This window comes from Leifsonia sp. Root112D2, from assembly GCF_001424905.1.
In the GTDB taxonomy this organism is placed as follows: Bacteria; Actinomycetota; Actinomycetes; order Actinomycetales; family Microbacteriaceae; genus Root112D2.
The window spans coordinates 2,042,792-2,269,163 of sequence record NZ_LMCU01000001.1; the positions used below are offsets into that span (position 1 = coordinate 2,042,792).

Consider the following 226,372-nt stretch of genomic DNA (forward strand, 5'->3'; position numbering starts at 1 on the left):
AAATCATGGACTTTGCCGCGGATGCGATGGCGGCCTTTGCCGACCCGCACCCGACGTCAGTCCCGGAATCCGGCGCACCGGCACAACGCATAACCGAACCCACGAATGCGAGCAGGGCATGACCACAACGCAACCGGCCGCCGTCTTCGCCGAGCCGACCCGCAACGTCACCGGGCGCTGGATCGCGTTCTTCGCGGCGGCATGGCTCGGCATCTGGATGGCGCAGCTCACCCCCATTCAGTTGCTGCTGCCCCTGCAGATTCAGGCGCGGCTGCACACCGACGACTGGGTGCAGAACGTCATGGCCTTCGGCATCGTCTCGGGCATCTCGGGCGTGTGCGCGATAGTGGCATACCCCCTCACGGGCGCGCTCTCCGATCGCACCACGAGCCGGTTCGGTCGGCGTCGACCGTGGATAGCCGCCGGCACCGTGGTGTTCGCGCTCGCCCTGTTGTTGCTCGGGCTGCAGACCACCCTGCTCGGCATCGGCATCGTGTGGTGCATCGTCATCATCGGGTTTTGCATGCTCACGGCAGCGTTGACCGCGACCATCAGCGACCAGGTGCCCGTCGGCCAGCGCGGCTACGTTTCGGGCTGGCTTTCGGCTCCGCAGGCGATCGGCACCATCCTCGGCATCCTGCTGATCACGCTCATCTTCACCGACCAGGCGCTTGAGACGGTACTCGGCCAGTCACTGGCCAATCTGATCATCGCGGTTCTGCTGCTCGTGCTCGTGCTGCCTTTTCTCTTCCTGCCGGATGCCGTGCTCGCGCCCGCGGTTCGCGAGAGCCGCGAGAAGATGACGGCCCGCGGCATCCTGGAGGGCTTCTGGATCAGCCCGAAGGCCTACCCGGATTTCGGCTGGACGCTGCTGGGCCGGGTTCTGGTGAACTTCGGCAACGCCTTCGGCACGACGATGCTGCTCTACTTTCTCGAATTCGGCCTGAAACTGAAGGACGCGCAGGACGGCCTCTTGATGCTCACGCTCATCTATATGGTGTTCGTGATTCTCGCGGCCCTCGGAACCGGGCGATGGAGCGATCGGCTCGGGCGACGTAAGGTCTTCGTCTTCGTGGCCTCGGCGCTGCAGGGCATCGCGGCCCTGATGCTGGCGTTCGTGCCGGAGTTCTCCGTCGCCATGGTCGCCGCTGGCATCCTCGGCCTCGGGTACGGATGCTTTCTCTCCGTCGACCAGGCCCTGGCCACCCAGGTGCTTCCCGACCCCGCATCCCGGGGCAAGGACCTGGGAATCATGAACATCGCGACGGCCGTTCCGCAGGCCATCGCCCCGCTGCTCGGAGCGCTCGTGGTCGTCTGGCTCAGCGGCTTCACCGGCCTGTTCATCATGGCGGGCGTCTTTGCATTCGCGGGGGCGCTCGCCGTCGCCCGCGTGAAAGGAGTGCGATGACCGTGCTGGATCTGTCGAAAAAGCCGGACGCCTCGTGGCGCATCTGGGAGCATCCCGAGCGATACTGGCCGACGCTCAGCCGAGCCCTCGCCTCGATCGAGTCGCCGGTGGCCGCGCTGCACCTGGACGCATTGCGGCACAACACCCACGACATGCTGCTGCGTGCGGCAGGCAAGCCGATTCGGGTGGCATCGAAATCGGTGCGTGTGCGCAGCGTGCTGGATGCCGTGCTCGCGCTGCCCGGCTACCACGGCGTGCTCGCGTACACGCTGCCCGAGGCGTTGTGGCTTGCCGAAGGGGACGACGAGCATGCGGCGATCGAGGATGTCGTGGTTGGCTACCCGACGGCGGATCGTGCGGCGATTCTGCGTCTCGCGCACTCGGCAGAACTGGCCGCGCGGGTGACCCTCATGGTCGACTCCGTCGCCCAGCTGGACTTCATTGACGCAGTGATAGCGCCGGCACAGCGCGAGTCGATTCGCATCTGCCTCGAGCTCGACGCGTCGTGGAACGGCGGGCCGCTCGGCCACATCGGCGTGTGGCGCTCCCCGATCTTCAGCGCTGCGGATGCCCGCGCGCTCGCGGCCCGCATCGCGACCCGGTCGGGATTCAGCCTCGTCGGAATGATGGGCTACGAGGCGCAGATCGCCGGCCAGGGGGACCAGCCTGCCGGCCGCGCGGCCTGGGGTGCGACGCTGCGCTGGATGCAGAAGAAGTCCAAGGCAGAACTGGCGGAACGCCGCGGTGCGGCCGTCGCGGCCGTGCGCGAACTCGTCGACCTTGAGTTCGTCAACGGCGGCGGAACGGGTTCGCTCGAATTCACGGCGAGCGACGACTCCGTCACCGAGATCGCGGCGGGCAGCGGGCTGTTCGGCGGGCACCTCTTCGACAACTACCAGAGCTTTCGGCCAGCGCCGGCCACGGCCTTCGCGCTGTCTGTCGTGCGCAAGCCGACCCCCGAGATGGCGACGATTCTCGGTGGCGGCTGGGTGGCATCCGGACCGGCGGCCGACGACCGGCTGCCGCGCATCGTCTGGCCCGAGGGTCTGGAGATGTCGGCGCGCGAGATGGCCGGCGAGGTGCAGACTCCCGTGAGCGGGGCATCCGCTGTCAGCATGCGCGTGGGCGATCGTGTCTGGCTTCGGCACACGAAGTCGGGTGAGCTCAGCGAACATGTCAACGAGTTCCACCTGGTCGACGGCGATGTCATCGTGGATGTGCTGCCGACCTATCGCGGGGAGGGGATGGCGTTCCTGTGACGGCAACCGGGGGAGTGTGGCGCAACTGGGGGCGCAGCGAGAAGGTTCGGCCGCGACGCGTCGAACGACCCACGAGCGTCGGCGCGGTGCAGCGGGCCGTGTTGGCGGCGGCCGCGCAGGGCCTCAGCATCAAGGCGGTCGGTGCCGGGCACAGTTTCACGGGCATTGCCGTTGCCCCGGGTGTGCTGCTCGATCTCGACGGCCTGAGCGGACTCATCGCCGTTGATGCGCCGCGGCGACGCGTCACCCTGGCCGCGGGCACGCGGCTCTTTGCGCTTCCGGCGTTGTTGCGGCCGTACGGTCTGGCCCTGGAGAACATGGGCGACATCGACAGGCAGAGCATCGCCGGGGCGACGTCGACCGGCACCCACGGCACGGGCGGTTCGTTCGGCGGTCTCGCGACGCAGATTGTCGGGGCGACGTTGGTGACGGCATCCGGCGAACTGCTGCGGGTCAGCGAGAGCGAGAACGCCGAGCTTCTACCGGCCGTGCGCCTGGGGTTGGGTGCCCTGGGCATCCTGGTGGAGCTGACGCTGCAGTGCGTGCCCGCGTTCGTGCTGCACGCCGTGGAGAGACCCGAGCCGCTTGAGGCGGTCATCGACAGCTATCTGCACCGTTCGGCGGCCGAGGACCACTTCGAGTTCTACTGGTTTCCACACACCGAGACGGCGCTCACGAAGACCAACACGCGTCTTGCCGGCGATGCGCCCCGGCAGCCCCTCGGGGCCGTCGGTCGCTGGGTGGACGACGAGCTTCTCGCCAACGGCCTGTATCGGGGCGTGTGCAGCCTCGGCGTTGTCGCGCCCGGCATCGTGCCGCCGTTCAACCGGCTGGCACAGAGGCTGACAGGCAACCGCGAATTTTCGGATGCCTCCCATCGCGTGTTCGTCACCAACCGCACCGTGCGCTTTCGGGAGATGGAGTACGCGCTGCCTCGTGAAGCGGTGCCCGACGCCTTGCGCGCGGTGAAGGCGCTCATCTCCACGCGTGGCTGGCGCATCTCCTTCCCGGTGGAGGTGCGCTCCGCTGCAGCGGACGAGAACTGGCTGTCGACCGCGTATTCTCGGCCCAGCGGCTACATCGCGGTGCACCGCTACTTTCGGGAGAATCCCGGGGACTATTTTCACGCGGTCGAGGAGATCATGATGGCGCACGACGGCAGGCCGCACTGGGGCAAGATGCACTACCGTGACGCAGTGTCGCTGCGTGCCGCCTACCCGCGTTTCGACGACTTCGTCGCCGTGCGCGACAGGCTCGACCCCGAGCGGCGCTTCGCGAACCCATACCTCGAGCGGGTGCTCGGGGCATGAGTGCGCGCGACAGCCAGTGGAGGCATCGGCCCGAGGAACTCGCAGCGTTCTTGCCCGAGGGCTTCAGTGTGGGAGCGGCGACGGCCGCATTCCAGATCGAGGGGGCCGTTCGGGAGGGCGGGCGCGGAGCATCCGTCTGGGACGAGTTCACGGCGCAGCCCGGTCGCATTCTTGACGGCTCGGATGCGAGTGTCGCCACCGACCATTATCACCGCTACCGCGAAGACGTGCGGCTGCTGCGCGAGCTCGGGGTCGACACGTACCGCTTCTCGATCTCGTGGCCGCGGGTGCAGCCGGGCGGTCGTGGCGGCACGAATCGCGAGGGGGTGGCGTTCTACGATCGCCTGCTCGATGAGTTGCTTGCCGCCGGCATCCGCCCCATGGCCACGCTGTATCACTGGGATACGCCAGCCGAGCTCACAGGCGGCTGGTTGAACAGGGACACCGCCTACCGCTTTGCCGAGTATGTGTATCTGTGTGCCGAGGCATTCGGCGATCGCATCGACTCCTGGGTGACCATCAACGAGCCGGCCACGGTGACGCTCAACGGCTATGCGCTCGGTGTGCACGCGCCCGGGGCCACGCTGCTGTTCGATGCGCTTCCCAGCGCGCACCACCAGCTGCTCGGGCATGGTCTCGCGGTGCAGGCGCTGCGGGACGTCGGGGTTGCCGGCCGCATTGGCATCACCAACGTTCACTCGCCGGTCGAGCCGGCATCCGATAACGAGCAGGATGCCGCCTTTGCCGCGCTGTTCGATACGGTGCACAACCGCATCTTTGCCGATCCGGTTCTGCTGGGTCACTACCCCGAGCCGCCCGAACCGTTCGTCGATCTCTTCGCTGCGCTTGCCGAGATCGAGCCGGATGATCTGCGCACCATATCCGCGCCGCTCGACTTCTATGGGCTCAACTACTACTTCCCGTCGCGCGTCGCGGCAGGCTCCGGCGGCGTGAATTCGCCCGACGGCGAATCCGCGGCCATGAGCGCCCTGCCGTTTCACCTGGTCGGCTGGCCCGAATTCGCCACGACCGGCTTCGGCTGGCCCGTCGCGCCCGACTACCTGGGCGTGGCATTGCGCGAGCTGGGGGAGCGGTACGGCGACGCGCTGCCTCCGGTCATCATCACCGAGGGGGGCGCGAGCTATCCGGATGCCGCTGCCGCAGACGGATCCATCACCGACCGTGCGCGCATCGAATATCTCGGCGACCATCTCGTTGCAGCCCTCGAGGCGACGGCGCCGGGTGGTGTCGCCTCGGGTGTTGATCTGCGCGGTTACACCGTGTGGTCGCTGCTGGACAACTTCGAATGGGCGGCCGGCTACAGTCAGCGCTTCGGTCTCGTGCACCTTGACCTCCGCACCCAGACGCGTACCCCGAAAATGTCCTATCGCTGGCTGCAAAGCGTGCTTTCGGCCCGATAATTCACGGGGTCGCCTTTTCGCTTGTCCCCCGAAGAAGTGTCACTTTTTCGCGAACGTGGGTATTGACGGCGCCGCAGTGCGCTGAGAACATTGCTGACGCCCCTCAAAGCTGTGAAGTTACTGAGAATTACTCATCTAGCAGAGAGTTCCGATGATGATGAACCGCCTCAGCACGAGCCCCCCGCTCTCGCGTTTCGCGAAAGCCGCCACCAAGCTGGCCGGGGGAGCCGTCGTCGCGTCTCTCGTGATAGCGGGCACCACCGGTGCCATTTCCACGCAGGTCGTCGCGCAGCAGCAGTCCGTACGCAGCCAGGCGGTTTCGCACATCGACGCCAGTCATCGCGCGAGTGTCGCGTCGCTGCGCGGCGCTGTCGCCGCCGGGGCACTGAGCGCGGCACGAGACACCGCGACAGCTGAGCTCGGCCGGGCGGCGGGCATCCTGGCTTCGAGCGCGGGCAAGGCCGCGGCGCAGGGACGCGCCACGCTGAGTGCGGGTATTTCCACCGTGACGGCAACGCTCGCGAACTCCTCGGCCTACCAGGTGACGAGCGCGGTCATGTCGCTGCGCGAGAACGAGAAGGCCGTCACCGACTCGGTTACGGCCTGGCAGAAGGCCGAGGACGCGCGACTCGCCGCGGCGGCAGCGGCCCACGCGGCCGCCGTCGCGGCTCAGGAATACACGAACGCTCGCGCGTCCGCGAGTTCGACAGCGGGCTCCGCGGCGGGCTCGTCCTCGAGTTCATCGTCCTCGGCGCCTCGTGCTGTCACCCACTCGGCATCCACCGCCTACTACGCGCCCGGTGTCTCTCACACACGCCCGTCCAACGACCCGTGCGGGCCGTGTCCCGGCGCCACCCTGGTTCTCATCGAAGGCTACTGGGGCTGCCCCTGACGCTCGGCGCGTCGCTCAAGGATTCCGCCGTCTCCCGTCCGACCACGGGAGGCGGCGGTTTTACGTCGTAGGCCCTCTAAGGAATTCAGGGTGTGCGCCGGTTCAGGGTGATCGAACCAAGTGCGATGGCGCCCACTGCGAAGGCACCGATGATCAACAGCTGCCCGCCGATCCAGGCCGCGTCGTGCGAGTCGGTCGCCACGGCGTTGAGCGCGTCGATGGCGTGGGAGAGCGGCAGCCAGTCGCTGATGATGTGCAGGGCATCCGGTAGGGAATCACGCGGGAGAAAGATGCCGCCGAGCAGAATCTGTGGAAAGACGAGGGCCGGCATGAACTGCACCACCTGAAACTCGGTGCGGGCGAATGCACTCGCCAGCAGACCCATCGTGGTGCCCAGCACGGCGTCGACGACGGCCACCGCAAGCAGCAGCCAGACTGAGCCGTTGATCGTCAGACCGCACACCCACACGGCGAAGCCCACGGCCACCGCCGATTGCGCAATGGCGAGCACGGCGAAGGCCAGCGTGTAGCCGAGTATGAAATCGGCTTTGCCGAGCGGCATAGAGAGCAGCCGTTCAAGGGTTCCGGTGCGGCGCTCGCGCAGGGTTGTGATGCTCGTGACCAGGAACATCACGATAAAGGGAAACAGCGCCAGCATCGCGGGCCCGATCGTGCCGAAGACCGGGGTGTCGGTGAAGATCCAGGCGATAAGACCGATCAGCAGGCTCGGCACCACCACGAGTAACGCGAGCGTGCGGGGATCGTGTCGTACCTGGCTCAGCACTCGGCCGGCGGTGGCCAGGGTGCGCCCGGCGTTCATTCGGCACCCGCTTGTGTTGCGTGCCGCGGATGCCGGGCTATCAGCTTCAGGAACGCGCCTTCGGCATCCGTCGCACCGGTCTCTTCCAGCAGTCCAGCGGGCGTCGCGTCGGCGAGAATCTCGCCCTCGCGCATCAGCAGCAGGCGATCACAGCGGGTCGCCTCGTCCATCACATGGCTGGAGACGAGCAGGCTCGCACCGGCGGCAGCCAGCGCGGCGAAGAGATCCCAGAGTTCCACGCGTAGCACGGGATCGAGCCCCACGGTGGGCTCGTCGAGCACGAGCAGTTCGGGTGTGCCGAGCAGGGCGACGGCGAGAGAGACCCGGCTGCGCTGCCCGCCCGAGAGCTCGCCCGCCAGGCTGCCGGCAACGGTGCCCAGGTCTGTTTCGGCGATCACTCGGTCGATATCGCTCTTCGGGGCGCCGAGCACACGGCGAAAATAGGAGAGGTTCTGCCGCACCGTGAGGTCATCGTAGACGCTCGGCGACTGGGTCACGTAGCCGACGCGGTGTCGCAGCGAGCGGATGCCGGCCGGCTGCCCCAACACCGTAACGGTTCCGCCCGTCACCCTCTGCACTCCCACGATGGAGCGCATGAGTGTGGATTTGCCGCATCCGCTCGGCCCCAGCAGCCCGACGACCTGGCCGCGCGGCACCGTCAGGTTCAGCCCGTCAAGCACGGGGCGACGCCCTCGGCGCACACGGAGCCCGCGTGTTTCGACGACGACATCCGATTTATTCATCATGTGATGAATTATTCGCTTGTGACACCGGTCGTGTCAAGGGTCGGGTGATCCGTCAGGCCGAAACCGGTCAGATGCCACTGGATGACGGGCCCCACCCTCCGCACGACCTCATCGACCGGCGCGCTCGCGAGCGGCTCCACTTTCAACGCGAATCGCACGACCATGAGACCGACGATCTGGGAAGCGGCAAGGGTGGCGCGCAGTTCGGCGTCCTCGCCCCCGGCCGCCTGCGCGAGGCGAAGAAAGACCTCGCGCACCAGGAACTCCTTGAACATTCGTCGGGCGGGCCCGGTGCCGAGCGCCGCACGCAGCAAGGCCACAATGCGGGTCTGTGCCTTGGGGGAGTCGAGCTGCTCAAGCAAGAAACGCACGAGGTTCGCACCGATAGCCTCAGGCGGGCCGGCAAGCACACCCTCGAGTAGTTTGTCCGGGCGCATTGGAGCGGCCATGACCTCGGCGAAGAGCTCGGCCTTGTCGCCGAAATAGTGGTGCACGAGCGCCGCATCCACATCGGCTCTGCGTGCTATCGCGCGCAACGAGCTTGCGTCGTAGCCGTGCTCGGCGAACTCATCGGCGGCTGCTTTCACGATCTTCGATCGACCGGATGCCTCGGGCGTGCGATTCGCAGCCCGAGGCCGACCTCGCCGTCGGGGCGGCGTCGGTGCTCCCGCATCGCTCATGTTTTCGAGCCTACTGCGCACGTCGGCGCAGGGTAGTTGCTTTGAGTGTGGTGGGAACCCGGTGGGAGCGCGGTATCGCGTCGATAGTATTGAGGTCACAGTAATCTGCGCGTACTTTGCAACCAAGGAGTTCTCCATGGAATGGCTCGTCCCGGTCATCATCGTTGTCGTCATTGTGGCGATCATCGGAATCTACCTGTGGGCTACCTACAATTCCCTCGTCACGCTCAACGTTCGCGTCGACGAGGCGTGGAGTGACATCACGGTGCAACTCAAGCGGCGCGCAGATCTGATTCCCAACCTGATCGAGACCGTCAAGGGGTACGCGGCGCACGAGAAGGGCGTTTTCGAGGCCGTCACCAAGGCGCGGGCTGAGACGATTTCCGCGCAGGGGCCGGCAGACGCATCCGTCGCTGAAAACCACATGCAGAGCGCGCTGAAGAGCATCTTCGCCGTTGCCGAGGCGTATCCGCAGTTGCAGGCAAGCCAGAACTTCCTGCGCCTGCAGAGCGATCTCGTCGACACCGAAGACAAGATTCAGGCGGCGCGCCGCTTCTACAACGGCGGTGTGCGTGAGCTCAACACGAAGATCAAGGTGTTCCCGAACAATGTGTTCGCCAAGCGCCTGGGCTTCACCGAGCGGGAGTTCTTCGAGGTGGCCGACCTGGCTGCCATCGCAGAGCCGCCGCGCGTGCAGTTTTAGCATCAGGCGCCGATGTACAGGGCCATTGCGCGCAATAAGCGCAACACCGTCTTCATCATCATCTTCTTCCTGATCTTCATCGGGCTGCTCGCCTGGCTGGCGAACCTCGCATACGGTGGCGGCGGATATGGAATCTTCATCACCGTTCTGGTGATCGCGGTTCTCTACGCATGGGTGCAGTACTACTTCGCGAGTTCGCAGGCCGTCGCCATGTCGGGTGGCGTCGAGATACAGAAGGCCGACAACCCGCGGCTGTGGAACGTGGTCGAGAACCTGTCGATCACGACGGGTACCCCCATGCCCAAGGTCTACATCGTCAACGATCCCGCGCCCAACGCGTTCGCCACGGGTCGCGACCCGCAGCACGCCGTGGTTGCCGCCACCACGGGCCTGCTCGACATCATGGACGACGCCGAACTCGAGGGTGTCATGGCGCATGAGCTCGGGCATGTGCGCAACTATGACATTCGGGTCTCGATGATCGTTTTCGGCCTGGTCGTTGCCATCGGCTTCATCGCGGATATCTTTCTGCGCATGGCGTTCTTCGGTGGCCTCAGCGGCGGTCGCAACAACAACAACAATGGCGGCGGTGGCGGGGGAAACCCGATCATTCTCGTCTTCGGGCTCGCAGCCATGATCGTCGCGCCGCTGGTGGCCTCGATGGTCCAGCTGGCCGTCTCACGCCAGCGCGAGTATCTGGCGGATGCGACGAGTGCGATGACAACGCGGCATCCGGAGGGCCTCGAGCGGGCGCTGGCAAAACTCGCCGAGTACGGGCAGCCGATGAAACGCCAGAACTCGTCGATGTCGCACCTGTGGATTTCGAATCCGTTGAAGCCGAGCCTGATGGGGCGCCTGTTCAGCACCCACCCGCCGATCCCCGACCGCATCGCCCGTCTCCAGAAAATGGGCGGCAGCTTTTAAGGCTCAGCGACCGAACTGCGCGCGCAGCGCGGGTGCGAGCGTGCCGCGGTCGGCGACGGTGACCTCGCCAAGGCCCTGCCAGGCCGCGGTCGTGCGCAGCAGCGCCGCGAGTCGCTCCGCCGTCTCGGCTGGCGCGCCCGGTTCTGCCCAGACTGCCTGCACGCGCAGCACGCCGGCCTGCCTGTCGCTCTTGAGATCCACACGGCCCACGACGCGATCGTCGATGAGCAGCGGCAGCACGTAATAGCCGAAGACGCGTTTGGGCTGCGGTGTGTAGATCTCGATGCGATAGTGAAAGTCGAACATGCGCAAGGCCCGGTCGCGTTCCCACACCACGGGGTCGAACGGCGAGAGCAGCGCGGTTGCCTCGATGCGCCGCGGCAGCCGCGCATCCGGATGCAGCCACGCCGGAATCGGCTTGCCGTTCTTCTCCCAGCCGCGCACGGTCACCGGAATGAGTTCGCCGGCGTCGTGCAGTTCGCGGATGGCCGCGAGGGCCGGTGCCTTCTTGATGCGGTAATAGTCGGCAAGATCGCCGAGCGTTCCGATGCCGTGCGCGCGGGCCGAGCGGCGCAGCAACTCGCGCACGGCATCCGCCTCGGACACCTCTCGGTTGAGAATCTCGGCGGGCAGAATCTGCTCGGCCAGGGCGTAGCGGCGTTCGAAGCGGTTGCGCCCGGCGGTGGTCACCTCGCCCCAGTAGAAGAGCGTCTCAAGGCCGATCTTCACGTCGGACCAGCCCCACCACGGCCCGCGCCGCTTGTTCGCGTCGTGTTCGATCTCGCTCGCGGCGAGGGGACCCTTGTCGGCGAGCTCGGCCCGTAGCCAATCGAGCATCGGTGCATTGGAGCGCGCCCAGGTATCGCGCCCGTTCATCAGTTCGTGTCGGTAGTAGTCCATCTTCCAGCGCATGAGCGGCCACGTCTCCACCGGTATGAGCGCCGCGACATGGGCCCAGTATTCGATGTAGCGGCCGCCTCCGGTGAACGTCAGAGCGTCGAGCGCGCCCTTGTCGTAGGCGCCGAGGCGCGCGAAGGCGGGCAGATAATGGCTGCGCTCGAACACATTGACCGAGTCGATTTGCAAGAGATTGAGGCGATGCACGAGCGCGTTCAATTGTCGGGTGCCGACGGCGGGAGGATGCGGCCTGCCGAAGCCCTGCGCTGCCAGCGCCACCCTGCGTGCGAGCGCCCCCGATATCGTCTCAACCATCGCAATCGACACTAGCCGCAGCCACCGACTTTCATCCGTACGCCGCCTGTTCATGCTCCGGCTACCGGAACGCCGCTCGACGGTCGCGGCACATCCGTAGCCTTCCGATGACCGTCACTTCCGGTACCCCACTGCCCGCTCACAGCGCGGGCGGCCGGTCTGCGGTCTTTCATGGAGGAACAGTGTTCAGAATGCGTTCTGTGGCCGCGACCATCGCCGTCGCGTCCCTCGCGGCCTTCGCCCTCAGCGGCTGCGCATCCGGCCCCGCAGCGGCTGACACCGCCGGTGTCAACGCGAAGACCGCCAGCAGTGCGGAGGCCTTCGGCGGCGTCGACAAGCTCGTTGCGGCAGCCAAGAAGGAGGGCGCGCTGAACGTGATCGCCCTTCCCGAGAACTGGGCCAACTACGGCAAGATCATCGCCGCGTTCACGGACAAGTACGGCATCACGGTGAACTCGGCCAATCCCGATGGATCCAGTGCCGACGAGGTCAAGGCCGCCGACGACAACAAGGGCCAGGACACCGCGCCCGACGTCTTCGACCTGGGCGGCGCCGTCGCGCTCGCCAACACCGCGAAGTTTGCACCATACAAGGTGGCGAACTGGAGTGACATCCCCGAGGCCAATAAGGAGTCGACGGGCCTCTGGGTCAACGACTACACGGGCAGCATGTCCATCGGCTACAACTCGAAGAAGTACCCGGCGCCCACGAGCCTCGATGATCTGCTCGGATCGAAATACAAGGGCGCCGTCGCCATCAACGGTGACCCCACCCAGGTCGGTGCGGCGTTCGCGGCGGTCGGTCTTGCCACCGTGCAGAACGGCGGCAAGCTCGACGACTTTCAGCCGGGCATCGACTTCTTCGGCAAGCTGAACAAGGCCGGCAACTTTCTGACTGTCGACCCCACCCCCGCCACCATCGCCTCGGGTGAGACCGGCGTCGTCTTCGACTGGAGCTACAACAATCTGGCCGCGGCATCCACGGTCGACGGGTGGAAGGTGACCACGCTGCCCGGCACGGCATACACGAGCTACTACAACCAGGCGATCAACGCGGATGCCCCGCACCCGGCGGCGGCCCGCCTCTGGGAAGAGTTCGTGTTCAGCCCCGAGGTGCAGAACCTGTACCTAGCGGCCGGCGCGTACCCGGTGACGTTGCAGGCGCTTGAGGCATCGAAGAAGGTTGACTCGAAGGCGCTGGCGACCGTCGGCGAACTGCCGAAGGACCTGGTGACGCCCACGCAGGCTCAGACCGACGCCGCCAATACGCTTCTTGCGGCGAAATGGGCCGCGGCCATTGGCTAACTCGCATCACTCGTCAAGCGCGGTCATGGCTCTGCCATGACCGCGCTTGACGCGCCACCGCGCCCCTCGGACGCCGCAGAGCAACACTCTCATCGGCGCTCGGGGGGCGTGCTCGCCCCGAAGGTGCGACAGCGCAGGCGGCTCGGTGCCTACCTGGGTTTGATGCCGTTCGCCTTCTACGTGGTGCTCTTTCTCGCGTTGCCCACCGTGCTCGCCCTGGCGACCGGATTCTTCGACGCGTCGGGGCGGTTCACCTTTGACAACATCGCTGTCCTCGGTGATGCGGTTGTTCTGAAGACCTTTGCCAGTTCCTTCTGGATTTCCGCGCTCACCTCTGTGGTCGGCGCCGTCGTCGGCGCCCTCATCTGTTACGCACTGATAGGCACCAGGGTCGGCGGCACTCTGCGGCTCATGATCGAATCGGCCTCGAGCGTGCTCGCCCAGTTCGGTGGCGTGATGCTGGCGTTCGCGTTCATCGCGACTATCGGCATCCAGGGGCTCGTCACGGTTTCGCTCAAGCAACTCCTCGGCATCGACATCTTCTCTGACGGAGTGTGGCTGTACCAACTGCCGGGACTGATTCTGCCGTACATCTACTTTCAGGTGCCGCTCATGGTGATCACCTTTCTGCCTGCTATCGACGGCTTGAAACCGCAATGGGCCGAGGCCAACGCCACCCTCGGCGGCAGCCGACTCACGTACTGGATGCGTGTGGGCGGGCCCGTGCTCGCCCCGGCCTTTTTCGGCAGCCTGCTGCTGCTGTTCGCCAATGCCTTCTCGGCATATGCAACGGCGGCGGCGCTGATCAGCCAGGGCTCCCAGATCGTGCCGCTGCAGATTCGCGGCGCGCTCGTGAGCGAGACCATGCTCGGCCGTTCCAACGTGGCCGGTGCCCTCGCCGTGGGCATGATCGTCGTGATGGTGATTGTCATGGGTGCGTACACCCTGCTGCAGCGCCGCACCTCCCGGTGGCAGCGGTGAGCGGGTCGCGAGCGGGCATCGCGCCGTCGCCGGTGGCCCGCTGGATCATTCTTGGCCTGATCGGGGCACTCTTTGCTGTTCCGATTGTCTCGATGGGGGAGTTCACGCTGCGCGACGGGCTCTCCGGCGGACACACTTTTGCCCACTGGGCCGCGCTGTTCGCACCCGACGCCGTGGCGCGCTACGGTTCGGTCTTCACCGGTCTCGGCAATTCGATCGTGTTGGCGATGGTCACCGTCGCCATCGTGCTCTTTCTGCTGCTTCCCACCATGATCCTGGTGCAATTGCGGTTTTCGGCGCTGAGACGCGTGCTCGAGTTCGTTTGCATCGTGCCCATTACCGTGCCAGCGATAGTGCTTGTTGTGGGGCTCGCACCGGTCTACGCCGTGGTGGCTCGCGTCTTCGGCAGCTCGGTCTGGACGTTGGCCTTCGCGTACGGCATCACCGTGCTGCCGTTTGCCTATCGCACCCTGCAGGCCAATCTCGGCGCGGTCGACGTGAACACGCTCGCCGAGGCTGCCCGCTCGCTTGGCGCGAACTGGCCCACCGTGTTGCGGCGCGCGATTCTGCCCAACCTGCGCCGGGGCATCCTTGCTGCGTCGTTCATCTCGGTCGCCGTCGTACTCGGAGAATTCACTATCGCCTCCCTGCTGAGCCGACAGAATCTGCAGACCGCACTGCTCGTTGTCTCCAAGAGCGACCCGTACGTTGCGGTGATCTTCGCGCTGATGGCCCTCGCCTTCGTCTTCATACTCTTGCTGCTGCTCGGAAGGGTCGGCGCGGTAGACGGCGCGGCGCATGAGCGCAGAGTTCCCAGAAAGAAGGCCCGACAATGACCGAGACCGGTGCGGATGTCGCCCTGCGCGCCATCGTCAAGAGCTACGCGGGCCAACGTGCGCTGCACGAGTTGAGCCTCGATGTGCGACCCGGCGAGTTCGTCGCCCTGCTGGGCCCATCCGGCTGCGGCAAGACCACCGCCTTGCGGGCGGTCGCGGGCCTCGAAGACGTGGATTCCGGCACCATCACCATCGACGGCCGAGACGTGACTCGACAGCCCGCGAACAGGCGCGACCTGGGCATGGTCTTTCAGGCGTACTCGCTCTTTCCGCACCTGACCGCGGCACAGAATGTGGAATTTGGGCTTCGGATGCGTCGGGTCGCGGCGTCCGACCGCCGCGCGCGTTCCGCCGAAGCGCTTGCCATGGTGGGGCTTGACGGCTTCGGCGACCGTTTCGCGCACCAGCTCAGTGGCGGCCAGCAGCAGCGCGTCGCGCTCGCCCGGGCGCTCGTGACGCGCCCGCGGGTGCTGCTGCTCGATGAACCGCTCTCAGCGCTCGACGCGAAGGTGCGGGTGCAGCTTCGCGACGAGATTCGGCGCATCCAGAGCGAACTCGGAATCACCACCCTGTTCGTCACGCACGACCAGGAGGAGGCCCTCGCGGTCGCCGACCGCGTTGCGGTGATGCGCGCCGGCAGCATCGAGCAGATCGGCACGCCGCAGGAGCTCTACAGCGCGCCGGCCACCGCATTCGTCGCGGAGTTCATCGGTCTGAGCAACCGTGTGCAGGGAACATCTGCGGCGGGAAGGGTGAGCGTGCTGGGGCGCGAACTGCCGCTGGCGAGGGCGGATGCCGGCGTCGGGCCCGTGCACGTCTTTCTGCGCCCCGAGAACATCGAGTTCGCCACCGAGGGGATCGCGGCGACGGTCGTGCTTTCCAGTTTTCTGGGTTCGATGCGTCGGACCCGCGTGAAGCTTGAGGATGGCACGCCCCTTATGGTGCAACACAGTGCACGGCACACCCCCGTGGTCGGCGAGCGTGTGCACGTGGAACTGGGTGGCGTTCCGGTCACGGTCGCACCTGTGACGCCCAGACCGACCACCATAGACTGAGCCGATGGGGAGCAACGAGAAGACTGCGCAGGGGACTTCCGACCGCGGGCGCCGTCATTTCTTCCGGCGCGGACACGACGTGACATCCGCTGAATCATCAGTTGAACGTGCGGTGCCGCCGGGCATGCGTATTGCCGGTGCGTGGTCGTGGCGGCTGCTGGTGATAGGCGCGGTGCTGGCGGTCTTCGTCTACCTGATCATTCAATTGCGTCTGATCGTTATTCCCGTTTTTGTCGCCGTGCTCGTCGCGGCGCTGCTGGTGCCCCTGGTAGAGATGCTGCGCAGGCATCGGTGGCCGCGCTGGCTGGCCATCACCGTCAGCATGCTGGTCATGCTGGTCGTCGTCGCAGGCCTGCTGTATCTCGCGATCTTTCAGATCCGGTCGGAATACGGCCACCTCAAAGAGCAGAGCATGACGGCCTATGACGACTTTCGTAGCTGGCTCACCACGGGGCCACTGGGGCTGAGCCAGGGTCAGATCGAGCAGTATCTGGCCGACCTGGGCAAGGCGCTGCAGCAGGACAGTCAAGTGCTCATCTCGGGTGCGCTTTCCATCGGATCGACGCTCGGCCACGTGCTTGCAGGTCTGCTGATAGCCCTCTTCGCCACGCTGTTCATCCTCATCGACGGTCGGGCGATCTGGATGTGGATCGTGCGCATCTTCCCCCGGAGGGCTCGTGCCGCCATCGATGGGGCCGGCCAGGCCGGGTGGAACACGCTGCGCAGCTTCGTGAAGGTGCAGATACTCGTGGCCTCCATCGACGCGATAGGCATCGGCCTCGGTGCCTTCTTCCTTCAGCTGCCGCTGGTGATACCGATCGCCGTGCTGGTGTTCCTCGGCTCGTTCATCCCGGTCGTGGGTGCCGTGCTGACCGGCGCGCTGGCTGTCTTCATCGCGCTCATCTACAACGGCTGGGTCGCCGCACTCATCATGCTCGGCGTCGTGCTTCTCGTTCAGCAGATCGAGGGGCACATCCTACAGCCGCTCATCATGGGCTCGGCGGTCAAGGTGCATCCCCTCGCGGTGGTGCTGGTCGTGGCGGCGGGGTCGATGCTCGCCGGAATTCCCGGGGCACTCTTCGCGGTGCCGCTTGCGGCCGTGCTCAACGTGATGGTGAGCTACATCTCCAGCGGCGAGTGGCGTGCGCATCCGGTCGGAGCCTATGACGCCAGGAACCCACAACTGTGGCAGACGGTTCCGCGACCCGGTCGGATGCCGCACAAGTGATGTTCGGCATGACGCATAACCGCAGCGGCATATTTGCGACCATAAACTGAGCGGGTGGCGAATACGATTCAGAAATCCGACAAGCCGGTGGTGGGGCCCAGCCTCACCGAGATCGAGGCCGCGCGCACCATCGTTTCCCGTGTGGCCGACGTTACTCCCATGGAGAGTTCGCGTTTTCTGAGCGAGGTTCTCGGCGCACCCGTCTTTCTCAAGTGCGAGAACCTGCAGCGCACCGGTTCGTACAAGATTCGCGGCGCATACAACCGCATGGCGCAGCTGAGCGCCGAGGAGCGCTCGCGTGGCGTGGTCGCGGCCTCGGCGGGCAATCACGCCCAGGGCGTCGCATTTGCCGCCCGTGAACTGGGAATCAAGGCCACCATCTTCACGCCCCTCGGCGTAGCGCTGCCCAAGCTGCAGGCAACACGCAACTATGGGGCGGATGTCGTGCTCGGCGGCAGCACCGTCGAGGAGCCGCTGCGCGCTGCGGCCGCCTTCGCCGAAGAAACCGGCGCGGTTCTCATTCCTCCGTTCGACCACATCGACATCATCACCGGCCAGGGCACACTCGGCCTCGAGATCCTCGACCAGGTTCAGGCGATGCAGACCATCATCGTGCCCATCGGCGGCGGCGGACTCATCGCCGGGGTGGCACGTGCCGTCAAGCAGAGCGCAGCCCGAGACGGCCGCGTCGTGCGGGTCATCGGCGTGCAGGCCGAGAACGCCGCGCCCTTCCTGCCCTCGCTCGCCGCGGGGCATCCCGTCGATGTCACCGTGCATCCGACGATCGCCGACGGCATAGCGGTCGGCAGGCCGGGCGAGCTCACGTTCGACATCATCAAGAATGAGGTCGACGAGATCGTCACGGTCAGCGAGGACGACATCGCGCGCGCGCTGTTGGTGCTCCTCGAGCGCGCAAAGCTCGTGGTCGAACCGGCCGGGGCCGTTGCCGTCGCCGCGATTCTTGCGGGAAAGGTGCGCGCGAACGGCGCGACCGTCGCCATCCTCTCAGGAGGCAACATCGACCCGCTGCTCATGCAGCGCGTCATCAGCCACGGGCTGGTGGCTTCAGACCGCTACCTCAAGCTGCGCATCCTGCTGCCTGACCGCCCGGGTGAACTTGCGCGCATCTCGACTCTGGTTGCGGATGCGAACGCGAACGTCGTCGAGGTGCTGCACACCCGCTTCGGTCGCGGCTTCCAACTCAGCCAGGTAGAACTCGAACTGAGCATCGAGACGCGCGGCACCGACCACAGCCGACAGGTCGTGCAAGCGCTGCGCGATGCCGGATACGACCCGATCTTCGACTACGAGTAGGTCTCGACCTTGTCGACCTTCACGGCTATCTCTTTGCCGTTGGGCGCGAGGTAGCTGGTCTTCGCGCCCTGCTTGAGGCCCAGGATCGCTTCGCCGAGGGGGCTCTGCTCGCTGTAGACCTTCAGGTCGCTGTCGCCGGCGATCTCGCGGTTGCCGATGAGGAAGGTCGAGGTGTCGCCGGCGATCGTTGCGGTGACCAGGGTTCCGGGCTCGACAATGCCACGGCTCGTGGGTGCCTCGCTGACCGTTGCGGTACGCAGCAACTGAGTGAGCTGCACGATGCGGGCCTCGATCTTGCCCTGCTCGTCCTTGGCTGCGTGGTAGCCGCCGTTCTCCTTGAGGTCACCCTCTTCGCGGGCCTCCTCGATCTTCTTGGCGATATCGTCTCGTCCGGCCGTGCTCAGTCGTTCCAGCTCTTCCGTGAGACGGTCGAATGCATCGCGGGTCAGGAAGCTGACCTGGGTATCCTGAGACATGCTGAACTCCTTCGCGCCAGTGGCGCACGACGGGGATAAAGGCGACGCCCCGACGTGTCCGTCAGGGCGTATCGCAATAGCTTAGGCCAGCCAGCAGCGGTAAATCAATCCCGAGTTGCTCAATTCGGTGGTTCTCAGCGTCTCCGTGTGCGCGGTGACGCGCTGTGTCGTCGCCGGATACGAGAACACCTTCCAGCCCACGATGGTGAACGTCTCATTCATGGCCTCGAGAGCACAATTCACCGGGGTTCCCGGTGCCACGTTGATGCTGAAACTCACACTCACGGTGTGCGCATCAACGATGGTGTGCGCGGTATCCGTGGCCTCGAGCGAGCCCGCACCATCATCCAGTCCGGCCCAGACGACCCACGCGGTGAACACCGCCACGAACGCGAGCGCGACGCCCGCGATCCACCAGCGATCGCGGCGGGAACGGGTGCGGCTGCGGCCATACCGAGAGGCGAGTTCGTCGGTCACGACCACCGGGTCACCTGCACGGATGTCTCCCGTTCGTATCGAAAATGGGCGGGCCTTGAGCGATTAGGCTTGAACCTCAAGAATACGAGCAAAATCTGGGAGTTCGCGACCTGCTCCCCGACGCTCGTGACGGTCCGTTCGACAGGGGACGGCGAGAGAATGGTGAGCAGCCGGTGACACAGCGACTGATGGCGGTGCATGCGCATCCGGACGACGAATCGAGCAAGGGCGCGGCGACGTACGCGTACTATCGCAGCCGCGGCGTCGAGGTCATGGTGGTGACCTGCACGGGCGGAGAGCGCGGCGATGTGCTCAACGAGGAGCTCGCGCACCGGGCCATGGCCGAACGCGACCTTCCCGGCCTGCGGCGGCAGGAGATGGCCGCGGCCCAGGCCATCATGGGCGTCGATCAACGCTGGCTGGGCTACATGGATTCCGGCATGGCATCCGACGACGGCACCGTTCCGGCGAACTCCTTTGCGGACATTCCCGTCGAGATCTCGACCGAGCCGCTCGTGCGCCTCGTGCGCTCCTTTCGGCCGCACGTGATGGTCACCTACGACGAGAACGGCGGGTATCCGCACCCCGATCACATTCGCAGCCACGTGATAGGCGTCGAAGCGTACGCGGCCGCGGCTGACCCCGCCCGGTATGCGGATGCCGGAGAGCCGTGGCAGGTCTCCAAGCTGTATTACGAGCGCATCATGAACTCGCGTCGCTTCACCAGCCTGTATGAGCTACTGACCCAGCACGAGCCGGAGTCGCCCCTGATAGCCCGCATCGAAGAGATGCGCGGCTGGATGCAGGACCGCCCGTATCTGGGTACCACCCAGGTGCCTGCCGGCGAGTTCTTCCAGGCCCGTGACGATGCGCTGCGGGCACACGCGAGCCAGGTCGCGCCTGACAATCCGTTCTTCTTCTGGCCCAACGATCTGCTGCAGCGCGCCTGGCCGTTCGAGGACTACCAGCTCATCGATTCGAAGGTGGAGACGACCATGCCCGAGACCGACCTGTTCGCGGGAATCGATGCAGAGGGCGGGGCGGGCGCATGATCGCGGATGCCACGCTGCGGCTTGCCGTGCTTCTCACCCCGCACTTCGCCGCCGATACGACGCCGCCTACGCCTCCGCCGTACGAGAATCCGGATGCCGTGACGCCGGGCGCCTGGGGCTTCGCGATCTTCGCTTTCGTGGCGATTCTGGTGATTGTGCTGGCGTTCGACCTGGTGCGTCGCATCCGTCGGGTGCGTTACCGCGAGGAGATCGCCCAGAAGCTCGATGCCGAGCAGGGGGAGCCGGCCGAACGCGGCCAGCAGGCCGAGCGCGGCGATCAGGGCGCCGGCCCGTCGGCCGGGGGCTAGCTACGCGTTGAAAGCCGGGTGCAGGCTGATGATCAGTGCCGCGCTCCAGTGGCACAGGAAGGCCAGCACCGTGAGCGTGTGGAAGATCTCGTGGAAGCCGAACACGCCCGGAATCGGATTCGGGCGCTTGGCTCCATAGATCACCGCGCCGACGGTGTAGAGCACGCCACCGGCGAGCACGAGCACCATCATGGCCACGCTCGCCGCGAGCAGATCGCCGATGTAGATGAGGGCGACGAAGCCCATCGCGAGATAGACGATCACATAGAGCCAGCGCGGCGCGCCGATCCAGAAGACGCGAAAACCGATGCCGAGAAGAGCCGCCGCCCAGATCACCCAGAGCAGCACCACGCCCTTCGCCGGCGGCAGCGCAAGCACGGCCAGCGGCGTGTACGTGCCGGCGATCAGGAGAAAAATGTTCGCGTGATCGATGCGCTTGAGCAGCATTTTCGCGCGAGGCTGCCAGTTGAAGCGGTGGTAGAGCGCCGAGTTGCCGAACAACAGCATCGAGGTGAGCATGAAGACGGCCGCAGCCCACTTGGCCGGGGCGCCGTGGGCGAGCACTATCAAAACAATGCCGGCAGCGATGGCTACGGGAAAGGTTCCCGCGTGAATCCAGCCGCGCCACGTGGGCTTCAGTTCCGCAGTGGGGCCGAGGTTGGTTTCGAGAAGTGGAAGGTGCCCGGGCTCGGTTGCCTGCGCATCCTCGGACACGGAATCGGGCTGTTCACTCATGCAGTAACACTACGTGAGATGCGTTTCTTTGCGGCCGGGCGCGCTAACGTAACGGTGTGAGTATGAGCCGATCGCCGCTGGGTCGTGGCCTTCTGTACGGCCTCTACCAAAAGCGGTTGCGCCGCAGCCTGAACGCGGATGCGATGCCCTGTCACGTGGCCATGATCATCGATGGCAACCGTCGCTGGGCGCGACAGCTGGGGCTGGAGAGTGCGGCGCATGGGCACCGCGCCGGTGCGGCCAAGATGCGTGAGTTCCTGACATGGTGCGACGATCTCGGCATACAGGTTGTCACGCTGTATCTGCTCTCCTCCGACAATCTGCAGAACCGCGAGAGCGACGAGCTCTCCGACCTCATCGAGATCATCGCCGAGCTGGCCGAAGATCTCTCGCACTTTCGCGACTGGCGCGTGCAGCACGTCGGTTCGGCCGTGGGTCTGCCGGAGCCTCTCGTGGCCGCGCTGACCGCAGCCCAGGCGCGCACGGCAGTCAAGAAGGGCCTGCACGTGAACCTGGCCGTCGGCTATGGCGGGCGCAAGGAGATCACGGATGCGATGCGCAGCATCGTGGCCGCCCACATCGCCGCAGGCGGCAGCATCGAGACGCTGGCCGAGCTGCTGACCCCCGACCTGATCGGCAAGAACCTGTACACCGGGGGGCAGGCCGACCCTGATCTGGTGATCCGCACATCCGGCGAGCAGCGGCTCAGTGACTTCATGCTGTGGCAGAGCGCGCACAGCGAGTTCTATTTCGTGGAGGCGCTCGGCCCCGACCTGCGCGAGGTCGACTTTCTGCGCGCCATCCGCGACTACACGACGCGGCAGCGACGCTACGGCGGCTGATCCAGGCACGGCACGCCGCGATCGGCACCTGTCAGAATGGGAAGGGAGGTGGCGATGACCACGATCGAAGAGTTCTCTGCCGGGTTCGTGGAAGAGCCCGGATACCTTGACTACGGCAAGGTCGGGCCGCTGTCCTCTCCGGTGATCGCGGAGATCAGCGCACACGTCGAGATTGTGAGCCGGGCACGCTTCGGCAGCATCGACCGACTGGCATCCGAAGACGAGCGGATGCGGCGGGCCGTATCGGCCGCCATCGGTTTCGCCCCCGAGCAGATCGTGTTCCAGCCGAACACGAGCACCGGGCTCATGCAGGCCATGTTCGGCCTCACGGGCGGAGTGCTGCTCTCGCAGGCGGAGTTTCCGAGCGTCACCTTCGCTGCAGTGCGCGCCTCCGAGGCGATCCACGCCGTCACGCCGATCTGGCTCGAGACCGACCATGGACGCGTAACACCCGGCCAGATTCGCGAGCAGATCACGGCGACGACCACCGCCGTGGCGGTAAGCCTGGTCGACTCGCGCACGGGATACGTTGCCGACATCGACGGCATCCGTCAGGTGATAGGCGACAGGCTGCTCATCGTCGATGCGATCCAGGGGCTGGGCGTCGTTGACGCACCGTATGAGGTTGCGGACGTGGTGGCATCCGGCGGTCAGAAATGGCTGCGGGCTGGCTGGGGAAGCGGGTTTCTCGCCCTCAGCGATCGCGCCATCGAGCGCCTCACGCCGGTCACGAGCGGGTTCACGGGCACCAGCGAGAAGTACCCGTGGGACGAGGTGACGCCACCGCTGGCCGCCGCGCGGGCGTTCACCGTCAGCAATCCTGATCTGGTGGCGGAGGCACGCCTCGCCGTTGCGCTCGAAGAGGTCGTGGCTGTGGGTGTGGAGGCGATAGCAGCCGCCGTCGCGGAGGGCGTCGATCACGTGATCGACCTGGCCGACGAGTTCGCTATTCCTGTGGCGTCCTCCCGGGACGTTTCCGAGCGTGCGGGAATTGTCGTTCTGCAACCGGAGCCGCAGGAGCTCACCATTCTCGCCGCGTCGCTGTTCAACCACGGAGTGAGCGTGACGGCAGGTGCGACGAGCGTGCGTGTGAGCGTGCACGCGGCAACGAGCGCCGAGACGCTGGAGATGGTGCGCCAGTCGTTCGTGTCGTTCGCCACGGCGCGGTAGACCTTTTCGCTGGTCGAGTAGCGCTCGACGAAGGAGGGCGCGTATCGAGTCATGTCCACCCGGTCTCGATACGTCGCAAGCGGCTACTCGACCACCGACGTCCGTTCACGTAAACGTAACCCGCACTGGGCGCGTGTCGTGTCGTTGCATCCGCGCATCCGGACGTAGCGTCGAAGCATCGGGTATGGCGCCCGATCGAGACGGCCACGTAAGTTCGTTTCGCTGACATAACATGGCCGACTCGCCGAAAGAATCCGGGGCGCGAAAGCGCACGGGGTGGGAGTCGTTGTGGCCGTATCAGTAACCCGACAGCCGGCACATCACGAGGGGAACGAGACCCTGCACGGGGAATCGAACCTGGAGGAGAGCCGCGTCGAGCAAACGGAACGTACGTACGTTCTGGACACGTCCGTTCTGTTGTCAGACCCGAGTGCTCTTTTCAGGTTCGCGGAGCACGCCGTGGTCATTCCTGTGATCGTGATCTCCGAGTTGGAGGGCAAACGCAACGACCCGGAGATCGGTTATTTCGCCCGGCAGGCCCTGCGCAATCTCGACGATCTGCGGGTGAAGTACGAGCGGCTCGACTTTCCGATTCCGATCGGCGATGGCGGTTCGCTGCGGGTCGAGCTCAACCACTCCAACATGTCTGTGCTGCCGAGCGGCATGCAGCTGGGCGACAACGACTCGCGCATCCTGGCGGTGGCGCAGAACCTGGCCAACGACGGGCTCGCGGTCACGGTCGTCTCCAAGGACATGCCGCTGCGTGTCAAGGCTGCGTCCATCGGCCTGCTGGCCGAGGAGTACCGCGCCGAGCTCGCAGTCGACTCGGGCTGGACCGGCATGGCCGAGATCACGCTGGGTTCGCAGGACATGGCGGATCTGTACGACGCCGAGACCATGCAGACCCGACTCGTGAGCGAGATGCCCATCAACACCGGGCTCGTCATCCATTCGGATCGCGGATCGGCGCTCGGCCGGGTGACCGGCAAACGCGAATTCAGGCTGGTGCGCGGTGACCGCGACGTGTTCGGACTACACGGGCGCTCCGCCGAGCAGCGGCTCGCGATAGACATGCTGCTCGACCCGGAGATCGGAATTCTGTCGCTGGGAGGGCGCGCCGGAACGGGAAAGTCGGCGCTGGCACTCTGCGCCGGGCTCGAGGCCGTTCTGGAGCGTCAGCAGCACAAGAAGATCATGGTGTTCCGGCCGCTGTATGCGGTGGGTGGCCAGGAGCTCGGCTATCTGCCGGGCGACCAGGGCGAGAAGATGAACCCGTGGGGACAGGCCGTCTTCGACACGCTCGGCGCGCTGGTGTCACAGAACGTGCTCGACGAGGTGGTGGAGCGGGGCATCCTCGAGGTGCTGCCGCTCACGCACATCCGTGGTCGCTCGCTGCATGATGCGTTTGTGATAGTTGACGAGGCGCAGTCGCTGGAGCGCAACGTTCTGCTCACGGTGCTCAGTCGCGTCGGGCAGAACTCGCGCGTGGTGCTCACGCACGACGTGGCGCAGCGCGACAATCTACGCGTGGGCCGGCACGACGGTGTCGCGTCGGTGATCGAGACGCTCAAGGGACATCCGCTGTTCGGCCACGTCACGCTGACGCGTTCGGAGCGCTCGGCGATAGCGGCCCTGGTCACCGAGATGCTCGAGTCGAACGAACTCGCCTGACCCACCCGCGTTAGCCAAAACGACGGAGAAACGAGCGGATGTCGCCCTTCGGGCGCGCATCCGTGGCCATATGGCCAGTTTCTCCGTCGTTTTGGTGGCTGCCGCGGGAGGTCTGTTGTTCACCTCGGGGGCAGGTTGAGGCTGATCCAGCGCTCGGCGGCGCGCTCGCGTGCCAAGCGAGTGAGGTACTGCTCGTGTCGGCTGGCGCGTCGCTCGCGGGACTCGATAGCGCGCGTGCGGCGACCCCACATGATGAGGGCCATGCCGAGGTGCAGCGCGGCGCGGTCGAGAAGCGCCACTCGGCGCTCGGGCCGCGTGTGCAGCGCGGGAACCGGTTGGGGCGGGTGATCGTGACGATCGGAAGTGGTCGACACGGGACGGATGAGACTGGTATTCATGATCGGCATTCCCTAAGGACGTGTGACGGCCAGCCGGCGCCCGCGTGCGCGGTCGTCAACGGCTGGCCGCAGCGTGCGGCAGAAGGCGAGCGAAAGTTGATCGCTCGCTGAGAGACGGATGCCCGAAATCTCGGGTAGCGTCTGGAGGCTCAGCAGAGACTCTGGGCGAGGGCGTCGTGAGCGTCGCAACCGTGGTTATCGGCGGCGAGGACTTCTAACGAAGCAGAAGCAAAACCGACCGATCAGGCGGTGAAGACGCCGACGAGGCCGGCGGTGGTGCTGAAGATATCTGGATCAATTCGAACAAACACGCTGGCTCCTTTCGTCGTTTGGCGCGATTTACACGGTAGCGGTACGCGAGCTGCGGGCGCAAGAGGAAACGCCGAATTGGCGCCGCTAACGAAGAAAGTCGCCGCGCGTCGAGGCCATTGTGGGCGCCTGTGGAGAACTCTGACGAGCATGGGCGCGAGTCGCTAGCCTGCGTGAATGGTTTTCGTTGTGGACGAGGCGCCTCGATTGCGTGTGCGGCTGGCGTGGCAGCTGCCGCTCACGCTGGTTCTCGGGGTGCTTGCCGTGCTGTGTGTGGGCATCCGACCGGCTCTCATCGTGCCGTTGTACCTCGTCGTTGTGACGGGGGAGCTGTGCCGCGTCGACATCGCGGAGCACCGACTGCCGAACGTCCTCGTGCTGCCCGGCTATGGCTTCGCGGCTGTCGCGCTGGTGTGGCAGTGGGCATCCGGTGGGGGTCCGCCATGGACCGGCCTGGCAGCAGGAGCGGCATGGTTCGCGTTCCTGCTGCTCATGAACCTGGCAGGCGGCATGGGCATGGGCGATGTGAAGCTGGCGGGTGTTCTGGGCCTGGGCCTCGGCATGCTCGGGGTCGTGCCCGCGATAGCCGGCATCGTCATCGGCTTCCTGGCCGGGGGAGCGGCAGGTCTCGTCGCGCTCGTGTCGCCGGGTGCCGGCCTGCTGCGGCGCATTCCATTCGGCCCGTTCCTGTTACTCGGATTCTGGGCATCCGTGGCGCTCGCCGGCTGGCTACGGATTTAGGCGCGGCAACGGGCTCCCCGCGAGCTATGCCTGCGGGGGCTTCGTCATCGAGAGCACGTCGAGAGCCTTGTCCAGCTGTTCGAGCGTCACCTCACCACGCTCCACGAAGCCCAGGTCGATGACGGCCTGGCGAATCGTCACACCATCGGCGACCGCGTGCTTGGCGATCTTGGCCGCGGCCTCGTAACCGATCACCTTGTTCAGCGGCGTCACGATCGACGGCGACGATTCGGCCAGTGCCCGGGCGCGCTCGATGTTTGCCTCAAGGCCTGCGATGGTCTTGTCGGCCAGCGCGCGCGAGGAATTCGTGAGCAGCCGAATCGACTCCAGCAGTGCGGTACCCATCACCGGAATCGCCACGTTCAGTTCGAATGAGCCGGATGCCCCGCTCCAGGCGATACTCGCATCGTTGCCAATCACGCGCGACGCCACCTGCAGCACGGCCTCGGGAATGACCGGATTCACCTTGCCCGGCATGATCGACGAGCCCGGCTGCAGGTCGGGAATGTGCAACTCACCGAGCCCGGTGTTCGGCCCCGAACCCATCCAGCGCAGGTCGTTGCAGATCTTGGTGAGGCTCACGGCTATGACGCGGAGCGCACCGGATGCCTCCACGAGCGCATCGCGGTTCGCCTGCGCCTCGAAGTGGTTGCGTGCCTCCGTGATCGGCAGCTCGGTCTCCTCCGTGAGCAGCTGGATGACCAGCTGCGGGAAGCCGGCGGGCGTGTTGATGCCCGTGCCGACGGCCGTTCCGCCGAGGGGCACCTCGGCGACCCGGTGCAGCGCGGACTGAACCCGCTCGATGCCGAGACGAATCTGTGCGGCGTAGCCGCCGAACTCTTGCCCGAGTGTCACCGGCGTGGCATCCATGAGGTGCGTGCGACCCGACTTGACGGCCGTGGCCCACAGTTCGGCCTTCTCCTCGAGCGCGACGGCCAGGTGGTCGAGCGCGGGCACGAGGTCGTCGATGAGTGCGCCCGTCACGGCGATGTGCACCGAGGTCGGGAACACATCGTTCGAGGACTGCGAGGCATTCACGTGATCGTTCGGGTGAACCGGGCTGCCGAGCCGACGCGAGGCGAGGGTGGCCAGCACCTCGTTCATGTTCATGTTCGACGAGGTGCCGCTGCCGGTCTGGTAGACGTCGATGGGGAACTCGGTGTCGTATGCGCCGGTGACGACCTCGTCGGCGCTGGCGGCGATGGCATCCGCGATGCCCTGATCGAGTACACCGAGCCGAGCGTTCGCGAGCGCGGCCGACTTCTTGATGCGAGCCAGCGCGGCGATCTGCGCCGACTCCAGCACCGAACCCGAGATGGGAAAGTTCTCGACGGCACGCTGGGTCTGCGCGCCGTACAGCGCGCTGGCGGGCACGCGCACCTCACCCATGGTGTCGTGCTCGATGCGGTACTCGGCGTTCGGCGTCGTGTTCACGCGATGTGATCCTTTGCTTTCAATGAGGAGGTGTTCGTGGCGGTTTCGTTAACGGTGAGAGCCAGGAGGCGGAGCCTCACGTGAGCCCGACGACGACGTCGGGAACCACGCGCCCTTCGACGAGCCGGTAGTTGGCTCCCACGATAGCCAATTTTCCGCTGGCGACAGCGTCACTGATCATCTCTGATTCGCTCACCAGCCCGGCGACGGTGTCACGCAGGTGCTCACGCCCGACGTCTGCCGCATTCACCGATGCGGCATCGATCTCTTCGCTGGCAGAAGCCCCGGCGACGCGGCGCACGGCGGGCACGATCGGCGCGATGAGGCCGGCGATGTGTGGGGGGAGCGGAGTCGCATCCGGTGCCTGTGAGTCGATGGCGGCGCGCACGGCCCCGCACGAGTCGTGCCCGAGTACGAGCACGAGCGGCACCTGCAGAATGCCCACGGCGTATTCGATCGAGCCGAGTGCGGAATCGGAGATGACCTGCCCCGCATTGCGGATCACGAAGGCATCGCCGATCCCCAAGTCGAAGATGATCTCGGCGGCCAAACGCGAATCGCTGCAACCGAAGATCGCCGCAACGGGGTACTGGCGGCTGGCGAGTTCCTCACGTCGCCCGGCGTCCTGGTGCGGATGCCGCGGAGACCCGGCAATGAAGCGCTCGTTGCCAAGCTGCAGTTCCGCCCAGGCTTCCCGTGGTGTAAGCGACGTTGGGGTACTCACTTCGATGATTCTCCATTCGTGTTCGAACTGTTCATGGTGCGTAACTGCGCGGTGACGGCGCCGGCGACGGTGTCAATCTCCTGCGGATTCGCCGTGCCGAACACGACGAAGGTACTGTGTGCGAACTCGGTCGTCAGCGCGTATTTCACATTGCCCTGGTCGGTCGAAGCCTGTCGATTGTCGTAGATGGTCCATTGCACGCCGTCGATGACGGTGGTTCCGGATGCCAGTGAGCGATTCACCTGATCGGCCAGCCAGCTCGAATTGGCATTGAATCCCTGGGTGACCCCCACGAATTGTTTCGCGGGGCTGATGAGGCCGATGTACCAGTCGTCGATGCCGTCGGCCGTCTTGGTGTGCAGCACGGCCGAGTTGGAGACCCACTTTTCAGGCAGCTTCGGAGTCACGAGTGGATCGGCTTCGGTGCCTTGTGCCAGGCCCGCGATGGTCGCATAGTCGACCGCGGGTGCGGCAACAGGCTCCCCGCGGGGAACGATCAGAACAATGACTACCACAATGGCGAGGGTGGCCAGCAGGGAGAGAACCAGGTTGTTGACGGTCTGCCTGGTGCGGTGATTGCGGGAATCCTGCGCCTTGCGCGCCGCGGTCTCTTCGGGCGTCTCAGGCCGACCGAGCTCCGCGACGACGGCAGGCTGCGCGCTGCGATCCCTGCTCATTCGGCTGTACTCATGCGACGGTTTTCATTCCGGCACTGTTCATTCCGGCACTGTTCATTCGGCAGTCTCGGCGGCGGCATCCGCATCGGAGGCGGCGACACGGGCGGCGTCGAGCCGGGCCTTGGCCCCGATCAGCCATTCTTCGCAGCGACTGGCGAGGGCTTCGCCGCGTTCCCACAATGCCAGGGACTCCTCGAGCGTCGACGAACCCTGCTCAAGCTCGCCGACGACACGAATCAGCTCGTCTCGGGCCTGCTCGTAGCTGAGCTCGGCGGTGTCGGATGGGGTGGGCATGGCATCCATTCTATTTGCGTTTGGCTGGCTGTTTGGCGGGCTTGTCTGGGTGACGGGCGCCGGCCGAGACGGCATCGAGCGTTCCGGATGCGAGCGTGAGCGTGAGCGGAGCCCCCTTCGGCGCATCGGCAGCGGCCCGCAGCACGTGGCCATCGGGCGATTGCGCGATGGCGTAACCGCGATCGAGCGTTGCCTGTGGCGAGAGCGCGCGCAACTGGGCGCGCAGCTCGCTCGTGCGGGTGCTCGCCTTCTCGAGAACGCGGGTGACAAGCTCTGTGCCGCGGTCGAGGTAGCGGCCGAGTTCCTCGGCGCGGGAGTCGACGATCCAGCTCGAGTTCGTCAACACGGGGCGGGAGCGCAGCTGCTCGAGGCGGTCGATCTCGGTGTTCAGCATGCCGCTGAGTCGCAGGCCGAGGCGCGCGCGGGCCTGTTGCACCCGCAGCAGCTCCTCCGCGACATCGGGAACGACCCGTTTGGCGGCATCCGTCGGGGTGGATGCACGCAGGTCGGCGACCTCGTCGAGCAACGGTCGATCCGCCTCGTGCCCGATCGCACTGACGATGGGGGTGGAGCAGGCGGCAGCGGTGCGCACGAGCGATTCGTCGCTGAAGCCGAGCAGATTCTGAAAGTCTCCGCCGCCACGGGCCACGATGATCACATCGACCTCGGGGTCGGCGTCGAGCGTGCGCAGCGCCGCCGTGACATCGCCCACGACTCGTTCGCCCTGCACCGCCGTGTGAACGGTGCGGAATCGCACCGCCGGCCAGCGCAACTGCGCGTTGCGCTTGACGTCTTTCTCGGCGTCGGAGTCTTTGCCGGTGATCAGGCCGATGCAGTGCGGCAAAAACGGCAGCCGTTTCTTGCGTTCAAGCGCGAACAACCCCTCGGATGCCAGCTGGGTGCGCAGTCGTTCCAGTCGCTCCAGCAGGTCGCCGAGCCCGACATGCCGCATTTCGAACACCTGCATGGTGAGAGTGCCGCCCTTGACCCAGTAATTGGGTTTGACGAGCGCCACCACGCGGTCGCCCTGCTTGAGATCTTCTGGAAGCTTGCCGCGCACGGATGACCAGATGGTGAAGCTCACGGTGGCCTCGGCATCCACGTCTTTGAGTTTGCCGTAGACGTTGCCGCCGGAGCCGCCCCACTGGGTGATCTCACCCTCCACCCACGCGGTGCCGAGGCGGTCGATGTAGCCCTTGATCTTGGCCGAGAGCAGACCGACCGGCCAGGGCGCGTCGACCGTGGACGGGGCATCCGTCATGTGCTTTTCCTCCCACCGTGTGCTCAGTGCTCCCGGCTTAGACTGGCTGGGTGAGCGACACAACGATCAGCCTTCCCACACCGAGAATTCCGGGTGCGCGAGGCCAGCTTCAGGATACCCCGGTGGTCGGACACAAGCGGGTGCTGCTGGCGGCACCGCGCGGCTACTGCGCCGGCGTGGATCGCGCCGTGATTGCGGTGGAAAAGGCGCTCGAACACTACGGCGCACCGGTTTATGTGCGCAAACAGATTGTGCATAACATTCATGTCGTCTCCACCCTGGAGAAGCAGGGAGCGATCTTCGTCGATGAGGTCGACGAGGTGCCGCCGGGCGCCCACATCGTCTTCAGCGCGCACGGGGTCTCGCCTGCCGTTGTCTCGGCCGCTGCCGACCGCGGTCTGCTCGCCATCGATGCCACCTGCCCGCTGGTCACCAAGGTGCACCGCGAGGCCGTGCGTTTCGCCCGGGACGACTTCGAGATTCTGCTCATCGGCCACGAGGGCCACGAAGAGGTCGAAGGCACCGCGGGCGAGGCCCCGAACCACGTGACACTCGTCGGCAGCCCGGATGATGTGGCCACGCTTGAGGTGCGCGACCCCGAAAAGGTGGTGTGGCTCTCGCAGACCACGCTGAGCGTCGACGAGACCATGGAGACCGTGCGTCGCCTGCGCGACCGCTTTCCGAAGCTGCAGGACCCGCCCAGCGACGACATCTGTTATGCGACCCAGAACCGTCAGGTGGCGATCAAGAAGGTTGCCGAGGAGGCGGATGTCGTCATCGTTGTCGGGTCAGCCAACTCGTCCAACTCGGTGCGTCTGGTCGAGGTTGCGCTGGAGAACGGGGCGAAGGCCGCGTACCGCGTCGACTATGCCAGCGAGGTGAAGCAGGAGTGGCTCGATGGGGCGGCGACCGTCGGCGTGACCAGCGGAGCATCCGTGCCCGAGGTTCTCGTGCGTGAACTGCTGGAGGAACTCGCCGGGGCCGGTTACACCGATGTGCAGCCTGTGAAGACGGCCGAGGAGGACCTCATGTTCTCGCTGCCCAAGGAGCTGCGCCGCGATATCACCGGCAAGCAGGATGCGCGGGCCCTCGGGGGTCGTGGCCGGTCGTGAACGACGAGCGCCCGCGCCCGCAATACGGCGAGTATGCCAGCCCCGAAGACCAGCGGGCACACGTTCGTGACCCGCATGCCAACCCGCACTATCAGCCGCCCGAATCGGCGTCGATCCCGAGCGACAGCACTCCACGGGGCGACGTGGTGCGGTCGGATGCCCCGGGCACGGCCCCGACGTCGTCTCACCAGGCGCAGACATCCGGTGTCGCGAAACGCCCCGCGCGCCTCTGGGACCGATCGCTCACCTGGGTGCTGATCGCCATGGGCCTGCTGAACCTGGCCCTGTCGGTGTCGTCGTACCTCAACATGGCGCCGGCGCTTCAAGGCGCTTACACACAATTAGGCATCGGCCACTTCGGGGCGTCGGACATTGCCGCGCCGGCGGGCATCGCCCTCACTATCGTGCAGGCCGTGATCTGGGTGGCGACCGCCGCGCTCGCCAGACTCTCCCTGCGTCGGGGCCGGCTGAGCTTCTGGATTCCGCTCGTCGGAGCGCTCGTGTCGTACATCGCGCTGGTCGCCGTGCTGCTGATAGTCGTGTTCAACGACCCGGCGTTCACGGCGTTTGTAAGCACCTCGGCCTCGCACTCCTGACGGCATAAGCGCGAGGGCGCCCCGGCCGCATGACCGGGGCGCCCTTGCGATGACGGCTGTGCGTCAGTCAGTTGCCGGAGTGGCCGGCCGATCCGAGCTGCTGGGTGGCCTCGATGACGCGCTGGGCCATGCCGGTCTCGGCGACCTTGCCCCAGGCGCGCGGGTCGTAGACCTTCTTGTTGCCGACCTCGCCGTCGATCTTGAACACGCCGTCGTAGTTCTTCAGCATGTAGTCGGCGATGGTGCGGGTGAAGGCGTACTGCGTGTCGGTGTCGATGTTCATCTTGATGACGCCGTTGGAGACAGCCTCGGTGATCTCCTCGGCGGTCGAGCCCGATCCGCCGTGGAAGACGAGGTCGAGCGGCTTCGGACCGTCGCCGAACTTCTCGGCGATGCCGGCCTGGATCTCCCCAAGCAGCTCGGGGCGCAGCTTGACGTTGCCCGGCTTGTACACGCCGTGCACATTGCCGAAGGTGAGGGCGGCCATGTAGCGACCGTTGTCGCCCAGCCCGAGGGCCTCGACGGCCTTCGTGACATCGCCGACCGTCGTGTAGAGCGCGTCGTTGGTACCCTCGTGCTGGACACCGTCCTCCTCGCCGCCGACCACACCGATCTCGACCTCGAGAATGGCGTTGATTGCCCGGGTGCGCTTCAGCATTTCCTGCGCGATTTCGAGGTTTTCGACGAGAGGAACCGCGGATCCGTCCCACATGTGGGACTGGAAGATCGGGTTGCGACCGGCCTTCACCTCTTCCTCGCTGGCCGCGATAAGCGGCAGCACGAAGTCTTCGAGTGCGGGCTTGGGGCAGTGGTCGGTGTGCAGCGCAACGGTGACCGGGTAGTTCTTGGCGACCTCTGTCACGAACTTCGCGAAGGCGATGGCGCCGGTGGCGCGTGCCTTCACGGTCTGGCCGGCGAAGTAATCGGCACCACCGGTGGTCACCTGGATGATTCCATCGCTTCCGGCCTCGCTCAGCCCCTGCAGAACCGAGTTGATCGTCTGCGACGACGACACATTGAATGCGGGGTAAGCGAAGCCCCTGCTCTTGGCCTTATCCAGCATTTCCGCGTACTGGTCGGGTGTTGCGACGGGCATGAGCTCTCCTTGGGTGACGTTGATTCGCCTGCGAGTCTATCGGAGGCCCCGGTAGGATGAGGGCGTCGGTCAGGTGAGGCGAACAAGCCCCGGGCCGCGTCGCCGAAGCAGTCGAAACCCCAACCGGGAGGACCCGCGTGACCAATTCAGAAGCGTCTTCGTTGTACCTGCACCCCGACCGCAACCTGGCCATGGAACTAGTGCGGGCGACGGAGGCGGCGGCCATCCGTTCGGCACCGTGGATCGGCCGTGGCGACAAGAATGCGGCCGACGGCGCGGCAGTGGATGCGATGCGCGCGTTCCTGGGAACGGTCAACTTCGACGGCGTGATTGTGATCGGCGAGGGCGAGAAAGATCACGCGCCCATGCTCTTCAACGGCGAGCATGTCGGCAACGGTCGCGGTCCGGCCTGTGACATCGCGGTGGACCCCATCGACGGAACCTCGCTGACCGCCGCCGGGCGGCAGAACGCACTGTCGGTCATCGCGGTCTCCGACCAGGGCAGCATGTACGACCCGTCCGCCGTGTTCTACATGAACAAAATCGTGTGCGGACCGGAGGGCATCGGGGTCGTCGACATTCGCAAGCCGATCGCCGAGAACATCCGGGCGCTGGCCAAGGCGAAGGGCAAAGACATCGGCGACATTCGCGTGGCGGTGCTGGACCGGCCCCGGCATGTCGGCCTGATCGACGAGATTCACGCGGCGGGGGCAGGCACGCGCCTGCTGCTCGACGGAGACGTGGCCGGCGGCATCAACGCGGCCCGCTACGACTCATACATCGACATGTGTGTCGGGGTGGGCGGAACGCCGGAAGGCATCATCACGGCGTGTGCGGTGAAGGCGCTCGGCGGCCTCATTCAGGGCCAGTTGCTGCCGAAGGACGACGACGAGAAGCAGCGGGCGATCGACGCCGGTCATGATCTGACTCGCGTGCTCGACGGCAACGATCTGGTGAAGGGCGACAACACCTATTTCGTCGCGACCGGCGTCACCAACGGTGAACTGGTACGCGGTGTGCAGCGCAAGGGGCCGATCCTCCGCACCGAGTCGGTGGTGCTGCGTTCCAAGTCGGGCACCATTCGCCGGGTCGAGGCCGACCACCTCGTGGAGAAGTGGCAGTAGAGCGGCGTTAATCGCGCGCGTCTGCCGAAGCGGGAGGCGCATCGGCCGCGTCGAGCGCATCGAGTTCGCCCACGAGTTCGAACGCGGTCAGCTCGCGCGGCGTCTCCTCGATGCCCTCGAGCGGGCCAATCACCTTGGACTCGTCGAGGGCGTTGAGTTTGCGCGCCGACGGCAGCACCTGGCGCTCCAGCGAGCCGACGAATTTGTTGTAGTCGTTGACGGTTCCCTTGATGGAACGGCCGAGCTTGTCGACGTGCGCGGCGGTGGTGGCGATGCGCGAGTAGAGCTCGCGGCTCAGGTCGAACAGGATTTTGGCGTCCTGGGTGAGCACATCCTGCTGCCAGCTGAAGGCGACGGTCTTCAGCACCGACCAGAGTGTCACGGGTGAGGCGAGCGCGACCCGCTTGCCAAAGGCGAACTCCATGATCGACGGATCGGCCTCCATCGCGGAGGAGACGAGCGACTCGCTGGGAATGAAGGCGATGACCAGCTCGGGGGAGGCATCCAACCCCTGCCAATACGCCTTGCTGCCGAGCGTGGTGATGTGGTCGCGCACGGCCTTGACGTGCTGCTTGAGATAGACCTCGCGCTGGGCGCCCTCGGCACCGGTCGCCGTCGCCGGAATCTGGCTGGCCTCCAGAAAGGCGTTGAACGGCACCTTTGCATCGACCGCGATGCTCTTGCCTGCGGGCAGGTGCACCACCATGTCGGGGCGGCCGGCGCCGGCATCCGAGGTGATACTCGACTGCACGTCGAAGTCGACCCGCTCGATGAGGCCGGCGGCCTCCACGACGCTGCGCAGCTGCGTTTCGCCCCACACTCCGCGCGTGCTGTTCGATCGCAGCGCGGCCGCGAGGGTCTCTGCTGTGCTGCGCAGTCGCTCTTCCGATTCCGTGGCACTGCGCAATTGCTGGGTCAGTTCTCCGTGCTGCTGGCTGCGCTGGGTCTCCAACTCGGTGACCTTGCTCTGCATGTTCTGTAGAGACTCGCGTACCGGCGCGAGCGCCTGAAGCACCTTGCTCTCGGCGCGTTCGCGTTCGGCGCGCTCGGCCTGCTCGGCGCGTTGGCGCTCGGTGAGCTCGCGGTATTGCTCCTGCTGGCCCCGAATCTGCTCTTTGAGCGCATCTGCCGTGGCGATCACGCCGGCAAGCTCTGCGTTCAGCTGGGAACGGATGCCCGCCTCCTCGGCACGCACCTCGGCCAGCGCGGCGGCGTGTCTGGCCTCCACGACCGCAGGATTCTCCAAGGCTGAGGCGCTGCCCGCACGCCGACGTGCGAGCACTATCGCTGTCACGAGCGCACCGATGGCGGCCCCGGCGACGAGACCGATGATGAGGAGGAGTGCTTCCATACCCCTAGTGTGTCAGCGGCCGCAGACAGTGGCTGCCGACACCGCTCGCCATCAGGCGGCGGAACCGGTGATGCGCTCGGCCCCGATGTGCCCCAGCTTCACGGATGCTGCCGCGGCGAGCTCGGTGACCGTGCCGGCACCATAGCGCTTCGCCGCGTGCACGATGATGGCCGCGCACGCCTCGGAATCGGCGAGTGCGTTGTGGTGCTGAAAATCCTCGAAACCGGCGGCCATCGCTGCCACCGGCAGCCGATACGACTCCAGGTTGTAGGTTTTGCGAGCTACCTGCAGGCTGCACAGATAGTCGAAGTCGGGGCAGGCGAGGCCGGTGGCCGTGCAGCCGCCGCGGATCACGCCGGTGTCGAAGCCCGCGTTGTGGGCGACCAGGGCGTCGCCGTCGGCGAAGGCGACCAGATCGGGAAGCTGGGCCTGCCAGCTGAGCGCGCCCGCGACATCCGCAGCCCTGATGCCGTGGATGCGTGTGTTCCACTCCACGAACTCGTCGTGACCGGCGGGCGGCTGGATGAGCCAGTATGCGCTGTCGACGACGCGGCCGTCGCGCACCTTCACCAGCCCGACCGAGCAGGCGGAGGCACTGCTGGAGTTGGCGGTCTCGAAGTCGATGGCGGTGAAATCCAATGGCACCGTTTCATCGTCTCACGCCTCGCTGACACGAAGCGTGCGCCACGTCGGTGGTGTGCGCTTGACTGGTTCTTGCACGCGAACGACCGCGGCTCAGCAAAGAGGAGTTCCCATGTTCCTTGGTCTCAGAACAGTCATCTACCCGGCGCCCGACCTCGACGCCGCCAAGAAATGGTGGAGCGAACTGCTCGGAATCGAGCCCTATTTCGACGAACCCTTCTTCGTGGGTTTCAGCCCGGGCGGCTATGAGCTCGGACTCGACCCGAACGCCGATCCCGCCGCGGGACCGCGCACGTACTGGGGCGTGCGCAACATCGAAGAGGCGTCGTCGAAGCTCATCGTGCTCGGCAGCACGCCCGATGAGATCGTGTCGGAGGTCGGTGACGGCATCAAGATCGGCACCTTTCGTAGCCCGTCCGGCGACATCGTGGGTGTGATCGAGAATCCGGTCTTCGAGCTCGCGCCGGTCGAGGCATCCGGTGAGGGCACCGGGCTCTGAACGCTCGCGGTCGCATCCCGGCTGAGGGCGTTGCGGCCCGCGGATAGACTTGGTGCCCGTGGCTCTCACTATCGCAATCGTCGGACTCCCCAATGTGGGCAAGTCCACCCTCTTCAACGCCCTCACCAAGAACTCGGTGCTCGCCGCGAACTACCCGTTCGCCACGATCGAGCCGAACGTGGGGGTCGTGAACCTGCCCGATGAGCGGCTCGCTGTGCTCGCCGGCATCTTCGGCAGCGAGCGTATTCTGCCCGCCCCGGTGTCGTTCGTCGACATCGCCGGCATCGTCAAGGGTGCCAGCGAGGGGGAGGGGCTCGGCAATAAGTTCCTCGCGAACATTCGTGAAGCGGATGCGATAGCGCAGGTCATCCGTGGATTCAGCGATGCGGATGTCGTGCACGTCGACGGCGCCGTGAACCCGGCATCCGACATGGAGACCATCAACACCGAGCTCATCCTTGCTGACCTGCAGACGCTCTCGAAGGCCGTGGAGCGGTATGAGAAAGAGGTCAAGACCAAGCGCGCCGAGCCGATCGTGCTCGAGACCGCGAAGGCGGCGACGGCGTGGCTCAACGACGGCAAGCCGCTGAGTTCGAACGCGAAGCTCGACCTCGAGCCGATCCGTGAGCTGGGGCTGCTGACGGCCAAGCCGTTCATCTACGTGTTCAACGTGGACGAGGAGATACTCGGCGACGCGGCGAAGCTCGACGAGCTGGCCGCGCTGGTTGCCCCGGCGAAGGCCGTTTTTCTCGACGCGAAGCTCGAGAGCGAGCTCATCGAACTGGATGCCGAGGACGCGGCGGAACTGCTCGCATCCACCGGCCAGGAGGAGAGCGGGCTCGACCAGCTTGCCCGCATCGGCTTCGCCACGCTCGGCCTGCAGACCTACCTCACCGCCGGGCCGAAAGAGACGCGCGCCTGGACGATCCACCAGGGCTGGAAGGCCCCGCAGGCCGCCGGCGTGATCCACACCGACTTCGAGAAGGGCTTCATCAAGGCCGAGGTCATCTCCTTCGACGACCTCGTCGAGACCGGCTCGATTCACGAGGCGCGTGCCCACGGCAAAGCCCGCATCGAGGGCAAGGACTACGTCATGCAAGACGGCGACGTGGTGGAGTTCCGCTTCAACGTCTGATGCGGGGCTTCGCAGGACAGGGCGACGGCTGCTCTCACGCGACCGGTTGCGACCAAAGCGTTCTGGCTGTCGCTAAGGCCATATCACGCGATATAATCAGACCATGGTGAATCCAGTTCGAGCGCTTCGCGAGGCTGCCGGTCTGAGCCAGGCAGAGCTTGCGCGACGGTCAGGGGTTGCTCAGCCCAATGTTGCCGCCTACGAGGCTGGGCGGCGCAGCGTCTCGGCCGAGATGCTCGATCGCCTGCGGACGGCCGCGCGACCACTGCCTCATGATGCGCTCGCTGCGCGCAGTGCCGACCTTGTCAGACTTGCGGGCCGGTATGGCTTCGACAATGTCCGAGTCTTCGGCTCCGCGGCTCGCCGCACAGACGGTCCTGGCAGCGATCTGGACATCCTGGTCACCCGGTCGCCCGGCACCGGGTTGCTCACGATCGCGGCGTTCGCTGCGGAAGCGAGCGAGCTACTCGGTGTCGAGGTCGATGTGGTGACCGACGGCGGTCTGCATGCCGATCATGAGATTTTGGCGACGGCTGTCGCGGTATGAATGAGCGGGATGCTGCGGCTCTGACGGAGATCGTCCGTCTGTGCAGCGTCGGGGCGAATCTCGTGGCACGCGGTGATGAGTGGCACCTCGGGGACCCCGACAACGTGCCGGGTCTGGCGGCAGAGTCACTGATCATCAAGATCGGCGAGAATGTGGCTCGTCTGAGCAACGCCACGACCGACCGGCACCCCGAAGTGCCATGGTCGTTGATCAAGCGGATGCGGGACCGTTTGGCGCACCACTACGAGGGCACCGACTACGGAGCGGTCTGGGACACGATGATCGTCGACCTGCCGACGATCAGCAGATACATCCAGTCGCTCTCAGCAAGGTGAGCCCGCCCGTGGCGGAAAAACGAGATCGTGCATGGCAAGCGCGGGATCATGGCGGACACTGCCGTGCGACTCAGCCGAGCGCAACGCGCTTGTCGAGCAGCTCGCGGCGATCACTCCGCTGAAGGTCGCATGAGCGACTGGCGCTCGGACCGTGTCGGCTCTGCCCACGAGGGGATGAACCCGACTGTGCTTGCTGAACTGGACGCTGCCTTCGCAGTGATCGGCGATGTCCAATGGCTTCCCGGATATACTCGCTCGCGCTGACGAAGGCCTCCGGCGTCGATCGGCTCTCTGATCTGCCGCGGCTGGAACGCCTCCGGTATCTTGCCGACGTCGACCCGCTCGCGACAGCAGTGGAGAGCGTCCGCTCTCGGTTGGATGACGCCTTCCGACGCATGAATGTGGAGATCCTCGGCAACACGGATGCGTTCCTTCACGCGCACATTTGGCCACGCTATTCGTGGGAGCCTGCAGAGCTGGCCGGCAAGCCGGTGCGGTTGTATCCGGCTCAATTACTGGCACGATCCGGCTCTGGAGCTCGGCCCTGCGCACGATCACCTTCGCTCTGAGCTTGCCGCAGAGATTATTCGACTGCGAAACGTGGTGGACTTCCGCTTCAACGTGTAGCCGCGTTTCGGTTCAACGCCTGGTCGGAGTTCTCTTCGGGTGACACTGAGTCCGGGCTGAACCTGCGGGCGACCCTCGGCGGGCGAATCCCAGTAGTTGAGGCGCGTCGCGTGACCGGCGATTACTCAGGTGCACCGTCTCCGCACATTCTGCGTTTCGGGTGACTTCTCCACAATCGCTGGGGTTTTGTCCAGGGGCGCGTTGCTCGCACGACAGGATCGATGCATGGGAATCAGATACTACGCGTACGCCTTTGACGCTGACATGACCGCACGTGCGCAGGCCGACCCGAGGAGTTTCATCAATGACGATCCGCTTGCGGACGCATGGGGCATGCCCCATGGCGCGCAAATCGCGGTGACTAACTTTGAACAATCGGTGCCCAAGACCGACATGCTGTATCTCGACAAAGCATGGTCAGGGTTGCAAGCGATGACGCGCCCCAGCGCGACGGATCGTCGGCCACGACCTGCGTACCGGATGTTCGAAGGGCAGGTCACGATGCACGAAAATGGTTGGATCCCGTGGGTGCGAGCCCTGTCGCCGGAGGAGGTCCTTGAGATCGCCGAGGATCTCGCCGATCTGCAGCACACTGTGCAGGACGATAAGAGAAATGACCGCGACGACCGATACGTGCTCGACTTCCTGAATCGAGCTGTGGAGTTCGTAACGGGTGTGGCTGCGTCTAATCGGGGATTCGCCTACCTGATCGGCTGACGGTGAAGCATTCGCCGACTCATGATATCGTGACTGATATCATGCGAGGAGGTGATCGCCCCATGGCGTCGATTATCGTCCGTGGACTCGATGAGTGGGTCAAGGAGCAACTCGCGGCGCAGGCGAAACAGCACGGGCGTTCTATGGAGGCTGAGGCTCGTGACATTCTGACCCAGGCCGCACGCAGACCGCACATCGGGCTGGCGCTCATGCGAGCCGCTCAGCAGGTGGGTGGTATCGATGACCTTGTGGTTCCGCAACGCAACGACACCGCACGAGCGGTGGACTTCGAGTGATAGTTCTCGACACGAATGTCATTTCGGAGGTTGTCCGTTCGGTCCCGAATGATCGTGTTGTCGCGTGGCTTGAAGCGCTCACCAGTGAGGTCGCGATCACTGCGGTGACGCTCGCTGAGCTGCTGGCGGGCGTGGGCCGGCTCCCTGATGGCCGGCGAAAGGCCGAGTTGTCCGCTCGCATTGCAGCCGCAATCGAGCCCTTTCGCGGTACCCGTTCAATTCTGGCCTTCGACGACACGGCAGCTGCTTACTACGCTGATGTCCTCCTCGCACGAGAGGCGGCCGGGCGTCCGATCAGTACAGCTGACGCGCAGATCGCTGCGATCTGCCTCGCGCACGACGCGACTTGCGCGACTCGAGACGTCAGAGATTTCTCGCATACCGAGGTCGACCTGCTCGATCCGTGGTCTGACTGAAGCTAAACTCCCAAGCGGTGTCGTCGTGTCGTAGCGGTGACGGGTGCGCATGCAGAGGTTGTTCCGTGCTGGAACGCGGTGGCGATGCTCTCCGATTATCCGTCTGACACCGTGCCAACCTGCTTCGCAGGCACGCCAACGACGATTGCCCGCGCGGGCACGTCCTTGGTGACGACAGCTCCTGCGCCCACTACGGCTCCGTCGCCGATCGTCACACCCGGCAGCACCGTCACGTTGGCCCCGAACCACACGCCCCGGCCGATCACGACACGTGCCGGGTGCATGTCAGCCCGTCGGCTCGGCGCCATGTCGTGGTTCAGCGTCGTGATGACGGCGTTGTGACCGATGAGGGAGCCATCGCCGATATCGATACCACCCTGGTCCTGGAACCGGCAGCCACTGTTGACGAACACATCTTCACCGAAACGGATATTCTTGCCGAAATCGGCGCTGAAAGGTGGGAAGAGCTGGAACGACTCGGGGACTTTGCGCCCGGTCAGCTCGCTCATCAGGGACCGCACCTCATCGGGAGAGTGGTAGCGCCCGTTGAGCTCAGCCGTGATGCGCAGCGACTCCTGGCTCGTGGCGCGCATAGCCGCGTGGTGCGGCGAACCTCCGGGGATCGTCTCCCCGGCGTTCAGGGCTATCAGAAGGGCATCGAGTCCATGAATTTCAGCCATACCGTCCACGGTATCGCGCCGTTGACGGCGCTTGGGCTGGGCACCTGGTGTTGTTCGGCTACGGAAGGTCGCGGAGTTTCGCTATTCCTGGGCCTCGTTCGCGAATCGGGCCCGGGCTGCTTCGCTGATCGGTGTGAAGAAGTTGATCAGGTTGCCATCCGGATCCCTGACGAGGAGCGAACGGTTGCCCCAGGGCATGTCCGTCGGCTCATTGATGAACACGTCGACGACATCCTGAAGAGCCGTGTAGCTCGCGTCGACGTCGTCGACGAGGAAGTCCAAGGTGACGCTGCGATTCGCGCGAGCCTCGGCGGCATTGTCTCCGAGCAACGGCACCGTGGCAGTGCTCGCGATGGCTAGCGTGCCGGATGGTGTGCGAAGCTCGGCGAACAGCGGGTGAAGCCGCTCGACGGTGATTCCGGTGACTGTTTCGTAGAACGCGACGAGCGCGTCGACGTCGTCGGTGATGATGCGGGTGGCTGCCAATTGCATTGCCGTCTCCTTTTGTTGTGAACGTGAATGTGGCCCACGAACCTGGCCACGGACACGACGGTAGCGGCCATACCGGGCGAAAACTGCCCGGTATGTAAGCAAAGATGGGTGTCATGGCCGACACGACCGCGCGAGCGTTGCAGTTGCTTGAGCTGCTGCAGTCCGCGCAGTTGCGCACTGTTGCCGAGCTGGCAGAATGCCTCGGCGTCGACGAGCGGACTGTTCGCAGAGATGTGGCGCGACTGTTCGGTCTGGGAGTGCCCGTCGAGACGCTGCGAGGGCGCTACGGCGGTTATCGGCTCGCGCCCGGCCAGCGCGTCCTCCCGCTCATGTTCAGCAATGAGGAGGTAGTCGCGGTCTTTCTTGGGCTTGCCCGTGCGCAGGCGGCAGCACGCGAACCGGGGATTGCCGCGCAGACCGCCCTGTCCAAGATCAAACGAGCGTTGCCGACTGCTGATGCGAAGCGGATCGACACGCTGCTCGGGGTGATGACACGCACCTCCCAGCACGGGGGAGTCGCTCCCGACCCTGCCGTGATGCTGACCTTGGCGGAGGCCGTGAACCTTCGACACGTCCTCCACCTGCGCTACCTCAGCGGCGACGGTGTCCCGTCGCGGCGCACGATCCACCCGTATGGCCTGGTCGCGCACTCGGACCGGTGGTATCTCGTCGCGTTCGACACGGATAAGCAGGAGGAACGTACGTTCCGGGTAGATCGGATTCGAACGGCTCGGTCGATACGCGGAACCTTCGCGCCGCCGCAGCAACTCGACGTGGAAGGTCACCTCCTCGACCTCTTCGCCGATGCGGACTATCGATGGAAGGTCGTGCTGCGCATTCGAGAGACCGAGGATCACATCCGGGGACATCTGCCGCCCAGTGTGGCTCGACTCGAAAGACTGGACCGCGCGGCCGACCGGGGGCGCGAAGACGCCCTGCCCTGGCATCGCGCCGAGATCCATGCCGAGAACCTCGATTGGCTTCCTTCCGTCATTGCGGCTCTCGACTGCGAGGTGGTGATCGATCGCCCCGACGAACTCCGAAACCGGGTGAGGGCTGCAGCGACGAGGATGCTTCACGCGGCCGGCGACTCAGCTGACTGAATACGCGACGATTTTTGGTCACACGCGGTATAAAGAGCAAGGGCCCCTCCGTCTGTAGCAGCACGGCGGTCTGGTTGAATCTCGTCGCCGTTTTGGATCTGAAGGAGCCACCGATGCTGAACGATGAACAACGTCGTCGGCCGCGTTCGGGATTTCGGCGCGTCGTGGGTGCGTTGGCAATTGCGATTCCGCTGATCGCCTCTGTGTCCGGATGCGCCGCAGGAGCGGCAACGAACGCAGGTGCAACGCCCGCATCGGCCATCCCCGCGAACAGTCAGACGCCGTCTTCGACGCCGACGCCCACACCGACCGTCGTCTCTTCCGATCCCGCGACGTGGACGATCGACTTCGATGGGGTTGGACCGTTCAGCTTAGGTGGTTCGGTCTCAGCCGCGAAGAACCGTGTCGGTCCTGCGTACACGCTCAGACCGGCGGAATCCTGTCCGAACCCCGCGATGTCGATCTTCGCGTCCCCTGCCCATCCGACCCTCTGGGTGGCGGCTGACGTAAGCGGCTCGGACGAGATCAAGTCCGTTTTCGTCGGGGGAGACGCATCCATCGATGTTCGCGCAGACGGTTCGCCCCAAACCGATCGAGGCGTCGGAGTCGGGACACCGGTTGCGCAATTGACAACGGAATACCCGTCGGCCGTGCTCGACTCCGATGCACACTACGGACCCGTCTATATCCTGGACGACCCAGCGAATGCGTCAGACCCTCAACGCGATCGACATGTTCTGTTCGGTACCAGGGATAACGTCGTGACCGCTGTCTCCGTTCAAAGCGGTACTAAGTACGCCGCTGAATTCTGCGGTTGAACGGCGACGTGGTGGCGTTCCGTTTCAAAGGGCGACCTCTGGTGGAGGGAAACGCAGCGTCGCGCGCAGGCCGCTCGGGTCAGCGACCCTGACGCTTCTTATACGGCTTTGGCTTCCCCTTCACGATGGGGGCACGGCCCTTTCCCTTCGAGGCTTTCGCCTTGCCGCCAGCGTTCGCCGCGGGTTTCTCGGCGGGAGCGGGCGTTGCTGCGATCTCCTCCCTGGCCTCGTGAAGAAAAAGAATTCCGACCTTGGTCAGTTGGGTTTCACCGTTCCGGGTGAAGAGCGGGTGCCCGATCTCGGTTTCGAGTTTCTCGATCGATGAGTAGAGGGAAGCGAGCGGGATGTTGAGGGCGTCCGCGGCACGCGGGAAGTGCAACTCCTCGGCAACTGCGACGAAACGTCGAAGCAGGGTGATGTTCACGGGGAGCCTTTCGTCGGTGCGCGCGAATCGCGACCGGTCTACAGGTTACGTGAGTCGGTCGACAGATCACCCCGCTTTCGCAGCGCACCCTTTCCGCGGCGTGGGTGCGTTGCGAAAGCCGGGTGATCTGGGACCGCAAGCGCTGGCGCGCGCGGGTCAGCGGCGGGAGCGCTCCGCGAGCCACTCCAGGGCGGCGACGGCGCCGGTGAGTACCGAGATATGGCCGTCGCCGGGGGAGAGGCGCAGCTCGGCGCCGGGGATGTGACGGGCGAGCCAATCGCCGTGTGCGGCGGGCACGATGCGGTCGAGCCCGCCATGCAGCAGCAGCGTCGGCGCGACGATGTCGGCCGGGTTGCATCCCCAAGGTGTGACATAGGCGATGTCGTCGTCAATCTGCCCGTACGGTCCCGACTCCAGGCCGCGGCCTGCCACCGTTCCGAGCCAGCCCCAGTCCCCGCCGAGTGCTGCCATGTCGGCTGCCGTGAACTCCGGGTCGTATTCCACACCGGATGCCTCGAACCGCGCCTTAGCCTCGCGCCCCTCGCCGGCCGCGAGCAGAGCCGCCCGGCCGGAATCGATCATGCCCGCGAACCAGTGCAGCCCCTCCGCGTCGAATGGCGCAAGGGCCGCCCCTGTCACCACGCCCAGCACTCGCTCGGGCAGCAGCGCGGCACAGGCCAGCGCGTGTGGGCCGCCTCCGGAGTGCCCCATGACCGCGAAGCGCTCGAAAGCGAGCGCATCGGCGACGGCGGCAACGTCAGAGGCCGCCGACGCGATGGTGCGACCGGCGTGCGGACTCGATCCGCCATAGCCCGGACGATCGTATGACACCCAGCGAATGCCGAGCCGGTCGGCGGCGGCGAACAACGGCGCGGGCGGAGAGCCAACATTGGGTGTGCCGTGATGCCAGAAAACGACGAGATCGCCGACACTCTCGGTGTCATATGTGTGCAGTGTGCGACCGTCATTCAGCACAAGGTCGAGCTCTTTCATCGTGCGCCCCCTTCGGCACTCGTCTCACAGAGTAGCCAAGCGGGCGTCGCGCCGCCCTTTGGCAAGAGGGTTGCGTAAAGCGCGGTCAATCGCTCAGTCGAAATGCTCAGTTGTTGGTTGCGTATTGACCCCTCTGCGTGGGCGCCATACTCTCAATCAACACAATTACGAAGTGTGGTTGCGTATTAGAGATCTGCCGAGGAAGGCGCCCACTGTGACACAGTTGTCTGAGTTCGATGAGGTCGAGAGCGCGGCGATTCGTCAGCGCAATCTTGATGCGTGCATTCGGGCACTGCGCCCCGCCTCAGAGCTCACACTCACCGAGATCGCCAGGGCCACTGGGCTCTCCCGCCCGACCGTCGGCGCGATTCTCGGTGGACTGGTCGACACCGGGCTGGTCGTCGAGCGCCGCGGCGCCTCGAGCCAGCGTGGCGGCGCCGGACGCCCCGCACGCGGATTCGCGATAGAGGCTGAGTTCCGCTTCGTCGTCGGCGTCGACCTCGGCATTGACACAGTGACGGCCGTCGTCAGCGACCTCGTCGGGCAGATCCGCAACGCGGTCGATCTGCCGGTTCCACTCGGAATCGACCCGTTCGATCGCCTGGAACTCGTCAGTGAAGCCATCGAACAGCTGCTTCGTCCACTCGGCATCGAGAGTTCCCGCCTCGCCGCGGTCGGCGTGGCGGTAACCGGCATCGTGGATGACCGCGGCCGCGTGGTGCTGGCCACGCGCGTACCGGCGTGGTCCGGCGTCGACATCGCCGCGCGCATCCGGCGTCAACTGGGCGTGCCCGTCGTTCTGGAGAACGACGTCAACATGGCGGCCGTGGCCGAACATCACTCCGGCGCGGCGCGCTTCGCCAACGACGTGGTCTTCGTCAACGTGGGCGAGGCCGTGAGCACGGCACTGATTCTCGGCGGCAGGTTGCATCGAGGCCACAACTTCGCGGCCGGTGAGCTGGGCAGCCTCTCGGGCACGACACTGCGTGAGGATGTCTCTCCCGCCGCCATCGACAGGCGGTCGCTGCTCGCGCGCGCCGACGGTGGCGACTCCGCATCCGAGGCGATCGTCGACGAATACGTGCAGCGCATCGCCCAGGGCATTGCCACCGCGAGCGTGGTGATAGACCCCGACCTTCTCGTGATCGGGGGCGCACTGACCGGCGCGGAGGATTCGCTGCTGACGCGCATCCGGGCCCGGGTGGGCGGCACGGTGCTGCGCATCACCCCGCCGATGATCGTCTCGACCACTCTGGGAACCCGCGGCGTGGCCATCGGTGCGCTACTGCGCGCCCACGATCTCGCGGCGCAGCAGCTGACGGGAAGCAGCTCACTCGAGCCACCCGTACTGAGCGTTCATGCTGTCGACGGCGTGAACGAGGAGACCTCGGGGCGACGAGCGCCGTTGGCCGCACGCATCAGCCGGCTCGCCGAGCGATCGAGAGCGGATGCCCCGCTCGCCTCCCCCACGGCGCTCGTCGCACCACGGACTCCCCGGCGCGCGCAGGCGGCGATAACAGACGCGGAGTTGCGGGTCGCGGTCGTGGGTGTCGGGATGCGCAGTGAGCTGGCCGGCTGGATCGACCGCCCGGGATCGGGCGCACGACTCACGGTCGCCGTCGACGTGAATCCGGCGGCCCGATCCCGGGCGGCCAAACTCTTCGGTACCGACGTCGAGTTTCGAGAGGATCACCGCACGCTGACAACCTCCGACGTGGATGCCGCCATCGTCGTGACTCCTGACGACACGCATGCCGCCGTCGCCATCGACCTGCTGCGGGCGGGCATCGCCGTGTATCTCGAGAAACCGCTCGCCATCTCCATCGACGACGCCGACGAGATTCTGCGCGTCGCCGAGCAGACCGGCTCGAAGCTCTACATCGGGCACAACATGCGGCACATGGCCGTGGTTCGGCTCATGCGCGACATCATCGCGCGCGGCGAGATCGGCGAGGTGAAGTCGGTCTGGTGCCGGCATTTCGTGGGCAACGGCGGCGACTACTACTTCAAGGACTGGCACGCGGATCGCGCGCGCTCTAATGGCCTGCTGCTGCAGAAGGGCGCGCACGACATCGACGTGATCCACTGGCTGGCCGGCTCATATACGCGCGATGTCGTGGCCATGGGCGATCTGAGCCTGTACGGCAGCATCACCGACCGCGAGGATCGCTCGGGGCAGCTGATGGACGACTGGTTCTCGCTCGACAACTGGCCGCCTCTGAGCCAGTCGGGGCTCAACCCGGTGGTCGATGTCGAAGACACGTCGATGATGCTGATGCGTCTCGACTCCGGTGTTCTGGCCAGCTACGAGCAGTGCCACTTCACTCCGGATTACTGGCGCAACTACACCGTGATAGGCACGGAAGGCCGCCTGGAGAACTTCGGCGATGACGACGGTGGCGTTGTGCGGGTGTGGAACTCGCGCACCACCTTCGATGCGGCAGGAGACCGCAGCTATCCCATCGTGGGCGAGCTCGACGGTCACGGTGACGCCGACCAGCTCACCGTGCAGGAGTTCCTCGATTTCGTTCGTCTGGACACGACAACCGAGACCTCGCCGGTGGGCGCGCGCTACGCGGTCGCTGCCGCGGTCGCTGCGACCGAATCGCTGCGCGACGGCTCGGCTCCTCGCGTTGTTGCGCCACTGGAAGAAGAGCTTGAAACGTACTTCGAACGGAATCAGGAGCGGCCGAAGACGACCGAATCAGTCCTGAGCACCGTCGAAGCTGCCCCCACAGCCGCCATCCGGCGGCACCCCTCGAAAGGACACAGCAATGAGTAAATTATCCTCGGTCACGCGCACCAAGCGGGGCCGTCTTGCCGCCAGCGTCGTCGGCGTTCTCGGAGCCGTCGCGCTGCTCGCCGGATGCAGTTCAGGCGCCGGCGGTACAGCATCCGGCAGTTCGGATGCCTACAAACCGCCGGCCAAGAGCCTCGCGGCGAACATCACCTATGCGCTCTGGGATCAGACGCAGGTGAAGGCGATCGATGCCAATCTGAAGGAATTCAACAAGGAATACCCGAAGATCAAGGTCAATGTCGACGTCACCCCGTGGGGTGACTACTGGACGAAGCTGCAGACCGAAGCATCCAGCAACACGCTTCCCGACCTGTTCTGGCTGAACGGGCCGAACTTTCAGCTCTACGCCGGCAACGGCAAGGTTGAGCCCCTCACTTCCGTCGTAAAGGGCGGCTACATCAAGCTGAGCGACTACCCCAAGGCGCTCGTCGAGATGTACTCCCTGAACGGAACCCAATACGGGGTGCCGAAAGATTTCGACACGATAGGCCTCTGGTACAACAAGGCCATTTTCGCCGAGGCCGGCGTCGAGGTGCCGAGCGACAGCTGGACCTGGAGCGATTTCCAGAGTGCCGCAGCGACGATCTCGAAGAAGCTCGCGAGCAAGGGCATCTACGGGGCTGCGGGCGGCATGGACGGCCAGACCACCTACTACAACACGATCTTCCAGGCCGGTGGCAGCGTGCTCTCGGCCGACGGCAAGACGTCGACATACGACAGCGCTGCAACCGAGAAGGGCATCCAGTTCTGGACCGATCTGATCGCCTCCAAGGGCTCGCCATCCATGAAGCAGCTGACCGACACCGCAGCAGACCAGTGGTTCGTCTCCGGCAAGCTGGCCATGTTCTACGGTGGCGACTGGGCCCGCAGTGAGATCGCCGCGTCGCCGATCGCCAAGAACGTCGACGTGGCACCGTTGCCCGCCGGCGAGAAGAAGGCCACGGTCATCCACGGTGTCTCTAACGTCGTCGCGGCCTCGAGCAAGAACAAGCAGGCCGCTCAAGCGCTGCAGGTCTTCCTCGCCAGCAAGGCCGCCCAGCAGCAGCAGGGCGATATGGGCGCGGTCATTCCCGCGTTCAATGGCACCCAGGATGCCTTCGCCAAGTCGATGCCGGGCGTCAACCTCCAGGTGTTCCTCGATGAGCTCGCCTACTCGGTGCCGCTGCCGATTTCCAAGAACACGGCGGCATGGAATGCGTTCGAGACCACGCTGCTGCCGGAGGCGTTCTCGGGATCCAAGCCCGTTGGCGACGTGCTGAAGGACCTCACAACCCAGATGAACGGCGCATTGGCCAAGGGATGAGTACCACCTCCACCCGTATCCGCTCCGTCTCGCCGGTGACTAGCCGGCGGGGCGGGGCTGCGGCCCGCAATGACGGTATCTGGCCCTGGATCTTCGTGCTGCCGCTGGTCGCCGGCGTCGCCCTGTTCTATCTGTGGCCCATTCTTCAGACCGCCTTCTTCTCATTCACCACGTGGGGCGTCTTCGGCGGTGCCACGTGGAGCGGGTTGGACAATTACGCGCGGCTAGTGACGGATCCGCAGCTCTACCAGGCGCTGGGCAACACGCTGATTTACACCGCGATCGTGCTGCTCGGCGTTCCTATCGCCGTGTGGCTCGCGAGCCTCATCAACACCCCCGGTCTGCGATTCGCCGCGTTCTACCGCGTGCTGTACTTTCTGCCGTACGTGGCCATGCCCACGGCCATCGCGCTGGTGTGGCGCATCATCTTCAACGGCGACTTCGGCATTCTCAACTACGCCCTCTCGCTCGTGGGAATTGACGGTCCCTACTGGATCAGCACCCCGGGTTTCGCTCTCATTGCCGTCTCGATAGTGGGACTCTGGTCATCCCTCGGCTTCTCGATGATCATTCTCGGTGCAGGGCTCAAGAATATTCCGCCCGAGTTATATGAGGCGGCCGAACTCGACGGTGCGAGCCGCTCGCGCCAGTTCCGCTCCGTGACGGTTCCGCTGCTGAGCCCGAGCATCTTCTTCGTGCTGATCATCACCACCATCTCGAGTTTCCAGCTGTTCGACCTGCTGTACGCACTGCTCGGCAGTAAGAATCCGATCATGCCGAAGACCGCCTCGCTGGTCTTCTACTTCTACAGCCAGGGCTTCATCAGCAATGACAAGGGATACGCCGCCGCGATAGCCATCTTCATCTTCCTGCTGATCGGGCTGGTCACGATTCTGCAATTCCGCCTTCAACGACGCTGGGTGACCAATGACTAGTACAGCGACCCGCCCGCCCATGGTGCGCAGCACGCGTCCGGATGCCGCGGGCCGATCCGGGCGGCGCCCCTCGCGTCGCCCTGGTGCCCCGCGCGGCGGCTCCCACGCCCTGGTGCATGTGATCCTGGCCGTCGGCGGCCTCATCATGGCGTTCCCGTTCATCTGGCAGATCATCATGTCGCTCTCCACCAACGCCGAAGTGCAGAGCGTGGTGCCCACGTTCTGGCCGTCGGAGCTGCAGTGGCAGAACTACGCCGACGTGTTCGAACGGTTGCCGTTTGTCTCGCAACTGTGGACATCCGTGCTCATCACGGTGATTCGCACCGCGGCGCAGATCGTGCTCTGCACCATGGCCGGCTACGCCTTTGCGCGGATGCGCTTCTTCGGGCGCACGGCGCTGCTCGCCATCGTGCTGTCGATTCTGCTGGTTCCCTCGCAGGCCTACCTGATCTCGCAGTACCAGATCGTGCAGGGCTTCGGATGGCTGAACACGGTTCTCGGGCTCGTCGCGCCGGGGCTCTTCAGCGCATTCGGCACGTTCCTGATGCGCACAGCGTTCCTCAACCTGCCGGCCGAACTCGAGGAGGCAGCACGCATCGACGGCGCCTCACCGTTCCAGACGTTCTGGCGCATCATGCTGCCGCTCGCCAGGCCGAGCATCAGCGTTCTGGCCATCACGACGGTGCTGTTCTCCTGGAACGAGCTACTCTGGCCGCTCGTGGTCTCGACCTACTCGAACATGATGCCGCTCTCCGCGGGTCTCGCCACGCTTGCCGGCGACGTCACGGTGAACTACCCGGTGCTTATGGCGGCCAGCCTGCTCGCGATGGCACCGGTACTGATCACCTTCATCGTGCTGCAGCGCCGGGTGATCGACGGCCTGGCGTCGTCCGGGCTGAAGTAGGGGCAAGCTGTTCAGGGCGTGACCACGATCTTGCCGCCGAGCGTGCTGCCGCTTTCCGTCTCGAGCAGGTGATGCGCCTCGGCCGCGCGGCTGAGCGGCAGGCGCGGCCCGATTCGAGTGGCGATGCCGCGAGCGGCGAAAAGCGCGTTGAGGGCATCCGCTGCCTCGCGCAGTTCGCCGACTGTCGCGTTCGTGATGGCGAAGCCCCGAATGCTGACGTCGCGGGTGTACATCGCACCAATGGGCAGCGGCGTGGTTGCCGTCAGCCCGGCGGAGACAATGATTCGACCCCCGGTCTTCATGAGCGGCACGGCGTCGATCAGGTTCTGCCGTCCGGCACAGTCCCAGTACAGTGACAGGCCGGTGGGCGTCTGCGCGGCAAGCGAAGCGGTCAGGCCGGATGAGCGCGAATCGAGCACGGTCTCGGCCCCGCACGAGCGAACCCAATCGGCATCTGCCGCCGAGGCGGCCGCCACGACCCGCGCGCCCAGGCTGGTAGCGAGCTGCACGGCGGCAGAGCCGACCGCCCCGCCCGCCCCACCGATGAAGATCGTGTCACCGGAGGCCAGCCCGCCCTCCCGACACAGCCCGAGATGGGCGGTCGCCACGCTGTGTAGCACGCTCACCGCCTGGGCGGCCTCGACACCGGGCGGCAGCGGGTAGACCCGTTCCGCCGGCGCGGCGACAAGCTCGCTGAACGAACCCTGACGGCCGTGATGGCCGAGGCTGTTGCACCAGACCTGATCGCCGGGCGTGAACCGTGTGACTTCAGTACCGACCGCCACCACCGTGCCCACGACGTCGCGACCGACCACGAACGGAAACGTCATCGGCGTTCGATATGCGCCGGAGCGCACGAACAGGTCGACGTGGTTGACCGCCATCGCCTCCGACCGAATGAGCACGTCCCCGTCGGCAAGCCTCGGCACAGGCAGCAACCCGTAACGGATGCTCTCGGCCGGCCCCAGCTCGTCGACGAATGCTGCGTGCATGGTGGTCGGCAGCGAGATGCTCACCGTTACATTCTGGTACTCGCCGGCGCCGCGGATCTCGCACCGCCGCATCCGGTTAGCACGCCCCGACGGGTAGGCTCGAGGAGGCCCACGCGGCCGCATGATCGACCGGGAGGCTGAGGGCGCGAGAGGTGGTCTGGTTTCGGCGTCGACGCGGTGAGCGCAAGCATGCGATGAGGCCGTTCGACGTCTCGGCACTTCCCGAGCTGGTGCAGCCCAGCTTGGCGAGCGCGGTCGATGAGGGTCTGATGCTCGCCGAATATTCGAGCCGCATCTCGCTCAAGAACAGCATCGAGATCGGGGTGCTGACCGGTGACGCCGCCTACGCCGCCGAGGATTATGCGCGGATGGCACGTGTGGTGCTCGAGGCGCTCGCCGAGGAGTCGGCAGTCGCCGCCGAGCATGTCGCCCGGCAGCGCAAGTGGGCGGTGTACATGGAGGGCAAGCCGCAGCACGTGCACGACTACCACCCGGTCGACGGCGCGAATCTGCGGCGTCGTGAGGAGCTCTCCCTCGCCATGGCCGAGCGGCTGCGCGAACGTCGTGACGATGCCGAATACGTGGCGGGCCTTGTCGAACGCGCTCGCGGCGATGCCTGGCACGAGATAGCGCGAGCCATCGAGGAGTCGCTCGACCGCTCGAATCTGCCGCGCGACGCGAACTACGAACGCGAACGCGACCAGCGGATGCGACTGCTCGTTACCGAGGATCTGGCGCGTTTGCGAGACTCCGCACCCCGGGCATCCGGCAAATAGAATGGCCGGGATGCGGCGAACGGCGCCGTCTCCCGGACGAGTGAAGCGACGTACCCGGAACGACAAGACGACGCTCTCACGGAGGTTGTCATGGGTCAGGTCATTCAGGTCGTCGGGTCGCTGCTGGTTCTCGCCGGATTCGCGCTGGCCCAGTGGGGCATCCTGAACCTCAAATCGCTGCGCTACTTAGTGCTGAACACCGTCGGTTCCGCGGTGCTGGCGGTCAACGCGATCTACGAGGCGCAGTGGGGCTTTCTGCTGCTCGAGGGAGTGTGGGCGATCGTCTCGGCGATCAGCCTGGTTGCGGTGTTGCGCGGTCGCGCGCGTGAGGCACGCTAACGTCACGAGTCTGGTGAACATCCGCACCCGCATCATTTGATGCTAAATTTGATGCAGGAGGTCTGAGCATGCGCACGACGGTGACTCTGGAAGACGAACTGGTGGCGAAGGCCGCCGAGCTGACCGGCACGATCGAGAAGTCCGCACTGGTGCGTCTGGGCCTGGAGGCGTTGATCCAGCAGGAGAGCGCTCGGCGATTGGCCCTGCTCGGCGGAAGCGACGCGAAGGCAACAGCCGCACCGAGGCGCCGTAACGCCGCGTGATCTCGATGATTCTCGTCGACACCTCGGTGTGGATCGACCATCTGCATCATGCCGAAGCGGAGTTGGTCGACCTGCTTGACCGCAGCCTTGTCGTCCAGCACTCCGTGGTGATCGGTGAGCTTTCGTTGGGCTCCCTGCGCAGCCGCGCCGATGTTCTGCGTCTGCTCGCGAATCTGCCGGTGACGTCGGCGGCCACGCATGACGAGGTGATGTATCTCGTCGAGCAGCACAGGCTGTTCGGGCGGGGTTTGAGCCTCGTCGACGCGCACCTGCTGGCCTCAGCTCTGGTGACGCCGGGTACAGGAATCTGGACACGGGACAAGCGGCTGCACGCGGCGGCAGCGCGCCTGAAGCTCGCCTACGACCCGCTGGCTCGCTGAGCCGGTCTGGCCCTCATCTCACGGTGTGGCGACATGCCACGGACCTCCGTGCCTATAGTCGCGTTGCCATTCGACCGGCGGCGGCAAGTTTTCTGCCGGCCGTCGTGAGATAGCCGAGCGCCGTCAGGTGCGCGGCGTCGTAATCTGCCGCGACCGCCTCCCAGTCAGGAATCAGCCAGGTGCCGTCATGCCCGGTGACGCGCCACCAATCGTGGCGTTTCTCCAGACTCACATCCAACGGATACCGGGCGACTGAGCAATTCTTCGAACAGCTCGCCGTCGGAAGGATGGATGGCGGCGTTGTGCACGAGGGGCCAGGTTGACGGCATCGCGGTGGCGATGAGGCTCAGGCAGAGTCGTCGCCCGCGAGGCCCGCTCAGCAGATCCTCGTATTCGCCCATCGTGGAATCGTATCGTTGCGTCGCTTTCTGGATTCAGCTGAGAGGGCGGGTACCGATCACGACGGACGCGCTCAGCTCGTCGTCGGTCATCACCTGCGGCGTCAGCCCGTAACTCGCGAAGATCTCGGCGGTGACGGGGGCCTGGCGTCTGCTGGTCTCGATCAGCACGCATCCGCCCGGCCTGAGCCACGCCGATGCCTGCGCGGCCACGCGGCGTTGCACGTCCAGCCCGTCGGCGCCCCCGTCGAGGGTGACTCGGGGCTCGTGAATGCGCGCCTCGGGAGGCATCATCGCTATCTCCTCGCTCGGCACGTATGGCGCGTTGACGGCGAGGATGTCGACGGTGCCGCGCAGGGCATCCGGGAGCGGTTCGTACAGGTCGCCCTCGAACACCTGCCCGCCGAGCGGCTCGATGTTGCGGCGGGCGCAGCGCACCGCAGCGGCCTCGATGTCGGCGGCGTACAGCCGAATGCCCGGCACGGATGCCGCCAGCGCCGTGCCGACGGCGCCGGATCCGCAGCAGAGATCGACGACCACAGACCCCGAACGTGCGAGCGCGGCCGCCTGCGCCACGAGAAACGCGGTGCGGCGTCGGGGAACGAAGACGCCGTGTTCAACGATGATGCGCAGCCCGCAGAATTCCGCCCAGCCCAGGATCGGCTCGAGCGGCAGCCCGGATGCGCGCCGCCGAACCATGTCGGTGAGCTCGGCGGGCGTGCGCGCAGCCGAGACCAGCAGCGCTGCCTCGTCTTCGGCGAACACGCATCCGGCGGCACGAAGCGTCGCGACGACAGCGGATTCCGAGAGAGAAGAGACCATCGACCATCTCCTCCTCGGTATCGCTCCAGTGGGAGCACCGATTCTAGCGGGCCATTGCGCTCGCGGCCGAGGCGCCAGCCGCCGGCGCTCACTAGAATTCCAGAGTGAGTTTCGTTGAGGTGCTGAGCATCATTGTCGCCTGCGCTGCCCTGCTCGTTGCGCTGATTGCGGTGGTACGAGGCAAGGGAGCCGAGAACGCGGCCGAGGAGGCCCGCACGCGAGCGGACGAGGCGCTTGCGCACTCCAACGCCGCAGCCGAAGCGGCATCGTCGGCTGTCGCGACGGCGGCCGACGCCCTTCAGCGGGCGGCAACGGCGGCACAATCCGCCTCGGCTGCCATGAAGACGGCGGGCGATGCGGATGCCTCGGCTCACGCCGCCGAGAACCTGGCGGAACGCGCGCAGGCCCAGGCGACGCAGGCCGTTGAGCGCGCGGCGGCCGCGACGGAGGAGGCCGCGCTTGCCGGGCGGCGGGTGAGCGAGGTCGCTCCAGCCGCGTCAGCACCGGATGGCGAGGTGCGCTGGGAGTGTGAGCGACTGCGCGGTGCCGACTGGGTGGCTCGCAACGTGGGCTCGGTCATTGCGCATGCGGCGCTCGTGAGTGACGCGAGCCGACCGCCCAAATACGTCAGGCCCGACGAGGTCATTCCCCGTGATGTGCAGCCCGGCGATCACCTTCCATTTCGGGCGAGCTCAGACAGCGCCGTTCGCTCGCCGAGGATTCGTCTCACCTGGAGCGACGACGAAGGCACCGCGCAGGCTCATGAGTTGACGCTCGTCATGAACTGACCACACCGTCAGTGCGCGGCGGGCGCGCCCTCGGGCATATCGGCCGGCTTGCGAATGAAGAAGGCAGCCACGACGGCGACGAGGAAGATGATCGCCCCGGCGAGGAACGCGCTGCGAACGCCGCCGGCCACGGCAGCAGCATCCGATGCCCCGTTGGCCGTGAGCGTTGCCGCCTGGGCAGACATGATCGTCACGAAGAGCGCCGTTCCCGCGGCGCCGGCAACCTGTTGCACGGTGCCGACTATCGCGCTCGCGTGCGAGTAGAACTTCGGCTGCACCGACCCGAGCGCTCCCGTGAACAGCGGGGTGAACAGCAGGGCGAGGCCGAGGCTGAGCGTGACGTGCGCGGCCAGCAGCAGGCCGGCGGGCGTGTGATCGGTCACGAAGGTGAGAGCCCACAGCACGGCGCTGACGATGATAGAGCCGGGCACGAGCAGCACTATCGGCTGGAAGCGGTCGTAGAGACGGCCGACGAACGGCGCGAGCACACCCATGAGCAGACCGCCCGGCAACAGCAGCAGGCCGATCTCGACCGGTTGCATGCCCAGCGCCTGCTGCATGTAGATGGGCAGCAGGATGATGGTGCCGAAGAGCGCGATCATGCTCGCCACCATCATGGCGATCGAAATCGTGAAGGTGGGGGAGCGGAACGGCCGCAGATCCAGCAGTGCCCTCTCACGACGTTGCAGCCGCAGCTGTCGCAGGATGAAGGCGGCAAGGCCGACAACGCCGACGCTGAGAGAGATCCACATGGGCATCGCGGCTGCGGCCTGGGCGCCGGCGGAGGAACCGGCCTCGGCACCCGCGCCGATGTTGCTGAGCCCGTAGACCAGACCGGCGAAACCGAATGCCGAAAGAATCACGCTGGTGACATCGATGGGCGTCTTGCGCGGCTCGGTGACGTTCTCCACCTTGCGGATGCCGATGACCAGCATCACGACGGCGATCGGCAAAACGATCCAGAACATCCACCGCCACGTGAGCGTGTTGAGGATGATGCCCGAAATGGTCGGGCCGATGGCGGGCGCGACGGAGATCACGATGGAGACGTTGCCCATGGTTCTGCCGCGTCGCGCCGGGGGTACGAGAGTCATGATCGTCGTCATCAGCAACGGCATCATGATAGCCGTGCCGCTGGCCTGTACGACGCGGGCGGCGAGCAGCACCTCGAAGCCGGGCGCGAGCGCCGCGGTGAGCGTGCCCGCCGAGAACAGCGTCATGGCAGCGATAAAGAGAGAGCGGGTACTGAAGCGTTGCAGCAGGAACCCGGTGATGGGGATAACGACGGCCATCGTGAGCATGAATGCCGTCGACAACCACTGCACGGCGCGGGCATCGATCTTGAGGTCGATCATGAGCTCGCGCAGCGCGACACTCATGATGGTCTCGTTGAGAATCACCACGAATGCCGCGGAAAGAAGCAACCAGATGACGCGCGAGTTGCGGCGCGCGTGCGGGTCGATGATCTCGGCGGATTGCCCGGTGTTGTGCTCAGCCATCGTCTCCGTGGAGGAGGCGGTTGTGTCGGTCACGAGAGAGCTCCTGTCGGCGGCCGTGTGGGCAACGCCGTAGTCATGAGAAGTGTGGTGAGGAAAAGTCGATAAGAGAGCAAACCGAGGTGGGGATCGGGCTATTCCGACACGGGAAAACTTTCCAGAAGAAAGACTATGCGACGCCTCTGACATTCCGAATGAACTGCCAGCGAACCGTGACCGAACTCGACTCTGTGGTCTCAGCGACCGAGCGTCGAGACGGCGGCGACCGCCTCACGAACGGATGCCGCGACCGGCGTCAATTGCTCGCCCGTCACATCCGCAGACCAGGAGAACCGTACAGCGGTCTGAGCCACCTGTTCCGGGTAGCCGAGCGCCACGAGCACGTGGGAAGCCTCGTCGCTGCCGGCCGCGCATGCCGAACCGCTCGAGCTCACGACGCCGCGCTCCTCCAGTTGCAGCAACACCGATTCCCCGCTCGTGCCGGGGAAGACGAAGGATGCCGTTGCGGGCAACCGCAGGCTCGGATGCCCGGTCAGTTCCGCGTCGGGAACCGACGCCAGTACGGCTGAGATGAAAGTGTCACGCGCCGCCATCGCGCGCGCCGCGTTCTCGACCCGGTCGCGTTCGGCCAGCCGGGCTGCCGTGGCCAGTGCGACGGCACCCGCCACGTTCTCGGTGCCGGAACGACGCCCGCGCTCCTGCCCGCCGCCGTGCAGCACCGGCTCGAGGGGGATGCGCCCGCGCACGAACAACGCGCCGATGCCTTTCGGGGCGCCGATCTTGTGACCGGAGACGCTCAACGCATCCACGCCGAGGGTCTTCGCCGACACATCCAGCCAGCCCGCTGCCTGCACCGCATCCGTGTGGAAGGGCACGCCGGCCGCGCGTGCGACGGCCGCGAGCTCGACGATCGGCTGCACCGTGCCGACCTCGTTGTTGGCGTATATCACGGTGGCGAGGGTCGTGTCTTCGCGCAGCACGGATGCCAGCTCGTGCGGCTCCACCAACCCCGTGCGATCGACGCCGAGAAACGTGACCTCGAAGTCGTGCTCGCGCCGCAGGTAGTCGACCGATTCGAGAACGGCCTCGTGCTCGATCGGGGTCGTCACGATGTGGCGACCGCGCGGGTTCGCCAGCGCCATACCCTTGATGGCAAGGTTGTCGGCCTCGGTTCCGCCCGAGGTGAAGACCACCTCGCCGGGGCGGCATCCGAGCCAGGATGCGACGGTCGCGCGCGCATCGGCCAGCGCGCGCGCCGCCGATTCACCGACCGTGTGGTGGCTGGACGGGTTGCCGAAGTCGCCCGTCAGATACGGCCACATCGCCTCGAGCACCTCTCGGCGCACGGCCGTAGTTGCGGCCGAATCGAGGTAGATCATCGCGCTGCGGTCACATCCACGTCGAGGCCGAGGTCGAGCGAGCGCACGCTGTGCGTGAGCGCGCCCACCGAAATCACGTCGACGCCCGTTGCGGCTATCGCGGCGACCGTGTTGAGGTTGACGTTGCCGCTCGCCTCCACAATCGCGCGCCCGGCGATGAGGGCGACGCCCTCGCGCAGCTCGTCGAGGCTGAAGTTGTCCAGCATGATCGTGTCGACGCCGGCGGCGAGCACGGGCTCGATCTGGTCGATGCGGTCGACCTCCACCTCGAGGTGCGTCGTGTGCGAGAGCTGCGCGCGCACCGCACGCAGCGCATCCGTCACGCTGAGCCCTCCGTGCGCGGTGAGCACCGCGAGGTGGTTGTCCTTGGCCATCACGGCATCCGAGAGCGAGTAGCGGTGATTGTGGCCGCCGCCGCTGGCGACGGCGTGCCGCTCGAAGGCGCGCAGCCCCGGGGTGGTCTTGCGGGTGTCGACGATGCGCGCCTTCGTGCCCGCGGCAAGCGCCACATACTGCGCCGTGAGTGTGGCGATGCCGCTCATGCGCTGCACCAGGTTGAGGGCAACGCGCTCGGCCTGCAGCACGCTGCGGGCCGGTCCGGTGACGGATGCGAGCACCGCACCCTTCTCGAACGCCTCACCGTCGGCGATGTGCAGGGCCGTTTCGGTCGTCGCATCCGCCGCCGTCATGGTGGCCGCGAACACGCCACCGCCGCTGAAGACGCCGGGCTCGCGTGCCACGAGATTCGCGGTCGCGCGCGCCTCGGCGGGAATGAGCAGCTGTGAGGTGATGTCGCCCCACGGCGCGTCCTCGGTGAGGGCGGCGCGCACGACGGTGTCGATGATCTGGGGGGTCAGCATGGCACGGGCACCTCTCTGGCCCACGCAAGATGGCGGGCGAAGTCGTCGGATGTGGCCGGGTAGTCGGAGCGGAAGTGCGCGCCACGCGATTCGCGACGTTCGAGCGCGGCGCTCACGAGCAGCCGGGCCAGGTCGAGCAGGTTGGCGTCTTCGCGCTGGGCGATGCTCACGCCTGAAGCGGTGGCGGATGCCGCGTCCGCGGCGCTCCACCCGGCCAGCGTCTGCGCTGCCTCCTCCAGACCACCGCCCGAGCGGTGCACGCCCGCGAACCGCCACATCAGCTGCTGCAAGCTGGCTCGATCCACGACTTCGGCATTTCCGCTGGTCGAGTAACGAGCGCCAGCGAGTGTATCGAGACCTGGTGACGAGGTCTCGATACGCCGCAAGCGGCTACTCGACCACCGGGGATCATTCGCCAGTTGCGTTGCCGCCCGATGCGCGAAGACCACCGACTCGAGCAGCGAGTTCGACGCCAGCCGGTTCGCCCCGTGCGCTCCCGTGCAGGCGACTTCACCCACCGCATACAGCCCGGCAAGAGAGGTACGCCCCCACGTGTCGGTGGCAACCCCGCCCATCCAGTAATGCGCGGCGGGCGTGACAGGAATCCCCTCGCGCGCCCAGTCGAGCCCTGCCGCACGACCGGCGGCGTCAATCGTGGGAAAGCGCGAGGTGAGAAAATCGGCGCCGAGCCGCGTGGCATCCAGCAGCACAGGGGTGCCGCCCTGAGCCGCCATCTCCACGGCGATGCCACGGGCGACCACGTCGCGCGGGGCGAGTTCAGCGTCGGGGTGCACGTCGAGCATGAAGCGCTCGCCGACTGCGTTGCGCAGCACGGCACCCTCACCGCGCACCGCCTCGGAGACGAGAAAGTTGCCGGGGATCGCCAGCGCCGTCGGGTGGAATTGGTAGAACTCGAGGTCGGCCATGCGCGCCCCCGCGCGCCAGGCGGCGGCCGCGCCGTCACCGGTCGTCACCGCCGGGTTCGTCGTGTGTGCATAAAGCTGCCCGGCCCCGCCCGACGCGAGAATCACGGCATCCGCGTACAACGCCTCGCTCTCGCCCTCGCGCAGAACCTCGATCCCGACCACACGCCCGTCGTCCACGATCAGCTCACTCACGAAGGCGTGTTCCAGAATGCGGGCGGCGGATGCGCGCACCGCGCGCACGAGCGCCGTCTCGATGGCGGCTCCCGTCGCATCCCCTCCCGCGTGCAGCACGCGTGCGTGCGAGTGCGCCGCCTCGAGGCCTCGGGCGAGTGCCCCGCCGGAGCGGTCGAACTCTACGCCGAAGCGGATCAGGTCGCGGATGCGTTCCGGGCCCTCCGAACACAGCGCCTCGACGGCCTCGAGCACGTTCAGCCCGGCGCCGGCGCGCAGCGTGTCGGCCACGTGCTCGGCCACGCTGTCGTCGTCGAAGATGGCGGCCGCGATGCCACCCTGCGCGTAGAGCGTGTTGCTCTCGCTCAGCCGCGCCTTTGTCACGAGCGTGACCTCGTGCGTGGCGCTCGCCGTGAGCGCCGCAACGAGGCCGGCGATGCCGCTGCCGACAACGATGACGCTCGGCCGGGTGCCTGCCATGCCCAGACCACTCATGCTCAGGCCGCCGAGATCGAGGCGAGGGTGCTGCCGGGCTTGGCCGCCAGCATCCGCTCGAGGGCTACCCGCGCAGGCTCGGCCACGTCGGCCGGCACGGTGATGCGGTTGAGCACCTCGCCGCGCACGAGCCCCTCGAGCACCCAGGCGAGGTACCCGGGGTGAATGCGGTACATCGTGGAGCACGGGCATACCACCGGGTCGAGGCAGAAGATCGTGTGTTCGGGGTACTCGGCGGCCAGGCGCTGCACCATGTTGATCTCGGTGCCGATGGCGAAGGTCGAGCCGGCTGGCGCCGCGGCGACCGCCTTCTGAATGTAGTCGGTCGAGCCCGACTCGTCGGCGGCATCCACCGTCTCCATCGGGCACTCGGGGTGCACTATCACGCGCACGCCGGGAAAGTCGATGCGAGCCTGTTCGATCTGCGCGGGCGTGAAGCGCTTGTGCACCGAGCAGAAACCCTGCCAGAGGATCACCTGCGCATCCTGCAACACGGATGCGTCGTTGCCGCCGAGCGGCCGGCTTCCGTTCCAGAGCGGCATCGCCTCAAGCGGCACGCCCATGGCCTTCGCCGTGTTGCGACCCAGGTGCTGGTCGGGAAAGAACAGCACGCGCTGCCCGCGCTGGAACGCCCACTCGAGCACCGTGGCGGCGTTCGAGGAGGTGCACACGATGCCGCCGTGCTCGCCGCAGAAACCCTTGAGCGCGGCGGAGGAATTCATGTAGGTGACGGGGATGACGGGAACGCGGCCGTCGGCATCCGGCTCGGTGCCGTAGAGTTCCTCGAGCTGCTCCCAGCACTCGGTCACCGAGTCGATGTCGGCCATGTCGGCCATGGAGCAGCCGGCGGCGAGGTTGGGCAGAATCACCGCCTGCTCGGGCCTGGAGAGCAGATCGGCGGTCTCGGCCATGAAGTGCACCCCGCAGAAGACGATGGCCTCCACCTCGCTCTTAGCCTGGGCCGCGTTGGCGAGCTGAAAGGAGTCGCCCACGTAGTCGGCGTACTGCACGACCTCGTCACGCTGGTAGAAGTGGCCGAGCACGACGACGCGATCGCCGAGAGTCTGCTTTGCCTCATGGATGCGACGCGCCAACTCATCCTTGCTCGCGGTGCGGTACTCCTCCGGCAACTCGCCCTGACGCGGGGAGCCGATGGGCAGCGTGTCGCCCATCGAGGCGCCGGGGCCGTATCCGGGCTCTTTCGCGTCGAACTCCCACGGTGCCTCCACGAGCTCGGGGGTGCAGATCTCGCCGTCGGTCTCGCCATCGGCGATGAGCTCGATTCTCGTGTCGACGGATGCGATGGTGGCGCTCATGGTTCTCTTCTTTTCTCGGTGAGGGCCGACGCGAGCGGGCCCTGATCGGCCAGGTCGATGGCGGTGTTGTATCGGTAGAGACGCGGGGGGCGGTGCTTCGTGCCGGTGAGGTGCGTTCCGGTGGCGACCACGGCATCCGATGCCTCGATGCTGCGGCGAAAGTTGGCCGGGTCAAGCGCCCTGCCGAGCACGGCCTCGTGCACCTCGCGTAGCTGGGCGAGGGTGAAGGTCTCGCCGAGAAAGGCGTGCGCGATGCGGCTGTATTCCATCTTGGTGCGCAGCCGCCAGAGGGCGTATTCGACGATGAGGTTGTGGTCGAAGGCGAGCTGCGGCAGGGAATCGGCAGCGAGCCAGCGCACATTCTGCCCCTCGCTCACCTGGGCCGCCTCGTCGGAGCGCACGAGCGCCCAGTAGACGATGGAGACGACGCGCTTGTCGGGGGAGCGGTCGAGCTCGCCGAAGGCGTAGAGCTGCTCGAGGTAGCGCGGGGCCAGGCGGGTGGTCTCGCCGAGTGTGCGGGCTGCGGCGCCGGCGAGATCCTCGTTGGCCGCGAGCGGTCCGCCGGGCAGTGCCCACCGGCCGTCATATGGTTCGCGGATGCGACGCACGAGCGGCAGCCACACGGTCGGCAGCCCGGATGCCTCATCCCGTCTCAGCGCGAAGATCACCGTCGAGACCGCGAGCGAGACGCCCTGCTCCGTGCGCGCAGTCGGCCCCGTGGCCGGCTTGCGGGCATCCACGGTGTTCATGCGCACCCTCTCACACAGGTTAGGGTCAGGATGACCCTAAGACAACCTCCATCTTAGTGTCGTTCTGACCTGAACCTCCAATTGGCATCACACGGCACGTCGCGGAGGTGCGCGAGATTCACCAATATGCGGATGTACCGGCCGACATGCCGCCTCGGCAGCCCGCACACCCGGCGTGTCCGCCTGGCATCCGCAGCTTCGCGAAACAGACGCCGCGGCGGACGAGAGGATCGGCGCGAAGAACCCGAGCCGTACCGGATGCCGCGCGCTAGACTGACAGCGCGCCTCGGCGCAGCTGGGCACAACTGAACATCGGGCCTCACGATCGATGCGGGAGAGCCGAAAGCGCGTGAAGCGTGGACGGCACCGAAGGAGCAATCCTCCCCGACAATCTCTCAGGTATGCGTACCGCATCGAACGGGCCACTCTGGAAAGTGGATCTGCGCAACAGGTGTATTCAACGCGAGATCCCGCCGATGGTGAAAGGTGTCGCACGCGGCGCCGAAGCTCTCAGGCCACATGACAGAGGGGGAGTTCTTGAGGGCGTCTGCCGACGCTCGTCATGATCTATTCCGGGCACCGTTGCCCGGGGAGACCTGGAGAACTCATGTCCGATCCATCGCCCGCAGCGCCCCCGTCGCCTGAGCCTCGTTTGTCACCCCTGCATGCTGCCCATGTGGCGGCCGGCGCCTCGTTCACCGACTTCGTCGGATGGCAGATGCCCGTGCGGTACAGCGGCGACCTCGCCGAGCATCACGCGGTGCGCACCACGGCGGGCCTTTTCGACCTCTCGCACATGGCCGAAATCCTCGTGATCGGCAAGGATGCCGGCGTCGCGCTCGACTACGCCCTGGCCGGCTCCATCTCGAGTCTCGAGACGGGTCGCGCCGCATACAGCCTGCTGCTCTCCGCATCCGGTGGCATCATCGACGATCTCGTGGTCTACCGCACGGGCGAGGACCGCTTCATGGTGGTCGCGAACGCCGCCAACCGCGAGATAGTCGCCGCCGAGTTGCACACGCGCACGAGTGCCTTCGATGCCGAATCGTTCGACGAGAGCGACGACATCGCCCTTGTCGCCATCCAGGGGCCCGCTTCGCTGGGCATTCTGCGAGAGCTGCCGAATCTCGCGATCGAGGGCGGGCATCCGGATGGCGAGGACGTGGCCGGGGTATTGGGGGCGCTGCGCTACTACCGCGCGGTCTCGGCGCTGCTCGAGGGGCACCCATTGCTGATCGCCCGCACCGGCTACACGGGCGAAGACGGTTTCGAGCTCTACCTGGCGCCCGAGCAGGCTCCCGCCCTGTGGGATGCCCTGCTGGAGCTCGGTGCCGACCGAGGCCTCGTGCCTGCCGGTCTCGCCAGTCGCGACACGCTGCGGCTCGAGGCGGGCATGCCGCTCTACGGCCACGAGCTCGGCCTTCAGATCATGCCGGCTCAGACCGGCCTGGGCAGGGTGGTTGCGCTCGACAAGCCGGTGGATTTCGTGGGCCGCGCCGCAAGCGAAGACGGCCCGGCAGCGGATGCCCCGGTGCTGGTCGGCCTCGCCGGCGACGGCAGGCGCGCCGCCCGCGCCGGGTACCCCGTCTTCCCGGCCGAGTCGACCGTCCCCATCGGCACCGTCACCTCGGGCGCGCTCTCGCCGACCCTCGGCCACCCCGTCGCGATGGCCTACGTGGCTCCGGCATACGCGAGGGCGGGCACCCGGCTGGCCGTCGACATCCGCGGCACCAAGCTCCCCTTCACCGTCGTCACGCTCCCGTTCTACAGCAGAAAGAAGAACTGATCATGGCCGTTCCCGAGGACCGCAACTACACCGCCGAGCACGAATGGGTGCGTTTCGACGGTGACACCGCCACCGTGGGCATCACGGCGTACGCCGCCGACAAGCTGGGCGACGTGGTTTTCGTCGAGCTGCCTGCCGTCGGCAGCACCGCCGTCGCCGGCAAGGTCGTGGGTGAGATCGAGTCGACCAAGTCGGTCGGCGAGATCTTCGCCCCGCTGAATGGCACCATCGCCGAGATCAACGACGCGGTAGTGGATGCGCCCGAGCTGGTCAACGGCGACCCGTTCGAGGCGGGCTGGCTCGTGAAGATCACGGTGCACGGCGGCGGTGCCGACGTGCCTGGGATGCTCAGCGCGGAGCAGTACACCGCTCTGGTCGGCGAGTAATCGCCGTGGCAGCGCCGTTCTCTTCCCGCCACATCGGCACGGATGCCGCCGCCCAGTCGGCCATGCTGGCCGTGCTCGGCTACGACACGGTCGACGAGCTCATGGAGGCGGCCGTTCCCGCATCCATACGTTCCGGCGACGACATCACGCTGGGGCTGCCTTCCGCGGCGACCGAGTCGGAGGCGCTCGCTGAACTGCGCGAGCTCGCCGCGAAGAACAGCGTGCGGCGCTCCATGATCGGACTCGGCTACTGCGGCACTATCACGCCGGCGGTCATCAAGCGCAACGTGCTTGAGAACCCCAGCTGGTACACGGCATACACGCCGTATCAGCCTGAGATCTCTCAGGGCCGCCTCGAGGCCCTCATCAACTTTCAGACCATGGTCGCCGATCTCACCGGGCTCGACATCGCCAACGCGTCCATGCTCGACGAGGGCACCGCGGTGGTCGAGGGCATGCTGCTGGCCCGCCGTGCCTCGAAGTCGGCATCGAATGTGTTTCTCGTCGACGCGGATGCCCTGCCCCAGACCAAGGCGCTGCTCGCCACCCGCGCATCCGCCGTCGGCATCGAACTGCACGAGACCGCATACGATCTCGACCCCACAACTGTCGATATGGATGTCTTCGGTGCCTTTATCCAGTACCCCGGCGCATCCGGCCGTCTCTGGAATCCGTCTGCGGTGATCGACGCGGTCAAGGCGCAGGGTGGCCTCACGGTCATCGCCGCCGACCTGCTTGCGCTCGCCCTCATCGCCAGCCCCGGGGAGCTTGGCGCCGACATCGCCGTCGGCACCAGCCAGCGCTTCGGCGTGCCCATGGGTTTCGGCGGCCCGCACGCCGGCTACATGGCGGTGCGTACGGGCCTCGAGCGGCAACTGCCCGGCCGCCTCGTCGGTGTGAGCCAGGATGCCGCGGGCAAGCCCGCCTATCGCCTCACCCTGCAGACGCGAGAGCAGCACATCCGCCGCGAGAAGGCCACGAGCAACATTTGCACGGCGCAGGTGCTGCTGGCCATCATGGCCGGCATGTACGCCGTTTATCACGGGCCGAGCGGCCTGCGGTCGATAGCGGCCCGGGTCGCGACCCACGCCTCGATGCTGCGGGATTACCTTCTCGAAGCCGGCGCCGAGATCGTGCATGACCACTTCTTCGACACTCTCCTCGTTCGCGTGCCAGGGCGTGCGCACAGCGTTGTCGAACGCGCCCGCGAACTGAACATCCTGCTCTGGGCGGTGGATGCCGACACCGTGAGCGTCTCATGCGATGAGACGACGACCCACTCTGACATTCACACCGTGGCGCGCGCATTCGGAGGGCCGGACTCGCGCTCATTCGCGTTCATCGCCCGTGAGCGGCTGAACATCCCGGAGGCGCTGCAGCGCACGAGCGCGTATCTCACGCACCCGGTCTTCACCACGCATCATTCGGAGACAAACATGATGCGCTATCTCAAGTTCCTCGCCGACAAGGACTACGCGCTCGACCGCGGCATGATCCCGCTCGGCAGCTGCACCATGAAGCTGAACGCGGCTGCTGAGATGGAGGCCGTCAGCTGGCCCGAATTCGCGAACGTGCACCCGTTCGCCCCCGCCGATGACGTGCGCGGCTACCTCGAGCTCATCGACCAGCTCGAGCGCTGGCTGGCGGAGGTCACCGGGTACGACTCCGTCTCCCTGCAGCCGAACGCGGGCAGCCAGGGTGAGCTCGCCGGGCTGCTGGCCATCCGCGGTTACCACCGCTCGCGCGGAGACGAGAAACGCACCGTCTGCCTGATTCCGTCCAGCGCGCACGGCACGAACGCGGCATCCGCTGTTCTCGCTGGTATGAACGTCGTCGTGGTCGCCTGCGACGAACTCGGCAATGTAGATGTTGCGGATCTGCGTGCGAAGATCGCCGAGCACGCCGACACCCTCGCCGCCCTCATGGTGACGTACCCGTCGACTCACGGTGTGTACGAACACGAGATCATGACCATCACGAATGCCGTTCACGACGCGGGCGGGCAGGTCTACGTCGACGGTGCCAATCTGAACGCGCTGCTGGGCTACGCGCGCTTCGGTGACTTCGGCGGTGACGTGAGCCACCTCAACCTGCACAAGACCTTCTGCATCCCGCACGGTGGCGGCGGCCCGGGCGTCGGCCCGGTCGCTGCCAAGGCGCACTTGGCGCAGTTCCTGCCCGGCCACCCCTTTGCACAGCCGGTCCCTGAGCCTGCGGTCCCTGAGATTGCCGAAGGGACTGCCGGTACGAGCGGCCCGCGCTCGACCGGAGCGGTCTCATCCGCTCCCTACGGCAGCCCAGGCATCCTTCCCATCAGCTGGGCGTACGTGCGGCTGATGGGGGTCGAGGGCCTCAGGCAGGCCACCGGATCGGCCGTGCTTGCCGCCAACTACATCGCCTCGCGCCTGCGCCCCTACTATCCCGTGCTCTACTCGGGCGAGAACGGTCTCGTCGCTCACGAGTGCATCCTCGATCTGCGCCCACTGACGGCGGCCACCGGAGTGAGCGTCGACGACGTGGCCAAACGCCTCATCGACTACGGCTTTCACGCGCCCACCATGAGCTTCCCCGTGCCGGGCACGCTCATGGTCGAGCCCACCGAAAGCGAGGATCTGCCCGAGCTCGACCGCTTCATCGCCGCGATGATCGCCATCAAATCCGAGGCGGATGCCGTCGCCGCCGGCGCCTGGCCGGCCAGCGACAACCCACTCACCGGCGCACCGCACACGGCCGAGAGCGTGATAGTGGGGGAGTGGCAACACGCGTACACGCGCGAGCAGGCCGTGTACCCGATGCCGTCGCTCATCCGCAACAAATACTGGCCACCCGTGCGGCGCGTCGATCAGGCGTGGGGTGACCGCAACCTCTTTTGTGCCTGCCCGCCCCCGGAGGCCTTCGCGTAGCCCGCGCTATTTTGCGCCGAAGAGGGCTGGCCACCAGGCCACGGCGAGTGGGTAGCCCACGAACGAGAGAACGTCGAGCAGGGTGTGAGTGATCACGAGCGGCATCGTGCGCCCCCACCGCGTGTAGCACCAGCCGAACACCACGCCCATGGCCATATTGCCGAAGAACGGCCCGATGCCCTGGTACAGGTGGTAGCTGCCGCGCACCGCTGCGCTGGCGACGATCATCGTCCACTTCGAGAAGCCGAGCTGGGCGAGGCGGGTGAACAGGTAGCCCACCATGATGATCTCTTCCTGCAAACCGGCACCGAGCGCCGAGAACACGAGGATCGGGATCGTCCACCAGTGGCTGTCTAGGGGCGAGGCGACCACCGCGACCGTGATGCCGAGTAGCCGACCGCCGGCATACAGCGCCAGCCCCGGGATGCCGATGACCAGCAGTAGACCGCCGCCAGCCCGCAGGTCGCGCCCGGGTCTGCTGAAGTCCAGCCCAATGCGTCGGAACGCGCTGTGTCCGGGGCGCCAGAGCAGGTAGATGACGAGCGCCACAGCGAACAACTCGAAGAAGATGCCCAGAAACTGGTAGGTGAAATCGAGCCATTCATTGGTGCTTTGCGAGCCGTTGATTGTCGCCGACTGGTCCGACAGCGGAGCCTTCGCCGTGAGGCGCACGATGATCGAAATGATCGAATACACCGCGGATGCCCCGAGCGAGAGACCGAGAACTATCGCGATCTCCCACCACAACCGCGCCCGCGCCGCCCTGTCGTCGACAACGCGAGGCACGGCATCCGAACTATCGGTCATGGGGGAATCCTGCCATCTTTCACGCCCCGCTGAGAGGCCGCCGAACAATCTCAGGGGCGATGTGTTCTAGGGTCGAAGATGACGATGCGGCAGGCAGCACCCGCAGCACAACCCGGCCGCCGTTCATCGCACCACACTCCCGGCACCCACAGCACAGCACCCACAGCACGTTCGACGAGGAGACACGTGAGGCTCAGACGACTCGCCGTGTTCTCGTCGATGGTGGCGATCGCTGCCATCGCGCTCGCGGGATGCGCGGCACCGACACCACGCATCGTGGAAGGATCCCGCCTCACCATCGCCGTGCCCGGGCCGTTCACGAGCGCCAACAGCACGACCTCCCTCGGCACGAACACCGCCAACGAGGCGGTGGCCGAGCTCACCGCCAGCAGCTTCTCGCGCGAGAACGGCGTCGGCGCGTTGGTGAACAATGCTTCCTTCGGCAGCGTGCAGAAGGTCTCAGACAACCCGTTGAAGGTCAAATACACGCTCAGTGAGAAGGCCGTCTGGAGCGATGGGGTGGCCGTGGATGCCTCGGACCTGCTGCTCGCCTGGGCAGCAAACAGCGGTGCGCTCAACACCGTGGCCGCCAAACGCGACGCGGATGGCACTGTCACGAATCAGGACGCGCTGAACAAAGGCGTCTATTTCGACTCGAATGCGGCCGGCAGCGGCCTGAACCTGGTCACGCAGCTACCGAAGATCAGCGACGACAATCGCGCCATCACGCTCACCTTTACGCATCCGTTCGCCGATTGGGAGCGCGTCTTCCCCGAGCAGCTCATTGCCGCGCACGTGGTGATGCAGCACGCGATGCCCGCCCGAAAATACTCGGCGGATGCCGCGAAGCGCGCGCTGGTCACCGCGGTGCAGAACGACGATGCCGGCGCGCTCAATCCGGTCTCGATCTTCTGGAATCACGGCTTCGACATGACCAACCTGCCGAGCGATGGCTCGCTGCTGGTGTCGAGCGGTCCCTACGTGGTGACGGGGGCGAAAGAGAACGACTCGGTCACGCTCACCGCCAATGAACACTTCGCCGCGGGGCCGCTCCCGCGCGTGCAGACGATCACGCTGCGTCTCATCTCCGATCCGCTTGAGCGTGCAAAGGCCCTCGCCGCCGGTGACGTCGACATGATGACGGCGGATGCGACTGCGCCACTTCTCGCCGCGCTGCACGACGCGAAGAACGTGACCCTGCTGCACAGCCCGGCAAGCGCCTACGAACATCTCGACCTGTCATTCGCTTCGGGCGGCCCGTTCGATCCCAAGGCTTGGGGCGGCGATGCCTCCCGTGCGCGCAAGGCGCGCGAGGCCTTTTTGCTCACCGTGCCACGAGCCGCGATGCTCGACACTCTCGTCAAGCCGCTGCAGCCGAAGCCCGCCGTGCGTGATTCGTTCATGAGCGTGCCGGGTGCCGATGCATACGACGACATCGTCGACGGCAACGATTCGTCCAGGTACGCCGCCGTGAACCTGGTGCGTGCGCGCAGCCTGCTCGCGAGTATCGGTGCCACGAAGCCTCTTACCGTGCGGCTGCTGTATCCCGCGTCGGACGCGCTGCGCTCCGCCGAGTTCGCGCAGATCGTGGCGAGTGCCGCCCAGGCGGGATTCCGGGTGACGGATGCCTCGAGCGCTGGCTGGAAGCAGCGTCTGGGGGACTCCAGCTACGACGCCGCGCTCTTCGCCTGGGATGCGGGCGACGCGAGCGTGAACGCATCCGAATCGATCTTCGGCACCGACGGAGCCCGAAACCTCAACGCGTTCAGCAACCCGAACATGGATGCGCTGTTCGAGCAGCTCGATGCGGAGTACAGCGCCGACAAACGGAAGGCCCTCATGACGCAGGTGGAGAAGCAACTCTTCGACGATGCATACGGTCTTCCGCTCTACCAACTGCCCAGTGTGACGGCGGTCGACTCGACGGTGATTTCGGGAGTCGGGGCTCAACCGGCGCTGAGCATGCTGCTTGGCGAATACGCCGACTGGAAGCCGTCAGCGTCGTCCCCCGCGCCGCGATGACGTTTCGCGTGGCTGGGCTGAGTCTTCTTCAGATTTTTGCTCGAAGCGCTCGATTTGCTCATATGAGCAGCATCAGACGCAAGATTTCGCCATCTTAGTTACCAGTGTGTAACGTTTTGCAGCGTAGTTTTGCGAGAGGGCACGCACGTACTTAGTGTCTTCTTTATCGACTGCGGATGCGGCATTACAAGTGTCGAGCCCGTTTGCATAATCTCCCAGGAGGAAAATTGAAAATCAGACGAATTGCGGTAGCCGCCGCACTGGTGGGCGCTGGTGCCCTGGTGCTCTCCGGCTGTTCCGCACCGAAGTCTTCGGAGTTGTCCAAGAGCACCTCCGTTACGGTCATGTGGAATCAGCCGTTCTACTCGTACAACCACAACTCGTCGACGGGCAACAACGTCACGAACGCGAACATCAACTACATGACGAACTCGTGGTTCAACTACTACGACAACAAGTCGAAGCTGATCAACGACCCCTCGTTCGGAACCATCAAGAAGGTCTCGGACGACCCGCTGACGGTCAAGTACACGATCAAAAAGGGCGTCACCTGGTCTGACGGAACGCCGGTGAACGCAGCCGACATCATGCTGGCCTGGGTTGCTCAGTCCGGTGCGCTCAACGACGCCAACGCCAAGCCGAAGACCGACGACAACGGCAACATCACCAACCAGGACCAGCTGGTCAGCCAGAACCTCGTGTACTTCAACGCTGCAGCGCTTGGTTCCGGTCTGGCCAATGCGCCCGCCGTGCCGACCATCAGCGACGACGGACAGTCGCTGACCGTTGTCTACAAGACTCCGGATGTCGGCTGGGAGATCAACATGACCTCCGATCTGCCGGCTCACGCCATCATGGAGGAGACAGACCCGTCGCTCACCGACGCCACCAAGGCGAAGGATGCGCTGGTCAAGGCCGTTCAGACCGACGACAAGGCCGTACTGGCCAAGGTCGCGGCCAAGTGGAACACCGCGTTCGACATGTCGGCCAACCTCCCGACCGACAAGAAGCTGTACCTTTCCGACGGCCCGTACGTGATCAATGGCCTGAAGAAGGACCAGTACATCACCATGACGCAGAACCCGAAGTACACGGGCGACCACAAGCCGTCCATCAAGAACGTCACGGTGCGCTTCATTCCTGACGCCCTTGCTTCAGTTCAGGCCCTGCAGAACGGCGAGGTGTCGATCATCCAGCCGCAGTCCACGCAGGATGTGTTGAAGGCGCTCAAGAAGATCAAGAACGTCAAGACGTCCAACATCGGTGCATCCACCTATGAGCACGTCGACCTGACAACGAACAACAAGGGTCCGTTCGACCCGGCCGCATACGGTGGAGACGCCGCGAAGGCCAAGCTCGTGCGCCAGGCGTTCCTGCTCACGGTTCCGCGCCAGCAGATTCTCGACCAGCTCATCAAGCCGCTGAACCCGAACGCCGTGCTCGACGATTCGCAGACGCAGCTGCCGGGAACCCCCGACTATGACGCCATGATCAAGGCGAACGACTCGTCGCAGTACGACAAGGTCGACATCGCCAAGGCCAAGACACTGTTGGCTCAGGCCGGCGTGAAGACCCCGGTCGACGTGAAGTTCATGTACGACAACACGAACCCACGTCGTGTCAACGAGTTCGCTCTCACGCAGGCGTCGGCCAAGCTGGCTGGCTTCAACGTGGTCGACAAGGGTAACAAGGACTGGTCGTCGCTGCTCGGCAACAAGAGCTACGACGCCATCGTGTTTGCCTGGCAGAACACCGGTACGAACGTGACCCAGGCTCAGGCGACGTTCCAGGGCGGCGGAGGAAACAACTTCACCGGCTACGACAACGCGCAGGTCAACGACCTCTGGAAGCAGATCGCGGGCGAGCTGGACCCCAGCAAGCAGCAGGATCTGCTGCGCCAGATGGAGAAGATCGTGTACAACGACGCGTACGGCGTGACGCTGTATCAGTTCCCGCAGATCACCGCGTGGAGCAGCAAGATCGAGAACGTCTCTGACGCTCCGTTGTCTCCGACCTACTACTGGAACTTCTGGGAGTGGAAGACGAAGTAGTCACGAGGAAGTAGACTCGCGCTCGGGTGCCGGTCCTATGGGGCCGGCACCCGACACCTTTGATGGCTCCTGTCCTAGGTTGGACGTTTTTCTATGCTCAGTTTCATTCTCCGACGACTCGGCATCGGCCTCGTCGTTCTCGTTGTCGCCTCGTATTTGATGTACCTGCTCACCGCATACTCCGGTGATCCTCTCGCTGATTTGCGAGCCAGCACCGCGCCGAACAAGGTTCAGCTGATGGAGGCACGCTCCCAGCTGCTCAACCTGGATGTTCCGCCGTATCTGCGGTACTTCATCTGGCTCGGCGGCGTACTCAAAGTCTTCATCGGACAGTTCACCCTCGGCGTCGATCCCACCAATGCCCAGGTGACCACTCAGCTGGGCGCGGCAATGACGTCGACCCTGCAGCTGATCACCCTCTCCGAGTTCATCGGCCTGTTCATCGGTGTCGTCATCGGCATCACCACTGCGCTGCGGCAGTACTCCGGATACGACTACTCGGTGACGTTCATGTCGTTCCTGTTCTTTTCCCTTCCCGTCTTCTGGCTTGCGGCCATGCTCAAGCAGTACGTGGCCATCGGCTTCAACGATTTTCTCGGGGACCCGCAGATACCCATACCGTTGATCATCGCTCTGGCGGCGATCAGCGCGTTCCTCTGGCAGGGCATCGTCGGTGGTCCCTGGCGCAAGCGCCTCGTCACCGCCGGCGTCTCCGGCATCGCCACCCTCGCCATTCTCTGGTACCTGGTGAGCAGCGACTGGTTCAGCAATCCGAGCCTTGGACCGGTCGTCTGTGCCGGCATGGGCGTGGGTATCGCCTTCATCGTGACAGCGCTGTCGACGGGCATCAAGGATCGTCGTGCACTGTATTCCTCCCTGGTCACGGTGGCCGTCGGTATGGCGCTCTACTACCCGCTTCAGTACATTTATGTCGGTGCCAGCGTGTGGACGATCCTCGTCCTCGCCGTCGTCGCCGTCGGCGTCGGCGTTCTGGTCGGCTGGCTGTTCCGCGGCCCCGACCGATGGCGCTCGGCGCGCACCGCCGCCATCACGGCCGTTGGGCTCGGGTTTATCTTTGTGATCGACCGGGCGATGGGTTCCTGGCAGGTCTACGCGACCAGCAGCTACGTGAACAACCGGCCCATCGCCACCATCGGCTCGAGCACACCGCAACTGGATGGCGACTTCTGGATCTCCATGCTCGACACCTATTCGCACCTGCTGCTGCCGACGCTCTGTCTGGTGCTGGTGAGCCTGGCGAGTTACTCACGGTACTCCCGGTCGAGCACCCTTGAGGTGATGAACCAGGACTACATTCGCACCGCGCGCGCCAAGGGGCTTACCGAGCGCACCGTGGTGATGCGACACGCCTTCCGCAACACGCTGATCCCCGTCACCACCCTCCTGACGCTCGACATCGGTGCCCTCATCGGTGGCGCGGTCATCACCGAGCGGGTGTTCGGCTGGAGCGGCATGGGGGCGATGTTTATCAACGGCCTCTACAAGGTCGACGTCAATTCGGTCATGGGCTTCTTCCTCGTGACCGGGGCGACGGTGATCGTCTTCAACATCATCGCGGACGTGCTGTATTCGGCACTTGACCCACGGATTCGAGTCTCCTGATGACTGACATGAACAACAACACCCCAGACCCCGATCACGTGGGCCCGGTGCCTGCGGTGGATCATGAGCCGGGCGCCGCTGGTGACGTTGTGGCAGGTGACCTGACCTCGATTGAGGCCCGCGAGGTTGCGGGGCTCAGCCAGGGCCGCATCGTGTTGCGCCGTTTTGTGCGCAACCGGGCCGCGATCGTTGCGCTGGTGGTCTTCCTGCTCACGGCGCTGCTCGCCTTCAGCTCGGTGGGGATCGACGCCTTCGGCATTAGAATTCCGGGCTGGTGGAAGTGGGGCTGGACTTCGCCGCTGCCCCCGGTCAACGGTGGTAATCCCACGCTCTCGCTGTGGCCGTTCTCGCTGGGCGAGCACCCGTTCGGTCAGGATCCTGTCGGCCGCGACATGTTCGCCAACGTGATGCGCGGAACGCAGCAGTCCCTGATGGTCATCGTGGTCATCGGCATCGTCGCGACATTCATTGGCGTCGTGCTCGGTGCGCTCGCGGGCTACTACCGCAAATTCACAGACTCGATCATCATGCGCATCACGGATGTCGTTCTGATCATTCCGGTGCTGGTCATCGGCGCGGTCGTCGGCTCGATGTCACAGAACATCGGCCTGGACATCGGCTCCTTCGGGCTGGCGCTGTTTCTGGCGTTCGTCGTCTGGCCGAGCCTGGCCCGGTTCGTGCGCGCAGAGTTCCTCTCGCTGCGCGAACGTGAATTCGTGGATGCCGCACGCATGGCCGGTGCGGGAGACGCGCGCATCATCTTCCGTCACATCCTGCCGAACGCGGTGGGAGTCATCATCGTGAACGCCACGCTGCTGATGGCGGCGGCGATTCTGATCGAGACCTCGCTCGACTACCTCGGTGTCGGGGTGAGGGCTCCCGACACCTCGCTCGGTCTGCTGATCAGCCAGTATCAGGATGCGTTCAGCACCAGCCCCTGGCTGTTCTGGTGGCCCGGCCTGTTCATTATCATCATCGCGCTCAGTATCAACTTCATCGGGGACGGGCTGCGCGACGCGTTCGACCCGCGCCAGAAGCGCAAGGTCGGTCGCAAGGTCAAGGCGCAGGCCGGCGTCGTCACAGAAGCGACGGCCGGTCTGCCATCGTGATGCTAGTAACCCGCAGCGCTGGCGAGAACAAGAACGACGAGTGCGGCGAGAATCGCCAGACGCACCCAGTGCGTTCGCACACGCGGGTGCTCATGTTCTGCTCGAGCTTCGTCGAGAAAGCCTCCATCGCGAAGGGCCTCCCATTGGTGACGGATGGCCGCGGCGGCGGCTCCGGAGTCCGAGGTGGGAATGTCGCCGGGGCGGATCGCTCCGGCGAGGTACGAGCTCTCGGGAAGATGCTTCAGCTCTCCACGACTCTGCCGCATCGCGGTGTGGCGACCGGGGGCGGCCGCCGCCCACGCGGTGAAGCGACGATCCCTGGTGTGTATCTCGAGCGCCCATTTGGTGTCGATGCGCACGATCTGCGCCCATTCGAGGCGAATCTCACGGGTGGGGTTGTCTATGACGACCTCGCCGGGGGAGACGCGCACGGTCGGTGCCCAGAAGGCGAACCAGCCCACATAGCCGATCAGGGCGGGCAGGGCGGCATAGGGCAGCATGCCTTGCACCCCGAGCTGCACGGTGCCGGCGGTCAGAACGCCTATCGCGAACAGAATCATCACGGCAGCGATGAGCTTGCCGCTGAGCGGGCGCAGGATGGCTTCGTCGAGCATGTACCCATCGTGGCAGATGTGGCTTCGGACGGGCTGCGCGTGGTTGCCGCCGTGAGCCCCGCATTGACACTGAACGAGAATGAAACAGACAGGATGAACAGACGATGAGCGACCGGGAGCAAACCGCACCAACGCCCCAGGCCGACGGCGGAGCCGTTCTGGAGGTCTCAGGGCTCAACGTGGACTTCTGGGTCGAGGGAGAGTGGTACCCCGCGGCAATAGACGTCGGCTACACCCTTGAACCCGGCCGTGTGCTGGCGATCGTCGGTGAGTCCGGCTCGGGCAAGAGCACGAGCTCGATGGCGATGTTGGGGTTGCTGCCCGACAACGCCCGGGTCAGCGGCAGTGTCAGGCTCAAGGGCAAGGAGATCCTGGGGCTTCCTCCGGCCAAGCTGCGCGATGTGCGCGGCAACGAGATAGCCATGATCTTCCAGGAGCCGATGACGGCCCTGAACCCCGTTTATACGATCGGCTTTCAGCTTGTCGAGGCCGTGCGGATCCACCTCGATGTCGGGCCCCATGAGGCCCGGGAGCGGGCCATGGAGCTGCTCGCCCTCGTGGGCATCCCCGATCCGGAGACGTCGTTCACGAAGTACCCGCACCAGCTCTCCGGTGGTCAGCGCCAGCGCGTGATGATCGCCCAGGCGCTCTCCTGTGACCCTGCACTGCTCATCGCGGACGAGCCGACGACCGCGCTCGACGTGACGGTGCAGGCGGAGATTCTCGAGCTGCTGCGTGACCTGCACACCCGACTCAACTCGGGCATCGTATTGATCACGCACGACATGGGCGTCGTCGCCGACCTGGCCGACGACATCGTGGTGATGAAGAACGGTCGCATTCTCGAACGCGGCACGGTTCGCGACGTCTTCCACAACGCACAGCATCCGTACACGAAGGAACTGCTCGCTGCGGTGCCACATCTCGGCGTCACGAGCAGCGAGGTGGAGCCGGGCACGGTCGCGGAGCACCGGGAGGAGCCCACCCTTGCGCTGCACGATGTGGTGGTGGAGTACCCCAGCCGACGCGGCGTTCCGGCGTTCCGCGCCGTCGACACGGTGAGCCTGGAGATCTATCCGTCAGAGATCGTCGGGCTCGTCGGCGAGTCCGGCTCGGGCAAGACCACTCTCGGCCGCGCTGCTACCGGGCTGCTTCCCATCACTTCGGGGAGCCTGTCGATCAACGGTCATGACATGGTCTCCATTCGTCATAAGGAGCTGCGGGAGCTGCGGCGCAAGATCGGATTCGTGTTTCAGGATCCGGGTTCGTCACTGAACCCACGCCTGCCGATCGGACAGTCGATCGGAGAGCCGATTCTCCTGACTGAGAAACTCAAGGGACAGGGGCTGCAGGATCGGGTCAGCCAACTTCTCGATTCGGTCGAGCTGTCGCGAACCTTCCGCAACCGTTACCCGCACGAGCTCTCCGGTGGCCAGCGCCAGCGCGTGGGCATCGCGCGGGCTCTCGCTCTAGGGCCCGACCTGCTCGTCGCCGACGAGCCGACCTCGGCGCTCGACGTCTCGGTTCAGGCGCGGTTCCTCGAACTACTGCACGAGCTGCAGGAGAAGCTGAAGTTCGCCTGCCTGTTCATCAGCCACGATCTCGCCGTCGTCGACCAGATGGCCCATCGCATCGCCGTGATGTACAAGGGTGTGCTGGTCGAGCAGGGCACGAGTGACGAGATTCTGCGTGCGCCGAAAGACCCGTACACGCAGCGGCTCATCGCCGCGATCCCGGTGCCCGATCCCGACTCCCAGGCAGAGCGGCGCCAGCTGCGCACCGAGCAGCTGCGACTCGACGGTCTGGCCTGATTCGGCCGGCTAAGGCCGCACTCCGGGCCGTATTGAGATGACGCGACGCGGCTGTGCGCTTCGACAAGGTAGAATTGCTGGGTGAGTTCGGTCTTTGACCGCATCCTTCTCTCACCGCAGCCATTCTCCGCCGACGTTGACGCTCGTTCGGTATGCCTGCTCCTTCACGACTTACAAGGACTTTTTCATGGCTCTCGCCCACCGCACTGACCTCCGTAATGTGGCCATCGTCGCTCACGTCGACCACGGCAAGACCACCCTCGTCGACGCCATGCTCCGGCAGACGGACTCCTTCTCCTCCCACGAGCACGTGGAGGAGCGTGCGATGGACTCCAACGAGCTCGAGCGCGAGAAGGGCATCACCATCCTCGCCAAGAACACGGCGGTCTCGTACAAAGGCATCCACGCCGGCGCACACGGCAGTGGCGGCCCGATCACCATCAACGTGATCGACACCCCCGGTCACGCCGACTTCGGCGGCGAGGTCGAGCGCGGTCTCAGCATGGTCGACGGTGTTGTGCTCCTCGTCGACGCGAGCGAGGGCCCGCTGCCGCAGACCCGCTTCGTGCTGCGCAAGGCCCTCGAGGCCAAGCTGCCCGTTATCCTCCTGGTCAACAAGACCGACCGACCGGATGCTCGCATCGACGAGGTGGTTGCCGAGAGCCAGGACCTGCTTCTCGGACTCGCCAGTGACCTTTCCGACGACGTGCCCGATCTCGATCTCGATGCCATTCTCGATGTGCCTGTTGTGTACGCATCCGGTCGCAACGGTGCGGCGAGCCTGAACAAGCCTGCGAATGGCGAGTTGCCCGACAACGGCGACCTTGAGCCGCTGTTCGAGGCGATTCTCGAGCACATTCCTGCACCGGCATACGACGACGAGGCCCCGCTGCAGGCGCACGTCACCAACCTCGACGCCTCGCCGTTCCTCGGCCGCCTTGCCCTGCTGCGCGTCTTCAACGGCACGCTGAAGAAGGGGCAGACGGTTGCGTGGGTGCGTCACGACGGCGATGTGCACAATGTGCGCGTCACCGAGCTCATGATCACCAAGGCCCTGGACCGCTACCCCGCCGAGAGCGCGGGCCCCGGCGACATCGTGGCCGTCGCCGGATTCGCCGACATCATGATCGGCGACACCCTGGCCGACCCGGATGACGTACGGCCGCTGCCGGCCATCCACGTCGATGAGCCGGCCATCTCGATGACTATCGGCACCAACACCTCGCCCCTGGTCGGCAAGGTCAAGGGCCACAAGCTCACCGCGCGCATGGTGAAGGACCGCCTCGACCGCGAACTCGTCGGAAACGTCTCGCTGAAGATCGTCGACATCGGAAACCCGGCGGCCTGGGAGGTGCAGGGCCGAGGCGAACTTGCGCTCGCCATCCTGGTCGAGCAGATGCGTCGTGAAGGCTACGAGCTCACCGTCGGCAAGCCCCAGGTGGTCACCAAGCGCGTCGACGGCAAGGTGCACGAGCCCTACGAGCACCTCACGATCGACGCGCCCGAGGAGTACCTCGGCGCCATTACCCAGCTGCTCGCGGCGCGCAAGGGCCGCATGGACAACATGGCCAACCACGGCACCGGCTGGGTGCGCATGGAGTTCATCATTCCGTCGCGCGGTCTCATCGGCTTCCGCACCGAGTTCCTCACGACCACCCGCGGTACCGGCATCGCCAACGCCATTTCACACGGCTATGACGAGTGGGCAGGCTCGATCGTCACGCGCAACAACGGTTCCATCGTTGCCGACCGTTCGGGTGTTGTCACGCCGTTCGCCATCATCGCCCTGCAGGAGCGCATGACGTTCTTCGTGAACCCGACCGAAGAGGTCTACGAGGGCATGGTGATCGGCGAGAACTCGCGCGCCGACGACATGGATGTGAACATCACCAAGGAGAAGAAGCTGACGAACATGCGTCAGTCCACCTCCGACACCTTCGAGTCGATGACGCCGTCGCGTCAGCTGACGCTGGAGGAGAGCCTCGAGTTCGCCCGTGAAGACGAGTGCGTCGAGGTCACCCCCGAGATGGTGCGCATTCGCAAGGTCGAGCTCGACGCTCACTCGCGTGCCCGTGCCACCGCCCGCCTCAAGAAGCAGGACGCGTAGCCCGCCACCACGCCGGTTGAGGAGCGCGACGAAGGAGCGCGTCTCGAAACCAGCGCGCGCGGGTTTCGAGACGAGGCCTCGTTCCTCGACCTCTCCTCAACCTGCAGAAGTGGGCAGCGCGCTCAGGCGAAGAGGCCTTCGCCGACGTAGCCGCCTGAGCGGGCGCCCGGGGGCACCGCGAAGACGGCGGAGCCGACGTGACGAATGTATTCGTTCATGGCGTCGTGGCCGGCGAGTCTCTGTTGGATAGGGATGAACTGCGTGCGAGGGTCGCGGTTGAACGCGATGAAAAACAGGCCGGCGTTGAGGCGACCGAGCTCGTCGTTGCCGTCGACGAAGTTGTAGCCGCGGCGCAGCAGTTCGGCGCCCTTGTTCTGATCCGGATGCGCCAGGCGCACGTGCGCCGCGGCATCGATTGCCGGTGAACCCAGCACGGTCTGTTTGTGAAAATTCGGTGCCGTGAACTCGGTGCCGCCCGAAAGCGGCGCCCCCTCGCCCTTGTCGCGGCCGAACACGCGCTCCTGTTCGCGCAACGACTGCCTGTCCCACGTCTCTATGGTCATGCGAATCTTGCGGGCGACCAGATACGAGCCCCCGGCCATCCAGTCGCTGCCGTCGGAGGCATCCGCCCACACCTGGGCGTCGACATCCGCGGTGTCCTCGGCCTTGATGTTGGCCGTGCCATCTTTGAAGCCGAAAAGGTTGCGCGGCGTCTGCTGGCCGCGCGTTGTCGACGAGGTGCGGCCGAAGCCCAGCTGGGACCAGCGAATGGATGCCCGACCGAAGGCAATGCGGCTCAGGTTGCGAATCGCGTGCACGGCAACCTGCGGGTCATCGCTGCAGGCCTGGATGCACAGATCGCCTCCCGTAAGCGCCGCATCGAGCATGTCGCCGGAGAAGTGCGGCAGGTCGACGAGGGCCTCGGGGCGCCGCGCGGCCAGACCGAAGCGGTCGGCGCCCTCGGTCGTGCGAAAAAGGGTGGCCCCGAAACCGAAGGTGACGGTGAGACCGGCAGGAGGAAGATCCAGCGCCTCCCCGGTGTCGTCAGGAGGAGCGTCGTACGGGCCGCCTGCCGGCGCGTAATGACCGGCGCTCTTGCCGGCGGTCATCCGGGCCGCGGCGTAGCTCCAGTCCTTCAGAAGACCGATGAGCTCCGCGCGATCCGTTGTGGTCACATCGAATGCGGCGAAGTGTAGGCGATCCTGTGCGGCGGTCACGATGCCGGACTGGTGCATGCCGAAGAAGGGATACACCGTGCCGCTACCCGCCGCAGTCGCGCCCAGCGCAGTGCGGTCGAGCGTGATGCCCGCGGCCACTCCAATCACGCCGGCACCCAGACCGACGCCGGCGAGCCCGAGGAGGCCCCTGCGGGAGAGGCCGGTCTCAGGTTCGTCGTTCGACGTGACTTCTGCCATTAACCCTCGCCGACAACGACGGCGGTGAGCTGGCTGAGCGGCTCGCTGAGGGCGTTGACGCCGTTGGAGAGGCTCTTGACCTCGGCCGTGCTGAGGTCGTTGTAGAAGGTGAAACCCTTCTCGAGGCTGCCGTACGCGGCGAGCTGCTTTTCGAGGCTGGCGAAGCGCGCGTCGATCTGCTTCACGAGCGACGGGTTCTTCGACGAGGCGATGTCGCGCACGCCCTCGTAGGCCACGCGGGCACCCTCGAGGTTGGCTTGGAAATCCCACAGGTCTGTGTGCGACCAAATTTCCTCTTCGCCCGTGATCTTGCCGTTCGCCACCTCGTCGAGCAGGCCGATGGCGCCGTTGGAGATCGCGTCGAGCGACACGGAGTAGCTCTTCGCGTGCACGGCATCGTAGAGCTGCTGGGTGTTCACGGTGAGCTTGTCGGCGAAGCTCGTGCGCTCAGCCTTTGTGAGAGCAACGTATGTGGTGCCGCTGTTCTGCGCGGGGGCCGGCGGCCACAGGTCCTTCTCGATGCGGTGCCAGCCGGTCCAGGTCTCGCCCTCGGCCACATCGGCCTCGCGAAAGTCGAGTTCAGGGTCGAGATCACCGAACGACTCGGCGACCGGCTCGATGCGCTCGTAGTTGGCGCGGGCGGTGGGGTAGAGCGAACGTGCGGTGTCGTCGTCGCCGGCGAGGTAGGCATTTGTGAACGCCTTCGTTGCCGTCAGCAGGCGACCGCTCTGATCTTTGACGTAGGCGATGTAGTTGGTTGCGGCGGCTTCGCCCTGCTGCGTGAGGTCACCGGCGAGCTTCACGCTCGTACCCGAATCCGTCACGGTGAATGCGGCCTTGCCCACCCCGTCGCCGACCATGCCGGGCTTGCACACCGTGTAGTAGCTGCCCGGTTTGGCTTGCACGGTGAGCTGGCGTTTGACGCCGGGGGTGACATTCTCTACCTCGCCGACGATGCGCAGACCGTCCTCAGCGAGCACATAGAACTCGGTGACCTTGTCGCTCGAGTTGCTCACGCTGAAGTGGATGGTGCCGCTGGGCGCGCTTGCGGCCGAAAGGGTGCATGCGCTCGCGCTGCTGTTCACCGTGACGGACGCCGCGCCGTTCGTGCTGCTGTTGGCGACGCATCCGCTGAGGGCGAGCGCGGCCAGTGCCGCAACCGTGACGGTGCTGAGCATGCGGGGTTTCATGGATCTCCTCGGGCGTGGTTCAGTCAAGGTCGGTGGGATTCGGTCACGACGGTCAGCCGATGGGCGCGGATGCGGCCACGGGCGTAGAGCCGGTCGCTGCGGGCGCGGTCTTCGGGGCAGGGCGTGAGCGACGCGAGAGCGTGACGAAGGCGGTCAGCGTCGGAACGACGTACAGCACCCAGACCACGGCCTGCAGCCACGTCGTTGCGGGGGTGAAGTTCACCGTGCCCTTGAGTAGCGTTCCGTACCAGCTATCGGGTGGCACGATGCCGCTTACATCGAACGCGAGGGAGTAGAGCCCGGGCAGGATTCCTGCCTCCTGCAGATCGTGCACACCGTAGGCGAGCACCCCGGCGGCCACTATCACGAGGATGCCGCCCGTCCAGGTGAAGAAGCGCGACAAGTTGATACGCAGCATGCCCTTGTAGATCAGCCAGCCCAGCACGACGGCGGTGAGGATGCCGAGCGCGGCGCCCAGCAGCGGGAACGTCGACTGGCCGGTCGCTTGGACGGCGGTCCAGATGAACAGGGCCGTCTCGACGCCCTCGCGGCCCACGGCGAGGAACGCGACGAACACGAGCCCCCACGCGGCCCCGACCAGATGGCGGTCGACGTGCTGCTGCAACTGGCCCTTGAGATTGCGCGCCGTGCGCAGCATCCAGAACACCATCCAGGTGACGAAGGCCGTCGCCACGATGGAGAGACTGCCACCGATGGCCTCCTGGGCCTCGAAGGTGAGCCCGTACGTTCCGAAGGTGAGCAGTGCGCCCACCGAGAGCGACAGCAGCACGGCGAGGGCAACCCCGAGCCAGAGCCGGCGCAGCACGTCTCGGCGCTCGATCTTGACGACGTATGCCACGAGTATGGTGACGACCAGCGCGGCCTCGAGCCCCTCGCGAAGGCCTATCAGGTAGTTAGCGAGCACGGTCGTCTTTCGGGACAATTCAATGGGGGATGGTAAGGCTAACCTTACCGTTTGACTGTATCCGCCGGATGCCCATCTTGTCCAGCTACGATGGCGACATGGTCGCGCGAATAATCAACGTTCTCGTTCTCGTGCTGCTCGGCGCCGTTGTCGGCACGGTAGGAACCGTTGCGCACCAGTCCGCGGTGACGATCGTCAGTGTGAGGCTGCCGTGGGGGCTCATCGTGGCGCTCGCCGCCGTCAGCTGCCTGCTCGTGGGCGTTCGACTCGTGAGCGAGGGCCGCCTTCTGGCCTTCGCTGCGGCCGTCGGCGCCATAGGAATGATCCTGGTGTTCTCGATGACGAGCGTCGGAGGTTCCGTGCTGATTCCCAATAATCTCGCCGCGCAGATCTGGGTCATTGCGCCGATAGTGGTGGCCGTGCTCGTGGTTGCCTGGCCGCGTATGAGCCAGTTGCGTCGCGACACGGCCTCCGCGCCGCTGGCGTAAACTGGAGACTTCGCTCCACGTGAAGGGATCCCTGCAACCGTGACCTATGTCATCGCTCTTCCCTGCGTCGATGTGAAAGACCGTGCCTGCGTCGACGAATGCCCCGTCGACTGCATCTACGAAGGCGAACGCTCGCTGTACATCCACCCCGACGAGTGCGTCGACTGCGGTGCCTGCGAGCCCGTGTGCCCCGTGGAAGCGATTTATTATGAGGATGACCTTCCCGAGCAGTGGGCCGAGTACTACAAGGCCAACGTCGAGTTCTTCGACGACCTCGGCTCCCCGGGAGGCGCCGCGAAGACGGGCGTGATTCCCAAGGACCACCCGATTATTGCCGCGCTGCCCCCGCAGAACCGGGCCTAGAGCCGCCGTGGCCCTCGCACCGCTTCCCGACTATCCGTGGGATCAGATGACGCCGTTCGCGGAACGCGCCAGGGCGCATCCGGATGGCATCGTGGACCTCTCCATCGGCTCGCCCGTCGACCCGACGCCCGAGGTCATCAGGGCCGCGCTCGCCGCGGCCACGGATGCCCACGCGTACCCGCTCACCGTCGGAACCCCGGTGCTGCGTGAGGCCATCGTCGAGTGGTTCGCCCGCCGCCGTGGCGTTCCCTCGCTCACCCCGGAGCACGTGCTGCCGACGATCGGCTCCAAGGAGTTCGTGGCCTGGCTGCCGTTCATGCTCGGCCTCGGCGCGGGCGACATTGTGGTGCACCCCGTTGCGGCGTATCCGACATATGCAATAGGCGCCGCTATGGCGGGCGCCACCGCATTCGCGAGCGATGAGCCGGATGACTGGCCCGAGCACACGCGGCTCGTCTGGCTCAACTCGCCCGGCAATCCGGATGGCCGCGTTCTCGACGTGCAGCAGTTGCGCCGGGCCGTCACGCGCGCCCGCGAACTCGGCGCGGTCGTGGCCGGTGACGAGTGCTACGCGGAACTCGGCTGGGACGGGCGCTGGGCTACTGAGGCCATTCCGAGCCTGCTCGACCCACGGGTGACCGGGGGAGAGCTGACGGGCCTGCTTGCGGCGTATTCGCTGAGCAAGCAGTCCAATCTGGCCGGGTATCGCGCCGCATTCGCAGCCGGTGATCCCGCGCTCATCGCCCGGCTCGTGACGGTGCGCAAGCACGCCGGACTCATCGTGCCGGGGCCGCTGCAGTCGGCGATGGTCGTCGCCCTCGGCGACGACGAGCACGTGCGAGCGCAGAAGGAACGCTACCGGGCGCGACGGGCCGTGCTGCTGCCGGCATTGATCGCGGCCGGCTTTCGCATCGATCGCAGCGAGGCGGGTCTCTACCTCTGGGCAACGGAGGGGCGCGACGCGTGGCAGAGCATCGAGCGGCTCGCCGAGTTGGGCATCCTGGCCGGGCCCGGGGTCTTCTATGGGGATGCGTACCCCGAGCACGTGCGGTTGTCGCTCACCGCGAGCGACGAGCGCATTGCGGCCGCGGCCGACCGCCTGCGTGCGTCGGGAGCGAGCCGTGCAACTGGAGAGAACCTCTAAGCGAAGCTCGGGCTTCTTGCACGATGCGACAGTAGTCTGCCTGAGCCAATAGGCTGTATTCGCGAACTTCGGCGGCCGGCCCATGAGGCCACGCCGCGCACCACCAGTCAATCCACCAGGGAGGCGTTGTGAGCGGAAACGAAACGGGAGCAGAGCCCGACAAGGCGACTCTGAACTTTCCGGGCGGATCAGCCGAATTCCCGATCCGGCCCAGTGTCGAGGGCGCCTCCAGCATCGACTTCTCCACGCTGACGAAGCAGACCGGTCTGACCGCGCTCGACTATGGTTTCGTGAACACCGCGGCGACGTCGTCTGCCATCACCTATATCGACGGGGATGCGGGCATTCTGCGCTATCGCGGGTACCCCATCGAGCAGGTCGCCAAGAATTCGACGTACCTCGAGGTCGCCTGGTTGCTGATCTACGGTGAACTGCCGTCGGCCGACGAGCTTGCGGACTTCGATGAGCGCATCCGTCGTCACACACTGCTGCACGAAGATCTCAAGCACTTCTTCGGTGCGCTGCCGCACAACGCGCACCCGATGTCGGTGCTCTCCAGCGCGGTCTCGGCGCTGTCGACGTTCTACCAGGACTCGCTGAGCGTGACCGACCCGGAGCAGGTCGAACTCTCGACCATCCGCCTGCTGGCGAAGCTGCCGGTGATCGCCGCGTACGCACACAAGAAGAGCGTCGGGCAGGCATTCCTGTACCCGGACAACTCGCTGAGCTTCGTCGACAACTTTCTGCGGCTCAACTTCGGCACACTGGCCGAGCCCTACGAGGTGAACCCGGTCGTCTCCAAGGCACTGGAGCGACTGCTGATTCTGCACGAAGACCACGAGCAGAACGCCTCGACGTCGACCGTGCGCCTGGTGGGCTCCACCCAGGCGAACCTCTTCGCCTCGGTCTCGGCCGGAATCAACGCCCTCTACGGCCCGCTGCACGGTGGCGCCAACGAGGCCGTTCTTGACATGCTCGGCACGATTCGCGACTCGGGTGAGAGCGTGCAGAAGTACGTGGAGCGCGTCAAGAACAAAGAAGACGGCGTGAAGCTCATGGGCTTCGGGCACCGCGTCTACAAGAACTTCGACCCGCGCGCCAAGCTCGTCAAGGAGAGCGCGGACGAGGTGCTCGACGCGCTCGGCGTGAAGGACCCGCTGCTCGACATCGCCAAGGAGCTCGAGGCCGTCGCCCTGGCCGACGACTACTTCATCGAACGCAAACTGTATCCGAACGTCGACTTCTACACGGGAGTCATCTACAAGGCCATGGGCTTTCCGACGCGGATGTTCACGGTGCTGTTCGCCATCGGCCGCCTGCCCGGCTGGATCGGCCACTGGCGCGAGATGAATACTGACCCCGCCACCAAGATTGGTCGCCCCCAGCAGCTCTACATCGGCGAGCCCGAGCGCAACTGGCCGAGCCGCTAGCCTCCTCAACCGGCATAGTTTGTGTGTGACGCCTTCGGGTGCCACATGAAGGGGGACTCGTGTGCGCCACCCCGTGGGGTGCAGAGTGGGAAACCATCAGCACTTGCGTAGCGGGAGGAGGCATCCGGTGGACTTCGACGACATCGCTGCCGCCTTCTGCGCTGATCAACCGTTCAGCACCCTGTTGGCCGACCCGAAGCCACAGCGTGGAGAGTTCGGAGGCGACGCGACAGGCGCGGCGCTTTCCATGCTCGACAACGAGTGGGTGGGCCTGAACGCCGTACCGATCGGTCCAGGATCCGTGCGTCTCGATCACCTCGTCTTCGGTCCAGGGGGTGTCTTCGCGATCAATACGCGGCGGCACCCCGGCCAGGCGATCTGGGTCGCGCGATCGACGTTCGCGGTGGCCGGGCAGCGGATGCCGTACATTCGCAGCGCCGAACACGACGCGACGCGCGTGCGCAGGCTTCTGGGTGACGCACTACCGGGCGGCGTGCCCGTTACCCCGCTTATCGTGCTGGTGGGCGCCGGAACCGTGAGCGTGCGTCAGCAGCCCGCCTCTGTGGTCGTACTCGACGCCCGCGGACTCGCGCGCTGGCTGCGTCGACAGCCCGCGATTCTCGACGCCGATGCCGTCTCGACGCTCGCGGATGCCGTCTCGGTGCGCGCTACGGCTTAAGCGTCAGTGTGTCCTTCGCGGCCTTCGTGACCGCGTCGAGGCTGAAGGGCCATGCCCGCGTCTCGTGTCGCTGCCACAGCGGCGTCTGGTCGACGTAGTTCGGGTGAAAGGTGTGGCCGGACTCGCCCGTGAGATTGATCCAGGTCGAGCGGTCGAAGTCACCGAGGTCTATCACCTGACGCATCGAGGGAACGATGGTCACCTCGTAGCCGAGCGCTGCGTTCCAGCCGGTGGCATCCACTACCGCCGAACCGCCGCTCAGCTCATACGGACCCCGGTTGAACAGGGCCTCGATGGGCGCGACGCCCGAGCTGCCGAAACTCGCATTTCGCAGTTCGAGAGTGTGGATGTCGCCCCAGCGCCACGCGCCCGGGTCGGCGCCCATCAGCTGCACGGCTTCGTCGTACGCCTGCTTTGCGGCGTACGCGAACATGTCGTCACGCCCCGAGAGGCCGAGTTTCTCGTCCGACCACCAGGGCGAGTTCGGTTGGGCGGCGAGATGCTTCACCACGGAGAACCAGCGATCACCACCCGTCGGCTGGGCCGAATCCGGCAGCTTGCGCCCGAAGGCGTCGTTCAGCAGATTTTTCCAGAAGATGGCGAAATAGGCTGCCGCAGCGCTGTCTGCGTCGTCGTGGTGATTCCAGTTCTCCAGCAACTCCGCGCCGCGTTTGGCGTCTCCGGTGAGTCTCAACGACGACAGCAAGGGTGCAATCTCGGCGGCGTTGGCATCCTCATTGTCGTTCTGCAGCCGAGCCATGTCCTTCACGGTGAGCTTTGTGCCGTCGGCGATGGCGGCGGCGAGCGTGGCCGTAATCTCGTTGGCTCGATACCCCGCATCCCAGTCCTTCGTGAGCATGGTCGCAAATTGCGGGCCGACGATGGCGTTGTTGGCCGTGGCGATGAAGCCCTTGGCCGGGTTGAGTTCGCTGGGCAGCGTGTCGAAGGGGACGAAGCCTGTCCAGTCATGTGCACTGGTCCAGCCCGCGGCGGGCGTCGTGCCGTCTCCCGCGGCGCGAATCGGAACCTGACCGGGCATCTGGTAGCCGATGTTGCCTTCGGTGTCGGCATAGATCAGGTTCTGCGACGGCACCGTGAACAGCCGGGCCGCGTCGCGGAACTGCTCCCAGTTCGTGGCGGCATTCAGCGCGAAGATCGCGGAGGGGGTGGTGCCGGCTGTCAGCGCTGTCCACTGCAGCGAGAGCTGATAGCCGTTCTTCGGTGCGTCCTCCGCCTGCGAGTCCGCGTCGGCGATCTGCGTGAACGATTCCATCGCATTCGTCACGAGCGGGCCGTGGCCCGTGGAGCGCACCGTGATGTGCACATCCTTGCCGCCGGCCACCGTGATGGTCTCTCGCCTGGTCGTCAGCGGCAGCTTCTTACCGTCGAGCTCGTAGCTGTTGCCGGTCACCTTCTCCAGGTAGAGATCCGTGACATCCGGGCCGGCGTTGGTAAAGCCCCAGGCGATGTGGTCGTTGTGGCCTATCACCACGCCCGGCAGCCCGGAGAAGCTGAAGCCTGCGACATCGAAGGGGCAGGATGCCGTGACCGCTCGGCAGTGCAGGCCGATCTGGTACCAGACCGACGGCTCCACGGCGCCCAGGTGCGGGTCGTTGGCCAGCAGTGGCTTGCCGCTGGCGGTGTGGCTGCCCGCCACGACCCACGAGTTGGAGCCGATATCGGTGCCAGCGGGGCCGAGCAGCTTTGGAACGGAGGAGAGAGTGGTTTGCAGCTGTTCGAGGGGCGCCACGGCATCAGCGCGCAGCGTCTGCTCGGATGCCGCATCGCCGGCGCTGGGCTGGGTGGCGGCGGCGGGGGCGGCATCCGCAGCGGCATCCGGAGCAGTCGAGGCGGCGTCCAGGCCACCGCCGAATGCGGTGATGGTCGGATGCTCGCCGTACGGATACGGCGGGTACAGCTCCGAGATCTGCGCGTCGGTGAGCGTGCTCTTCAGCAGGGCGCGGTCGACCTCCGCGGTGAGATTAGAGCGCAGGTCCCAGGCCATCGCCTTCAGCCAGGCCACGGAATCGACCGGAGTCCAGGGCTCAGGTTCATAGCCCGGGTGCTGCAGGCCGAGCACGGCGTATTCGAGCGACATGTTCGCGCCCTTGTGCGTCTTCAGGTAGGCATTCACCCCGTCGGCATAGTCCTGGTAGTAGGCGAGTGACTTCGTATCCATCGCGGCGACTTCCTTCTTCGCCACCTCGCGCCAGCCGAGCGTTCGAATGAAGGTGTCGGTGCCGACCTGGCTGCTGCCGAAGAGCTCGGCCAGTCGACCCGCCGTCACGTGCCTGCGAAAGTCCATCTCCCAGAAGCGGTCCTGTGCGTGCACATACCCCTGCGCCTCGAACAGATCGTGCGCGCTCGACGCGACGATCTGTGGGATGCCCGCGTCGTCACGATAGACCGTGACCGGCTTCTGCAGGGAAGTGATCTCTATGGTGCCGCCGAGCTGCGGAAAGGAACGGGTGACCATCCAGTAGCTGAGCCCTGCGGCGATGATCGCCAGGGTCAGCAGCACGATGAGTGTCGCGCTGACAACCTTGATAAATCGGTGCCGATGACCGATGCGCGGTGCGTCTGCCCCCACGGCACCCCCTCGTGTCCACCCTCAGCCTTACCCCAGCGTATCCGTTCGACAGGCCTGCGACGGTTTCGGCGACGAGCATCTCCGTCAGCGGGGCTCGTCGATTCTGAAGAGACGGCGGGCGTTGCCTTCGGTGAACTTCGCTCGGTCTTCGTCGGTGTCGAATTCCGCCAGAAAATTCTGAATATCGGGCTGGGTGGGGCGTTGAAAGGGGTAGTCCGTAGAGAAGAGCAAGCGGTCGATCGACGTGGCTTCCAGTGCGTGGTGGAGCAGTGCCGTCTCGAACATGCCGGAGCTCGTAATGAAGACGTTCGACCGGATGTAATCGGAGACTTTCCGTTCCAGCCCGGCGATGCGGGAGAGGCCATTGACCCGGTCTTGCCAGAACAGCAGCAACTCGCCCCAGTGGCCAAGAACGATGTGAAGCTCGGGGTGTCGATCGAAGGTGCCCCGAACGATGAGTCGGAGCGCGGCGACGGCGGCTTCGAGATGCCACCCCCAGCCGAAGGTCGAAAGGGCGAGCTCGGTCATCGGGTCGAACCCGGAGTAGGCCGCCTGGCGGAGCACGCGCGAGGGAATCTGGGGATGGATGAAGATCGGCTGCCCCAGGCGTGCGGCGGTGGCAAACACATCGTCGTAGCGAGGATCGTCGAGTGCTGTCTCGCCGGTGCGTCCGTAGACCATGGCGCCGACGAAGCCGAGTGCGGCGGCACGTTCCAGTTCGTCGGCTGCCGCGCCTGGGGCGGCCATCGGCAGGGTGCACAGGGCGCGCAGCCGGGACGGATGACGGCGCACCGCGTCGGCGGCGAAGTCGTTCGTCTCGCGGCTGAGCGAGAGTGCATCGGCAGCAGCGAGCGGACCCGTTGCGGGCGGGGCGAGCGAGAGTATCTGCATGTCGATGCCCTGCTCATCCATGGCCGCGATTCGCCCATCTCCGATGTCGTGAAGGCGCTCACGATTATCACCTATCTCGTTGAACGCCAGGCTCTCGTCGCGGTCTTCTTCGCCCAAGCCCTGCAGGGCTGCCGTCAGCGCGGGTGTTGTCCAGTGTTCTTCGATGGCGATGACTGTCACAGTCGTCCTTTCGCATTCCTGACGCACACCGTCACTCGACGGGGATCGAATGGAGCATAGTATCGACAATCACGAGGTGAAATTCGCAGCGCGGGAGGCCGACGGCTCAGGCGTGCAGGGCCGTGTTGAGCTGGATGCCGCTTCCCGAGCGGGCGAGCACCTCGACGGCGCCCGTGAGCGAGTTGCGGCGGAACAGCAGATTGGGCACGCCAGAGAGCTCGACGGCCTTCACCAGCTGCGCGGCTCCGTTCGCACTCGGCGCCGAGCCGACCACGGTGACCTTGGTGCCGGCCGTCACGTAGAGTCCGGCCTCCACGACGGTGTCGTCGCCGAGCGAGATTCCGATGCCCGAGTTGGCGCCGAGTAGGGCGCGCTCGCCGATCGACACGCGCTGCGTGCCGCCGCCCGAGAGGGTGCCCATGATGGATGCCCCGCCACCGATATCCGAGCCGTCGCCGACCACGACGCCCTGCGAGATGCGACCCTCGATCATGGATGCGCCCAGGGTGCCCGCGTTGTAGTTCACGAAACCCTCGTGCATGACGGTGGTGCCGGGGGCCAGGTGCGCACCGAGGCGAACGCGCGAGGCATCCGCAATGCGTACGCGATCGGGTACGACGTAGTCGGTGAGCCGGGGGAATTTGTCGATACCGGTGGTCTGGATGCCGGCCCGCTGCAGGGACGGGCGCAGGCGCTCGTAGTCGGCCGGCAGCACGGGGCCGGCATTCGTCCACGCCACGATAGGCAGCTGGGCGAAGATGCCGTCGAGGTTGAGGGAATTCGGCTTCACGAGAAGGTGGGAGAGCAGGTGCAGCCGCAGGTACGCATCCGATGTCGAGCGTGGTGCAGCCTTCAACTCGATCTCGACGGTGACGATGTCCACGTGTACGTTGCGGCGCGCATCGTCGCCCGCGAGCTCCTCCAGCTCGGATGGCGCGATCCAGCGGTCACGGCCGGCAGGCAGCGTGCCGAGTTGAGGGCGTGGGTACCACGTGTCGAGCACGGTGCCGTCGGCTGCCACCGTGGCGAGGCCGTAGCCCCAGGCGTGCGTGGGCGCGGGAGATTCTGCGGGAACGTCGGAGGCCATGCCTCTAGATTAGTAGGGTGCCCCTCGACCTCAGCGCGACCTCAGCCGATCTCACCCGCCAGCTCTGCGACATTGAGTCCGTCTCGGGCAACGAGGCGACGCTCGCCGACGAGATCGAGGCCGCGTTGAGCGGGCTCAGCCACCTTGAGGTGATTCGCGATGGCGACACCGTGGTGGCACGCACCGCCCTCGGCCGGGCGCAGCGTGTGATGATTGCCGGACACGTCGATACGGTGCCGGTGAACAACAATTTGCCGACCCGCTCCGAGACGATCGACGGTGTCGACTACCTCTGGGGTCGTGGCACGGTGGACATGAAGGCCGGCGTTGCCGTGCAGCTCAAGCTGGCCGCAGAACTCACCGAACCCGTCGTCGACGTGACGTGGATGTGGTACGACCATGAAGAGGTCGAAGCCAGTCTCAACGGCCTCGGGCGCCTCGCGGCCCATCGCCCCGATCTCTTCGAGGGTGACTTCGCCATTCTCGGAGAACCCACCAACAGCACCGTCGAGGGCGGCTGCAACGGCAACATCCGCATCGAGGTGCGCACCTTCGGCCTGCGGGCGCATTCGGCGCGCGCGTGGGTGGGCGAGAATGCCATACACAAGGCCGCGCCGATACTTAACTTGCTCGCGGCATACATGCCACGCGAGGTGGAGGTCGAGGGGCTCGTCTATCGCGAGGGGCTCAACGCCGTAGGAATCACGGGCGGAATCGCGGGCAACATCATTCCCGATGAGTGCATGGTGCACATCAACTACCGTTTCGCGCCCGATCGCACGGCCGCCGAAGCGATCGAGTATCTGCGCGGGCTGTTCAGTGAGTACGACGTCACCGTCATCGACGAGGCCGACGGCGCGCGCCCCGGGCTCGATGCGCCGCTGGCCCAGGACTTTCTTGCGGCGGTCGGGGGAGAGGCGCGCCCCAAATACGGCTGGACAGATGTCGCGCGCTTCTCCGCGCTCGGCGTGCCCGCCGTCAACTACGGTCCTGGTGACGCCCTCAAGGCGCACGCGGACGACGAGCGCGTCGCCCTGGCGCAGATCGCCGACTGCGAGGCGGGTCTGCGTGCGTGGCTGACCGCCTCGGGTCGCCTTGGCTGACCTTTCACGACCCACCACGATTCTGCGGCTGTGGTGGGTCAAGGTCATCCTTGTCTTCGCGGCTTCGCGCGTGGTCACCACGATCATGCTGCTCGTGCTCGCCAGCGTGCAGGGCCTCAACCCGTGGACGGCTTCGCATCCCGGCTACTTCGACTTCGCGTCGATCTGGGACGGCCGCTGGTACAACATTGTGCAGATCGCCGGCTATCCGGCGCAGCTGCCGCTCAGCGACACCGGCCAGGTCACGGAGAATGCCTGGGCGTTCCTGCCCGGCTACCCCGGCGCCGTCGGCATTCTCATGTTCCTCACAAGACTCCCGTGGCCGGTCGCGGCCGTGGTCGTTTCGCTGGCCTTCGCGCTCGGGGCAGCGCTCCTGTTCTACCGGATGCTGGTGCCCAGGATCGGCGCATCCGCTTCGCTTTTCGCTGTGGTGCTGTTCTGCGTCGCGCCCGTCTCGCCGCTGTTCCAGCTGGCCTATGCGGAGTCGATGTACATCTTCTTCCTGATCCTCGCACTCATGCTGCTGATGCGGCGACGATACGGTGCTCTGCTACCGGTGGTCGCCGTCATGGCGTTCGTGCGTCCGAGCGGTCTGGCCTTCGCGCTCGCGCTTGGACTGCATGTGATCTATCGGTGGGTGCGGCGGCGACACGACCCGTTCCCGGTGCGCGAGCGGGTCGCATCCGTTCTCGCCGTGGTCTTCAGCGGGATTGCCGGGCTGGCCTGGCCGGCGATAGCGGGCCTGGCAACGGGCAACTGGTCCGCATACACCGACACCGAGCTGGCGTGGAGGGCGGCGTATATCGGCTACACACCACTGGTGCCGTTCGGGGCGTGGATCCAGGGCGCCCAGTGGTGGTTCTCGACCATGCTCGCTCTTCCGGACTGGCTGGGATATCTCTCGCTTGGCCTGCTCGTCGCGGCGTTCGCCGTCACCCTCTTCGTTCCTGCGGTGCGCAGGCTCGGCGTCGATCTACGGCTCTGGCTTGCCTCATACGGGCTCTATCTTCTGGCGGTTTTCTTTCCGCAGTCGAGCACCTTTCGACTGCTCATGCCGATGTTCCCCCTGCTCGGTGCGGCGGCCGTTCCGCGAAGCCGTGTCTACCGGGTGGCGATGGTGCTCGTGCTCCTCGCACTGCAGTGGGGATGGCTTCTGATCTGCTGGGGGGTAGACGGATCGGACTGGACGCCGCCGTAATCGGGCCGGGCCGGCAGCGCCGAATTTTCCTCACGCGCGCCGATAGCCGATAATGGAAGGACATCCACGAAAGGGGACCTGCATGGCGGCCATGAAGCCGAGGACCGGAGACGGGCCAATGGAGGCTGTGAAAGAGGGTCGGCTCATCATCGTGCGCGTGCCGCTCGAAGGTGGAGGCCGACTTGTCGTCTCCGTGAACGATGCAGAAGCCAAGGAACTTCACGACGCCCTCGCGAGCGTCGTGAAGCCGAGCTAGGAGCGCGTAAGACTACTCAGCGATTTTGGTGATCTGCAGGAGACCGTCGCCGATGGGCGAAAGCGCGCTGATAACGGCGCCGGATGCGGCGGTCTCCGTCACCACCGTTCGATAGCCCGTCGTGATGTCGTCGCGCTGCGTGGGGTCTGAGACGCGACCCTTCCAGAGGGCGTGCGCCACCAGGACGGTGCCGCCGGGGCGGGCCAGCCGCAACCCGTGTTCGACGTACTCGATGACGGACTGCGGATCTGCGTCGACGAAGACGATGTCGTAGGAGTTCTCATTCATGCGCGGCAGCACGTCCAGCGCGCGGCCCGTGATGAGGCGAACCCGATTGGCCGCGATGCGCGCCTCGGTGAAGAGTGCACGTGCGTGCTGCTGGTGGTCGAGTTCGGTGTCGATCGACGTGAGCATGGCCTGCGTGGCACCGGTCAGCAGCCACAGGCCGGATACGCCGACTCCCGTGCCGATCTCGACGATGTTCGCGGCCCCCGTTGCGGCGGCGATAACCGCGCTCTGTGCCCCGACCGCCGCTGCTATCGGCTCGATGCCTAATTCCAGCGACTGCTGGCGCGCCTTGGTGATTACCTCACTCTCGGAAATGATCTCGTTGGCGAACTTCCAGTTCGATACCTTGTCTGACACGCACTCTCCCGTGGTCCTTCTGATCAGAATAAGGCCCGAACCCATAGCATCCGTGGAGGCTGCACAGGTTAGTCTGAACTGATGTTCAATGGGCTGAGTTTCGACAAGCTGCTGATCGTGGGTGTGATCGCTGTCTTTGTGCTGGGCCCTGACCGTTTGCCGCACTACGCCAGGCAACTCGCCAGGCTCGTCAAGAGCCTGCGCACCATGGCTGATGGCGCCAAGGATCGTATGCGCGAGGAGATGGGTCCAGACTTCGATGACGTCGACTGGAAGAAGCTCGATCCGCGCCAATACGATCCGCGCCGCATCATTCGTGAGGCCCTGCTCGAAGACGACGAGCCGATCTCTTCGGGCATCCGACCGGCCGGGTCGAGCGATTCGAGCGATGCTGTGGACTCCGCAGTAAAGGAACCGCAGATGCTCGAGGCCGGAGCGCATCCGCCCTACGACGCCGAGGCCACCTGAGCCGGTCGTTTAACTCGGTCGCCGAGTAAATGACACCGACTTCGATCGTTGTGCGGCTGCTGCAGAACCGTCGGGGTGACCAACCACTGCGCGAGCGCTTCAACCGGCAGCGATACCTGCATGCTCCGGCCTTGATCGACGCAGAGGTGAACTCCGCGATCCGCGGGCTGCTGCTGACATCGAAACCGATGATCACGATCGATGTCACGCGAGCGCAGGAGATGCTCGACGACCTCGCAGACCTGCCGTTGGTGCGCTACCCGATGCAGCCATACCAGCGACGGGTTCTGGCACTGCGGCATAATTTCACCGCCTACGACGGGTTTTACGTGGCCTTGGCCGAGTCGCTGGACATGCCGCTGCTCACCGATGACCGCAAGTACGCAACGGCGCCAAGCCACAGCGCTGTTATCGAAACCTGGCCGTGAGCTCAGCGGTTCCACGAGGCCGGCGCGCGGCCGCCGTACGACGCCGAAGCGACCTGAGCCCGGTCGTTTCGAACGGGCTATAAGCTTCGAGGATGACCGCAACGGAGCGCTCACTGGCCCGCCCCACCGTCGTGCAATATGCCATCGGTTCCCTCGGCACGGGCGGATTCTCAACGCTCCCCGGTCTCGTGCTCGTCTACTACCTCACCGACACCCTCGGCGTGGCGGCGCTCGCCGCCGGCGTGCTCGTGACGGCCGCGAAGGTGTGGGACGTGATCATCGACCCGGTGATCGGCGCGCTCAGCGACCGCAGCCTGCTGTGGCGTGGCACACGGCGCCGCATGATGCTTCTCGGCTCGGTTGCGCTTCCGCTGTTCTTCATTCTCACCTTCGCGGTGCCGGCCGGAATGGCGCCGGTGGCCGCCGGTCTCTGGGTGCTGCTGGCGTTCCTGCTCACGGCAACGGCCTTCAGCCTGTTCCAGGTGCCGTATATCGCCCTGCCTGCCGAACTCGCCGACGGCTACGATCAGCGCACGCGGCTGCTCACCTGGCGGGTGGTGGTGCTCACTCTCGCGATCCTGCTGTTCGGGGCGGGCGGCCCGGCGCTGCGTGCGCTCGGCGGCAACGGCCACGCCGGCTACCTGCTCATGGCGGTGGTCGCCGGCCTGGTGATCGGCGTCGGCCTTTTCGTGTCGAGTTTCGTCGCACCGACGCGGGTGCGTCTCGATGCGCTGTCGGATGCCTCGCGCGTCTCGATAGCGCAGCACTACGCCGCCGGCATCCGCGCGCTGCGAACCAGCCAGCCGTTTCGGGCCCTGCTGCTCACCTTTCTGCTGCAGGGACTGGCGACCGGCGTGATGCTGGCCGGCGCCAACTACGTGGCCACCTACGTTCTGCACTCCGAAGACGCCGTGACGTTTCTCTTCGTGGCGCTCATCGGCCCTGCCCTGCTCGTGACGCCGCTGTGGGGTGTGATCTCGCGGCGTGTCGGCAAGGAGCGCGGTTTTCTGGCGGCGAGCATCCTGTTCGCGCTGGCAGCGCTCTCGATGGTGTTTCTGCTGTGGTCGCCGGGTGCCTGGGTGTATCTGCCTGTCGCGCTCGTCGGCGCGGGCTATGCGGGCATGCAATCGCTGCCGATGGCGATGCTTCCCGACGTGATCTCGCACGACGCCACGCGCAACGGGCCTGGGCGTGCCGGCATCTTCGGCGGCATGTGGACGGCGGGGGAGACCACGGGCATGGCGCTCGGGGCGACCGTGCTGACCGTTGTCCTGGCGATCACTGGCTACCAGCAGCACACCGGTGGCGCCGGTATCACGCAATCGTCGATCGCCGTCGCGGGAATAGTGCTGAGTTTTAGCATCGTGCCCGCGGCGATAGTGGCGCTGAGCCTCATTCCGTTGACCCGTTATCGACTGCGAAAGGGAGACATTGATGCTGCGCGGTGACCCGAACGAGATTCTCGAACGACTGCAGCAGTTGCGCGCCGCCGATGCGCCGACCCACGGCGGGCACGTGCTCTCCTACGTCTACGATTCGGGGCTCGCCGAGCTCGACGATCTCGCATCGGCCGCCATGCGGGCGGTGCAGAGCGTCAATGGGCTGGATCCCACGACCTTCACCTCAGTGGCCGTGATGGAACGCGAGGTGATCGGCTTCGCACGCGACATGCTGGGCGGCGATGAGGATGTCGTGGGCACCGTGACCACCGGCGGCACCGAGAGCTGCCTGCTCGCGGTCAAGACTGCACGCGATGTGTGGCGGGCCGGCGGCGGCGTCGGCCAGCCGCGGCTGGTGGCGCCCGTCACCGTTCACGCGGCGTTCCGCAAGGCGGCGCACTACTTCGGGCTGAGCCTGGACCTCGTGGCGGTGGATGCTTTCACCGGTGCGGTGACGGCGTCCGATCTGGTGGACCGGCTTGGCCCGGATGTCGCACTCGTCGTGGTGTCGGCGCCCGCGTATCCATTCGCGGGGCTCGACCCGGTTGCCGAGGTCGCGGCGGCGTGCGAACAGGCCGGCGTGAGCTGCCATGTTGACGCGTGCATCGGCGGCTGGGTGCTGCCGTTCTGGTCGGGAGCGAGCCTCGCGCCGTGGGACTTCAGCGTGCCGGGCGTGAGCAGCATCTCGGCCGACATTCACAAGTACGGCTACGCGCCGAAGGGCGCCAGCGTGCTGCTGCAGCGCGGCCGCGACAGGCAGCGCCTGCAGTACTTCGCCACGACGGGCTGGCCGGGCTACCCGGTGGTGAATCCCACGATGCTCGGCTCGAAATCGGCGGGACCGCTGGCCGCATCCTGGGCGATCATCCACGCGCTGGGGCGCGACGGCTTCGCCGAGCTGGCCGCATCCTGTGCGCGCTCGACACAGGCCCTGATCGAGCTGATTGGCACCATCGACGGCTTACGCGTGGTGGGCACACCCGTCGGCCCGCTGTTCGCCGTGGCGACGGATGAGAGCGTTCCGATCGAGCGCCGCGTCGACCCGCATCACTGGGCCGATGCGGCTCGCGCCGCCGGCTGGATGCTGCAGCAGCAGCCGGGACTGACGCAGGGCGACGGCAGCTGCCTGGCGCCCACCACGCACCTCACCGTCACGCCGGTCACCGAAAGCGTTCTCGAGCAACTTTTCGAGGCACTCGTGCGCGCCGCGGATGCGGTGCGTGCGGTTCCGCCGGTGGCGGCCGAAGCGGTGCTCGCCGCGCTGCCTGCCGAGTTGCTTCAGGAGCTGAGCGCCCCGGATGCGCCCGCTCTCGATGCACAGACGGCCTTCGGCATTCTGCGTCAGATCGGGCTCGTCGCCGAGGGCGGCGATGGAGGCCTGCCACAGCAGATGGCGCCGTTCCTGGCGCTGATCGAGGCGCTGCCGCATCCGCTCACCGAACGCCTGCTCACCGAGTTGCTCGCCCGGGTCGTCGAGCCGCCGGGTTGAGACCACCCCGTGACCGGTTAGCTGGGGCTCAGCCCAAGCTTGCGTCCGGCGAGGCCGCGGCCGCGCGTGGCCATCTTCTCGGCGATGCTGCGGATGGCGAGGGCGGCAGGGTCATCAGGATGCGAGAGCACGAGAGGTTCTCCCGTGTCGCCGCCCGAACGCAGCGCGACGCTCAGCGGAACCGAGCCAAGCCGCTCGACCGGAGTGTCCTGGCCAGCGGAAAGGCGCCGGGCGACCTCGGCGCCGCCGCCGGAGCCGAACAGCTCCAGCACGCTGCCATCGGGCTGCGGCAGCCCCGCCATGTTCTCGACGACGCCGAAGATTTTCTGGCCGGTCTGCCGGGCGACCACGCCGCTGCGCTCGGCGACATCGGCTGCTGCCGGCTGCGGGGTGGTGATCACAATCACCTCGGCGTGGGGCAGCAGTTGCCCGACCGAGATCGCGACGTCGCCGGTTCCGGGCGGCAGATCGAGCAGCAGCACGTCCAGATCTCCGAAGTAGACATCCGTGAGGAACTGCTGGATGGTGCGGTGCAGCATGGGTCCGCGCCAGGCTACCGCGGCCGACGACGATTCCACGAACATGCCGATGGAGATGACCTTGACGCCGTACGCGACCGGCGGCAGGATCATGTCGTCGACGCGGGTGGGACGCGGCGCAGCGCCGTCGACCACGAGACCGAGGATGCCCGGAATGGAGAAACCGTAGACGTCGGCGTCGACGATTCCCACCGCGAGACCCCTTTCGGCAAGGGCCACGGCAAGATTCGCCGTCAGTGTGGACTTGCCCACACCGCCCTTACCGCTCGTTACCGCGTAGATGCGTGTGAGGGTGTCCGCGCCGAACTGCATGACGCGGGCGGGCTTGCCCCCGCGCAGCTTCGCGGTGAGCGCCTTGCGCTCGTCTTTGCTCATGATGCTCACGTTGATGCTCACGCCGCTGATGCCCGGGACGGATGCCGTGGCCTCGCGCACGTCGCGTTCGATGGTGTCGGCCGCGGGGCATCCGACGATGGTGAGCTTGATGTCCACCGTCGCGTGCCGCGCTTGGTCAACCTCGATGTGCGAGACCATGTTGAGCTCAGTGATCGGGCGACGGATTTCGGGGTCGATCACCCGGGTGAGTGCGTTGTATATGTGACTTTTGCTTGGCGCGGTCTCAGGCACGGGCCGCGCCGTCCTCCGCGGGTTTGTCGCGGTCGAGTTCCTCGAGCAGGGCACGCAGCTCGGCACGGATGAAGTCCTTGGAGGCGACGTCGTTCATCGCGAGCCGCAGCGCCACCACCTCGCGAGCCAGGTATTCCGTGTCGGCCAGGTTGCGTTCGGCGCGCTGACGGTCCTGCTCGATCTGCACCCGGTCACGGTCGTCCTGCCGGTTCTGCGCGAGCAGAATGAGCGGTGCGGCGTACGAGGCCTGCAGGGAGAGCACGAGCGTCAGGGCGATGAAGCCCAGGGAGATCGAGTCGAAGCGCCACGCAGGCGGCGCGAGCGTGTTCCAGCCCATCCAGGCCAGCACGAAAAGTGTGAGGCTGAAGAGAAAGCCGGGCGTTCCCATGGCGCGGGCGATCCACTCGGTGAAGCGACCGAAGCGATCATTCGAGCCACGGTTGCCCCGCAACGGCAGAACGGTGGTGCGACGCAAGCCCTTGGGCGCGTCGAGTCTGGCCTCGCTCCTGTTAGCTCGTGCCATTTCCGACCCTCCGTCCGTTCTTTATCGGGATACTTCCTGTCGCTGTTTTACGGCGTGCCGCCGCGCGTGCCTGCGCGTCGTCGCCGTCGTGACTTCGCCAATCGTCGGGCAGCAGATAGTCGAGGATGTCGTCAATGGTCACCACCCCGACCAGCCGGTGGTTGTCGTCGACAACCGGAACGGATACCAGATCGTAACTGGCCAGGATGCGGCTCACCTCGGCCGCGGAGGTGTCTGCCGTCACGGGTTCGAGAGTGGGATCGAGCAGCGTGCCGAGGCGTTCGTGGGGCGGGTAGCGCAGCATCCGCTGAAAGTGCACCACGCCGAGAAAACGACCCGTCGGTGCCTCGTATGGCGGCAGCGTGACGCAGATTGCGGCACCGAGGGCAGGAGCGAGGTCGTGACGGCGGATGAGCGCGAGTCCCTCGGCCACCGTGGCATCGGCCGAGACGATGACCGGCTCGGTTGTCATGAGTCCGCCCGCGGTGTTGGGCGCGTAGGAGAGCAGAAATCGAACGTCCTCGGCCTCTTCGGGCTCCATCAACTCGAGCAGGTGTTCACCGCGCTCTTCGGGCAGGTGTGCGATGAGGTCGGCGGCGTCGTCCGGCTGCATCTGGTCGAGCACGTCAGCGGCGCGGTCGTCCCCGAGCTGGGCGAGAATCTGTATCTGCTCGCTCTCGGGCATCTCCTCGAGCACATCGGCGAGCCGGTCGTCGGGCAGTTCCTCGGCCACCTCAAGCATGCGACGCTCGGGCAGGTCGCGCAGGGTGTTCGCGAGGTCGGCCGGTTTGAGATCGGAGTACGTGGCGATGAGCTGCTCGGCCGACTGGGCCTGGCCGCGTTCGGTCTTCTCGCTCACCTCGTCCCAGGTGACGAACGCGGTTGCGCCCTTCGCAAACAGTGAGGCGCTGGTCCTGGGGCGTCGCACGAAGAGCTGGCTGATGGCCCACTCGCCCTGCCGCGATTGCTCGATGGCGACATCTTCGATGGTGGCGGCACCGCTTGCGTCGGCGAACACGACGGTGCGGCCGAGCATCTCGGCAATGATGCGCACCTCGCCGCCACGCTGTTCGAAGCGACGCACGTTGATGAGACCCGTGGTGATGATCTGGCCGGAGCCGATGCTCGTCACACGGCCGATCGAGACGAAGACCCGTCGTTTGCCCGGAATCTCAATGATGAGTCCGACCACGCGGGGCGGGTCGTTTTTTCGGTAGACCACCAGAACATCGCGCACCTTGCCTACGCGGTCGCCCGCGGGGTCGAAAACGATGCACCCGGCCAATCGGGCGGCGAAGACTCTGGTGGTACTCACACCTAATAACTTAGGCCCTCATCTTGGGAACTCGACCTCGGGTGGAAGAATGGATGTCATGAGCAATCAGAGCCCGTTCGGCAGGCGCGGTCAGGCGGCATTCCCCACGCTTCCCCGGGGCGAGGTCGTGGGAACATACGAGACGTATCCGGAGGCGCAGAGCGCCGTCGATGTGCTTGCGCGCGCCGATTTTCCGGTGAACAAGCTCTCCATCGTCGGCAGCGACCTGAAGACGGTCGAACGCGTGACGGGAAAGCTCAGCTGGGGGCGCGTCGCGCTGGCCGGCGCGGCATCCGGAGCCTGGCTCGGAATCTTCTTCGGGCTACTGCTGGTGATCTTCTCGCCGACCACGAATTTCGGCTTCATCATCGCTGCCGTGCTCATCGGCGCCGGCTTCGGCATGCTCTTCGGTGTCGTCTCGTACGCCATCAATCGTCGTCGTCGTGACTTCACCTCGATGACGCAGGTGCTGGCATCCAGCTACCAGGTGATAGTGGCGCCGGATCTGGCGAATCGCGCGCGCAACCTGATCGGGCAGGGCGACGCGGCTCCTGCACACGCACCGGATGCGACGCCGCACCCCTCCGACCCGCCGCCGGCGTTCGAGCCGGCCCCCGGTGACGCCGAGCCGCCCGCCGAGACACCGCCCGCTGAGCGCCCGCAGGGCCCATACGGCGAACGCACCGAGTAGCTTCCCTCCGCCTCACCCCCGCTGGTTGAGGAGGCCGCCCGCGGCCGTCTCGAAACCCGCGCGCACGGTGGTTCGAGAGGCAGCCTCGTGCCTCGACCCTCGCTCGCAGGCTCGCTCGGCGCTGGGGTCGCGAATCGCTGACGCGATTCTCCAAGCTCCACCGCGCTCAGTTGAGGCGGGCGATCCAGGCTTCGACATCGGCGGCGGTGCGGGGGATGGCCGCGGAGAGGTTTTCGGCGCCATCCGCTGTCACGAGGATGTTGTCTTCGATGCGTACGCCGATGCCACGGAATTTCTCCGGCACCGTCAGGTCGTCGGGCTGAAAGTAGAGACCGGGTTCGATGGTGAACGTCATACCGGGCTCGAGCACGCCGTCGAGGTACATCTCGCGCCTGGCCTGCGCGCAGTCGTGCACGTCGAGGCCGAGGTGATGGCTCGTGCCGTGCACCATGTACCGGCGGTGGTGCTGGTTGTCGGCCTGCAGCGCCTCCTCGGCGGTCACCGGCAGCAGGCCCCATTCGGCAGTGCGCCGGGCGATGACCTCCATTGCCGTTGCGTGGATCTCCCGAAAACGGATGCCGGGGCGCACGACCGCGAACGCGGCATCCGCTGCTTCACGCACCGTTTCGTAGACGAGAAACTGGGTTTCGGTGAAGCGACCGGCGATGGGCAGCGTGCGCGTGATATCGGCCGTGTAATAGCTTTCGGCCTCGACGCCGGCGTCGATGAGGATAAGGTCGCCGGGAACGACCGGGCCGTCGTTGCGGGTCCAGTGCAGAATGCACGCGTGGGCTCCGGATGCCGCAATGGTGTCGTACCCCACCGCGTTGCCGTCGGCACGCGCACGACCGTTGAAGATGCCCTCGACGAGACGCTCCCCGCGTTCGTGCGCCGTGATGCGCGGCAGATCCTCGATGATGTCTGTAAAGCCCTGCGCCGTGGCAGCGATGGCGAGTCGAAGCTGCGCAATCTCGTATTCGTCTTTGACGAGCCGCATCTCGGAGAGGTCGCGGGCGAGCCGGTCATCATTCTCGTGTGTCTCGGAGTCGATCTCGTGGCTGTCAAGGGAGATCAGCCGCAACGTGTCGATGCGTTCGGTTACCGCGGCATCCGCCTCACGCAGCACGAGGGTGTTCTCGTCGGTCGCCTCGAGCACCGCCTCGACGTCGGCGAGGCCGTGTGTCGCCAGGCCGAGGTCGCTCGCCACCTGTGCGAGCGAGGGCCGGGGTCCGATCCAGAACTCGCCGATCTCCGGATTCGCGTAGAACTCGTCGGAGTCGCGCCCGGCGCGCTCGCGAAAGTACAGCGTTGCTTCGTGGCCGGCGGCGCTGGGCTCGAACACCAGCACGCTGCCGGGCTCCGAATCCGACGCCCAGCCGGTGAGCCAGGCGAAGGCGGAGTGAGCGCGAAATGCGTAATCGGTGTCGTTGGAGCGCTGCTTGAGGCTGCCCGCGGGGATCACCAGACGCTTGCCCGGGTACAGCGCGGAAAGTCGGGCGCGCCGCTCGGCAGCGTACCGCGCCTGCGCACGTGCCTGTGGCAGCGTCTCCTCTCGAGGAGCCCAGCCGCTGCCGATGTACTCTTTGAAACCGTCGGAGCCCGGGGTGGTGGAACGGTTCGACGTCGCGCGCGGTGCCGGCGTGGCCTCGGGACCTGCCGTCTCGGGGCCCGTCGCCGCGGTGTCTGTCGTGGTGGTGTCTGTTGCCATGCATCCAGTCTTGCACCGTCTGCCTGCGAGAGCATGGGAGTCAGGCGATCTACGATGAGTGAATGGGTGACGAGCGTCGATTCGCGACTCCGGCGGACCTGCATACGCACTCGAGCGTGTCCGACGGTACAGAGGCGCCCGGCGAATTGGTGCGCGCCGCCGCGGCCGCCGGTCTCGGCACTGTCGCGCTGACCGACCACGACACGACCGCGGGCTGGGCGGATGCCGCCACCGCCGCATCCGAGGTCGGCATCACCCTGATTCCGGGTATGGAGCTCAGCACCCGCGTTCAGATGGCCAGCGTGCACGTGCTCGGCTACCTCTTCGACCCGAACGACGCCGGCCTCGCCGCCGAGATCGAACGCATTCGCGTCGGCAGGCGTGAGCGGGCGGCGGCTATGGTTGAGCGCATCGGACGCGACTACGCCCTTGACTGGAACGACGTGCTCGCGCAGACACGAGACGGTGCCACGGTGGGGCGGCCGCACATTGCCGACGCGCTCGTGGCGCGCGGCCATGCCGCCACGCGCAGCGATGCCTTCGCCGGCATTCTGCATTGGCGTGCCGGCTACTACCAGCCGCACTATGCGCCGGATCCGATGACGGGGGTGCGGCTGATCCGTGCCGCAGGCGGGGTGCCCGTGCTGGCGCATCCGGCAACGCACGGCCGCGCAGGCAACATGACGGAGGCGCGGATCGCCGCGCTCGCCGATGCAGGACTCTTCGGCCTGGAGATCGACCACCGCGAGAACACCGACGAGGGCAAGCTCTGGCTGCACCACATGGCCCGGCGCTTCGGGCTGGCCGTCACCGGTTCGAGTGACTACCACGGTGAGGGCAAGCCCAACAGGCTCGGCGAGAACACGACGGCGCCCGAGGTTCTCGATGCGATCATCGCAGAAGGCAGCGGGTCTGCACCGTACTATACGGCGCCCCCCGGTGCGAGGCCGTGACGAGGACCACCCGCATCGGGTCGAGGTTGATGACCGGCATGGTCGCGGCCACTCTCGTCGCGGCCCTGATTCCCGTGGCCGGGGTCGCCCCCGCGGCGTTCGCCGCATCGGGCTACCCCAGCTGGAACGACGTGCAGGCGGCGAAGGCGAGCCAGGCGGCGACGCAGGCTGAGGTGGGGAAGATCAACGGCCTGCTGGCGGGGCTGCAAGTGGCGGCGAACGCCGCGAGCCTTGAGGCGATCACCCGCGCGGCCGAGTCTGCCGCCGCACAGGCCAGGCTCGCGACCGCGACGCGGGATGCCGATGCGCTGGCGTCGCAGCTGAGCCGGGCGACGGCATCCGCGAACGCGCTGGGCGAACGCAGCGCTCTGCTGACCCAGCAGCTCATCCGCTTCGGCGGCCCAGCGCCGTCGTTGAGCCTGTTTCTGAGCGAGAAGTCCTCGCCGACGCTGCTGTACCAGCTCGGCGCCATCACGCAGCTCACGGGCCAGGCGGCCGCGCTCGTGGGTGCGGCCCGTGAGCAGCGCAACCTCGTTCATTCGCTGGGCGCCCAGGCGGATGTCGCGCGAAAGGTACGTGACGCGCTGGCCGCTACGGCGCAGAAGAACCTTGCCGCGGCCCAGGCGGCACAGCAGAAGGCCAATGCGGAACTTGCCGTACAGCAGGAGAACGGCAGGGTGCTCTACGCGCAGCTCGCGTCGCTGAAGAACACGACGGCGACGGTCGAGCGTAATTATGCCGCGGGCGTTGCCGCTCGGCAGGCGGCCGAGGAAGCTGCCCGGCAGGCGGCCGAGAATCAGGGTTCGGGAAGCGGCCCGGCAGATAGCTTCGCGCCGCCGCCCGGTGTCACCGTCGACCCCGCGGCCGCGCAGAATTACGCGCGCGGAGCGATAGGCGCGTACGGCTGGGGTGGCGACCAGATGAGCTGCCTGGTGTGGCTGTGGAACCGTGAATCCGGATGGCGGGCCGACGCGTACAACTCGTCGAGCGGTGCCTATGGAATTCCGCAGTCGCTTCCCGCCACCAAGATGTCGAGCGCCGGCTCGGACTGGGTGACGAACGCAAACACGCAGATCAACTGGGGGCTCGGCTACATTTCCGGCCGTTACGGCTCACCGTGCGCCGCCTGGGCGCACGAGATGTCGAGCAACTGGTACTGAACCCGCAGCGATGTCAGCCGACGGCGGGAGCGGCGCCTCCGCCGGAGCGGCGACGCGTGCGGGTGCGCCGGCGCGGGGCACTGTTGCCGTCGTGGTGCTGCACGCCGTGTCCGTCATGCGTACCCTGTGCCGTCGGGGCGGAGGTGTCCGCACCGGTCTGGCCGGAACCCGACTGGCCACCCGAACGGGTGCGTGGCGGGCGGCTGCCTGAACGATCGCCTGAACGGCCGCGATCACGGTCTCCGGAAGTGCGTTCCGGGCGCACGAGGGTGCTCGCGCGCAGGCGACCCTTGGTGCCCTCGGGAATGTCCAGGTCGGTGAACAGGTGCGGGCTCGACGAGTACGTCTCGGTCGGCTCCGGCTGCCCGAAATCGAGCGCGCGGTTGATGAGTGCCCACTTGTGCAGATCGTCCCAGTCCACGAAGGTGACGGCGATGCCGGTCTTGCCGGCGCGGCCGGTGCGGCCCACGCGGTGCAGGTAGGCCTTCTCGTCTTCAGGAATGGTGTGGTTGATCACATGCGTGACGTCGAGAACGTCGATGCCGCGAGCCGCGACATCCGTGGCCACCATGATGTCCTTCTTGCCAGCCTTGAAGGCGGCCATGGCGCGCTCACGCTGCTCCTGGTTGAGATCGCCGTGCACGGCAGCGGCATTGAAGCCGCGGTCGTTGAGCTCCTCGACGAGCTTGGCCGCCGCCCGCTTGGTGCGCGTGAAGATCACGGTCTTGCCGCGACCCTCGGCCTGCAGGATGCGCGCGATGACCTCGTCTTTGTCCATGTTGTGCGCACGGTAGACCAGGTGCTTGATGTTGGCCTGCGTGAGGCCCTCATCGGGATCGGAGGCGCGGATATGGATGGGCCGGTTCATGAAGCGGCGCGCGAGCGCGACGATCGGGCCGGGCATGGTGGCCGAGAACAGCATGGTGTGCCGGTTGGCGGGCGTTTGCGCGAACAGCTTCTCGATGTCCGAGAGGAAGCCGAGGTCGAGCATCTTGTCTGCCTCGTCGAGCACCATCTCGCGCACATTGGCCAGGGAGAGCAGGCGCTGGCCGGCGAGGTCGAGCAGGCGACCGGGCGTGCCGACCACGATCTGGGCGCCGGCCTTCAGCTGCTCGATCTGACCCTCGTACGCCTTGCCGCCGTAGATGGAGACGATGCTGGTGTCGCGGTTTCCCGCGGCGAGTTCGAGGTCTTCGGAGACCTGCACGCACAGTTCGCGGGTAGGCACGACCACGAGCGCCTGCACTCCCGGCTCCGGGTGCAGCCCGAGCCGCTGGATCAGCGGGAGGCCGAAGCCGAAGGTCTTGCCTGTTCCCGTCTTCGCCTGGCCGATGATGTCCTGGCCGTCGAGGGCGAGCGGAATGGTCTGGGTCTGAATGGGGAACGGTTCGAGGATGCCCTTTGCGGCGAGGGCGTCGACCATGTCCTGGTCGATTTTCAGTTCTGTAAAAGTCACGTTGTGATGCCTGTCAATGAGTGTTAAAGAGGGCTACGCCCTTTTCTCTCACAGGCGTAGGGCCGTCGATCCAGTGCCGACGGCATACCCCAGCCTAGTTCACGCGACGAACGCATACACTGGCCTGTGTGGCATCCTGGTTCTCCCGTCGTCGGCCCCCGGTCGTCGTTCCGCGCCTGAAACCGCGCGGGGAACGCAGCCTCTCGACCCGTGTGGATCTGGGGGAGATCACCCCCGAACTGCTTCCCTATCTCGGGCAGGCGGCGCTTGTGCAGATGCTCGCGTTCGAGACGTATTCGGGCATCGTGCGCGGCGTGTCGAGCCTGGCAGCCAAGGAGGCCGTTTCGCAGTCCGCGGGCGCCGCGCTTGCCCGCTACCAGGGTCTCGTTGCGGAGATACGCCGCCGTGGCGACGACCCGATCTCCACCATGCAGCCCTTCGCCGAGATGTGTGCCGCGTTCCGGGCTGTGATCACCGGTGCGGACTGGCGCGAGTCGCTGCTCGCAGCATCCGTGGCATTCGGGCTGCTCGACGATTTCTTCATTCGCCTCGCCGAAGGGCTGCCCGGCGATTTCGGTCCGCGCTGTGCGCAGCTGCTCTCCAGCGATGCGGGGCGGGATGCCACGGTGCGGCTCCTGCAGGAGGCGATCGCAGAGGATCCGCCCCTCGCATCACAACTGGCGATGTGGGGCAGGCGGCTCGTCGGCGATACCCTCCTCGTTGCGCGCTCGGCGCTGCACCTGAGTGACAACTCCGAGGACGACGAACAGCACATCGAGCCGGTGCTCACCGAGCTCATAGCCGCACACTCACGCCGCATGGACGAACTCGGCCTGACCGCGTAGCGCAGTCCTCAAGCGCGGGAGGGCACGCCCGTCTTGGTGAGGGCGGCGAGGTGCTCGGCATCCGCGTGGTCGCGCACGCTGCCGACCGCCAGATCGACGATGGTCACCAGCACGGCGGTGCCGATGAGCGTGATCCACCAGATCACCCCCGCATCCCACTTCAGGCCGAGCCAGGTGAGCGCGACCCAGAGTGCACAGGCGACGGCCGCCCCGACCGCGGGCATGAGAACGCTGCCGTGTGTGTGGCGCCTCGGCAGAAAGTAGCGCGCGGCCAGGCCGATGATCGCGCCTAAGAGAAAGACGAAGAACAGCTCCATTGCGTGGCTCCGGCTCGACGCGGCGCTAGCCGACGAACCCGATGCGGCGCGATTCTTCGCTGCCGAGCTCGACATAAGCCAGGTTGGCCACGGGCACGAGGTAGATGCTGCCCTTGGTGTCCGCGAGGCGCAGGTAGGGGGAACCACCGTCGAGTGCGGTCGAGACGGCCGTCGTGATCTCCTCAGCCGACTGGCTGGACTCGAAGCTGAGCTCGCGAGGGGCGTTGAGAATGCCGATACGAATTTCCACGGGGCAGGCCTTTCGGTTGAGCGATGACGGTGTCGAAGACCGTCGCTTCAGGTTACGGCAGAACGACGAGCCGTCTTCGCATCGTTCTCTGTCGGCGGAAGCCGATAGCTTTGCAGGCATGACGATCCGTGGCTTTCGAGCGGCCGACACCGGGCCAGCATCTGCGGCGCGCCCGTCGGGTGACATGGCACCGGATGCCTCGCAGCGCGCGGTGATCGAGCTGCCGGACGCGGCATCCGCCGTGGTGATTGGTGCGCCCGGAACGGGAAAAACCGCAACGCTCATCGAGACCGTCGCCGATCGTGTTCTGAGGCGCGGCTGGGCGCCGGAATCTGTGCTCGCCCTGACCACGACGCGCACCACAGCCACGCGCCTGCGCGACACGCTGGCCACGCGACTGGGTCGGCCCACGAACGGGCCGCTCGCCCGCACCGTCAACTCGGTGGCGTTCGACGTGGTGGGCCACGCTGCACGCGCCGCCGGGGCAGCGCCGCCGCGCCTGCTCACCGGCGGGGAACAGGACAGCGACCTGGCGCAACTGCTTCACGGCCAGGAGGAAGACGGCAGCGGCCCGCACTGGCCCGAGCTTCTCGGGCCCGAGGTGCGCCGCCTGCGCGGCTTTCGCACCGAACTGCGCGAGCTCATGATGCGCGCCACGGAATACGACATCACGCCCCAGAAACTGGCCGAGCTCGGCCGCAGGCACGATCGGCCCGAGTGGACGGCCAGCGCCGTATTCATCGCTGAATACCTGCAGAACGTCGCACTGTCGCGGCCGGGGCAGCTCGACTCCACCGAACTCGTACAATTCGCCGTCGCGGCGCTCGCCGGTGACGAGGTGGGCGAGACCGTCTCGCGGCTGCGACTCGTGCTCGTCGACGACCTGCAGGAGGCGACGGCGTCGACCGTCGCGCTGCTGCGCGCCTTCGCGGCCCGAGGCATCGCCGTCATCGCGTTCGGCGATCCGGATGTCGCGACCAACGCCTTTCGCGGCGGCGAACCGGATGTGCTCGGTCGGCTCGCCGGCGTGCTGTCCATTCCCGAGCTGCTCACCCTCAACCTCGACACAGTGCACCGCCAGGGTTCCGGGCTGCGCGCGTTCACGACAGCGGTGACGAACCGCATCGGCACGGCCGGCGCGGTAGGACACCGCGGGGCGAACGCCGCGGGCGCCGAACACGATGACGCAATTCTGCGCATCGAGGCGACAACACCCGCTCGCGAGTGGGCGGCCATCGCCTGGCAGCTGCGCGACGCTCACCTGCGAAGGGGAGTGCCGTTCGACGAGATGGTGGTCGTGCTGCGCAGCGGCGGGCAGGTGCCCACCGTGGCCCGTGCGCTTGCCCTGGCGGATGTACCCACGCGCGTTGCTGCCGGAGGAACAGCGCTGCGCGACGATCACTCGGCGCGCAGCCTGCTGACGGTGGTCGATGTCGGCAGCGGCCGCACCTCGCTCACCCCCGTGATTGCCACAGAGCTCCTGCTCGGCCCCTTCGGCGCCCTCGACAGGCTCACACTGCGGCGGCTGCGACTGGCATTGCGCGCCGAGGAACTGGCGGGCGGCGGCGCTCGCTCCTCAGACGAGCTCCTCGTGGAGGCGCTCGAGGCGCCCGGCAGACTGGCGACCATCGATCATCGGGTGGCACGCCACGCCGCGCGGCTGGGGCAGACGCTGGGGGCGGTCGGCGAGCTCGCGGCATCCGGTGGCACAATCGAGGAGTTGTTGTGGCTCGTGTGGGAGCGCAGCGGCCTGGCGGATGTCTGGTACGAGCAGGCGCTCGGCGCCGGCATCGTGGCTGCCGAGGCCAACCGCAACCTCGACGGCGTGCTCGCGCTGTTCACGGCGGCCAAGCGCTTCGTGGAGCGGGAACCCGCGGCGCCCGCGCGCAACTTTCTCGAGGCGGTGCTCGAGGCGGAAGTGCCGGAGGATACGCTCTCTCCCCAGTCCGCAGCCGATTCGGTGCTGGTGACAACGCCGTCGGGGGCCATTGGGCTGGAGTTCGAGATCGCCGTCGTGGCGGGCCTGCAAGACGGCGTCTGGCCGAATCTGCGCCCGCGGGGTTCGTTGTTGTACCCGCCGCAGCTCGTGCAGGTGGTCACCGGGCTGGAGGGCGCGGTGCTCGACACGCGCCGCGAGGTGCTCGCCGACGAGCTGCGGATGTTTGCCCTGGCCGTTTCCCGCGCCCGAGGCCAGGTGATTCTTGCGGCCGTCGCGAATGACGATGAGGCGGCGAGCGTGTTCTTCGCGCTCGTGCCGCCGAGTGCGCGCACTGTTGACAGCACGCTGCGCGCGCCGCGTTCGCTGCGCGGGCTCACCGGCCGGCTGCGTCGGGAGCTGACCACCCCGCGGCGTACGCCGCGAGAGCGGCAGCAGGCGGCATCCGCTCTGGCCCGCCTCGCCTCGGAGCAGATTGCCGGCGCCGACCCGAGCCAGTGGCACGGGCTGATCGAGCCATCGACGACGCAGTCGGTCTTCGATGCGGAGCAGCAGGTTCCGGTCTCGCCATCGCGACTGGACGCGTTCGAGAACTCGCCGCTGGACTGGTTCATCGAATCGGTTTCGGGCACGCAGTCGAGCACGGCAATGGGCCTCGGAACCATCGTGCACTGGGCCATGGAGACGGCAACAGATCCGAGCGTCGACGCCATCTGGCGGGCCATCGAGGGCCGCTGGAACGAGCTGTTGTTCGAGTCGCCGTGGTTGGCCGAGCAGCAGAAGCGCGCGGCGCGCATCCTCGCGACAGGGGTTGCCGAATACCTTCGTGATTTTGCGCGTGACGGCAAGACTCTCGTCGCGGCGGAGGGTCGGTTTGAGCTGGACATCGACCGTGCCAGGCTGCGTGGATCGATCGACAGGGTGGAGCGAGCCAGCGACGGTTCCGTCGTGATTGTCGACCTGAAAACCGGCAGGCCCATCACCCGGGCGGAGGACCTTGCCGCGCATCCCCAACTCGGCGCCTACCAGCTGGCGTATGCCGAGGGAAAGCTCGACGACGTTCTCGACGCGTTCGCGGAACACCATGCGGGCGGGGCCAAACTCGTGTTCGTCAAGGAGGGAGTTCGGGGCAAGGCCTATCGCGAGGGGGCACAGCCGGCTCTCGACGACGACGCGCTCGAGGGCTTTCGCACCCGCATTCGCCAGGCCGCGATAGGCATGGCGGCCGCCGAGTTCAGCGGTGCGGTGGAGCTGAGCGACTGGGGCGGCGGCGAGACGGCGCGCCGGCGGATGCACCGGGTTCCTTCGGTCTCCAGCGACGGCGCCGAACCAACGCCGGTTGAGGAGCCGCGCGAAGCCGGCGTCTCGAAACCAGCCCGCCACGACCCCGAGGCCACCCATGACTGAGCGCACCCCGATCGGCGCAGACCAGATCGCCGAGGCGCTCGGGCTGCCGCGCCCGACCGCACAGCAGCGCGCAGTGATCGAGTCCGCACTCGCCCCGGCGCTCGTGGTGGCCGGGGCGGGTAGCGGCAAGACCGAGACCATGGCCAACCGTGTGCTCTGGCTGCTCGCCAACCGGCACGTGAATGCCGGAGACATCCTGGGCCTCACCTTCACGCGCAAGGCGGCCGGGGAACTGGCGGTACGCATCCGGCAGCGCATCGACCAGCTCGCGGCGGCGGGGCTGATGCCCGGCGACTACGACGCCTTCGACCCGCCCATGGTGGCGACGTACAACTCGTTCGCGAACACCATCTATCGTGACAACGCCATTCTGCTGGGGCGCGAGAGCGATGGCGCTGTGCTGGGCGAGGCATCCGCGTGGCAACTCGCCCGGCAGATCGTGATCGACAGCACGGATGAGCGCCTGCCCGCGCTCGACAAGAGCGTCGACACCGTGACCAAGGCCGTGCTGTCACTGAGCCACGCGCTCAGCGAGAACGTGGCCGATGCGCCGGCGGTCGGGCGCATGGCCGAAGAATTCTCGGCGCTCGCAGAACTTCCCCCGGGCGGGCGCGGTGCATACGAGGAGGCCGCGCGGCTGGCCGGCACGGTCGGTGCGTTGCCGGTGCTGCTTGAGCTCGCCGAGCAGTTCCAGCAGGCGAAGCTGCGGCGCGGCTTCGTCGAATACTCCGACCAGGTGGCGCTCGCACTCGAGATCGTGCGCCGCATTCCGCAGGTTGCGGTCGACTTCCGCGACAGGTTTCGGGTCGTGCTGCTCGACGAATACCAGGACACGAGCGTCGTGCAGACCTGGCTGCTGTCGCACCTGTTCGCACAGCATCCGGTGATGGCCGTCGGCGATCCGAACCAGTCGATCTACGGCTGGCGCGGGGCGAGCGCGGCCAACCTCGAAAAATTCGCCACCCAGTTCGGTGGCGGCACCGTGCAGAACTTCGCGCTGACCACGAGCTGGCGCAACGGGCAAGACATCCTGTCTGTCGCCAACGCCATCGTGCAACCGCTCGCCGCCGTCACGCGCGTTTCCGTCGAGCGACTCGAGGCGGGCCCCGTGGCGACGGCGATACCCGTCGAGGTCACGTATGAGGAGACGCTGAACGACGAAGCGGATGCCGCGGCCCGCTGGCTGAAGCACAAGCTCGCGACCGCGCGTGGCCAGACGCCGCCGACCGCCGCCATGCTGTTTCGCGCACGCAAGACGCAGACCGTCTTCATCGAGGCGCTGCGGCGACACGAGGTGCCGTTCCACGTGCTCGGCATCGGCGGGCTGCTCGCCGCACCCGAGATCGCCGATCTGGTCTGCGCGCTCACGGTCGTGAACGACCCGAGCGCCGGCTCGGAACTGGTGCGGCTGCTGGCGGGCTCACGCTGGCGCATCGGCGCGCGGGATCTCTATGAGCTCAGCCGGGTCGCATCGTGGCTGCGTGATCGGGACTACGCGCAGCATCCGCTCGATGACGAGGTTCGTGAGCAGCTGCGCTCTTCCGTCGCCGAGGGTGAGGGCGGCTCGATAGTGGATGCCCTGGACTTCATCGGGCACGCTCGTCTCGGCCACACGGTGCTCGAACGGTTCAGCGATTCCGGCCGGCAGCGGCTGCGCGAGGCCGGGCAACTGTTCGCCCGGCTGCGGGCGCGATCCGGTCTCGACCTGCTGGACTTCGTGACGCTCGTGGAGCAGGAACTGCAGCTCGACATCGAGGTTGCGGCCAACGAGTCTCTGCCGCTCGGCGCCGCAAACATGGAGGCATTCTTCGACGCACTCGCCGGCTACCTGGCGGTCAACGAGGTTGCCGGGCTTGGCGGCTTTCTCGGTTGGCTGCGCGAGGCTGAATGGCGTGACGGGCTCGCCCCGCGCCCCGAGGATGCCGAGCCCGGCACGGTGCAGCTGCTCACGATCCACGGCTCAAAGGGCCTGGAATGGGACCACGTTGTGGTGCCGCGCATGGTCGACGGTGAACTGCCCGGCAGCCCGCGCGAGGGCTTCAACGGCTGGCTGGGTTTCGGCGCATTGCCCTATGAATTCCGCGGCGACGCGGAGGAGCTGCCGGTCTTCGACTGGCGGGGTGCGACGACTCGCAAGGAACTGCTCGACGTGCGCAATGAGTTCAAGGAGGCGGTGCGGGCCCGACACGAACTCGAGGAACGCCGACTCGCGTACGTCGGAGTGACGCGCGCCCGGCATTCGCTTCTGCTGACCGGCTCGTTCTGGGCCAGCCAGAGCAAGCCACGCCCTCCGAGCCCGTTTCTGGCAGCGCTGGCCGCCGACGGCGTCATCGGGCCGCTGCCCGAATCGAGCACGAACGACGAGAATCCTCTCGGCGACGACGAGCGGGTCATGGCGTGGCCGCTCGACCCGCTCGGCGGGCGTCGCGACCTCGTGCAGCGTGCCGCCGAGGAGGTGGCATCCGCATCGCTCGACGCCGCGGGCCCCTGGCAGGCCGACCTCGAGCTGCTTCTCGAGGAGCGGCGACGCACGCTGAGCGCCACCGAGGAGGTGCAACTGCCGACGCGCGTTCCCGCATCCCGCTTCAAGGACTACGTGAACGCGCCGGCACAGGTCGCGGCCTCGTTGCGGCGACCCATGCCCGAAAAGCCGTACCGGGCCACGCGACTCGGCACGCTCTTTCACAGCTGGGTCGAAGAGCGCTACGGCTTCGGCGGCCGCATGGAGACGATAGATGTGGCCGGCTTCGAGCTGGATGACGTCGAGAGCGGCACCGAGGCGGCGGTCGAGCAGGAGGAGCTGGCGCGACTCATCGCCACCTTCGAGCGCTCACCCTGGGCGGCGCTGAAGCCGGTCGAGGTGGAGCGGGAGATTCATCTGCCATTCGACAAACGCATCGTGATCTGCAAGATCGACGCGGTGTATCTGATCGATGGGCGCTACCAGGTTGTCGACTGGAAGACCGGCAAGGCACCGAAAGACGCCGCCGATCTCGAACAGCGCCAATTGCAGCTCGCGCTGTACCGGCTCGCCTATGCGCACTGGACCGGAATCGAGGCGAGCCTCATTGACGCCTGCTTCTACTTCGTCAGTGACGATCGCCTCATCGAGCCGGTCCGCATCTTCGACGAAGACGAACTTCTGGCCCTCTGGCGGGCCTCGACGAATGGTTCGTGAGTCGCTTGGGCAATGGATACGCCACGCATAATGAGTCAGTGACCTCCGACAATTCAACCGAGTCGCCCGGCGACACACCTTCCCGAGTGCGACCGCGGCTCATCGGGTACACCGTCGCCATCGCGGCGGCGGTGATACTCCTCGACCAGGGCAGCAAGTGGTGGGCCGAAACGGCCTTGGCCGACGGTCACACCATTCCCGTGATCGGTGACCTCATTCGGTTCGTGCTGGTGTACAACCCGGGCGCGGCCTTCTCCATCGGCACCGACTCCACCTGGGTCTTCACCATCCTCGCCGCCGTCGCGGTGGTGGTCATCGTCGTCTTCGCCTGGCCCGTCACCTCACGGGGCTGGATGGTGACGTTCGGCCTGCTGCTCGGCGGTGCGGCGACACATCTCGGCGACCGCCTGTTCCGTGAGCCGGGCTTCGGTCGCGGTCACGTGGTCGATTTCATCGGCTACGGCACGCTCTTCATCGGCAACGTCGCCGACATCGCGATATTTGCCGGAGCGGTCACGCTCATCGTGCTGGCCGTACGGGGAATTCGCATCGGACGGCCGGATTCCTCCCGCGTTTGATAGTCTCGTGAGATGTTCTTCTCGCTCATCACTCCGCCCTTGGGGCGTTGGGAGGTCGCCGGCGCTTTCCACGTCGGCTTGAGGTAGCGAGCCCGCTTCGTGCGATCGTCCTCGCCGCATCCTGCGAGGAACACACCGTCAGATCACACCGGCCGACCACACCGGTTCCGCTCGACGTTCCCTCCGAACGCGAGCTCCTCGACTCATCCGCGGGCCTGCGCCCGCCATCGCGACTCTCGTGCAGGGGGTCGATTCGATTGGTAATCCTCATGCTTCCCCTTTCAGAAACAGACATCCGCAATTCGTTTGTCAACGCCTCCCGCAAGGAGATCAGCGACCTCGCGCTGCCGCTCGATTTCGACACGATCGACTGGAACAGGCTGGACTACTTCGGCTGGCGCGACCGCAAGGCGCCGCGCCGCGCTTATGTGCTCGTGCGTCTCGACGACGTTCCCGTCGGTGTCATGCTGCGGCAGGCCGAAACGGTGCCCCGATACCGCGCCCAGTGCTCCTGGTGCCAGGACGTCAACCTCAGCAACGAAGTTGTCTTCTACGGCGCGAAGCGGGCCGGGGCGTCGGGTAGAAAGGGCGACACGGTGGGAACCCTCATCTGCGCGAACTTCGGATGCTCCGTGAACGCGCGCAAGCATCCGCCGGTCGCGTACGTGGGCTTCGACGTCGACGCAGCTCGCGAGAAACAGATCACCGATCTGCGCGCACACGCCCAGGGATTCGTGCGCGCCGTGCTCGGCGACGAGTCGTAGTCGAGGCGCGCGTCAGTCTGCGTCGTCAGTCTTCATCGTCTGGGAGCCGGCGCTCGCGCGGTTCGTCTTCGACGGGGCGCATGCCGCCGGATGCCTCGCGGGACGTACTGAGGCCGCCTGGCGTCTCCTGCAGCATCGCTTCGACGTCCGAGATCGCCATGATCGGTCCGGTCTCGGCGGCGAGCGGTGCCGCCTCATCACTGTGCACCGTCTCGACCAGGCCGTCCATCATCTGGATCGCGTCATCGACAACAGACTGGTCGTGTACCTCGCGTCCGTGCAGCAGCCAGCGGGCGACCTCGAGCTCGGCGTACAGCATGGCACGTTGTGTGAACTGCCGGTCGGTCGAGACGTGCCGGGCATCGCTGTATGCCTCCAGCGCGGCCTCGGCCGCGGCGCCGTTCATGGCCAGAATCCAGTGCAGATCGCGAGCGGGGTCGCCCACCCGCAGCGCAGCCCAGCCGAGCACTCCTCTGACAGTGCCGCCCTCGATCAGCAGCGATTCGGCGGAGAAGGCGCCGTTGATCACCGTCGGCTGAAACTGCCAGCTCGCGTTCTCGCGCGCGGCCTCGCGCCACCTGTCACGCAGCCCGGTGGGCACGAGCCCGGTCGAGACGGCCGTCTCGATGAGCGAGGAGGTGGAGTCGTGGCATTCGGTGGCGCTCAGCACCGGCAGCCCTGCCTCGCCCACAAAGGCCGTCGGCAGCGTGTGAACGGCCGCGACGGCACGCCCGATCGAGGCGGCGAGCCCGTTCTCCGCGTGGATGTCGTCGACCGAGATGTGGTCGCCGGGCAGAAACTCGTACACGACGGCGCGCGTTCCACCGATGGGTGTCTGGCCCACGTATGTCGGCACATCGAAGGGCAGGCGGCCCCGGATTCCTTGGCTCAGCGCCCGCAGCGCCACAAGATCTGCGCCCTGCTCGGACTCGGCCGCCTGTGACGATGGAACCCGAATGATGAGCTGGCGGCCGTCGCGTTCCTTCAACAGGGCCGAGTCATACTCCCCCTGCCCGCCCGAACGGTAACTGCGGGCGCCGGCAACGTCGAGGCCGGCGATGGCGGAGGTTGCCAACGCGGCTAGAGTGAGATGGGATCTGGCCATACCGTCTAGGTTAGGTCGAGTTTCCCCGGCTGAAGCCGTTCGCCACGCCTGCCAGGGCCTTGTCGAACGGATTCGGTTCAACGACGTACTTCGAACCGGCGGTGCGAGCCGGCTCGTTCGATTTGTGAGGTTGCCGATGTCCCGTGCGAGACCGAGCGGCTCTGGCTTGATCGGCCTTGCGCTGACCGACCCAGCCCTGGATCGTGACGGCGTGGCCCGAAGCAGACCGGCGCTCTTCGACGAATTGTGGGAGGACTCCGCAACGAGGGTGCTCCCGCTGCGGCAGGGCAGGGCGCTCCTGCGCGAGTCAGGCGTCGACGGTCCGGCGGCATCCGCCGCTCTCGCCCTGCTGAAGGTCGATGAGGTGCCCTCCGCGTTGCTGCGCGTGTATCTGGGCCGCACTATCGAGTCGCACGCCAACGAGCCGGCCGGCACGCCCGTGGTTGCCCTGGTGCTGACGGATGCCGCCGCCGCCGAGCTCGAGCCGAACGAGTCCCGCTGGGCCAACCTGCGCCAGAGTGCGTCGACGCTCGACGGCCGCGATGCCGCCATCTTCGTCGAGGCACTCGCCATCACGAACTGGCACGCCGTGCACACCCATTGCCCACGCTGCGGCACGCCGACCGTCGTGGAGATGGGCGGCTGGGTGCGTCGCTGTTTCGCGGATGACTCGCAGCACTTCCCGCGCACGGATGCCGCGGTGATAGTGAGCGTGAGGGACGCCGACGACCGGTTGCTGCTCGGATCGAATGCGATGTGGGAGAACAACAGGTACTCGCTGCTGGCCGGCTTCGTGGAACCGGGGGAGTCGTTCGAGGCTGCCGCGATCCGCGAGATCGGTGAAGAGGCCGGGGTACGCATCGCCGATCCCGTGTACCTGGGCTCGCAGCCGTGGCCGTTCCCGGCATCCATCATGGTGGGCATGACCGCCCGCCTCGCCGACGGTCAGAGTGCCGAGGATCTGCTGCCCGACGGCGAGGAGATTCTGGCGCTGCGCTGGTTCAGCCGCGAGCAGCTGTGGGAGGAGCGCGAGAGCGTGTTGCTGCCGGGCAGTTCCTCCATCGCCAGGGCCATTACCGAGGATTGGTACGGCGGGCCGCTCGACGCGCCCCCTGCGACCGTCGTGCGCGCCGCAGGATGACCACTCCCGATTCGCTTCTCGCGGGCCTCGACGAACAGCAGCGCGTCGCTGCGGAGGCCCTGCTGGGACCGGTGTGCATTCTCGCCGGCGCCGGAACGGGCAAGACGCGAGCCATCACGCACCGCATCGCCTACGGTGTCGCATCCGGTGCGTACGCCCCGAACCGCGTCATGGCGCTCACCTTCACCTCGCGCTCGGCCGCGGAACTGCGCGGCAGGCTGCGGCAACTCGGAGCCGGCGGGGTGGCGGCACGCACCTTTCACGCTGCAGCCCTCAGCCAGCTCAACTTCTTCTGGCCGCAGGCCGTCGGCGGCCAGCCACCGAGCGTGCTCAGCGGCAAGGGCCGTATGCTCGGCCAGGCCGCCGAGAAACTCTCGCTCAAGGTCGACACCGCCACCCTGCGTGACGTCGCGGCCGAGATCGAGTGGCGCAAAGTTTCGGCGCTGAGCATCGATGACTACGCCGCGCGTCTCGAGAGCCGCACGATTCCGGGCCGGCTGACGGGCGAACAGCTGGTCATGCTGCATCAGGCATATGAATCTCTCAAAGACGAGCGGCGCCAGTTCGATTTCGAGGATGTGCTGCTCAGCTGCGCGGGAATGATCGAGACCGAGGCGTCTGTGGCCATGCAGGTGCGGGAGCAGTACCGCTTCTTCGTGGTCGATGAGTACCAGGACGTCTCGCCGCTGCAGCAGCACCTGCTCGACCTCTGGCTCGGAGGTCGTCGCGACATCTGCGTGGTCGGCGATGCCAGCCAGACCATCTATTCCTTCGCGGGCGCGCGCAGCGACTATCTTCTCGATTTCGAGCGGCGATACGCGGATGCCACGGTGGTGCGCCTCGAGCAGAACTACCGTTCGGTCTCCACCGTCGTCGACACCGCCAATCGGCTCATGAAGGGCAGGCCCGGCGCACTGGAGCTGCACTCGCTCCCTGACCGCCAATCGGTCTCAGCGACCGAGGCGGAAATCCGTTCACACAGTTCCGACATCGCCGAGGCCCGTGCCGTCGCTCAGGCGATTCTCGAGCAGATCGCCGCGGGAGTGAAGCCGGAGCACATCGCCGTGCTGTTCCGGGTGAACGTGCAGGCGGCGGCGCTGGAGACCGCGCTCGGCGAGGTCGGCGTGAGCTACCAGCTTCGCGGGGCGACGCGCTTCTTCGACCTGCCCGAGGTGCGCCAGGCGATCATGACGCTGCGCGCGGCATCCGTCTCGATCTCGGGGGAGCCGCTGTTCAAGTCGGTGAGCGACGTGCTGCGCTCGCTCGGCTGGAGCCAGAGCCCGCCGGAGGCGCGGGGCGCGGTGCGGGATCGCTGGGAGGCGCTGAACGCGATCATGGGCCTCGTCGACGAGGCGGCGCCCACAACCACGTTCCGGCAGTTCACGGATGAGCTGATGGAGCGCCAGGCCGGCCAGCACGACCCCACCGTTTCGGCCGTCACGCTGGCGACGCTGCACTCGGCCAAGGGCCTGGAGTGGGAGGCGGTGCACCTCATCGGCCTCAGCGAGGGGTTGGTTCCCATCAGTTATGCGAAGACCTTCGAGCAGATCGATGAGGAGCGTCGCCTGCTGTATGTCGGAATCACCCGCGCGCGGAGCCTGTTGCGCCTGAGCTGGTCACAGACGGGCCAGCAACGCGGCGGTCAGCGAGAGCCGTCACGTTTTCTGGCAGAGCTCGGCAGCCGCACTCCGCGTGTGGCCGGTGCCGCTCTGCGCTGACACCCCCGGTCGCGGCGTCGAGAAGCAGGCTCGAGTTCGTCAGGCTCGTTCCCGCCGCACCCCGCTGCTCGGCAGTGCTCTCGTGCGCGGTGAGGCGGTCGGCCACGATGCGAGCGACCATCGCGGCGACCTCCAGTTTGATGAGGGCCGAATCGAGTGGAGAGGAGTGCCGCAGCAACTGTGCCGCCATCGCCGGCCAGGAGGCATCCGCATCGGTGCGTGCCAGTTCGAGGCAGTAGAGGCACGGCCCTGACCCCGGTTCCACGAGGGGTCCGATGCGCACGGCGGCATCGCCGAAGACAACGGGCAGGTGCGGCACGTCACGGCGCAGCCACGCACCATGACGCTGCGGGGCTATCACGAAGTCGGCGACGATCACCGCAAGATCGGCGGATGCCGCACCCCGGCCGGTGGTCCGCTGCGACACCCGCAGGCCGTCGCGCCCGAGCACACGGCCGATGGTGGTCGCGGCCTCGCCGTCGCCGTCAATCACGACGTGCGGCACGGGCTGCGCCGCCGCGGTCTCGTCGCTGCGACCCTCGACAATCACCGGGCCGAGCGCGCCCAGCAGAGCCTCGACGTCTGATTCGGATGCGTGCGCGGCCTCCCCGACAACGGAAAGTCCCGCCCTGCTCACCCCCGAGAACAGTGCGGCGATCATGCGTTCGTCCGCATTGCTCACCGTTTCCAGACGCACGAGCACGGTATCGATGCCGAACTGCAGCGCGGTGGTGGAGCGCCACACGAGGGGAACACGCGGGTCGAGGTGAAGGGCCATGCAGGCATCATGCCCGAGCGACCCGCACTCGTGTGCGGGTTATCCACAGACCCACGCGGGTCGAGTAGGCCGGTCGCGGCCGTATCGAGACCGCGCACGACGATCTCGATACGCTCGTACCTCGTACCTCGTACCTCGCTACTCGATCAGCGGGAAGTATTACTCCTCTTTCGGGCGCTCCGTGTCGCCGCGCAGCAGCTCTTCGAGGGCCTGGTCCACCTCATCGAGCTCGGGCGTCTTGCCCTCGGCCTCCGCCGTGAGGCGCGCCACGAGCGCGGCCGGATTGTCCAGATCGCCCGAGGAGGGCAGCAGGTCGGGGTGCGACCACAGGTGGTCGCGGGCTTCGCCGCCCGCGGCATCCGTTACCGCCTGCCACATGGCCGCAGCCTCACGCAGGCGGCGGGGCCGCAACTCGAGGCCGACAAGCGTGGCAAACGCCGACTCGGCGGGGCCACCGGATGCGCGCCGCCGACGCACCGTCTCGGCTATTGCGTCGGACTTCGGCAACCGCGTGGTGGCCTGGGCGGTCACCACGTCGACCCAGCCCTCGACGAGTGCCAGGGTCGTCTCGAGGCGCTCGAGCGCGGCCTTCTGCGCATCCGTCTTCTCGGGAATGAGCGCGCCGCTCGCCATGATCTCCCGCAGCTCCTCCGGGTTGGACGGGTCGAACCGGTCGGCCAGATTCTCGAGCATGCCCGTGTCGATGCTGATGCCACGGGCGTACTCGGTGATGGCCATGATGAGCTGCAGGCGCAGCCACTTGGCGTGCCGGAACAACCGGGCGTGCGCCAGCTCGCGCACCGCGAGGTACAGCTGCACCTGGTCGAGCGGAATGTCGAGCCCATCGCCGAATTCGGCGACGTTCTGCGGCAGCAGCGTCGCAGTGCCGTCATTCAGCAACGGGATGCCGATGTCGCCGCCCGAGACCACCTCACGGGAAAGCTGCCCCACAACCTGGCCGAGCTGCATCGCGAAGAGCGCGCCGCCCACCGAGCGGATCATCGATTCGGCGCCGGCAACCATGGAACGCATCTCTTCGGGCGCCTGCTCCTGGAACACCTTCGTGATGGCGGTGGAGATGCTCAGGGCAACGGGCTCCGCCAACTGCGTCCAGATGGGCATGGTGGTGCGCACCCATTCGGCTCGGCTGGTCAGTGTCGGCACGAGCTGGAGCTCCGAGACGTTCGCCACCTCGTCCAGCCAGAGGGCCGCCACATGGAAGGCCTGCTCCATGCCGGAACGCACCCCGGGCTCAGTGGGCAGCGCACCCTCACCAGCGAGTGTGCGCGCCTGCTCGAGCGCAAGATCCCAGTTGATTCCGTCACCGCTGTTGCGCATCGCGCCTTGCAGCTGGTTGATCAGATTGGCAATCGCTGCCGGGTCATTGGGCAGGCCCGCGGCCCCTGCCAGCTGGCTTGGGTCGATCGAGGAATTGCCCGAGAGGAGCTCGCGAAGCATCCGCGCGAATTCGTCCTCGTTATCCATATTCGGGTCGTCGGCCATCGTCATCCGCCTCTTTCGTCATGGCAACCTCTCAGCCGCTGAAACTACGCTAACGCGCGGGCTGCGGCCGTGGTGGGGAAAAGGCTGAGGGTGCAGGGGAGCACGGCCGGTCACGCACCACGCCACCGCCTGAAAACCGCGGCGGCATGCGGAATATAGACTTCTCAGTCGGGGTGTCCGCCTGCCGCGAACACCACCAGAAAGGATGCCTGTGGCGCTCTTCGATGACCAGATGGCGTGGCCGCAGCCGAATTCCACGCCGCCCCCACCCCGGCGACGCAGCATCTCGGTCGGATGGGTGTTGCTGTCTGTCGCTGCAGTCCTCGTGCTGATTCTCGGCCTGACGCCGTCGCCGTACGTGATCGAGCAGCCCGGGCCGGCCTTCAATACCCTGGGCTTTGACCGGGCGGTCGGCAGCACCGCGCAGGGCGGCCAGAACGGCACAGACTCGAAGACGCACCTCATCAGCATTCCGAGCCAGAAGACCTACCCGACGAGTGGCTCCCTCGATCTGCTCACGGTTTCGTTGCTCGGCGACCCCAAGAACCTGCCCAGTTGGATGGAGGTGGTCAGCGCCTGGTTCGATCCGAGCAAGGCGGTGATTCCGGTGGATGTGGCGTTCCCCGCCTCATCGACGGCCAAGCAGCAACAGCAGGAGAATGCCGTGCTCATGGTCGACTCGCAGAAGGATGCCATCGCCGCGGCGCTCAATACCCTCGGCACCCCGTTTCCGCAGTCCGTCTCAGTGAAGCAGGTTCTTGCACACACACCGGCCGACGGTCACGTGAAGGTCGGCGACGAGATCGTGTCCATCAACGGCGTCAAGGTGGCCGGCATCGAGTCGTTGCGTGCGGCCGTAGCAAGAAATGGGGCGGACGCCACCGCCGCCGTCGGCATCGTGCGCAGCGGTCAGTCCAAGACCGTCGAGGTCGCACCCGTGAAGAGCGGATCTGCCACGGTACTCGGGGTCGGCGTCGGCATGGACTACGCCTTTCCGTTCGACGTGAAGATCCAGCTGGAGAATGTGGGCGGTCCGAGTGCCGGCATGATGTTCGCGCTCGGCATCATCGACACGCTCACGCCCGGCTTTCTGAACGGCGGTGCGAGGGTCGCGGGAACCGGCACCATCGATAACGAAGGGAACGTGGGTCCGATCGGCGGCATCCGACAGAAGCTGTACGGCGCGAAAGACGCGGGAGCGAAGTATTTTCTCGCACCGGCGTCGAACTGCGATGAGGTGGTCGGCCATGTTCCCGGTGGGCTGCAGGTATTCGCGGTGAAGAAGCTCTCCGATTCTCTGAAGGTGCTGAAGACCATCGCCTCCGACGGCGATACCGGGAAGCTCCCACGCTGCACGACCTAGGATGGAAGCTCGACAACCCACGCAGAGCATGAGGGCATGACGGTGACATCCACTGCAGCACAGCGACCGGTTGCGCGACGACGCGCGGCAATCTGGATAACAATCGGCATCATTGTTGCGTTGGTGATTCTCTTCTTCATCTTCGCCGGTCTCTACACCGACTGGCTGTGGTACCAGCAGCTCGGTTATCTCGAGGTGCTGACCACTCAGTGGTTCGCCGCAACAGCGCTGTTCTTCATCGGATTCCTCGGGCTTGCCCTGCCGCTCTGGATCTGCGTTCAGCTGGCCTACCGGCTGCGGCCCGTTTACGCGAAGCTGAACGCTCAGCTCGACCGTTACCAGGAGGTCATCGAGCCGCTTCGCCGGCTGGCCATGTACGGCATTCCCGTGGTATTCGGGCTCTTCGCGGGCGTCTCGGCAGCCAGCCGCTGGCAGACGGCGCTGCTGTGGCTGAACCGCACGCCGTCGGGAAAGACCGACCCGCAGTTCCACCTCGATACCTCGTTCTACCTTTTCGACCTGCCGTTCTTCCACGGCGTTGTCGGATTCGCCTCGGCCGCCGTGATCATCTCGCTGGTCGCGACGCTCGCCACCACCTACCTTTACGGCTCGATTCGTGTGGTCGGCCGTGAGATTCACATCTCCCGGGCGGCGCGGGTTCAAATCTCCGTCATCGCCGCGATTTACCTGCTGCTTCAAGCCGTGAGCGTGTGGCTGGACCGCTATGTCACGCTCACCGACCCGAACCTCGGGGGAGTGATCAACGGCGCCGCGTACACCGACGTCAATGCCACGATTCCCGGCCGCACGATCCTCGCGGGCATCGCCGTTGTCGTCGCCATCCTGTTCCTCATCACCGCGGTTGTCGGGCACTGGCGCTGGCCGCTCGTCGGCACCGCGCTGCTGCTCATCTCCGCCCTGATCGTCGGTTCGATCTACCCGTGGATCGTTCAGCGCTTCCAGGTCGACCCGAGCGAGAAGACGCTCGAGCAGACGTACATCAAACGGGCCATATCGGGAACGCGTGACGCCTATGGGCTTTCCGGCGTCGAAGAGAGCACGTACAACGCCAAGACGACCACCGAGCCGGGAGCGCTGAGGAAGGATGCGGAGACCACCGCGAACATCCGCATCATCGACCCGGCCGAGGTGAGCCCCGCCTTCGCTCAGCTGCAGCAGTTCAAGCAGTACTACGGATTCGCGTCGACGCTCGACGTGGACCGGTACAAAATCGACGGCAAGGAGCAGGACACCGTCATTGCGGTGCGCGAGCTTGAGCAGTCCGGTCTGGCGGGTGCACGCAACTGGTACAACGACACCCTCGTCTACACCCACGGCTACGGCATTGTGGCGGCCTACGGAAACCAGCGCTCGGCCGATGGCCAGCCGGTCTTTCTCGAGTCCGGCATTCCCGTCAGCGGCAAGCTGGGCAAATACCAGCCGCGCGTGTACTTCGGCGAGAAATCACCGACATACTCCATCGTCGGCGGATCGAAGAATTCCAAGGGTGGCGTCGAACTCGACTATCCGGCCGGTGAGAAGGGGGCGCAGCAGACATTCACCACCTTCGCAGGTAACGGTGGGCCGAAGCTCGACAACATCTTCAACAGGCTCGTCTACGCCCTGAAGTTCCAGGACGAGCAGATCGTGCTCTCCAATTCGATCAACAACAATTCCCAGATTCTGTACGACCGCAGCCCGGTCGATCGTGTACAGAAGGTGGCGCCATACCTCACTCTCGATTCTGACCCGTACCCCGCAGTGGTCGATGGGCAGATCAAGTGGATTATCGATGGCTACACCACGAGCGACAATTACCCGTACTCGAAGGTCAACAGCCTGAGCGACTCGATCGCCGACACGCAGACCCCGAAGCAGCCGTATGCGCTCGACGACGTCAATTACATGCGCAACGCGGTCAAGGCCACGGTCGATGCATACGACGGCAAGGTCACGCTCTATGCGTGGGACGACAGCGACCCCATCCTGAAGACCTGGCAGAAGATCTTCCCCTCGACGGTCAAGCCCATGAAAGACATGAGCAGCCAGCTGCTCAGTCACGTGCGCTACCCGGCAGACCTGTTCAAGGTGCAGCGTGCCGTGCTCGGCCAGTACCACGTGACAGATCCGGGCTCCTTCTACTCACAGGATGACGCCTGGATCACGCCGGAAGACCCGGTATCTCCTCCCGGCAACACCACCTTGCAACCGCCGTATTACCTGAGCATGCAGATGCCCGGCCAGGACAAGCCGAGCTTCTCGCTCTACTCCACCTACATACCGGCGGCGACCACGGCGTCCAGTCGAAGCGTGTTGAAGGGTTACCTCGCGGTCGATGCGGATGCCGGCAGCAAGCCGGGCACCATCGCATCCGGTTACGGCAAGCTGCGTCTGCTCACCCTGCCCTCCGACGACAACGTGCCGGGCCCGGGCCAGGTGCAGAACACCTTCGGCTCCGATCCAAACGTCTCGCAACAGCTCAACGTGCTGCGACTCGGCAAGACCGATGTGATCAGCGGTAACCTGCTGACGCTCCCGGTCGGAGGCGGGCTGCTGTACGTGCAGCCGGTCTACGTGAAGTCGACGGGTGAGACAAGCTATCCGCTGCTGCAGAAGGTACTCGTGGCCTTCGGAGACAAGATCGCCTTCGAAGACACGCTCAATAAGGCGCTCGACGTGCTCTTCGGCGGGGACTCCGGTGCCAACGCAGGAGACACGAATGTGACGCCCCCGAGCGATGGCAGTACGACGCCGCCCGCGAGTGGAGAGACCCCGGGCAGCGGCAGCACGACGCCGTCGACCAATGCGGCGCTGCAGCAGGCTCTCAACGATGCCAAGACGGCGATGCTCGCCCGTGACACCGCGTTGAAGGCGGGGGACTGGGCAGCATACGGCGTGGCAGACAAGCAGTTGACTGCGGCACTGGACGCCGCGCTCGCCGCCGAATCCGGCACGGGGTCATCCTCCGGCAAGTAGCGAGTCAGAAGCGCGAAAGGGCACGCCACCGTCGAACGGTGGCGTGCCCTTTCAGTTGCGCTCGGCGAGCTGACGGCGGCTCAGCTGCGGATGGCCACGATGGGTTGTGTGGTCGGTTGCTCGGACCCTCCGGCCGGCTCGACCGTGACGCCGACGGTGTCGCCCGCCTGCATCGTTCCCTTCAGTACCCGCCAGCTCGTCGCGTCGGCGGACGCGTTGAAGGTTCCCGCGGAGACCGCCTTGGTGCCGCGGATGTACCAGAGCTCGTAGGTCTTGTCGTGCGGAAGCGTGCCCAGCCCGTCGATCAGCAGAGCCGAGGTGCCGAGTGAGCCAGACCAGATAAGGGTGGCGCGGCCACCGTTCGCGACCTCTGCCGAGGCCCGCTGGGCATCGGGCGCCGAATTGATCTGGGCGAGTGCCGAGGCCTGCTGTTGTTCGACGGATGGCCGGGGGACCAGGGTGCCGCCGACCACGGCGCCGCCGACGAAGAGCAGTACGGCTGCGGCGGCTGCCACGAGAACGGTTGTCGGCTTCGCAAACCAGCGTCGGTGTGCCGCGGCTTCCACAGGCCCGGCCACTGCCGTGGCAGCGGGGGCGACCGGTGTGGCAGCGGGAGCCGGAGTATCGGCGGCTGTCGCAGCATCCGTGGTCTGCGGCGATGGCCCCTGCAACGAGGGCAACTGCGGCGTGACCGCGAGCTGCGCCATCAGATTCGCTTTGAGTCTGGCGGGAGGCGTGATTGCGTCGGCATCAAGGCCGAGCAGGGCTGCGGTCTCGTCGTTCGCGCGCGACTCGTTGCGAGCCGGTGCCGATGACGCGAGATACGCCTCGTAGGCCGCCGATTCCTCCGGGGTCAGGATGCCCAGCGCGTATCCGGGGCCGAGCAGCGCCGGGTCGTCGTTCTCGCTCATGACTCCACCCCCAATTCTTCCCTCAAACGAATCATGCCGTCCCGCAGCCGCGTCTTGACCGTGCCGATGGGTACGGCCAACGTCGCAGCGATCTCACTGTGCGAGTATCCGCCGTAATAGGCGAGGCTGACGGCCTGTCGTTGCACGTCACTCAACCGCTGCATGGCCTGCTCCACCCTTTCGTGCTCGACGCGTACTTCGACCTGCTCCGCAACCTGGTCGTATTCGGGAGCCAGATCGCGGATACCCACCTTGATGTCACGATTGCGCCCCGCCTGCGCCGACCGAATCCGGTCGATCGCTCGTCGGTGCGCCATCGTGAGCGTCCACGTGGATGCTTTTCCTTTATTCGGTTCAAATCGGGCGGCGGATTGCCAAATCTCGAGAAAGACCTCCTGCGTGACTTCTTCGGCCTGGGCATGGTCTACGAGCAGTCGACGCACCAGGCCGAGAACGCGCGGAGCAAGGCGATCGTAGAACTCGCCGAAGGCCGCCTGATCTCCCTGGGCGACCCGGCCCAGAAGCTCCTCGGTCGAAACCGCAAAGTCCGCGCCCGTCGGCTCGTCTCTCTCGGTCTCGGTCGGCACTTCTCCAGCATGACAGGTTCCGTTGCGAGAACACGCCATCACGCCCACGGCTGGCTATCCGAACGTGAAGGAATACGCCTGGATGCCGGCGCCGAGCGACAGATTCAGGGTGCCGCTCGCGCTCGCATCCGTTTTCAGCAGTCGATACGACTTCGGCGTGCCGCTCACCTTCAGCGTGTGCTTTGTGCCGTTTGCCGTGTAGCTGAGCGTGCCGGTGCCTCCGAGCACCATGCGCACCTCACGGGCGGTGTAGTTCAGGCGGATGCGCGCGTTGTCGCCCGCGGAGGTGATCTCCTGGGCCTGCAGCGTGAATGCCCCATCCAGCGCGAAGCTGTTGGCGGCGAGCTTCGAGGGAAAGCTGAACTTCTCGCTACTGGGCGAGTACTTCTCGGAGCCGGCGAAATTCTGCTGCTTGGTATAGCCGAGGAACGTCTCTGGGGTCGTGCTTCCCGAGACGGGGGTGCTGTCAGCGACCTCGGTGCTCGGCGGCAGCGTGACATCCGGGTTGGCCTGGGTCAGCAGCTGCCGGATGAGCTTCTCGGTCGAGGCGTAGTCGCCCTCTCCGAACTGCACATTGCGCACGACGCCCTTCGCATCGATCAGGTAGTGCGCGGGCCAGTAGCGATTGCGGTAGTTGACCCAGGTCGACAGGTTGTTGTCGATGGCCACAGGGTAGGTGATGCCGAGGTCCTGTGCTCCCGCCTTCACGTTGTTCACGTTCTTCTCGAAGGCATACTCGGGTGCGTGCACGCCAATCACCTCGAGCCCGGCCTTCTTGTAGGCGGCGTTCCAGGCGACCACGTGGGGCACCGAGCGCTGGCAATTGATGCACGAGTATGCCCAGAAATCGACAAGGACGACCTTGCCCTTCTCCTGTGCGAGGTCGATTGGCCTGTTGCCGGGTGTGTTGAACCACTCCTGAATGCCCGTGATGTCGGGTGCGGTACCGCACGACTCGAGCATCGAGGCGTTGTTCGTGCACTTCGACAGATTCTTGTTCTGGTCGTTCACCAGACCGCCCAGGTTGAGCGCCTTGCTCACCTGATCCGAACTTGAGAACTGATCCTGCAGCGCGCTTGTGTAGTCGGGCACCAGTCGCTGCAGCAGCTGCGGCAGGTTGAAGGCGAGGCCGACGGCCAGCGCCATCATGAGAATGCCGCCGGTCATCCGGATGCCCCTCTGGTGCTTTCTGAACGACTTCACCCGTTCGGCCACCCGGCGCCCCGCCAGCGCGAAGATCAGCAACGGAATGGCCGCACCGAGGGCGAAGGTGACGGTGAGCACAACAGTCTCCACGCCGATCTTGCCGGTGGAACCCGCCACGGTGATCGCCGCGAGCACCGGCCCTGCGCAGGGCACGTAGACGGCGCCCAGGGCGATGCCGAGCACGAAGCCGCCCTTGTTCGTTCCCACGTTCTTCTGAGGAATCCAGGAGAACGGCTTCTCCAGAATCGCCTCGAAGCGGGGCACGATCAGCCCGATGCCTATCAGCACCAGCACCACGATGCCGGCGTAGCGCAGCACGTCCTGCGGCAGATGCAGCAGCGTGAGCAGGAGCGAGCCCAGCAGGGTGAAGAGGCTGAAGCTCACGATGAGGCCGAGGATCACCTGGTAGGGGCGCCAGCGGGAGACGGGGGCGCCCTGGTCGCGCGCTCCTTCGACGCCTCCCGAGAAGAAGATCACCGGCAGCACAGGAAGGATGCACGGCGAGATCCCCGTGATCAACCCTCCGAGAAATCCGATGAGAGCAAGGGTGACGTACATGGCGGGGCCTCCAAGGGCTTAGGTGTGCTGATGGTTCGGAGGCGCCACGGCGCGCGGATTGATTCAGCCTGCGTCCAATCCGATTCGCCGAGGCCTGACGAATGCATCGATGAAGGGCGCACAGCAGGTGGGCCGCCTGGTCGATGAGGCCAGGGAATCGAAGGAGAATTTCATGCGAGTCACCAAACGCAATTCACTTGCCGTTCTGGCCATTTCCGCCGTTGCGGTCTTCGGCCTCGCGGCCTGTTCATCCGGCAGCAGTGCCGACACCTCCCAGGCGCCGAAGGCCAGTTCGCCCAAGACCAGCCAGGCGACCACGGCCGACCCCGCAGCCGACCTGGTGGGCCCCGGATGCGCCGCCTACGCCAAGCAGGTGCCGTCGGGCCCCGGTTCGGTCGTGGGCATGTCGACCGATCCGGTCGCGGTAGCGGCATCCAACAACCCGCTTTTGACCACGCTCGTCGCGGCGGTCTCGGGCAAGTTGAACCCGAAGGTCAACCTGGTCGACACGCTCGACGGCAGCCAGTTCACGGTTTTCGCTCCCGTTGACGACGCCTTCGGCAAGATTCCTGCCGCCACGATCGACACGCTGAAGACGCCGGCCGGCGCCGCGACGCTGTCGAGCATCCTGACCTATCACGTGATCCCCGGTCAGATCTCGCCCGACAAGCTCGACGGCACGCAGACCACCGTCGAAGGCGGCACGGTGAAGGTCACCGGCAGCGGCGACAACATGATGGTCAACGACGCCAAGGTCATCTGCGGCGGCGTGCACACGGCCAACGCGACGGTCTACCTGATCGACAGCGTGCTGATGCCCCCGGCCAAGTAATACAGGCGGCAACGCGAAAGGCCCGGATTCCTCATGGAATCCGGGCCTTCTCACGCTTTAACAATTGGTTGCGGGGGCAGGATTTGAACCTACGACCTCTGGGTTATGAGCCCAGCGAGCTACCGAACTGCTCCACCCCGCGGCACAAGAATCAACTTTAGCACAGGGCTCGCGACCGTTCGACCGGGCGGTCGCCGAGGGTGACACTTCGCGCCGAAAGTGAGAGTTCCACCGGCTGATCTCGGCACGAGGGACACTCTCGACGACGTCAGCCGCGAACGGGCTCTCTCGTGCATTCGGGCCCTGCACGGCATGATGGAGACCATGGACAACGCCACGAGTGACGTGCAGTCGCCGCCTGAGCTGGGTGTTGCCGTCGCGCAATTCGCTCCCGGCGCCGATACCGCCGCGAACCTGGAGGCGATGCGGGCTCTTGCGCTGACGGCCGTCGACCGCGGCGCCCGACTCGTCGTCTTTCCCGAGTACTCCTCGCACTTCACCGAGCCGCTCGGCCCCGATTTCGTGCGGGCCGCCGAGAGCCTCGACGGTCCATTCGTGCGGGCGGTGGGCGCGCTCGCAAGCGAACTGGGCGTTCACATCGTCGCCGGTCTCATCGAACGGGCGGATGACGCCACTCACGTACACAACACCATCGTCGCGCTCTCGCCGCGCGGCGAACTCGTGGCCCGCTATCGCAAGCAGCACCTGTATGACGCGTTCGGGGCATCCGAATCGCGGTGGCTGGCCGCAGGCGATCTCGACGAACCCGAGACCTTCGACGTCGGGGGAGTGCGGGTGGGCATGCAGACGTGTTACGACATCCGCTTTCCCGAGGTCACGAGACGCATTGCGGATGCCGGCGCCGAGCTGGTGCTCGTGCCGGCCGAGTGGGTGCGCGGCCCGCTCAAAGAGGCGCACTGGCGCACCCTGCTCACCGCCCGCGCCCTCGAGAACACGGTGTATGTGGTCGCCGCCGACCACGTGCCGCCGACCGGAGTGGGCGCCAGCATGATCATCGACCCGATGGGGGTTGAGTTGGCGACGCTGGGGGAGAAGACCGGCGTCGCTCTCGCGTGGATCTCCGCCGAGCGCCTTGCGGCGGTGCGTCGCGTCAATCCGAGCCTGGCCCTACGCCGCTACCGCGTGCTCCCGCGCTGAGCCTGGCGGTGGTTGAGGAGGTCGCGAAGCGACCGTCTCGAAACCTCGGTTCCTGAGCCTGCCGAAGCGCGTTATCGCCCAATCCCCGCCAACTGCGCGGCCGCGCGCTCAAGCACCTCGTGTCGCTTGCAGAACGCGAACCGCACGAGCGAGGCGTATTGCGCCCGATGGGTCTCGCCCACGAAAGCGGTGATCGGCACGGCCACGACCCCGGCGAGCTCGGGCAGGCGCCTGCAGAAGTCGACGGCGTCCTCGAAGCCGAGCGGGGCGGCATCCGCCACGATGAAGTAGGTTCCCTGCGGCTGTGACACGGTGAATCCGGCGGCCGTGAGGCCCGCGTGCAGCAGGTCTCGTTTGGAGCGAAGCTCGTCGGCGATGCCGGTGAACGCGGCGTCCGGAAGGCGCAGGCCCGCTGCCATGGCCGGCTGAAACGGCGCCCCGTTCACGTAGGTGAGAAACTGCTTGACCGCGAGAATCGCCTGAACCAGCGCGGGCGGCGCGCTCAGCCATCCGATCTTCCAGCCTGTCGTGCTGAAGGTCTTGCCGCCCGACGAGATCGTCACGGTGCGCTCACGGGCGCCCGGCAGCGTCGCGATGGGGATGTGCGCTTCTCCGAAGGTGAGGTGCTCGTACACCTCGTCGGTCACGATGATGGCGTCGTGCTCGTGGGCAAGCGCCACGATGAGTTCGAGGGTCTCACGCGGCAGCATCGCCCCGGTGGGGTTGTGCGGTGTGTTCAGCAGGATGATGCGGGTGCGGTCGGTGACGGCGTGCCGCAGTTCGTCGAGATCGGGCTGAAAGTGCGGCGCGCGCAGCGGCACGGTGCGGTGCACGGCATCCGCGAGCGCGATCAGGGCGCCGTACGCGTCGTAGAACGGCTCCAGCGTGACCACCTCGTCGCCGGGTTCGATCAGGGCGAGCAGCGTGGCCGCGAGTGCTTCTGTCGCGCCGGCGGTGACGAGCACCTCGCGTTCGGGGTCAACGTGCAGGCCATAGAAGCGCTGCTGGTGCTCGGCGATCGCCTCACGCAGATCGAGCATGCCGCGGCCCGGCGGGTACTGGTTGACGCCCTCGCGAATGGCGGCGATCGCTGCCTCGAGAACCTCGGGCGGGCCATCCTGATCGGGAAATCCCTGGCCCAGATTGATGGCGCCGGTGCGCGTGGCGAGGGCGCTCATCTCGGCGAAGATCGTGGCGGCGACCGTGCCGTCGGCGTCGAGCAGCCCGGCGCCGCGCGCGGCGCGCTGCCATGCTCCGGTGACGGCCACGGCACTCCCTTGTTCTGTATCCATCCTGCGACCAAACTACGTCATCTCCTGCACAGCGGATGCGCGGGCGGCGTTCTCCACAGATCCGCCGCTTCCCGGTCGTGCCCGGTACGACGGCTCGTAACGTGGCCGCATGCTCACGACCCCAACGCGAACGCTCGTCGCTTGTCTGCTCGCCTTTCTCGTCTCCACGAGCCTCGTTGGATGCGGCGTGCTCACGGCCCTGCGGCCGACCGCCTCGGTGGCCCCGCTGCGTCATTTCGAGTCCGATCAGAAGGCGCAGGAAGCCGCCATGGAGTTGCTGCCGAAGTACTACGCGGCCCTCGATGCGGTGACCATGGATGGTGGCATGCGCCCCGATCGCGTGTATCCCTATGTGACTCCGAACTATCGTTCGAATCTGAACCTGGCTTTCGAGAAAATGCGCAATGACCATCTGAAGACCACGGGCCTTACCGCCATCACCCGCAATCTCCTGATCGACTATGCGGAAAAGAATGCAGGCGAGGCATTCGTCGTCGTTCGGCTCTGTCTCGATCTGTCGCACACGCGCGTGCTCGGTGCGGCGGATGACGACGAGACGCCGGCCACCCGCCTGGACCACACGGCGTACGACGTCTCGCTCACGACAAGCGACGGCGACGCAAATCGGCTCTACGTCGCGTCGACCCGCGCGCGCAGAGACCTTGGGCCATGTTGACCCGCGGACGCGTTTGCGAGCGCGCTGTGGATAACTCCTGCGCCGAATGGTGCGGTTGCCCTAACGTATGGGGATGCGCACAGTGACTCGGTGGAAGCCCGCTGCCCTGGGCGTGACGGCTCTGCTCGCGCTGGCGATGCTGAGCGGATGCGTGCCGGCCGCGACCCACACCTCCACTCCGACTCCCGAGGCCACCCCGCTCTTCGCCACAGACGATGAGGCGCTCGCGGCCGCCACCAAGGCATACGCCGCCTACCTGAAGATGTCCGACACGATAGCGCACGACGGCGGAGCCCACCCCGAGCGCATCAAGGCAGTTGCAATGGCCGCTGCATTATCTGAATCGTTGAAAGGCTTCGCCGAATATAGAGACGCGAAAGCACACAGCCAAGGACTGAGAAGCTTTGACAGCCTCCAACTTCAGTCGATTCAGTCTGAAGCGGTCACGTTCTACGTTTGTGACGACGTATCGAAAGTCGATGTCTTGGACGACTCTGGGGCTTCGCTCGTGTCGCCAAGTAGAAACCCACGTACGCCGTTTTTGGTCACCGCTTCCTCAAAATCTGCTAGTTCGTTGTTGATTTCGTCCCGTGCAGTATGGGAAGGAAAAAATCTATGCGGTTAAGGGAAGTGACGCTCAGAATTGGATTTGGCCTGCTCGGTCTTTCAATTGGTTTCTCTGCTTTGACCCCGGCGTTTGCAGCAGCACCTTGTTCAGATCTCTCTCAAGCTACAGGCGGCTGCCCGATTGCCGGCGCATCTACCAATGGTAGAAGCGTTGACGTTCGGGCCGAGCGTCCCGCGACGGACAGCAGCGCACCGAAGAGGACGGCGTCCGACTCGGCTGACGACTCGAGCTCGAACGACGCCGTCTTGCCCGGCGGCGTCGTGGAGCCGGAGGACGGCTCCGTCATGCCCCCGATCATCCGTGACCCGATCAGCGCCTGGTGTGTGCCGAAGAGCCCGTGCGATCCGGCGTTCTCGGTTTCGGCTAGTGACCTCGTCAGCTTCGCCCCCGCCACCCCGACCATCTCGATGGAGCCCAACGGCTGGGGAGTCGTCGGGCTTCCGACCAATTTCGTAGCGCGAGCGGTCGGTGACATGCAGAGTGGCATGTTGCTCGGCTACCAGGCGAGCGTGCGCTTCACAGCGCTGAGCTACACCTGGAACTACGGTGATGGCGGCTCCCGCACGACCAGCGCCTCCGGCGCCACCTGGCGTGCCCTCGGAGTACCGGAGTTCTCGGCCACCGACACGAGTCATGTTTTCACCAGGAGCGGCGTCTATCCCGTTCGGCTCACCGTAAACTATGGCGCCGAATATCGTTACGCCGGGCAAGGCTGGCGACAGGTCATCGGCACGGTGGCGGCCTCATCCGGTGTTCTTGATGTCGTTGTGGGAGAGGCCAAGACCGTGCTCGTGAACCACGATTGTGCGGCGAATCCGCACGGTCCCGGCTGCTGAACGACCGCAGACGCACACGGGCGCTCGGCCGATAACGAACCTCATTGCAAGCCGGTGGGTTGCTCACAGCACGCACAAATAGAATGTTCAGCTTCGAGGCGGATGCTTTGAGTGCTTGGAAGGAGCATCACGATGACCGACACCCCGAACGAATCAGCAAACGCACCCGAGCCCGCCGCAGAGCAGCCCGAGACCGAACTGACGTCGTCGGTCCAGGAGAACGCACCGGCTGCATCCGCTGCGGAAGCCCCGGCAGAGACACCCGCTTCTGAGACCGCAGCCGCAGACTCCACCACTCAGCCGACAGTGCCGCAGCCCACGACTCCGAGCGCGGAGTACGGCACCGGCGCATTCGGCCAGCCCGTCGCATCCGCTTCGAACACCAACCCGAATGTTGCGCCGTATGCCGCGCCGCAGACCCACGCAGGCGAACAGCCATATGCGGGCCAGCAGCCCTACGTGGCGCAGCAGCCGGCAGCCCCGGCCGATAAGGAGAAGGTGGCCAGAAAGCACAGCACCGGCCTCATCATCGCCTCGCTCGCCGTCGGCGCCCTCATCGGCGGTGCAGCGGGCGGAGGAATCGGTGCGGGCGTTTTCGCCGCCACCCAGGGCAACTCCGGCACGACCCTCACTTCCACGGGTCCCTCCAATATCACCGTCAACAACACGAAGAGCGCCACGGTCGTGACCGCCGTCGCCGCGAAAGCATCGCCCAGCGTGGTCACCATTTCCGTAACCGGAACGAGTGAGAGCGGAACAGGCTCAGGCATCGTGCTGAGCAAAGACGGCTACGTGCTCACCAACACCCACGTCGTTACGCTCGACGGCCACGAGGCCAACGGCAAGATTCACGTACAAGACAACAATGGCAAGCTCTACACCGCCAAGGTTGTCGGCACCGACCCGATCGTCGACGTCGCCGTCATCAAGCTCGAAGGCGCCAGCAACATGACGCCGGCCACCTTCGCCGATTCGAGCAAGCTGAATGTCGGAGACACCGCAGTTGCTATAGGCGCGCCCCTCGGCCTGTCCGGCACCGTCACCGACGGAATCGTCAGCGCCCTCAACCGCAGCATCAGCATCGCCTCCTCGGCAGCTCCGAGTGGCAGCGCGCAAGACGGTGGGGGCAACAGCCAGACTCCGGGCGATCTGTGGAACTTCGATTTCGGTCAGGGCAACGGTGGTGGCAGCAGCCAGACGCCGAACAACAGCACTGCTACCCCCATCTCGCTTCCTGTCGTTCAGACGGATGCGGCCATCAACCCCGGCAACTCCGGCGGCGCCCTGCTCAATGACCAGGGCGAGGTGATAGGCGTCAACGTCGCCATTGCCGGGGCGAGCGGCTCAAGCAGTTCCGGCCAGCAGTCGGGTAGCATCGGCGTCGGCTTCGCCATTCCGTCGAACCTTGCGCAGCGCGTTGCCAACGAGCTGATCAGGAACCACAAGGGCAGCCACGGTCTGCTCGGTGCCACGGTGCAGGATGCCACGGCCGACAGTTCCACCTCAACGGTCGGTGCGCTTCTGCACTCGATCTCCAGCGGCGGTGCCGCGGCGAACGCGGGGCTCAAGTCCGGCGACATCGTCACCAACTTCAATGGACTGCCCATCACGAGTGCCACCGACCTCACCGCCCAGGTGCGTTACCTCGCCGGCGGCAGCAAGGCCGATCTGACGTACGTCAGGAACGGCAAGAATTACACCGTGAGCGTCACGCTGGGCACCCTCGCCAGCTGACTCACGGAGCCACCCCAATGGCCGCTCGCGCATCCCCCTGCGTGAGCGGCCATTGCCGTCGTTCCGGCCTGCGCGAGTGACCGGCTGGTAAGCTCGAGCGACCTCATGACGACGGGAAACGATGGCGCACGACACCCCTGAGAACACCCTGCCCGGTGTCTCATACGTCATGCCCGTGCTCAACGAGGTGGCCCACGTTCGCGCCGCAGTTGACAGCCTCCTCGCCCAGGATTACGAGGGACCCATCGAGGTCACGCTCGCCCTGGGGCCGAGCATCGACGGCACCACCGAACTCGTCGCGCAACTCTCCGCGGCCGACCCTCGCATCAGCGTCGTGCAGAACGAGATCGGTTCGACTCCATCCGGACTCAACATCGCCATCCGCGCCTCGAGCTACCCCGTCGTCATCCGTGTCGACGCGCATTCGGAACTGCCCTCTGACTACACGCGCATCGCCGTCGAGACGATTCTCGCCACCGGTGCCGACAACGTGGGCGGCATCATGGATGCCCAGGGCATCACCCCGTTCGAGCGCGCCGTCGCTCGCGCCTACGGCAGTCGCATCGGCCTCGGCGGCACCCCGCTGCACCTCGGCGGCTCCGAAGGGCCTGCCGAGACCGTGTACCTCGGTGTTTTCCGTCGCGAGAGCCTGCTGGATGCCGGACTCTTCAACGAGGACATCAAACGGGGGCAGGACTGGGAACTCAACCGTCGCATCCGGGCGCGCGGGGGAACCGTGTGGTTCACGCCCCGGCTGAAGGTCACCTATCGGCCGCGCCCGAATCTGGGCAAGCTGGCGCGGCAGTTCTTCTCGACGGGCATCTGGCGGGGCGAGCTTGCCCGGCGCTTTCCCGCCGCCAACGGCATCCGCTATTTCGCGCCACCCGTGATGGTGCTGGGGGTAGCGCTCGGCTTTCTGCTCGGCCTCGTCGGTGTGGTGCAGGCGGCGGTTGGGGCGGCACCGTGGCTGCTCGTCGGCTTCGCGATTCCCGCGATCTATCTCGTGATCGTGATCGTGTCGGCAATCGTTGTGGCACGCGCGGAGGGTGCGCGCGCCTGGCTCTGGTTTCTCATAGTCTTGCCCTGCATCCACTTTTGTTGGGGGATCGGCTTCGTGCTCGGCTTCCTCGCGCTCACGCGCAACATCACCGAGCACGTCGGAAGGTAGCAATGTCGCAAGAACCTCCGCTGACGCACCGGCCCGGTGGCTCGGCTGAGGGGCCGAACAACACCAGGCCCGTCTCCATTGCCGAGCTCAAAGCGGTGGCCCAGCCGCCCGAGGTGCGCGGCCGCCGCAACGCCGAGCACTGGACAGCGTCACTGTATCTGCGCAGGCTGTCGCCGTACATCACCTGGATGCTTCTCAAGACGCGCATTTCCGCCAACGGTGTCACCGGCCTGATGATTCTCGTCGGCTGGTCCACGGCCGCTGCCCTCCTCATTCCTGGAATCTGGGGGGCGCTCGTCGCGCTCGTGCTCGGCCAGCTGCAGATGCTGGTGGACTGCTGCGACGGCGAGGTCGCCCGCTGGCGTCACACCTCGTCACCGGCCGGTGTCTTTCTCGACAAGGTGGGCCACTATTCCACCGAGGCGCTCATTCCGATTGCCCTGGGCATTCGGGCCGCCGCGTACCCGTTCGAGACACCGGCCGATTTTCTGTGGACAACGCTCGGATTCGCCCTCGCCCTCTTCATCGTGCTCAACAAGGCGCTCAACGACATGGTGCACGTTGCACGGGCGAATGCGGGGCTCACCAAGCTGGCGGACACGCATGGAGAGTCGACCCCAACGCATGGCGCCGTAGCCCGGCTGCGTCGCATCGCTCACTTCGTGCCGTTCCACCGGCTTTACCACTCGGTCGAACTCACGATGATCGCGTTTGCGTTCGCCGTGGTGGGTCTCTTCATCGGCAATGAGCTGGCGAACCGCATTCTCGTCTCGGTGCTTGTTCCGCTCGCGCTGCTCGCGCTGATCGGCCACTTCGTCGCAATCATGGCCTCGAAGCGTGTCCGCTCCTGACCTTCCCGCAGCCCTCACCGCGCCCACTGTGGGCGTGGTGGTGCTCACCCAGGGCAAGCGGGCGGATGATCTCTCCCGCGGCATCCGCAGCGTGCTCGCCCAGCAGGGGGTGAGTGTCGACGTGGTGGTGGTCGGCAACGGCTGGGACCCGGCGAGCGCTGATCCCGCGCTGCCGGCCGGTGTGAAGACGTTGTACCTGCAGGAGAACCTCGGAATTCCCGCGGGGCGCAATCGCGGTGTCGCGCACGTTGAGGGCGCGTATATCTTCTTCCTCGACGACGACGCGAGCGTGCCGGAGCCGTCCTTCCTGGCCGACGCCATTGCGACGCTTCAGGCGGATCCGCGCATCGGACTGCTGCAGCCGCGCGTCGTCGACCCGAGCGGCGTCACCTCGCCGCGGCGCTGGGTGCCGCGCATCCGCAAGGGCGAGGCTACCGAGTCCGGTGCCGTGTTCTCCTGCTGGGAGGGTGCAGTGCTGCTGCCCCGCACCGTGTTCGATGCGACCGGGGGCTGGGCCGATCCGTTCTTCTACGCGCATGAGGGCATTGAGCTCGCGTGGCGTGTGTGGGACCAGGGGCGCATCGCCTGGTACGCAGGCGATCTCGTGGCGAATCATCCGGCCATCGAGCCGACCCGGCACGCGTATTACTACCGGTTGAATGCGCGCAATCGGGTGTGGCTGGCGCGTCGCAACCTGCCCGCGGTGCTGGTGCCGTTGTATGTCGGGTCGTGGACGGGTGTGCAGTTGCTGCGCTGGGCGCGGCGACCGGCGGCGCTGAAGGCGTGGTTCGGGGGCTGGCGTGAGGGGTGGCGCACAGATCCGGGGCAGCGGCGTCCGATGCGGTGGCGCACCGTGTGGCGCATGACGGCCGCGGGGCGTCCGCCGGTTGTTTAGGGGCGGCGGTCTGTGTCGTCGCCGCGCTTGCCCAGCCGCTTGATCGGTTTGGCCGCGGATGCGCCGAGAGAGCGGATGCCCCGGTTCACGCTGCCGATGCCGCGATTGACTGTGCCGATACTGCGGTTCACGCTTCCCAGAACGTACACACGGCCCTCATTCGGATCGGCCAGCGCCTCGGGCATCACGAACGGCGGCGTACCGAAGGCGAGGCGTGAGCTCTGCAGCACCTTGCGCCCGAGCAGGTGGTTGCCGGTGCCGCCGATGACGGCGCCGACTCCGAAGGGAATCGCCTTGGCGAGGAGGCTGGTGCCGCCCCGTAGGGCGAACTGCTTGAGAAACGTCGACTTGAGTCGGTCGGCGAGTGGCCCGACCACGAGCTGGGGGAGTCCGCTGGTGATGATCTCGCCCCAGTAGCGGTTGCGGGCGACGCCTCCGCCCGTCGCCTGCCCCGCCCAGTTGCGCACGAGGTCGGCGCCTTCACGGCCGAGCATCATGGTCATGACCAGCGCCCGGGCCCGATCCGGATCGCTGACGGCGATGCCGTGAACCTCGCTCACGGACTGGGTGAACAGCGCGGTGGCCTCGAGAAACCCGGCGGTCTCGACGCCGGAGAGGGCGAGAGTGATACCCGTGCCGATCCCCGGAACGACGGCGGTGACGCCGACCGCTGCACCGCCTGTCGTGACGGCCGCCAGGTAGCGCCGCTCGAGAATGCGGATCAACTCCTGGGGTGTGGCATGCGGATGCCGTCGCCTGATGCCGCGCAGGTGGGCGAGTACCACGGGTCGCTGGATCGCGAGCGCCTTGTCGATGCTGCGCAGCGTGCGCGAGGGCAGCGCGCCTCCCTGCGGCGTGCCGCCGGATGCCGTGATCATCGGCTTGGGTTTCGTCGTGCGTGCCATCGCGCCCCTCCCGCTCGATGTGGCTGGTGTCTCGCTCGATCCTATGTCGACCCGCCTGAGTGGGAGCCTGCACCCGTGCCGCTCTCTAGCTCGAGAGCAGCGCCGCTGCCGTGCTACGCGCCGCCGACAGAACCTCAGTGGAGACCGCGGCGACCACGTGTTCCAGAGATGCGCGGCTGGCCGTGAACAACTTCTCCGGTCGAATGAAGCTGTCGATCGGCAACGCGCCTGACGCGAGATCGGTGCGCCGCAGCGGTACCGGATTCGGGCTGGAAGATCGCCGAGAGGTGATCTGGCACAGAACAACATCGCGTTCGTCCGCCTCGGCGAGAACGAGCGCAGGGCGTCGCTTCACTCCCGATCCGTCTGAATACGGGAACGACACGGTGACGATATCGCCTACTGCAACCCGGCCCATGCCGCATCTTCCTCCGGCTTTTCCCAATCGCTCAGGGCGCTCTGGCTCATGAAGAGCAGCGACAATCCCGAGTCGGGTTCGAAGACCGGACTGAGAAGAATGCCGTCGTCGACAATGCTCATCTCGATGTCGCCCCGTAGCCTGGCGCTCTCAAGCAAGGCGCGGGGTATCCGCACGCCCTGCGAGTTTCCTATCCGCACGATCTTCGCCTTCATGGTAATTACAGTGTAATCACGGTGAGTGTACGGTCGTTCAATTCAGGCTGACCGTCGGTGGGTGAATCTGTGAATAATCGCCGCAGAGCGTCGCCTGTGGAGTGCTCACGAGGCGGACCTGAACGTGCCGAAGTGCCCCCTCCTCCACAGGCAGGAACCACCGCAGGTTATCCACATAAAAAAGCCTTTTGATCTGGGAATTTACCTTGTTTACGACCCCCGAATTATGAGATAATTGAGCCATGAACAACCCCGTCGCACTCGTAGAGGAACGCGGCCTCGCCGGTGCTTTTCGGTGCGGAGCAGACGTGGGCCAACTCACCGACGATGCCCTTCTGGGTGAGGCCGCCGAGGCCGAGCGGGAGGGCCGTCGAATCGACGCCCGCCGAGTTGCTCTCGCGGCGGAGATCGCAGAACGATCTCGCAAAGAACTGGGCAGCGCCGGTCTTGCCTCCCGAAGGGGTTGCCGTAACGCCAACGAGCTTCTGCAGCGTGTCACGCTGGTCTCGGCGGCAACCGCGGAGAAACGCATGCGGCTGGGGCGTGAGACCCGCGCTCAACAGAGCCTGGTCGGGTTGTCGATGCCGGCGCGGTTCCCGAAGGTCTCTGAGGGCCTCGCCGACGGCTCGCTCGGGGTCGACGCCGCAGCGGCGATCGTGCGAGTGCTGGCGCCCGCCCTGGGGCGTTCCGGCATCGACGAGCTCGCGACGGCCGAGACCGAGCTTGTTGCATCCGCGACCGGCGCATCCGACGAATCGCCTGTCGCGGCCACCGCCGATGAAGTGCGGGTGCAGGCGGCGGTGTGGCACGCCTTCCTCGATCCAGACGGGGCAGAACCGGCCGAGCAGAAGGCGCTGCGTCGCCGCGGTCTGTGGGTCGGGCGCGAGCGAGACGGAATCACCTCATTCGGCGGTGGGCTGATGGGTCAGGCTGCGGCGCAGTTGCGCCGCCTGCTCGACACTGGCCTTGCCCCCAAGACCGCGCCGGCATTCATGAGTGAAGAAGAGCGCCGCGGCATCGAGGCCGAGAAAGATCCTCGCACTCTCGACCAGCAACGTCACGACGTCTTCGCCTCCATGCTCGATTTCGTTGCCCGCAGCGGTGAGGTGCCGACGATCGGCGGGCAAGCCCCGACGCTACTCGTCAGCGTGCGCGCCGAAGACCTGCGCAGCGGTCATGGCACAGGTCACCTCGACGGCGAGCCGGTACCGATCTCCATGCGCGCCGTGAAGCAGTTCGCCTGCACCGGCGGCGTGCAGCAGGTGGTTTTCGACAACGCCGGGCGCATCATCGAACTCGGTTCCGCGCAGCGCTGCTTCACCCCACAGCAGCGCCGGGCAATCACACTGCGCGACGGCGGATGCCTCATTCCCGGCTGTCAGATCCCCGCCGGCTGGTGCGAGATCCACCACGTCACTCCCGCCGCGAGCGAGGGCGAAACTCACACAGACAACGGTGTTCTCCTGTGCTGGTTCCACCATCGCACCATCGAGACCTCCCGATGGCAGATCCGTATGATCCGCGGCGTGCCCCACATCAAGGCACCGCCCTGGATCGATCCGCGCTCCACCTGGCGCCGCGCCACCAAGGCGCCCACCGCGCTCGCCGACGCCATCCACCGCCGCGCCGGCTGAACAAGTTCCGCTCGTTGAGGAGCCGTCGAGGTGGTGGGTCGAGTAGGCCGCCAGCGGACGTATCGAGACCAACGAGCGTCTCGAAACCGCCACTCACTACTGGGTCAGTTCTCGGCCCGAATCCGCAGCGCCGGCAACCTCTTCACGATGCGCACGGTCTCGACGCTCACCGTCACGATGCTCTTCAGTAGCTTCAGAATGTACTGCGGATCGCCGTGCTCAGCGCCCCAATCGTTCGGGTCGTTGCGGATACCGCTGGCCTTGTCCACCTTCACCTGGTACCGCTCGAGTATCCACTCAATCGCCGAGCGCGATCCGAGCAGATACTCGTGCGCCTCGTCCGGAATGCCGCTCAGCGTGATCTCGTCGTTGTACCGGATCGTCGATTTGTCCCACGCCCCGGCCTTGCCCGCGAACCGCATCTTCTCGACCCGGTAGTCGACCTCTCCGCTGGTTGAGGAGGCCGCCCGCGGCCGTCTCGAAACCGCCATCTCGAGCGGGTACGGTTCGACGCTCTCGTACCCCAGGTGCAGCTCCGCAAGCTCGCGCCCCGCCTCGGCAAACGCCCAGAAGTCGGATGCCTCGGCCAGCTTCGGAATGCGCGGCAACATCTTCTTCAGATCCGCCGCGTACGTCGTGCGGTAGTCGGGGGAGTGCAGCAGCCCGTACACGAAGTAAAAGACGTCATCCTTGCTCGTCTGCGAACCGTAGAGAGTGCGGTACTCCGCGAGGATCTCGTCGGTGACGTTGTCGATGCGCGTGTACGGTTCGACATCGTCGAAGAGGCTCGGCTGCTCGCTTCGTGCTTCGTACGTGTAGCGGGCATAAAACTGCCCTGTTGCGAGTAGATGCAAATCCGGAATGGAATCTGTCAGGAGACATGAGAAATCGCTGCTCTCGCCAGGAGAAACGAGAAAGATGCCGACGTTGGTGGATTCTGGTGTGGGAAACATCGTTGGCAGCAGGTATCGACGCTCATTTAGATCGCTGTTGAAGTAGACGTGCTGTTTATTGAATGGGCGATACAGCGCTGTTCGGTAGCTTTCCTTCGTGACATCGATGTGTCGCGATCGCTGGGCAGCGGCCGTGAGCCCACCACTCCACGCGATCTTCGTTTGATCGGTGGATAGTTTGGCGAGGGTTTTTTCTGTAGCTCCACTAATTTGTGACTGATAGAAGGCGACCGTTTGCTCGACATTCTGTTTCAGTGCCGAAATCGACTCGTTGTAAATCCAAGCGTCTCGGTTTGATTTGAGGCCCGCAGAATAGGACTTAAATATCAGTACTGAGTCGGGTTGTTTACTCCCTATCGGAGTGAACTCGGCGAACAAGCTGCTGCGAAGATTGAGCCAGTCGCCGGAGCCGTTTGGTTCGAGTACTTCCCACGGCACGCCGTCGACGCTGCCGTACTCTGCGATGAGCGCGAGCTTCTGCTCGCGGCTCAGGTAATCGCCGATGTCGCGGTAGTGCAGCACGCCCTGCTCCGTGGCATCCGGGTTCTTGACGAGGAGCGAGATCGCCACCGTGGCGCGGCTGCCCTCTCCGAAGACGCCGTCTTTCTCCTTGCGGCGTTGTTCGCCCGAGGTGCGTGCGTTGCCGCGCAGGTTGAACACGTAGAGCGAACTGAACTCGTCCGTCAGACTCTTGCGCAGGCCGTCGGCCGTGTTGCCGTCGAGGAAGCCGCCGTTGGAGACGAAGCAGACGATGCCACGATCCTTGATCTTGTCGCTCGCCCAGCGGATTGCCCGAATGTACGAGTCGTAGAGGCTGTTCTTGTTCTGCGCGGTCGATCGCGCCGCGTAGGTCTCAGCAATCCGTTTATCGAGATACGGGTACTTCAGGTTCTGGTTGTTGTCGTTCGCGCTGTCCTGCCCTGAGGAGTACGGCGGGTTGCCGATGATCACGCGAATATCGAGTGCGTTCTGCGCCTTCACGCGATCGTTGTTGTCGCCGAAGATGCCCTTCGCGTCGAGCTCGTCGTCGTCCTCCGACGACTGGAAGGTGTCGGTGAGCACGATGCCGGGAAATGGCTCGTACTTGTCGGTCTCGTACTGCTCGGCGTGCGCACCGCGCGAGGCGCCGACGATGCCGTGAAATGTCTCCTCGATGTTCACCGCCGCCACGTAATACGCGAGCAGCACGATCTCGTTGGCGTGCAGCTCGTAGCGGTACTTGCGCACGAGATCCGAGGTCTTGATCAGCCCGGATTGCAGCAGTCGAACGATGAACGTGCCGGTACCGGTGAACGGGTCGAGCACGTGCACGCCCTCATCGGAGATCGAGACGCCGAACTCACTGCGCAGCACGTCGTCCGCGCTGTGCAGAATGAAGTCCACTATCTCGTTCGGTGTGTAGACGATGCCGAGACGGTTGCTGGTGTCGCGGAACGCGCCCGAGAAGAACTTCTCGTAGAGCCGCTTGATAGTCGTCTGCTTGCCGGCGGCATCCTCAATCCCGGAGACCGTGCGGCGCACGCTCGCGTAGAACGCGTCCAGCTCCTGGCGCTCGCTCTCCACGTTGGTGCCTTCGAGCGCGTCCACCATGCGCTGCATCACCTGCGACACCGGATTATTGGCGCTGAACGAATAGTCCTCGAACAGGGCGTCGAAGATCGGTTGAGTGATGAGGTGCTGCGAGAGCGACTCGACGGCATCCTTCTCGGTGATCGACGGATTGAGGTTGTCCTGCAGCCCGCCCACGAACGCTTCGAACTCGGTGCGGATGCGCGCATCCGAGCCGGTGACCAGACTCTCGATGCGGGCCTGCTGTCGCGCGGCGATGTCCGCGACGTCGCGCGCCCAGTTCTCCCAGTAATCGCGCTCGCCGACCTTGTCGACGATCTTCGCGTAGATGGCGTCGCGCCAGTCGGCGCCGAGCGTCGACCAGTCCATCGGTACGGCGACCGCCTCAGGGCCGTCCCCGTCACCGGAACCCTCGCCGCGCCAATCCGTCACCGCGATGGCCTGAATCTGGGCGTCGCTGCGGCGGTTGAGATCGAGCTGCTCGATCTTCGCCTCGAAGCGCTCATCGTGCGCACGCAGAGCACGCAGCACGTCCCACACCACCTTGTACTTGGCGTTGTCGTTGAGCGCCTGCTCGGGGCTCTCGCCCGCGGGCACTGCTATCGGCAGAATGATGTAGCCGTAGTCCTTGCCCTCGGCCTTGCGCATCACGCGGCCGACGCTCTGCACCACATCCACCTGGCTGTCACGCGAGTTGAGGAAGATCACGGCATCGAGCGCGGGAACGTCGACGCCTTCGGAGAGGCAGCGGGCGTTCGTGAGTATGCGGCAGCCGTTCTCGGTGGGGTCCGTCTCCTCCTTGAGCCAGTCGAGCATGGTGTTGCGCACGAGCACATTCATGGTGCCGTCCACGTGCTTCGCCTGGATGCCGAGCGGCTGGACGGTCGCCTTGTCGATGGCGGCGCGCTGCGTCGCATCCGCGTTCTCACCGGCGATCTCGAGCCGTTCCTGCTCCGCCGCGGTGGGAAACGACGGTACTCCGGATGCCGCGGGACCGCCCGAGAACCCGTCGAGCATCGAGGAGACCTTCTGCGAATCCTTGATCGAGCGACTGAACGCTACCGCGCGGCGCATCGGTGCGATGTCCATCGGCCACGGGCCGAGACCCTGCACGCCGCGCTTGGCGAGGCCGTTGTAGATGCCGACGATGCGGGCGGCGTCCGGAATCGACAGTTCGCCCTGCTGCGCGAACTCCTGCTGGAAGTTGGCGTTGACGTTGCCCTCATCGACGGCGAGCACGAGCACGCGATAGTCGGAGAGCAGACCGCGCTCGACCGCGGCGCCGAAACCCAGGCGGTGGAATTCGGGGCCGAATCTGGACTCGTCGTCCATGCTCACGACGACGGCAAGCTTTTCGGATGCCTTCGTCTTGGCTGCCTCGCCGTAGAGCTTCGGGGTTGCGGTCATGTAGAGCCGCTTCTTCGCGCGAATGTAACTCGCATCGTGCACCCGCACGAAGGCGGATTCGTTGTCGCCGGAGAGCGTCACGCCGGTGGTGCGGTGCGCCTCATCGCAGACCACCAGGTCGAACTCGGGCAGCCCGGCGGCCTGCGCCTCGGCGACGACGGCGATGGACTGGTAGGTGGAGAAGTAGACGGTGATGCCGTCATCCGGGCCGCTGCCCAGTGCCGCCTTCAACAGGCTGGGTGCGTTGGTCGTGGCCGGGTAGGCCAGGTCGCTCACCGAGTAGTCTTCGGCTTTCTTGCCCACCTTAGTGTCGGAGCAGATCGCAAAGGCACGCTGCGGAATCTCCTGCTGCGCCGCCCACTCGCGCAGGGTCTGCGAGAGCAGCGCGATGGAGGGAACGAGAAAGAGAACGGAGCCGCCGCGGGCAACGGTGCGCTCGGCGATGCGCAGGCTCGTGAAGGTCTTGCCCGTGCCGCACGCCATGATGAGTTTGCCGCGATCGTGCTCGGTGAATCCCTGCTTGACGGCACGCAGCGCCTCGAGCTGATGCTCGCGCAGGTCCTTGAGCGGCTCCCGGCGCATCTCCTCGGGTTCGTCGAGACGAAAGCGGTTCCAGTCGATGTCGCTGGCCTCGAGTTGGTCGATGCCGATTCTGAAGGTGTCGATCTGCTGACCGAGGAGCGCATCCGTCGCATGCTTCGACCAGTGGCTCGTCGTGGAGACGATGGCGCGCGAAGAGAAGCCCTCCTTGCCGGATGCCGTGAAGAACGAGTCGATGTCGCTCTTCTGCAGATAGTGATCGCTTGCGTAGAACTTGCACTGGATCGCGCAGAGCTTGCCCGTGTAGCTCTCCCGGGCAACCAGATCGATGCCCGTGTCGGGCTTGCCATCGCGCCCCGGCCAGTCCTGCCACAGCCACACCGCATCGAAGCGTGCCGAGTACAGCGGGTCGGTGCGCAGGAACTGCGCGATCAGCCGTTCGAAGAGCAGACCCTTCTCCCGCGTATCGCGCGCGAGCCGCGTGTACTGCTCAAGGAGCCCCCGGATGCCACGGGGCTGGGCTGTTCCTGCGGAGAACGGTGAATCGCCAGACACAGTTCATACCTCCTATTGCCATGCAGGCAAAAACACCTTGGGCAATAACCTATGGCATGTCCCCACTCTGGCTGCGCGCCCATCGAGCGGATATGCATGAGGGATGGTTGATCCGCTCTCGCGCGCTACCCACGAACTGGGGGAGCGGATTCTTGCTCGTCGCCTGTCTCTCGGCGCCACCCAGGAAGAAGTGGCCTCCGGCGCTGAGGTCGATACGACGACGATTGGCAAGATCGAGCGGGGCGAGCGCAACCCGAACGTCCACAATTTGATCCGCATTGCGGATGCTCTTCAGCTTGATCCTGGCGACTTAATATCGGGCATGACGCGTGACATGGTGCCGCCACGCGTGCCCAAGCCCAGCGCACTTGAGCGCCTGCGCGGCAAGCAGGGCGTCGACCCCGCCGCCCCGGGGCGCGGGCGCGATTGACCGCATCGAGCCCTCAAGAAGTGGTTGTTTGCTCCTAAGGGCGCATTGAAGTTCCGGCGGTTCTCGTCTGAATTGAGAGGCTGCGCGAAAAGTTAGAAACTCGCCCGCCAGAGGTACTCGTCGCCGTTTGCTCGGAACCAGCGCACGATGAGGATCGTCGAACGCGCCAGGTCGTCGCCGTGGATGGGGATGACGGCCGTTTCGCCCGCCGGCAGGGTGAGTGGCACCTGCAGCGGCATCGTGCCAGCACCGAGGAGGGCGAAGGTGACGCCGCTGAGTCGTTCGAGACTGGCATTTGTGAGGCCGTAGCGCGGAGCTTGGCTGCGATCGAAACGGAAGGGAACCGGGTAGGCCAGCGGGATGGCATCCGGCTCGGGCGAGGACTCGACAGGTTTCAGCATGCGGGCACGGTAACGCGAGCCAGCGACGGGAGTGCTGGCGTTTGCGCCGATGTGCGGCGGGGCTGTGGAGAGGTTGTGGCGTGGCTCTGTTGTGGAGGAAGGGGCGCTTCGGCAAGCTCAGCGACCGGGCGACCTCAGCGACCGGGACCCGGCTCTACGCCCCGTAGTCCTTGTCGTAGATCGAGAGCACCTCGTCGATGGTGCCGTCGAGCTTGAGAGTGCCCTTGTCGAGGTAGAGTCCGCGCGTGCAGAAGCGGCGCATCTCCTTCTCATTGTGGGAGACGAAGAAGAGGGTGCGGCCACCGGCCAGCATCTCCTCGATGCGCTTGTAGCATTTCTCCCGAAAGCCGCGGTCGCCGACGGCGAGCACCTCGTCGACGAGAATGATCGGTTCCTGAAGACGCGAGATCACCGAGAACGCGATGCGCACCTTCATGCCGCTGGAGAGATGTTTATATGGCGTATCGATGAAATCACCGATCTCGGCGAACGCGATGATCTCGTCGAACGCCTCATCGATCTCGCGTTTGGACATGCCGTGCAGCCCCGCCGTGAGGTACACATTGTCGCGCACCGTCAGATCGTCGACGAAGCCGCCGGTGATCTCGATCAACGGGGCAACGCCCTCGGCTACATCGACGCGGCCCTCGTCTGCCAGAACAACTCCGGCGACGAGCTTGAGCAGCGTGGACTTGCCCTGACCGTTGCGGCCCACCACGCCTATCGCCTCGCCGCGCTGCACGGTGAAGCTCACATTACGCAGTGCCCAGAATTCTCCGGGTCGATTGCGGCGCGTGCGTGAGGAGAAGAGGTCTTTGAACGAACGGCGTCCGCCACGATTCCTGCGAAACCGGATGCCGGCATCCGCCACTTCGATCACACTGCCGCCGGCCATCAGATCTCCTTCAGCACGGCGCGTTCCGTGCGGGCGAACACCCAGAGGCCGACAACGAGGATGACGGCGGTGACGGCAGCGCCGGCACCCACGACGTGCCAGCGCAGCTCATCGGGAAAGATCGGCGCCCGATACAGGCTGAAGATGCCGCTGAGGGGATTGAAGGTGGTGAGACCGCGGATGGCACCGGGAACATCCGTGGCGCTGTAGATGATCGGCGACGCGTAGAACAGCAGCCGCAGGATGAGCTTGACGGCGCGCTCCAGGTCGCGGAAGAACACGACGAGAGGCGCAACGATGAGGCCGAGCCCCGTGACCAGTGCCGCCTGCAAGATGATGGCCAGCGGGTAGAGCCAGAGGGCGTCGATACTGACCTTCGCCCCGAAGATGATGATGAAAATCGCGAGCACGGGCAGGGAGGCAAGGTATTCTATGCCCTTGGAGAGCACGATGCGGTTCACCCAGATGGTGCGCGGGATGGTCGTGGAGCGAATGAGCTTGGCCTCGCGCAGATAGCCGCGGGTGCTGTCGGACACGGAACCGTTGAACCACACCCAGGGCAGCATGGCCGAGAGCAGGAAGACGATGTACGGATCCTCGCCGACCCCGCCCTTGTGGAAGATAAAGCCGAAGACGAAGTAGTAGATGCCCGCCATGAGCAGCGGGTCGAGGATGGACCAGAGATAGCCGAGCGCACTGGTGGCGTAGCGCACCCGCAGGTCACGCTTGGTGAGCAGCCAGAGGGAATGGCAATACCGGGCGAAGGGCGTGCGCCGTTCCTGGCGCACCTCGGCATTGCTGGTCACGGCATCTATCGTATGGTGCGAAAAGGGCGGCTCCTGTGCAGGAGCCGCCCAATCTCACAGTGTTCGAAGATACGGCGTCAACGCCATGCGCCGAATCACCCGGCTACACGCAGCTAGACGAAGAGGTTCGCGCGCACCAGGTCTTCGGCGAAGTCCACCTCGACCGCGTACAGGTCAGAGATGTCGACCGGCTCAACGAGCATGCCGTTCTGCTCGATGGCGAGTTCGATGCCGCGCTCGAAGTAGTCCTGCGCGTCGACGCGCTGCAACTGACGAAGCAGGGCGGCCTTGTCGTGGCTCGAAACGTAGTTGATGCCGACAGCCTCGCCGAGACCGCCCTTGACGGTCTTCGACAGCTCACGAATGTAGCCCTCGGCGGTTGTCGTGTACTTGACCTCTTCATCAGAGACCGAAGAGGTATTGACCGTGACGATGGACTGGTCACGCGCGACGTACGGCGCCACGCGGTCGAGCAGGATCGGGTCGAAGACGACGTCGCCGTTCATCCACAGAACACCGCCGTTGCCGGATGCCCGCAGTGCGCGCATGAGGCTCTTGGACGTGTTGGTCTGGTCGTACTGCTCGTTGTAGACGAAGTCTGCATCGGGGAAGGACTCGATGATGTGCTCGAGCTTGTAGCCCACGACGATCGTCACCTTGGCCGTCTTGCCGAAGGTGTGGTGGATGTTGTCGAACTGCTGCTGCATGATCGTGCGGCCGTCGTTCAACTCAGTGAGCGATTTGGGAAGGGAGCGGCCGAGGCGGCTTCCCATGCCCGCGGCCAGGATCACTATCTGCGTGGTCATCATCATCTCCTTGAAGTCCAGCGCTGCGTGGACTCGACCGGATGGCCGAGAAGGATTTTGCCCAGGGTTCACGCGCGCTTCTGCGTAAAGACACCCCGTTATGCCGTAACCAGCTTATCGAGGCACCCGTTTCGGGGGCAGGGGTGCGCACCTCTCGTTGTCGTTCCGTTACCATCCTCACGGCTGACTCAAAGGTTGGGTTTCGTCATTTTCCGCCTTGCGAATGAGGTAAGCCTCAGCGCATCTTGATACGTTAGCGGGGTGACAAACGAGCCGCTGCCCCCGACGGATCCGCAGCAGCCTTCGGCGGGCGCTGCAGCGAAGAAACCGGCCGCGAAAGCCCCTCGCGCCTCGAAGCCCACCGGGGCGGCGGCGGCGAAGAAGCCCGCGGCGAAGACCACTCCGGCTAAGGCGACTCCGGCTAAGTCGACTCCGGCCAAGGCTGCGCCAGCTCGGGCTGCGTCAGCCAAGAACACGCCCGTCAGGAAGCCAGCCGCGCGCACGGCCGCGGCATCCGTCGGTCACCGGCTCACCGTCGAGCCGACCGCGGAGTTGACGTCGGGCGGAGGAGCATCCGCTGAACGGGCATCCGCTGAAAGCGCAGTGACCGAAAGCGCAGTGTCTGAAAGCGCAGTGGCGGAACAGATGCCCACCACAGCGGTGCCGCGCAAGCGAGCGCCGTCAGCGAAGAAGACCTCCGCCGTCGAGGAGAGCGCTCCTGCGAAGACGCCAGCAAAGAGGCCCGCGAAGTCTCCCGTCAAGCGCGCGCCGCGCTCGACGGCGAAGAAGCCCCGCGAATCCGCTGGTGAGGCAAGCGGAGCATCCGCAGTCGCTGCGGCGCAGCCCGTGCCGCCGCCGGCGCGCGAGGCTCCGAACCCCGAGACGGCGAGCATCGTGCTCTCCATCGACGGGCTCGTCAAGCGTTTCGGCGACACCGTGGCGGTCGACGGTGTCTCTCTCGAGGTGCGCGAGGGCTCTTTCTATGGAATCGTCGGCCCGAACGGCGCCGGCAAGACCACGACGCTCTCGATGGTGACCGGCCTGCTGCGCCCGGATGCCGGCAACATCACGGTGCACGGCGTGGATGTCTGGCGCAATCCGATACAGGCCAAGCGTTCGATCGGCGTTCTCCCCGACAGGCTGCGCCTGTTCGATCGCCTCACCGGAGCCCAGCTGCTGTTCTATTCCGGAACGCTGCGGGGTCTCGACGCTGAGACGGTGAAGGCCCGCTCGGCCGACCTGAGCCTGGCGCTCGGTCTCGACGATGCGCTGAACCGCCTCGTGGCCGACTACTCGGCCGGAATGACCAAGAAGATCGCGCTCGCGGCCGCGATGATTCACTCACCACGCCTGCTCGTGCTCGACGAGCCCTTCGAATCGGTCGATCCGGTCTCGGCGGCCAATGTCATAGACATCCTGCAGAAATATGTGCAGGGCGGCGGCACCGTGGTGCTCTCGAGCCACGGCATGGACCTCATCCAGCGCGTCTGCGACAGCGTGGCAATCATCGTGCAGGGCAAGGTGCTTGCCGCGGGAACCGTGAGCGAGGTTCGCGGCTCCGGCACCCTGGAGGATCGATTCGTCGAGCTCGCCGGTGGGCGCAAGGCGGCGGAGGGCATGGAGTGGTTGCACAGTTTCTCGGACTGAAGCTGAGGCTTCTGGCCAATATGTTTCGGCGCAGCCCCTGGCAGATCTTCGGGCTGGTGATAGGCCTGCTCTACGGGCTCGGCATCGCGATGGTGATAGTTGCCGCGCTGATTGCCTCCCGATTCGTCGGTGACGTCGAGTTGGTGCGCAATATCCTTGTGGTGGTCGGCGCGGCGGTGATAGCCGGGTTTCTGCTGTTGCCGCTCGTGTTCGGGGTCGACGACACGATGGATCCTCGTCGTTTCTCCCTGTTCGGCATGTCCACCACGCGTCTGGCCACGGGGCTCGCTCTCGCGGCGCTCATCGGTATCCCCTCGCTGATTCTCTCCGTCTGTGCGCTGGCGACGATCATCACCTGGTCACGTGATCCTGGCTCGGCGGTTCTCGCGCTCGTGAGCGCGGTCATCGTGGTGGCCACCTGCGTGCTGGCCTCACGCGTCTCGACATCGCTCGCCTCGTTTCTGCTTGCCACCCGCCGGGCGCGTGAATTCGGCGGCCTCATCGGCATTCTGTTGATTGTGCTGATCTCGCCCGTCGTGATGCTTCTCGTCACCGTGGACTGGGGGCGCGACGGCGTGAGCGTGGTGCGAGACGTTGCAGCCTGGTTGAGTTGGACGCCACTTGGTGCGGTCTGGTCGGTGCCGGGCGACGCGGCCCTGGGATCGTGGGGCACGGCGCTGCTCAAGCTGCTGATTGCGCTGGCGAGTCTCGGCCTGCTCTGGCTGGCCTGGCGGGCACTTGTGGGCCGGATGCTCGTCACCCCGCAGCGTGAAGCGGTCATCAAGGATTACGTGGGGCTCGGCTGGTTCGGTCGGCTGCCGGGCGGCTCGGCGGCGGCCATCGCCGCGCGCAGCACCACCTACTGGGGTCGCGACGCGCGCTACTGGGTCTCGCTCGTGATGATTCCCCTGGTGCCCGTGCTGATGGTGGTGGCGCTGCTCGTCGCCGGGATGCCGGCCCACTATGTGGCCCTGCTGCCGCTGCCGGTCATGTGCCTCTTTCTCGGCTGGACCATCCACAACGACGTCGCATACGACAGCACGGCGATCTGGCTGCACGTCGCCTCGGGAACACGCGGGCTGGCCGATCGGCTCGGGCGCATCTTTCCGGTACTGCTGATAGGAATTCCGCTCATCGGCATCGGATCGATCGTGACGGTCATCGTGTACGGCGAGTGGGCGGTGCTGCCGGCCGTGATCGGCGTGAGCGCCGCGGTGCTGCTCATCGGCATCGGGCTTTCGAGCCTGTCGTCTGCGCTGTTCCCGTATCCGGCGACGAAACCGGGGGAGAGCGCGTTCACGCAGCCGCAGACATCCGGTGGGGCATCGGCGATTGTGCAGTCGGTGAGCTTCTTCGCGATCCTTGTGCTCTCGGCTCCGGTGATCGTGTTCATGGTGCTCGGCGTGCTGTTCGACCCGGAGTGGCTGATCTGGGCGCTCGTGGCAGGCATCGGCATCGGTGTGCTCGCGCTGGCAGCAGGGGTGGTTCTCGGTGGAATGGTCTTTGATCGTCGCGGACCCGAGATCATGGCGCTCGCCGCAAAGAACGACTGACGCGCTCGGGCGGACGGCGACCTAAAATGGAAGCATGAACCACGCGAGCATCTCAGAACCGGGCGGCATTCCCGACGGTGGCGGCACCGCGACCCTCGACCGCGAGCTTGAGGAACTGCTGCAGCAGGAGACGATCGAGCCGGGCGACCACGAGCGCTTCTCACACTATGTGAAGAAGGAGAAGATTCTTGAGTCGGCCATGACCGGCAAGGCAGTGAAGGCTCTCTGTGGCAAGAAGTGGACCCCGGGGCGCGACCCGCAGAAGTTTCCGGTGTGCCCAACCTGCAAGGAGATCTACGAGCGGATGCAGGGCGAATAGCGCGCGTTTATTCGCACTGTCGCTCATTCGCACTGTCGCTCATTCATACTGTGTGGGCAGCACCGGATCGCCACGGCTGAGCCGGAAGGCGGCCTCTGGTAGCTCCGCTACGGCGGCAGCGCGATGCTTTCGGGCCAACGCGGTGCCCGCGGTGCCGAGGTAGCGCTCGTCGGCTACGCCGTCAACCATGAGGGGCACGAGCAGGTCACGCTCGCGTGGCGTGGCACCGGCATCCGGCGCCTGCGTCGAACGGCGGGCCTGCGCACCATGTCGGGGGGAATGATCTTCTCCGATGATCTGAATCACCTCGGCCGTTGCCCGACCATTCGCGCCGATGCGCCGCAGCGGGCGTTTGCGACCGCCGACACTCACCTTGCCCTCGGATTTCTTGGCCACGGAGACCCATTCGCCCGCATCGTTGCGATGCGCAACCAGCTTGTAGACCATTCCGGATGCCGGCGTGCCCGAACCGGTCACCACCGAGGTGCCGACGCCGTAGGAGTCCACGGGGGAGGCGGCCAGTGCGGCAATGGTGTACTCGTCGAGGTCGTTGGTGACGGTGATTTTGGTGTTCACGGCGCCGAGATCGTCGAGCTGGGCGCGCACCTCGCGCACGAGTGAGGGCAGATCGCCGGAATCCAGACGCACCGCTCCGAGTTGTGGCCCCGCGATGCTGACGGCGAGATCGATGGCGGCGCGCACATCGAAGGTGTCCACGAGCAGCGTGGTCCCCACTCCGAGGGCGTCGATCTGGGCACGGAAGGCCGCCTCCTCGCTGTCGTGCAACAGCGTGAAGGCGTGCGCGGCAGTGCCCATGGTGGGAACCCCCCAATGGCGGCCCGCCTCAAGGTTGGAGGTCGCGTCGAAGCCGGCGATGAATGCCGCCCTGGCCGCGGCCACCGCCGCGTGCTCGTTGGCACGCCGCGATCCCATCTCGGCCAGCGGGCGTCCCACCGCCGCGGATGCCATGCGTGCGGCAGCGCTCGCCACCGCCGAGTCGTAGTTGAGCACGCTGAGAATCAGGGTCTCGAGCACCACTCCCTCGGCGAACGGCGCGTCGAGAACGAGAATCGGGGATCCAGGAAAATACAACTCGCCTTCCCGGTAGCCGTGGATCGTTCCGCTGAAGCGATAGTTCGCGAGCCAGTCGAGGGTGGCGGGTGCAACGACGGAATTCTCGCGAAGCCAGCCCAGCTCCTCATCGCCGAAACGGTACTGGTCGATCAGCTCGAGCAGGCGGCCCGTGCCGGCCACCACCCCGTAACGCCGGCTGGGAGGCAGCCGTCGGGAGAACGCCTCGAACACGCACTCCCTGTCGTGGGTGCCCGACTGCATGGCGGCATCCACCATCGTGAGTTCATAGCGGTCGGTACGCAGTGCAGATGAGCCGGTCACGGTGTCAGCCTACGATGATCGGTGCGCTAGTAGGCTTGATTCTCGTGACGGATGCGCCGATTGGAATCTTCGACTCCGGGGTCGGCGGGCTCACGGTGGCGCGGGCCGTTCGTGATCAGCTGCCCAACGAATCGATTCTCTACGTGGGAGACACCGCACATTCGCCGTATGGGCCCAAGCCGATAGCGGATGTTCGTCGTTACGCACTCGAGTCCCTCGATTTTCTCGTCGAGGCCGGTGTGAAGATGCTCGTGATCGCGTGCAATACGGCATCCGCCGCCATGTTGCGCGACGCCCGGGAACGATACTCGGTGCCCGTCGTCGAGGTGATCCAGCCGGCCGTGCGCCGCGCGGTCGCCGCGACGCGCAGCAATCGGGTGGGTGTGATCGGCACCGTCGGCACAGTGAAGTCGCGCGCCTATGAGGATGCGTTCGCCGCGGCCCCCGCGCTTCAGCTGTTCAGCCAGGCCTGCCCTCGCTTCGTCGAATTCGTCGAGGCAGGAGTGACCAGCGGTGACGAACTGCTGGCGGTCGCCGGCGGCTATCTGCAGCCGCTTCGTGACGCAAACATCGATACCCTCGTGCTGGGCTGCACCCACTATCCATTCCTCAAGGGCGCCATCTCGTACGTGATGGGGGAAGGCGTCACGCTCGTCTCCAGCGACACCGAGACCGCCAACGACGTCTACCGGGTACTCGTCGGGCAAGGGCTTGAGCGTACCTCGCCCGGTGCTCCCTCGCTGCGCTATGAGGCCACGGGGCCGGACCTCGATGAGTTCCTGCGCCTCGCACACCGTTTTATGGGCCCCGAGATCTCGCGTGTCGACAGGGTCGACACCGAGACCATCACCCTGCCGAGGCAGAACCGCACCACCACCAAGGAGAACTGACTGTGACCGAGATCACCCGTGCCGACGCACGCACCACCGACCAGTTGCGGCCGGTCACCATCGAACGCGGCTGGAGCGAGCAGGCCGAGGGCAGCGCGCTCATCTCGTTCGGCCGCACGAAGGTGCTGTGCACGGCGTCGTTCACCAACGGGGTTCCGCGCTGGATGGCCGGCAAAGGCCGCGGATGGGTGACGGCAGAGTACTCGATGCTGCCGCGGGCCACGAACAGCCGCACCGACAGGGAGTCGGTCAAGGGCAAAATCGGCGGTCGCACGCACGAGATCAGCCGCCTCATCGGGCGCAGCCTGCGGTCAGTGGTCGACATGAAGGCGCTCGGCGAGAACACCATCGTGCTCGACTGCGACGTGTTGCAGGCCGACGGGGGCACCCGCACGGCGGCAATCACGGGGGCGTATGTGGCGCTCGCCGACGCCCTGGAGTGGGGCCGCGCGCACAAGTTCATCGCGCAGAAGGCCACACCGCTCATCGACAGCGTCGCCGCCATCTCAGTGGGAATCATCGATGGCGTGCCCATGCTCGATCTGGCATATACCGAAGACTCCCGCGCCGAAACCGACATGAATGTCGTCGTGACGGGCCGAGGGCTGTTCGTGGAGGTGCAGGGAACGGCCGAGGGGGCGCCATTCGATCGCGCCGAGCTGAACAGCCTGCTCGACCTCGCCCTGGGCGGAACGACGACGCTGGCAGAATTGCAGGCGACCGCGCTGAACGAAGCACGATGACCTTGCAGCTCGTTCTGGCCACGCATAACGCGCACAAGGTCGAGGAGTTCCAGAAGATTCTGGGTGCGGCGGGGCTGGGGCTGAGTGTCGCCGCTTATGACGGGCCCGAGCCCGTCGAAGACGGCGTGACGTTCGCCGAGAACGCGCTCATCAAAGCGCGTGTTGCGGCGCAACACACGGGGAAGATCGCACTCTCCGACGACTCGGGCGTCTGCGTCGATGTGCTCGGCGGGGCGCCGGGTATCTTCTCCGCGCGCTGGGCGGGCTCGCACGGTGACGCGGAGGCGAACCTTCGGCTGCTTCTGGATCAGCTGGGCGACATCCGAGACCCACATCGCACGGCGCAGTTTCATTGCACGATCGCGGTCGTCGTGCCGAAGGGGCTGCCGCAGCCTGCACAGGAGCTCACCGTCGAGGGCGTCTGGCAGGGGCGACTCGCGACCGAGGCCCACGGTGCCGGCGGCTTCGGCTACGACCCCATCTTCGTTCCGGATGGCGCCACGATCACCTCCGCGGAATTGACCGCCGACGAGAAGAACGCGCAGAGCCATCGCGCTCGGGCATTCTGGGCGCTCATTCCCGTGCTTCGCACACTCGCGCTCGACTCGTCCACAGCTTCCTGAGAACGATACTTATTCCTTTCAAGGCTCGCGCTCTGGCGCGTTGTGACCGCACAATCTAGCGTTGACAAGTGACATGACACACGACCACAGCCACGCGGCATCCGACACCAGCAAGCGCAGACTTCTGCTGGCGATAGGCATCGTGGTGTGCGTGCTCGCCATCCAGGTCATCGGCGCGGCGGTGAGCGGCTCGCTTGCCTTGTTGGCGGATGCCGGCCACATGCTGAGCGATCTCATCGGCCTCATCGTGGCGTTGATCGCGACGATCGTCGCCGCGCGTCCGGCGACCGATCGGCAGACCTTCGGCTACCGGCGTGCCGAGGTCTTCGGCGCGCTGATCAACGGCGTGATCCTCGTGGTGGTGGCCATTGCGGTGACCATCGGCGCCATCGTGCGTCTGACGAGTGCGCAGGCGGCCGACGTGCAGAGCGTGCCCATGCTCGTGGTCGCGGTGGTAGCTCTCGTAGCCAATATCGGGGCGCTGCTGCTATTGCGCCCGGCGGCACAGCACTCGATCAACATGCGCGGGGCCTATCTCGAGGTTCTCGGTGACCTGCTGGGGGCCGGCGCCGTGATTGTGGCGGCCGTCGTGCTCATGACCACCGGCTTCGCGCCCGCAGATGCCATCGCCTCACTGGCGATCGCCGCCATGATAGTGCCGCGGGCTTTCGCCCTGCTGCGCGATGTGGTGCGGGTGCTCAGCGAGGCGGCGCCCGCCGACACGGACGTCGCCGAGATTCGTCGGCACATCACCGAGACGCCCGGCGTTGTGGCGGTGCACGACGTGCATGTGTGGGCCATCACCTCGGGGCATCCGGTTTTCACGGCGCACGTGGTGGTCGATGCCCAGGTGTTCGAAAACGGCGACACCGGACGGCTGCTGGACGAGCTCGGCGGATGCCTGTCCCAGCATTTCGACGTTGCGCACTCCACCTTCCAACTGGAACCGGCGGAGCACGCGGCGCACGAAGACGAACTGCACCGCTGAGCGGACGCCGGCTACTCGGCGGATTCGGCGGCCTCGGTGCCTGACGACGCTGTGCCCGACTCGGCGTTGCTCGACGTCACCGCGTTGCTCTTCTTCGCCTTCTGGCTTGCCCGGATGTAGTGATAGACGGTGGGAACCAGCGTGACAACGACCGCCCCGATAAGGATGAGGTCAATGTAGTTCTTGACGAAGTCGGCGACGGGCGGAATGTAGCCGAGGAGATAGCCGAAGTAGGTGAGTCCGGCGCCCCAGATGAGCGCCCCGATGAGGTTGTACAGACTGTACTTGCGGTAATTCATGTGGCCGACGCCGGCGGCGACCGGCGCGAAGGTGCGCACGACGGGCACGAAGCGAGCGACGACAACCGCCAACGGTCCGAAGCGTTCGAAGAACGCATTCGTGCGTTGCACGTTCTTGATGCTGAAGATTCCCGATTCCTTACGTTCGAAGACGCGCGGCCCGGCCTTGCGACCGATGAGATAGCCGACCTCTCCGCCGAGGAATGCGGCGAAGCCGATGGCGAGGCAGACCCACCAGATGGCGATGTGGATGCCATGGCCGCCACCCGACTCGTGGTGACCGGAGAAGGTGAGGATGCCCGCTATCACCAGCAGGGTGTCGCCGGGAAAAAGGAAGCCGATGAGCAGCCCGGTCTCGGCGAAGATGATGGCGCACACCACGAGCAGAGCCCATGGCCCAGCGGCGTCGATGATATTCGCTGCGTCGAGCCAGGGGATCAATGAGGTGTGGATCACGCTGCTCCAGATGAGATGGACCCGGCGGCACCGGAATGAATGAAAGTTATGGGGTAGCTGAAAGTTTAGCCAGCGATGCCGCACAAAAGGTGAGGGGCCGGCACATTGCCGGGCAAGATCATCCGCTCGATGTAGAACCGCCGGGGGAGTGGGGGCCGTGCCGTGCGGGAACGGTGCGGGAGAAGGGACTTGAACCCTCACGCTCGAAAGCACAGGAACCTAAATCCTGCGTGTCTGCCAATTTCACCACTCCCGCGAGTGCCGTCTCAGTGTATCGGCGGCTCAGGCCTCTTCGGCGGGTGCGACGGCGCTGGTCGGTGCGGATGCAGGTGCGAATGCCGCGGGTGAGGCATCCGTCAGCCGCGAACGACGATCGAGCCACCAGGCGCGGAATCCGAAGACAACCGAGGCCAGGATGAACGCGCCGCCGATGACGTATGCCGCGCTCTTGATGCCCGGAACGGAGGCCGCGAAGTAGCCGATCACCGTCATGCCGGCGCCCCAGGCCACCGCGCCGACGAGGTTGCTCGTGAGGAATCGGTAATAGTTCATGCGGCCGACGCCGGCGATCACCGGAATGAATACTCGGCCCCACGGCATGAAGCGCGCTATCACCACGGCCCACCAGCCGAACATCGTGTAGAAGCGCTCGGTCTTGGCGATGGCGGCCTGGGTGCGCCGCCCTCCGTGCCGATCGAGATAGCCGCGACCGTAGCGACGGCCGAGAAGAAAGCCCACCTGGTCACCGAGGAACGCCGAGATGCCGACGCCTATCGCGAGTATCGCAATATTGAGGTTGCCGCTGGCGGCAGTGACGAGTCCGGCAGCGAAAAGCAGGGAATCGCCGGTGATGAACGGAATGAAGATGCCGAGAAAGACGGCGGTGCCGGCGAAGACGAGCCCCCACACCAGCACATAGAAGACGACGACTCCCGTGCCGGTGAGCACCTCATTCAGCTGGCCGTCGAGGGCGGCCGTACGTAGCATCGTGATCCTTCCGCTTCGGCTAGCTTAGGCAAGCCTAACCCGAAGGCAGATGCCGTCGGGCGCGCGAGCCGTATCGCCTCGATAAGGCGGCCTGTGGATAACTTCAGCGGGGTATTCGCGTTTTGCACCAAGATGCTGGCATGAACGATGCCGTGCGCGTGATTGCCGAGAAGGTGCGCACCCGCGTGCGCAGCGAGGGAGTGGATCTGGCCGGCAGCGGCTCGCTCGCGCACGAGTATGTGCACGATGAACTGCGTCGCTACAGTGAGCGGGCTCTCGGCGGTTCGATGCCGTTGATTGCGGATGAGCGCGAGGCCGCGCGCCAGATTGTCGCCTCGCTCACCGGCTTCGGTGCGCTGCAGCTCTACCTTGACGACCCGGACATCGAAGAGGTCTGGATCAACGCTCCTGACCGCATCTTCATAGCGCGCAACGGAGTGCCCGAGTTGACCTCGACGGTGATCAGCGACGCCGAGATTCGTGACCTGGTGGAGCGAATGCTGCAGTCCTCCGGCCGTCGGGTCGATCTCTCCTCGCCGTTCGTCGATGCGTCCCTGCCCGACGGCTCTCGGCTGCACGTCGTGATTCCCGACATCACGCATCGGCATTGGGCGGTGAACATCCGCAAGTTCACCAAACGCATCCGGGAACTGAAGCAGCTTGTCGGGCTGGAATCGATGTCGCCGCAGGCCGCCGAATTTCTGCGGATGTGCGTGCTCGCGAACCAGAACATTCTTGTCTCAGGCGCGACCCAGAGCGGCAAGACCACCCTGTTGAACGCGCTGCTCTCGTCGGCGCGGCCGTCGGATCGCATCGTGACGGTGGAGGAGACCTTCGAACTCGATCTCTCGGCGCAGGATGTCGTCTCGATGCAGTGTCGTCAGCCCAGCCTCGAGGGCAGCGGCGAGATCTCGCTGCGGCGGCTCATCAAGGAGGCGATGCGCATGCGTCCCGACCGGCTGGTGGTCGGCGAGGTGCGCGAGGCGGAGAGCCTCGACCTGCTTATCGCGCTGAATTCAGGGCTTCCCGGCATGTGCAGCATTCATGCGAACGGGGCACGCGACGCGCTGTCGAAACTCTCGACGCTTCCCCTGCTGGCGGGTCGCAACATCGACTCCTCCTTTGTCGTGCCCACTGTCGCCAGCTGCGTCGACATCGTGGTGCACTGTGAAATGGATCGACGGGGGCGGCGCACCATCGCGGAGATCATCGCGCCGAGCGGTCACGTCACGGGCGGCATCATCGAGGCGAGCCCGATCTTCGAGCGTCGCTCCGGTCTGCTTGTGCACACGGGCGGCTACCCGACCAAGCTGGCCAAGTTTCAGGCGGCCGGCCTCGATCCTGCCGTCGTGCTGCGGGGGAGCGCGGCATGACGCTCGTTCTGGGCGCTGTCTTTGGCGCGGGTGTGCTGCTCGTTTTGTCACCGTTCGTGTGGCCGCTGGGCCCTCGCCGCGTCGTGGCGAACCGTGGCGGGCCCCTCGATGCTCTGCGCACTCTTCTGACCCTGGCAGGCATGCCAACGCTGCCGCCCACCGGATTCATCGCGATCTCGATACTGCTCGGGCTCGTGCTCGGCATGGTTGCCCAGGCGGTACTCGGTGTTGTGGCGCTTTCGATGGCCGCGGCAATCGTCGGCGCGCTCGCACCGACAACGATCATCGGGCTTCGGGTGCGCTCTCGACGGCGCGCAAGCCGTGCGGTGTGGCCGGATGCCGTGGATCAACTGGTCTCCGCCGTGCGGTCCGGACTGGCCCTGCCCGACAGCGTGAGCACGCTGGCATATACCGGGCCCGCGGCCACCCGCGAGGCCTTTGCCGGCTTCGAGCGCGACTATCGAGTCAGCGGCAACTTCTCCAGAAGCATTGATGCGCTCAAGGAGTCGCTGGCCGATCCGGTGGCCGATCGCATCCTGGAGACACTGCGGATGGCCCGCGAGGTGGGCGGCAGCGACCTGACGCTCGTGTTGCGCAGTCTCTCCGTCTACCTCCGTGAGGAGAGTGCCATCCGTTCGGAGGTCGAGGCGCGGCAGTCGTGGGTGACGAACGCGGCGAGGCTCGGCGTTGCCGCTCCGTGGATCGTGCTGCTTCTGCTTGCCTCGCGGCCTGAGGCGGCGCAGGCATACAACTCGCCGACCGGGGTCACGGTGATCATCGTTGGACTCGTCGTGTCTGTGCTGGCATACCGGGCGATGCGCGCCCTGGGGCGGTTGCCCGAGGAAAAACGGTGGTTCCGATGAGCGCGCTCGTGGCGTGGGGAGTGCTCTGCGGGCTGGTTCTGGGCCTCGGCTTGTGGTCCATCGTGGGTGCACTGCCGCGGTTGAGTCGCCCGCGCCTCGCCGACCGGGTCGCGCCCTACATTCTGGACGTCTCTGAGACGGCACACAGCTTCGTTTCGCGAAAGTCGGTCGACCCCTTGCCCATTCTGGGCACGGTGCTCGGCCCCCTCGCCGGGGCACTGCGCGACACCGTCTCACGCATTCTCGGCGGCAACGAGACTGTAGAGCGACGGTTGCGTCAGGCCAGGCTGCCCACAACCGTCGAGGAGTTTCGGGGACGACAACTGACGTGGGCCGTGTTGGGACTGGTTACCGGCATCCTGGCTCTCGTAGCAGTCTCGCCGTTTCGTTCGGTTCCGCCGATTGCACAGATGGCTCTCCCGCTGGTTGCCGCCGGCTGTGGTTTCGCGCTCAAGGACTGGCTCCTGCAGCGCGCGGCCGCCGCTCGAACCCGGCGTATCGCCAGTGAGTTTCCGACCGTTCTGGAATTTCTGACCCTCAGCCTGTCGGCCGGGGAAGGCGTGCTCGATGCGCTGCGTCGCATCTCTCGCACAAGCTCGGGCGAGCTCGCCCATGAGTTCGCCCTGGTCGTGGCAGAGGTGAACACCGGCGTTTCCCTCGTGCAGGCGCTGAAATCCGTGGAACGGCGAATCGATCTCGCCATTCTCAGCCGGTGCATCGACGCGATAGCCGGTGCTCTCGAACACGGATCCCCGCTCGCCGAGGTGCTGCGGGCCCAGGCGCAGGACGCGCGGGAGGAATCCAAGCGGGCGTTGCTCGAGATCGCGGGCAAGAAAGAGGTGGCGATGATGGTGCCGCTCGTCTTCTTGATTCTGCCCGTTACTGTGCTTTTCGCCATTTTTCCCGGGGTCTTCGTGCTCCAGGCCGGGTTCTGATGAGCCGGCGTCGCGTGTCATCGAAAGACGTGTCATCGAGAGACGTGTCATCGAAAGACGTGTCATCGAAAGAAAGTAGGAGAGCAGTGTCTATATTCACCCGTGCCGTGCGGCGCATTCACCGAGACGAGACGGGCGATGTGCCCGGCTGGGTGCTCATCACTCTCATGACCGCAGGTTTGGTCATCATTATCTGGGGGCTCGCCGGCCCGGCCCTGAGCGGCGTGTTCGAGCAGGCCATCTCCCGCGTCACCAGTTTCTGAACACGTGTCGAGCATCGCGGCCCGCTGGCGCAGTGACGAGGGGTCGGCAGCCGCCGAGTTCGTCATGGTCGGCGCCCTGCTGACGGTGCTTACCCTTTCGGTACTGCAACTGGCGCTCGCCCTGCACATTCGCAATACGGTGCTGGATGCCGCTGCCGAGGGGGCCCGCTTCGCCGCGTTGGCAGACAACGGCCTGCCCGACGGCGAAGAGCGCACGCGAGAACTCATCACCACGGTTATCGGCGCCGGGTACGCCCGCGACATCAGCGCCGCATACGGCAGTTACCTTGGGCAGTCTGCGGCGACCATCACCGTGCGTGCACCGCTGCCACTGATCGGGTTGATCGGCATCGATGACGGGCTGGAGGTGAGTGGCCATGCGTCCGTTGAGGCGCTGGAGCGCTGAACTGGCATCGGATGCCGGTTCCGCGTCGCTCGAATTCATCACCGTGGGCGTTCTCATGCTCGTGCCGTTCGTCTATCTCGTGCTCGCCGTCGCAAGCATCCAGGGTGGCGCGCTCGCCGTCGAAGGCGCGGCGCGGCAGGCCGCTCGGGTCTATGTGCAAGCGCCGAACGCCAGGGAAGGGGAGGCCAGGGTGAGTCGCGCCGTGCAGTTCGCGCTCGCCGACTACGGAATGAAGGCCGACGGCGCGCACGTGAGCATCCGGTGCTCGCCGAAGCCGAGAGAGTGCTTCACCCGACGCGGCACGGTGACCGTGACGGTTGCAGTGCGCGCCCCGTTGCCGCTGGTGCCCGAAGCCCTGGACCTGGCGAAGACGGCGAGCGTTCCGCTGCAGGCAACGGCGGCCCAGCAGGTCTCACGCTTCTGGGGCGCGCGATGAGGCGGATGCGTGCACGCATAGGCGACGACGAGGGCTCGACGCTGCCGCTGGTGATCTTCTTCGCCATGCTCTCCCTCGTACTTGTGCTGCTGGTCGTGGCGGCCACCTCGCTGTATCTCGAACGCAAGCGGCTCTTCACGCTGGCGGATGGCGCGGCGCTCGTGGGCGCGGAAGCGTTCGATCTCGATGATGTAGCGGTCGACGGAACGCGGCTGCGCCCGACGTTGAGCGATGATGAGGTGCGTGACGCCGTCGGCGACTATCTGCGCGACAACCCGATCGGCCACTTCGACGACCTGCGGCTTGCCCGCGCCGAATCGCCGGATGGATCGAGCGCGACTGTCACGCTCACCTCGTCGTGGAAACCCCCGGTAGTGTCGCTGCTGCTCCCCGCGGGGATTCGCCTCGAGGTGACTTCGGTGGCGCGATCCGTCTTGTGGTAGCTCGAGTTACGTAGGCGCGGTCTCGATATGCGGCCTCCTCCGTCGGCCGCTACTCGACCGACGGGATGGGTGGGCGCGGGCGGCGGGGCACGTAGCGTGGAATCCAGCGCACGAGCAGGCCTGCACCGACCAGGCCGAGCACGCCCATGCCGATCACGGCCGCACCGAGGGAGGCAACGGCCGTGGCGGCCGAGATCGCGAGCGGGGCGGCAGCCTGCCCGACATCTCCGGTGAAACGCCAGGCGCCGAGGAATGGCGCCGGATTTCCCGGCGGCGCCAGATCCGCACCGAGGGTCATCAGAAGCCCACTGCCCACGCCGTTCGCCAGCGACATGAACACAGCTACGGCGACGAACCAGGGCTCGGCCGTCACAAACGCGAGAGCGATGTGCGCCAGGCCCAGACCCACCATGGACGGTATGGCCGACGACATGCGGCCGAAACGGTCCATGATCTGACCCGAGACGTAGAAGAGGGCGAAATCTACGGCGCCGGCGAGACCGATGATGAGAGCGGTGTTCGTGTCGCTGATGCCTATCGCCACCGCATACAGCGGCAGAATGACGGTGCGTGAGGAGCGCAGGCCGCCGATGAGAGCGGCGCCGACGCCCATGTGTGCGAGCACCCCGCGATTCGCCCAAATGGTGCGGAAGAGACCCTCGGTGCGCGCTCTCGCCTCCTGTTTGCCGGCATCCGGTTCCGAGTGCGGATGCCCGGTCTGCCGCTGCGCCGCCAGCGTCGTGCTCGGGTCGGGCACGATGAACAGCACCACTGCCACCAGCACGCACGCGGCGATGTGCACCCAGAACACAGCATGTGTGTCGCCGAAAAGCCCGATGACTCCGGCGCTGATGAACGGACCGACGAACCAGCCGCCGCGAAACACACCGCCGAGGGTGCTGAGGGCGCGTGCGCGGTACTTCACTGGAACATACCCGGTCATGAAGGCGTGCCGGGCCAGGGCGAAGACCGCTGTGGCGATTCCGATCAGAAACACGCCGATCGTCAGCGCGAGTGTCGTGGGGGAGAGCAGACAGACGCTCAAGCCTACGATGCACAGCAACGACGCCCAGATCATGGCGTTGCGCTCGCCGATTCGTGAGACCACCCAGCCGCTGGGAATGTCGCCGAGCACCTCGCCGACCATGATCATCCCGCCGATGAGCCCCGCCATGGCGAGCCCGGCACCGAGGTTGCTCGCCACGATCGGAATGATCGGAATGATGGCGCCCTCGCCGATGGAGAAGATGAGTGTCGGCAGGAATGCCGCCAGCGCGACGGCGCGAATGCTGAAGGGGCGCTCGTCGGTGCTCATCGCGTTTCAGCCTAGGCCTGCCGCGCGCACTCGATCGCGCCGGTAGGCTTGCAGCGACATGATTGAACTGGACTTTTCGCAGCAGATCGCCGACCTTCGAGCCACGTTCGGCGACATCAGGGCCGTTGTTGACGTGCCGGCACTCGAGAAGGAGATCGCCAACCTCAGCGAACAGGCCGGGGTACCCGACCTGTGGGACGACACGGCCAAGGCGCAGAAGGTGACGAGCGCGCTCAGCCATCGGCAGAGCGAACTGGCGCGCATCACCGAGATAGCCCAGCGCCTCGACGACCTCGAGGTGCTGGTCGAGATGGCGACGGATGGCGAGGGCGACGAGCAATCCGCAGCCGAGGCGCGCACCGAACTCGCAGGGCTGCAGAAGACCTTGGGCGAGCTCGAGGTGCAGACCCTCCTGAGTGGTGAATACGACCCGCGTTCCGCGGTCATCACGATTCGTGCGGGCGCCGGGGGCGTGGATGCCGCGGACTTCGCCGAGATGCTGCTGCGCATGTACCTGCGCTGGGCCGAGCAGCACAACTACCCCACGAGCGTGCTCGACACGAGCTACGCGGAGGAGGCCGGCATCAAGTCTGCGACGTTCGAGGTGGACGCCCCGTATGCCTTCGGAACGCTTTCGGTCGAGGCCGGCACTCACCGGCTCGTACGCATGAGCCCGTTCAACTCGGCGGGTAAGCGCCAGACGAGCTTTGCAGCGGTGGAAGTGGTGCCGCTCATGGAGGAGACCGACCACATCGACGTACCGGAGGGCGACATTCGCGTGGACGTGTTCCGGTCATCCGGCCCCGGAGGGCAGTCGGTGAACACGACGGACTCTGCCGTGCGCATCACCCACCTGCCCACCGGAATTGTGGTGAGCTGCCAGAACGAGAAGAGCCAGATTCAGAACCGCGCCGCCGCGATGCGGGTTCTGCAGTCCCGACTGTTGTTGCTGCAGCGCGAACAGGATGCCGCCACGAAGAAGGAGCTGGCCGGCACCATCACCGCGAGCTGGGGCGACCAGATGCGCAGCTACGTGCTGGCGCCCTACCAAATGGTGAAGGATCTGCGCACCGACTACGAGGTCAACAACCCGACCCACGTCTTCGATGGCGACCTGGACGGCTTTATTGCCGCCGGGATTCGATGGCGTTCGCTCAAGCCCGCGAAATAGCCCCTCCAACTGGGTGGATTCACAGGCTCGGCTGGGGGCATGTCGCTGCAGGGATTATGCGACGCTCTGCTTAGGCTCAAGAGGTCATGATCCTCTTTGACCACGTCTCCAAAAAATATTCGGGCACCGCGAGGCCCGCACTCAACGACATCACCCTCGAGGTGTTGCGCGGCGAGTTCGTCTTTCTCGTCGGCGCTTCCGGAAGCGGCAAGTCGAGTTGCCTGCGGCTGATCCTCAAAGAGGAGAAGCCCACGAAGGGCAGCATTCACGTGCTTGGGCAAGATCTCGGCTCGATCTCCAGCCGTAAGGTGCCGTACTTTCGGCGCAACCTCGGCGTGGTCTTCCAGGACTTTCGGCTGCTGCCCAACAAGACCGTCTTCCAGAACGTCGCGTTCACGCTGCAGGTCATCGGCAAGTCGCGCGGCTTCATTCAGGAGGCCGTGCCCGACGTACTGAGCATGGTCGGACTCACCGGCAAGGAGCAGCGGTTGCCGCACGAGCTCTCCGGTGGTGAGCAGCAGCGCGTGGCCATCGCCCGCGCGGTGGTCAACAAGCCGCAGGTTCTGCTTGCCGATGAGCCGACGGGAAACCTTGACCCGGCCACGAGCGCGGGCATCATGGCCGTGCTCGAACGCATCAACGCCGGAGGCACCACGGTGCTCATGGCCACACACGAGGCCGGCATCGTAGACAAGATGCAGCGCCGCGTGATCGAGTTGATCAATGGCGAGATCGTGCGCGACGAGCGCCACGGTGGGTACACCACGGCGATCCCGATCCAGCGCGACCCGGATGCGCCCGCCGACGGCCATCTCGCAGCGCCTGCCGAAGCGCCTCCAGCCCCCGTTTCCGTCCCGCAACCGCAGCCGACCTTCGCGCCGCGACCGCCGGCATCCTCACCCGTGGAGCAGCCGGTGCGGACAGAAGCTGTTCCTGAACCCGCCGAGACGATGCAGAACGCGCATTTCGCTAGTCCGCCCACGCAGCCCGTGCTGCGACAGCGGCCGCTGAGCGACGAAGAATTGCCCGAGCAGCTCACTCTGGCGGAGAAACTGGGTCTGCGCGCGCCGCACGTTGATCGTGACGATGACGGAGAACAGAACGTGGGGCCCGTCAAATGAGATTCGCACTGATTTGGTCGGAGGCGGCCAGCGGGCTGCGCCGCAACGTGTCCATGGTGGTCTCGGTCATTCTCGTGACCTTCATTTCGCTCACTTTTGTGGGGGCGGCGATTCTGCTGCAGATGCAGATCGGGCAGATGAAGGGCTACTGGTACGACAAGGCGCAGGTCGCGGTGTACATGTGTACCGCGACCGACAATTGCGCGGACGGCGAGGCGACCCCCGCGCAGATCGCTGCGGTGAAGGCACAATTGCAGGCGCCGACCCTCTCGAAATACATCGAAAAGGTGTCGTTCGAGAACCAGAAGCAGGCCTACGAGCACTTCAAACAGCAGTTCAAGGGCAACCCCGTCGCGGACTCGGTCACGCCGGAATATCTCAACCAGACGTTCTGGGTGAACCTCAAGGATCCTTCGCAGTCTGACGTGCTCAGTGAGAGCCTGTCGAATTCTCCGGGCGTGCAGAGCGTGATGGACCAGCGCCGCTATCTGGATCCGATCTTCAACATTCTCAATGCCGCCAGCTACACCGCCATCGGTATTGCCGCGCTCATGCTCGTCGCGGCGGTGATGTTGATAGCGACGACTATCAGATTGTCGGCGATCTCTCGGCGCAGGGAGTTGGGGATCATGCGGCTCGTGGGTGCCTCGAACCGCTTCATTAGAACGCCGTTCATTCTCGAGGGAGTGTTCGCGGCGTTCATCGGATCGCTGTTGGCCGGCGCCGCGGTCGTGGGCATCGTGCAGTTCTTCGTGCACGGTTATCTGGCCGCACGAATACCCTCTATCGCTTTCGTCGGTGCCGATAGCGCGTTCGTGGTGGTGCCCGCGCTGCTTGTCGTGGGCATCGTGCTGGCGGCGATTTCTGCCAATGTGGCGATCAGCCGGTATCTCAAGGTCTAGGCCACGTATTAGACTGATGGGCTGCTCCGCGCTTGCGGGGCGCATTCGTTTGATCATTCAGGAGTAAGCCGTGCCCAGGGAACGTGGCCAGAAGGTGGTGGCCACCAATCGCAAAGCCCGCCACGACTACACCATCGAAGACACGTATGAGGCCGGTCTGGTCTTGAACGGAACCGAGGTGAAGTCGCTGCGGGCCGGTCGCGCCTCCCTCGTCGACGGCTACGCGTACATCGACGCCGGTGAGGCATGGCTGGATGCCGTGCACATTCCCGAGTACTCGGGCGGCACCTGGAACAACCACGCCCCGCGCCGCAAGCGCAAGCTGCTGCTGCACAAGGAACAGATTCTCAAGATTCACAACAAGGTGAAAGAGGGCGGCTACACCCTCGTACCGATGTCGATCTACTTCAGCGACGGGCGCGCCAAGGTGGAAATTGCCGTGGCCAAGGGCAAGAAGGAATACGACAAGCGCCAGACTCTGCGCGAGCGCCAGGACAAGCGTGAGTCCGATCGCGCGATCTCGAGCCGCAGGCACCTGGGGGAGTAGTCGCGCACGGTCCTGACCGAAATATGCGGGAGCGCGGAAGTGTTGTAGTCTGTAAGGCTCGCCATCGGCGAGATGTATCTGCACAATTCAACAGCGCGCGATAGTGACTCACCGTCTCACGGTGTTCAGGGGGATGATCGGTTTCGACATTGCCTGAGCGAATATGAGAAGCGGGTCGAGGATCCAGGGTTATCTCGTTAACGATCTCTGGAAAACAATAAGTGCCAATTCAAACAGCACTGTCTCTGCCAAGGCTGACTTCGCCCTCGCGGCGTAAGTTCCTTCGCAACTTATAGAGACCGTCAGGCCGGGAATGCTCTCTACCCGGACCCTGGCGCCAGCTAGAGAGATTGCTTTTATGTTCTGTCTTGGGGCATAAAGGGACTTAAACCAGGGCTGGGCTTGTCGGATTAGGTGCCAGTGGCAAATTCCGGAGCCGAGTAGAACGCCTGCACTGGCTACACCCGTAGAAGGCATATGACCACAGCAGTGGACCGGGGTTCAATTCCCCGCATCTCCACCAGTGGTTGCTATCGCGCGCTGTTGTGCGGAGTGCTCGGCGATCGAGTAGCCCGTCAGCCCGTGGATGCGACGCTGACCAAGCCGATCGAGAAGTGCGTGACAGTGGCGAGGTAGCCCACGGCGTCCTCGTCGGCGGGGCGCGGCCGGTCTCCAACGATGAGAATCACTTGGCCGCGGTTGCGAGCGAGGGACGTCCATTGGCGCCTCACTGGAAGGCGCACCCCTTCTATCGTCACCATGAGCGGGTTGACATACGCGGTGACCGTGGCGAATGGCATCGGGTCGTCACCGCCGCCGGACGCCAACCCCCAGCCCGCGGCCAGGGGGAGCAGACCCTCTTCATGGCCGGTCGAGGTGGGAGTCAGAAGCAGGTGCGCCGCTTCGCGGCCATTTCGGTCTTCGGCGACCCACGCCGCGGCAACGAGTTCGGCCATCAGCGGCGCGCCGAACCAGTGCGTCGAGCCGTCCAGACGGTCGTCATGAGAGCTGCGCACATAGCGCTCACTTTACGCGAGACCAGTGTGCTCAATCCGGGTCGCTCGGGCAGTGGCACGCTCCGACTAGACGGCGCGCAGCACCGCGAGCACCAGTATCAGCAGGCTTATCGCCCCGATGGCTGCGCGCAGAACGATGGCCGTTCGGGCGCCACGGGCGACCCGCGCCGCGAGAGTGGTGTCTGCGGATGTCGCGAGCAGCGAGCGACGCAGGCGCGTCATCCGTCTCGCCTGCAGTACTCCGACGCCGAGCACCAGCAGAAGTATGGCCGCCACGGCGACCAGGCAGGTGGAGAGTCGCGTCCAGGGTACGGCCGCGAGCAGCAGGATGCCGGCGGTCAGCCCCACGAGGAGCGCGCCGGTCGCCACGACGCCGTATCGGCGGCCGAAGTGGCGAAAGAACGCCACCCGCGCCTCCCGCGAGAGCGTCGCGGTTGTGCTGCGGGCGAGAAGGAAGAGTGCCACCCAGCCGCCGAGCCAGATGGCGCCTGAGAGCACCAGCAGGCCGAGCAGAGCCGCTTGCCCGGCCTGGCCGAGCGCGAGGTGCGCGCTCGAATCGAATGGTCTCACGCGGTAGCGGAGGGGCGCCCGATATCGACCTTCCACACCTCGGGGCCCTGCTCGAGGTACTCCCAGGTGAAGTCGCCCGCGTGCTCGGCGGCGAACTGGTAGTAGAGCGGCTTGGGGTCGTGGTCGTTGACGAGCACGTAGCCCTCACCCGGCTGCAGGCCGTTGTAGTGCTCAAAGATCAGTTCGTGACGACGTGCGGGCTCTTCCGTGCGCACATCGAGAAGCGGACGTTCTGCCATGGGGTTCCTTCCGATAACGTAAATAAAAAGTATTAAAATGATTGCACACCTTGTCCGACGTTCGTGAAACGAGCACGCCATCCGTTCCGCTCCCGCTCGACCCGTTCTCAGCCGCAGAGGAACGCGGCTCGCGTTTCTGATCCCCGGTTCGATAGCGCTTCTGGCCGGGTTGGATGCCGCGCTGCTGCTTCTGGGACTGCCGGCGCCGGTCACGACGCAGCGACTGCCCGTGGTGCACGGACCGCTGCTGGTCTTCGGGTTCGTCGGCACGGTCATCGCCCTGGAGCGAGCGGTGGCGGTGCGACGGTGGTGGGCGTTCGCCTCGCCGGCGGCCTTCGGCGTCGGCGGGCTGCTCCTGCTCACGCCTGTACCGCTGCTCGTCGGCCGCATTCTGCTTGCCGCGGGCGCCGTCGTGCTGCTGTTCATCTACCTGGCCATCTGGCGCAGACAGGCCATGCTGGCGGCGGCCGTGCAGTCGCTCGGGGCGTTTCTCGCGCTGGCGTCGACGATGCTGTGGATCGGCGGTCTGCCGGCATCCGCTCTCGTGCCGGGAATGGCTGGGTTCATGGTGCTGACCATCGCGGGTGAACGGGTGGAACTGGCTCGGGTCGTCGTGCTCAGCCGCCGCACCGAGCGCGTGGCCTTCGGCGTGAGCGTGGCGCTTGCGGTGGGCGTGCTCGCGGCGATGCTGTGGCCCGACGTCGGCTACCCGCTATTCGGCGCTGCGTTGCTCGCGGTGGTGGCCTGGCTCGCCGTGTTCGATGTGGCGTCGCGCCTGGTGAGATCGAGCGGCCTGCCCCGGTACATTGCGGCGTGCCTTCTGGCCGGCTACGTCTGGCTCGCCGTTGCGGGCGTCATCTGGCTTCTCGCGGGGGCGGTCGTCTCGGGGCCGCTGTACGACGCGAGCGTGCACGCGGTGTTTCTCGGCTTCACTCTCGCGATGATCATGGCCCACGCCCCCGTGATTCTGCCGGCTGTGCTGCGCAAGCCCCTGCCGTACCGGCCGATCTTCTATCTGCCCGTCGGGCTGCTCACCGTCTCCCTCGTCGCACGCATTCTCATCGGCGACGTGCACGACGTGCCTGTTCTCGTGCAGTGGGGTGGGGTGTTCAACGTCGTCGCCGTGCTGCTCTTCGTGGTGCTCGCCGTGGCATCCGTCGTTCGTGGAGAACCGCAGCGGACTCCGGCACGCGGGGAGGGGGCCTCGTGAGGAGGAAGAAGCCGCTTTCGCGCAAGGCCTGGTACGCACTTGTTAACTCCCTTGTCGTGGCCTGGGCGCTGGGCGCTGTGTTCGTGGCCATTGTGCAACCGCTCGGTGTCGCCGCACCGTGGTTGATGGTGCACCTGCTGCTACTCGGTGCCGCAAGCACAGCCATCATCGTCTGGAGCCAGCACTTTGCTGACACCCTGCTGCGCCGCCCCGCGGCGGGCGGGCGCATGCTTCTCGGCGCGCGTCTGTTCGCGCACACCGTCGGCGCGCTTGCGGTCGTCACGGGCGTGCCAGGGCGCGCCTGGCCTCTCGTGCTAGCGGGGGCTGTGCTCGTGGCGCTCGCCGTTCTGACGCAGGTGATGAGCCTGGCCCGCCAACTGCACGTGGCGCTGCCGTCGCGGTTCGCACCACTCGTGCGCTACTACATCGTGGCGGGGCTGTTCCTGGTCATCGGCGTCACTCTGGGCGTCGTAATGGCGAGGAGCGACATCCCGGGCGGGGTGCACGATCGTCTCTTCGTTGCCCATATTGCTTTTAACCTTGCGGGCTGGATCGGAATCACCGTGCTCGGCACCGTGATTCTGCTCTGGCCGACGGTGCTGCACACGCGCATCCTTCCCACGGCGGATGCCGCCGTTCGGGGCGCGCTGCCGCTGCTCGCGCTGGGGCTTCTGGTCGTGGGACTGGGCGCTCTGTTCGGCATTCGCCTGGGCGTGTCGTTCGGGCTGCTCATGTATCTGGCGGGGCTCAGCCTGATCGTGATCGAGGCCGTACGCCAGGGACGGCGGGCCGTGCCCGTGACATATGCCGGGTGGAGCATGGGGGCCGCCCTGCTGTGGTTCGCCGGCAGCGTCTTTGCCGTGATGGTGCTCGTCACCGTCGTGCCCGACTGGGAGCAGGCCGCGACGCGTATCAGCGGGGTTCTCGTGCCCTTTGCCGTCGGTTTCGTGGCCCAGCTCGTGGTCGGGGCCCTGAGCTACCTCGTTCCGGTGGTCATCGGCGGCGGACCCGTGGTGACGCGCAGCATGAACGCGGGGCTGGACCGGTTCGGCCCCTTTCGCTTCATCGTGGTGAACGGCGCTCTGTTGCTCATGCTGCTTCCGCTCGCCGAGCCGCTGCGCATGCTGTTGTTGGCACTCGTCGCGGCCAGTTTGCTGGCGTTCGTTCCCCTGGCGATTCGTGCCATCGTGGCCGGACGTCACGCGCGTGCGGAGGATTGGCCGAGCGACGGCACCAAGGCGCGCATGCCGGCGCTGCACGCCAGCAGCGGCGGGATGATGGCCGCCGTCGGAACCCTCGTTCTTGCCGTTGCGGTGGGTGTTGCGTTCGTGCCGGGCAACGCGGGCGGCATCGGGTCGAACGCGCTGAGCCCCGGCGCCCAGTCCGCGGCGGCCGCAGGCTCAGCGACAGGGCATACGACCACCGTGACGATGACCATGAAGAACATGCGCTTCTCGCCGAGCACCGTGCGTGTGCCGGCAGGCGACAGGTTGGTGATCCACCTCACCAACGCCGACGAGGAGGTGCACGATCTGGTGCTCGCAACGGGCGTGACCTCGGGGCGGCTGATCGGAGGAGAATCCGCCACGGTGGATGCGGGAGTCATCTTCTCGAATGTGAACGGATGGTGCTCGATCACCGGCCATCGGCAGATGGGCATGGTGATGAGCATCGTGGTCGTCGGCGGTTCGAGTGGGAACGGCGCGCCCATGGCGGGGATGGACATGGGCGGCCCGGCGGCGCAGAAGGGAAGGTCGGCGGCGAACGACATCGACCTCGCGAAGAAGCCATCGGCCGGGTTCGAACCGTACGATGCGGCGTTGCCGCCCGCGGCATCCGCCACCGTGCACACGCTCACTCTCACGGTGCGCAATACCCTCACCGAGGTGGCCCCCGGCGTTTACCAGACACTGTGGACGTACAACGGAACCGCGCCCGGCCCCACCCTGCGTGGCAGAGTCGGTGACGTCTTCGAGATCACCCTGGTGAACGACGCGACCATGGGACACTCCATTGATTTTCATGCCGGAGCCCTCGCCCCGAACGAGCCGATGCGCACTATTCAGCCCGGACAGAGCCTGAAGTACACCTTCACGGCCACGCGCTCGGGCATCTGGCTCTATCACTGCTCCACCATGCCCATGTCGGCCCACATCGCCAACGGCATGTATGGCGCCGTCATCATCGACCCTCCCGGCCTCGACGCCGTAGCTCACGAGTACGTGCTCGTGCAGGGCGAGTACTACCTGGGACCGCAGAAGGGGGAGATCGACGCGAGCAAGGTCGCGGAGAAGGAGCCGGATCTGGTGGTCTTCAACGGCTATGCCGACCAGTACCGCTACCGTCCGCTGACGGCCAGGGCGGGCGAGCGGGTGCGGGTGTGGGTGCTGGATGCCGGGCCGAATCTGGCGAGCGCGTTTCACATCGTGGGCACCCAGTTCGACACCGTGTTCACCGAGGGCGACTACCTGCTGCGCGACGGCGGCAGCACGGGGACGGGCGGCTCCCAGGTGCTCGGACTGCAGCCCGCCCAGGGTGGCTTCGTCGAACTGACATTTCCCGCGACGGGTGACTACTCGTTCATCACCCACGCCATGTCCGACGCGGAGCGCGGCGCCGCGGGCCTGTTCCACGTGACCCCGTAGCCCGAATCGACGCCCGCGTCTCACGTCGATCGGATGCCCGTAGGCTGTCCTCGTGAGTTCCCCTGTGACGCCGCCCTCCCGACTCCAACTCACGCTGCACAAACCTCGCCTCGGCTGGTTTCCGAAGCCGACCGTGGTGGTGAACGGCCGCGGGCATCCGGCGCAGTGGGGAACCGGAACCTGGCAGATACGCGCGGGGGAGAAGACGGAGATTGCCGTCTATCTCTTCAATCGGCTCTGGAAGTTCGGAACCGCGCGGATTCCGGTCGAAGCGGGGGAGCAGGCGGTCCTGATCTACTCGGCACCGTGGCTTCCGTTCCTGCCTGGCAGCTTGAAAATCGAGCACGGTCGCGATCACTGAAGAACCCCGCGCACGGTGGGCCGACCCGGGGTGATAATGCGAGAGCATCGCTTGGCGATCTACGGAAGGTCGGCGTGAAGTGGCTCGTGAACATCGCGGGTGCAACGGCATAATCCCGCGCGGTCGCGCGAGCTATCGCAGCGAAAGCAGGATCTTGCCGAGGTGGGCGGATGTCTCCATCAGCCGGTGCGCATCCGCTGCCTTCTCGAGGGGAAAGACGCTGTCGACGATCGGCCGCACCTGCCCGCTTGTGACCAGGGGCCACACGTTCTCACGCACCGCGGCGATGATGGCCGTGCGCTCCTGCAGCGAACGTGCACGCAGCGTCGTTGCCCAAATGCGCCCGCGTTTACCCATCAGTGAGCCGACGTTGAGCGTCGAGTCGCTGCCACTTTGATTCGCTATCACCATGATGCGGCCTTCGACGGCCAGCGCCGCGATGTCACGCTGAAGATAGTCGCCGCCCACCATGTCGAGAATGACATCGGCACCGTGGTCGTCGGTGTGCTCCATGACGAGCTGCACGAAATCCTGGCCGCGATAGTTGATGCCGCGAGCACCGAGAGACTCGCAGAAGGCCACCTTCTTCTCGGAGCCGACGGTGGCCAGCACGGGGGAGCCGAGCGCAGCGGAGAGTTGGATCGCCATCGAGCCGATGCCGCTGGATCCGCCGTGCACGAGCAGCGTCTCGCCCGGCTTGAGCGCCGCGAACATGAACACGTTCGACCACACCGTCGCGGCCACCTCGGGCAGGCCGGCTGCATCAACCAACTCGACCCCGTCGGGTACCGGCAGCACGAGCCCGGCGTCGATGGAGACGTATTCGGCATAGCCGCCCCCGGGCACGAGCGCGCAGACCGCGTCACCCGTGGCGAACCCCTCCACGGCGTCGCCGACACCCACAACGATCCCCGACACCTCCAGCCCCGGCCGCGTGGGTGCGCCCGCCGGAAGCCGGTACAGGCCCTTGCGTTGTGCAATGTCGGCACCGTTGATCCCCGCCGCCGCGACCTCGATCAGCAACTCGTGGGCGCCATATCCGGGTACTTCCGCCTCGGAGAGTGTCAGAACGTCGGGGGCGCCGGGCTGAGAAATGTCGATGGCGCGCATCGAGCCGGCCGGAATCGCTGTGTTCACGCCCTCCACTGTACGGCGCCACCCGGCGCGGCCTGCTGCGGTGACGATAGGCGACTACTATCGGCTCATGGTCACGTATGTGAATCCCGGGCCCATCGAATACGAGGGAGTGCTGGAGAGATCGGATGTTGTCAACGCATCCGCCTACATCCCCTTTCCTTTTGATGTGAAGGAACTCTTCGGCGTGACGGGCCGGGTACCCGTCATCGCTCGATTCGATGACGTTGAGTATCGCGGATCCCTTGTGAGCTACGGCGGCCCCCACCGCATGCTCATGCTCAAGGAGATTCGGGAGCAACTCGGCAAACACCCGGGGGACAGCGTGCGGGTGCGCATCGAGCTCGATACCGCGCAACGCACCGTCGAGCTGGCCGCGGATGTTGCCCAGGCGTTCACGACCGGCGGAGTGACCGATACCTTTCGGGGCTTCAGCTACAGCGCCCAACGCGAGTACAACGGCTGGATCGAGGAGGCCAAACGACCGCAGACACGTCTCTCGCGCATCGACAAGGCTGTAGCGCTGCTGTCGGAGGGCAAGCGGCTGCGATAGCGGTGGCTGCCTCGCCGGAACGCGGTGAAAGCGCGGCGAGTGGTCAGCGCAGCGCGTCGAGGAGTGCGTCGTGCAGCACGCCGTTGGTGGCAAGCGAACTTCCGTTGCCCGGCCCCTGCTCGCCCGTGACCGAAGTGAAACGCCCGCCCGCCTCCTCCACGATGGGAATGAGCGCGGCCAGATCGTATGCCTGCACATCGAACTCGCCCACGGCATCCAGCAGTCCCTCGGCGAGCATCATGTACGCCCACATGTCGCCGTATGCCCGGTCGCGCCAGACCGTGCGACTCAGCGCTATCAGGCGCTCGAGATAACCCGCGTCGTCCCACTGGGCGATGGACTGGAAGCTGATGGAGGCATCCGTCAGCTCGCTGACCCCCGAGACGCGGATGCGGCGTGGCGCGTCATCACCCTCCTGCAGCCACGCTCCCGAGCCCTTCGCGGCCCACCAGCGTTTACCGAGCGCGGGAGAACTGACGACGCCGACGAGGGGAACGCCGTCGATCGCCAGGGCGATGAGCGTGCCCCACACGGGAACGCCGCGCAGGTAGTTGGCCGTGCCGTCGATCGGATCGATGATCCACTGGCGGCTGCTGTCGCCCTCGGTTCCGTACTCCTCGCCGTAGATGCCGTCGCCGGGTCGGGCGTCGGCGACACCGGCGCGAATCGCGCGTTCAACGGCTTGGTCGGCATCCGTCACATAGGTGCGATCGGGCTTGGTTGAGATAGTCAGATCACGGGAGCGAAATCGGTCTGCGGAGATGGCGTCGGCGGCATCCGCGAGGCGAAGTGCCAGGGCAAGATCGTCGTCGAGAGAAGGGCCGGATGCGTCAGTCACGCTCTTCAGGATAGTTGCGAAGCCGCGCCCCGTGCCGATTGGCATCGACCTCGGTGGGGATGCTAATGTTGACCCTCGGTTCGGGTTGTCTCGAACGCAACGCACCTCTAGCTCAATTGGCAGAGCAACTGACTCTTAATCAGTGGGTTCCGGGTTCAAGTCCCGGGGGGTGCACCACATAATAGGCTTGTCTCCGATGTTGGATCATTCGAAGCTCGACTACCGCCCGCTGAGCGAAGCGGTTGCGCGTGCCGATGTCGTTGCCTACAAGAAACTGATTAAGAACAGCGGCTCCGCCGACGTCTCGGTCTCGACGATTCTTCGCTGGATCGTCGTGGGGTTCATCGGCCTGATCTTCGTGCTGGTCGGTGGGTCGGTTTTCGCGGCATTCATAGCCGCACTGGCCAGCACGAACATATCAACTGGGCCCGTGAACCCTGCCGTGTTCGTGATGCCGATGATCCTGCTTATCGTCGCTGCTGCCATTGTCGTTTTCATCATTCGGAGCAGCCGAGGGCGCTGGGCGCGCCGTTATCGGCTCGATCGTTTTGCGCGGGCCAACGGGCTTGTCGCTCGTCTCGGAGAGACCGATTCCGACTACCCCGGCTCGATTTTCGGTATCGGCAGCGAGCGCACGGCCTACGACAGCGTGCGACAGCTGGAACAGCCGTACATCGACATCGCCAACTACCGCTACACGACGGGTTCGGGCAAGAACCGTACCGTGCATCATTGGGGGTATTTAGCCATACGGCTCGACCGCAGGCTGCCACAGATGGTGCTCGACGCGAGGTCGAACAACGGGCTCTTCGGGGGCACGAACCTTCCGGCCGTGTTCTCGAAGAACCAGGTGCTGAAGCTCGAGGGTGACTTCGACAAGTACTTCACCCTGTACTGCCCGCGGGAGTATGAGCAGGATGCGCTCTACGTCTTCACCCCCGACCTCATGGCCCTGCTCATCGACAATGCCGACTCATTCGATGTAGAGATCGTCGACGACTGGATGTTCGTCTACTCGTCGACGTCACTGAAAATCGACGACCCCGCGGTATTGCGACGCATGTTCACCATCGTGGACACGGTGGGAGCCAAGACCCTGAGCCAGTCCAGGAACTACCGTGACGAGCGCGCGATTCCGGCCGGAACGCCGCTCGCCGACGGATTCGCTGCCAGCGGCAACACCATTGCAGCGGGAGGGCGACGACTGCACCGCGGAGTGAGCGGCGGCGCCATCGTCTTTTCTGTCGCGATCCTGGCGTTCTGGGCCTGGAGCACCTTCATCGCGCGGTGACTGCCCGTTTCAGCTGTCGCGCAGTCAGGCCGAGGCGCTTGCTCTGGTGATGGCCTCCGCGGCCCGCACCAGAGTCAGATGGGTCAGGGCCTGAGGGGTGTTGCCGGCCTGACGGCCGGAATCCACGTCGTACTCCTCGCTCAGCATTCCCACATCGTTAGCGAAGCCCAGCAGTCGCTTCATGAGAGTGCGGGCGTCGCCGACGCGACCGCTGCGGGCGTACTGCTCGACGAGCCAGAACGCGCAGGCGAGAAACGGATGCTCGCCCGGCGGCAGGCCGTCCACCCCCGCCTCGGTTCGGTAGCGCAGCGGCAAGCCGTCACGCAGCAGATCCGACTCGATGGCGGCAACCGTGCCGAGCATCCGCGGATCGTCGGCTGCGCAGTAGCCGATCTGCGAGAGCTGCAGCAGTGAGGCATCCACTTCGCTTGTTCCGAAGTACTGCGTGTAACTGTTGCGCTCGGCGTCGAAGCCGCGCTCCTCGATGGTGGCGCGCACGCGATCGCGCAACTTCTCCCAGCGCTCCGCCGGACCGTCGAGGCCGAACTCGCGAACGGCACGCGCGGCGCGGTCGAACGCCGCCCACACCATGGCGCGCGAGTGGGTGAAGTGGCGCGCTTCCCCGCGAATCTCCCAGATGCCCTGGTCCGGCTGCTCCCACTTCTGCTCCAGAAAGCCGATGAGTGCACGCTGCAGGCCCCAGGAGAATTTGGTCTCCTTCACCCCGGCGACGCGCGCTTCGTGCAGCGAGATCATGACCTCACCGATGACATCCGCCTGGAATTGCAGGGCGGCGTCGTTGCCGACCCGCACCGGGGAGGCGTCCTGGTAGCCGGGCAGGCTCGTCAGCTCGCGTTCGGAGAGATCTCTCTCGCCGGCGAGGCCGTACATGATCTGCACATCGGCCGGGTCCCCGGCCACCGCGCGCAGCATCCAGCCGCGCCAGTGCTCGACCGCCGCGTGATAGCCGTGGGAGAGCAGCACCGAGATGGTGAGGGACGCGTCGCGCAGCCACACATAGCGGTAGTCCCAGTTGCGGCTGCCACCGAAACTCTCTGGAAGCGATGTGGTGGCCGCGGCCACGATCCCGCCCGTCTGGTGATGGGTGAGAGCGCGCAGCAGCAGCAGCGAGCGCACGATCTCGTCCCGGTATTCGCCCGTCTCGTTGCACCGTGCCGCCCAGTCCGTCCACCAGGCACGGGTGTGCTCGATGGCGGCATCCACCTCCGGCGGCTCGGGCGGTGACTTGTGCGAGGCATGCCAGGTGAGGCTGAGGTCGACGGTCTCGCCCTCGCCCACGGTGAAGGTGGCTTCGTGACTGTGGTCGGTGGCGGTGAGTTCCGGGCCGCGCAGCACGACGGCATCCGGCCCGGCGACGGCCAGCAGCGCGCGAGGCTTGTCGCCGCTCTGCTTGCGAACCCACGGAACGGCCTCGCCGTAGGTAAAACGAATGCGCACTTCTTCGTGCATCTCAACCGAACCGCGGATGCCGCGCACCCGGCGCACCAGGTCGGCGCGCTTGTCGCCGTGCGGCATGAGATCCGTCACCTCGACTTCGCCGTCAGGCGTCGTCCAGTGCGTCACGAGAATCAGCGTGTCGCCGTCGTAGCTGCGGGTGGAGGTTGCCTCCTCATGGCTCGGCGCGAGCAGCCAACTGCCATGATCTTTGCTGCCCAGAAGGGCCCCGAACATGGAGGCGGAATCGTACCGCGGCATGCACAGCCAGTCGATGCTGCCATCCTTGCCGACCAGAGCTCCGGTGTAGCAGTCGCTGATCAGTGCATAGTCCTCGATAGCTAGAGCCATGCCTCCATCATGCCCCTCGCGGTATGAAGCTTCCACCGTGGGCGCCTCTTCACACCGTGCGCATAGCTGCCCGTGAGAGCCGCGGGCTACTGTGGGATGCATGACGCAGACGGTTCAGACGCTTCTCATTCTTGGCGCCAGCGGTGACCTGGCGGCCAGACTGCTCATGCCGGCCTTCGGCCAGCTGGTGCAGGAGCGGCCGGGTGAGCATGTTCGCCTCGTGGGCGCGGGTAGCGAGGAATGGACGCAGGCGCGGTGGCGCAAGGCGGTGCGCGCCTCGTTCGCCGCGGCAGGGGCATCCGGACCCGCCGTCGAGAGGGTGCTTGCCGAGACCGTCTACCTGAGCGCCGATGTGACCAACCCGGATGACCTCACCCGGCTCCTCGAGAAATGCGAAGGCACCCCGGCGATCTACTTCGCCCTGCCTCCGGCCATTTCGGCGCTGGCATGCAAGGCGTTGGAGAAGGTCGATCTTCCCGCGGGTACGCAGTTGGCGCTGGAGAAGCCGTTCGGCACCGACCGCCGCTCGGCAGCAGCGCTCAACACGCAGGTCCTCAAACTGGTTCCCGAAGACCAGGTGCAGCGCATTGACCACTTTCTCGGGCGCTCAACCGTGCTCAACCTTCTGGGGCTGCGCTTCGCGAACCGCATCTTCGAGCCGCTGTGGAGTGCCGAGCACATCGCGAGTGTTGACATCGTCTACGACGAGCAGCTGGCCTTGGAGGGACGCGCCCGCTACTACGACAAGGCCGGCGCCCTCATCGACATGATCCAAAGTCACCTGCTGCAGGTGCTCGCCGTGCTCGCGATGGAGGCCCCAGCGTCGATCGACGCGCAGGACCTGCGCGACGCGAAGGCCACGGTGCTGCGGGCCACGCGGGTGTGGAACGACGATCCAACGACCTCGAGTCGGCGCGGGCGTTACCTGGCGGGCGAGATCGACGGCAAGAAGCTGCCCGCGTATGCGAAGGAGAACGGTGTCGACCCCGCGCTGAAGACCGAGACGCTCGCCGAGGTGACGTTCGAAATCGAGAACTGGCGCTGGGCCGGGGTGCCTTTCACGCTGCGCTCGGGCAAGGCGCTGGGGGTGCGGCGCCGCGAGATAGTGATCACCTTCAAGGCGCCCCAGCATCTTCCGCACGGACTGCACGGCAAAATAGAGCCCACGGTGCTGCGCCTGCAGCTGGCGCCGGATGCCATGTCCCTCGAACTGAACATCAACGGCCCCGGAGACCCGCACGAGATCGACCGCAGCGTGCTCAGCGCAGACTTCGGCCCGGGCCAGCTGCAGGCATACGGCGAGGTGCTCTCGGGTGTCTTCGACGGTGATCCGAGCCTGTCGGTGCGCGGTGACACGGCAGAGCAGTGCTGGCGGATCGTCGCACCCGTGATAGCCGCCTGGAAGGCAGACAAGGTTGCGCTTGACGGCTATCGTGCCGGGTCGAACGGGCCCTCGAAGTGGAAGCCGATCGGCTAGCGTCCTCTGCGGTGCGCCCTCGGGTGGGTTTCTATGCGACGAGGGCGGGTGCGCGCAACTGCGGAATCTCGCCCGTCACGGGCTTGCGCAGATCTGCCCACACCGTGATCGGCGCAGGCTCCCAGCCGAACGCTGCCGGCTCGAGTTGCTTCGCCGCAGCATCCGGAGTCTCGAGAGGCGCCACATGCGCTCCGGGTTCGTCATGCTCGGCCACGATGACGGCGACGGGAGTGGCAGCGGCCCCGGCCTCAAGCTGCTGGCGCGCGTCGCGCAGGGCCGTGATGATGTCCGCGGTGACGGACTTCACCAGCACGCCGTGAAAAATTGCGTCAGTGTGCGCCTCGGTGCGGCGGGAGACGGTCCACTCGCCCTCGGCGCCGAAGGAAGCGGCGAGCTGGTACTGCACGAGCTCGAAAATCTGGTCTTCAGTCAGCTGCGGCGCGGGGGCTGCCGGCGCTGCTGCGACATGACGTCTGCGACCAAACATCGCGAAACCCCTCTCAGGCGGTCGGAACTACTCGTTCAAGTGTCCCCGATGAGGGGTGTTCCGGGGCGGGGACACGCCGCGCGATCCGCTTAGTTCTGCGGATCCTCGAGTTCGCGGGAATCTTGCCTGACCGTGCCGATGGCTATCGCGAGGCTCAGGCCCCAGCTGATCCACATGAGCACGAGCTTCCAGTCGCGCGGACCCTTCCTCGTCGTCTGCACGATCGAGAAGGCCCCCGTGACCGCGCCGATCATTGCACCGTTGAAGAGGTACTTGCGCATCGGTCACCTTTCGTCACTCTCTACGCTACGCGATTCCTCTTCTCGCGCTACCCGTCTGCGGCGTACAGTGATCGAGCCCTCCTTCGCCGGGCGTCTGGAGGCTTGCGTGCGCACAGCGGTAATCGGATGCGTGCTCCTCGCGCTCGGTGCGGCATCCGTGGCCGTCGGCATCCTGCCTCTCGCGGATGCGCTCGAGCTCTGGGGTCGCATCTGGCCGGTGCTGCTTTTCGTTCTGGCCATCACTGTGGTGACGGAACTCGCCGCCGAAGCAGGCCTGTTCCGCTTCATCGCCGAGCGCACGGCGCGCTGGGGCCGAGGCCGAGCCTGGCTTCTCTGGCTTCTCGTGGTGGCGTTTGCCACGCTCAGCACGATCTTCCTGTCGCTCGACACCACGGCGGTGCTGCTGACCCCGGTGGTCATCGTGCTGGCCAGGCATGCGGGCCTCAATCCGCTCCCGTTCGCGCTCACGACCGTCTGGCTGGCCAACACGGCCTCGATGTTGCTGCCGGTCTCCAATCTCACGAACCTGCTGGCCCAGCACCAGCTGGGTGGTCTCAGCCCGTTGGGCTTCGCGGCGATGACCTGGGCGCCCGCGCTCGTGTGCGTCGTGGTTCCTGCCGCGGCGATTTTCCTGGTCGCGCGGCGTTCGCTGCTGCTGCGTTACGAACCGGATGCCAGCGCACCGGTCACAGACCGCCCGCTTTTCGCCTGCAGTGCGATAGTCGTGGCACTCCTGCTGCCCGCGCTCGTCTCGGGCGTAGCCGTGTGGATCCCGGCGGTCTGCGCCGCGCTGATCCTGGCTGCCGTGTTCGCGGTGCGTCGCCGAGAGGTGCTGCGCGCCTCGCTCGTGCCGTTCTCGCTGCTGGTGCTGGCATCCGGCTTGCTCTTCGTCATGGCGGCCGCGCACGCGCTGGGCCTTGGAACTGCGCTCGCCGCCGTCTCGGGCACGGGGGAGAGCCCAAGAGAACTGCTGCGCCTCGCCGGAGTGGGGGCGTTCGGTGCGAACGCCATCAACAACCTGCCGGCATATCTGGCGCTGGAGCCTGTAGCGGGTTCGCCGCTGCGGCTTATCGCGCTGCTGATCGGGGTGAATGCAGGCCCCCTCATCACCCCATGGGCATCGCTGGCGACGCTGCTCTGGCATCGCCGACTCACCGCCATGGGCGTTGCCCTGTCGTGGCGCCGTTATGCGCTGCTCGGCGTGGTGGTCGCGCCCGCCACGGTGGCGCTTGCGGTGCTGGCACTCGTGCTTGTCACGCACGGGGCATCGTGAACCGGGAACTGGCTGGCAATCCGCTGCCAATCTGACCGATCGTGCAGAAACTGACCGATTGGTCAGATACCGTCGTGGGGTGAGTATTCCTTCCCCCGAATCGGCCCCGCCGGCGGGACGCCCGAGCGCCAGCGTGGAGTTGCGTGCCGTCGCGCTCGAGCAGTTCGCCTCTGTCGGCTTCGCCGGCACCTCGCTGCAGCAGATTGCAGACATCGCCGGCTATTCCAAGTCGAGCGTGCTGTACCACTTCGCCTCGAAGGAGGCGCTGCTTGAGGCGGCCATCGGCCCGGCCATCGACCGGCTCGAAGAATTGCTCGGCGACATCGGCAGCCTGCGATCCTCGGCCGCGGCACGTCAGACCTTCATTGAATCGTTCATCGACTTTCTACTTCAGTACCGGCTCGAGGTGCACACCTTCATCAACCAGGGGCAGTCATTGGCGGGCATCGCCGTGATTGACCGGGCCAACGCATCCGTCGCCGCTCTTGCGGACAATTTCGCGAGCGACCTCGAGGGTGCCGAGCAGAAGATTCGCTTCGGCGTCGCTCTCGGCGGCGCGGCGTACACGCTCGTTGCCGCCATGAACTTCACCGACGAGAGCGACATGCTTCCCCTCGACGAGATTCGCGGGGCCCTCATCAGCGTCGTCTCCGAACTGCTCGCCCCCGTTCAGTACCGCCCGCACACCCGATAGGACCACCCGAATGGCTACCCTCCTCTATCGCATCGGTCACTTCGCTTACCGCAGGGCCTGGATCGTCATCGGCGTCTGGGTGGCGCTGCTCGCCGGAGTGCTGGGCACGGGGCTGGCGCTCGGTGGCCAGACCCAGGAATCCTTCGCCATCCCGGGCACGGAATCGCAGCAGGCCATCGACAAGCTCGCGGCAGTCTTTCCCTCGGCGGCCGGTGCGAGCGCGCAGGTCGTCTACGAGACCCCTGCCGGTTCGACCGTCAATGACCCGGCCTACAAATCCGCCATCGAGGCCATGGCAACGCAGCTCGAGAAGGTGCCCGGCGTCGACTCGGTGCTCACGCCCTACTCCGAATACGCGGGTGACGCGATAGCCGACGGTGCGCGCATGGCCTACTCCACCGTGCAGTTCACGGGGCAGTCCTCCGACGTCACCGACGCGACCCTCGGCAAGGTCACGGCAACGGCGGATGCCGCGCGCGACGCCGGCCTGACCGTCGCGTTCGGCGGCCAGGTCTTTCAGGACACCAGTTTCGGCATCACCATCACCGAGGCCTTCGGTGTGATCTTCGCCGCCGTCGTGCTGCTGATCACCTTCGGCTCGCTGCTCTCGGCGGGCATGCCGCTGCTCACGGCGCTGCTCGGGGTGGGCATTACCATGGGCGCGGTCATCGCACTCTCGGCATTCACCACCATCTCGAGTGCGTCGCCCATGCTCGCGCTCATGCTGGGGCTCGCGGTGGGAATCGACTACTCCCTGTTCATCCTCTCGCGCCATCGAACCCAGCTGGCCAGGGGAGTGGATCCCGAAGAATCTGCGGCAACGGCCGTCGCCACGGCGGGCAGCGCGGTGGTCTTCGCCGGTGCGACCGTGATCATCGCCCTGCTCGGACTGCTGGTCGTCGGCATCCCGTTCCTCAGTGTGATGGGTCTTGCGGCGGCATTCGCCGTGCTCGTCGCCATCGCCGTTGCGGTCACCCTCGTGCCCGCCATGCTCGGCCTCGCCAAGGGGCGCCTGGCACCGAAGGAGGGGACCCGCGCCTGGAAGCGCGCGCACGCGGGCGTCAAGACACGGCCCACGATGGGCCTGCGCTGGGTGCGCATGGTTCTGAAGGCGCCGCTGGCGTGGGTCGCGGCCGTCGTCGTGATTCTCGGAACGCTCGCCATTCCCGCCCTCAGCCTCGATCTCAATCTGCCGACGGGTGCGCAGGACCCGGCCGGATCGACCTCACGCCAGGCATACGACATGATCGAGCGCGGTTTCGGACCGGGCTACAACGGCCCGCTCATCGTCATGGTCGACATCACCCAGACGACCAATGTCATGGAGGATCTGAAATCCATCGGTGGGGATCTGGCGCGTCTCGATGACGTCAAATACGTGAGTCAAGGCATCCCGAACCCGTCACTCGATACCGCGATCATCCGGGTGATCCCGAAGAGTGCGCCAGACTCCGTTGCCACCAAGCAACTCGTCGAGGCGATTCGCGAGAAGGCGCCGGCGATCGAAAAGACCTATGACACACCGGTCTCGGTCACGGGCGCGACGGCCGTGGCCGTCGACATCTCCAACCGTCTTGCCGGCGCGCTCATCCCGTTCGCGCTGGTGGTTGTCGGGCTCTCGGTCATTCTGCTCACAATGGTGTTTCGCTCGCTGTTCGTGCCGATCAAGGCCGCGATCGGCTTTCTGCTCTCGATCTTCGCCTCAATCGGAGTGGTCGTGGCGATCTTCCAGTGGGGCTGGCTCGCCGATCTGCTCAACGTCTCATCGACCGGGCCGATCCTCAGCTTCCTGCCGATCATCATGATGGCCCTGCTGTTCGGCCTCGCCATGGACTACGAGGTCTTCCTCGTCTCGGGCATGCGCGAGGAATACGTGAAGACGAAGGATGCGCGAGGCGCCATCACGACCGGCTTCTCGGGTGCCGCTCGCGTCGTGACGGCGGCCGCCCTGATCATGTTCTTCGTCTTCTTTGCCTTCGTGCCCGAGGGCTCCGGGGTGATCAAGGGCATCGCGCTGGGACTCGCCGTCGGCATCGCCTGCGACGCCTTCCTGGTGCGCATGACGTTTGGTCCGGCCGCCATGGCCCTGGCCGGAAAGGCTGCCTGGTGGCTGCCGCGCTGGCTCGCACGCATCCTGCCCAATGTCGACATCGAGGGCGAGGGGCTTCGGCATCACCTCAGCGACCGGGCCTGGGCCGCCACGCAGGAGGCGGCGATCACGGCCGACGATGCAGTCTTCGGCGTGAGCGAGAGCACTATCGGGCCGCTCACCGTCTCGGCGCCTCGTGGTGCCATCGTGACGATGACGGGCAGCCCCGCCGACCGTCGCGTCGTTGCCGCGAGTCTCGCGGGTCGTCTCGATCCCGTGGCCGGTCGAGTGCAGGTACTCGGTTCGCCGTTACCCTCGGAACGCTCGCGCGTGATGCGGCAGGTTGCGCTGGTCGATGTGGGCAGGCACAGCGGCATCGACGGGGGCCGCACCGTTGCCGAGGTGCTCGCCGAGCGCCTCGAGCTCGCCGCGCGCTGGTGGCCGTCGTCGTCGCGTCTGGCGCTGATCGGCTGGGAGCGGCGCATCACCGACGCGCTCGCGGCAGCCGGATGCGACGCCGCCGGCGTACACGGCGGCTCCAGTCTTTCCACGCTCGGCTCCGTGCAGCGCTCGACGGTGCTCGTAGCAGCGGCGCTCGCCGAGCGGCCGGGTCTCGTCTTCATCGACCTCGGCGAAGGAGTGTCGGGTGAAGCCGACGGGGAACGCTTCGCGAGGGTCGTTGCCGCGCTGGCGCCGGCATCCGTCACCATCGTCTTCAGCTTGTCGTCATCGGCGGGTGCAGCGGATGCAGCGGATGCGGGGTCAGCGCTCGCCGGCCGCGAGCGTGTCGCACTCGATCTGAACGTCTTCGACAGGAAGGGCGTGCTGCGATGAGCACCAGGCTCGAAAGACTCTTCACCCGCACGGCGGGCTCGCGTCGACGTCGCTTCGGCATTCTGCTCGCCGGGGTGATAGTCGTTCCGCTCGTGGTTGCAGGCTTCTTCGCCGGTGCACTGACCAACGCGGACAAACGCGTGGACGCGATTCCGGCGATTGTGGTCAACAACGACGTGATGGTCACCTCGACCGCCGCGGACGGCACGAAGCAGCCCATTCTGGCCGGCCGCCAACTCGTGACGGAGTTGACCGGCGGCACCAGCGCGGGCTTCGACTGGACCATCTCGAATTCCACCGACGCCAAGGCTGCGCTCTCCTCCGGCAGCGCGTATGCGGTGCTGACCATCCCCAAGGACTTCTCCGCGTCGATCCAGTCATTGCAGGGCACCAGGCCGACCCAGGCGAACATCAGCATTCGCACGGACGATTCGCACGATTATCTCGTCGGCTCCGTCGCGCAGTCGGTGGGCTCGGCCATGTCGGGCGCCTTCGGCAAGCAGATCACGACGCAATACCTGACGGCGTTCTACGAGAACCTCGCCGGCATGGGCGGCTCGCTCACCCAGGCAGCCGACGGCGCGGGGAAGCTTTCCACGGGAGCAACGGGTGTGGCATCCGGGCTCGACAAACTGGCGCAGGGAGCGGCATCCACCGCCACCGGCGCGGGTTCGGCGGCATCGGGCGCCCGCTCGCTTGCCGGCGGCGTCAATTCCTACACGGGTGGAGTCGACCAGCTTGCCGCCGGCCTCGGGCAGTTGCGCGACGGCTCGGCGGGGCTGTCTTCACTGAGCTCGGGAGTCTCGGCCTATACCAGTGGTGTCAGCACCCTCTCTGCAAACCTCACGGCACTCATGAGCGCGGACCCGACGCTGGCAGCGAATCCCGGCCTGCAGCAGATCGCCGCAGGGCTGAAGACGACCGCCGCGAGTGGCACGACGCTCTCGTCGAAGACCTCGTCCGCGCTGACGGGCGTTCGTAACGGCATAGCCTCGAGCGCGGATGGCGCGGCTCAGATCGCGGGCGGCTCGGCCGGGCTCCGTTCCGGGGCGGATGGGGTCGCCTCCGGACTCGGCCAACTGGCCATCGGCATCGACGCGCTGTCCACCGGCGCCGCATCGGCGGCATCCGGGGCACATCAGGTGGCCGGCGGTGCATCAACGCTCGCCGACGGGCTCGCAGGCGGTGCCAAGCAGGCCTCGGCCTTGAGCGACACGAGCGCGAAAGCCACGGCCAAGGTGATAGCCGACCCTGTGGGCATCACCGTGAGCCGGGCGAATCCGATTGACGGCGTCGGCAAGGTCATCGGCATGGTGTTTCTGCCGATAGGCCTGTGGGTCGGCGCCATGGCGATCTTCCTGCTGCTGCGGCCCGTGACGGCGTTCACGCTGGCGTCGACTGCCTCGACGGCGCGCATCGTGGCGCGCGGCTTCGCCAGGGCCGCCGGCATCGCCCTTGCGCAGGCCATTGTTCTGGTGGCGCTCGTGCACACGGTGCTCGGGGTGTCGTGGGGGATGCTGCCGGCAACTCTTGCGTTCGCCCTGCTGCTCGCGCTGGTTTTCACGGGTATCCATCACCTGATGAACGTGCTGTTCGGACGGGTGGGCGTGGTCGTCTCAGTCGTGCTGCTCGCCCTGCAGTTGCCGGCGATCGGCGGGTTATTCCCCGTTGAGATCGTCTCGGCACCGTTCCAGGCGATCAGTCCGCTTTTGCCGATGACCTACGCCGTACAGGGAATGCAGGGGATCGTCTCGGGCGCCGGTGGTGCCACTGTTGCCGGGGCATCCGTTGCGTTGATGGTGTTCGGGCTGCTCAGCCTCGTGTTGTCGTACGTTCTGGTTGCGCGAAAACGCGGGGCGAGGTCGTTTGCGTTTGCTCCTGCACGCGGCTGAGCTGCGGCGTGGTGTGGGCGCGGGCGAACTCGATGGTCTCGCGCAACAGTTCAAGGCGATCGCGCTCGGAGCGTGCCTTGCGCGTGTTGATCTCCGCCACGACACTGCCGTTCCAGTCACTGGCGGCAAGGTGTGCAAGCACCTCGGCCACCGGCTGAGTGCCACGACCGGGCAGCAGGTGCTCGTCGAAGACGCGTCCATCAGCCAGCGAGCCCGAGCCGTCGCACAGGTGCACGTGCCGCAGCCTGGTGCCGAGCGTGCTCGCCATCGCCAGTGCGTTGCGCCCGCTGAGCGCCGCGTGGGAGAAATCGAGGGTCACCGCGTCGCAGTCCATCGTCACCGGGTCCCATCCGGGGGCATAGGCCTTGAGGCCGCGGCCGGCGACATTCCATGGAAACATGTTCTCGATCGCGATCTCCACACCCCACGCCGCGCGCAGTTCGCGCACGATCGCGAGGAACTGCAGCGCGTAGCCGCCCTGCCAGCGAAAAGGCGGATGCACGACCACAGTGCCCGCGCCCGTCGCCCGGGCGAGCTCCGCCGACTTCTCCAGTTTCACCCGCGGATCGCGCCCCCACACGAACGCGGTGAGCACGAGCACCGGCGCATGAATCGAGAGCACGGGCATGTCGTATTTCTTGGCCAGGGCATTCAGTCCCGCCGCGTCCTGGGTGGTCTCGTCGCGTGTGACCATGATCTCGACGCCGTCGTATCCGGCCCGTCGTGCCAGTCGGAACGCCTCCTCCGTCTTGAGAGGAAAGACGCTCGATGTGCTTAATCCGATGCGAATCATCACGACCACGGTAAAGGCCGCACGTGAACGCGTGATGACCGGCATCCGACGAGCCGCAAAACAGATCGGCTGGTAGCCTGAGCACAGTGCGGAGGCCTTCTGGCCCAGAGCGATCGGACACACAATTTCTGCCGAAAAAACTGCGAAAAGACCCCACAAGTCTGGGGACACTTTCGACCGCGTGATCGTATCGAACAGGCTGCCGGTCGACCGGGTGATCGATGACGACGGCAACACCACATGGCGCCCCTCACCCGGCGGCCTTGTGGCTGCTCTCGAGCCGATGATGAAGGCTGAAGACGGCGTCTGGGTGGGTTGGCCCGGCGTCGCCGGCGAAGAGATGGAGCCGTTCGAGATCGGCGGCATTGACCTCATTCCCGTCGAACTGAGCGAGCAGGAGGTGCAGGAATACTACGAGGGCTTCTCCAATGACACCCTCTGGCCCCTGTACCACGACGTGATCGCGCCACCGAGCTACCACCGCGAATGGTGGGAGGCGTACGTCGTCGTCAACAAGCGCTTCGCGGATGCTGCGGCGAAGGCCGCCGCCCCCGGTGCCGTCGTGTGGGTGCACGATTACCAGTTGCAGCTCGTGCCGAAGCTGTTGCGCGAGGCGCGACCCGATCTGGTGATCGGCTTCTTCAACCACATTCCCTTCCCGCCGTACGGCATTTATTCGCAGCTGCCGTGGCGGCGCCAGATCGTGGAGGGCTTGCTCGGGGCCGATGTTCTGGGATTCCAGCGACTGGCCGATGCCGGCAACTTCTCCCGTGCGGCACGCCGGCTCAAGGGTTACGACACGCGGGGCTCCATCATCGAGGTGCCCATCGAGACGGACGATCCGGAGGCGGGTTCGCATCGGCATGTCACGACGAACCGTCGTGGCGCGCTCGTGCGCACGGTGCTTGCCCGGCAATTCCCGATCTCGATCGACGCGCAGATGTACCAGGAAATGGCCAGCAGGCCGGAGATCCAGGAACGCGCCAGACAGATTCGGCACGACCTCGGTGACCCCCAGACGATCATGCTCGGCGTCGACCGCCTGGACTATACGAAGGGCATCGGGCACCGGCTGAAGGCGTACGGGGAGCTGCTCGCCGAGCGACGCATCGACCCCGCCGATGTCGTGCTCGTGCAGGTCGCGAGTCCCAGCCGCGAAAGGGTCGAGACCTATCGTCAGTTGCGTGACGAGATCGAGTTGACCGTCGGCCGCATCAACGGCGATTACAGCAGCATCAGCCACACCGCGATCAACTACCTGCACCACGGCTACCCTCGCGAGGAGATGGTGGCGTTGTACCTTGCCGCCGACGTGATGCTCGTCACGGCCCTGCGTGACGGCATGAACCTCGTCGCCAAGGAATATGTGGCCTCGCGGGTGGACAACGACGGTGTGCTGCTGCTCAGCGAATTCGCCGGGGCATCCGACGAACTTCGTCAGGCCATTCTCATCAATCCGCACGACATCGAGGGCCTGAAAGAGGCCATGCTGCAGGCGGCGATCATGCCCAAGGCGGAGCGCAGCCGCCGCATGCGTGCATTGCGCAAACGGGTGCTGACATACGACGTGGCACGGTGGTCGAAGTCGTTCCTCGATGCCCTTGTGAATACCGCACACGGAGATCACCGGGACGAGAAACCGGCCGGCTACCGCACCAGGGAGCGCTGAATGGCCGGCTGGAGTGCGGCGGCTGCGGCCGACGGCGGTGCGGTGCCCGTCGAATTGGCGGATGCCCTCGCCGGGCTCGCGCGCGCCGATTCTCTTCTGATCGCGCTCGACTTCGACGGCACGCTCGCGCCGTTCGTCGATCTGCCCGCTGAGGCACGTGCGACCCCGCAGGCGAAGGCCGCCATTCGGCGCCTTCGTGCGGTACCCCGCACCACGGTTGCCTACATCTCCGGCCGGCCGGTCGCCAGCCTGGCGCGTGTCACCGAGGCGCAGCCGGCCGAGCTTCTCGTTGGCTCGCACGGCGTCGAACTGCGGCTCGACGGCGCCAGGACCGAGGTGGAACTCGACCCAGAGGAGCGTCGGCTGCTCGCTGCGCTCGACGCGGAACTCGCGGCGATCGTGCAGGAGAATCCGGGCGTGCACCTGGAGCGCAAGCCGGCCGGCCTCGGTCTGCACACGCGACTGATTCCTTCGGCAGATGCCGCGGCCGTCATCGCCGAGGCACGCGCGGCCGCCGAGGCGCTCGGCACCGGCATCACGGCGCGCGGCGGCAAAGACATCGTCGAGTTCGCGGTACGCGGCGCGACCAAGGGCGACGGCGTGCGGCGCCTGCGTGAGCATGTCGGGGCATCCGCGGTTCTGTTCGCGGGCGACGACGTGACCGACGAAGACGGGTTCCTCGCGCTCGAGCCGAGGGATGTCGGCATCAAGGTGGGTGACGGCGACACGGCCGCCGGCTATCGCGTGTCCGACCCGCTCGCGCTCGCCGCAGCCCTCGACATCCTCGCCGACCTCCGCACGTGAACCAGCAGGAGCCTGTCGACGTGAAAATGGTGGTGCCCGCGAAGTTCTAGACTCGTCTCATGCCTGAGATCGACATCAAACCGCGCAGCCGCACCGTCACCGATGGAATCGAAGCCACCACGAGCCGCGGAATGCTGCGCGCCGTGGGCATGGGCGACGAAGATTGGGACAAGCCCCAGATCGGCATCGCGAGCTCCTGGAACGAAATCACGCCGTGCAACCTGAGCCTCGACAGGCTCGCGCAGGCGGCGAAGGAGGGCGTGCACTCCGGGCGCGGCTATCCGCTGCAGTTCGGCACTATCTCCGTTTCCGACGGAATCTCCATGGGCCACGAGGGCATGCACTTCTCGCTCGTCTCCCGTGAGGTCATCGCCGACTCGGTCGAGACGGTGATGATGGCAGAGCGTCTTGACGGATCCGTGCTGCTGGCCGGATGCGACAAGTCCATTCCCGGCATGCTCATGGCGGCGGCCCGGCTGGGCCTCTCTTCCGTCTTCCTGTACGCAGGGTCCATCGCACCCGGCTGGGTCAAGCTCTCTGACGGCACCGAGAAGGAGGTCACGATCATCGACTCCTTCGAGGCCGTGGGCTCCTGCAAAGCCGGCACGATGAGCCTCGAAGATCTCAAGAAGATCGAGTGCGCGATAGCGCCCGGTGAGGGTGCCTGTGGTGGCATGTACACGGCGAATACGATGGCCTCTGTCGCCGAGGCCCTCGGCCTGAGCCTGCCCGGCTCGGCTGCGCCGCCCGCTGCCGATCGCCGTCGTGACTACTACGCGCACCGTTCGGGCGAGGCCGTCGTCAACCTGCTGCGCCTGGGCATCACGACCAAAGACATCCTCACGAAAAAGGCGTTTGAGAACGCGATCACGGTGGCGATGGCACTCGGCGGCTCCACCAACGTCGTGCTGCACCTGTTGGCCATCGCCCGCGAGGCCGAGGTGGATCTCACCCTCGACGACTTCAACCGCATCGGCGACAAGACGCCGCACATCGGTGACCTCAAGCCCTTCGGCAAGTACGTCATGAACGACGTGGACCGTCAGGGCGGCATCCCCGTCGTCATGAAGGCGCTGCTGGATGCCGGCTTGCTGCACGGCGACGCGCTCACCGTCACCGGTAAGACCGTTGCCGAGAACCTCGCCGAACTGAACCCGGATCCGCTCGATGGCGAGGTCATGCGCACCCTGGACAACCCGATTCACGCCACCGGCGGGCTCACCATTCTGAAGGGCAGCTTTGCGCCCGATGGAGCCGTGGTGAAGACGGCCGGCTTCGACGCCGACGTGTTTGAAGGGCCCGCACGCGTGTTCGAACGGGAGCGCGAAGCCATGGACGCCCTCACCGCGGGGGCGATTTCGGAGGGCGACGTGGTGGTCATCCGCTACGAGGGTCCGAAGGGTGGGCCCGGCATGCGCGAGATGCTGGCCATCACCGCAGCCATCAAGGGCGCGGGACTCGGCAAGGATGTATTACTATTGACGGACGGTCGATTCTCAGGCGGCACAACCGGACTGTGTATCGGCCACATAGCACCCGAAGCGGTGGACGCTGGTCCCATCGCCTTCGTGCGCGATGGTGATCTGATACGGGTCGATATCGCAGCTCGCTCCCTCGACTTACTGGTTGACGAGGCCGAGCTGGCCGCTCGCCGAGAAGGCTGGGCACCACTTCCTCCGCGCTATACCCGTGGCGTTTTGGCGAAGTACTCGAAGCTCGTGCATTCCGCAGCGGAAGGCGCGATCACCGGGTAGTTCGCGCCCCACCATTCACGTACGATCCGATTGGGATGTGATCTCACGATGTCTGCGGACTCCTTACCCGTGCCACCACCCGCCGCCCGCACCACTGCGCCGGCCGAACCAGAAATTCTCACCGGGTCTGGCGCAATCCTGCGCTCGCTCGAGCACCTCGGCGTCAAAGACGTCTTTGGTCTCCCCGGTGGCGCCATCATGCCGTTTTACGACGAGCTCATGTCGTCGACCGCCATTCGCCACATTCTGGTGCGACACGAGCAGGGCGCCGGCCACGCGGCCGAGGGCTACGCCTCATCCACCGGCAAGGTCGGTGTGGCCATTGCCACCTCCGGCCCCGGCGCCACGAACCTCGTGACGGCGATTGCGGATGCCCACCTCGACTCGGTGCCGCTGCTCGCGATCACCGGTCAGGTCTTCTCCACCTCCATGGGAACGGATGCGTTCCAGGAGGTCGACATCGTCGGCATCACCATGCCGATCACGAAGCACTCCTTTCTCGTGACGAGGCCCGAGGAGGTACCGGCGACCATTGCCGCCGCGTACCTGATCGCGTCCACCGGCCGTCCGGGCCCGGTGTTAGTGGACGTCACGAAAGACGCGCAGCAGAACAGCGCACCGTTCATTTGGCCGCCCAAGCTCGACCTGCCGGGTTACCGCCCGGTGATGAAGGCGCACGGCAAACAGATTCAGGCTGCCGCGCAGCTTCTTGTCGAAGCGAAACGCCCCGTTCTCTACGTGGGAGGCGGCGTCATCCGCTCGGAGGCATCCGCCGAACTGTTGAAGCTGGCCGAGACGACGGGCGCGCCCGTCGTCACGACGCTGATGGCGCGTGGGGCATTCCCTGACTCGCATCCGCATCACCTGGGCATGCCCGGTATGCATGGATCGGTTCCCGCCGTTCTCGGCATTCAGGAGAGCGACCTGCTGATAGCGCTGGGCGCCCGTTTCGACGACCGCGTTACCGGCAAGGTGAGCGAGTTCGCCCCGAACGCCAAAGTTGTCCATGTCGACATCGACCCCGCGGAGATCTCCAAGATCCGCGTTGCAGATGTCCCGATCGTCGGCGATGCCAAGGACGTCATCGTCGACCTGACCTCCGCATATCTCGAGGCGGCGGCAGGAACGACGCCAGACATCACCGAATGGTGGAAAAGGCTGAACGGCCTGAAGGAGCAGTTCCCGCTGGGCTTCACCGAGCCCGACGACGGACTTCTGTCGCCCCAGTACGTGATCGAGCGCATCGGTGCCATCACCGGCCCCGAAGGTATCTACGCGGCCGGCGTGGGTCAGCACCAGATGTGGGCCGCGCAATTCATCAAGTACGAGCGCCCCAACGCGTGGCTCAACTCGGGCGGTGCGGGAACCATGGGTTACGGCGTGCCGGCGGCCATGGGCGCCAAAGTCGCCAACCCCGACCGCACCGTGTGGGCGATCGACGGCGACGGATGCTTCCAGATGACCAATCAGGAACTGGCCACCTGCACGATCAACGACATCCCCATCAAGGTGGCGATCATCAACAATTCGTCGCTGGGCATGGTGCGCCAGTGGCAGACCCTGTTCTACGACGGGCGGCACTCGAACACCGACCTCAACACCGGTCACGGTACCCGCATGATCCCCGACTTCGTCAAGATGGCCGACGCGTATGGCGCGTTGGGCATCCGGGTCACGAAGAAGGAGGAGGTGGATGCCGCGATCAAGCTCGCGAACGAAACGAACGATCGCCCCGTGGTCATCGACTTCGTGGTGAGCCGCGATGCCATGGTGTGGCCGATGGTTCCGCAGGGGGTCGGCAACTCCTCCGTGCAGTATGCGCGTGAACATGCGCCCGAATGGGAGGGGGAGTAGCCATGAGCCACCACGTTCTTTCGCTGCTGGTCGAGGACAAGCCCGGCTTGCTCACCCGCGTTGCCGGATTGTTCGCGCGTCGCGGCTTCAACATCGAGTCGCTTGCGGTGGGTTCGAGCGAGGTCGACGGCCTCTCCCGCATCACCGTGGTGGTGGATGTTGATGCCCTGCCTCTCGAACAGGTCACCAAGCAACTCAACAAGCTCGTCAACGTGATCAAGGTCGTCGAGCTCGACCAGTCGCAGTCGGTGCAGCGCGAGCATCTGCTGATCAAGGTGCGCGTGGATTCCGGCACTCGTTCCGCCGTTCTGGAGGCTGCCACCCTGTTCAGGGCCCGCGTGGTCGACGTGGCCACGGATGCCGTGGTCATCGAGGTCACCGGCGACAGCGGCAAGACCCAAGCGCTGCTGAGGGTGCTCGAGCCGTATGGTATTCGGGAGATGGCACAATCCGGATTGCTCGCGATAGGTCGCGGTCCCAAGTCCATCACCGAACGCGTTTTCAAGAATTAGGAACCAAGACCACAACACAAGGAGAGAAATACATCGTGGCTGAGATCTACTACGACAAGGACGCTGACCTGTCGATCATCCAGGGCAAGAAGGTTGCCGTCATCGGGTACGGCTCGCAGGGGCACGCCCATGCGCTGAACCTTCGCGACTCCGGAGTCGAGGTTGTCATCGGCCTCAAGGACGGCTCCAAGTCGAAGACCAAGGCCGAGGAGGCCGGCTTCACGGTCAAGAGTTCCGCGGCGGCGGCGGCCTGGGCCGACGTCATCGTGGTTCTCGCGCCCGACCAGCACCAGCGCGGACTGTTCGCGGACGACATCAAGGACAACCTCTCCGCCGGCAACGCGCTCGTCTTCGGGCACGGCTTCAACATCCGCTTCGAGTACATCCAGGCGCCCGAGGGCGTCGACGTGATCATGGTTGCCCCCAAGGGACCGGGTCACACCGTGCGTCGCGAGTACGAGGCCGGCCGTGGCGTTCCCGTGGCCGTCGCCGTCGAGAAGGACGACACCGGCAATGCGTGGGAGCTCGTGCTCAGCTACGCGAAGGGCATCGGCGGACTGCGCGCCGGTGGCATCAAGACCACCTTCACCGAAGAGACCGAGACCGACCTGTTCGGCGAGCAGGCCGTGCTGTGCGGCGGCGTCTCGCAGCTCATCCAGTACGGTTTCGAGACCCTCACCGAGGCCGGCTACCAGCCGGAGATCGCGTACTTCGAGGTTCTTCACGAGATGAAGCTCATCGTCGACCTCATCTGGGAGGGCGGCATCGCCAAGCAGCGCTGGAGCGTCTCCGACACAGCAGAGTACGGCGACTACGTCTCCGGCCCGCGCGTCATCGACCCGAACGTCAAGGAGAACATGAAGGCCGTTCTCTCCGACATCCAGGACGGTACCTTCGCCAAGCGCTTCATCGCCGACCAGGATGCCGGTGCTCCGGAATTCCTCGCCCTGCGTGCCAAGGGCGAGCAGCACCCGATCGAGGCCACCGGCCGCGAGCTGCGCAAGCTGTTCGCATGGAACTCGTCAAACGACGACGACTACACCGACGGTTCGGTCGCGCGCTAAGCGTCGTACATCGCACTCTCGCTCACGCGGGGGTTGCGCCGCAATGCGGGTGGCAGGCCGCCCGCGGAACGGCGCAACCCCCGCGTTTCGCGCATCCGGGGCTCGGGGCGTAACACTTGGTCATCTTTGAGGGCGGCGCGATAGTGTTGCCACACGCGGTTTTCGAGCCGTGTGATGGCCCGGGGGTTGTCATCCGTCCCAGTAGGCGATGAGACAGGCGCAGAAGAAAGAGTGTTCCCCGATGCCCCTTGGAAGACCCAGACACCCCGCAACGGCTGAAGCGATTCTGGATGCGACCGTGGCCGTCGCCCGCGAATCCGGATACAGCGGGGTGACCTTCGAAGCTGTTGCCAAGCGTGCCGGCGTCACCAGGCCGACGATCTATCGTCGCTGGTCTTCGAAGTCGCATCTGCTTTCGGCGGCGTTGCACGCCGTGGCCCCCCGCGACCCTGTACCCGATACCGGCAGCGGCCTCGACGACGTGCTCATGCTCGTCTCGCGGCTGCAGTTGACGCTCGTGGACACCGGTCTGCTCGGCGTGGTTCTCGAATTGATGGCCGGCAGTGCGGAACCCGGTGCGATGAACGAGCCCCTGCGCCGGGACTATCTGCTCGTGCGTTTCCAGACCTTCGCCGACATCTGCGACCGTGCTGTCGCGCGCGGAGAACTGGCGCCCGGTGCCGATCCGTCGCTTCTGCGTGACCTGGTTCTCGGCCCGCTCGCATATCGGTGGCTGGTCCAGGGCGAGCTCGAAGAGAGCGTCATCGAGCGGCTCGTGACGGCCGCCTGGCTGGGCATGACCGGCCTGCCGGTTGTCGAGTCTCGGGCTGGGATTCTTCCCGCCATCGACGCACCGCGACGGTGAGGGTGGTCGCTCGCGGCCCCGTTCTGGCAGTAAAGTGTCTTCAATAGCGCCCCAATGGTCGCGGCGCACGTCTCCCCTCCTGCCCCAAAGCCAAAGGAACCGTTACGTGTCGAAACCGGTAGTGCTGATCGCCGAAGAACTCTCACCCGCCACCGTCGAGGCCCTCGGCCCCGACTTCGAGATCCGTACCGTCGATGGCACTGACCGCCCGGCGCTGCTTGCCGCCCTTGCAGATTCTGCGGCGATTCTCGTGCGTTCCGCCACGCAGGTCGACGCGGAGGCACTTGCTGCCGCGCCGAAGCTCAAGGTCGTGGCTCGCGCCGGAGTCGGTCTCGACAACGTGGACATCAAGGCGGCGACAACGGCCGGTGTCATGGTCGTGAACGCCCCGACGTCGAACATCATTTCGGCGGCGGAACTCACGGTCGGCCACATTCTGAGCCTGGCCCGTCACATTCCCGCCGGTCATGCCTCGCTCGCCGAGGGCCTGTGGAAGCGGTCGAAGTACACCGGCGTCGAACTCTACGAGAAGACGATAGGCATCATCGGCCTCGGCCGCATCGGCGCGCTCATCACGGCGCGCATGCAGGCATTCGGCACGAATGTGATCGCCTACGACCCCTACATCACGAGCGCCCGCGCGCAGCAGCTCGGGGTTCAGCTTGTGAGCCTGGAGGAGCTGCTCGCACAGAGTGACTTCATCACCATCCACATGCCGAAGACCCCCGAGACCACGGGCATGATCAGCGACGAGCAGTTGAAGCTCATGAAGCCCACGGCGTTCATCGTCAACGTCGCCCGCGGTGGTCTCATCGACGAAGACGCCCTCCACCGTGCGCTCACGAGCAATACCATCGCGGGCGCCGGGCTCGACGTCTTCGTCAACGAGCCGCCGAAGGACTCGCCACTGGTCTCGCTGCCGAACGTCGTTGTCACGCCGCACCTGGGCGCATCCACCGACGAGGCGCAGGAGAAGGCCGGCGTCTCTGTCGCCAGGTCGGTGCGCCTCGCCCTCTCGGGCGAGCTGGTTCCGGATGCCGTCAACGTGGCCGGCGGCGTAATCGACCCGTATGTGCGCCCCGGCATTCCCCTCGTGGAAAAGCTCGGCCAGGTGTTCTCCGGACTCGCGGGCAGCCCGCTCACCAGCGTGGATATCGAGGTGCGCGGAGAACTCGTCGACTACGACGTGAGCGTGCTGAAGCTCGCCGCACTGAAGGGAATCTTCACCAATATCGTCAGCGAGACGGTCTCCTACGTGAATGCGCCGCTCCTCGCCGAGCAGCGCGGCATCGAGGTGCGCCTGATCACCGATTCGGTCAGCGCCGAGTATCGCAACCTCATTACGCTGAACGGCGCACTGAGCGACGGATCGCAGGTCTCGGTCTCGGGCACGCTCACGGGCACCAAGCAGATCGAGAAGATCGTCGGCATCAACGGCTACGACGTTGAGGTGCCGATCGCCGAGCACCTGATCGTGATGGTCTACGACGACCGCCCCGGGATCGTTGCTGTCTTCGGTCAGCAGTTCGGTGACGCGAAGATCAACATCGCGGGCATGCAGATCGCCCGCACAATGGCGGGCGGGAAGGCACTGAGCGTACTCACGGTAGATTCGCCGGCCCCGGATGCCCTGCTCGAGTCGGTGCGCACGGCCATTGACGCCGATCTGCTGCGCGAGATCGATATCACCGAGGCGTAAACGCGGGAGCGTGCCGATGCATGATCGGCACGCTCGCGCACGTCAGTACTGGGGTGGGTCGTCGCGGCGTTCTGATTCGGAGAGTTGTTCCCGGCCCCTCGCATCAATCGTGCGGTTGGTAACGACGGTGCTGCGCTTGCGCACCATCAAGACGATTCCAAGTATCACAATGACGAGGCCGGCCGCCATCAGAATGTAGCCGACGAGGTGGAGATCGATCCACGTCACGTCGAGGTTGAGGGCGAACGTGAGAATTGCCCCAATCACTATCAGTAAGATTCCTGCGCCTAGGCTCATGAGATCCTGCTTTCTTCTCGGCGTGCCTTCGTAGAGTTCTGCACGTGCACCCACAATAGGTCGTCACGCGCCCCCTGCACAGGCCCACACCGTGGTGTGCGCGATAGTCTGAGATCTCCGCCGTGCAGTCAAGGAGCACTATGTCGCGTTCGATCAAGCTTGCCGTCATTCCCGGAGACGGGATAGGTCCCGAGGTGATAGCGCAGGCGGTGAAGGTGCTGCACGCCGTGGCGGCATCCGAGGACGTCAGCTTTGAGACGACCGAGTTCTCCCTGGGCGCAGGGCGTTTTCTCGAGACCGGCGACGTGCTCACCGACGACGATCTCGAGTCCATCAAGGGTCACGACGCAATTCTGCTCGGCGCGGTCGGCGGACTGCCGGGCGACCCGCGGCTGAAGAACGCGAACATCGAGCGCGGCCTTCTCCTGAAACTGCGCTTCAGCCTCGACCACTATGTAAATCTGCGACCGACCACCCTCTTTCCTGGCGTGGTGAGCCCCCTGGCGAACCCGGGGGACGTCGATTTCGTTGTCGTGCGCGAAGGCACAGAGGGCCCCTACGTGGGTAACGGCGGTGCGATCCGCGTCGGCACGGCGCAGGAGGTCGCCAACGAGGTCTCCGTGAACACGGCGTTCGGCGTCGAGCGCGTGGTGCGCTTCGCCTTCTCCCAGGCTGAGGCCCGCCACAAGAAGCTCACGCTCGTCCACAAGACCAACGTGCTCACCTTCGCCGGGGGACTCTGGAAACGCATCGTCGATGAGGTAGCGGCCGAGCATCCGGATGTCACGGTCGACTACCTGCACGTCGACGCGGCAACGATCTTCCTCGTCACAAATCCTGCTAGATTTGACGTCATCGTCACGGATAACCTCTTCGGCGATATTCTCACCGATCTGGCTGCCGCAATAAGCGGCGGCATCGGACTGGCGGCTTCGGGCAATATCAACCCCGACAGCACCTTCCCCAGCATGTTCGAGCCGGTTCACGGTTCCGCTCCCGATATCGCTGGCCAGCACAAGGCCGATCCCACCGCCGCGATCCTCTCTGTTGCACTCCTGCTGAACCATCTGGGGCTGACGGATGCCGCGACCCGCCTGAACCGGGCGGTCACCGACGACCTCGCGGCCCGAAACGGCAATCAGCGCACGACCGAAGAGATCGGCGATGCGATAGCCGGGTTGCTGGCGCAGAATTAGACCCACGCACGTTTACGAAGGAACACCCCATGCCGATACAGCTCACAATGGCCACTCCGGATCTTCTGTGGCAGACGATCCGCAATGAGAACGCCAAGTCCGAGGTGGAGCGCGAGGAGATTCTCGCCAACCCCGGCTTCGGCCACTTCTTCACCGACCACATGGTCGACATCTGCTGGTCGACCGGCGGCGGCTGGCACCGCCCCCGCGTGCAGCCGTACGGGCCGATCTCGCTGGAGCCTTCGGCTGCTGTTCTGCATTACGGGCAAGAAGTGTTCGAGGGACTGAAGGCGTACAAGCACGCGGACGGGTCGATCTGGACCTTCCGCCCGGAGGCCAACGCGCGCCGCATGCAGCGCTCGGCCCACCGGCTCGCCCTGCCGGAGCTGCCGGTCGAGTACTTCATCGAGTCGCTCAGGAAACTCGTCGCCGTGGACGGCAGCTGGGTGTCCGACGCCGACGAGACAAGCCTGTATCTGCGCCCGTTCATGTTCGCCAAGGAGGCGTTCCTCGGCGTGCGCCCGGCCAACAAGGTGGCCTTCTACGTCATAGCCAGCCCGGCCGGCGCATACTTCACCGGCGGGGTCAGCCCGGTCTCCATCTGGCTTTCCACCGATTATTCACGCGCGGGCAAGGGCGGAACAGGCGCGGCCAAGACCGGTGGCAACTACGCCTCCAGTCTGCTTCCCCAGGCCGAGGCGGCCGAACAGGGCTGCGCTCAGGTGCTGTTCCTCGACTCGGTTGAGGGCAAATATCTCGAAGAACTCGGTGGCATGAATATCGTGCTCGTCTACAAGGACGGCACGCTGGTCACTCCCGAGTCCGAGAGCATCCTCGAGGGCATCACGCGGGACTCGATCCTTCAACTCGCCCGTGACCGCGGACACGCGGTCGAGGAGCGCAGGGTGTCGATCGACGAGTGGCGCGAGGGGGCGGCATCCGGTGACATCGTCGAGGTGTTCGCCTGCGGAACCGCCGCCGTCGTCACGCCGATCGGCCAGCTGAAGGCCGCCGATTTCACCATCGGTGACGCGGATGCTCCTGCCGGCGAACTCACGATGTCTCTGCGGCAGGAACTCACCGATATTCAGTACGGCCGCCTGCCCGACCGTCATGACTGGCTCACCCGCCTCGACGCCTGACGGCTAGGCTTTCGTACATGAAGATCGCACGATTCAGCCATGACGGTGCCCTGTCTTACGGCATTCTCGACGAAGACGAGAACGAACTGGTGGTGCTGAACGGCGACCCCATGTACGCCGGATTCGACACGACGGGTGAGCGCGTGAAGCTCGCGGATGCCACGCTGCTGGCCCCGGTCATCCCCCGTTCCAAGGTGGTTGCCGTCGGCAAGAACTACCGCGACCATGCTGCCGAGATGGGCGGAGAGGCACCGGGGGAGCCGCTGCTGTTCCTCAAGCCGAACACCTCGGTGATCGGGCCGAACGACACCATCACACTGCCCCCGCAGTCGAACCAGGTGGAGCACGAGGGCGAACTGGCTATCGTGATCGGCAGCATTGCCAAGAATGTGCGCGCGGACGACGCCGATCAGGTGATCTTCGGGTACACCGTGGCCAACGACGTGACGGCGCGTGACCTGCAGAAGGCCGACGGCCAGTGGGCGCGGGCCAAGGGCTTCGACACGTTCTGCCCGCTCGGGCCGGTGATCGAGACCGACTTCGACGCGGCATCCGCCACGCTGCAGACGCGCGTGAACGGCGAGGTGCGCCAGGATGGGCGCGTGAGCGATCTGGTGCACTCCATCGCCGCAATAGTCGAGTACGCCTCGAGCGTGTGGACGCTGCTTCCCGGCGACGTGATTCTCACCGGAACGCCAGCCGGCGTCGGGCCGATCGTTGACGGCGACACCGTCGAGGTCGAGATTTCAGGCATTGGAACGCTGAGCAACCCCGTTCGTCGTCGCGTGTAGGTACCGAGCTCGCAGGCTCGCTCGGCGCTGGCGTCGCGGGATCGCTGGCGCGATCCTCTCAGCTCCAGCGCGCTCAGTAAGATGGAGGCATATGTCTGAGACCTCCACGCACCCGTTCTCCACGGCCACCGGTAGCGACGTTCGCGTGCGCTTCTGCCCTTCGCCGACCGGCACGCCACACGTCGGCCTGATCCGCACCGCCCTGTTCAACTGGGCGTATGCCCGGCACACGGGTGGCAAGCTCATTTTCCGCATCGAAGACACGGACGCCGCGCGCGACAGTGAGGAGAGCTACGGCCAGATTCTCGACGGGCTGCGTTGGCTGAACCTGGACTGGGATGAGGGAGTGGAGAAGGGCGGCCCGCACGGTCCGTACCGGCAGTCGGAGCGCTCCGCGATCTACAGCGACGTGATCGAGAAGCTGAAGGCATCCGGTCACATCTACGAAAGCTTCGCCACCGGCGAGGAAATCGAGGCACGCAACGTCTCGCTGGGGCGCGACCCGAAGATGGGTTACGACAACTTCGAGCGCGAGTTGACGGATGCCCGGCGGCAGGCGTTTCGCGACGAGGGCAGGGCTCCCGCGCTGCGACTGCGCGTTCCAGACACCGAGCTCGGTTTTCACGATCTGGTACGTGGCGACATCACATTTCCGGTCGGATCCTTCACCGACTTCGTCGTGGTGCGCCCGAACGGGCATCCGCTCTATCCCTTCGTGAACCCGGTCGACGACGCGCTCATGGGCGTGACGCACGTGCTGCGCGGCGAGGACCTGTTGCCCTCGACCCCGCGCCAGATCGCGCTGTACCACGCGCTCATCGACATCGGGCTGACCACCTTCGTGCCGCTGTTCGGCCACCTGCCGTCTGTGCTCGGCGACGGCACGAAAAAGCTCTCGAAGCGCGACCCCGAATCGAACCTGTTCCACCACCGCGACCGCGGTTTCATTCCCGCGGGCCTCGTCAACTATTTGGCGCTGCTCGGCTGGGGACTCTCGGCCGATCAGGACGTCTTCAGCCTCGAGGAGATGGTCGCCGCATTCGACGTGAAAGATGTGAACCCCAACCCGGCGCGCTTTGACCTGAAGAAGGCCGAGTCGATCAACGGCGACCATATTCGCCTGCTCGACGTCGAGGATTTCGCGAATCGTACCGTGCCGTACCTTGTGGCGGCAGGCGTGCTCAGCGAGCCGCTTACCGTTGCTCAGCGCGACGTGCTCGACCAGGCGGCACCGCTCGTCCAGGAACGCGTGCAGTTGCTCGGCGAGACGCCCGGCATGCTCGGCTTCCTGTTCACGGATGCCACGTCGCTCGTGATCGAAGATGACGCGCGCGCCTCTCTGCCCGCCACCGCCGGCGAAGTGCTGGCCGCGTCGCTCGGTGCGCTCGAGGTTGTCGCCGAATCAGAGTGGACGCATGAGGCGCTGGAGTCGGCGCTGCGCGACGCCCTCATCGAGGGACTCGGGCTGAAGCCGCGTGTGGCTTTCGGCCCGTTGCGCGTCGGCATCTCGGGTCGCAGGGTTTCGCCGCCGCTGTTCGAGTCCATGCAGATTCTCGGCAAGGCCGAGACCATCGCCCGCCTCGACCGGCTGTCCGCCAGTCTCGTCTAGTGAACGCGCCAGACCCGCTCGCCCCGGATGTCGCCCGCGGCCGTCTCGAAACGCCTGCGACCGACTACGACGTGGTAGTCATCGGCGGCGGCCCGGCCGGTCTCTCCGCGGCGCTCAACCTGGTGCGTGCCCGCCGCCGCACCCTGGTGATCGACGCGAATCGTCCGCGCAACGCCGCAACTCTGCACGCGCACGGCTACCTCAGCCGCGACGGAATCTCGCCCCTCGAACTGCGCAAGCTCGGTCGGGACGAGGTCGAATCGTATCCTGACGGCGAGCTGCTGTCGGCGGTTGTAGACGGTGTCACCCGGGTCGGTGAGGTGTTTGTGGTGGCCGCGCGCGGCATCCGAGGCGGCCAGGATCGAGCGGTCACGGCCCGCACGGTGCTGATTGCCAGTGGCCTCATCGAGACCCTGCCCGCGCTGCCCAGCCTGCGTGTCTATTACGGCACCCACCTGCACAGCTGCATCGAATGCGACGGTTACGAGAAGGTGGACGCCGCGCTCGCGCTCATCGGCGAGTCCGTCGATCTTGCCCAGCGCGCGCTGCTGCTGGGCCAGTGGTCGCGCGATCTCATCGTGTTCACCAACGGGGTGGGCGCGATCAGCGACGGTGACGAGCGTGCGCTTGCCGCGAGGGGTATTCGGGTGGAGAGGCGGGCCATCACCGACATCGCGGGGGAGCGCGGAACGATGAGCGGCGTGCAACTCGCCGATGGCGAGATGGTGCCGCGCACCGCTGGCTTTGTGCGGCCGCAGTGGGCACCCGCGCTCGGTTATGCCGATTCTCTCGAACTGCAGACGGATGCCGACGGCTTGCTGGTCGTGGACGGTGGCGGCCGCACCTCGGCGCCCGGCGTCTACGCGGCCGGCGACCCCACGACCGCTGGCCCCCAGCAGCTCATCGTGGCGGCGGGGGCGGGCGCCGTTGCAGCTTCGGCGATCAACAGCGACCTCATCGGCCCGCTGAACCCGGCCTGAAGCGCACGACCCACTCGCGCCATTCTCGGCGGTTGGCTAGGCCGGCTGGCGTCGGTTTTGCGGGGGTCTCCCGGTAGGCTAAAGTTGACAGTCGGCCCGGGCTTCGGTTCTGGTCGGTGGGGTATGGTGTAATTGGCAACACGGCTGATTCTGGTTCAGTTGTTCTTGGTTCGAGTCCAGGTACCCCAGCTTCCAAGCCCCGGTTCTCCGGGGCTTTTTGCTTGTCGGATCGTGATGACGTGATTGATCACGTTTCATCGTGATCGGCGGTCGAAATGCATGCGGAGGCGATCTGACATCCGACCTGGCCTGTGCCGATGATGCCGATTGCTGTCACGCGTGCTCCTGAGTCTTGTGAAGAGGAGCCGAGGGGTCGGTAGCTGCGGTGGCTGCGGAGGCCAGCAACGCAAGCGTGTCCGCGTCGCTGGACGCGGCATCCGGATGGAATACGACGAGCATCAGTCCGTTGGCGCCGGCGATGCTCATCCGCTCTCTGTTGAGGCTCAGCTCGCCGAGCTGCGGGTGGTCGAATCGCATGACGCCACCCGTCTGGCCCCGCACCTCGTGCCGTGCCCAGAGTTGGCGGAACCGGGGGCTTGCGAGCGTGAGCTCTCCGGTGAGCTCGATGAAACGGGGATCGTCGACGTCGGTGCCGACCGCCTGCCGCAGATTGGCGACGAGGCACTCCGTTGCGTTGGCCCATTCCGGGTACAGCGCTTGTTCCGCTGGGTCGAGGAACATATCTCGCAGTTGGTTGCCGCCGACCGCGAGGCGCGGGTCGATGGCTCGCATCAGCGAGTTGGAGGCCAGAACGTCGAAGTACCGGTTTTCGATGAACGCGGGCTGCGTGAGGGAAGCCAGCAGCTTCAGCGCGCCCGGCGGCGGGGTCTGCTTGCGCGGTCGGCGCCGACGCTGCCGGGGCACCTGGGCGACGAGGGTGAGCAGGTGGGCGAAGTGGTCGTCATCGAGCTGCAGCACGCGGGCGATGGATTCGAGCACTTGCAGGGACGGGTTCCGGTCGCGACCGCGTTCCAGCCGCAGGTAGTAGTCGGCGCTGATGCCGGCGAGCATGGCGACTTCTTCGCGTCGCAGGCCCGGTACGCGCCGCGCACCGTCATCGGGGATGCCGGCCAGCAGCGGTGTCACCAACTCGCGTCGTGCTCGCAGGAACGCACCGAGGGCGTTGGTCGATTCGTTCATGCAACTACCGTAAGCAGCTTCGGAGTCACGAGAGGGGGCCCTGCTGGGCCCCGGTCCGAAGGGGACTCTGGGCCGAAATCGCGTGCGCTCATACGGTTATCAACGGCCGGTTCGGGCCGAATATTTCGATAAAGGACACACATGACCGTCGCACTGATCACCGGAGCCAACAAGGGCATCGGCTTCGAGACCGCGCAGCAGCTCCTCGAGCTGGGACACACCGTCTACATCGGCGCTCGTGACGTCGAGCGAGGCGAGCGCGCCGCGGCGGCGCTCGGGGCACGGTTCGTGCAGCTCGACGTGAGAAACGACGCATCGGTGTCGAGCGCGCTGACCGTGATAGATGCGGCCGAGGGGCGCCTCGACGTTCTCGTGCACAACGCCGGCGTGCTCGATGCTGCGCTCGACGGCCCCGCGGCCCTGCGCTCGTTCGACACGAACGCCGTGGGCATCGTGCGTGTCACGGAGGCGGCACTGCCCCTGCTGCGCCGGTCGTCGAACCCCAACGTCGTCACCATCTCAAGCAGCGCCGGTTCGTTCTGGGCCGTGAACAACCCGGAGAGGCCAGAATTCGCCATGCCACTCGCGCTCTACGCGGCGTCAAAGACGGCCGCGACCATGCTGACGGTGCAGTACGCGAAGGCGCACCCGGGTATCAAATTCAACGCCATCGAGCCCGGCACCACCGCCACCGATATGACCGCGGACTTCGGCATCGGGCGACCGGTGGCCGAAAGCGCCCGGTTCGTCGTGCGGTGGGCGACGCTGGCGGCAGACGGCCCCACCGGAACCTTCCAGGATGAAGCGGGGCAACTGCCCTGGTGAGAGGCGGTGGGGGTCCTGGCGCCACAGCGTCCGGCCGCGAGCGTCCCTATCGGCTCCCGCTGCCATCGCGCTCGTCGTTCAGGTGCTCGAGGTAGGCCATGGAACGCTCGGAGGAGTTCACGAGGTTGCGATAGGCGCCGCCCGGAGTGGCCTGCGGATGCCCCGGCGGAAGGTAGCTGCGCAGGAGCGCCTCCGAGATGCCCTTCGCCGCGCGGTTCAGCAGCCTGACCCAGTCGAGAGCGGGGCTGCCGTCGTTCGGCACGACGATTCCGAGTGCACCGACGACGACATCGTGAGAGCCGCGCACGGGCACGGCTATTCCGCGCGACTCCGCGAAGATGCGGCCCTCCGCGATGCAATAGCCGTCTCGGCGCGCCGTCTCGACGGCGTCGCGAAGGTGTGCCTCGGTCTGCAGGCTCGACGGGGTGATCGGGGCGAGGCCGCGCTGAACAATGCGCTCCAACAGCCCTTCTTCTTCGGCGAAAGCGAGCAGGACTATCCCACTCGAGGAGTGCTGCAGCGGGATGCGACCGCCGACGATAGACGCGTTCACCACCGCGTCATGGGAGGAGAGACGTTCGATTATGAGAACATCGAGCCCCGAGCGCACGGCAAGTTGGGTGTGCTGTCTGACCTCCGACTGAACGGCGTGCACGGAGGGGCGCGCGATCTCCCGCAGTCCCAGCGCGCCGGGGGTGCGGCTGCCGATCTCCCAGAGCCGGATGCCGACGCGGTAGCTGCGGTCCGGCATCCGCTCGAGAAGCCCGTGGGCGACGAGTTCGCCCACGACGCGGTGGGCCGATGATGGGGCTATTCCCGCCCGGTGCGCGATTTCACTGAGCGAAAGGAATGGCGACTCGAAGGAGAACGCGTCCAACACGGTGACGGCCCGGCTGATCGCCGAGGCACCGTTCGATTGACGCGCCATGCCGCCTCCTCGTTCACAGCATATTCCTTTGAAAGGAATATGCCGGGCACACAGGTCGGGTCGGCTTCTAAACTTCGAAACACTTCCGGTGCGTCACCGTCGACGCCGGAGCAGAACACCAGGTAAGGAACAACGATGTCTCCAGAGAATCTTGCCCAGGCGATTGCGCGCGTCGGCAGTGCTGTCGAGTTGCTGCGTGATCAGGACTGGCCGTCAATCACCTTTCCCATCGCCCCCGAGTTCACCAATTGGCGCGACGAGCAGCGTGCGTGGAGCACAACTGTCGCGCTCATGGACCAGTCCCACCACATGACCCAGCTGTTCCTCGGCGGTGCCGACCTCATCCCCACGCTGATGGCCATCTCCCCGAACACCTTTGCCACGTTCCGCCCTGGTGTGGCCAAGCAGCTCATCTCCGTCAACAAAGACGGTTATCTCATTGGCGACGGCATCCTGTTCTATAACTCCGACGAGCGCGAGGGTCTCGTTCTGATCGGGCACCATATTCTCATCGACTGGGTGCGCTACACCGTTGAGAAGGCAGAGGCTGCGGGAAAAGACGTGCACCACCGGCTCGAGCCGAACTCCAACATGCGCGATGGTTCGCCGACATACTTTCGGTACCAGCTGCAGGGGCCGGTCGCCAACGAGGTCATGACGAAGCTGCTGGGTGGCCCGCCGCCCGAGGTGAAGTTCTTCCACATTGCCGATCTCAGCATTGCCGGTAAGCCCGTCAAAGGGCTTCGTCATGGCATGGCAGGACAACCGGGTTTCGAGTTCTACGGTGCGTGGGAGCACAACGAGATCGTGCGAGACGCGATACTCGCCGCCGGCGAAGAGTTCGAGATTCGGCGAGTCGGGGCCAAAGCCTACTCGAGTTCTCCGCTCGAATCCGGATGGGTGCCGACGCCGTTCCCCGCGATCTTCGACGACGACTTCGCCGATTACCGCGAATGGCTTCCGGCGGCCCGTGCAGGCTCCATCGGCGGCTCGTTGTATTCGACGGACGTGCACGACTTCTACTTCACACCGTTCGACCTCGGTCTCGGTCGTTCGGTGAAATTCGACCATGATTTTCACGGGCGAGAGGCGCTGGAGAAAATCGCGGAGGCGCCGAGTCGTCGCAAGGTCACCCTGTTGTGGAATGCGGATGACGTCGCCGACATTGTGAAGTCACAGGTCGAACCCGGTACTCCCGCGAAATACCTCGACTTTCCCAAGGCCCGCTACGGCTTTTACCAGATGGACGAGGTGCAGAAGGATGGGGCGCAGGTCGGCATTTCAACGGATGCCGGCTACGTCGCCTTCGATCAGCTCTACATGTCACTCGCGTCGATCGACGTCGCGGTACCCGATGGATCCGTCGTCGAGGTGGTCTGGGGTGAGAACCCCATCTCCCACAAACCGCAGGTCGACGCCGCACACCGCCAGGTGCGCATCCGTGCCACGGTTGCCCCGGCGCCCTATCACGACTATGCGCGGTCGGTGTATCGGGCAAACGACTGAGGGCGACCCGGCGGAGCGATCTCGCCGGGCAATAATTTGGAGCCGCCGTGTGTTGTGGTTAACAGTCAAGGAAAGGGGCCAAGCGATGTCGAAAGCCACTCACACCAGCGTCGACCCACTGCACGTCAACGAACAGTTGAATGATCGCGTGCGCGTTGCCGAAGAACTGGCGAGCCTGCAGGCGGCATTCCCCTGGTCAGGGGAACTGCCGATGGAGGAGCGGATGCGTTTTGCGCGCGAACTCGCCGACCACCCGAAGCGGGCGACGGATCGTGATCTCGACCGCCTGCTCGCCGGATGGAAGGCTCGTGCCAGGACTCACGTGGCGCAAGGACGCAGAATGCTGCGTCGCGCGGCCTGATCTTCTCGCTCAGATATCGAGTGTGTCGCCCGGAACCAGCGGGAAGAATTCGCCACCGTTCTGCTCCGTAGCCCAGGCGATGCGGCCATTCGCCATCTGATTGCCGGCGACCGAATTCACCATCTCGTGGGTGGGGAAGCTGCGCCGGGGCTTGACGGCGAGCACGTAGTCGATGAACTCGGCGGCCTTGAGCCAGGGGGCGCTTGCGGGAACAGCGAGAACGTCGACCTCAACACCCTCGGGAATCGTGAAGGCGTCACCCGCGTAGAAGAGCGTGTCGTTGATCAGAACTCCGACGTTGTCGACCACGGGAATGGAGGAGTGGATGACAGCGTGCTTCTCACCGAAGAACGTGAGGGTGAAGGGGCCGGCCTCAACGGTATCGCCGGCGTGCACGACGGTGACGTCGAAGTCGGTCGCGGCCGCCGCGACGCCCTCGGGGGCGTAGATCGGTACGCCCTTGTTCATGGATACGATGCGCCCCAGTTGTTCCGGCGTCCAGTGGTCGGCGTGCTCGTGGGTGATGACGACGGCGACCGCACCGGCGGAGTCCGTGATCGGAGTGGTGAAGGACCCGGGATCGACGAAGAGCTTCTTGCCGGAATCTTCGAGGACGAGCGCAGCATGTTCGAGTTTGGTCAGTCGCATTCTCTGAGCTAATACCCAATTGCTGCGCCGTGCAACTCGTTGTCATCTGATACCCATGGGGGGTACCATCGACATCGTGATGAACGAGACGAATCCAGCGCACGCAGACCACGATGCCGGCGAGCACGCGCAACACGCAGACCACGACATGCACTCCGCTCACGACCCGCATGCTGGCCACGCCGGTCATGAAGGTCACGACCCCGCAATCTTCCGGCGCAAGTTCTGGCTGAGCCTGGCGCTGACGGTGCCGACGATGGTCTTCTCAACGGGTCTGCAGGACATTCTCGGCCTGTCCGGGCCCCGTTTTGCGGGCAGCAGCCTCATTCCCGCTGTCTTCGGCATCGTGCTCTTCGTCTACGGAGGCATGGTCTTCCTGCGCGGCGCCGTGACCGAGCTGCGCGGCAGGCAGCCCGGAATGATGACACTCATCTCCCTGGCGATCATCGTGGCCCTCGGCTACAGCCTCGCTGTCACCCTCGGCCTGGCCGGCATGGACTTCTGGTGGGAGCTGGCCACCCTCATCACCATCATGCTGCTTGGTCACTGGATAGAGATGTCCGCGGTGATGGGGGCGCAGGATGCTCTCGGCGAGCTGGCCGGGCTGCTTCCGAACGAGGCGGAGCGGGTGCATCGTCACGACGGGCAGCCGGAGCGCGCAGAGACCGTCGCCGTTTCCGATCTGAGCGTGGGCGACCTCGTTCGTGTGCGACCGGGGGCAGCGGTTGCCGCCGACGGCGAGATCGTCGAGGGGAGCGCCGAGATCGATGAGTCGATGCTCACGGGGGAGTCGCGCGCGCTCGAGCGCGGCATGGGTGACGCCGTCGTCGCCGGGAGCATCGCCGGCGGCGGATCCCTCCTCGTGCGCGTCACGAAGACCGGTTCTGACACGGCGCTGGCCGGGATCATGCGACTCGTCGCGGATGCCCAGGCCAGCAAGTCCGGCGCCCAGCTGTTGGCCGATCGTGCCGCCGCATGGCTGTTCTACGTTGCGCTCGCCGCGGCCGTCATCACCCTGGTCGTCTGGTGGCTGCTGCGCCCCGACGACCCGGCATTCGTGCTTGAGCGCGTCGTTGCCGTGCTCATCATCGCCTGCCCGCACGCCCTCGGACTCGCCATCCCGCTCGTTGCGCAGATCTCTACCGCGCGGGGTGCGCGTCGCGGACTTCTCGTGCGCGACAGGCATGCGCTTGAGGAGGCGCGCGCGATCGATGTCGTGCTCTTCGACAAGACGGGCACCCTCACCGAGGGCAGGCAGGGTGTGGCATCCGTGGTGACGGCCGAAGGCGTCGACGAAGCCGAGCTGCTGGCTCATGCTGCGGGCATCGAGTCGGCCGCCGAGCATCCGATCGGGCGGGCAATCGTTGCCGAGGCGCGTCAGCGCGGGCTGAGCTGGCCGCACGCTGGTAATTTCGAGGCATCCGCGGGCCGGGGCGTGTCGGGCACTGTTGGCGGCCGCTCCATTTCGGTGATGGCACCCCGCGTGCTCACCGAGCGCGGACTCACCGCGCAGCCCGAGCTCGTGAACGCCGCGAATGCCGCATCACGCGCCGGTCGTACCGTCGTGTTCGTGACCGTCGATGATCGCGTTGAAGGGCTCGTGACCATAGCGGATGTCATCAGGCCGGAATCGAAAGAGGCGATCGAGACTCTCACGAAGCGTGGTATCCGCGTGGCGATGCTCACGGGCGACTCGCAGGCCGTCGGTGCCGCTGTCGCGGCCGAGCTGGGCATTGCCGAGGTGTTCGCCGAAGTGCTGCCTTCCGACAAGGCGGATGTCGTCGCGCGCCTGCAGAAAGACGGTTCCAGGGTCGCGATGGTGGGAGATGGCGTGAACGACGCGCCCGCGCTGGCGCGCGCCGACGTGGGCATGGCCATCGGGGCCGGAACCGACGTCGCTATCGAGTCCGCGGGCATTGTGCTCGCCTCCAGCGATCCACGCGGTGTGACAACCGTGATAGCACTGTCGGCGGCCACCTACCGCAAGATGTGGCAGAACCTGGCGTGGGCCACCGGATACAACGTGGTGGCCATTCCGCTGGCGGCCGGGGTGACGACGAGCCTCGGTTTCGTGGTCTCCCCGGCGCTCGGAGCCGTGCTGATGTCGATCTCGACGATCGTCGTGGCGCTGAACGCTCAACTGCTGCGGCGCGCCCCGATCGGGTGATGCCGCGACGGGTACGGAGTCGGTCATAATCGGGTCATGAGCGCTGCACCGTCCCGTGTCGTCGTGGCCATCAACCCCACGGCGGCCTTTGGCAAGCACCTCGCGGTGGGCGCGGGCGTGGTTGATGCCGTTGCGGCGGCCGGGTACGAGGCCGTCGCCGTGAGCGCGGCCAACTTCGAACTCCTTCGACGCGAGACGGAGGCGGCACTTCGTGACGATGATCGTGCTCTGGTCGTGGTCGGCGGTGACGGCATGGTGAGCATGGGCGTGAACCTCGTGGCCACAACATCCGTGCCTCTGGGCATCGTCGCGACAGGAACCGGCAACGACACGGCGCGCTCACTCGGCCTGCCGCATGACGACACGGATGCCGCGGTGCGCGCCCTCGTGACCATGCTGAGCCGCCCGCCGCGTGTCATCGACGCGGGCCGGGTGCGTCACGGTGAGCTGACCACCTGGTTCGCCGGTGCGGTTTCTGCCGGGTTCGACGCAATTGTCAATGATCGGGCGAACCACATGTCGTGGCCGCGCGGCGCGAGTCGATACACGCTGGCGCTGTTGCGGGAGATGCTCACGCTCAAGCCGATCGAATACCGCCTGGTCGTGGACGGAGTACCGCGCACCGAGCGGGCGCTGCTCATTTCGGTGGCGAATGGCAACTCGATCGGTGGTGGAATGCGCATCGTTCCGCAGGCCCGCCTCGACGACGGGCTTCTCGATCTCTTCCTCGTGTCGCCGATGCGACGGCTCGCCTTCCTCCGCGTGTTCCCGAAGGTCTTCTCCGGTACGCATACCGAGCTCGACGAGGTGCACATCTCGCGCGTGCGCTCGGTGCGCATCGACGCGGACGACATCGTCGCCATGGCCGACGGCGAGCGCATTGGGGCGCTCCCCATCGACATCGACATCGTGCCGGGAGCGTTGCGTGTGCTGGCGCCGCTGGCTGCACCCCTGGCCAGCGAAACCACCCCGCGTCCGCGATCTGCAGGGCGCACCGAGGGGGCCGGGCCTTCCACAGTTTGAATGCACCCACGGGGTATGGCATACTCGATGAGTTGCAAGCGGCCCCATCGTTTAGCGGCCTAGGACGTCGCCCTCTCACGGCGGTAACGCGGGTTCAAATCCCGCTGGGGTCACCAACAGCCCGGATACCAGTCATTCACTGGTGTCCGGGCTTTTCTTCGCTCCGGCCCGGTGGGGCGGCCCGGAGTAACTCTCGATATCGTCGACTCGGTCGTCGGAGCGACAACCGGGAAGATGCCAGGGGACTCACGTCACCAGCCGGTGGCGAGCAGGTGCTGCGCCAGAAGTGCGAACCCGGTCTGTGCCACCAGCCCGTATCTCCGCCAGCGCGGGGGCAGCAGCGCGGTGCCGACCAGCAGCCAGGGCATGAACGGCAACCAGATGCGCTCCACCTCAGCCCGGCTCATTTGCGAGATGTCAGCTAGCACCACGCAGAGCAGCGCCGCGATCGTGAGCAGCACCGCGGCGAGCTCGGCCGGTTCCCGCCTGAAGACTCCCTTGATTCGGGCGATCGCTGCCGCGACGGCCGCACCGAGGATAGGGCCGGCGCCGATGCACAGTGCGGCGAGGTCGGCCCAGGTCCAATACGTTCCTGGCCTCAGGTGGGCATCGCCTGCCCAGTACCGTTGCACGAGCACCGGATACCCCTGCCACCACGCGAAGCCGAAGGCCGCGAACACCAGCACGACCGCCACTGCTCCACCGACCGCCCAGAGCAGCGGCCACCACGAGCGGGCAGCGATCAGAACTGTAAGCGCGAGCACGCCAAGCAATGGCAATCCATACGACAACATCGTGCAGCAGCCGAACAACAAACCTGCGCCCACCGCCCAGCCTGCCGCCGCCGTTCGTGAGCGCGTGGTCGCCGCCACCGCAAGGCAGCAGAGCGCCCACGCGGCGAATGCGGCGAACACCGCGTCGCCGGAGACGGCCATCCAGATCGCCATGGGTGAGAGCACCAGCAGGGGAGCCGCCCGGCGGGCCGCATCGGCCCCGCCCAGGCGGCGCAGCGTGATCAGTACCGCGATCGGCACCGTGGCGGCGATCAACACAACCACTATCCCGGCGGCGAGCCCGCTGCCGAGTCCAAGCCGTGCTAGTAGCACGAAGAACAGCAGCGCGCCGGGCGGATGTCCGGCGATCTGGATCTGCCAGTTATCGTGACTCTGCAGGGGAATGTGGTCGACGAAACCGTGGAGGGTTGCGACGATGTCCGTGATCGATCGGGCGGTCGGCAAATACTCGTGCGGGGTGTCCAGAATGTGCCCGATTCCACGCCAGCCGTCGACCGCCGCGAGCGCGACCAGCCAGGCCAGACCGAGCAGGTAGGCGCCTATCAGCACGCCCCGCCAGCGCCAGAGGGCCGCCGCGCGCGGCGCGAAGATCACGCCGAGCACCGCAACCGCGATCGCCGGAATCGTGCCGGGGCCGATGCGGGGCCGCCAACTGGCGTGCAGCGGTGGGAAGGTGCTCTCGTGCACGTTCAGTCCCGTGAGTGCGGGCACGATCATCGCTGCGGCGATCAGTAGCACAGCCACGCTGAGGCCGACCCAGGGCGCCGTCATCCGTTGGGCGATGCTCGCCTTGTCGACGTTCACATCGCGGCGGCGGCCGGCGCACCGGTCGACGGCGGTTCCGCTGCCCGGCTCGGCGCCGTGGCGAGCGACTGTACCCCGTCGGCGAACAACACCTCCGCCCGCCAGCCCAGTTCATCGCAGGCACGCTGGTTCGAGGCGGTTATATGCCTCACGTCGCCCAGCCGGTACTCGCCGGTGATGATCGGCGCCGGTCCATTGAGCGCTTCGGCGAGCGCGTGGGCCAGGTCGCCGACGGTGTGCACCACTCCGCTGGCGATGTTGAAGGCGCGTGCGCTGCCCTCCGGCTGTTGCGCCGTCCACGCGGCCGCGGCCAGGTTGGCGGATGCCACGTCGCTGACGTGCACGAAGTCGCGGCGCTGGGCACCATCCTCAAACACACGTGGTGCCTCGCCGCGATCCAGAGCCGAGCGGAACAGCGAGGCGACGCCCGCGTACGGCGTGTCTCGAGGCATCCGTGGGCCGTACACATTGTGGTAGCGAAGCATCGCCACTCGGCCTCCGGTGGCGCGCGCCCATACGGTCGCGAGATGCTCCTGTCCCACCTTGGTCGCGGCATAGACATTGCGCGGGTCGAGGAGGGCGTCTTCGGAGATCAGCACGGGCTGCAGGTTCTCGCGTGTTCGGGGCGAGACCGGCTCGAACCGACCGGCGTGCAGGTCGGCAGCGGCACGGGGCGGTGCCAGAACCGGACCGTCTCCGTCCCGGTATCCGCCCTCGCCATAGACGACCATCGAGGAAGCGAGCACCAGCCGATCGACCCGGGCGCGGGCCATGGCGGCGAGCACCGTAGCGGTGCCGGTCTCGTTGCTGTGCACGTAGTCGGGGGCATCGTCGAAGTCAACTCCGAGTCCCACCTTCGCTGCCTGATGGCAGACTACGTCGATGTCGTGCAGCAGAGCGTCGACCGCATCGGGGTCGGTCACGTCGGCACGCACCACCTCCAGGCCGGGACGTTGGGATGCCTCACCCCACGCGGCATCCCCGCTCATTGGGCCTGATGAGGAGCCGCTCGACGCAGAGTGCGCGTGCACGTCATGTCGGAACGAGTCGGCCACACGCACGTGCCACCCACGGTGCAGTGCCAGGTCGACAATGTGCGAACCGATGAATCCGGCACCGCCAGTGATCAGTATCCTCGGCATCAGCGCGACTCCGATGCTGCCGTCTGTCGGCTGACCGCATCCCGTCGTTCGAGAGGGCCGTCCGCCCGCGTCGCATGCACGGTCGGCGTCGCACCCCTGACCGGCGACTTCGCGAGAACCTGCCGTACTGCATCCGTCGGAATTGCCTCGCGCGGGGCATAGTCGACCGGAATTGCCGCCACGATGGCCGCCAGCGCCTCCCGGATACGTCCGCCCGCGGCGGCGAGCCGGTCGAGCACCACCTGAGCCTCCACGGCCTCTGTCTCGGTGTCGCCAGCATCCGTATCGGTGACGAAGGAGAGGTTCACGTAACCGACATTGAGCTCGGCCGCGAGGGCGACTTCCGGGTACTGCGTCATGTTCACGATGTCGCCGCCCGCCGAACGCAACCATCGTGACTCCGCGCGCGTGGAGAACCGGGGCCCCTGCACGACGACGGTCGTGCCCGTGCCCGAAGGGTGCTCGCCGAGTGTGGCGAGAGCGGTCAGCGCGGTCTGACGTAATTGTGGGCAATAGGGGTCGGCGAACGGCAGGTGCTGAACCGAACCCGCATCGAAGAAGGTGTCGTCTCTGCCCCAGGTGCGGTCGATCAGTTGGTCCGGCACCACAAAGGCGCCGGGCTGCAGATCGGATGAGATCGACCCCACTGCGCTGGAACTGACAATCGCACGCACGCCGAGCGAGGCGAGCGCCCACACATTGGCCCGGTAACCGATGCGATGCGGCGGTACCGAGTGGTCGGTGCCGTGGCGGGGAAGGAACGCCACCTGCCGCCCTGCGAACTGGCCGATCGCAACTTCGGCCGATGTCGCACCGTAGGGGGTCGGGATGCGACGTACGGTGGCAACATCGGTATCGAACAAGCGATAGAGGCCTGAACCGCCGATAAGCCCGATGGGGGCGGCGCCGGCGTCCCCCCATGTGTAGTTGCTCGGTGCCATGGTTGTCCTCTCCCACTGCCGTCATCAGCCGTACGGCCAGCTTGGCAAGGAAGTGACCCTGACCGGGGTCACAACCGATTACGGAGTGGTGACGGATTCGTTGGCGTTCGCAGACCGTAAGGTTTGACGGCCGCGAACCGAACGCCCGCTGACGACACTGGAAACATGACGCGACTCACCCAGCGAGTCGGCGACCGGCTGCAGGCCCGCGCCGCCGTCATTCAGGCTGGGCTGGCATCGCCGGTGCGCACGACTCGGACGACCGTGGTGCTGGGGCGATTGCTCGCCTCGGCCTTTGTGATCTGCTTTCTCACGGGGCTGTACAGCCACTTCCTGCAGCAACCATTGCCGTGGATGGTCTTTCCCACGCGCCCGACAAATCTGTATGCCCTCACTCAGGGCATACACGTCACGGTGGGCATCGCGATATTTCCGTTGATTTTCGCCAAGCTCTGGGTGGTCTACCCCAAGCTCTTCGTCTGGCCGCCCTTCGACTCGGTGCGCACGCTACTGGAACGGGTCTCGGTCGCGGTGCTTGTCGCCGCGGCAGTGCTCGAGCCGGTGATCGGCCTGATCAATTCGTACCAGTGGTATCCGTGGGCATTTTCGTTCCGAAGTTCTCACTACGGTCTGGCCTGGGTGATCGTGGGCGCGATCGCCGTGCATATCGCAGTCAAGTTGCCTCTGATCGTGCGCCACTGGCGACGACCGGCGCAGCCGGATCCGGAAGGCACACGATGACGGGCAAGGGAGCACCCGTGGAAAGGCGTGCGTTCCTTGTCGGAGTGGGCGCGTCCGCGCTCGCCCTCGTCGGCTTGACCGCGGGCCAGTCATTTCACTGGCTTGCGCCGTTCAACGCTTTCGCACCGAGGCAATGGGGAACAGGGCCGCAGAATCTGCCTGTCAACCGCACGGCAGAGCAGGCTGCAGTCGGGGCTCTCGCGACGGCCAGCCACTGGCAGCTGAGCGTCAGAAACGGTACTCGCATGCGGCGCTTCGGCCGCCGCGAACTCGAGGCTATGCCGCAGACCGAGGCGGTGTTGCCGATTGCCTGTGTCGAGGGGTGGAGCACCTCAGCGCACTGGCAGGGAGTGCGATTGAAGCACGTGCTGGACAGCGTCGGTGCTGCGCAGGCAGCCGCCGTGCGAATCACGAGTCTGGAGCCGAAGGGCTACTACCGGGTCACGCACATGCCGGCCGAATATGTGCGCGACGACACTACTCTCGTTGCTCTTGCCGTCAACGGCGCACCGCTCGATCTCGACCACGGCTACCCTGCACGGATCATCGCGCCGGGCCGCCCTGGAGTTCTGCAGACGAAGTGGCTTGCGTCCATCGAGGTGATTTCATGAAATCCGCCCGAGCGCTCCTCATTGCGATCGGTGTCGTACTCGCGGCGGTCGGCGTGCTGGCCATGGTGCAGTCGATACGTTTCGAGCAGCTCCTCGATTTGGCAATCTGGCTCGCGTGCGCCGTGCTCCTGCACGATGGCGTGTTCGTTCCTCTCACCCTCGTGTTCTCGGGGCTCTCGGTTCGAGCCGGACGGGCCCTGCCTGCTGCCGCGTTGAATCTGGTGCAGATCGGTTTCGTGGTCGGAGCGCTGTTGACGCTGGTGGTCGCGCCCGAGATCTTTGCGCAGGCGCGCGGCAACTCCAATCCAACGATCCTGATGTTCGACTACGGTATTCGGCTCGTCGTGATGTGGGCAATTATCATTCTCGTTGTCGCGGCGGGCAGCATTCTCATCGTGGCGCGTACTCGGCGAAAGAGCGTTCCCGCTCGCTCCACTCCCGCATCAGAGTGAGACCGGCGCGCTGCGCATATTCATGCAGCGCCAGCGTGCCGACCTCTGCCCAGTCGAATGGCAGGCTGGATCGCCCATAATCGTCGGTGATGACGCCGCGGAAGCAGCGGTCGCGCACGGTGTCGTTGTGTGCCTCGACCACGATGCGGCCGTCGCCGTGCACGAGCGCAGCGCAGCGCTGCAGGAGTGCCGCCGGCTCACCACCAATGCCGATGTTGCCATCGAAGAGCAACGCCACACCCCACTCGCCTTCGTTTGGCAGCTGATGGAACACGTTGCGGCGAAGAACAGGCAGCCCATTCGCGCGGGCAAGCTCCGTCGCCGTCTTCGAGGTGTCGATGCCGAGCGCGAGCCGTCCGGCAAGGATGGAGGCCTTCACGAGTCGACCGGGACCGCAGCCGATATCGAGAATCGGTCCTTCCAATCGTTCGACCAGCAGGCGCTCCGACTCGGACGCGTCGCCGAGAAAACGGCGAACGTCAATGCGGCTCGCGGTATCCATGCCGGTATCGGTAGTGGGTCGCAGAGAGAGCACACCGTGGCCCCTCGTCAAGGCGTGGTCGTACGGCTCCTGTGCGCCGGCGCCAAAGTATCCCGAGCTGGCCGGCGCAGTCGACCCGAGCACAATACTCGTCATGAGGGTAGCCCTTGGCCGAGCGGTGATCTGAGGCTGACGACTTCCGTCGCAGCCGTCCTCTGGATCTCGTCAACGATGTGAGCGACGGTGGATACGGGAAGGTGCGACACCACGTCC

At 65.9% G+C, this 226,372-nt stretch carries 216 protein-coding genes, 5 tRNA genes, 1 other RNA gene, 1 pseudogene and 3 riboswitches (2 of these 226 cut by a window edge); of the genes and pseudogenes, 138 read left to right on the forward strand and 85 right to left on the reverse strand.

Features of this window, described 5'->3' with window-relative positions:
- The 6 genes from ASC63_RS09485 to ASC63_RS09510 all read left to right on the forward strand — a co-directional run.
- On the forward strand, nt 1-122 hold the final stretch of the coding sequence (locus tag ASC63_RS09485; protein ID WP_055812382.1) for a TetR/AcrR family transcriptional regulator. 553 nt of this gene lie to the left of the window's left edge; 122 of the gene's 675 nt are visible here — the last part of the coding sequence; its start codon lies off the left edge, out of view; its stop codon occupies nt 120-122.
- Nucleotides 119-1,408 (forward strand): MFS transporter, encoded by a 1,290-nt coding sequence (locus ASC63_RS09490; protein ID WP_055812385.1) that lies wholly within the window; start codon nt 119-121, stop codon nt 1,406-1,408. The genes ASC63_RS09485 and ASC63_RS09490 overlap by 4 nt, the downstream gene beginning before the upstream one ends.
- Entirely contained in the window at nt 1,405-2,667 is a 1,263-nt protein-coding gene (locus ASC63_RS09495; protein ID WP_055812387.1) for an amino acid deaminase/aldolase, read from the forward strand. The genes ASC63_RS09490 and ASC63_RS09495 overlap by 4 nt, the downstream gene beginning before the upstream one ends.
- Nucleotides 2,664-3,977, forward strand: a complete 1,314-nt coding sequence (locus ASC63_RS09500) for a D-arabinono-1,4-lactone oxidase (protein WP_055812391.1) — start codon at nt 2,664-2,666, stop codon at nt 3,975-3,977. Before ASC63_RS09495 ends, ASC63_RS09500 begins: the two co-directional genes overlap by 4 nt.
- Nucleotides 3,974-5,398 (forward strand): GH1 family beta-glucosidase, encoded by a 1,425-nt coding sequence (locus ASC63_RS09505; protein WP_055812394.1) that lies wholly within the window; start codon nt 3,974-3,976, stop codon nt 5,396-5,398. Before ASC63_RS09500 ends, ASC63_RS09505 begins: the two co-directional genes overlap by 4 nt.
- Before the next feature lie 151 nt (nt 5,399-5,549).
- Nucleotides 5,550-6,290, forward strand: coding sequence for a hypothetical protein (locus ASC63_RS09510; protein WP_055812395.1), 741 nt, complete (start codon nt 5,550-5,552; stop codon nt 6,288-6,290).
- Between the two features lie 85 nt (nt 6,291-6,375).
- Here the strand turns inward: ASC63_RS09510 and ASC63_RS09515 are convergent, their stop codons facing one another.
- Genes ASC63_RS09515 through ASC63_RS09525 form a run of 3 tightly spaced genes read right to left on the reverse strand, consistent with a single transcriptional unit; the run spans nt 6,376 to nt 8,536 of the window.
- Nucleotides 6,376-7,110, reverse strand: coding sequence for an ABC transporter permease (locus ASC63_RS09515; protein ID WP_055812409.1), 735 nt, complete (start codon nt 7,108-7,110; stop codon nt 6,376-6,378).
- Nucleotides 7,107-7,856, reverse strand: a complete 750-nt coding sequence (locus tag ASC63_RS09520; RefSeq protein WP_055812411.1) for an ABC transporter ATP-binding protein — start codon at nt 7,854-7,856, stop codon at nt 7,107-7,109. Before ASC63_RS09520 ends, ASC63_RS09515 begins: the two co-directional genes overlap by 4 nt.
- A gap of 8 nt (nt 7,857-7,864) precedes the next feature.
- Nucleotides 7,865-8,536: a TetR/AcrR family transcriptional regulator gene (locus tag ASC63_RS09525; RefSeq protein ID WP_235492073.1), complete on the reverse strand. Its 672-nt coding sequence runs from the start codon at nt 8,534-8,536 to the stop codon at nt 7,865-7,867.
- A 136-nt stretch (nt 8,537-8,672) separates the two neighbouring features.
- On the opposite strand from ASC63_RS09525, the gene ASC63_RS09530 reads away from it, so the two are divergent.
- Both ASC63_RS09530 and ASC63_RS09535 read left to right on the forward strand, forming a co-directional pair.
- Nucleotides 8,673-9,239 (forward strand): LemA family protein, encoded by a 567-nt coding sequence (locus ASC63_RS09530; RefSeq protein ID WP_055812414.1) that lies wholly within the window; start codon nt 8,673-8,675, stop codon nt 9,237-9,239.
- Nucleotides 9,240-9,251: 12 nt separating this feature from the next.
- Nucleotides 9,252-10,163 (forward strand): M48 family metallopeptidase, encoded by a 912-nt coding sequence (locus ASC63_RS09535; RefSeq protein WP_055812417.1) that lies wholly within the window; start codon nt 9,252-9,254, stop codon nt 10,161-10,163.
- A 3-nt stretch (nt 10,164-10,166) separates the two neighbouring features.
- Here ASC63_RS09535 and ASC63_RS09540 read toward each other — a convergent pair whose 3' ends face one another.
- The gene (locus tag ASC63_RS09540) at nt 10,167-11,375 is read right to left on the reverse strand and encodes a winged helix-turn-helix domain-containing protein (RefSeq protein WP_055815264.1); all 1,209 of its coding nucleotides are present in this window, start codon (nt 11,373-11,375) and stop codon (nt 10,167-10,169) included.
- Nucleotides 11,376-11,566: 191 nt separating this feature from the next.
- Here ASC63_RS09540 and ASC63_RS09545 point away from each other — a divergent pair, with 191 nt between their 5' ends.
- Genes ASC63_RS09545 through ilvA form a run of 6 tightly spaced genes read left to right on the forward strand, consistent with a single transcriptional unit; the run spans nt 11,567 to nt 18,093 of the window.
- Complete coding sequence (locus ASC63_RS09545) at nt 11,567-12,679, forward strand: ABC transporter substrate-binding protein (protein ID WP_200936831.1); 1,113 nt, start codon at nt 11,567-11,569, stop codon at nt 12,677-12,679.
- A gap of 36 nt (nt 12,680-12,715) precedes the next feature.
- Complete coding sequence (locus tag ASC63_RS16505) at nt 12,716-13,660, forward strand: ABC transporter permease (protein WP_442915056.1); 945 nt, start codon at nt 12,716-12,718, stop codon at nt 13,658-13,660.
- Nucleotides 13,657-14,496 (forward strand): ABC transporter permease, encoded by an 840-nt coding sequence (locus ASC63_RS16510; protein ID WP_055815270.1) that lies wholly within the window; start codon nt 13,657-13,659, stop codon nt 14,494-14,496. Before ASC63_RS16505 ends, ASC63_RS16510 begins: the two co-directional genes overlap by 4 nt.
- Nucleotides 14,493-15,551: an ABC transporter ATP-binding protein gene (locus ASC63_RS09560; RefSeq protein ID WP_055812419.1), complete on the forward strand. Its 1,059-nt coding sequence runs from the start codon at nt 14,493-14,495 to the stop codon at nt 15,549-15,551. Before ASC63_RS16510 ends, ASC63_RS09560 begins: the two co-directional genes overlap by 4 nt.
- Nucleotides 15,552-15,555: 4 nt before the next feature.
- Nucleotides 15,556-16,779: an AI-2E family transporter gene (locus tag ASC63_RS09565; protein ID WP_055812420.1), complete on the forward strand. Its 1,224-nt coding sequence runs from the start codon at nt 15,556-15,558 to the stop codon at nt 16,777-16,779.
- A 54-nt stretch (nt 16,780-16,833) separates the two neighbouring features.
- On the forward strand, nt 16,834-18,093 hold the full coding sequence (gene ilvA, locus ASC63_RS09570) for a threonine ammonia-lyase (protein ID WP_055812421.1): 1,260 nt from the start codon (nt 16,834-16,836) through the stop codon (nt 18,091-18,093).
- On the opposite strand, the gene greA is transcribed toward ilvA, so the two are convergent.
- A complete protein-coding gene (gene greA, locus ASC63_RS09575; protein WP_055812423.1) occupies nt 18,084-18,569 on the reverse strand; it encodes a transcription elongation factor GreA in 486 nt (161 codons plus the stop codon). The two genes, ilvA and greA, sit on opposite strands and share 10 nt — an antisense overlap.
- Nucleotides 18,570-18,650: 81 nt before the next feature.
- Nucleotides 18,651-19,046, reverse strand: coding sequence for a DUF4307 domain-containing protein (locus ASC63_RS09580; protein ID WP_235492076.1), 396 nt, complete (start codon nt 19,044-19,046; stop codon nt 18,651-18,653).
- A gap of 173 nt (nt 19,047-19,219) precedes the next feature.
- Between ASC63_RS09580 and mca the strand changes: the two genes are divergently transcribed.
- Entirely contained in the window at nt 19,220-20,098 is an 879-nt protein-coding gene (mca, locus tag ASC63_RS09585) for a mycothiol conjugate amidase Mca (RefSeq protein ID WP_235492086.1), read from the forward strand.
- Nucleotides 20,095-20,406: a hypothetical protein gene (locus ASC63_RS09590; protein ID WP_082487460.1), complete on the forward strand. Its 312-nt coding sequence runs from the start codon at nt 20,095-20,097 to the stop codon at nt 20,404-20,406. The genes mca and ASC63_RS09590 overlap by 4 nt, the downstream gene beginning before the upstream one ends.
- On the opposite strand, the gene trhA is transcribed toward ASC63_RS09590, so the two are convergent.
- On the reverse strand, nt 20,407-21,141 hold the full coding sequence (gene trhA, locus ASC63_RS09595) for a PAQR family membrane homeostasis protein TrhA (RefSeq protein WP_055812430.1): 735 nt from the start codon (nt 21,139-21,141) through the stop codon (nt 20,407-20,409).
- 62 nt (nt 21,142-21,203) lie between these two features.
- Here trhA and ASC63_RS09600 point away from each other — a divergent pair, with 62 nt between their 5' ends.
- From ASC63_RS09600 to ASC63_RS09610, 3 genes are all read left to right on the forward strand, one after another.
- On the forward strand, nt 21,204-21,983 hold the full coding sequence (locus tag ASC63_RS09600) for an isoprenyl transferase (RefSeq protein ID WP_055812431.1): 780 nt from the start codon (nt 21,204-21,206) through the stop codon (nt 21,981-21,983).
- A 54-nt stretch (nt 21,984-22,037) separates the two neighbouring features.
- Nucleotides 22,038-23,153, forward strand: a complete 1,116-nt coding sequence (locus tag ASC63_RS09605; protein WP_055812434.1) for an aminotransferase class V-fold PLP-dependent enzyme — start codon at nt 22,038-22,040, stop codon at nt 23,151-23,153.
- Nucleotides 23,154-23,492: 339 nt separating this feature from the next.
- Nucleotides 23,493-24,824 carry a PhoH family protein gene (locus tag ASC63_RS09610; protein ID WP_055815272.1) on the forward strand — a complete coding sequence of 444 codons (1,332 nt, stop codon included), beginning with the start codon at nt 23,493-23,495 and terminating at the stop codon, nt 24,822-24,824.
- A gap of 119 nt (nt 24,825-24,943) precedes the next feature.
- Here the strand turns inward: ASC63_RS09610 and ASC63_RS09615 are convergent, their stop codons facing one another.
- Entirely contained in the window at nt 24,944-25,222 is a 279-nt protein-coding gene (locus tag ASC63_RS09615) for a hypothetical protein (protein ID WP_055812437.1), read from the reverse strand.
- A gap of 486 nt (nt 25,223-25,708) precedes the next feature.
- Here ASC63_RS09615 and ASC63_RS09620 point away from each other — a divergent pair, with 486 nt between their 5' ends.
- Nucleotides 25,709-26,272 carry a prepilin peptidase gene (locus tag ASC63_RS09620; protein WP_055812440.1) on the forward strand — a complete coding sequence of 188 codons (564 nt, stop codon included), beginning with the start codon at nt 25,709-25,711 and terminating at the stop codon, nt 26,270-26,272.
- 24 nt (nt 26,273-26,296) lie between these two features.
- Here the strand turns inward: ASC63_RS09620 and ASC63_RS09625 are convergent, their stop codons facing one another.
- The 5 genes from ASC63_RS09625 to xseA all read right to left on the reverse strand — a co-directional run bounded on the left by ASC63_RS09625 (nt 26,297) and on the right by xseA (nt 30,662).
- Nucleotides 26,297-27,706, reverse strand: coding sequence for a class II fumarate hydratase (locus tag ASC63_RS09625; protein ID WP_082487462.1), 1,410 nt, complete (start codon nt 27,704-27,706; stop codon nt 26,297-26,299).
- Nucleotides 27,707-27,782: 76 nt separating this feature from the next.
- Entirely contained in the window at nt 27,783-28,430 is a 648-nt protein-coding gene (locus ASC63_RS09630) for a carbonic anhydrase (RefSeq protein ID WP_055812443.1), read from the reverse strand.
- Nucleotides 28,427-29,107, reverse strand: coding sequence for a DUF4245 family protein (locus ASC63_RS09635; RefSeq protein WP_055812446.1), 681 nt, complete (start codon nt 29,105-29,107; stop codon nt 28,427-28,429). Before ASC63_RS09635 ends, ASC63_RS09630 begins: the two co-directional genes overlap by 4 nt.
- A gap of 54 nt (nt 29,108-29,161) precedes the next feature.
- Nucleotides 29,162-29,410, reverse strand: a complete 249-nt coding sequence (locus ASC63_RS09640) for an exodeoxyribonuclease VII small subunit (protein WP_055812448.1) — start codon at nt 29,408-29,410, stop codon at nt 29,162-29,164.
- A 1-nt stretch (nt 29,411) separates the two neighbouring features.
- Nucleotides 29,412-30,662, reverse strand: a complete 1,251-nt coding sequence (gene xseA, locus ASC63_RS09645) for an exodeoxyribonuclease VII large subunit (RefSeq protein ID WP_055812449.1) — start codon at nt 30,660-30,662, stop codon at nt 29,412-29,414.
- A 122-nt stretch (nt 30,663-30,784) separates the two neighbouring features.
- Between xseA and ASC63_RS09650 the strand changes: the two genes are divergently transcribed.
- Together ASC63_RS09650 and ASC63_RS09655 are read left to right on the forward strand one after the other, a co-directional pair.
- A complete protein-coding gene (locus ASC63_RS09650) occupies nt 30,785-31,774 on the forward strand; it encodes a 4-hydroxy-3-methylbut-2-enyl diphosphate reductase (protein ID WP_055812452.1) in 990 nt (329 codons plus the stop codon).
- A complete protein-coding gene (locus tag ASC63_RS09655; RefSeq protein ID WP_055812455.1) occupies nt 31,771-32,370 on the forward strand; it encodes a DUF6264 family protein in 600 nt (199 codons plus the stop codon). Before ASC63_RS09650 ends, ASC63_RS09655 begins: the two co-directional genes overlap by 4 nt.
- Before the next feature lie 67 nt (nt 32,371-32,437).
- Here ASC63_RS09655 and fbaA read toward each other — a convergent pair whose 3' ends face one another.
- Nucleotides 32,438-33,466, reverse strand: a complete 1,029-nt coding sequence (gene fbaA, locus ASC63_RS09660) for a class II fructose-bisphosphate aldolase (RefSeq protein WP_055812458.1) — start codon at nt 33,464-33,466, stop codon at nt 32,438-32,440.
- A gap of 191 nt (nt 33,467-33,657) precedes the next feature.
- On the opposite strand from fbaA, the gene glpX reads away from it, so the two are divergent.
- Nucleotides 33,658-34,590 (forward strand): class II fructose-bisphosphatase, encoded by a 933-nt coding sequence (gene glpX / locus ASC63_RS09665; RefSeq protein WP_055815277.1) that lies wholly within the window; start codon nt 33,658-33,660, stop codon nt 34,588-34,590.
- A 7-nt stretch (nt 34,591-34,597) separates the two neighbouring features.
- Here the strand turns inward: glpX and rmuC are convergent, their stop codons facing one another.
- Together rmuC and ASC63_RS09675 are read right to left on the reverse strand one after the other, a co-directional pair.
- Nucleotides 34,598-35,941 (reverse strand): DNA recombination protein RmuC, encoded by a 1,344-nt coding sequence (gene rmuC / locus ASC63_RS09670; RefSeq protein WP_055812461.1) that lies wholly within the window; start codon nt 35,939-35,941, stop codon nt 34,598-34,600.
- Between the two features lie 51 nt (nt 35,942-35,992).
- On the reverse strand, nt 35,993-36,586 hold the full coding sequence (locus ASC63_RS09675) for an exonuclease domain-containing protein (protein ID WP_055812464.1): 594 nt from the start codon (nt 36,584-36,586) through the stop codon (nt 35,993-35,995).
- A gap of 109 nt (nt 36,587-36,695) precedes the next feature.
- Between ASC63_RS09675 and ASC63_RS09680 the strand changes: the two genes are divergently transcribed.
- The 7 genes from ASC63_RS09680 (at nt 36,696) to ASC63_RS09715 (ending at nt 41,155) form a co-directional block, all read left to right on the forward strand.
- On the forward strand, nt 36,696-37,082 hold the full coding sequence (locus tag ASC63_RS09680; protein ID WP_055812467.1) for a VOC family protein: 387 nt from the start codon (nt 36,696-36,698) through the stop codon (nt 37,080-37,082).
- A 58-nt stretch (nt 37,083-37,140) separates the two neighbouring features.
- A complete protein-coding gene (gene ychF / locus ASC63_RS09685) occupies nt 37,141-38,217 on the forward strand; it encodes a redox-regulated ATPase YchF (RefSeq protein WP_055812470.1) in 1,077 nt (358 codons plus the stop codon).
- 103 nt (nt 38,218-38,320) lie between these two features.
- Nucleotides 38,321-38,764: a helix-turn-helix domain-containing protein gene (locus tag ASC63_RS09690; protein WP_082487464.1), complete on the forward strand. Its 444-nt coding sequence runs from the start codon at nt 38,321-38,323 to the stop codon at nt 38,762-38,764.
- Between the two features lie 62 nt (nt 38,765-38,826).
- Nucleotides 38,827-39,099 carry a HepT-like ribonuclease domain-containing protein gene (locus tag ASC63_RS09695; RefSeq protein WP_235492089.1) on the forward strand — a complete coding sequence of 91 codons (273 nt, stop codon included), beginning with the start codon at nt 38,827-38,829 and terminating at the stop codon, nt 39,097-39,099.
- Between the two features lie 852 nt (nt 39,100-39,951).
- The gene (locus ASC63_RS09705) at nt 39,952-40,443 is read left to right on the forward strand and encodes a DUF1877 family protein (RefSeq protein WP_055812476.1); all 492 of its coding nucleotides are present in this window, start codon (nt 39,952-39,954) and stop codon (nt 40,441-40,443) included.
- A gap of 62 nt (nt 40,444-40,505) precedes the next feature.
- Nucleotides 40,506-40,739, forward strand: a complete 234-nt coding sequence (locus ASC63_RS09710; RefSeq protein WP_055812479.1) for a FitA-like ribbon-helix-helix domain-containing protein — start codon at nt 40,506-40,508, stop codon at nt 40,737-40,739.
- On the forward strand, nt 40,736-41,155 hold the full coding sequence (locus ASC63_RS09715; RefSeq protein ID WP_055812482.1) for a type II toxin-antitoxin system VapC family toxin: 420 nt from the start codon (nt 40,736-40,738) through the stop codon (nt 41,153-41,155). Before ASC63_RS09710 ends, ASC63_RS09715 begins: the two co-directional genes overlap by 4 nt.
- Nucleotides 41,156-41,250: 95 nt before the next feature.
- Here the strand turns inward: ASC63_RS09715 and ASC63_RS09720 are convergent, their stop codons facing one another.
- A complete protein-coding gene (locus tag ASC63_RS09720) occupies nt 41,251-41,835 on the reverse strand; it encodes a DapH/DapD/GlmU-related protein (protein WP_055812485.1) in 585 nt (194 codons plus the stop codon).
- Between the two features lie 81 nt (nt 41,836-41,916).
- Nucleotides 41,917-42,327 carry a VOC family protein gene (locus ASC63_RS09725; protein WP_055812488.1) on the reverse strand — a complete coding sequence of 137 codons (411 nt, stop codon included), beginning with the start codon at nt 42,325-42,327 and terminating at the stop codon, nt 41,917-41,919.
- Nucleotides 42,328-42,440: 113 nt separating this feature from the next.
- Here ASC63_RS09725 and ASC63_RS09730 point away from each other — a divergent pair, with 113 nt between their 5' ends.
- Nucleotides 42,441-43,430, forward strand: a complete 990-nt coding sequence (locus ASC63_RS09730) for a helix-turn-helix transcriptional regulator (RefSeq protein WP_055815283.1) — start codon at nt 42,441-42,443, stop codon at nt 43,428-43,430.
- Between the two features lie 74 nt (nt 43,431-43,504).
- Nucleotides 43,505-44,248, forward strand: a complete 744-nt coding sequence (locus ASC63_RS16305) for a hypothetical protein (RefSeq protein WP_157487649.1) — start codon at nt 43,505-43,507, stop codon at nt 44,246-44,248.
- A gap of 79 nt (nt 44,249-44,327) precedes the next feature.
- On the opposite strand, the gene ASC63_RS09740 is transcribed toward ASC63_RS16305, so the two are convergent.
- Both ASC63_RS09740 and ASC63_RS09745 read right to left on the reverse strand, forming a co-directional pair.
- Nucleotides 44,328-44,672, reverse strand: coding sequence for a LysR family transcriptional regulator (locus tag ASC63_RS09740; RefSeq protein WP_055812494.1), 345 nt, complete (start codon nt 44,670-44,672; stop codon nt 44,328-44,330).
- A gap of 156 nt (nt 44,673-44,828) precedes the next feature.
- Nucleotides 44,829-45,665, reverse strand: coding sequence for an alpha/beta fold hydrolase (locus ASC63_RS09745; protein ID WP_055812496.1), 837 nt, complete (start codon nt 45,663-45,665; stop codon nt 44,829-44,831).
- A 214-nt stretch (nt 45,666-45,879) separates the two neighbouring features.
- Here ASC63_RS09745 and ASC63_RS16815 point away from each other — a divergent pair, with 214 nt between their 5' ends.
- Genes ASC63_RS16815 through ASC63_RS09765 form a run of 4 tightly spaced genes read left to right on the forward strand, consistent with a single transcriptional unit; the run spans nt 45,880 to nt 51,607 of the window.
- A complete protein-coding gene (locus ASC63_RS16815; RefSeq protein ID WP_055812499.1) occupies nt 45,880-48,447 on the forward strand; it encodes an ROK family protein in 2,568 nt (855 codons plus the stop codon).
- Nucleotides 48,440-49,768 (forward strand): ABC transporter substrate-binding protein, encoded by a 1,329-nt coding sequence (locus ASC63_RS09755; protein ID WP_055812502.1) that lies wholly within the window; start codon nt 48,440-48,442, stop codon nt 49,766-49,768. Before ASC63_RS16815 ends, ASC63_RS09755 begins: the two co-directional genes overlap by 8 nt.
- Nucleotides 49,765-50,703 (forward strand): carbohydrate ABC transporter permease, encoded by a 939-nt coding sequence (locus ASC63_RS09760; protein ID WP_082487468.1) that lies wholly within the window; start codon nt 49,765-49,767, stop codon nt 50,701-50,703. Before ASC63_RS09755 ends, ASC63_RS09760 begins: the two co-directional genes overlap by 4 nt.
- The gene (locus tag ASC63_RS09765) at nt 50,696-51,607 is read left to right on the forward strand and encodes a carbohydrate ABC transporter permease (RefSeq protein WP_082487470.1); all 912 of its coding nucleotides are present in this window, start codon (nt 50,696-50,698) and stop codon (nt 51,605-51,607) included. The genes ASC63_RS09760 and ASC63_RS09765 overlap by 8 nt, the downstream gene beginning before the upstream one ends.
- 11 nt (nt 51,608-51,618) lie before the next feature.
- Here the strand turns inward: ASC63_RS09765 and ASC63_RS09770 are convergent, their stop codons facing one another.
- Nucleotides 51,619-52,623 (reverse strand): alcohol dehydrogenase catalytic domain-containing protein, encoded by a 1,005-nt coding sequence (locus tag ASC63_RS09770; RefSeq protein ID WP_235492091.1) that lies wholly within the window; start codon nt 52,621-52,623, stop codon nt 51,619-51,621.
- A 128-nt stretch (nt 52,624-52,751) separates the two neighbouring features.
- Between ASC63_RS09770 and ASC63_RS09775 the strand changes: the two genes are divergently transcribed.
- The 4 genes from ASC63_RS09775 to ASC63_RS09790 all read left to right on the forward strand — a co-directional run bounded on the left by ASC63_RS09775 (nt 52,752) and on the right by ASC63_RS09790 (nt 54,357).
- Nucleotides 52,752-53,375, forward strand: coding sequence for a hypothetical protein (locus ASC63_RS09775; RefSeq protein WP_055812511.1), 624 nt, complete (start codon nt 52,752-52,754; stop codon nt 53,373-53,375).
- An 8-nt stretch (nt 53,376-53,383) separates the two neighbouring features.
- Nucleotides 53,384-53,452: riboswitch (guanidine-III (ykkC-III) riboswitch) on the forward strand.
- Between the two features lie 13 nt (nt 53,453-53,465).
- Entirely contained in the window at nt 53,466-53,714 is a 249-nt protein-coding gene (locus ASC63_RS09780; protein ID WP_055812512.1) for a CBU_0592 family membrane protein, read from the forward strand.
- 68 nt (nt 53,715-53,782) lie between these two features.
- Nucleotides 53,783-53,977, forward strand: coding sequence for a type II toxin-antitoxin system VapB family antitoxin (locus ASC63_RS09785; protein ID WP_055812516.1), 195 nt, complete (start codon nt 53,783-53,785; stop codon nt 53,975-53,977).
- 5 nt (nt 53,978-53,982) lie between these two features.
- Nucleotides 53,983-54,357 carry a type II toxin-antitoxin system VapC family toxin gene (locus ASC63_RS09790; RefSeq protein ID WP_055815290.1) on the forward strand — a complete coding sequence of 125 codons (375 nt, stop codon included), beginning with the start codon at nt 53,983-53,985 and terminating at the stop codon, nt 54,355-54,357.
- A gap of 52 nt (nt 54,358-54,409) precedes the next feature.
- Here the strand turns inward: ASC63_RS09790 and ASC63_RS09795 are convergent, their stop codons facing one another.
- Nucleotides 54,410-54,589: a hypothetical protein gene (locus tag ASC63_RS09795; RefSeq protein ID WP_055812518.1), complete on the reverse strand. Its 180-nt coding sequence runs from the start codon at nt 54,587-54,589 to the stop codon at nt 54,410-54,412.
- A 202-nt stretch (nt 54,590-54,791) separates the two neighbouring features.
- On the reverse strand, nt 54,792-55,577 hold the full coding sequence (locus tag ASC63_RS09800) for a putative protein N(5)-glutamine methyltransferase (protein ID WP_055812520.1): 786 nt from the start codon (nt 55,575-55,577) through the stop codon (nt 54,792-54,794).
- A gap of 104 nt (nt 55,578-55,681) precedes the next feature.
- Between ASC63_RS09800 and ASC63_RS09805 the strand changes: the two genes are divergently transcribed.
- Entirely contained in the window at nt 55,682-56,365 is a 684-nt protein-coding gene (locus tag ASC63_RS09805) for a hypothetical protein (RefSeq protein WP_055812522.1), read from the forward strand.
- 8 nt (nt 56,366-56,373) lie between these two features.
- On the opposite strand, the gene ASC63_RS09810 is transcribed toward ASC63_RS09805, so the two are convergent.
- From ASC63_RS09810 to ASC63_RS09835, 6 genes are all read right to left on the reverse strand, one after another.
- Nucleotides 56,374-57,864 carry a DHA2 family efflux MFS transporter permease subunit gene (locus ASC63_RS09810; protein ID WP_055815293.1) on the reverse strand — a complete coding sequence of 497 codons (1,491 nt, stop codon included), beginning with the start codon at nt 57,862-57,864 and terminating at the stop codon, nt 56,374-56,376.
- 233 nt (nt 57,865-58,097) lie between these two features.
- Nucleotides 58,098-59,240 carry a cysteine desulfurase family protein gene (locus ASC63_RS09815; RefSeq protein ID WP_055812525.1) on the reverse strand — a complete coding sequence of 381 codons (1,143 nt, stop codon included), beginning with the start codon at nt 59,238-59,240 and terminating at the stop codon, nt 58,098-58,100.
- Complete coding sequence (gene nadC, locus ASC63_RS09820; protein WP_055812528.1) at nt 59,237-60,100, reverse strand: carboxylating nicotinate-nucleotide diphosphorylase; 864 nt, start codon at nt 60,098-60,100, stop codon at nt 59,237-59,239. Before nadC ends, ASC63_RS09815 begins: the two co-directional genes overlap by 4 nt.
- Complete coding sequence (nadB, locus tag ASC63_RS09825; RefSeq protein WP_235492094.1) at nt 60,094-61,692, reverse strand: L-aspartate oxidase; 1,599 nt, start codon at nt 61,690-61,692, stop codon at nt 60,094-60,096. The genes nadC and nadB overlap by 7 nt, the downstream gene beginning before the upstream one ends.
- A gap of 2 nt (nt 61,693-61,694) precedes the next feature.
- On the reverse strand, nt 61,695-63,008 hold the full coding sequence (nadA, locus tag ASC63_RS09830; RefSeq protein ID WP_055812534.1) for a quinolinate synthase NadA: 1,314 nt from the start codon (nt 63,006-63,008) through the stop codon (nt 61,695-61,697).
- Nucleotides 63,005-63,757 carry an NUDIX hydrolase gene (locus ASC63_RS09835; protein ID WP_055812536.1) on the reverse strand — a complete coding sequence of 251 codons (753 nt, stop codon included), beginning with the start codon at nt 63,755-63,757 and terminating at the stop codon, nt 63,005-63,007. The genes nadA and ASC63_RS09835 overlap by 4 nt, the downstream gene beginning before the upstream one ends.
- Nucleotides 63,758-64,078: 321 nt before the next feature.
- Nucleotides 64,079-64,178, forward strand: a riboswitch (glycine riboswitch).
- A riboswitch (glycine riboswitch) is annotated at nt 64,179-64,293 on the forward strand.
- A gap of 71 nt (nt 64,294-64,364) precedes the next feature.
- Here ASC63_RS09835 and gcvT point away from each other — a divergent pair.
- The 3 genes from gcvT to gcvP all read left to right on the forward strand — a co-directional run bounded on the left by gcvT (nt 64,365) and on the right by gcvP (nt 68,832).
- Complete coding sequence (gene gcvT / locus ASC63_RS09840) at nt 64,365-65,543, forward strand: glycine cleavage system aminomethyltransferase GcvT (protein ID WP_055812539.1); 1,179 nt, start codon at nt 64,365-64,367, stop codon at nt 65,541-65,543.
- A gap of 2 nt (nt 65,544-65,545) precedes the next feature.
- The gene (gene gcvH, locus ASC63_RS09845; RefSeq protein ID WP_055812543.1) at nt 65,546-65,929 is read left to right on the forward strand and encodes a glycine cleavage system protein GcvH; all 384 of its coding nucleotides are present in this window, start codon (nt 65,546-65,548) and stop codon (nt 65,927-65,929) included.
- A 62-nt stretch (nt 65,930-65,991) separates the two neighbouring features.
- Nucleotides 65,992-68,832 (forward strand): aminomethyl-transferring glycine dehydrogenase, encoded by a 2,841-nt coding sequence (gene gcvP, locus ASC63_RS09850; RefSeq protein WP_055815296.1) that lies wholly within the window; start codon nt 65,992-65,994, stop codon nt 68,830-68,832.
- A gap of 6 nt (nt 68,833-68,838) precedes the next feature.
- Here the strand turns inward: gcvP and ASC63_RS09855 are convergent, their stop codons facing one another.
- On the reverse strand, nt 68,839-69,639 hold the full coding sequence (locus ASC63_RS09855; protein ID WP_055812546.1) for a CPBP family intramembrane glutamic endopeptidase: 801 nt from the start codon (nt 69,637-69,639) through the stop codon (nt 68,839-68,841).
- Nucleotides 69,640-69,825: 186 nt separating this feature from the next.
- On the opposite strand from ASC63_RS09855, the gene ASC63_RS09860 reads away from it, so the two are divergent.
- The 4 genes from ASC63_RS09860 (at nt 69,826) to ASC63_RS09875 (ending at nt 76,444) form a co-directional block, all read left to right on the forward strand.
- A complete protein-coding gene (locus ASC63_RS09860) occupies nt 69,826-71,661 on the forward strand; it encodes an ABC transporter substrate-binding protein (RefSeq protein ID WP_162242890.1) in 1,836 nt (611 codons plus the stop codon).
- A gap of 227 nt (nt 71,662-71,888) precedes the next feature.
- Complete coding sequence (locus tag ASC63_RS09865; RefSeq protein WP_162242891.1) at nt 71,889-73,712, forward strand: ABC transporter family substrate-binding protein; 1,824 nt, start codon at nt 71,889-71,891, stop codon at nt 73,710-73,712.
- A 93-nt stretch (nt 73,713-73,805) separates the two neighbouring features.
- The gene (locus ASC63_RS09870; protein ID WP_055812555.1) at nt 73,806-75,335 is read left to right on the forward strand and encodes an ABC transporter permease; all 1,530 of its coding nucleotides are present in this window, start codon (nt 73,806-73,808) and stop codon (nt 75,333-75,335) included.
- A gap of 8 nt (nt 75,336-75,343) precedes the next feature.
- A complete protein-coding gene (locus tag ASC63_RS09875; protein ID WP_157487713.1) occupies nt 75,344-76,444 on the forward strand; it encodes an ABC transporter permease in 1,101 nt (366 codons plus the stop codon).
- Nucleotides 76,445-76,446: 2 nt separating this feature from the next.
- On the opposite strand, the gene ASC63_RS09880 is transcribed toward ASC63_RS09875, so the two are convergent.
- A complete protein-coding gene (locus ASC63_RS09880) occupies nt 76,447-77,058 on the reverse strand; it encodes a PH domain-containing protein (protein ID WP_055812558.1) in 612 nt (203 codons plus the stop codon).
- 104 nt (nt 77,059-77,162) lie between these two features.
- Between ASC63_RS09880 and ASC63_RS09885 the strand changes: the two genes are divergently transcribed.
- Complete coding sequence (locus ASC63_RS09885; protein WP_055812561.1) at nt 77,163-78,869, forward strand: ABC transporter ATP-binding protein; 1,707 nt, start codon at nt 77,163-77,165, stop codon at nt 78,867-78,869.
- A gap of 187 nt (nt 78,870-79,056) precedes the next feature.
- On the forward strand, nt 79,057-80,976 hold the full coding sequence (gene typA / locus ASC63_RS09890) for a translational GTPase TypA (protein ID WP_055815302.1): 1,920 nt from the start codon (nt 79,057-79,059) through the stop codon (nt 80,974-80,976).
- A 122-nt stretch (nt 80,977-81,098) separates the two neighbouring features.
- On the opposite strand, the gene efeB is transcribed toward typA, so the two are convergent.
- Genes efeB through efeU form a run of 3 tightly spaced genes read right to left on the reverse strand, consistent with a single transcriptional unit; the run spans nt 81,099 to nt 84,506 of the window.
- Nucleotides 81,099-82,391, reverse strand: a complete 1,293-nt coding sequence (gene efeB, locus ASC63_RS09895; protein ID WP_055812564.1) for an iron uptake transporter deferrochelatase/peroxidase subunit — start codon at nt 82,389-82,391, stop codon at nt 81,099-81,101.
- On the reverse strand, nt 82,391-83,581 hold the full coding sequence (gene efeO / locus ASC63_RS09900) for an iron uptake system protein EfeO (RefSeq protein WP_055812567.1): 1,191 nt from the start codon (nt 83,579-83,581) through the stop codon (nt 82,391-82,393). Before efeO ends, efeB begins: the two co-directional genes overlap by 1 nt.
- 52 nt (nt 83,582-83,633) lie before the next feature.
- Nucleotides 83,634-84,506: an iron uptake transporter permease EfeU gene (efeU, locus tag ASC63_RS09905; RefSeq protein WP_055812570.1), complete on the reverse strand. Its 873-nt coding sequence runs from the start codon at nt 84,504-84,506 to the stop codon at nt 83,634-83,636.
- Nucleotides 84,507-84,604: 98 nt separating this feature from the next.
- Here efeU and ASC63_RS09910 point away from each other — a divergent pair, with 98 nt between their 5' ends.
- The 5 genes from ASC63_RS09910 to ASC63_RS09930 all read left to right on the forward strand — a co-directional run bounded on the left by ASC63_RS09910 (nt 84,605) and on the right by ASC63_RS09930 (nt 88,610).
- A complete protein-coding gene (locus ASC63_RS09910; protein ID WP_055815305.1) occupies nt 84,605-84,994 on the forward strand; it encodes a DUF6113 family protein in 390 nt (129 codons plus the stop codon).
- A gap of 39 nt (nt 84,995-85,033) precedes the next feature.
- On the forward strand, nt 85,034-85,357 hold the full coding sequence (gene fdxA, locus ASC63_RS09915) for a ferredoxin (RefSeq protein ID WP_055812573.1): 324 nt from the start codon (nt 85,034-85,036) through the stop codon (nt 85,355-85,357).
- Between the two features lie 7 nt (nt 85,358-85,364).
- A complete protein-coding gene (dapC, locus tag ASC63_RS09920) occupies nt 85,365-86,501 on the forward strand; it encodes a succinyldiaminopimelate transaminase (RefSeq protein ID WP_055812576.1) in 1,137 nt (378 codons plus the stop codon).
- 128 nt (nt 86,502-86,629) lie between these two features.
- Complete coding sequence (locus ASC63_RS09925; RefSeq protein WP_082487480.1) at nt 86,630-87,931, forward strand: citrate synthase; 1,302 nt, start codon at nt 86,630-86,632, stop codon at nt 87,929-87,931.
- 127 nt (nt 87,932-88,058) lie between these two features.
- Entirely contained in the window at nt 88,059-88,610 is a 552-nt protein-coding gene (locus ASC63_RS09930; protein WP_055812579.1) for a nuclease-related domain-containing protein, read from the forward strand.
- Here ASC63_RS09930 and ASC63_RS09935 read toward each other — a convergent pair.
- The 3 genes from ASC63_RS09935 to dapD form a co-directional block, all read right to left on the reverse strand.
- On the reverse strand, nt 88,600-91,200 hold the full coding sequence (locus tag ASC63_RS09935; RefSeq protein WP_055812582.1) for a penicillin acylase family protein: 2,601 nt from the start codon (nt 91,198-91,200) through the stop codon (nt 88,600-88,602). The two genes, ASC63_RS09930 and ASC63_RS09935, sit on opposite strands and share 11 nt — an antisense overlap.
- 84 nt (nt 91,201-91,284) lie before the next feature.
- On the reverse strand, nt 91,285-92,271 hold the full coding sequence (locus ASC63_RS09940) for an amidohydrolase family protein (protein WP_055812584.1): 987 nt from the start codon (nt 92,269-92,271) through the stop codon (nt 91,285-91,287).
- A gap of 106 nt (nt 92,272-92,377) precedes the next feature.
- The gene (dapD, locus tag ASC63_RS09945) at nt 92,378-93,358 is read right to left on the reverse strand and encodes a 2,3,4,5-tetrahydropyridine-2,6-dicarboxylate N-succinyltransferase (protein WP_055812587.1); all 981 of its coding nucleotides are present in this window, start codon (nt 93,356-93,358) and stop codon (nt 92,378-92,380) included.
- 17 nt (nt 93,359-93,375) lie between these two features.
- Between dapD and dapE the strand changes: the two genes are divergently transcribed.
- The 3 genes from dapE to ASC63_RS16110 all read left to right on the forward strand — a co-directional run bounded on the left by dapE (nt 93,376) and on the right by ASC63_RS16110 (nt 95,915).
- On the forward strand, nt 93,376-94,461 hold the full coding sequence (gene dapE / locus ASC63_RS09950) for a succinyl-diaminopimelate desuccinylase (RefSeq protein WP_055812591.1): 1,086 nt from the start codon (nt 93,376-93,378) through the stop codon (nt 94,459-94,461).
- Entirely contained in the window at nt 94,454-95,659 is a 1,206-nt protein-coding gene (locus tag ASC63_RS09955; RefSeq protein ID WP_235492096.1) for a hypothetical protein, read from the forward strand. Before dapE ends, ASC63_RS09955 begins: the two co-directional genes overlap by 8 nt.
- Nucleotides 95,660-95,741: 82 nt before the next feature.
- The gene (locus ASC63_RS16110) at nt 95,742-95,915 is read left to right on the forward strand and encodes a DUF3117 domain-containing protein (RefSeq protein WP_082487482.1); all 174 of its coding nucleotides are present in this window, start codon (nt 95,742-95,744) and stop codon (nt 95,913-95,915) included.
- 12 nt (nt 95,916-95,927) lie between these two features.
- Here the strand turns inward: ASC63_RS16110 and ASC63_RS09960 are convergent, their stop codons facing one another.
- A complete protein-coding gene (locus ASC63_RS09960; RefSeq protein ID WP_055812593.1) occupies nt 95,928-96,560 on the reverse strand; it encodes an O-methyltransferase in 633 nt (210 codons plus the stop codon).
- 81 nt (nt 96,561-96,641) lie between these two features.
- On the opposite strand from ASC63_RS09960, the gene ASC63_RS09965 reads away from it, so the two are divergent.
- The 4 genes from ASC63_RS09965 to ASC63_RS09980 all read left to right on the forward strand — a co-directional run bounded on the left by ASC63_RS09965 (nt 96,642) and on the right by ASC63_RS09980 (nt 100,384).
- Complete coding sequence (locus ASC63_RS09965) at nt 96,642-97,028, forward strand: sec-independent translocase (RefSeq protein ID WP_055812597.1); 387 nt, start codon at nt 96,642-96,644, stop codon at nt 97,026-97,028.
- Nucleotides 97,029-97,057: 29 nt separating this feature from the next.
- Entirely contained in the window at nt 97,058-97,456 is a 399-nt protein-coding gene (locus ASC63_RS09970; protein ID WP_055812600.1) for a type II toxin-antitoxin system VapC family toxin, read from the forward strand.
- Nucleotides 97,457-97,548: 92 nt separating this feature from the next.
- Nucleotides 97,549-98,904 carry an MFS transporter gene (locus ASC63_RS09975; protein ID WP_055812603.1) on the forward strand — a complete coding sequence of 452 codons (1,356 nt, stop codon included), beginning with the start codon at nt 97,549-97,551 and terminating at the stop codon, nt 98,902-98,904.
- Nucleotides 98,891-100,384, forward strand: coding sequence for a pyridoxal phosphate-dependent decarboxylase family protein (locus ASC63_RS09980; RefSeq protein ID WP_200936835.1), 1,494 nt, complete (start codon nt 98,891-98,893; stop codon nt 100,382-100,384). The genes ASC63_RS09975 and ASC63_RS09980 overlap by 14 nt, the downstream gene beginning before the upstream one ends.
- Before the next feature lie 17 nt (nt 100,385-100,401).
- On the opposite strand, the gene ASC63_RS09985 is transcribed toward ASC63_RS09980, so the two are convergent.
- The 3 genes from ASC63_RS09985 to ASC63_RS09995 are packed head-to-tail and all read right to left on the reverse strand — an operon-like array spanning nt 100,402 to nt 103,388.
- Complete coding sequence (locus ASC63_RS09985; protein ID WP_055812611.1) at nt 100,402-101,550, reverse strand: Mrp/NBP35 family ATP-binding protein; 1,149 nt, start codon at nt 101,548-101,550, stop codon at nt 100,402-100,404.
- Nucleotides 101,543-102,073 (reverse strand): DUF1003 domain-containing protein, encoded by a 531-nt coding sequence (locus ASC63_RS09990; protein WP_055812615.1) that lies wholly within the window; start codon nt 102,071-102,073, stop codon nt 101,543-101,545. The genes ASC63_RS09985 and ASC63_RS09990 overlap by 8 nt, the downstream gene beginning before the upstream one ends.
- Nucleotides 102,060-103,388, reverse strand: coding sequence for a magnesium transporter MgtE N-terminal domain-containing protein (locus tag ASC63_RS09995; RefSeq protein ID WP_055812618.1), 1,329 nt, complete (start codon nt 103,386-103,388; stop codon nt 102,060-102,062). The genes ASC63_RS09990 and ASC63_RS09995 overlap by 14 nt, the downstream gene beginning before the upstream one ends.
- Nucleotides 103,389-103,446: 58 nt before the next feature.
- On the opposite strand from ASC63_RS09995, the gene ASC63_RS10000 reads away from it, so the two are divergent.
- On the forward strand, nt 103,447-104,079 hold the full coding sequence (locus ASC63_RS10000; protein WP_055815312.1) for a general stress protein: 633 nt from the start codon (nt 103,447-103,449) through the stop codon (nt 104,077-104,079).
- 166 nt (nt 104,080-104,245) lie between these two features.
- On the opposite strand, the gene ASC63_RS10005 is transcribed toward ASC63_RS10000, so the two are convergent.
- On the reverse strand, nt 104,246-105,787 hold the full coding sequence (locus ASC63_RS10005; protein ID WP_055812621.1) for an aminopeptidase P family protein: 1,542 nt from the start codon (nt 105,785-105,787) through the stop codon (nt 104,246-104,248).
- Between the two features lie 62 nt (nt 105,788-105,849).
- Here ASC63_RS10005 and ASC63_RS10010 point away from each other — a divergent pair, with 62 nt between their 5' ends.
- Together ASC63_RS10010 and ASC63_RS10015 are read left to right on the forward strand one after the other, a co-directional pair.
- Entirely contained in the window at nt 105,850-106,740 is an 891-nt protein-coding gene (locus ASC63_RS10010; RefSeq protein ID WP_055812623.1) for a PHP domain-containing protein, read from the forward strand.
- A gap of 29 nt (nt 106,741-106,769) precedes the next feature.
- The gene (locus ASC63_RS10015; protein ID WP_055812626.1) at nt 106,770-107,900 is read left to right on the forward strand and encodes a hypothetical protein; all 1,131 of its coding nucleotides are present in this window, start codon (nt 106,770-106,772) and stop codon (nt 107,898-107,900) included.
- Between the two features lie 13 nt (nt 107,901-107,913).
- Here ASC63_RS10015 and ASC63_RS10020 read toward each other — a convergent pair whose 3' ends face one another.
- On the reverse strand, nt 107,914-109,356 hold the full coding sequence (locus tag ASC63_RS10020) for a DEAD/DEAH box helicase (RefSeq protein WP_055812629.1): 1,443 nt from the start codon (nt 109,354-109,356) through the stop codon (nt 107,914-107,916).
- A gap of 128 nt (nt 109,357-109,484) precedes the next feature.
- Here ASC63_RS10020 and ASC63_RS10025 point away from each other — a divergent pair, with 128 nt between their 5' ends.
- Complete coding sequence (locus tag ASC63_RS10025) at nt 109,485-110,201, forward strand: ferritin-like fold-containing protein (RefSeq protein WP_055812633.1); 717 nt, start codon at nt 109,485-109,487, stop codon at nt 110,199-110,201.
- An 8-nt stretch (nt 110,202-110,209) separates the two neighbouring features.
- On the opposite strand, the gene ASC63_RS10030 is transcribed toward ASC63_RS10025, so the two are convergent.
- Together ASC63_RS10030 and ASC63_RS10035 are read right to left on the reverse strand one after the other, a co-directional pair.
- Complete coding sequence (locus ASC63_RS10030) at nt 110,210-110,518, reverse strand: hypothetical protein (protein WP_055812636.1); 309 nt, start codon at nt 110,516-110,518, stop codon at nt 110,210-110,212.
- Nucleotides 110,519-110,543: 25 nt separating this feature from the next.
- Complete coding sequence (locus ASC63_RS10035; RefSeq protein ID WP_055812639.1) at nt 110,544-110,768, reverse strand: DUF3107 domain-containing protein; 225 nt, start codon at nt 110,766-110,768, stop codon at nt 110,544-110,546.
- Nucleotides 110,769-110,886: 118 nt separating this feature from the next.
- Between ASC63_RS10035 and ASC63_RS10040 the strand changes: the two genes are divergently transcribed.
- The 4 genes from ASC63_RS10040 to ASC63_RS10055 all read left to right on the forward strand — a co-directional run bounded on the left by ASC63_RS10040 (nt 110,887) and on the right by ASC63_RS10055 (nt 118,631).
- A complete protein-coding gene (locus ASC63_RS10040) occupies nt 110,887-114,111 on the forward strand; it encodes a UrvD/REP family ATP-dependent DNA helicase (protein ID WP_082487486.1) in 3,225 nt (1,074 codons plus the stop codon).
- Nucleotides 114,104-117,289: an ATP-dependent DNA helicase gene (locus ASC63_RS10045; protein WP_055812642.1), complete on the forward strand. Its 3,186-nt coding sequence runs from the start codon at nt 114,104-114,106 to the stop codon at nt 117,287-117,289. Before ASC63_RS10040 ends, ASC63_RS10045 begins: the two co-directional genes overlap by 8 nt.
- A 38-nt stretch (nt 117,290-117,327) precedes the next feature.
- Entirely contained in the window at nt 117,328-117,867 is a 540-nt protein-coding gene (locus tag ASC63_RS10050; RefSeq protein WP_235492100.1) for a signal peptidase II, read from the forward strand.
- Between the two features lie 269 nt (nt 117,868-118,136).
- On the forward strand, nt 118,137-118,631 hold the full coding sequence (locus ASC63_RS10055) for an FBP domain-containing protein (RefSeq protein WP_055812646.1): 495 nt from the start codon (nt 118,137-118,139) through the stop codon (nt 118,629-118,631).
- Between the two features lie 25 nt (nt 118,632-118,656).
- On the opposite strand, the gene ASC63_RS10060 is transcribed toward ASC63_RS10055, so the two are convergent.
- Nucleotides 118,657-119,736: a phosphotransferase gene (locus ASC63_RS10060; protein ID WP_055812648.1), complete on the reverse strand. Its 1,080-nt coding sequence runs from the start codon at nt 119,734-119,736 to the stop codon at nt 118,657-118,659.
- A 136-nt stretch (nt 119,737-119,872) separates the two neighbouring features.
- Between ASC63_RS10060 and nudC the strand changes: the two genes are divergently transcribed.
- A complete protein-coding gene (gene nudC, locus ASC63_RS10065) occupies nt 119,873-120,877 on the forward strand; it encodes an NAD(+) diphosphatase (protein ID WP_055812651.1) in 1,005 nt (334 codons plus the stop codon).
- Entirely contained in the window at nt 120,874-122,595 is a 1,722-nt protein-coding gene (locus tag ASC63_RS10070) for an ATP-dependent helicase (RefSeq protein ID WP_055812655.1), read from the forward strand. The genes nudC and ASC63_RS10070 overlap by 4 nt, the downstream gene beginning before the upstream one ends.
- Here ASC63_RS10070 and ASC63_RS16670 read toward each other — a convergent pair.
- Nucleotides 122,594-123,373, reverse strand: a pseudogene (locus tag ASC63_RS16670) (TOMM precursor leader peptide-binding protein); the annotation flags it as partial. The gene ASC63_RS10070 and the pseudogene ASC63_RS16670 overlap by 2 nt on opposite strands.
- Before the next feature lie 159 nt (nt 123,374-123,532).
- A complete protein-coding gene (locus ASC63_RS10075; protein ID WP_055815314.1) occupies nt 123,533-124,876 on the reverse strand; it encodes a zinc-dependent metalloprotease in 1,344 nt (447 codons plus the stop codon).
- A 211-nt stretch (nt 124,877-125,087) separates the two neighbouring features.
- On the opposite strand from ASC63_RS10075, the gene ASC63_RS10080 reads away from it, so the two are divergent.
- Entirely contained in the window at nt 125,088-126,239 is a 1,152-nt protein-coding gene (locus tag ASC63_RS10080; protein WP_055815317.1) for a YlbL family protein, read from the forward strand.
- Nucleotides 126,240-126,275: 36 nt separating this feature from the next.
- The gene (locus ASC63_RS10085; protein ID WP_200936837.1) at nt 126,276-129,215 is read left to right on the forward strand and encodes a UPF0182 family membrane protein; all 2,940 of its coding nucleotides are present in this window, start codon (nt 126,276-126,278) and stop codon (nt 129,213-129,215) included.
- 80 nt (nt 129,216-129,295) lie between these two features.
- On the opposite strand, the gene ASC63_RS10090 is transcribed toward ASC63_RS10085, so the two are convergent.
- From ASC63_RS10090 to ASC63_RS10100, 3 genes are read right to left on the reverse strand one after another with little or no spacing between them, the layout of a single operon-like run.
- Complete coding sequence (locus tag ASC63_RS10090; protein WP_055812658.1) at nt 129,296-130,126, reverse strand: anti-sigma factor; 831 nt, start codon at nt 130,124-130,126, stop codon at nt 129,296-129,298.
- Entirely contained in the window at nt 130,123-130,713 is a 591-nt protein-coding gene (gene sigK / locus ASC63_RS10095) for an ECF RNA polymerase sigma factor SigK (RefSeq protein WP_055812661.1), read from the reverse strand. The genes ASC63_RS10090 and sigK overlap by 4 nt, the downstream gene beginning before the upstream one ends.
- 54 nt (nt 130,714-130,767) lie before the next feature.
- Entirely contained in the window at nt 130,768-132,477 is a 1,710-nt protein-coding gene (locus tag ASC63_RS10100; RefSeq protein WP_055812665.1) for a cytochrome c biogenesis protein DipZ, read from the reverse strand.
- 172 nt (nt 132,478-132,649) lie between these two features.
- Here ASC63_RS10100 and ASC63_RS10105 point away from each other — a divergent pair, with 172 nt between their 5' ends.
- Nucleotides 132,650-133,309, forward strand: coding sequence for a fasciclin domain-containing protein (locus ASC63_RS10105; protein ID WP_055815323.1), 660 nt, complete (start codon nt 132,650-132,652; stop codon nt 133,307-133,309).
- Between the two features lie 65 nt (nt 133,310-133,374).
- Here ASC63_RS10105 and ASC63_RS10110 read toward each other — a convergent pair.
- Nucleotides 133,375-133,451, reverse strand: a tRNA-Met gene (locus tag ASC63_RS10110).
- Between the two features lie 182 nt (nt 133,452-133,633).
- Between ASC63_RS10110 and ASC63_RS10115 the strand changes: the two genes are divergently transcribed.
- A complete protein-coding gene (locus ASC63_RS10115; protein WP_157487714.1) occupies nt 133,634-134,467 on the forward strand; it encodes a carbon-nitrogen hydrolase family protein in 834 nt (277 codons plus the stop codon).
- A gap of 71 nt (nt 134,468-134,538) precedes the next feature.
- Here the strand turns inward: ASC63_RS10115 and ASC63_RS10120 are convergent, their stop codons facing one another.
- Entirely contained in the window at nt 134,539-135,735 is a 1,197-nt protein-coding gene (locus ASC63_RS10120) for a pyridoxal phosphate-dependent aminotransferase (RefSeq protein ID WP_055812669.1), read from the reverse strand.
- A gap of 133 nt (nt 135,736-135,868) precedes the next feature.
- Between ASC63_RS10120 and ASC63_RS10125 the strand changes: the two genes are divergently transcribed.
- Together ASC63_RS10125 and ASC63_RS10130 are read left to right on the forward strand one after the other, a co-directional pair.
- Nucleotides 135,869-136,435, forward strand: coding sequence for a hypothetical protein (locus ASC63_RS10125; protein ID WP_055812672.1), 567 nt, complete (start codon nt 135,869-135,871; stop codon nt 136,433-136,435).
- A gap of 73 nt (nt 136,436-136,508) precedes the next feature.
- Complete coding sequence (locus ASC63_RS10130; RefSeq protein ID WP_157487651.1) at nt 136,509-137,060, forward strand: hypothetical protein; 552 nt, start codon at nt 136,509-136,511, stop codon at nt 137,058-137,060.
- Nucleotides 137,061-137,160: 100 nt separating this feature from the next.
- Here the strand turns inward: ASC63_RS10130 and ASC63_RS16315 are convergent, their stop codons facing one another.
- A complete protein-coding gene (locus tag ASC63_RS16315; protein ID WP_157487652.1) occupies nt 137,161-137,349 on the reverse strand; it encodes a hypothetical protein in 189 nt (62 codons plus the stop codon).
- Here ASC63_RS16315 and ASC63_RS10135 point away from each other — a divergent pair.
- The 5 genes from ASC63_RS10135 (at nt 137,348) to ASC63_RS10155 (ending at nt 142,547) form a co-directional block, all read left to right on the forward strand.
- On the forward strand, nt 137,348-137,899 hold the full coding sequence (locus tag ASC63_RS10135) for a PKD domain-containing protein (protein ID WP_157487653.1): 552 nt from the start codon (nt 137,348-137,350) through the stop codon (nt 137,897-137,899). The two genes, ASC63_RS16315 and ASC63_RS10135, sit on opposite strands and share 2 nt — an antisense overlap.
- 132 nt (nt 137,900-138,031) lie before the next feature.
- Nucleotides 138,032-139,633: a S1C family serine protease gene (locus ASC63_RS10140; RefSeq protein ID WP_055812680.1), complete on the forward strand. Its 1,602-nt coding sequence runs from the start codon at nt 138,032-138,034 to the stop codon at nt 139,631-139,633.
- A gap of 121 nt (nt 139,634-139,754) precedes the next feature.
- Nucleotides 139,755-140,801 (forward strand): glycosyltransferase family 2 protein, encoded by a 1,047-nt coding sequence (locus ASC63_RS10145; protein ID WP_055812683.1) that lies wholly within the window; start codon nt 139,755-139,757, stop codon nt 140,799-140,801.
- Nucleotides 140,802-140,803: 2 nt separating this feature from the next.
- The gene (locus ASC63_RS10150; protein WP_055812686.1) at nt 140,804-141,652 is read left to right on the forward strand and encodes a CDP-alcohol phosphatidyltransferase family protein; all 849 of its coding nucleotides are present in this window, start codon (nt 140,804-140,806) and stop codon (nt 141,650-141,652) included.
- A complete protein-coding gene (locus tag ASC63_RS10155) occupies nt 141,639-142,547 on the forward strand; it encodes a glycosyltransferase family 2 protein (protein WP_055812689.1) in 909 nt (302 codons plus the stop codon). The genes ASC63_RS10150 and ASC63_RS10155 overlap by 14 nt, the downstream gene beginning before the upstream one ends.
- On the opposite strand, the gene ASC63_RS10160 is transcribed toward ASC63_RS10155, so the two are convergent.
- The 3 genes from ASC63_RS10160 to ASC63_RS10170 form a co-directional block, all read right to left on the reverse strand.
- Nucleotides 142,544-143,452, reverse strand: coding sequence for a hypothetical protein (locus ASC63_RS10160; RefSeq protein ID WP_055812692.1), 909 nt, complete (start codon nt 143,450-143,452; stop codon nt 142,544-142,546). The genes ASC63_RS10155 and ASC63_RS10160 overlap by 4 nt on opposite strands.
- An 85-nt stretch (nt 143,453-143,537) precedes the next feature.
- Nucleotides 143,538-143,870 carry a type II toxin-antitoxin system PemK/MazF family toxin gene (locus ASC63_RS10165; RefSeq protein WP_055812695.1) on the reverse strand — a complete coding sequence of 111 codons (333 nt, stop codon included), beginning with the start codon at nt 143,868-143,870 and terminating at the stop codon, nt 143,538-143,540.
- Nucleotides 143,852-144,085, reverse strand: a complete 234-nt coding sequence (locus ASC63_RS10170) for an AbrB/MazE/SpoVT family DNA-binding domain-containing protein (protein WP_055812699.1) — start codon at nt 144,083-144,085, stop codon at nt 143,852-143,854. Before ASC63_RS10170 ends, ASC63_RS10165 begins: the two co-directional genes overlap by 19 nt.
- A gap of 242 nt (nt 144,086-144,327) precedes the next feature.
- On the opposite strand from ASC63_RS10170, the gene ASC63_RS10175 reads away from it, so the two are divergent.
- Nucleotides 144,328-145,719 (forward strand): HNH endonuclease signature motif containing protein, encoded by a 1,392-nt coding sequence (locus tag ASC63_RS10175; RefSeq protein ID WP_055812701.1) that lies wholly within the window; start codon nt 144,328-144,330, stop codon nt 145,717-145,719.
- A 104-nt stretch (nt 145,720-145,823) separates the two neighbouring features.
- Here ASC63_RS10175 and ASC63_RS10180 read toward each other — a convergent pair whose 3' ends face one another.
- Nucleotides 145,824-150,743: a DEAD/DEAH box helicase gene (locus ASC63_RS10180; protein ID WP_235492112.1), complete on the reverse strand. Its 4,920-nt coding sequence runs from the start codon at nt 150,741-150,743 to the stop codon at nt 145,824-145,826.
- Nucleotides 150,744-150,846: 103 nt separating this feature from the next.
- Here ASC63_RS10180 and ASC63_RS10185 point away from each other — a divergent pair, with 103 nt between their 5' ends.
- On the forward strand, nt 150,847-151,173 hold the full coding sequence (locus ASC63_RS10185) for a helix-turn-helix domain-containing protein (protein WP_055812704.1): 327 nt from the start codon (nt 150,847-150,849) through the stop codon (nt 151,171-151,173).
- 92 nt (nt 151,174-151,265) lie between these two features.
- Here ASC63_RS10185 and ASC63_RS10190 read toward each other — a convergent pair whose 3' ends face one another.
- The 4 genes from ASC63_RS10190 to ASC63_RS10205 all read right to left on the reverse strand — a co-directional run bounded on the left by ASC63_RS10190 (nt 151,266) and on the right by ASC63_RS10205 (nt 154,081).
- Nucleotides 151,266-151,574, reverse strand: coding sequence for a hypothetical protein (locus ASC63_RS10190; RefSeq protein WP_055812707.1), 309 nt, complete (start codon nt 151,572-151,574; stop codon nt 151,266-151,268).
- A 154-nt stretch (nt 151,575-151,728) separates the two neighbouring features.
- On the reverse strand, nt 151,729-152,469 hold the full coding sequence (locus ASC63_RS10195; protein WP_055812710.1) for an ABC transporter ATP-binding protein: 741 nt from the start codon (nt 152,467-152,469) through the stop codon (nt 151,729-151,731).
- Entirely contained in the window at nt 152,469-153,275 is an 807-nt protein-coding gene (locus ASC63_RS10200) for an ABC transporter permease (RefSeq protein WP_235492114.1), read from the reverse strand. The genes ASC63_RS10195 and ASC63_RS10200 overlap by 1 nt, the downstream gene beginning before the upstream one ends.
- A gap of 113 nt (nt 153,276-153,388) precedes the next feature.
- On the reverse strand, nt 153,389-154,081 hold the full coding sequence (locus ASC63_RS10205; RefSeq protein ID WP_055815332.1) for a phosphocholine cytidylyltransferase family protein: 693 nt from the start codon (nt 154,079-154,081) through the stop codon (nt 153,389-153,391).
- Nucleotides 154,082-154,726: 645 nt separating this feature from the next.
- On the opposite strand from ASC63_RS10205, the gene ASC63_RS10220 reads away from it, so the two are divergent.
- Genes ASC63_RS10220 through ASC63_RS10230 form a run of 3 tightly spaced genes read left to right on the forward strand, consistent with a single transcriptional unit; the run spans nt 154,727 to nt 157,600 of the window.
- A complete protein-coding gene (locus ASC63_RS10220; protein WP_082487777.1) occupies nt 154,727-155,728 on the forward strand; it encodes an ABC transporter ATP-binding protein in 1,002 nt (333 codons plus the stop codon).
- A complete protein-coding gene (locus ASC63_RS10225; RefSeq protein ID WP_235492116.1) occupies nt 155,704-157,281 on the forward strand; it encodes a hypothetical protein in 1,578 nt (525 codons plus the stop codon). The genes ASC63_RS10220 and ASC63_RS10225 overlap by 25 nt, the downstream gene beginning before the upstream one ends.
- A 34-nt stretch (nt 157,282-157,315) precedes the next feature.
- Nucleotides 157,316-157,600, forward strand: coding sequence for a DUF3039 domain-containing protein (locus tag ASC63_RS10230; protein WP_055812721.1), 285 nt, complete (start codon nt 157,316-157,318; stop codon nt 157,598-157,600).
- 39 nt (nt 157,601-157,639) lie between these two features.
- Here ASC63_RS10230 and ASC63_RS10235 read toward each other — a convergent pair whose 3' ends face one another.
- The gene (locus ASC63_RS10235) at nt 157,640-158,950 is read right to left on the reverse strand and encodes a nicotinate phosphoribosyltransferase (RefSeq protein ID WP_055815341.1); all 1,311 of its coding nucleotides are present in this window, start codon (nt 158,948-158,950) and stop codon (nt 157,640-157,642) included.
- An 89-nt stretch (nt 158,951-159,039) separates the two neighbouring features.
- Here ASC63_RS10235 and murI point away from each other — a divergent pair, with 89 nt between their 5' ends.
- The 4 genes from murI (at nt 159,040) to ASC63_RS10255 (ending at nt 162,239) form a co-directional block, all read left to right on the forward strand.
- Complete coding sequence (gene murI / locus ASC63_RS10240) at nt 159,040-159,885, forward strand: glutamate racemase (RefSeq protein ID WP_055815343.1); 846 nt, start codon at nt 159,040-159,042, stop codon at nt 159,883-159,885.
- A 2-nt stretch (nt 159,886-159,887) separates the two neighbouring features.
- Nucleotides 159,888-160,628, forward strand: coding sequence for a ribonuclease PH (rph, locus tag ASC63_RS10245; RefSeq protein ID WP_055812724.1), 741 nt, complete (start codon nt 159,888-159,890; stop codon nt 160,626-160,628).
- Nucleotides 160,625-161,251 carry an RdgB/HAM1 family non-canonical purine NTP pyrophosphatase gene (gene rdgB, locus ASC63_RS10250; RefSeq protein WP_055812727.1) on the forward strand — a complete coding sequence of 209 codons (627 nt, stop codon included), beginning with the start codon at nt 160,625-160,627 and terminating at the stop codon, nt 161,249-161,251. The genes rph and rdgB overlap by 4 nt, the downstream gene beginning before the upstream one ends.
- 73 nt (nt 161,252-161,324) lie before the next feature.
- The gene (locus ASC63_RS10255) at nt 161,325-162,239 is read left to right on the forward strand and encodes a cation diffusion facilitator family transporter (RefSeq protein WP_055812730.1); all 915 of its coding nucleotides are present in this window, start codon (nt 161,325-161,327) and stop codon (nt 162,237-162,239) included.
- Nucleotides 162,240-162,250: 11 nt separating this feature from the next.
- Here ASC63_RS10255 and ASC63_RS10260 read toward each other — a convergent pair whose 3' ends face one another.
- The 3 genes from ASC63_RS10260 to ASC63_RS10270 form a co-directional block, all read right to left on the reverse strand.
- A complete protein-coding gene (locus ASC63_RS10260; RefSeq protein WP_200936927.1) occupies nt 162,251-162,991 on the reverse strand; it encodes a VTT domain-containing protein in 741 nt (246 codons plus the stop codon).
- 177 nt (nt 162,992-163,168) lie between these two features.
- Nucleotides 163,169-163,250, reverse strand: a tRNA-Leu gene (locus tag ASC63_RS10265).
- Nucleotides 163,251-163,276: 26 nt separating this feature from the next.
- A complete protein-coding gene (locus ASC63_RS10270) occupies nt 163,277-163,981 on the reverse strand; it encodes a DedA family protein (RefSeq protein ID WP_055812736.1) in 705 nt (234 codons plus the stop codon).
- A gap of 140 nt (nt 163,982-164,121) precedes the next feature.
- On the opposite strand from ASC63_RS10270, the gene ASC63_RS10275 reads away from it, so the two are divergent.
- The 7 genes from ASC63_RS10275 (at nt 164,122) to ASC63_RS10300 (ending at nt 168,700) form a co-directional block, all read left to right on the forward strand.
- On the forward strand, nt 164,122-165,354 hold the full coding sequence (locus tag ASC63_RS10275; RefSeq protein ID WP_055812738.1) for a CpaF family protein: 1,233 nt from the start codon (nt 164,122-164,124) through the stop codon (nt 165,352-165,354).
- Complete coding sequence (locus ASC63_RS10280; protein ID WP_055812742.1) at nt 165,351-166,217, forward strand: type II secretion system F family protein; 867 nt, start codon at nt 165,351-165,353, stop codon at nt 166,215-166,217. Before ASC63_RS10275 ends, ASC63_RS10280 begins: the two co-directional genes overlap by 4 nt.
- Complete coding sequence (locus tag ASC63_RS10285; RefSeq protein WP_055812745.1) at nt 166,214-167,152, forward strand: type II secretion system F family protein; 939 nt, start codon at nt 166,214-166,216, stop codon at nt 167,150-167,152. Before ASC63_RS10280 ends, ASC63_RS10285 begins: the two co-directional genes overlap by 4 nt.
- A gap of 86 nt (nt 167,153-167,238) precedes the next feature.
- Nucleotides 167,239-167,415, forward strand: coding sequence for a hypothetical protein (locus tag ASC63_RS16515; protein WP_200936839.1), 177 nt, complete (start codon nt 167,239-167,241; stop codon nt 167,413-167,415).
- Between the two features lie 4 nt (nt 167,416-167,419).
- A complete protein-coding gene (locus ASC63_RS10290; protein ID WP_268765150.1) occupies nt 167,420-167,821 on the forward strand; it encodes a TadE/TadG family type IV pilus assembly protein in 402 nt (133 codons plus the stop codon).
- Entirely contained in the window at nt 167,793-168,257 is a 465-nt protein-coding gene (locus ASC63_RS10295) for a hypothetical protein (protein WP_055812748.1), read from the forward strand. Before ASC63_RS10290 ends, ASC63_RS10295 begins: the two co-directional genes overlap by 29 nt.
- A gap of 5 nt (nt 168,258-168,262) precedes the next feature.
- Complete coding sequence (locus ASC63_RS10300) at nt 168,263-168,700, forward strand: pilus assembly protein TadG-related protein (protein WP_235492119.1); 438 nt, start codon at nt 168,263-168,265, stop codon at nt 168,698-168,700.
- Between the two features lie 49 nt (nt 168,701-168,749).
- On the opposite strand, the gene ASC63_RS10305 is transcribed toward ASC63_RS10300, so the two are convergent.
- On the reverse strand, nt 168,750-170,015 hold the full coding sequence (locus ASC63_RS10305; RefSeq protein ID WP_055812754.1) for an MFS transporter: 1,266 nt from the start codon (nt 170,013-170,015) through the stop codon (nt 168,750-168,752).
- A gap of 58 nt (nt 170,016-170,073) precedes the next feature.
- On the opposite strand from ASC63_RS10305, the gene prfB reads away from it, so the two are divergent.
- From prfB to ssrA, 5 genes are all read left to right on the forward strand, one after another.
- On the forward strand, nt 170,074-171,186 hold the full coding sequence (prfB, locus tag ASC63_RS10310) for a peptide chain release factor 2 (RefSeq protein ID WP_055812756.1): 1,113 nt from the start codon (nt 170,074-170,076) through the stop codon (nt 171,184-171,186).
- Nucleotides 171,187-171,272: 86 nt separating this feature from the next.
- Nucleotides 171,273-172,307, forward strand: coding sequence for a cell division ATP-binding protein FtsE (gene ftsE / locus ASC63_RS10315; RefSeq protein ID WP_055812759.1), 1,035 nt, complete (start codon nt 171,273-171,275; stop codon nt 172,305-172,307).
- Complete coding sequence (ftsX, locus tag ASC63_RS10320) at nt 172,304-173,209, forward strand: permease-like cell division protein FtsX (protein WP_055812761.1); 906 nt, start codon at nt 172,304-172,306, stop codon at nt 173,207-173,209. Before ftsE ends, ftsX begins: the two co-directional genes overlap by 4 nt.
- A 70-nt stretch (nt 173,210-173,279) precedes the next feature.
- Nucleotides 173,280-173,756: an SsrA-binding protein SmpB gene (gene smpB, locus ASC63_RS10325; protein WP_055812764.1), complete on the forward strand. Its 477-nt coding sequence runs from the start codon at nt 173,280-173,282 to the stop codon at nt 173,754-173,756.
- A 129-nt stretch (nt 173,757-173,885) separates the two neighbouring features.
- Nucleotides 173,886-174,279: a transfer-messenger RNA gene (gene ssrA, locus ASC63_RS16115) on the forward strand.
- Nucleotides 174,280-174,331: 52 nt separating this feature from the next.
- Here ssrA and ASC63_RS10330 read toward each other — a convergent pair.
- From ASC63_RS10330 to ASC63_RS10340, 3 genes are all read right to left on the reverse strand, one after another.
- Nucleotides 174,332-174,772: a hypothetical protein gene (locus ASC63_RS10330; protein WP_055812767.1), complete on the reverse strand. Its 441-nt coding sequence runs from the start codon at nt 174,770-174,772 to the stop codon at nt 174,332-174,334.
- Nucleotides 174,773-174,838: 66 nt separating this feature from the next.
- The gene (locus ASC63_RS10335) at nt 174,839-175,342 is read right to left on the reverse strand and encodes a hypothetical protein (protein WP_055812770.1); all 504 of its coding nucleotides are present in this window, start codon (nt 175,340-175,342) and stop codon (nt 174,839-174,841) included.
- Complete coding sequence (locus tag ASC63_RS10340) at nt 175,339-175,581, reverse strand: DUF2249 domain-containing protein (RefSeq protein ID WP_055812773.1); 243 nt, start codon at nt 175,579-175,581, stop codon at nt 175,339-175,341. The genes ASC63_RS10335 and ASC63_RS10340 overlap by 4 nt, the downstream gene beginning before the upstream one ends.
- A gap of 169 nt (nt 175,582-175,750) precedes the next feature.
- On the opposite strand from ASC63_RS10340, the gene ASC63_RS10345 reads away from it, so the two are divergent.
- The 3 genes from ASC63_RS10345 to ASC63_RS10355 are packed head-to-tail and all read left to right on the forward strand — an operon-like array spanning nt 175,751 to nt 179,797.
- Nucleotides 175,751-176,791, forward strand: coding sequence for a hypothetical protein (locus ASC63_RS10345; RefSeq protein ID WP_235492122.1), 1,041 nt, complete (start codon nt 175,751-175,753; stop codon nt 176,789-176,791).
- Nucleotides 176,788-179,436, forward strand: a complete 2,649-nt coding sequence (locus ASC63_RS10350; RefSeq protein ID WP_055812779.1) for a multicopper oxidase domain-containing protein — start codon at nt 176,788-176,790, stop codon at nt 179,434-179,436. Before ASC63_RS10345 ends, ASC63_RS10350 begins: the two co-directional genes overlap by 4 nt.
- A gap of 52 nt (nt 179,437-179,488) precedes the next feature.
- Nucleotides 179,489-179,797 (forward strand): hypothetical protein, encoded by a 309-nt coding sequence (locus tag ASC63_RS10355; RefSeq protein WP_082487492.1) that lies wholly within the window; start codon nt 179,489-179,491, stop codon nt 179,795-179,797.
- 132 nt (nt 179,798-179,929) lie between these two features.
- Here ASC63_RS10355 and ASC63_RS10360 read toward each other — a convergent pair whose 3' ends face one another.
- Nucleotides 179,930-180,907 (reverse strand): NAD(P)H-quinone oxidoreductase, encoded by a 978-nt coding sequence (locus ASC63_RS10360; RefSeq protein WP_055815348.1) that lies wholly within the window; start codon nt 180,905-180,907, stop codon nt 179,930-179,932.
- Between the two features lie 94 nt (nt 180,908-181,001).
- Here ASC63_RS10360 and ASC63_RS16320 point away from each other — a divergent pair, with 94 nt between their 5' ends.
- Entirely contained in the window at nt 181,002-181,484 is a 483-nt protein-coding gene (locus ASC63_RS16320) for a DUF1905 domain-containing protein (protein ID WP_055812784.1), read from the forward strand.
- 43 nt (nt 181,485-181,527) lie between these two features.
- On the opposite strand, the gene hisN is transcribed toward ASC63_RS16320, so the two are convergent.
- A complete protein-coding gene (hisN, locus tag ASC63_RS10370) occupies nt 181,528-182,322 on the reverse strand; it encodes a histidinol-phosphatase (RefSeq protein WP_055815352.1) in 795 nt (264 codons plus the stop codon).
- Nucleotides 182,323-182,423: 101 nt separating this feature from the next.
- Between hisN and ASC63_RS10375 the strand changes: the two genes are divergently transcribed.
- Together ASC63_RS10375 and ASC63_RS10380 are read left to right on the forward strand one after the other, a co-directional pair.
- Nucleotides 182,424-182,499: transfer RNA gene (locus tag ASC63_RS10375), tRNA-Lys, on the forward strand.
- A gap of 19 nt (nt 182,500-182,518) precedes the next feature.
- The gene (locus tag ASC63_RS10380; protein WP_055812787.1) at nt 182,519-183,613 is read left to right on the forward strand and encodes a hypothetical protein; all 1,095 of its coding nucleotides are present in this window, start codon (nt 182,519-182,521) and stop codon (nt 183,611-183,613) included.
- A 24-nt stretch (nt 183,614-183,637) separates the two neighbouring features.
- On the opposite strand, the gene ASC63_RS10385 is transcribed toward ASC63_RS10380, so the two are convergent.
- Nucleotides 183,638-185,419, reverse strand: coding sequence for a glycoside hydrolase family 15 protein (locus tag ASC63_RS10385; RefSeq protein WP_055812790.1), 1,782 nt, complete (start codon nt 185,417-185,419; stop codon nt 183,638-183,640).
- Nucleotides 185,420-185,519: 100 nt separating this feature from the next.
- On the opposite strand from ASC63_RS10385, the gene ASC63_RS10390 reads away from it, so the two are divergent.
- On the forward strand, nt 185,520-186,896 hold the full coding sequence (locus ASC63_RS10390) for a glucose-6-phosphate dehydrogenase (protein ID WP_055812792.1): 1,377 nt from the start codon (nt 185,520-185,522) through the stop codon (nt 186,894-186,896).
- Nucleotides 186,897-186,927: 31 nt separating this feature from the next.
- Here the strand turns inward: ASC63_RS10390 and ASC63_RS10395 are convergent, their stop codons facing one another.
- Nucleotides 186,928-187,383 (reverse strand): hypothetical protein, encoded by a 456-nt coding sequence (locus tag ASC63_RS10395; RefSeq protein ID WP_055812794.1) that lies wholly within the window; start codon nt 187,381-187,383, stop codon nt 186,928-186,930.
- Between the two features lie 89 nt (nt 187,384-187,472).
- The gene (locus tag ASC63_RS10400) at nt 187,473-187,664 is read right to left on the reverse strand and encodes a hypothetical protein (RefSeq protein WP_055812798.1); all 192 of its coding nucleotides are present in this window, start codon (nt 187,662-187,664) and stop codon (nt 187,473-187,475) included.
- Nucleotides 187,665-187,770: 106 nt separating this feature from the next.
- On the opposite strand from ASC63_RS10400, the gene ASC63_RS10405 reads away from it, so the two are divergent.
- The 4 genes from ASC63_RS10405 to ASC63_RS10420 all read left to right on the forward strand — a co-directional run bounded on the left by ASC63_RS10405 (nt 187,771) and on the right by ASC63_RS10420 (nt 194,446).
- Nucleotides 187,771-188,937: an SLC13 family permease gene (locus ASC63_RS10405; RefSeq protein WP_055815356.1), complete on the forward strand. Its 1,167-nt coding sequence runs from the start codon at nt 187,771-187,773 to the stop codon at nt 188,935-188,937.
- A gap of 79 nt (nt 188,938-189,016) precedes the next feature.
- Nucleotides 189,017-189,631, forward strand: a complete 615-nt coding sequence (locus ASC63_RS10410; RefSeq protein ID WP_235492124.1) for a TetR/AcrR family transcriptional regulator — start codon at nt 189,017-189,019, stop codon at nt 189,629-189,631.
- A 10-nt stretch (nt 189,632-189,641) separates the two neighbouring features.
- Nucleotides 189,642-192,554 carry an MMPL family transporter gene (locus ASC63_RS10415; protein ID WP_055812801.1) on the forward strand — a complete coding sequence of 971 codons (2,913 nt, stop codon included), beginning with the start codon at nt 189,642-189,644 and terminating at the stop codon, nt 192,552-192,554.
- Nucleotides 192,551-194,446: a YhgE/Pip family protein gene (locus tag ASC63_RS10420; protein ID WP_055812804.1), complete on the forward strand. Its 1,896-nt coding sequence runs from the start codon at nt 192,551-192,553 to the stop codon at nt 194,444-194,446. The genes ASC63_RS10415 and ASC63_RS10420 overlap by 4 nt, the downstream gene beginning before the upstream one ends.
- On the opposite strand, the gene ASC63_RS10425 is transcribed toward ASC63_RS10420, so the two are convergent.
- Nucleotides 194,367-195,284: a sugar phosphate isomerase/epimerase family protein gene (locus tag ASC63_RS10425; protein WP_327063347.1), complete on the reverse strand. Its 918-nt coding sequence runs from the start codon at nt 195,282-195,284 to the stop codon at nt 194,367-194,369. The genes ASC63_RS10420 and ASC63_RS10425 overlap by 80 nt on opposite strands.
- A 136-nt stretch (nt 195,285-195,420) precedes the next feature.
- On the opposite strand from ASC63_RS10425, the gene otsA reads away from it, so the two are divergent.
- The 8 genes from otsA to serA all read left to right on the forward strand — a co-directional run bounded on the left by otsA (nt 195,421) and on the right by serA (nt 205,460).
- Nucleotides 195,421-196,908 (forward strand): alpha,alpha-trehalose-phosphate synthase (UDP-forming), encoded by a 1,488-nt coding sequence (gene otsA / locus ASC63_RS10430; RefSeq protein ID WP_055812808.1) that lies wholly within the window; start codon nt 195,421-195,423, stop codon nt 196,906-196,908.
- Entirely contained in the window at nt 196,909-197,712 is an 804-nt protein-coding gene (otsB, locus tag ASC63_RS10435) for a trehalose-phosphatase (protein ID WP_055812811.1), read from the forward strand.
- Between the two features lie 59 nt (nt 197,713-197,771).
- Complete coding sequence (gene ilvD, locus ASC63_RS10440) at nt 197,772-199,466, forward strand: dihydroxy-acid dehydratase (protein WP_055812814.1); 1,695 nt, start codon at nt 197,772-197,774, stop codon at nt 199,464-199,466.
- Between the two features lie 48 nt (nt 199,467-199,514).
- On the forward strand, nt 199,515-201,320 hold the full coding sequence (locus ASC63_RS10445) for an acetolactate synthase large subunit (RefSeq protein WP_055812818.1): 1,806 nt from the start codon (nt 199,515-199,517) through the stop codon (nt 201,318-201,320).
- 2 nt (nt 201,321-201,322) lie between these two features.
- The gene (gene ilvN / locus ASC63_RS10450; protein ID WP_082487498.1) at nt 201,323-201,832 is read left to right on the forward strand and encodes an acetolactate synthase small subunit; all 510 of its coding nucleotides are present in this window, start codon (nt 201,323-201,325) and stop codon (nt 201,830-201,832) included.
- A gap of 35 nt (nt 201,833-201,867) precedes the next feature.
- Nucleotides 201,868-202,896: a ketol-acid reductoisomerase gene (gene ilvC / locus ASC63_RS10455; RefSeq protein ID WP_055812825.1), complete on the forward strand. Its 1,029-nt coding sequence runs from the start codon at nt 201,868-201,870 to the stop codon at nt 202,894-202,896.
- Between the two features lie 241 nt (nt 202,897-203,137).
- Nucleotides 203,138-203,761 (forward strand): TetR/AcrR family transcriptional regulator, encoded by a 624-nt coding sequence (locus ASC63_RS10460; RefSeq protein ID WP_162242892.1) that lies wholly within the window; start codon nt 203,138-203,140, stop codon nt 203,759-203,761.
- Nucleotides 203,762-203,867: 106 nt separating this feature from the next.
- A complete protein-coding gene (serA, locus tag ASC63_RS10465) occupies nt 203,868-205,460 on the forward strand; it encodes a phosphoglycerate dehydrogenase (protein ID WP_055812829.1) in 1,593 nt (530 codons plus the stop codon).
- Nucleotides 205,461-205,502: 42 nt separating this feature from the next.
- Here serA and ASC63_RS10470 read toward each other — a convergent pair whose 3' ends face one another.
- Nucleotides 205,503-205,757, reverse strand: coding sequence for a DUF6458 family protein (locus ASC63_RS10470; protein ID WP_055812833.1), 255 nt, complete (start codon nt 205,755-205,757; stop codon nt 205,503-205,505).
- 140 nt (nt 205,758-205,897) lie between these two features.
- Here ASC63_RS10470 and ASC63_RS10475 point away from each other — a divergent pair, with 140 nt between their 5' ends.
- The 6 genes from ASC63_RS10475 (at nt 205,898) to ASC63_RS10500 (ending at nt 211,664) form a co-directional block, all read left to right on the forward strand.
- Nucleotides 205,898-206,953: a 3-isopropylmalate dehydrogenase gene (locus ASC63_RS10475; protein WP_055812836.1), complete on the forward strand. Its 1,056-nt coding sequence runs from the start codon at nt 205,898-205,900 to the stop codon at nt 206,951-206,953.
- A 47-nt stretch (nt 206,954-207,000) separates the two neighbouring features.
- Complete coding sequence (locus ASC63_RS10480) at nt 207,001-208,095, forward strand: branched-chain amino acid aminotransferase (RefSeq protein WP_055815361.1); 1,095 nt, start codon at nt 207,001-207,003, stop codon at nt 208,093-208,095.
- A gap of 17 nt (nt 208,096-208,112) precedes the next feature.
- Entirely contained in the window at nt 208,113-208,886 is a 774-nt protein-coding gene (locus ASC63_RS10485) for a fumarylacetoacetate hydrolase family protein (protein WP_055812839.1), read from the forward strand.
- Nucleotides 208,887-208,977: 91 nt separating this feature from the next.
- The gene (gene gltX / locus ASC63_RS10490) at nt 208,978-210,495 is read left to right on the forward strand and encodes a glutamate--tRNA ligase (RefSeq protein WP_055812842.1); all 1,518 of its coding nucleotides are present in this window, start codon (nt 208,978-208,980) and stop codon (nt 210,493-210,495) included.
- 71 nt (nt 210,496-210,566) lie between these two features.
- Entirely contained in the window at nt 210,567-211,475 is a 909-nt protein-coding gene (locus ASC63_RS10495; RefSeq protein ID WP_442915067.1) for an NAD(P)/FAD-dependent oxidoreductase, read from the forward strand.
- 117 nt (nt 211,476-211,592) lie between these two features.
- Nucleotides 211,593-211,664, forward strand: a tRNA-Gln gene (locus tag ASC63_RS10500).
- A gap of 144 nt (nt 211,665-211,808) precedes the next feature.
- Here ASC63_RS10500 and ASC63_RS10505 read toward each other — a convergent pair.
- Nucleotides 211,809-212,675, reverse strand: a complete 867-nt coding sequence (locus ASC63_RS10505; RefSeq protein ID WP_055812848.1) for a helix-turn-helix domain-containing protein — start codon at nt 212,673-212,675, stop codon at nt 211,809-211,811.
- Nucleotides 212,676-212,816: 141 nt separating this feature from the next.
- Between ASC63_RS10505 and ASC63_RS10510 the strand changes: the two genes are divergently transcribed.
- Nucleotides 212,817-213,500: an SDR family NAD(P)-dependent oxidoreductase gene (locus tag ASC63_RS10510; protein ID WP_055812850.1), complete on the forward strand. Its 684-nt coding sequence runs from the start codon at nt 212,817-212,819 to the stop codon at nt 213,498-213,500.
- Nucleotides 213,501-213,546: 46 nt separating this feature from the next.
- Here the strand turns inward: ASC63_RS10510 and ASC63_RS10515 are convergent, their stop codons facing one another.
- Complete coding sequence (locus ASC63_RS10515; RefSeq protein ID WP_055812853.1) at nt 213,547-214,428, reverse strand: IclR family transcriptional regulator; 882 nt, start codon at nt 214,426-214,428, stop codon at nt 213,547-213,549.
- 135 nt (nt 214,429-214,563) lie between these two features.
- On the opposite strand from ASC63_RS10515, the gene ASC63_RS10520 reads away from it, so the two are divergent.
- Together ASC63_RS10520 and ASC63_RS10525 are read left to right on the forward strand one after the other, a co-directional pair.
- A complete protein-coding gene (locus ASC63_RS10520) occupies nt 214,564-215,934 on the forward strand; it encodes an aminomethyltransferase family protein (RefSeq protein ID WP_055812856.1) in 1,371 nt (456 codons plus the stop codon).
- 85 nt (nt 215,935-216,019) lie between these two features.
- The gene (locus ASC63_RS10525; RefSeq protein ID WP_055812859.1) at nt 216,020-216,295 is read left to right on the forward strand and encodes a hypothetical protein; all 276 of its coding nucleotides are present in this window, start codon (nt 216,020-216,022) and stop codon (nt 216,293-216,295) included.
- A gap of 9 nt (nt 216,296-216,304) precedes the next feature.
- Here ASC63_RS10525 and ASC63_RS10530 read toward each other — a convergent pair whose 3' ends face one another.
- On the reverse strand, nt 216,305-216,943 hold the full coding sequence (locus ASC63_RS10530) for an MBL fold metallo-hydrolase (protein ID WP_055812863.1): 639 nt from the start codon (nt 216,941-216,943) through the stop codon (nt 216,305-216,307).
- Nucleotides 216,944-216,998: 55 nt separating this feature from the next.
- Between ASC63_RS10530 and ASC63_RS10535 the strand changes: the two genes are divergently transcribed.
- The 3 genes from ASC63_RS10535 (at nt 216,999) to ASC63_RS10545 (ending at nt 220,249) form a co-directional block, all read left to right on the forward strand.
- The gene (locus tag ASC63_RS10535) at nt 216,999-219,110 is read left to right on the forward strand and encodes a heavy metal translocating P-type ATPase (protein ID WP_235492128.1); all 2,112 of its coding nucleotides are present in this window, start codon (nt 216,999-217,001) and stop codon (nt 219,108-219,110) included.
- Between the two features lie 36 nt (nt 219,111-219,146).
- A complete protein-coding gene (locus ASC63_RS10540; protein ID WP_082487502.1) occupies nt 219,147-220,133 on the forward strand; it encodes a diacylglycerol kinase family protein in 987 nt (328 codons plus the stop codon).
- Between the two features lie 40 nt (nt 220,134-220,173).
- Nucleotides 220,174-220,249, forward strand: a tRNA-Glu gene (locus ASC63_RS10545).
- Between the two features lie 135 nt (nt 220,250-220,384).
- Here ASC63_RS10545 and ASC63_RS10550 read toward each other — a convergent pair.
- Genes ASC63_RS10550 through ASC63_RS10560 form a run of 3 tightly spaced genes read right to left on the reverse strand, consistent with a single transcriptional unit; the run spans nt 220,385 to nt 223,814 of the window.
- Nucleotides 220,385-221,698 carry a glycosyltransferase family 39 protein gene (locus ASC63_RS10550; protein WP_055815367.1) on the reverse strand — a complete coding sequence of 438 codons (1,314 nt, stop codon included), beginning with the start codon at nt 221,696-221,698 and terminating at the stop codon, nt 220,385-220,387.
- Between the two features lie 29 nt (nt 221,699-221,727).
- Complete coding sequence (locus ASC63_RS10555) at nt 221,728-222,873, reverse strand: NAD-dependent epimerase/dehydratase family protein (RefSeq protein WP_055812866.1); 1,146 nt, start codon at nt 222,871-222,873, stop codon at nt 221,728-221,730.
- Nucleotides 222,873-223,814 carry an S-methyl-5'-thioadenosine phosphorylase gene (locus tag ASC63_RS10560; RefSeq protein WP_082487504.1) on the reverse strand — a complete coding sequence of 314 codons (942 nt, stop codon included), beginning with the start codon at nt 223,812-223,814 and terminating at the stop codon, nt 222,873-222,875. The genes ASC63_RS10555 and ASC63_RS10560 overlap by 1 nt, the downstream gene beginning before the upstream one ends.
- Before the next feature lie 165 nt (nt 223,815-223,979).
- Here ASC63_RS10560 and ASC63_RS16675 point away from each other — a divergent pair, with 165 nt between their 5' ends.
- From ASC63_RS16675 to ASC63_RS10570, 3 genes are read left to right on the forward strand one after another with little or no spacing between them, the layout of a single operon-like run.
- Nucleotides 223,980-224,555 (forward strand): cytochrome b/b6 domain-containing protein, encoded by a 576-nt coding sequence (locus tag ASC63_RS16675; protein ID WP_235492137.1) that lies wholly within the window; start codon nt 223,980-223,982, stop codon nt 224,553-224,555.
- Complete coding sequence (locus tag ASC63_RS16680) at nt 224,552-225,166, forward strand: molybdopterin-dependent oxidoreductase (RefSeq protein ID WP_235492146.1); 615 nt, start codon at nt 224,552-224,554, stop codon at nt 225,164-225,166. The genes ASC63_RS16675 and ASC63_RS16680 overlap by 4 nt, the downstream gene beginning before the upstream one ends.
- Nucleotides 225,163-225,618, forward strand: a complete 456-nt coding sequence (locus ASC63_RS10570) for a hypothetical protein (protein ID WP_055812869.1) — start codon at nt 225,163-225,165, stop codon at nt 225,616-225,618. The genes ASC63_RS16680 and ASC63_RS10570 overlap by 4 nt, the downstream gene beginning before the upstream one ends.
- On the opposite strand, the gene ASC63_RS10575 is transcribed toward ASC63_RS10570, so the two are convergent.
- Both ASC63_RS10575 and ASC63_RS10580 read right to left on the reverse strand, forming a co-directional pair.
- The gene (locus ASC63_RS10575) at nt 225,557-226,255 is read right to left on the reverse strand and encodes a class I SAM-dependent methyltransferase (RefSeq protein ID WP_055812871.1); all 699 of its coding nucleotides are present in this window, start codon (nt 226,253-226,255) and stop codon (nt 225,557-225,559) included. The two genes, ASC63_RS10570 and ASC63_RS10575, sit on opposite strands and share 62 nt — an antisense overlap.
- On the reverse strand, nt 226,252-226,372 hold the 3' end of the coding sequence (locus ASC63_RS10580; RefSeq protein WP_082487506.1) for a TIGR04282 family arsenosugar biosynthesis glycosyltransferase. It continues 554 nt past the right edge of the window; the window shows 121 of its 675 coding nt (coding positions 555-675); the start codon falls outside the window, past its right edge; it ends in the stop codon at nt 226,252-226,254. The genes ASC63_RS10575 and ASC63_RS10580 overlap by 4 nt, the downstream gene beginning before the upstream one ends.

What these genes read in the sequence shown, in the direction of transcription:
- ASC63_RS09490 (WP_055812385.1), top strand. Translation starts at nt 119, where the DNA reads ATGACCACAACGCAACCGGCCGCCGTCTTCGCCGAGCCGACCCGCAAC.
- ASC63_RS09495 (WP_055812387.1), top strand. Translation starts at nt 1,405, where the DNA reads ATGACCGTGCTGGATCTGTCGAAAAAGCCGGACGCCTCGTGGCGCATC.
- ASC63_RS09505 (WP_055812394.1), top strand. Translation starts at nt 3,974, where the DNA reads ATGAGTGCGCGCGACAGCCAGTGGAGGCATCGGCCCGAGGAACTCGCA.
- ASC63_RS09510 (WP_055812395.1), top strand. Translation starts at nt 5,550, where the DNA reads ATGATGATGAACCGCCTCAGCACGAGCCCCCCGCTCTCGCGTTTCGCG.
- ASC63_RS09515 (WP_055812409.1), bottom strand. Translation starts at nt 7,110, where the DNA reads ATGAACGCCGGGCGCACCCTGGCCACCGCCGGCCGAGTGCTGAGCCAG.
- ASC63_RS09520 (WP_055812411.1), bottom strand. Translation starts at nt 7,856, where the DNA reads ATGATGAATAAATCGGATGTCGTCGTCGAAACACGCGGGCTCCGTGTG.
- ASC63_RS09525 (WP_235492073.1), bottom strand. Translation starts at nt 8,536, where the DNA reads ATGAGCGATGCGGGAGCACCGACGCCGCCCCGACGGCGAGGTCGGCCT.
- ASC63_RS09530 (WP_055812414.1), top strand. Translation starts at nt 8,673, where the DNA reads ATGGAATGGCTCGTCCCGGTCATCATCGTTGTCGTCATTGTGGCGATC.
- ASC63_RS09535 (WP_055812417.1), top strand. Translation starts at nt 9,252, where the DNA reads ATGTACAGGGCCATTGCGCGCAATAAGCGCAACACCGTCTTCATCATC.
- ASC63_RS09540 (WP_055815264.1), bottom strand. Translation starts at nt 11,375, where the DNA reads ATGGTTGAGACGATATCGGGGGCGCTCGCACGCAGGGTGGCGCTGGCA.
- ASC63_RS09545 (WP_200936831.1), top strand. Translation starts at nt 11,567, where the DNA reads ATGCGTTCTGTGGCCGCGACCATCGCCGTCGCGTCCCTCGCGGCCTTC.
- ASC63_RS16505 (WP_442915056.1), top strand. Translation starts at nt 12,716, where the DNA reads ATGACCGCGCTTGACGCGCCACCGCGCCCCTCGGACGCCGCAGAGCAA.
- ASC63_RS09560 (WP_055812419.1), top strand. Translation starts at nt 14,493, where the DNA reads ATGACCGAGACCGGTGCGGATGTCGCCCTGCGCGCCATCGTCAAGAGC.
- ASC63_RS09565 (WP_055812420.1), top strand. Translation starts at nt 15,556, where the DNA reads ATGGGGAGCAACGAGAAGACTGCGCAGGGGACTTCCGACCGCGGGCGC.
- greA (WP_055812423.1), bottom strand. Translation starts at nt 18,569, where the DNA reads ATGTCTCAGGATACCCAGGTCAGCTTCCTGACCCGCGATGCATTCGAC.
- ASC63_RS09590 (WP_082487460.1), top strand. Translation starts at nt 20,095, where the DNA reads ATGATCGCGGATGCCACGCTGCGGCTTGCCGTGCTTCTCACCCCGCAC.
- trhA (WP_055812430.1), bottom strand. Translation starts at nt 21,141, where the DNA reads ATGAGTGAACAGCCCGATTCCGTGTCCGAGGATGCGCAGGCAACCGAG.
- ASC63_RS09600 (WP_055812431.1), top strand. Translation starts at nt 21,204, where the DNA reads ATGAGCCGATCGCCGCTGGGTCGTGGCCTTCTGTACGGCCTCTACCAA.
- ASC63_RS09605 (WP_055812434.1), top strand. Translation starts at nt 22,038, where the DNA reads ATGACCACGATCGAAGAGTTCTCTGCCGGGTTCGTGGAAGAGCCCGGA.
- ASC63_RS09615 (WP_055812437.1), bottom strand. Translation starts at nt 25,222, where the DNA reads ATGAATACCAGTCTCATCCGTCCCGTGTCGACCACTTCCGATCGTCAC.
- ASC63_RS09620 (WP_055812440.1), top strand. Translation starts at nt 25,709, where the DNA reads ATGGTTTTCGTTGTGGACGAGGCGCCTCGATTGCGTGTGCGGCTGGCG.
- ASC63_RS09635 (WP_055812446.1), bottom strand. Translation starts at nt 29,107, where the DNA reads ATGAGCAGGGATCGCAGCGCGCAGCCTGCCGTCGTCGCGGAGCTCGGT.
- ASC63_RS09640 (WP_055812448.1), bottom strand. Translation starts at nt 29,410, where the DNA reads ATGGATGCCATGCCCACCCCATCCGACACCGCCGAGCTCAGCTACGAG.
- xseA (WP_055812449.1), bottom strand. Translation starts at nt 30,662, where the DNA reads ATGACGGATGCCCCGTCCACGGTCGACGCGCCCTGGCCGGTCGGTCTG.
- fbaA (WP_055812458.1), bottom strand. Translation starts at nt 33,466, where the DNA reads ATGCCCGTCGCAACACCCGACCAGTACGCGGAAATGCTGGATAAGGCC.
- glpX (WP_055815277.1), top strand. Translation starts at nt 33,658, where the DNA reads ATGGAACTAGTGCGGGCGACGGAGGCGGCGGCCATCCGTTCGGCACCG.
- rmuC (WP_055812461.1), bottom strand. Translation starts at nt 35,941, where the DNA reads ATGGAAGCACTCCTCCTCATCATCGGTCTCGTCGCCGGGGCCGCCATC.
- ASC63_RS09680 (WP_055812467.1), top strand. Translation starts at nt 36,696, where the DNA reads ATGTTCCTTGGTCTCAGAACAGTCATCTACCCGGCGCCCGACCTCGAC.
- ASC63_RS09690 (WP_082487464.1), top strand. Translation starts at nt 38,321, where the DNA reads ATGGTGAATCCAGTTCGAGCGCTTCGCGAGGCTGCCGGTCTGAGCCAG.
- ASC63_RS09705 (WP_055812476.1), top strand. Translation starts at nt 39,952, where the DNA reads ATGGGAATCAGATACTACGCGTACGCCTTTGACGCTGACATGACCGCA.
- ASC63_RS09710 (WP_055812479.1), top strand. Translation starts at nt 40,506, where the DNA reads ATGGCGTCGATTATCGTCCGTGGACTCGATGAGTGGGTCAAGGAGCAA.
- ASC63_RS09720 (WP_055812485.1), bottom strand. Translation starts at nt 41,835, where the DNA reads ATGGCTGAAATTCATGGACTCGATGCCCTTCTGATAGCCCTGAACGCC.
- ASC63_RS09725 (WP_055812488.1), bottom strand. Translation starts at nt 42,327, where the DNA reads ATGCAATTGGCAGCCACCCGCATCATCACCGACGACGTCGACGCGCTC.
- ASC63_RS09730 (WP_055815283.1), top strand. Translation starts at nt 42,441, where the DNA reads ATGGCCGACACGACCGCGCGAGCGTTGCAGTTGCTTGAGCTGCTGCAG.
- ASC63_RS09745 (WP_055812496.1), bottom strand. Translation starts at nt 45,665, where the DNA reads ATGAAAGAGCTCGACCTTGTGCTGAATGACGGTCGCACACTGCACACA.
- ASC63_RS09755 (WP_055812502.1), top strand. Translation starts at nt 48,440, where the DNA reads ATGAGTAAATTATCCTCGGTCACGCGCACCAAGCGGGGCCGTCTTGCC.
- ASC63_RS09760 (WP_082487468.1), top strand. Translation starts at nt 49,765, where the DNA reads ATGAGTACCACCTCCACCCGTATCCGCTCCGTCTCGCCGGTGACTAGC.
- ASC63_RS09765 (WP_082487470.1), top strand. Translation starts at nt 50,696, where the DNA reads ATGACTAGTACAGCGACCCGCCCGCCCATGGTGCGCAGCACGCGTCCG.
- ASC63_RS09780 (WP_055812512.1), top strand. Translation starts at nt 53,466, where the DNA reads ATGGGTCAGGTCATTCAGGTCGTCGGGTCGCTGCTGGTTCTCGCCGGA.
- ASC63_RS09785 (WP_055812516.1), top strand. Translation starts at nt 53,783, where the DNA reads ATGCGCACGACGGTGACTCTGGAAGACGAACTGGTGGCGAAGGCCGCC.
- ASC63_RS09790 (WP_055815290.1), top strand. Translation starts at nt 53,983, where the DNA reads ATGATTCTCGTCGACACCTCGGTGTGGATCGACCATCTGCATCATGCC.
- ASC63_RS09800 (WP_055812520.1), bottom strand. Translation starts at nt 55,577, where the DNA reads ATGGTCTCTTCTCTCTCGGAATCCGCTGTCGTCGCGACGCTTCGTGCC.
- ASC63_RS09810 (WP_055815293.1), bottom strand. Translation starts at nt 57,864, where the DNA reads ATGGCTGAGCACAACACCGGGCAATCCGCCGAGATCATCGACCCGCAC.
- ASC63_RS09815 (WP_055812525.1), bottom strand. Translation starts at nt 59,240, where the DNA reads ATGATCTACCTCGATTCGGCCGCAACTACGGCCGTGCGCCGAGAGGTG.
- nadC (WP_055812528.1), bottom strand. Translation starts at nt 60,100, where the DNA reads ATGCTGACCCCCCAGATCATCGACACCGTCGTGCGCGCCGCCCTCACC.
- nadB (WP_235492094.1), bottom strand. Translation starts at nt 61,692, where the DNA reads ATGAGTGGTCTGGGCATGGCAGGCACCCGGCCGAGCGTCATCGTTGTC.
- nadA (WP_055812534.1), bottom strand. Translation starts at nt 63,008, where the DNA reads ATGAGCGCCACCATCGCATCCGTCGACACGAGAATCGAGCTCATCGCC.
- ASC63_RS09835 (WP_055812536.1), bottom strand. Translation starts at nt 63,757, where the DNA reads ATGAACACCGTGGATGCCCGCAAGCCGGCCACGGGGCCGACTGCGCGC.
- gcvT (WP_055812539.1), top strand. Translation starts at nt 64,365, where the DNA reads ATGTCCGATCCATCGCCCGCAGCGCCCCCGTCGCCTGAGCCTCGTTTG.
- gcvH (WP_055812543.1), top strand. Translation starts at nt 65,546, where the DNA reads ATGGCCGTTCCCGAGGACCGCAACTACACCGCCGAGCACGAATGGGTG.
- gcvP (WP_055815296.1), top strand. Translation starts at nt 65,992, where the DNA reads ATGCTGGCCGTGCTCGGCTACGACACGGTCGACGAGCTCATGGAGGCG.
- ASC63_RS09855 (WP_055812546.1), bottom strand. Translation starts at nt 69,639, where the DNA reads ATGACCGATAGTTCGGATGCCGTGCCTCGCGTTGTCGACGACAGGGCG.
- ASC63_RS09870 (WP_055812555.1), top strand. Translation starts at nt 73,806, where the DNA reads ATGCTCAGTTTCATTCTCCGACGACTCGGCATCGGCCTCGTCGTTCTC.
- ASC63_RS09875 (WP_157487713.1), top strand. Translation starts at nt 75,344, where the DNA reads ATGAACAACAACACCCCAGACCCCGATCACGTGGGCCCGGTGCCTGCG.
- ASC63_RS09880 (WP_055812558.1), bottom strand. Translation starts at nt 77,058, where the DNA reads ATGCTCGACGAAGCCATCCTGCGCCCGCTCAGCGGCAAGCTCATCGCT.
- ASC63_RS09885 (WP_055812561.1), top strand. Translation starts at nt 77,163, where the DNA reads ATGAGCGACCGGGAGCAAACCGCACCAACGCCCCAGGCCGACGGCGGA.
- typA (WP_055815302.1), top strand. Translation starts at nt 79,057, where the DNA reads ATGGCTCTCGCCCACCGCACTGACCTCCGTAATGTGGCCATCGTCGCT.
- efeB (WP_055812564.1), bottom strand. Translation starts at nt 82,391, where the DNA reads ATGGCAGAAGTCACGTCGAACGACGAACCTGAGACCGGCCTCTCCCGC.
- efeO (WP_055812567.1), bottom strand. Translation starts at nt 83,581, where the DNA reads ATGAAACCCCGCATGCTCAGCACCGTCACGGTTGCGGCACTGGCCGCG.
- ASC63_RS09910 (WP_055815305.1), top strand. Translation starts at nt 84,605, where the DNA reads ATGGTCGCGCGAATAATCAACGTTCTCGTTCTCGTGCTGCTCGGCGCC.
- dapD (WP_055812587.1), bottom strand. Translation starts at nt 93,358, where the DNA reads ATGGCCTCCGACGTTCCCGCAGAATCTCCCGCGCCCACGCACGCCTGG.
- ASC63_RS16110 (WP_082487482.1), top strand. Translation starts at nt 95,742, where the DNA reads ATGGCGGCCATGAAGCCGAGGACCGGAGACGGGCCAATGGAGGCTGTG.
- ASC63_RS09965 (WP_055812597.1), top strand. Translation starts at nt 96,642, where the DNA reads ATGTTCAATGGGCTGAGTTTCGACAAGCTGCTGATCGTGGGTGTGATC.
- ASC63_RS09970 (WP_055812600.1), top strand. Translation starts at nt 97,058, where the DNA reads ATGACACCGACTTCGATCGTTGTGCGGCTGCTGCAGAACCGTCGGGGT.
- ASC63_RS09975 (WP_055812603.1), top strand. Translation starts at nt 97,549, where the DNA reads ATGACCGCAACGGAGCGCTCACTGGCCCGCCCCACCGTCGTGCAATAT.
- ASC63_RS09980 (WP_200936835.1), top strand. Translation starts at nt 98,891, where the DNA reads ATGCTGCGCGGTGACCCGAACGAGATTCTCGAACGACTGCAGCAGTTG.
- ASC63_RS09990 (WP_055812615.1), bottom strand. Translation starts at nt 102,073, where the DNA reads ATGGCACGAGCTAACAGGAGCGAGGCCAGACTCGACGCGCCCAAGGGC.
- ASC63_RS10000 (WP_055815312.1), top strand. Translation starts at nt 103,447, where the DNA reads ATGAGCAATCAGAGCCCGTTCGGCAGGCGCGGTCAGGCGGCATTCCCC.
- ASC63_RS10005 (WP_055812621.1), bottom strand. Translation starts at nt 105,787, where the DNA reads ATGGCAACAGACACCACCACGACAGACACCGCGGCGACGGGCCCCGAG.
- ASC63_RS10010 (WP_055812623.1), top strand. Translation starts at nt 105,850, where the DNA reads ATGGGTGACGAGCGTCGATTCGCGACTCCGGCGGACCTGCATACGCAC.
- ASC63_RS10015 (WP_055812626.1), top strand. Translation starts at nt 106,770, where the DNA reads ATGACCGGCATGGTCGCGGCCACTCTCGTCGCGGCCCTGATTCCCGTG.
- ASC63_RS10030 (WP_055812636.1), bottom strand. Translation starts at nt 110,518, where the DNA reads ATGGAGCTGTTCTTCGTCTTTCTCTTAGGCGCGATCATCGGCCTGGCC.
- ASC63_RS10040 (WP_082487486.1), top strand. Translation starts at nt 110,887, where the DNA reads ATGACGATCCGTGGCTTTCGAGCGGCCGACACCGGGCCAGCATCTGCG.
- ASC63_RS10045 (WP_055812642.1), top strand. Translation starts at nt 114,104, where the DNA reads ATGACTGAGCGCACCCCGATCGGCGCAGACCAGATCGCCGAGGCGCTC.
- ASC63_RS10055 (WP_055812646.1), top strand. Translation starts at nt 118,137, where the DNA reads ATGCTTCCCCTTTCAGAAACAGACATCCGCAATTCGTTTGTCAACGCC.
- ASC63_RS10060 (WP_055812648.1), bottom strand. Translation starts at nt 119,736, where the DNA reads ATGGCCAGATCCCATCTCACTCTAGCCGCGTTGGCAACCTCCGCCATC.
- nudC (WP_055812651.1), top strand. Translation starts at nt 119,873, where the DNA reads ATGTCCCGTGCGAGACCGAGCGGCTCTGGCTTGATCGGCCTTGCGCTG.
- ASC63_RS10070 (WP_055812655.1), top strand. Translation starts at nt 120,874, where the DNA reads ATGACCACTCCCGATTCGCTTCTCGCGGGCCTCGACGAACAGCAGCGC.
- ASC63_RS10075 (WP_055815314.1), bottom strand. Translation starts at nt 124,876, where the DNA reads ATGGCCGACGACCCGAATATGGATAACGAGGACGAATTCGCGCGGATG.
- ASC63_RS10085 (WP_200936837.1), top strand. Translation starts at nt 126,276, where the DNA reads ATGACGGTGACATCCACTGCAGCACAGCGACCGGTTGCGCGACGACGC.
- ASC63_RS10090 (WP_055812658.1), bottom strand. Translation starts at nt 130,126, where the DNA reads ATGAGCGAGAACGACGACCCGGCGCTGCTCGGCCCCGGATACGCGCTG.
- ASC63_RS10100 (WP_055812665.1), bottom strand. Translation starts at nt 132,477, where the DNA reads ATGTACGTCACCCTTGCTCTCATCGGATTTCTCGGAGGGTTGATCACG.
- ASC63_RS10105 (WP_055815323.1), top strand. Translation starts at nt 132,650, where the DNA reads ATGCGAGTCACCAAACGCAATTCACTTGCCGTTCTGGCCATTTCCGCC.
- ASC63_RS10115 (WP_157487714.1), top strand. Translation starts at nt 133,634, where the DNA reads ATGGACAACGCCACGAGTGACGTGCAGTCGCCGCCTGAGCTGGGTGTT.
- ASC63_RS10125 (WP_055812672.1), top strand. Translation starts at nt 135,869, where the DNA reads ATGCTCACGACCCCAACGCGAACGCTCGTCGCTTGTCTGCTCGCCTTT.
- ASC63_RS10130 (WP_157487651.1), top strand. Translation starts at nt 136,509, where the DNA reads ATGCGCACAGTGACTCGGTGGAAGCCCGCTGCCCTGGGCGTGACGGCT.
- ASC63_RS10135 (WP_157487653.1), top strand. Translation starts at nt 137,348, where the DNA reads ATGCCCCCGATCATCCGTGACCCGATCAGCGCCTGGTGTGTGCCGAAG.
- ASC63_RS16315 (WP_157487652.1), bottom strand. Translation starts at nt 137,349, where the DNA reads ATGACGGAGCCGTCCTCCGGCTCCACGACGCCGCCGGGCAAGACGGCG.
- ASC63_RS10140 (WP_055812680.1), top strand. Translation starts at nt 138,032, where the DNA reads ATGACCGACACCCCGAACGAATCAGCAAACGCACCCGAGCCCGCCGCA.
- ASC63_RS10145 (WP_055812683.1), top strand. Translation starts at nt 139,755, where the DNA reads ATGGCGCACGACACCCCTGAGAACACCCTGCCCGGTGTCTCATACGTC.
- ASC63_RS10150 (WP_055812686.1), top strand. Translation starts at nt 140,804, where the DNA reads ATGTCGCAAGAACCTCCGCTGACGCACCGGCCCGGTGGCTCGGCTGAG.
- ASC63_RS10160 (WP_055812692.1), bottom strand. Translation starts at nt 143,452, where the DNA reads ATGGCACGCACGACGAAACCCAAGCCGATGATCACGGCATCCGGCGGC.
- ASC63_RS10165 (WP_055812695.1), bottom strand. Translation starts at nt 143,870, where the DNA reads ATGGGCCGGGTTGCAGTAGGCGATATCGTCACCGTGTCGTTCCCGTAT.
- ASC63_RS10170 (WP_055812699.1), bottom strand. Translation starts at nt 144,085, where the DNA reads ATGAAGGCGAAGATCGTGCGGATAGGAAACTCGCAGGGCGTGCGGATA.
- ASC63_RS10175 (WP_055812701.1), top strand. Translation starts at nt 144,328, where the DNA reads ATGAACAACCCCGTCGCACTCGTAGAGGAACGCGGCCTCGCCGGTGCT.
- ASC63_RS10185 (WP_055812704.1), top strand. Translation starts at nt 150,847, where the DNA reads ATGGTTGATCCGCTCTCGCGCGCTACCCACGAACTGGGGGAGCGGATT.
- ASC63_RS10190 (WP_055812707.1), bottom strand. Translation starts at nt 151,574, where the DNA reads ATGCTGAAACCTGTCGAGTCCTCGCCCGAGCCGGATGCCATCCCGCTG.
- ASC63_RS10195 (WP_055812710.1), bottom strand. Translation starts at nt 152,469, where the DNA reads ATGGCCGGCGGCAGTGTGATCGAAGTGGCGGATGCCGGCATCCGGTTT.
- ASC63_RS10205 (WP_055815332.1), bottom strand. Translation starts at nt 154,081, where the DNA reads ATGACCACGCAGATAGTGATCCTGGCCGCGGGCATGGGAAGCCGCCTC.
- ASC63_RS10220 (WP_082487777.1), top strand. Translation starts at nt 154,727, where the DNA reads ATGCCCACCACAGCGGTGCCGCGCAAGCGAGCGCCGTCAGCGAAGAAG.
- ASC63_RS10230 (WP_055812721.1), top strand. Translation starts at nt 157,316, where the DNA reads ATGAACCACGCGAGCATCTCAGAACCGGGCGGCATTCCCGACGGTGGC.
- ASC63_RS10235 (WP_055815341.1), bottom strand. Translation starts at nt 158,950, where the DNA reads ATGGTGGATGCCGCCATGCAGTCGGGCACCCACGACAGGGAGTGCGTG.
- rdgB (WP_055812727.1), top strand. Translation starts at nt 160,625, where the DNA reads ATGACCTTGCAGCTCGTTCTGGCCACGCATAACGCGCACAAGGTCGAG.
- ASC63_RS10255 (WP_055812730.1), top strand. Translation starts at nt 161,325, where the DNA reads ATGACACACGACCACAGCCACGCGGCATCCGACACCAGCAAGCGCAGA.
- ASC63_RS10270 (WP_055812736.1), bottom strand. Translation starts at nt 163,981, where the DNA reads ATGCTACGTACGGCCGCCCTCGACGGCCAGCTGAATGAGGTGCTCACC.
- ASC63_RS10275 (WP_055812738.1), top strand. Translation starts at nt 164,122, where the DNA reads ATGAACGATGCCGTGCGCGTGATTGCCGAGAAGGTGCGCACCCGCGTG.
- ASC63_RS10280 (WP_055812742.1), top strand. Translation starts at nt 165,351, where the DNA reads ATGACGCTCGTTCTGGGCGCTGTCTTTGGCGCGGGTGTGCTGCTCGTT.
- ASC63_RS10285 (WP_055812745.1), top strand. Translation starts at nt 166,214, where the DNA reads ATGAGCGCGCTCGTGGCGTGGGGAGTGCTCTGCGGGCTGGTTCTGGGC.
- ASC63_RS10295 (WP_055812748.1), top strand. Translation starts at nt 167,793, where the DNA reads ATGCGTCCGTTGAGGCGCTGGAGCGCTGAACTGGCATCGGATGCCGGT.
- ASC63_RS10300 (WP_235492119.1), top strand. Translation starts at nt 168,263, where the DNA reads ATGCGTGCACGCATAGGCGACGACGAGGGCTCGACGCTGCCGCTGGTG.
- ASC63_RS10305 (WP_055812754.1), bottom strand. Translation starts at nt 170,015, where the DNA reads ATGAGCACCGACGAGCGCCCCTTCAGCATTCGCGCCGTCGCGCTGGCG.
- prfB (WP_055812756.1), top strand. Translation starts at nt 170,074, where the DNA reads ATGATTGAACTGGACTTTTCGCAGCAGATCGCCGACCTTCGAGCCACG.
- ftsE (WP_055812759.1), top strand. Translation starts at nt 171,273, where the DNA reads ATGATCCTCTTTGACCACGTCTCCAAAAAATATTCGGGCACCGCGAGG.
- ftsX (WP_055812761.1), top strand. Translation starts at nt 172,304, where the DNA reads ATGAGATTCGCACTGATTTGGTCGGAGGCGGCCAGCGGGCTGCGCCGC.
- ASC63_RS10340 (WP_055812773.1), bottom strand. Translation starts at nt 175,581, where the DNA reads ATGGCAGAACGTCCGCTTCTCGATGTGCGCACGGAAGAGCCCGCACGT.
- ASC63_RS10360 (WP_055815348.1), bottom strand. Translation starts at nt 180,907, where the DNA reads ATGCGCGCCATCGACATTTCTCAGCCCGGCGCCCCCGACGTTCTGACA.
- ASC63_RS16320 (WP_055812784.1), top strand. Translation starts at nt 181,002, where the DNA reads ATGGTCACGTATGTGAATCCCGGGCCCATCGAATACGAGGGAGTGCTG.
- ASC63_RS10380 (WP_055812787.1), top strand. Translation starts at nt 182,519, where the DNA reads ATGTTGGATCATTCGAAGCTCGACTACCGCCCGCTGAGCGAAGCGGTT.
- ASC63_RS10385 (WP_055812790.1), bottom strand. Translation starts at nt 185,419, where the DNA reads ATGGCTCTAGCTATCGAGGACTATGCACTGATCAGCGACTGCTACACC.
- ASC63_RS10390 (WP_055812792.1), top strand. Translation starts at nt 185,520, where the DNA reads ATGACGCAGACGGTTCAGACGCTTCTCATTCTTGGCGCCAGCGGTGAC.
- ASC63_RS10395 (WP_055812794.1), bottom strand. Translation starts at nt 187,383, where the DNA reads ATGTTTGGTCGCAGACGTCATGTCGCAGCAGCGCCGGCAGCCCCCGCG.
- ASC63_RS10400 (WP_055812798.1), bottom strand. Translation starts at nt 187,664, where the DNA reads ATGCGCAAGTACCTCTTCAACGGTGCAATGATCGGCGCGGTCACGGGG.
- ASC63_RS10415 (WP_055812801.1), top strand. Translation starts at nt 189,642, where the DNA reads ATGGCTACCCTCCTCTATCGCATCGGTCACTTCGCTTACCGCAGGGCC.
- ASC63_RS10420 (WP_055812804.1), top strand. Translation starts at nt 192,551, where the DNA reads ATGAGCACCAGGCTCGAAAGACTCTTCACCCGCACGGCGGGCTCGCGT.
- ASC63_RS10425 (WP_327063347.1), bottom strand. Translation starts at nt 195,284, where the DNA reads ATGCCGGTCATCACGCGTTCACGTGCGGCCTTTACCGTGGTCGTGATG.
- otsB (WP_055812811.1), top strand. Translation starts at nt 196,909, where the DNA reads ATGGCCGGCTGGAGTGCGGCGGCTGCGGCCGACGGCGGTGCGGTGCCC.
- ilvD (WP_055812814.1), top strand. Translation starts at nt 197,772, where the DNA reads ATGCCTGAGATCGACATCAAACCGCGCAGCCGCACCGTCACCGATGGA.
- ASC63_RS10445 (WP_055812818.1), top strand. Translation starts at nt 199,515, where the DNA reads ATGTCTGCGGACTCCTTACCCGTGCCACCACCCGCCGCCCGCACCACT.
- ilvN (WP_082487498.1), top strand. Translation starts at nt 201,323, where the DNA reads ATGAGCCACCACGTTCTTTCGCTGCTGGTCGAGGACAAGCCCGGCTTG.
- ASC63_RS10460 (WP_162242892.1), top strand. Translation starts at nt 203,138, where the DNA reads ATGCCCCTTGGAAGACCCAGACACCCCGCAACGGCTGAAGCGATTCTG.
- ASC63_RS10470 (WP_055812833.1), bottom strand. Translation starts at nt 205,757, where the DNA reads ATGAGCCTAGGCGCAGGAATCTTACTGATAGTGATTGGGGCAATTCTC.
- ASC63_RS10475 (WP_055812836.1), top strand. Translation starts at nt 205,898, where the DNA reads ATGTCGCGTTCGATCAAGCTTGCCGTCATTCCCGGAGACGGGATAGGT.
- ASC63_RS10480 (WP_055815361.1), top strand. Translation starts at nt 207,001, where the DNA reads ATGGCCACTCCGGATCTTCTGTGGCAGACGATCCGCAATGAGAACGCC.
- ASC63_RS10485 (WP_055812839.1), top strand. Translation starts at nt 208,113, where the DNA reads ATGAAGATCGCACGATTCAGCCATGACGGTGCCCTGTCTTACGGCATT.
- gltX (WP_055812842.1), top strand. Translation starts at nt 208,978, where the DNA reads ATGTCTGAGACCTCCACGCACCCGTTCTCCACGGCCACCGGTAGCGAC.
- ASC63_RS10505 (WP_055812848.1), bottom strand. Translation starts at nt 212,675, where the DNA reads ATGAACGAATCGACCAACGCCCTCGGTGCGTTCCTGCGAGCACGACGC.
- ASC63_RS10510 (WP_055812850.1), top strand. Translation starts at nt 212,817, where the DNA reads ATGACCGTCGCACTGATCACCGGAGCCAACAAGGGCATCGGCTTCGAG.
- ASC63_RS10515 (WP_055812853.1), bottom strand. Translation starts at nt 214,428, where the DNA reads ATGGCGCGTCAATCGAACGGTGCCTCGGCGATCAGCCGGGCCGTCACC.
- ASC63_RS10520 (WP_055812856.1), top strand. Translation starts at nt 214,564, where the DNA reads ATGTCTCCAGAGAATCTTGCCCAGGCGATTGCGCGCGTCGGCAGTGCT.
- ASC63_RS10525 (WP_055812859.1), top strand. Translation starts at nt 216,020, where the DNA reads ATGTCGAAAGCCACTCACACCAGCGTCGACCCACTGCACGTCAACGAA.
- ASC63_RS10530 (WP_055812863.1), bottom strand. Translation starts at nt 216,943, where the DNA reads ATGCGACTGACCAAACTCGAACATGCTGCGCTCGTCCTCGAAGATTCC.
- ASC63_RS10535 (WP_235492128.1), top strand. Translation starts at nt 216,999, where the DNA reads ATGGGGGGTACCATCGACATCGTGATGAACGAGACGAATCCAGCGCAC.
- ASC63_RS10540 (WP_082487502.1), top strand. Translation starts at nt 219,147, where the DNA reads ATGAGCGCTGCACCGTCCCGTGTCGTCGTGGCCATCAACCCCACGGCG.
- ASC63_RS10550 (WP_055815367.1), bottom strand. Translation starts at nt 221,698, where the DNA reads ATGACGGCGCCCTGGGTCGGCCTCAGCGTGGCTGTGCTACTGATCGCC.
- ASC63_RS10555 (WP_055812866.1), bottom strand. Translation starts at nt 222,873, where the DNA reads ATGCCGAGGATACTGATCACTGGCGGTGCCGGATTCATCGGTTCGCAC.
- ASC63_RS10560 (WP_082487504.1), bottom strand. Translation starts at nt 223,814, where the DNA reads ATGGCACCGAGCAACTACACATGGGGGGACGCCGGCGCCGCCCCCATC.
- ASC63_RS16675 (WP_235492137.1), top strand. Translation starts at nt 223,980, where the DNA reads ATGACGCGACTCACCCAGCGAGTCGGCGACCGGCTGCAGGCCCGCGCC.
- ASC63_RS16680 (WP_235492146.1), top strand. Translation starts at nt 224,552, where the DNA reads ATGACGGGCAAGGGAGCACCCGTGGAAAGGCGTGCGTTCCTTGTCGGA.
- ASC63_RS10570 (WP_055812869.1), top strand. Translation starts at nt 225,163, where the DNA reads ATGAAATCCGCCCGAGCGCTCCTCATTGCGATCGGTGTCGTACTCGCG.
- ASC63_RS10575 (WP_055812871.1), bottom strand. Translation starts at nt 226,255, where the DNA reads ATGACGAGTATTGTGCTCGGGTCGACTGCGCCGGCCAGCTCGGGATAC.